Source organism: Stenotrophomonas sp. DR822 (genome assembly GCF_019793815.1).
Lineage (GTDB): Bacteria > Pseudomonadota > Gammaproteobacteria > Xanthomonadales > Xanthomonadaceae > Stenotrophomonas > Stenotrophomonas indicatrix.
On record NZ_CP081826.1, the window covers coordinates 3,672,933 to 3,903,618 of the forward strand.

Annotated in this window: 186 protein-coding genes, 2 tRNA genes, 1 pseudogene and 1 riboswitch (2 of these 190 only partly in view); of the genes and pseudogenes, 111 read left to right on the forward strand and 78 right to left on the reverse strand. The window is 66.4% G+C overall.

Annotation, left to right across the window (positions count from 1 at the left end):
- From K5K93_RS16740 to K5K93_RS16765, 6 genes are all read left to right on the forward strand, one after another.
- Positions 1–1,742, forward strand: partial view of a TonB-dependent copper receptor gene (locus K5K93_RS16740; RefSeq protein ID WP_222388465.1) — the 3' portion only. It extends 322 nt beyond the left edge of the window; the window shows 1,742 of its 2,064 coding nt (coding positions 323–2,064); its start codon lies off the left edge, out of view; the stop codon is at positions 1,740–1,742.
- 318 nt (positions 1,743–2,060) lie between these two features.
- Positions 2,061–3,167: an efflux RND transporter periplasmic adaptor subunit gene (locus tag K5K93_RS16745; RefSeq protein ID WP_222388466.1), complete on the forward strand. Its 1,107-nt coding sequence runs from the start codon at positions 2,061–2,063 to the stop codon at positions 3,165–3,167.
- The gene (locus tag K5K93_RS16750; RefSeq protein ID WP_222388467.1) at positions 3,164–6,289 is read left to right on the forward strand and encodes an efflux RND transporter permease subunit; all 3,126 of its coding nucleotides are present in this window, start codon (positions 3,164–3,166) and stop codon (positions 6,287–6,289) included. Before K5K93_RS16745 ends, K5K93_RS16750 begins: the two co-directional genes overlap by 4 nt.
- Positions 6,282–6,821, forward strand: a complete 540-nt coding sequence (locus K5K93_RS16755) for a GNAT family protein (protein WP_025874266.1) — start codon at positions 6,282–6,284, stop codon at positions 6,819–6,821. The genes K5K93_RS16750 and K5K93_RS16755 overlap by 8 nt, the downstream gene beginning before the upstream one ends.
- A gap of 225 nt (positions 6,822–7,046) precedes the next feature.
- Complete coding sequence (locus K5K93_RS16760) at positions 7,047–8,564, forward strand: alanine/glycine:cation symporter family protein (RefSeq protein WP_093818774.1); 1,518 nt, start codon at positions 7,047–7,049, stop codon at positions 8,562–8,564.
- Positions 8,557–9,390, forward strand: coding sequence for a TrmH family RNA methyltransferase (locus K5K93_RS16765; protein ID WP_093818773.1), 834 nt, complete (start codon positions 8,557–8,559; stop codon positions 9,388–9,390). Before K5K93_RS16760 ends, K5K93_RS16765 begins: the two co-directional genes overlap by 8 nt.
- A gap of 139 nt (positions 9,391–9,529) precedes the next feature.
- Here K5K93_RS16765 and K5K93_RS16770 read toward each other — a convergent pair whose 3' ends face one another.
- The 4 genes from K5K93_RS16770 to K5K93_RS16785 form a co-directional block, all read right to left on the reverse strand.
- On the reverse strand, positions 9,530–10,951 hold the full coding sequence (locus K5K93_RS16770) for a M28 family peptidase (RefSeq protein WP_222388468.1): 1,422 nt from the start codon (positions 10,949–10,951) through the stop codon (positions 9,530–9,532).
- A 188-nt stretch (positions 10,952–11,139) separates the two neighbouring features.
- Complete coding sequence (gene mscL / locus K5K93_RS16775) at positions 11,140–11,544, reverse strand: large-conductance mechanosensitive channel protein MscL (protein ID WP_033831860.1); 405 nt, start codon at positions 11,542–11,544, stop codon at positions 11,140–11,142.
- A gap of 56 nt (positions 11,545–11,600) precedes the next feature.
- Entirely contained in the window at positions 11,601–12,317 is a 717-nt protein-coding gene (locus K5K93_RS16780; protein WP_025874273.1) for a fumarylacetoacetate hydrolase family protein, read from the reverse strand.
- 70 nt (positions 12,318–12,387) lie between these two features.
- Positions 12,388–12,669, reverse strand: a complete 282-nt coding sequence (locus tag K5K93_RS16785; RefSeq protein WP_025874274.1) for a hypothetical protein — start codon at positions 12,667–12,669, stop codon at positions 12,388–12,390.
- A gap of 178 nt (positions 12,670–12,847) precedes the next feature.
- On the opposite strand from K5K93_RS16785, the gene K5K93_RS16790 reads away from it, so the two are divergent.
- Positions 12,848–13,183: a Rieske (2Fe-2S) protein gene (locus tag K5K93_RS16790; RefSeq protein WP_049469607.1), complete on the forward strand. Its 336-nt coding sequence runs from the start codon at positions 12,848–12,850 to the stop codon at positions 13,181–13,183.
- Positions 13,184–13,401: 218 nt separating this feature from the next.
- On the opposite strand, the gene K5K93_RS16795 is transcribed toward K5K93_RS16790, so the two are convergent.
- The 4 genes from K5K93_RS16795 to thiS all read right to left on the reverse strand — a co-directional run bounded on the left by K5K93_RS16795 (position 13,402) and on the right by thiS (position 17,138).
- Entirely contained in the window at positions 13,402–15,249 is a 1,848-nt protein-coding gene (locus tag K5K93_RS16795) for an SLC13 family permease (RefSeq protein ID WP_025874276.1), read from the reverse strand.
- 27 nt (positions 15,250–15,276) lie between these two features.
- Complete coding sequence (trmB, locus tag K5K93_RS16800) at positions 15,277–16,011, reverse strand: tRNA (guanosine(46)-N7)-methyltransferase TrmB (protein WP_025874277.1); 735 nt, start codon at positions 16,009–16,011, stop codon at positions 15,277–15,279.
- A complete protein-coding gene (locus K5K93_RS16805) occupies positions 16,011–16,805 on the reverse strand; it encodes a thiazole synthase (RefSeq protein ID WP_222388469.1) in 795 nt (264 codons plus the stop codon). The genes trmB and K5K93_RS16805 overlap by 1 nt, the downstream gene beginning before the upstream one ends.
- A 132-nt stretch (positions 16,806–16,937) precedes the next feature.
- Positions 16,938–17,138, reverse strand: coding sequence for a sulfur carrier protein ThiS (gene thiS / locus K5K93_RS16810; protein WP_222388470.1), 201 nt, complete (start codon positions 17,136–17,138; stop codon positions 16,938–16,940).
- 207 nt (positions 17,139–17,345) lie between these two features.
- Here thiS and K5K93_RS16815 point away from each other — a divergent pair, with 207 nt between their 5' ends.
- Together K5K93_RS16815 and K5K93_RS16820 are read left to right on the forward strand one after the other, a co-directional pair.
- Entirely contained in the window at positions 17,346–19,178 is a 1,833-nt protein-coding gene (locus K5K93_RS16815; RefSeq protein ID WP_222388471.1) for an autotransporter domain-containing protein, read from the forward strand.
- Positions 19,179–19,284: 106 nt separating this feature from the next.
- Positions 19,285–19,358 (forward strand) — tRNA-Gly (locus tag K5K93_RS16820).
- Positions 19,359–19,705: 347 nt separating this feature from the next.
- On the opposite strand, the gene K5K93_RS16825 is transcribed toward K5K93_RS16820, so the two are convergent.
- Complete coding sequence (locus tag K5K93_RS16825; RefSeq protein ID WP_222388472.1) at positions 19,706–21,280, reverse strand: N-acetylmuramoyl-L-alanine amidase; 1,575 nt, start codon at positions 21,278–21,280, stop codon at positions 19,706–19,708.
- A 396-nt stretch (positions 21,281–21,676) separates the two neighbouring features.
- Here K5K93_RS16825 and K5K93_RS16830 point away from each other — a divergent pair, with 396 nt between their 5' ends.
- From K5K93_RS16830 to K5K93_RS16860, 7 genes are all read left to right on the forward strand, one after another.
- Positions 21,677–21,907, forward strand: coding sequence for a hypothetical protein (locus K5K93_RS16830; protein ID WP_222388473.1), 231 nt, complete (start codon positions 21,677–21,679; stop codon positions 21,905–21,907).
- Positions 21,908–22,003: 96 nt separating this feature from the next.
- Entirely contained in the window at positions 22,004–22,882 is an 879-nt protein-coding gene (gene rimK, locus K5K93_RS16835; protein WP_093818761.1) for a 30S ribosomal protein S6--L-glutamate ligase, read from the forward strand.
- Positions 22,883–23,137: 255 nt separating this feature from the next.
- The gene (locus K5K93_RS16840) at positions 23,138–23,614 is read left to right on the forward strand and encodes a hypothetical protein (protein ID WP_025874284.1); all 477 of its coding nucleotides are present in this window, start codon (positions 23,138–23,140) and stop codon (positions 23,612–23,614) included.
- 89 nt (positions 23,615–23,703) lie between these two features.
- Positions 23,704–24,177: a hypothetical protein gene (locus tag K5K93_RS16845; RefSeq protein ID WP_140225599.1), complete on the forward strand. Its 474-nt coding sequence runs from the start codon at positions 23,704–23,706 to the stop codon at positions 24,175–24,177.
- Positions 24,178–24,185: 8 nt separating this feature from the next.
- Positions 24,186–24,863: a response regulator transcription factor gene (locus K5K93_RS16850; protein ID WP_025874286.1), complete on the forward strand. Its 678-nt coding sequence runs from the start codon at positions 24,186–24,188 to the stop codon at positions 24,861–24,863.
- Complete coding sequence (locus K5K93_RS16855) at positions 24,826–26,196, forward strand: HAMP domain-containing sensor histidine kinase (RefSeq protein WP_222388474.1); 1,371 nt, start codon at positions 24,826–24,828, stop codon at positions 26,194–26,196. The genes K5K93_RS16850 and K5K93_RS16855 overlap by 38 nt, the downstream gene beginning before the upstream one ends.
- 504 nt (positions 26,197–26,700) lie before the next feature.
- Positions 26,701–27,087, forward strand: coding sequence for a hypothetical protein (locus tag K5K93_RS16860; protein ID WP_093818758.1), 387 nt, complete (start codon positions 26,701–26,703; stop codon positions 27,085–27,087).
- A 51-nt stretch (positions 27,088–27,138) separates the two neighbouring features.
- Here K5K93_RS16860 and coaE read toward each other — a convergent pair whose 3' ends face one another.
- The 3 genes from coaE to K5K93_RS16875 are packed head-to-tail and all read right to left on the reverse strand — an operon-like array spanning position 27,139 to position 29,892.
- Positions 27,139–27,750, reverse strand: coding sequence for a dephospho-CoA kinase (gene coaE / locus K5K93_RS16865; RefSeq protein ID WP_222388475.1), 612 nt, complete (start codon positions 27,748–27,750; stop codon positions 27,139–27,141).
- An 11-nt stretch (positions 27,751–27,761) separates the two neighbouring features.
- Positions 27,762–28,625, reverse strand: a complete 864-nt coding sequence (locus K5K93_RS16870) for an A24 family peptidase (protein ID WP_049463888.1) — start codon at positions 28,623–28,625, stop codon at positions 27,762–27,764.
- 7 nt (positions 28,626–28,632) lie between these two features.
- Complete coding sequence (locus K5K93_RS16875; protein ID WP_222388476.1) at positions 28,633–29,892, reverse strand: type II secretion system F family protein; 1,260 nt, start codon at positions 29,890–29,892, stop codon at positions 28,633–28,635.
- A gap of 348 nt (positions 29,893–30,240) precedes the next feature.
- On the opposite strand from K5K93_RS16875, the gene K5K93_RS20340 reads away from it, so the two are divergent.
- A complete protein-coding gene (locus K5K93_RS20340; protein ID WP_314818554.1) occupies positions 30,241–30,627 on the forward strand; it encodes a prepilin-type N-terminal cleavage/methylation domain-containing protein in 387 nt (128 codons plus the stop codon).
- A 148-nt stretch (positions 30,628–30,775) separates the two neighbouring features.
- Positions 30,776–32,506 (forward strand): type IV-A pilus assembly ATPase PilB, encoded by a 1,731-nt coding sequence (gene pilB, locus K5K93_RS16885; protein WP_222388477.1) that lies wholly within the window; start codon positions 30,776–30,778, stop codon positions 32,504–32,506.
- A gap of 311 nt (positions 32,507–32,817) precedes the next feature.
- On the opposite strand, the gene K5K93_RS16890 is transcribed toward pilB, so the two are convergent.
- Positions 32,818–34,191, reverse strand: a complete 1,374-nt coding sequence (locus K5K93_RS16890; protein WP_093818753.1) for a sigma-54 dependent transcriptional regulator — start codon at positions 34,189–34,191, stop codon at positions 32,818–32,820.
- Between the two features lie 54 nt (positions 34,192–34,245).
- Positions 34,246–35,859 carry an ATP-binding protein gene (locus K5K93_RS16895; protein ID WP_222388478.1) on the reverse strand — a complete coding sequence of 538 codons (1,614 nt, stop codon included), beginning with the start codon at positions 35,857–35,859 and terminating at the stop codon, positions 34,246–34,248.
- A gap of 375 nt (positions 35,860–36,234) precedes the next feature.
- On the opposite strand from K5K93_RS16895, the gene sucC reads away from it, so the two are divergent.
- From sucC to K5K93_RS16910, 3 genes are all read left to right on the forward strand, one after another.
- A complete protein-coding gene (gene sucC / locus K5K93_RS16900; RefSeq protein WP_093818751.1) occupies positions 36,235–37,404 on the forward strand; it encodes an ADP-forming succinate--CoA ligase subunit beta in 1,170 nt (389 codons plus the stop codon).
- Between the two features lie 21 nt (positions 37,405–37,425).
- Positions 37,426–38,301, forward strand: a complete 876-nt coding sequence (gene sucD, locus K5K93_RS16905; protein ID WP_017356169.1) for a succinate--CoA ligase subunit alpha — start codon at positions 37,426–37,428, stop codon at positions 38,299–38,301.
- 216 nt (positions 38,302–38,517) lie between these two features.
- Positions 38,518–40,152 carry an NAD+ synthase gene (locus K5K93_RS16910; protein WP_093818794.1) on the forward strand — a complete coding sequence of 545 codons (1,635 nt, stop codon included), beginning with the start codon at positions 38,518–38,520 and terminating at the stop codon, positions 40,150–40,152.
- Between the two features lie 110 nt (positions 40,153–40,262).
- Here the strand turns inward: K5K93_RS16910 and K5K93_RS16915 are convergent, their stop codons facing one another.
- Complete coding sequence (locus K5K93_RS16915) at positions 40,263–41,459, reverse strand: lipase family protein (protein WP_222388479.1); 1,197 nt, start codon at positions 41,457–41,459, stop codon at positions 40,263–40,265.
- Between the two features lie 153 nt (positions 41,460–41,612).
- Positions 41,613–42,497 carry an outer membrane protein assembly factor BamD gene (locus K5K93_RS16920; RefSeq protein ID WP_093818749.1) on the reverse strand — a complete coding sequence of 295 codons (885 nt, stop codon included), beginning with the start codon at positions 42,495–42,497 and terminating at the stop codon, positions 41,613–41,615.
- 114 nt (positions 42,498–42,611) lie between these two features.
- Here K5K93_RS16920 and rluD point away from each other — a divergent pair, with 114 nt between their 5' ends.
- Genes rluD through K5K93_RS16935 form a run of 3 tightly spaced genes read left to right on the forward strand, consistent with a single transcriptional unit; the run spans position 42,612 to position 44,793 of the window.
- The gene (rluD, locus tag K5K93_RS16925) at positions 42,612–43,601 is read left to right on the forward strand and encodes a 23S rRNA pseudouridine(1911/1915/1917) synthase RluD (protein ID WP_093818748.1); all 990 of its coding nucleotides are present in this window, start codon (positions 42,612–42,614) and stop codon (positions 43,599–43,601) included.
- Complete coding sequence (gene pgeF / locus K5K93_RS16930; RefSeq protein WP_093818747.1) at positions 43,601–44,368, forward strand: peptidoglycan editing factor PgeF; 768 nt, start codon at positions 43,601–43,603, stop codon at positions 44,366–44,368. The genes rluD and pgeF overlap by 1 nt, the downstream gene beginning before the upstream one ends.
- Positions 44,368–44,793: a thiol-disulfide oxidoreductase DCC family protein gene (locus K5K93_RS16935; RefSeq protein ID WP_222388480.1), complete on the forward strand. Its 426-nt coding sequence runs from the start codon at positions 44,368–44,370 to the stop codon at positions 44,791–44,793. Before pgeF ends, K5K93_RS16935 begins: the two co-directional genes overlap by 1 nt.
- Positions 44,794–44,867: 74 nt before the next feature.
- Here K5K93_RS16935 and otsA read toward each other — a convergent pair whose 3' ends face one another.
- The 4 genes from otsA to K5K93_RS16955 all read right to left on the reverse strand — a co-directional run bounded on the left by otsA (position 44,868) and on the right by K5K93_RS16955 (position 51,444).
- A complete protein-coding gene (gene otsA, locus K5K93_RS16940) occupies positions 44,868–46,232 on the reverse strand; it encodes an alpha,alpha-trehalose-phosphate synthase (UDP-forming) (protein ID WP_093818745.1) in 1,365 nt (454 codons plus the stop codon).
- On the reverse strand, positions 46,229–48,010 hold the full coding sequence (locus K5K93_RS16945) for a glycoside hydrolase family 15 protein (protein WP_093818793.1): 1,782 nt from the start codon (positions 48,008–48,010) through the stop codon (positions 46,229–46,231). Before K5K93_RS16945 ends, otsA begins: the two co-directional genes overlap by 4 nt.
- 38 nt (positions 48,011–48,048) lie before the next feature.
- A complete protein-coding gene (gene otsB / locus K5K93_RS16950; protein ID WP_222388481.1) occupies positions 48,049–48,807 on the reverse strand; it encodes a trehalose-phosphatase in 759 nt (252 codons plus the stop codon).
- Between the two features lie 204 nt (positions 48,808–49,011).
- A complete protein-coding gene (locus K5K93_RS16955) occupies positions 49,012–51,444 on the reverse strand; it encodes a TonB-dependent receptor (RefSeq protein ID WP_222388482.1) in 2,433 nt (810 codons plus the stop codon).
- A 240-nt stretch (positions 51,445–51,684) separates the two neighbouring features.
- Here K5K93_RS16955 and K5K93_RS16960 point away from each other — a divergent pair, with 240 nt between their 5' ends.
- The 4 genes from K5K93_RS16960 (at position 51,685) to K5K93_RS16975 (ending at position 57,196) form a co-directional block, all read left to right on the forward strand.
- Positions 51,685–52,161, forward strand: a complete 477-nt coding sequence (locus K5K93_RS16960) for a DUF3574 domain-containing protein (protein WP_222388483.1) — start codon at positions 51,685–51,687, stop codon at positions 52,159–52,161.
- Positions 52,162–52,197: 36 nt separating this feature from the next.
- Positions 52,198–53,058 (forward strand): SH3 domain-containing protein, encoded by an 861-nt coding sequence (locus K5K93_RS16965; RefSeq protein ID WP_222388484.1) that lies wholly within the window; start codon positions 52,198–52,200, stop codon positions 53,056–53,058.
- A gap of 109 nt (positions 53,059–53,167) precedes the next feature.
- Positions 53,168–54,886, forward strand: coding sequence for a thiamine pyrophosphate-dependent enzyme (locus K5K93_RS16970; protein ID WP_025874311.1), 1,719 nt, complete (start codon positions 53,168–53,170; stop codon positions 54,884–54,886).
- Positions 54,887–55,588: 702 nt separating this feature from the next.
- Positions 55,589–57,196, forward strand: coding sequence for a hypothetical protein (locus tag K5K93_RS16975; RefSeq protein WP_222388485.1), 1,608 nt, complete (start codon positions 55,589–55,591; stop codon positions 57,194–57,196).
- Between the two features lie 60 nt (positions 57,197–57,256).
- Here K5K93_RS16975 and K5K93_RS16980 read toward each other — a convergent pair whose 3' ends face one another.
- Positions 57,257–57,967 (reverse strand): glutathione S-transferase, encoded by a 711-nt coding sequence (locus K5K93_RS16980; RefSeq protein WP_222388486.1) that lies wholly within the window; start codon positions 57,965–57,967, stop codon positions 57,257–57,259.
- 149 nt (positions 57,968–58,116) lie between these two features.
- Between K5K93_RS16980 and K5K93_RS16985 the strand changes: the two genes are divergently transcribed.
- Both K5K93_RS16985 and clpB read left to right on the forward strand, forming a co-directional pair.
- Positions 58,117–58,932 (forward strand): DUF3014 domain-containing protein, encoded by an 816-nt coding sequence (locus K5K93_RS16985; protein WP_222388487.1) that lies wholly within the window; start codon positions 58,117–58,119, stop codon positions 58,930–58,932.
- 179 nt (positions 58,933–59,111) lie between these two features.
- Positions 59,112–61,697 carry an ATP-dependent chaperone ClpB gene (gene clpB, locus K5K93_RS16990; protein ID WP_222388488.1) on the forward strand — a complete coding sequence of 862 codons (2,586 nt, stop codon included), beginning with the start codon at positions 59,112–59,114 and terminating at the stop codon, positions 61,695–61,697.
- 84 nt (positions 61,698–61,781) lie between these two features.
- On the opposite strand, the gene K5K93_RS16995 is transcribed toward clpB, so the two are convergent.
- The 3 genes from K5K93_RS16995 to K5K93_RS17005 form a co-directional block, all read right to left on the reverse strand.
- Positions 61,782–62,582: a MipA/OmpV family protein gene (locus K5K93_RS16995; RefSeq protein WP_222388489.1), complete on the reverse strand. Its 801-nt coding sequence runs from the start codon at positions 62,580–62,582 to the stop codon at positions 61,782–61,784.
- A 141-nt stretch (positions 62,583–62,723) separates the two neighbouring features.
- On the reverse strand, positions 62,724–64,013 hold the full coding sequence (locus tag K5K93_RS17000) for an ATP-binding protein (RefSeq protein WP_222388490.1): 1,290 nt from the start codon (positions 64,011–64,013) through the stop codon (positions 62,724–62,726).
- Positions 64,010–64,744 carry a response regulator transcription factor gene (locus tag K5K93_RS17005; RefSeq protein WP_222388491.1) on the reverse strand — a complete coding sequence of 245 codons (735 nt, stop codon included), beginning with the start codon at positions 64,742–64,744 and terminating at the stop codon, positions 64,010–64,012. The genes K5K93_RS17000 and K5K93_RS17005 overlap by 4 nt, the downstream gene beginning before the upstream one ends.
- A 180-nt stretch (positions 64,745–64,924) precedes the next feature.
- On the opposite strand from K5K93_RS17005, the gene K5K93_RS17010 reads away from it, so the two are divergent.
- Together K5K93_RS17010 and K5K93_RS17015 are read left to right on the forward strand one after the other, a co-directional pair.
- On the forward strand, positions 64,925–66,211 hold the full coding sequence (locus K5K93_RS17010; RefSeq protein WP_222388492.1) for an aminotransferase class V-fold PLP-dependent enzyme: 1,287 nt from the start codon (positions 64,925–64,927) through the stop codon (positions 66,209–66,211).
- An 83-nt stretch (positions 66,212–66,294) separates the two neighbouring features.
- Positions 66,295–67,182 (forward strand): GyrI-like domain-containing protein, encoded by an 888-nt coding sequence (locus K5K93_RS17015; protein ID WP_222388493.1) that lies wholly within the window; start codon positions 66,295–66,297, stop codon positions 67,180–67,182.
- 465 nt (positions 67,183–67,647) lie between these two features.
- On the opposite strand, the gene ybaL is transcribed toward K5K93_RS17015, so the two are convergent.
- Entirely contained in the window at positions 67,648–69,348 is a 1,701-nt protein-coding gene (gene ybaL / locus K5K93_RS17020) for a YbaL family putative K(+) efflux transporter (RefSeq protein ID WP_025874691.1), read from the reverse strand.
- Positions 69,349–69,506: 158 nt separating this feature from the next.
- The gene (locus tag K5K93_RS17025; RefSeq protein ID WP_222388494.1) at positions 69,507–71,894 is read right to left on the reverse strand and encodes a TonB-dependent receptor; all 2,388 of its coding nucleotides are present in this window, start codon (positions 71,892–71,894) and stop codon (positions 69,507–69,509) included.
- A 332-nt stretch (positions 71,895–72,226) separates the two neighbouring features.
- On the opposite strand from K5K93_RS17025, the gene K5K93_RS17030 reads away from it, so the two are divergent.
- Positions 72,227–74,092: an ABC-F family ATP-binding cassette domain-containing protein gene (locus K5K93_RS17030; RefSeq protein ID WP_049463961.1), complete on the forward strand. Its 1,866-nt coding sequence runs from the start codon at positions 72,227–72,229 to the stop codon at positions 74,090–74,092.
- A 91-nt stretch (positions 74,093–74,183) separates the two neighbouring features.
- Here K5K93_RS17030 and ampR read toward each other — a convergent pair whose 3' ends face one another.
- Positions 74,184–75,047, reverse strand: a complete 864-nt coding sequence (gene ampR / locus K5K93_RS17035) for a LysR family transcriptional regulator AmpR (RefSeq protein WP_093818735.1) — start codon at positions 75,045–75,047, stop codon at positions 74,184–74,186.
- A 176-nt stretch (positions 75,048–75,223) separates the two neighbouring features.
- Here ampR and blaL2 point away from each other — a divergent pair, with 176 nt between their 5' ends.
- The 3 genes from blaL2 (at position 75,224) to K5K93_RS17050 (ending at position 78,135) form a co-directional block, all read left to right on the forward strand.
- A complete protein-coding gene (blaL2, locus tag K5K93_RS17040) occupies positions 75,224–76,138 on the forward strand; it encodes a L2 family extended-spectrum class A beta-lactamase (protein WP_222388495.1) in 915 nt (304 codons plus the stop codon).
- 84 nt (positions 76,139–76,222) lie between these two features.
- On the forward strand, positions 76,223–77,437 hold the full coding sequence (locus tag K5K93_RS17045; RefSeq protein ID WP_093818733.1) for a cation:proton antiporter: 1,215 nt from the start codon (positions 76,223–76,225) through the stop codon (positions 77,435–77,437).
- A gap of 56 nt (positions 77,438–77,493) precedes the next feature.
- Positions 77,494–78,135 (forward strand): hypothetical protein, encoded by a 642-nt coding sequence (locus tag K5K93_RS17050; RefSeq protein WP_222388496.1) that lies wholly within the window; start codon positions 77,494–77,496, stop codon positions 78,133–78,135.
- Positions 78,136–78,246: 111 nt separating this feature from the next.
- Here the strand turns inward: K5K93_RS17050 and K5K93_RS17055 are convergent, their stop codons facing one another.
- Positions 78,247–78,993, reverse strand: a complete 747-nt coding sequence (locus K5K93_RS17055; RefSeq protein ID WP_093818731.1) for a DUF3011 domain-containing protein — start codon at positions 78,991–78,993, stop codon at positions 78,247–78,249.
- Between the two features lie 160 nt (positions 78,994–79,153).
- Between K5K93_RS17055 and aspS the strand changes: the two genes are divergently transcribed.
- The 18 genes from aspS (at position 79,154) to queC (ending at position 95,435) form a co-directional block, all read left to right on the forward strand.
- Positions 79,154–80,905, forward strand: a complete 1,752-nt coding sequence (gene aspS, locus K5K93_RS17060) for an aspartate--tRNA ligase (RefSeq protein ID WP_222388497.1) — start codon at positions 79,154–79,156, stop codon at positions 80,903–80,905.
- Between the two features lie 16 nt (positions 80,906–80,921).
- Positions 80,922–81,257, forward strand: coding sequence for a DNA primase (locus tag K5K93_RS17065; RefSeq protein WP_132824389.1), 336 nt, complete (start codon positions 80,922–80,924; stop codon positions 81,255–81,257).
- A 32-nt stretch (positions 81,258–81,289) separates the two neighbouring features.
- Positions 81,290–81,811: a GNAT family N-acetyltransferase gene (locus K5K93_RS17070; RefSeq protein WP_032975141.1), complete on the forward strand. Its 522-nt coding sequence runs from the start codon at positions 81,290–81,292 to the stop codon at positions 81,809–81,811.
- A 77-nt stretch (positions 81,812–81,888) separates the two neighbouring features.
- The gene (locus tag K5K93_RS17075) at positions 81,889–82,521 is read left to right on the forward strand and encodes an alpha/beta fold hydrolase (protein ID WP_025874679.1); all 633 of its coding nucleotides are present in this window, start codon (positions 81,889–81,891) and stop codon (positions 82,519–82,521) included.
- 176 nt (positions 82,522–82,697) lie between these two features.
- Positions 82,698–83,429, forward strand: a complete 732-nt coding sequence (locus tag K5K93_RS17080; protein ID WP_032975140.1) for a YebC/PmpR family DNA-binding transcriptional regulator — start codon at positions 82,698–82,700, stop codon at positions 83,427–83,429.
- Positions 83,430–83,558: 129 nt separating this feature from the next.
- Positions 83,559–84,080 (forward strand): crossover junction endodeoxyribonuclease RuvC, encoded by a 522-nt coding sequence (gene ruvC / locus K5K93_RS17085; protein ID WP_093818726.1) that lies wholly within the window; start codon positions 83,559–83,561, stop codon positions 84,078–84,080.
- 13 nt (positions 84,081–84,093) lie between these two features.
- On the forward strand, positions 84,094–84,687 hold the full coding sequence (gene ruvA, locus K5K93_RS17090) for a Holliday junction branch migration protein RuvA (protein WP_006386266.1): 594 nt from the start codon (positions 84,094–84,096) through the stop codon (positions 84,685–84,687).
- 49 nt (positions 84,688–84,736) lie between these two features.
- Entirely contained in the window at positions 84,737–86,656 is a 1,920-nt protein-coding gene (locus K5K93_RS17095; protein ID WP_033831825.1) for a potassium transporter Kup, read from the forward strand.
- Positions 86,657–87,022: 366 nt separating this feature from the next.
- The gene (gene ruvB, locus K5K93_RS17100; protein ID WP_025874674.1) at positions 87,023–88,063 is read left to right on the forward strand and encodes a Holliday junction branch migration DNA helicase RuvB; all 1,041 of its coding nucleotides are present in this window, start codon (positions 87,023–87,025) and stop codon (positions 88,061–88,063) included.
- Entirely contained in the window at positions 88,053–88,490 is a 438-nt protein-coding gene (gene ybgC, locus K5K93_RS17105; protein WP_032975136.1) for a tol-pal system-associated acyl-CoA thioesterase, read from the forward strand. The genes ruvB and ybgC overlap by 11 nt, the downstream gene beginning before the upstream one ends.
- Before the next feature lie 10 nt (positions 88,491–88,500).
- The gene (tolQ, locus tag K5K93_RS17110; protein ID WP_025874672.1) at positions 88,501–89,280 is read left to right on the forward strand and encodes a protein TolQ; all 780 of its coding nucleotides are present in this window, start codon (positions 88,501–88,503) and stop codon (positions 89,278–89,280) included.
- A gap of 24 nt (positions 89,281–89,304) precedes the next feature.
- Positions 89,305–89,733, forward strand: a complete 429-nt coding sequence (gene tolR / locus K5K93_RS17115) for a protein TolR (RefSeq protein WP_025874671.1) — start codon at positions 89,305–89,307, stop codon at positions 89,731–89,733.
- A complete protein-coding gene (tolA, locus tag K5K93_RS17120) occupies positions 89,723–90,778 on the forward strand; it encodes a cell envelope integrity protein TolA (RefSeq protein ID WP_222388498.1) in 1,056 nt (351 codons plus the stop codon). The genes tolR and tolA overlap by 11 nt, the downstream gene beginning before the upstream one ends.
- 249 nt (positions 90,779–91,027) lie before the next feature.
- The gene (tolB, locus tag K5K93_RS17125; RefSeq protein WP_222388499.1) at positions 91,028–92,347 is read left to right on the forward strand and encodes a Tol-Pal system beta propeller repeat protein TolB; all 1,320 of its coding nucleotides are present in this window, start codon (positions 91,028–91,030) and stop codon (positions 92,345–92,347) included.
- 64 nt (positions 92,348–92,411) lie between these two features.
- Positions 92,412–92,930, forward strand: a complete 519-nt coding sequence (gene pal / locus K5K93_RS17130; protein WP_089236555.1) for a peptidoglycan-associated lipoprotein Pal — start codon at positions 92,412–92,414, stop codon at positions 92,928–92,930.
- A gap of 3 nt (positions 92,931–92,933) precedes the next feature.
- Positions 92,934–93,752 (forward strand): tol-pal system protein YbgF, encoded by an 819-nt coding sequence (ybgF, locus tag K5K93_RS17135; protein ID WP_025874667.1) that lies wholly within the window; start codon positions 92,934–92,936, stop codon positions 93,750–93,752.
- 237 nt (positions 93,753–93,989) lie between these two features.
- A complete protein-coding gene (gene queE / locus K5K93_RS17140; RefSeq protein ID WP_025874666.1) occupies positions 93,990–94,691 on the forward strand; it encodes a 7-carboxy-7-deazaguanine synthase QueE in 702 nt (233 codons plus the stop codon).
- A 78-nt stretch (positions 94,692–94,769) separates the two neighbouring features.
- A complete protein-coding gene (queC, locus tag K5K93_RS17145) occupies positions 94,770–95,435 on the forward strand; it encodes a 7-cyano-7-deazaguanine synthase QueC (protein WP_032975132.1) in 666 nt (221 codons plus the stop codon).
- 69 nt (positions 95,436–95,504) lie between these two features.
- Here the strand turns inward: queC and K5K93_RS17150 are convergent, their stop codons facing one another.
- The gene (locus tag K5K93_RS17150) at positions 95,505–96,464 is read right to left on the reverse strand and encodes a DUF2268 domain-containing putative Zn-dependent protease (RefSeq protein ID WP_222388500.1); all 960 of its coding nucleotides are present in this window, start codon (positions 96,462–96,464) and stop codon (positions 95,505–95,507) included.
- A gap of 174 nt (positions 96,465–96,638) precedes the next feature.
- Here K5K93_RS17150 and K5K93_RS17155 point away from each other — a divergent pair.
- The 3 genes from K5K93_RS17155 (at position 96,639) to K5K93_RS17165 (ending at position 98,090) form a co-directional block, all read left to right on the forward strand.
- A tRNA-Lys gene (locus K5K93_RS17155) sits at positions 96,639–96,714 on the forward strand.
- Positions 96,715–96,894: 180 nt separating this feature from the next.
- Complete coding sequence (locus K5K93_RS17160; protein WP_222388501.1) at positions 96,895–97,335, forward strand: Pycsar system effector family protein; 441 nt, start codon at positions 96,895–96,897, stop codon at positions 97,333–97,335.
- Positions 97,336–97,352: 17 nt separating this feature from the next.
- Positions 97,353–98,090 (forward strand): adenylate/guanylate cyclase domain-containing protein, encoded by a 738-nt coding sequence (locus tag K5K93_RS17165; RefSeq protein WP_222388502.1) that lies wholly within the window; start codon positions 97,353–97,355, stop codon positions 98,088–98,090.
- Positions 98,091–98,093: 3 nt separating this feature from the next.
- Here K5K93_RS17165 and K5K93_RS17170 read toward each other — a convergent pair whose 3' ends face one another.
- Positions 98,094–98,507: a hypothetical protein gene (locus tag K5K93_RS17170; protein ID WP_222388503.1), complete on the reverse strand. Its 414-nt coding sequence runs from the start codon at positions 98,505–98,507 to the stop codon at positions 98,094–98,096.
- Between the two features lie 66 nt (positions 98,508–98,573).
- Entirely contained in the window at positions 98,574–98,789 is a 216-nt protein-coding gene (locus tag K5K93_RS17175; RefSeq protein ID WP_222388504.1) for a hypothetical protein, read from the reverse strand.
- 87 nt (positions 98,790–98,876) lie between these two features.
- Here K5K93_RS17175 and K5K93_RS17180 point away from each other — a divergent pair, with 87 nt between their 5' ends.
- Together K5K93_RS17180 and K5K93_RS17185 are read left to right on the forward strand one after the other, a co-directional pair.
- Positions 98,877–100,010 carry a hypothetical protein gene (locus K5K93_RS17180; protein ID WP_222388505.1) on the forward strand — a complete coding sequence of 378 codons (1,134 nt, stop codon included), beginning with the start codon at positions 98,877–98,879 and terminating at the stop codon, positions 100,008–100,010.
- Positions 100,011–100,362: 352 nt separating this feature from the next.
- Entirely contained in the window at positions 100,363–100,824 is a 462-nt protein-coding gene (locus K5K93_RS17185; RefSeq protein WP_222388506.1) for a glycoside hydrolase family 104 protein, read from the forward strand.
- Between the two features lie 504 nt (positions 100,825–101,328).
- Here K5K93_RS17185 and K5K93_RS17190 read toward each other — a convergent pair.
- Together K5K93_RS17190 and K5K93_RS17195 are read right to left on the reverse strand one after the other, a co-directional pair.
- Positions 101,329–101,658: a hypothetical protein gene (locus K5K93_RS17190; protein WP_222388507.1), complete on the reverse strand. Its 330-nt coding sequence runs from the start codon at positions 101,656–101,658 to the stop codon at positions 101,329–101,331.
- 78 nt (positions 101,659–101,736) lie between these two features.
- Positions 101,737–102,093, reverse strand: coding sequence for a hypothetical protein (locus K5K93_RS17195; protein ID WP_105164539.1), 357 nt, complete (start codon positions 102,091–102,093; stop codon positions 101,737–101,739).
- A gap of 713 nt (positions 102,094–102,806) precedes the next feature.
- On the opposite strand from K5K93_RS17195, the gene K5K93_RS17200 reads away from it, so the two are divergent.
- Positions 102,807–103,652 (forward strand): alpha/beta hydrolase-fold protein, encoded by an 846-nt coding sequence (locus K5K93_RS17200; protein WP_222388508.1) that lies wholly within the window; start codon positions 102,807–102,809, stop codon positions 103,650–103,652.
- 85 nt (positions 103,653–103,737) lie between these two features.
- The gene (locus tag K5K93_RS17205) at positions 103,738–104,673 is read left to right on the forward strand and encodes an alpha/beta hydrolase-fold protein (RefSeq protein WP_222388509.1); all 936 of its coding nucleotides are present in this window, start codon (positions 103,738–103,740) and stop codon (positions 104,671–104,673) included.
- 131 nt (positions 104,674–104,804) lie between these two features.
- On the opposite strand, the gene K5K93_RS17210 is transcribed toward K5K93_RS17205, so the two are convergent.
- Both K5K93_RS17210 and K5K93_RS17215 read right to left on the reverse strand, forming a co-directional pair.
- A complete protein-coding gene (locus K5K93_RS17210) occupies positions 104,805–105,230 on the reverse strand; it encodes a response regulator (protein ID WP_025874652.1) in 426 nt (141 codons plus the stop codon).
- Between the two features lie 92 nt (positions 105,231–105,322).
- Positions 105,323–106,090 carry a CPBP family glutamic-type intramembrane protease gene (locus K5K93_RS17215; RefSeq protein ID WP_261311868.1) on the reverse strand — a complete coding sequence of 256 codons (768 nt, stop codon included), beginning with the start codon at positions 106,088–106,090 and terminating at the stop codon, positions 105,323–105,325.
- Positions 106,091–106,240: 150 nt separating this feature from the next.
- Here K5K93_RS17215 and K5K93_RS17220 point away from each other — a divergent pair, with 150 nt between their 5' ends.
- Positions 106,241–106,564: a zf-TFIIB domain-containing protein gene (locus tag K5K93_RS17220; RefSeq protein ID WP_033831815.1), complete on the forward strand. Its 324-nt coding sequence runs from the start codon at positions 106,241–106,243 to the stop codon at positions 106,562–106,564.
- A gap of 6 nt (positions 106,565–106,570) precedes the next feature.
- Here K5K93_RS17220 and K5K93_RS17225 read toward each other — a convergent pair whose 3' ends face one another.
- From K5K93_RS17225 to K5K93_RS17250, 6 genes are all read right to left on the reverse strand, one after another.
- A complete protein-coding gene (locus tag K5K93_RS17225; RefSeq protein ID WP_222388511.1) occupies positions 106,571–107,083 on the reverse strand; it encodes a GNAT family N-acetyltransferase in 513 nt (170 codons plus the stop codon).
- An 81-nt stretch (positions 107,084–107,164) separates the two neighbouring features.
- Positions 107,165–108,124, reverse strand: coding sequence for a copper resistance protein B (locus K5K93_RS17230; RefSeq protein ID WP_222388512.1), 960 nt, complete (start codon positions 108,122–108,124; stop codon positions 107,165–107,167).
- Positions 108,121–109,932 carry a copper resistance system multicopper oxidase gene (locus K5K93_RS17235; RefSeq protein WP_222388513.1) on the reverse strand — a complete coding sequence of 604 codons (1,812 nt, stop codon included), beginning with the start codon at positions 109,930–109,932 and terminating at the stop codon, positions 108,121–108,123. Before K5K93_RS17235 ends, K5K93_RS17230 begins: the two co-directional genes overlap by 4 nt.
- Positions 109,933–110,007: 75 nt before the next feature.
- Positions 110,008–110,394: a CopL family metal-binding regulatory protein gene (locus tag K5K93_RS17240; RefSeq protein WP_218787869.1), complete on the reverse strand. Its 387-nt coding sequence runs from the start codon at positions 110,392–110,394 to the stop codon at positions 110,008–110,010.
- Between the two features lie 174 nt (positions 110,395–110,568).
- Positions 110,569–112,374: a DNA helicase RecQ gene (recQ, locus tag K5K93_RS17245; RefSeq protein ID WP_222388514.1), complete on the reverse strand. Its 1,806-nt coding sequence runs from the start codon at positions 112,372–112,374 to the stop codon at positions 110,569–110,571.
- Between the two features lie 584 nt (positions 112,375–112,958).
- Entirely contained in the window at positions 112,959–113,507 is a 549-nt protein-coding gene (locus K5K93_RS17250; RefSeq protein WP_088100980.1) for a Dps family protein, read from the reverse strand.
- 86 nt (positions 113,508–113,593) lie between these two features.
- Here K5K93_RS17250 and hrpA point away from each other — a divergent pair, with 86 nt between their 5' ends.
- Positions 113,594–117,679, forward strand: coding sequence for an ATP-dependent RNA helicase HrpA (gene hrpA / locus K5K93_RS17255; RefSeq protein ID WP_222388515.1), 4,086 nt, complete (start codon positions 113,594–113,596; stop codon positions 117,677–117,679).
- A 138-nt stretch (positions 117,680–117,817) separates the two neighbouring features.
- Here the strand turns inward: hrpA and K5K93_RS17260 are convergent, their stop codons facing one another.
- Positions 117,818–118,354, reverse strand: coding sequence for a hypothetical protein (locus K5K93_RS17260; protein ID WP_222388516.1), 537 nt, complete (start codon positions 118,352–118,354; stop codon positions 117,818–117,820).
- A gap of 130 nt (positions 118,355–118,484) precedes the next feature.
- Here K5K93_RS17260 and K5K93_RS17265 point away from each other — a divergent pair, with 130 nt between their 5' ends.
- Both K5K93_RS17265 and K5K93_RS17270 read left to right on the forward strand, forming a co-directional pair.
- Positions 118,485–120,641: a bifunctional (p)ppGpp synthetase/guanosine-3',5'-bis(diphosphate) 3'-pyrophosphohydrolase gene (locus K5K93_RS17265; protein WP_222388517.1), complete on the forward strand. Its 2,157-nt coding sequence runs from the start codon at positions 118,485–118,487 to the stop codon at positions 120,639–120,641.
- Between the two features lie 30 nt (positions 120,642–120,671).
- Positions 120,672–122,237 (forward strand): hypothetical protein, encoded by a 1,566-nt coding sequence (locus K5K93_RS17270; RefSeq protein WP_222388518.1) that lies wholly within the window; start codon positions 120,672–120,674, stop codon positions 122,235–122,237.
- Here the strand turns inward: K5K93_RS17270 and K5K93_RS17275 are convergent.
- Positions 122,225–124,333: a glycosyltransferase gene (locus K5K93_RS17275; protein WP_222388519.1), complete on the reverse strand. Its 2,109-nt coding sequence runs from the start codon at positions 124,331–124,333 to the stop codon at positions 122,225–122,227. The genes K5K93_RS17270 and K5K93_RS17275 overlap by 13 nt on opposite strands.
- Positions 124,334–124,428: 95 nt before the next feature.
- Between K5K93_RS17275 and mrcB the strand changes: the two genes are divergently transcribed.
- The 4 genes from mrcB (at position 124,429) to tsaB (ending at position 130,732) form a co-directional block, all read left to right on the forward strand.
- Positions 124,429–126,870, forward strand: a complete 2,442-nt coding sequence (gene mrcB, locus K5K93_RS17280; protein ID WP_222388520.1) for a penicillin-binding protein 1B — start codon at positions 124,429–124,431, stop codon at positions 126,868–126,870.
- Complete coding sequence (locus tag K5K93_RS17285; RefSeq protein WP_222388521.1) at positions 126,867–127,403, forward strand: hypothetical protein; 537 nt, start codon at positions 126,867–126,869, stop codon at positions 127,401–127,403. Before mrcB ends, K5K93_RS17285 begins: the two co-directional genes overlap by 4 nt.
- A gap of 557 nt (positions 127,404–127,960) precedes the next feature.
- Complete coding sequence (locus K5K93_RS17290; RefSeq protein WP_222388522.1) at positions 127,961–130,009, forward strand: ATP-dependent DNA helicase; 2,049 nt, start codon at positions 127,961–127,963, stop codon at positions 130,007–130,009.
- Between the two features lie 9 nt (positions 130,010–130,018).
- Positions 130,019–130,732 (forward strand): tRNA (adenosine(37)-N6)-threonylcarbamoyltransferase complex dimerization subunit type 1 TsaB, encoded by a 714-nt coding sequence (tsaB, locus tag K5K93_RS17295; protein ID WP_222388523.1) that lies wholly within the window; start codon positions 130,019–130,021, stop codon positions 130,730–130,732.
- A 529-nt stretch (positions 130,733–131,261) separates the two neighbouring features.
- On the opposite strand, the gene K5K93_RS17300 is transcribed toward tsaB, so the two are convergent.
- Positions 131,262–132,146, reverse strand: a complete 885-nt coding sequence (locus K5K93_RS17300; protein WP_025877745.1) for an energy transducer TonB — start codon at positions 132,144–132,146, stop codon at positions 131,262–131,264.
- Positions 132,146–133,093, reverse strand: coding sequence for a glutathione synthase (gene gshB, locus K5K93_RS17305; RefSeq protein WP_222388524.1), 948 nt, complete (start codon positions 133,091–133,093; stop codon positions 132,146–132,148). Before gshB ends, K5K93_RS17300 begins: the two co-directional genes overlap by 1 nt.
- Before the next feature lie 240 nt (positions 133,094–133,333).
- Between gshB and pilG the strand changes: the two genes are divergently transcribed.
- The 7 genes from pilG to K5K93_RS17340 all read left to right on the forward strand — a co-directional run bounded on the left by pilG (position 133,334) and on the right by K5K93_RS17340 (position 145,293).
- Positions 133,334–133,735, forward strand: coding sequence for a twitching motility response regulator PilG (gene pilG, locus K5K93_RS17310; protein ID WP_005418455.1), 402 nt, complete (start codon positions 133,334–133,336; stop codon positions 133,733–133,735).
- Between the two features lie 18 nt (positions 133,736–133,753).
- A complete protein-coding gene (locus K5K93_RS17315; protein ID WP_025877749.1) occupies positions 133,754–134,116 on the forward strand; it encodes a response regulator in 363 nt (120 codons plus the stop codon).
- The gene (locus tag K5K93_RS17320) at positions 134,116–134,646 is read left to right on the forward strand and encodes a chemotaxis protein CheW (protein ID WP_093818702.1); all 531 of its coding nucleotides are present in this window, start codon (positions 134,116–134,118) and stop codon (positions 134,644–134,646) included. Before K5K93_RS17315 ends, K5K93_RS17320 begins: the two co-directional genes overlap by 1 nt.
- A gap of 41 nt (positions 134,647–134,687) precedes the next feature.
- The gene (locus tag K5K93_RS17325; RefSeq protein WP_025877752.1) at positions 134,688–136,724 is read left to right on the forward strand and encodes a methyl-accepting chemotaxis protein; all 2,037 of its coding nucleotides are present in this window, start codon (positions 134,688–134,690) and stop codon (positions 136,722–136,724) included.
- 100 nt (positions 136,725–136,824) lie between these two features.
- Positions 136,825–143,517 (forward strand): Hpt domain-containing protein, encoded by a 6,693-nt coding sequence (locus K5K93_RS17330; RefSeq protein WP_222388525.1) that lies wholly within the window; start codon positions 136,825–136,827, stop codon positions 143,515–143,517.
- Positions 143,504–144,832, forward strand: coding sequence for a chemotaxis protein CheB (locus tag K5K93_RS17335; RefSeq protein ID WP_222388526.1), 1,329 nt, complete (start codon positions 143,504–143,506; stop codon positions 144,830–144,832). Before K5K93_RS17330 ends, K5K93_RS17335 begins: the two co-directional genes overlap by 14 nt.
- Positions 144,829–145,293, forward strand: coding sequence for a chemotaxis protein CheW (locus tag K5K93_RS17340; protein WP_093818699.1), 465 nt, complete (start codon positions 144,829–144,831; stop codon positions 145,291–145,293). The genes K5K93_RS17335 and K5K93_RS17340 overlap by 4 nt, the downstream gene beginning before the upstream one ends.
- Before the next feature lie 145 nt (positions 145,294–145,438).
- On the opposite strand, the gene K5K93_RS17345 is transcribed toward K5K93_RS17340, so the two are convergent.
- Positions 145,439–146,176 carry a 16S rRNA (uracil(1498)-N(3))-methyltransferase gene (locus K5K93_RS17345; protein WP_222388527.1) on the reverse strand — a complete coding sequence of 246 codons (738 nt, stop codon included), beginning with the start codon at positions 146,174–146,176 and terminating at the stop codon, positions 145,439–145,441.
- Positions 146,167–147,558, reverse strand: a complete 1,392-nt coding sequence (gene bioA, locus K5K93_RS17350) for an adenosylmethionine--8-amino-7-oxononanoate transaminase (RefSeq protein WP_220387491.1) — start codon at positions 147,556–147,558, stop codon at positions 146,167–146,169. Before bioA ends, K5K93_RS17345 begins: the two co-directional genes overlap by 10 nt.
- Positions 147,559–147,635: 77 nt before the next feature.
- Between bioA and nudE the strand changes: the two genes are divergently transcribed.
- The 5 genes from nudE to K5K93_RS17375 all read left to right on the forward strand — a co-directional run bounded on the left by nudE (position 147,636) and on the right by K5K93_RS17375 (position 150,572).
- The gene (nudE, locus tag K5K93_RS17355) at positions 147,636–148,199 is read left to right on the forward strand and encodes an ADP compounds hydrolase NudE (protein WP_093818697.1); all 564 of its coding nucleotides are present in this window, start codon (positions 147,636–147,638) and stop codon (positions 148,197–148,199) included.
- On the forward strand, positions 148,196–148,999 hold the full coding sequence (cysQ, locus tag K5K93_RS17360) for a 3'(2'),5'-bisphosphate nucleotidase CysQ (RefSeq protein ID WP_222388528.1): 804 nt from the start codon (positions 148,196–148,198) through the stop codon (positions 148,997–148,999). Before nudE ends, cysQ begins: the two co-directional genes overlap by 4 nt.
- Positions 149,000–149,013: 14 nt before the next feature.
- Positions 149,014–149,850, forward strand: coding sequence for a nucleoside triphosphate pyrophosphohydrolase (mazG, locus tag K5K93_RS17365; protein WP_222388529.1), 837 nt, complete (start codon positions 149,014–149,016; stop codon positions 149,848–149,850).
- Positions 149,847–150,173: a YnfA family protein gene (locus tag K5K93_RS17370; protein ID WP_222388530.1), complete on the forward strand. Its 327-nt coding sequence runs from the start codon at positions 149,847–149,849 to the stop codon at positions 150,171–150,173. Before mazG ends, K5K93_RS17370 begins: the two co-directional genes overlap by 4 nt.
- Positions 150,174–150,269: 96 nt before the next feature.
- Positions 150,270–150,572 carry a DUF962 domain-containing protein gene (locus K5K93_RS17375; RefSeq protein WP_093818694.1) on the forward strand — a complete coding sequence of 101 codons (303 nt, stop codon included), beginning with the start codon at positions 150,270–150,272 and terminating at the stop codon, positions 150,570–150,572.
- A gap of 14 nt (positions 150,573–150,586) precedes the next feature.
- Here the strand turns inward: K5K93_RS17375 and K5K93_RS17380 are convergent, their stop codons facing one another.
- From K5K93_RS17380 to K5K93_RS17400, 5 genes are read right to left on the reverse strand one after another with little or no spacing between them, the layout of a single operon-like run.
- Positions 150,587–151,771 (reverse strand): GDSL-type esterase/lipase family protein, encoded by a 1,185-nt coding sequence (locus tag K5K93_RS17380; protein ID WP_093818693.1) that lies wholly within the window; start codon positions 151,769–151,771, stop codon positions 150,587–150,589.
- A gap of 14 nt (positions 151,772–151,785) precedes the next feature.
- Positions 151,786–152,538 (reverse strand): glucose 1-dehydrogenase, encoded by a 753-nt coding sequence (locus K5K93_RS17385; protein WP_025877770.1) that lies wholly within the window; start codon positions 152,536–152,538, stop codon positions 151,786–151,788.
- Positions 152,539–152,583: 45 nt separating this feature from the next.
- Entirely contained in the window at positions 152,584–153,888 is a 1,305-nt protein-coding gene (locus K5K93_RS17390) for an MFS transporter (protein ID WP_222388531.1), read from the reverse strand.
- On the reverse strand, positions 153,885–156,134 hold the full coding sequence (locus K5K93_RS17395; protein WP_222388532.1) for an oligoalginate lyase: 2,250 nt from the start codon (positions 156,132–156,134) through the stop codon (positions 153,885–153,887). The genes K5K93_RS17390 and K5K93_RS17395 overlap by 4 nt, the downstream gene beginning before the upstream one ends.
- Positions 156,131–157,483: a polysaccharide lyase 6 family protein gene (locus K5K93_RS17400; protein ID WP_261311869.1), complete on the reverse strand. Its 1,353-nt coding sequence runs from the start codon at positions 157,481–157,483 to the stop codon at positions 156,131–156,133. Before K5K93_RS17400 ends, K5K93_RS17395 begins: the two co-directional genes overlap by 4 nt.
- Before the next feature lie 330 nt (positions 157,484–157,813).
- Here K5K93_RS17400 and K5K93_RS17405 point away from each other — a divergent pair, with 330 nt between their 5' ends.
- The 6 genes from K5K93_RS17405 (at position 157,814) to gcvH (ending at position 165,323) form a co-directional block, all read left to right on the forward strand.
- Positions 157,814–160,705, forward strand: a complete 2,892-nt coding sequence (locus K5K93_RS17405) for a TonB-dependent receptor (protein WP_222388534.1) — start codon at positions 157,814–157,816, stop codon at positions 160,703–160,705.
- 102 nt (positions 160,706–160,807) lie between these two features.
- Positions 160,808–161,551: a FadR/GntR family transcriptional regulator gene (locus K5K93_RS17410; RefSeq protein ID WP_059064840.1), complete on the forward strand. Its 744-nt coding sequence runs from the start codon at positions 160,808–160,810 to the stop codon at positions 161,549–161,551.
- 121 nt (positions 161,552–161,672) lie between these two features.
- Entirely contained in the window at positions 161,673–162,632 is a 960-nt protein-coding gene (locus K5K93_RS17415; protein WP_093818687.1) for an SPFH domain-containing protein, read from the forward strand.
- A 1-nt stretch (position 162,633) separates the two neighbouring features.
- On the forward strand, positions 162,634–163,068 hold the full coding sequence (locus K5K93_RS17420) for an NfeD family protein (protein ID WP_093818686.1): 435 nt from the start codon (positions 162,634–162,636) through the stop codon (positions 163,066–163,068).
- A 652-nt stretch (positions 163,069–163,720) separates the two neighbouring features.
- On the forward strand, positions 163,721–164,833 hold the full coding sequence (gene gcvT, locus K5K93_RS17425; RefSeq protein WP_093818685.1) for a glycine cleavage system aminomethyltransferase GcvT: 1,113 nt from the start codon (positions 163,721–163,723) through the stop codon (positions 164,831–164,833).
- 94 nt (positions 164,834–164,927) lie between these two features.
- Complete coding sequence (gene gcvH / locus K5K93_RS17430; protein WP_025877788.1) at positions 164,928–165,323, forward strand: glycine cleavage system protein GcvH; 396 nt, start codon at positions 164,928–164,930, stop codon at positions 165,321–165,323.
- A 283-nt stretch (positions 165,324–165,606) separates the two neighbouring features.
- On the opposite strand, the gene K5K93_RS17435 is transcribed toward gcvH, so the two are convergent.
- Entirely contained in the window at positions 165,607–165,987 is a 381-nt protein-coding gene (locus tag K5K93_RS17435; RefSeq protein WP_222388535.1) for a hypothetical protein, read from the reverse strand.
- Between the two features lie 112 nt (positions 165,988–166,099).
- On the opposite strand from K5K93_RS17435, the gene K5K93_RS17440 reads away from it, so the two are divergent.
- Positions 166,100–166,615 (forward strand): hypothetical protein, encoded by a 516-nt coding sequence (locus K5K93_RS17440; protein WP_222388536.1) that lies wholly within the window; start codon positions 166,100–166,102, stop codon positions 166,613–166,615.
- Positions 166,616–166,678: 63 nt separating this feature from the next.
- Here the strand turns inward: K5K93_RS17440 and K5K93_RS17445 are convergent, their stop codons facing one another.
- A complete protein-coding gene (locus K5K93_RS17445; RefSeq protein ID WP_093818683.1) occupies positions 166,679–167,599 on the reverse strand; it encodes a LysR family transcriptional regulator in 921 nt (306 codons plus the stop codon).
- 112 nt (positions 167,600–167,711) lie between these two features.
- Between K5K93_RS17445 and K5K93_RS17450 the strand changes: the two genes are divergently transcribed.
- A complete protein-coding gene (locus tag K5K93_RS17450) occupies positions 167,712–168,470 on the forward strand; it encodes an SDR family oxidoreductase (protein ID WP_222388537.1) in 759 nt (252 codons plus the stop codon).
- 105 nt (positions 168,471–168,575) lie between these two features.
- On the opposite strand, the gene K5K93_RS17455 is transcribed toward K5K93_RS17450, so the two are convergent.
- Positions 168,576–169,976 carry a serine hydrolase domain-containing protein gene (locus K5K93_RS17455; RefSeq protein WP_093818681.1) on the reverse strand — a complete coding sequence of 467 codons (1,401 nt, stop codon included), beginning with the start codon at positions 169,974–169,976 and terminating at the stop codon, positions 168,576–168,578.
- Positions 169,977–170,263: 287 nt separating this feature from the next.
- On the opposite strand from K5K93_RS17455, the gene K5K93_RS17460 reads away from it, so the two are divergent.
- The gene (locus K5K93_RS17460; protein WP_222388538.1) at positions 170,264–171,592 is read left to right on the forward strand and encodes an MFS transporter; all 1,329 of its coding nucleotides are present in this window, start codon (positions 170,264–170,266) and stop codon (positions 171,590–171,592) included.
- Positions 171,593–171,668: 76 nt separating this feature from the next.
- A complete protein-coding gene (locus tag K5K93_RS17465) occupies positions 171,669–172,019 on the forward strand; it encodes a DUF1304 domain-containing protein (RefSeq protein WP_222388539.1) in 351 nt (116 codons plus the stop codon).
- A 498-nt stretch (positions 172,020–172,517) separates the two neighbouring features.
- Here the strand turns inward: K5K93_RS17465 and K5K93_RS17470 are convergent, their stop codons facing one another.
- The 3 genes from K5K93_RS17470 to K5K93_RS17480 form a co-directional block, all read right to left on the reverse strand.
- On the reverse strand, positions 172,518–172,985 hold the full coding sequence (locus K5K93_RS17470) for a hotdog fold domain-containing protein (protein ID WP_025877801.1): 468 nt from the start codon (positions 172,983–172,985) through the stop codon (positions 172,518–172,520).
- A gap of 72 nt (positions 172,986–173,057) precedes the next feature.
- The gene (locus K5K93_RS17475; protein WP_222388540.1) at positions 173,058–175,535 is read right to left on the reverse strand and encodes an acyl-CoA dehydrogenase; all 2,478 of its coding nucleotides are present in this window, start codon (positions 175,533–175,535) and stop codon (positions 173,058–173,060) included.
- Entirely contained in the window at positions 175,532–176,449 is a 918-nt protein-coding gene (locus K5K93_RS17480) for an alpha/beta hydrolase (protein WP_222388541.1), read from the reverse strand. Before K5K93_RS17480 ends, K5K93_RS17475 begins: the two co-directional genes overlap by 4 nt.
- A 142-nt stretch (positions 176,450–176,591) precedes the next feature.
- Between K5K93_RS17480 and K5K93_RS17485 the strand changes: the two genes are divergently transcribed.
- Positions 176,592–177,194 (forward strand): TetR/AcrR family transcriptional regulator, encoded by a 603-nt coding sequence (locus K5K93_RS17485; protein WP_025877807.1) that lies wholly within the window; start codon positions 176,592–176,594, stop codon positions 177,192–177,194.
- A 139-nt stretch (positions 177,195–177,333) separates the two neighbouring features.
- Here K5K93_RS17485 and K5K93_RS17490 read toward each other — a convergent pair whose 3' ends face one another.
- The 3 genes from K5K93_RS17490 to K5K93_RS17500 form a co-directional block, all read right to left on the reverse strand.
- Entirely contained in the window at positions 177,334–180,090 is a 2,757-nt protein-coding gene (locus K5K93_RS17490; RefSeq protein ID WP_222388542.1) for a TonB-dependent receptor, read from the reverse strand.
- A 373-nt stretch (positions 180,091–180,463) separates the two neighbouring features.
- Entirely contained in the window at positions 180,464–181,318 is an 855-nt protein-coding gene (locus K5K93_RS17495) for a hypothetical protein (RefSeq protein WP_093818675.1), read from the reverse strand.
- A 120-nt stretch (positions 181,319–181,438) separates the two neighbouring features.
- Complete coding sequence (locus K5K93_RS17500; protein ID WP_093818674.1) at positions 181,439–182,332, reverse strand: Hsp33 family molecular chaperone HslO; 894 nt, start codon at positions 182,330–182,332, stop codon at positions 181,439–181,441.
- 77 nt (positions 182,333–182,409) lie between these two features.
- Between K5K93_RS17500 and mtgA the strand changes: the two genes are divergently transcribed.
- The 3 genes from mtgA (at position 182,410) to K5K93_RS17515 (ending at position 184,676) form a co-directional block, all read left to right on the forward strand.
- Complete coding sequence (gene mtgA, locus K5K93_RS17505; RefSeq protein WP_025877813.1) at positions 182,410–183,159, forward strand: monofunctional biosynthetic peptidoglycan transglycosylase; 750 nt, start codon at positions 182,410–182,412, stop codon at positions 183,157–183,159.
- Between the two features lie 106 nt (positions 183,160–183,265).
- Positions 183,266–184,285, forward strand: coding sequence for a glycosyltransferase family 2 protein (locus K5K93_RS17510; protein WP_093818673.1), 1,020 nt, complete (start codon positions 183,266–183,268; stop codon positions 184,283–184,285).
- Positions 184,245–184,676: a CBS domain-containing protein gene (locus tag K5K93_RS17515; protein WP_093818672.1), complete on the forward strand. Its 432-nt coding sequence runs from the start codon at positions 184,245–184,247 to the stop codon at positions 184,674–184,676. Before K5K93_RS17510 ends, K5K93_RS17515 begins: the two co-directional genes overlap by 41 nt.
- Positions 184,677–185,231: 555 nt before the next feature.
- Here the strand turns inward: K5K93_RS17515 and K5K93_RS17520 are convergent.
- From K5K93_RS17520 to K5K93_RS17535, 4 genes are all read right to left on the reverse strand, one after another.
- Positions 185,232–187,205 carry an AsmA family protein gene (locus K5K93_RS17520; RefSeq protein WP_222388543.1) on the reverse strand — a complete coding sequence of 658 codons (1,974 nt, stop codon included), beginning with the start codon at positions 187,203–187,205 and terminating at the stop codon, positions 185,232–185,234.
- 113 nt (positions 187,206–187,318) lie between these two features.
- Positions 187,319–187,957, reverse strand: a complete 639-nt coding sequence (locus K5K93_RS17525; RefSeq protein ID WP_093818670.1) for a hemolysin III family protein — start codon at positions 187,955–187,957, stop codon at positions 187,319–187,321.
- Positions 187,958–188,053: 96 nt separating this feature from the next.
- Entirely contained in the window at positions 188,054–189,658 is a 1,605-nt protein-coding gene (locus tag K5K93_RS17530) for a peptide chain release factor 3 (protein WP_222388544.1), read from the reverse strand.
- 74 nt (positions 189,659–189,732) lie between these two features.
- Complete coding sequence (locus K5K93_RS17535; protein ID WP_222388545.1) at positions 189,733–190,617, reverse strand: M23 family metallopeptidase; 885 nt, start codon at positions 190,615–190,617, stop codon at positions 189,733–189,735.
- 137 nt (positions 190,618–190,754) lie between these two features.
- A riboswitch (SAM riboswitch) is annotated at positions 190,755–190,873 on the forward strand.
- Between the two features lie 76 nt (positions 190,874–190,949).
- Here K5K93_RS17535 and K5K93_RS17540 point away from each other — a divergent pair.
- The 3 genes from K5K93_RS17540 to K5K93_RS17550 are packed head-to-tail and all read left to right on the forward strand — an operon-like array spanning position 190,950 to position 194,277.
- Positions 190,950–191,981: a homoserine O-succinyltransferase gene (locus K5K93_RS17540; protein ID WP_025877822.1), complete on the forward strand. Its 1,032-nt coding sequence runs from the start codon at positions 190,950–190,952 to the stop codon at positions 191,979–191,981.
- Positions 191,978–193,213, forward strand: coding sequence for an O-succinylhomoserine (thiol)-lyase (locus K5K93_RS17545; protein WP_132824422.1), 1,236 nt, complete (start codon positions 191,978–191,980; stop codon positions 193,211–193,213). Before K5K93_RS17540 ends, K5K93_RS17545 begins: the two co-directional genes overlap by 4 nt.
- Positions 193,210–194,277 carry a homoserine dehydrogenase gene (locus K5K93_RS17550; RefSeq protein WP_140225681.1) on the forward strand — a complete coding sequence of 356 codons (1,068 nt, stop codon included), beginning with the start codon at positions 193,210–193,212 and terminating at the stop codon, positions 194,275–194,277. Before K5K93_RS17545 ends, K5K93_RS17550 begins: the two co-directional genes overlap by 4 nt.
- A gap of 88 nt (positions 194,278–194,365) precedes the next feature.
- On the opposite strand, the gene K5K93_RS17555 is transcribed toward K5K93_RS17550, so the two are convergent.
- On the reverse strand, positions 194,366–195,361 hold the full coding sequence (locus K5K93_RS17555) for an alpha/beta hydrolase (RefSeq protein ID WP_222388546.1): 996 nt from the start codon (positions 195,359–195,361) through the stop codon (positions 194,366–194,368).
- Between the two features lie 110 nt (positions 195,362–195,471).
- The gene (locus K5K93_RS17560; RefSeq protein ID WP_025877828.1) at positions 195,472–196,854 is read right to left on the reverse strand and encodes an L-serine ammonia-lyase; all 1,383 of its coding nucleotides are present in this window, start codon (positions 196,852–196,854) and stop codon (positions 195,472–195,474) included.
- A gap of 101 nt (positions 196,855–196,955) precedes the next feature.
- On the opposite strand from K5K93_RS17560, the gene K5K93_RS17565 reads away from it, so the two are divergent.
- The gene (locus K5K93_RS17565) at positions 196,956–197,186 is read left to right on the forward strand and encodes a glutaredoxin family protein (RefSeq protein ID WP_025877830.1); all 231 of its coding nucleotides are present in this window, start codon (positions 196,956–196,958) and stop codon (positions 197,184–197,186) included.
- Positions 197,187–197,271: 85 nt separating this feature from the next.
- On the opposite strand, the gene K5K93_RS17570 is transcribed toward K5K93_RS17565, so the two are convergent.
- From K5K93_RS17570 to K5K93_RS17580, 3 genes are read right to left on the reverse strand one after another with little or no spacing between them, the layout of a single operon-like run.
- Positions 197,272–197,844, reverse strand: a complete 573-nt coding sequence (locus K5K93_RS17570) for a YceI family protein (RefSeq protein ID WP_093818664.1) — start codon at positions 197,842–197,844, stop codon at positions 197,272–197,274.
- Positions 197,845–197,847: 3 nt separating this feature from the next.
- Positions 197,848–198,420 carry a cytochrome b gene (locus K5K93_RS17575; RefSeq protein WP_222388547.1) on the reverse strand — a complete coding sequence of 191 codons (573 nt, stop codon included), beginning with the start codon at positions 198,418–198,420 and terminating at the stop codon, positions 197,848–197,850.
- Positions 198,417–199,061: a YceI family protein gene (locus K5K93_RS17580; RefSeq protein ID WP_093818662.1), complete on the reverse strand. Its 645-nt coding sequence runs from the start codon at positions 199,059–199,061 to the stop codon at positions 198,417–198,419. Before K5K93_RS17580 ends, K5K93_RS17575 begins: the two co-directional genes overlap by 4 nt.
- 164 nt (positions 199,062–199,225) lie before the next feature.
- Here K5K93_RS17580 and K5K93_RS17585 point away from each other — a divergent pair, with 164 nt between their 5' ends.
- Together K5K93_RS17585 and K5K93_RS17590 are read left to right on the forward strand one after the other, a co-directional pair.
- Positions 199,226–202,771, forward strand: a complete 3,546-nt coding sequence (locus K5K93_RS17585; protein ID WP_222388548.1) for an ATP-binding protein — start codon at positions 199,226–199,228, stop codon at positions 202,769–202,771.
- A 96-nt stretch (positions 202,772–202,867) separates the two neighbouring features.
- Positions 202,868–206,398 carry a hybrid sensor histidine kinase/response regulator gene (locus K5K93_RS17590; RefSeq protein ID WP_222388549.1) on the forward strand — a complete coding sequence of 1,177 codons (3,531 nt, stop codon included), beginning with the start codon at positions 202,868–202,870 and terminating at the stop codon, positions 206,396–206,398.
- 629 nt (positions 206,399–207,027) lie between these two features.
- On the opposite strand, the gene mdtD is transcribed toward K5K93_RS17590, so the two are convergent.
- The 5 genes from mdtD to K5K93_RS17615 form a co-directional block, all read right to left on the reverse strand.
- A complete protein-coding gene (gene mdtD / locus K5K93_RS17595; protein WP_025876990.1) occupies positions 207,028–208,437 on the reverse strand; it encodes a multidrug transporter subunit MdtD in 1,410 nt (469 codons plus the stop codon).
- A 91-nt stretch (positions 208,438–208,528) separates the two neighbouring features.
- Positions 208,529–209,611 carry a uroporphyrinogen decarboxylase gene (gene hemE / locus K5K93_RS17600; RefSeq protein ID WP_032951968.1) on the reverse strand — a complete coding sequence of 361 codons (1,083 nt, stop codon included), beginning with the start codon at positions 209,609–209,611 and terminating at the stop codon, positions 208,529–208,531.
- Between the two features lie 28 nt (positions 209,612–209,639).
- Entirely contained in the window at positions 209,640–209,879 is a 240-nt protein-coding gene (locus K5K93_RS17605; RefSeq protein WP_222388550.1) for a WGR domain-containing protein, read from the reverse strand.
- Between the two features lie 128 nt (positions 209,880–210,007).
- The gene (gene aroB, locus K5K93_RS17610; protein ID WP_222388551.1) at positions 210,008–211,120 is read right to left on the reverse strand and encodes a 3-dehydroquinate synthase; all 1,113 of its coding nucleotides are present in this window, start codon (positions 211,118–211,120) and stop codon (positions 210,008–210,010) included.
- On the reverse strand, positions 211,117–211,659 hold the full coding sequence (locus K5K93_RS17615; protein ID WP_032976596.1) for a shikimate kinase: 543 nt from the start codon (positions 211,657–211,659) through the stop codon (positions 211,117–211,119). Before K5K93_RS17615 ends, aroB begins: the two co-directional genes overlap by 4 nt.
- 98 nt (positions 211,660–211,757) lie before the next feature.
- Between K5K93_RS17615 and K5K93_RS17620 the strand changes: the two genes are divergently transcribed.
- On the forward strand, positions 211,758–211,961 hold the full coding sequence (locus tag K5K93_RS17620) for a dodecin family protein (protein ID WP_025876997.1): 204 nt from the start codon (positions 211,758–211,760) through the stop codon (positions 211,959–211,961).
- 6 nt (positions 211,962–211,967) lie between these two features.
- Here K5K93_RS17620 and K5K93_RS17625 read toward each other — a convergent pair whose 3' ends face one another.
- Positions 211,968–212,795 carry a kinase gene (locus tag K5K93_RS17625; RefSeq protein ID WP_222388552.1) on the reverse strand — a complete coding sequence of 276 codons (828 nt, stop codon included), beginning with the start codon at positions 212,793–212,795 and terminating at the stop codon, positions 211,968–211,970.
- A gap of 40 nt (positions 212,796–212,835) precedes the next feature.
- On the opposite strand from K5K93_RS17625, the gene pdxH reads away from it, so the two are divergent.
- Positions 212,836–213,435 carry a pyridoxamine 5'-phosphate oxidase gene (gene pdxH / locus K5K93_RS17630; RefSeq protein ID WP_222388553.1) on the forward strand — a complete coding sequence of 200 codons (600 nt, stop codon included), beginning with the start codon at positions 212,836–212,838 and terminating at the stop codon, positions 213,433–213,435.
- Positions 213,436–213,504: 69 nt separating this feature from the next.
- Here the strand turns inward: pdxH and K5K93_RS17635 are convergent, their stop codons facing one another.
- Positions 213,505–215,043 carry a S1 family peptidase gene (locus tag K5K93_RS17635; RefSeq protein WP_222388554.1) on the reverse strand — a complete coding sequence of 513 codons (1,539 nt, stop codon included), beginning with the start codon at positions 215,041–215,043 and terminating at the stop codon, positions 213,505–213,507.
- A gap of 710 nt (positions 215,044–215,753) precedes the next feature.
- On the opposite strand from K5K93_RS17635, the pseudogene K5K93_RS17640 reads away from it, so the two are divergent.
- Positions 215,754–216,035, forward strand: a pseudogene (locus K5K93_RS17640) (pyridoxine 5'-phosphate oxidase C-terminal domain-containing protein); the annotation flags it as partial.
- A gap of 140 nt (positions 216,036–216,175) precedes the next feature.
- Here the strand turns inward: K5K93_RS17640 and prpR are convergent.
- A complete protein-coding gene (gene prpR, locus K5K93_RS17645; protein WP_222388555.1) occupies positions 216,176–217,759 on the reverse strand; it encodes a propionate catabolism operon regulatory protein PrpR in 1,584 nt (527 codons plus the stop codon).
- 156 nt (positions 217,760–217,915) lie between these two features.
- Here prpR and prpB point away from each other — a divergent pair, with 156 nt between their 5' ends.
- From prpB to pbpC, 7 genes are all read left to right on the forward strand, one after another.
- Positions 217,916–218,809 carry a methylisocitrate lyase gene (gene prpB / locus K5K93_RS17650; RefSeq protein WP_222388556.1) on the forward strand — a complete coding sequence of 298 codons (894 nt, stop codon included), beginning with the start codon at positions 217,916–217,918 and terminating at the stop codon, positions 218,807–218,809.
- Positions 218,810–218,844: 35 nt separating this feature from the next.
- Positions 218,845–220,002, forward strand: coding sequence for a 2-methylcitrate synthase (prpC, locus tag K5K93_RS17655; RefSeq protein WP_222388557.1), 1,158 nt, complete (start codon positions 218,845–218,847; stop codon positions 220,000–220,002).
- A gap of 109 nt (positions 220,003–220,111) precedes the next feature.
- Complete coding sequence (gene acnD, locus K5K93_RS17660; protein WP_222388558.1) at positions 220,112–222,730, forward strand: Fe/S-dependent 2-methylisocitrate dehydratase AcnD; 2,619 nt, start codon at positions 220,112–220,114, stop codon at positions 222,728–222,730.
- A gap of 51 nt (positions 222,731–222,781) precedes the next feature.
- Complete coding sequence (gene prpF / locus K5K93_RS17665; RefSeq protein WP_222388559.1) at positions 222,782–223,966, forward strand: 2-methylaconitate cis-trans isomerase PrpF; 1,185 nt, start codon at positions 222,782–222,784, stop codon at positions 223,964–223,966.
- A 99-nt stretch (positions 223,967–224,065) separates the two neighbouring features.
- Positions 224,066–225,526, forward strand: a complete 1,461-nt coding sequence (locus K5K93_RS17670) for a bifunctional 2-methylcitrate dehydratase/aconitate hydratase (RefSeq protein WP_222388560.1) — start codon at positions 224,066–224,068, stop codon at positions 225,524–225,526.
- 176 nt (positions 225,527–225,702) lie between these two features.
- On the forward strand, positions 225,703–230,610 hold the full coding sequence (locus K5K93_RS17675; protein ID WP_222388561.1) for an alpha-2-macroglobulin: 4,908 nt from the start codon (positions 225,703–225,705) through the stop codon (positions 230,608–230,610).
- A gap of 49 nt (positions 230,611–230,659) precedes the next feature.
- Positions 230,660–230,686: the start of a penicillin-binding protein 1C gene (gene pbpC, locus K5K93_RS17680; RefSeq protein WP_222388562.1), read on the forward strand. Its footprint extends 2,358 nt past the window's final position; 27 of the gene's 2,385 nt are visible here — the first part of the coding sequence; it begins with the start codon at positions 230,660–230,662; its stop codon lies off the right edge, out of view.

A 230,686-nucleotide genomic window follows, 5' to 3' on the forward strand; every position in this document is an offset into this window, starting at 1 on the left:
ATGGCAATCTGATTGGCGCGTGTCCCTCGCGCATGGACAACCCGCTGTCCTACATATCGCCGGAGAGCTTTGACCGGCTGACCATCATCAAGGGCCCGCAGAGCGTGCGCTGGGGCGCCGGTGCCTCTGCGGGCACCGTGCGTTTCGAGCGTGATACCCCGCGTTTCGATGCACCCGGGCTGCGTGCCGATGCCAGTGCGCTGGTCGGCTCACGCAACCGCAACGACCAGGTGCTGGACCTGACCCTGGGCAATCCAACGGGCTACGTGCGTGCCAGCGGCAATCGCTCCGAAGCCGATGACTACAAGGACGGCAACGGCGATGTGGTTCCGTCGAAATGGCGCAAGTGGAGTGGCGACGTAGCGGTGGGTTGGACGCCTGACGCCGATACCCTGTTGGAGGTCTCCGCCGGTGCCGGCGATGCGATCGCGCGCTACGCGGGGCGCGGCATGGATGGTGCCGCGTTCGAACGCACCAGTTACGCCGCACGCTTCGAGAAGCGCAATCTGCCCGGGGCGTGGGACACGCTGCAGGCGAACGTGTACTACAACGAAGCCGACCACGTGATGGACAACTACACGCTGCGCACGCCGAACCCACACAGCATGATGCCGATGCCGATGGCGTCGAACGTGGATCGCCGCACGCAGGGTGGGCGCATCAGCGCCGAATGGCGCTGGCAGGACGTGCAGCTGGTGGCCGGCGTCGACGGCGAAGACAGCCGGCATCGCGGCCGCATGGGCATGGGGCGCGATACCTACAAGCAGGCGGACTGGAACACCGACGCCGATTTCCGCCGCTATGGTGCATTCACCGAACTGACCCTCGGCGTGGACACCGGGCAACGTTGGATCGGCGGGCTGCGCATCGATCGTGCCAGCGTGCGCGATGCGCGTGCCGACATCGGCGGCATGATGATGGCCATGCCCAATCCCACCGCCGGCCAGCGCCGCAGGGAATGGCTGGGCAGTGGTTTCCTGCGCTACGAACAGGACCTTGCCGACGGCCTGACCTGGTATGCCGGGCTGGGCCACAGCCAGCGCATGCCCGACTACTGGGAACTGTTCTCGCCCGATCAGGGGCCGGCAGGTGCGGTGAACGCGTTCGCTGGCATCCAGCCCGAGCGCACCACCCAGCTCGACGTCGGCCTGCAATACAACGGCCCGCGCGTGCAGGCCTGGGTCTCGGCCTATGCGGGGCAGATCCAGGACTACATCCTGTTCACCTATCGCGGCAGCGGCATGATGGGCATGAGCCAGGCTGACAATACGCAGGCACGCATCGCCGGTGCCGAGGCCGGCCTGCAGCTGCGACTGGACGAGCAATGGAAGCTGGGGGGCACCCTGGCCTATGCCTGGGGCGAGAACCGCGATCAGCATCGACCGTTGCCGCAGATGCCGCCGCTGGAAGCACGCCTGAGCGCTGACTGGGAAGGCCAGCGCTGGAGTGCCGGTGCGCTGGTGCGCGCGGTCACCCATCAGCATCGGGTCGCGGACGGGCAGGGCAACGTGGTCGCGCAGGACCTCGGGCCGAGCAGCGGCTTTGCCACGCTGGCGCTCAACGCGGCCTATCGCTTCAGTTCGCAGCTGCAGCTCAGCGCCGGTGTCGACAACCTGTTCGACCGTGCCTACAGCGAGCATCTGAACCTGGCCGGCAGCGCCGACTTCGGCTTCCCCGCTGACCCGGTGCGCATCAACGAGCCCGGCCGCAGCCTGTGGATGAAGGTGAACTACCGGTATTGATCCGCCTGGCATGGCCCGGCGCTACCCATGCGTCGGGCAAAGAAGGCCTGCGTCAAAAGAAAACGGGGTCGGATCCCCGCCAGGTTCCGACCCCGCCCGGCGCCCTCGGCCGGGCCCCTCGACTGTACGACGGCATCGCAGGTCATGGCGCGCCGGGATACATCCCGACATACACCGACACCGTGCTGCGGACCCCCTGCATGGAATGGGCACACGGCGCTATCGCAGCACCGCTTTCACGCCAGTAAACGCTTGGCACATACCGCTTCTGCGGGGCCTTGCCTACACTCGGCGGCCGTGTACCACTCAGGACGCTTCATGTTGGCTCGTATCGCTTCGACCCTGGCCCTTGGCCTCAGCCTGGCCGTGCTGGCCGGGTGCGCAGGCAAACAGGAGGCCGCCGCGCGTCGGCAGGGCGAAGCCGTGCCGGTCACCGCGCAGGTCGTGCAGGCGGTGCAGTGGAACGACACGCTGCAGGCGCTGGGCACGGCCAAGGCGCGCGAGTCGATCAGCGTGACCGCCAAGGTGAGCGAGATCGTCGAGCGCGTGCACTTTGAAAGTGGCCAGCAGGTCGCCGCCGGTGCGCCCCTCGTGACACTGCGCGGGCAGGCCCAGGAGGCCGCATTGGTGCAGGCGCAGGCGACCTTCCGCGAAGCCGACCAGCTGTACAGGCGCCAGCGCGAACTGGCGGCACAGCGGTTGGTATCCAGTGCGACCCTGGACACGCAGAAGTCGATCCGCGACGCCGCCGAAGCGCGGGTGGCACAGATGCAGTCGGACATCGGCGACCGTCGCGTGCGCGCGCCGTTCGCCGGCGTCCTAGGCATCCGCCAGATCAGCCCGGGCACGCTGCTGACGCCGACCACGGTGATCGCCACCCTCGACGACGTCGAGCGCATGCACGTCGATTTCCAGGTGCCGGAAGTGGAACTGGCGTCGCTGACCACCGGCGACAAGGTGCAGGCCACCAGCGTGGCCTGGCCGGGCCGCACCTTCGAGGGCGAGGTCAGCACCATCGATGCACGCATCGACCCGGCCACCCGTGCGGTGACCGTGCGTGCCGACTTCGCCAATGGCGACCATGCGCTGCGGCCGGGCATGCTGCTCGACGTGCGCCTATTCCATCCTGATCGACCGGCCTTGGTAGTGCCGGAAATCGCGGTGGTGCAGGTCGGTCGCGACAGCTTCATGTACCGCATCAAGGCCGATGACACCGTCGAACGCGTGGACGTGGTCACCGGTGCACGCCGCGCCGGCGTGGTCGAGATCAAGCAGGGCCTGCAGGCAGACCAGCGCATCGTGGTGGACGGTACCGGCAAGCTGCGGGCGGGCCTGAAGGTGGCAGCCTCCGACGCCGCGCCCGCCAGCGGCGCGCAGCCGGCCCCCGCCGAAGCACCTGCAGCCGCCGAGGGCCACGGCGGATGAAGCTGTCCGACATCTCCATCCAGCGGCCGGTGTTTGCCGTGGTGATGAGCCTGTTGCTGCTGGTGCTGGGCGTGATGTCCTTCACCCGGTTGACGCTGCGCGAACTGCCGGCCATCGATCCGCCGATCGTTTCGGTCTCGGTGGATTACACCGGCGCCTCGGCAGCGGTCATCGAGAGCCGCATCACCCAGGTGCTGGAAGACGCGCTGGCCGGCATCGAAGGCATCGATACGATCAACGCGCGCAGCACCAACGGCCGCTCGCAGGTCAGCATCGAATTCACCTCCAACCGTGATATCGAAGCGGCGGCCAACGACGTGCGCGACGCGGTCAGCCGCGTGGCCGACCGCATGCCCGAGGAGGCACGGCCACCGGAGATCGCCAAGGTCGAGAGCGATGCCGATCCGATCATCTGGTTCAACATGGTCTCCTCGACCATGGACACGCTGGAACTGAGCGACTACGCCGACCGCTACGTGGTCGACCGCTTCTCCAGCCTCGATGGCGTGGCCCAGGTCCGCATCGGTGGCCGCCAGCGCTATGCGATGCGCATCTGGCTGGACCGCGACCAGCTGGCCGCGCGTGGGCTGACCACCGGCGATGTGGAAACCGCGTTGCGCAACGAGAACGTGGAACTGCCGGCCGGCCGCATCGAATCCACCGATCGCGATTTCACCCTGCGCGTGGAGCGCAACTACATCAAGCCGGAAGACTTCGCGACCATCCCGCTGGGCAAGGGCAGTGATGGCTACGTGGTGCGCATGGGCGATGTGGCGAAGATCGAGCTGGCCTCGGCCGAGCGTCGCGCCTACTACCGCAGCAACGGCGAGCCCGGCATCGGCCTGGGCATCGTCAAGACCTCCACTGCCAATTCACTGGATGTAGCACGCACCGCGCGCGCCGAGGCCGAACGCGTCGCGCTGACCCTGCCCAAGGGCACGCAGATCTTCGTTGCCTTCGACAACACCACCTTCATCGAGGCTGCCGTCGACCGCGTGTACGCCACCCTGGTGGAGGCGATGATCCTGGTGCTGGCGGTGATCTGGCTGTTCCTCGGCAGCTTCCGCGCGGCGTTGATTCCTGCGGTCACCGTACCGGTGTGCCTGGTGGCGGCGTTCATCGCGCTGTACGCGTTCGACTTCTCGATCAACCTGCTGACCCTGCTGGCGCTGGTGCTGTGCATCGGCCTGGTGGTGGATGACGCGATCGTGGTGGTGGAAAACGTGCAGCGCCGCATCGACCTGGGCGAACCGCCGCTGGTGGCGTCCAAGCGGGGCACCGCGCAGGTGGCGTTCGCGGTGATCGCCACCACCGCCGTGCTGGTGGCGGTATTCCTGCCGGTCGGCTTCCTGGAAGGCAATACCGGGCGCCTGTTCCGTGAACTGGCGGTCGCCCTGGCCGCCGCTGTCGCGCTGTCGGCGTTCGTCGCGCTGACGCTGACGCCGATGATGGCCTCCAAGCTGCTCAAGCCGCATACCGGGCAGGCACCGCGCGGGCTGCACGGCTTCATCAACCGCAATCTGGAACGCCTGGCCGGCGCCTATGGGCGCGTGCTCGATCATCATGTTGATCGCACGTGGATCTATTTGCTGGTGATGGCCGCTGCGTTGGCGGCCAGCTGGCTGCTGATCAAAGTGCTGCCTTCGGAATTGGCCCCGGCCGAAGACCGTGGTTCGTTCCAGATCATGATCGACGGCCCGGAAGGCGCCGGCTACGACTACACCGTGCAGCAGGTGCAGCAGGTCGAAGCGCTGCTGGCACCGCACGTGGGTGCAGACAAGCCGATCGTGCGCGCCAACCCGCGCGTGCCCGGCGGCTGGGGCGCGAGCGAAGAGATGCATACCGGCCGCGTCAGCGTGTTCCTGCAGCCGTGGCGCCAGCGCAGCGAAGGCACGCCGGAAGTCGCCAACGAACTGCAGAAGGAACTGGACACCATCCGTGGCGTGCGCGTGCGTACCCAGGTCGGTGGCGGCCTGGTGCGCAGTGGCGGGCAGCCGTTCCAGATCGTGCTGGGCGGCCCGGAGTACGCCGAGATCGCGCAGTGGCGCGACCGCATCCTGCTGCGCATGGCCGACAACCCCGGCCTGGTCGGCCCGGACTCGGACTACAAGGAGACCCGCCCGCAGATGCGGGTGAACATCGACCGCCAGCGTGCGGCCGACCTCGGCGTGCCGGTCACCGCGATTGGTTCGGCGCTGGAAACGATGATGGGCTCGCGCCGCGTCACCACCTTCGTCGACAACGGCGAGGAGTACGACGTGCTGGTGCAGGCCGGCCGTGATGGCCGCGCCAGCCCCGCCGACCTTGCCGCTATCCGCGTGCGTGCCACCTCTGGCGAACTGGTGCCGTTGTCCAACCTGGTCACGCTGAGCGAAGTGGCCGAGGCCGGGACCCTGAACCGCTTCAACCGTCTGCGCTCGATCACCATCAATGCCGGCCTGGCACCGGGTTATCCGCTGGGCGAGGCCATCGCCTGGGCCCAGCAGGTGACCGGCGAAGAGCTGCCGCAGTACGCACAGGTGAACTGGAAGGGTGAATCGCGCGAGTACCAGAGTGCGGGCGGCGCGGTGCTGCTGACCTTCGCCATGGCCCTGCTGGTGGTGTACCTGGTGCTGGCCGCGCAGTTCGAGAGCTTCATCCATCCGCTGACGATCATGCTGACCGTACCGCTGGGCGTGCTCGGTGCGCTGGTGGGCCTGTGGCTGAGTGGCGGCACGGTGAACCTGTTCAGCCAGATCGGCATCGTCATGCTGGTCGGCCTGGCGGCCAAGAACGGCATCCTGATCGTCGAATTCGCCAACCAGCTGCGCGACGATGGCCGCAGCGTGCGCGAAGCGATCATCGAATCGGCGATGGTGCGCCTGCGTCCGATCCTGATGACCTCGATCGCCACCGTGGTTGGCGCCATTCCGCTGGTGGTGGCCGGTGGCCCGGGCTCGGCCAGCCGTGGCACCATCGGCATCGTGATCATCTTCGGCGTCACCCTGTCCACCTTCCTGTCGCTGTTCGTGGTGCCGGCGTTCTACGCGCGGCTGGCCCCGTACACCCGCTCGCCGGAGGCGGTGAAACGCGAGCTGGAGAAGCAGGAGGCCGACTCGCCGTCGGTGGGTGGTCATGCCTGAGCCGGCGCGGATCCTGCACGGCGCAGGCTTCCTGCTGCGCCCCTGGCGCAGTGATGACCTGCAGTCGCTGCTGCATCACGCCAACGACGCGGACGTCTCGCGTGGGCTGCGTGACCGCTTCCCGTATCCGTATACCCGCGAGGATGGCGAAGCCTTCCTGGGCGGGCGCGTACTGGCCCCAGGCACCCTGAACCTGGCCATCGAGATAGAGGGCCAGGCCTGTGGCAGCGTTGGCGCCCAGCAGGGCGTGGCCGAGCGCGGGCATACCGCGGAACTGGGCTACTGGCTCGGCCAGGCTCATTGGGGACAGGGTCTGATGACCGCTGTGGTCGGCCTGTTCGCGCCCTGGGTGATGGATGAGCTTGGCCTGTTCAGGCTGCAGGCCACGGTGGTCGACTTCAACCTGGGCTCGGCCCGGGTACTGGAAAAGAACGGTTTCCAGGAGGAGGGCGTGGAGCGCTGCGCCGTCTACAAGCGCGGCGTCCTGCATGACCTGCGCCGCTTCGCCCGGGTACGCAGGCAGCTTCCGTAACAGGCCGCCGGGCACGGCCCGGCGCTACCGTGGGGGCACGGTCATTGCCGGTCGCCGGGCATGGCCCGGCGCTACCCGTGGTGCGGCCGGCATACCCGGTAGCGCCGGGCCATGCCCGGCGGATCCCTTCCGGCGCTATCGCAGCGACCTTCGATCAGGGAGAATCGACCGGTCCCTTCCAGCCGACGGGACGTCCTCACAACCCGCCGACTGGAGAGAGCGCGCGTGGAAGCTACCGTACATTTCATCAACAGCATCATCTGGAGCAAGGCGCTGATCTTCATGTGCCTGGCCGCCGGCCTGTTCTTCAGCCTGCGCACCCGCTTCATGCAGATCCGTGGTTTCGTCGAGATGTGCCGCCTCACCGTGTCCGGTGAGAAGTCCGACGCCGGCGTGTCCTCGTTCCAGGCCCTGGCCATGTCGATGGCCGGCCGCATGGGCATCGGCAACATCGCCGGCGTGGCCACCGCCATCGCCTTCGGCGGCCCCGGCGCGATCTTCTGGATGTGGGTGATGGGCTTCCTCGGCGCCTCCACCTCGTATGTGGAATGCACCCTGGCGCAGATCTACAAGACCAAGGATGCCGAAGGCCGCTACCGCGGTGGCCCGGCCTATTACATCGAAAAAGCGATGGGCCTGAAGTGGTATGCCATGGCCTTCGCCATCGCCACGATCATCGCCGCCGGCTTCCTGATGCCCGGCGTGCAGGCCAACGCGATCGCCGACAGCGTCATCAACGCCTGCCGTGGTACCGCGCTGTGCGGTCCGCTCGATGGCCAGGCCTTCGGCATGGAATCGGCGCAGGCGCTGAAGCTGGGCATCGGCATCGTCGTCGCCCTGCTGCTGGGCGTGGTGATCTTCGGTGGCGTCAAGCGCATCGCCAACTTCGCCGAAGTGGTGGTGCCGTTCATGGCCGCCGGCTTCATCCTGACGGCCATCGTCATCATGATCATCAACTACGATCGCGTGCCGGAGATGTTCGGCATCATCTTCAAGAGCGCCTTTGGTACCCACGCCGCGTTCGGCGCGATGATGGGCCTGGCGGTGGAGTGGGGTATCAAGCGTGGCATCTACGCCAACGAGGCCGGCCAGGGCTCGGGTCCGCACGCTGCGGCGGCCTCGGAGGTCTCGCACCCCGCCAAGCAGGGTTACGTGCAGGCGTTTGCCATCTACTTCGACACCATGATGGTGTGCACCGCCACCGCCTTCCTGATCCTGGCCAGCGGCACCTACAACGTGTATTCGCCGGTTGCCGGCGCGGCGCCGATCTTCCAGGGCCTGGCTGGCATTCCCGAAGGTGCGGGCTACGCGCAGGCGGGTGTGGAAGCGGTGCTGCCGGGCTGGGGCTCGGCCTTCGTGTCGGTGGCGATCTTCTTCTTCGCCTTCACCACGATCATGGCCTATTACTACATGGCCGAAACCAACCTGACCTACGTCAACCACAACAAGCGCCGGCCGCTCACCGTGCTGCTGCTGCGCCTGGGCATCATCGGCATGGTGGTGTTCGGTGCCTTCCACAACGCCACCCTGGCCTGGGCGCTGGGTGATATCGGCGTGGGCCTGATGGCCTGGCTGAACATCATCGCCATCCTCATCGTGCAGAAGCCGGCCATGCTGGCCCTGCGTGATTACGAACGACAGAAGAAGCTCGGTCTCGACCCGATCTTCGACCCCGATGCCCTGGGCATCAAGAACGCCGATTTCTGGCGTCAACGCAAGCTGGAGTTGTCCCGTAGTGAATGATCCCTGGAAGAATGCCCGCCGCCCGTCGTCGCGACCGCCGCGGGCCACCCCGCTGCCACCGCGTGAGGGCGGCACCCCGCCACCGCCGGGGCGTGGCAACGACGAACTGCGCCTGTATGGCTGGAACGCGGTGCAGGCGCTGTTCGCCAAGCGTCCGCAGGCGCTGCGCAAGCTGTACCTGGTGGAATCGCTGATTCCGCGCATGCAGCCGGTGCTGAAGTGGTGCGTGGCCAACCGCGTGGGCTATCGCGTGGTGGAGGAAGGCGACCTCAACAAGCTGGCTGCCACCACCCACCATGAAGGCCTGGTGGCCGACGTGCTGCGCGCGCCGGTGTTGCCGCTGGCGCAATGGCTGGCCGGCCTGGGCGAAGGCCCGGCGCTGGCACTGTGGCTGGATGGCGTCGGTAATCCGCACAACTTCGGTGCGATCCTGCGCTCTGCCGCGCATTTCGGCGCCAAGGCGCTGCTGCTGCCGGCCAGCAGTACGCTGGCGCTGTCCGGCGCGGCCGCACGCGTGGCCGAGGGCGGCGCAGAGTCGGTGCCGCTGGTGCAGCTGCCGGAGGATGCAGAAGCGATGGCGCAGCTGCGCGCGGCCGGTTTCGGCCTTGCCGCGACCTTGGTCGAGGGTGGCGATGACGTGTTCCGCGCGTCGTTGCCGGCCCGCCTGGTCTACGTGATGGGCGCGGAAAGCGACGGCATGGATCGCGGCCTGGCCAGCCAGTGTGACCAGCAGCTGTCGATTCCCGGCAGTGGCGCGGTTGAAAGCCTGAATGTCGCTTCCGCCACGGCCGTGTTGCTGGCGCAGTGGGCCAGCCAGCGCGGCTGAGCCGTGCAGGGGTGCGAACCTTGGTTCGCACCCGGCTTGCCGCCGCGCTCGCCGGGCATGGCCCGGCGCTACCAATGCGGGATCTACCCTGGTGGATGCGGACCTGGGTCCGCACCGTTCCTGCCGCGCCGTTGCTGCGTCACTCGTTCGGCGGCGTGGTCGCCTTGGCTTCACTGCCGAAACTGCCATCGGCTTCGGCGGCCAGGTACGCAAACACAGTGTAGGCCGCCACGTTCTGGGCCAGCGCCTTCGGGTCGATCTTGTCGAGGGTGTCGTCGGCGGTGTGGTGCAGGTGGAAGTAATCCGAGCCATCCTGCGCCAGCCACGCCCATGCGCCACCCTTTGCGGCCAGCGGACCGACATCCGGCCCTGGGCCACCCTTGTCGGCGGCGTACTCGATGCCCAGCGGCTTCATCACTTCGGCAATCTGCTTCGTCGCTTCGCGCGAGCCTTCCGGGTTCGGCGAACCGGTGTTGAAGGCGTAGATGCGGCCAGCACCGAAATCGCTCTCGGCGGCCAGCTGGTGCAGGGCTACGTCCTTGGCGTGCGCCTCGGCGTAGGCCTTGCCGCCATACAGGCCCTGCTCTTCGTTGGCGAAGGCGACCACGCGGATGGTGCGCTTCGGCGCCTGCTTCAGCTGGCCGATCAGATGACCGGCGGCCATGGTGATGCCCACGCCTGCGCCGTCATCGACCGCGCCGGTGCCCAGGTCCCACGAGTCCAGGTGTCCACCGATCACCACCACTTCCTTCGGCAGCGTGCGGCCGGTGATCTCACCGATCACGTTGTACGAGGTCGCGGTGCCATCCCAACCGCAGTCCAGTGCGACCTTCACCGTGGTTGCGCCACGGGCAAGCAGGCGCGCCAGCTGGTCGGCGTCGGGCACCGACAGCGCCGCCGACGGCACCGGGGTCAGGCCGTCATCGAAGCGGGTGATGCCGGTGTGCGGCACGCGGTGCGAATCGGTACCGGCCGAGCGCATCAGGAAACCGATCGCGCCCTTGCGGATGGCCTCGGACGGGCCCTTGCTGCGGATCGCGCCGCCACGGCCATAGTCGCGGCCATCGCGGAACGGCAGCATCTGGTAATCGACGAAGGCGATCTTGCCCTTCAGCGAACCCGCCGGTGCGGCCTGCAGCGCGGCCAGATCGGCAAACCGCACCACCTCGGCTTCGACCGTACCACCCGGGCTGCCACCCAGCGCGGTGATCTGCAGCGGTTGCGGGTTCCTGCCGGTCACGGCGGCGTGCTCGCTGCGGCGCTCCCATTTCGGGAAGGTCACCGGTTCCTTCCACACCTTGTCAAAACCCAGTGCCTTGAACTTGGCTTCGGCCCAGGCCACGGCACGGGCGTCGGCCTCGCTGCCGGCGATGCGAGGGCCGATCTCGGTGGTCAACGATTCGACCACCTTCCAGCCGGTGTCATCGGCCAGCGCCTGGTCGCGCAGCTGCGCGGCGGTGGCCAGCGAAGCCGGCGGCAGGGTGGTGGCATGCGGCGCCGCGAAGGCCGGCGCGGCCAGCAGGGCGAGGGAGGATGCGATGGCAAGGACGCGGCGACGCATGGACAGCTCCGGGAAGGGTGTAAGCCTTGGAGCTTAACAGTCGTTCAGCGCCGCGCATGGGCGGGAGGTCATGGCCGGCGCGGATGCTGTTTTCCGCCAGATGCAGCAAAGCGAAAGCCCCGCCGGGGCAGGGCTTTCGCAGGGCGGCGTTCACCGTTTCCGCCGGGCATGGCCCGGCGCTACCCACCTTATTTCTTCAGGCTGTCGCGGATCTCGCGCAGCAGCACCACTTCCTCGGCCGGCGCTGCCGGAGCGGCTTCCTTCTTGCGCGACAGGCGGTTGATCACCTTGATCACCAGGAAGATGGCGAAGGCCACGATCACGAACTGGATCAGCGTGTTGATGAAATCACCGTAGCCGATCACCACGGCCGGGATTTCCTTGCCATCAGGCCCGATGCTGGCCGGCGACAGCGTCCACGCCAGGTGCGAGAAATCCACCCGGCCAATGAGGTAGCCCAGCGGCGGCATGATGATCTTCTCCACCAGCGCGGTGACGATCTTGCCGAAGGCAGCGCCAATCACCACGCCGACGGCGAGGTCGATGACGTTGCCGCGCATCGCGAATTCCTTGAACTCGGTGAGCATTCCCATTGTTGTTTTTCTCCTGAGGGCGAGAGGGGACAGCGCGAAGGGTAGCGCAGGTGATGTCAGCCGGCGATCACGCCGTGGCGTTCGGCCACGTTCTCAAGGCGTGCACTGAAACGGTCGCCGGGCTTCAGTGCGGCCACGCCGGACGGCGTGCCCATGAACACCAGGTCGCCGGCGCGCAGCTGCCACAGCTTGGACAGCTCGTGCAGGATCTCCGGCACGTTCCAGATCATCTGGTCGAGCAGGGACTGCTGGCGGACTTCGCCATTGATCTCCAGCGACAGATTGAGCGCGGCCAGATCGCCGACTTCACCGGCGTGCACGATCTCGCTGATCGGTGCAGAGGCATCGAAACCCTTGGCCGAATCCCACGGGTGGCCCTTCTCCTTGGCGGCCGCCTGCAGGTCGCGGCGGGTCAGGTCCAGGCCCACGGCATAGCCATAAACCAGGGCCTCGGCGTCGGCCACGGCCAGCACGCCGGTGGGCGCGTCACGGCCGATCGCCACCACCAGTTCCACCTCGTGATGCAGGTTGCTGGTGGCAGGCGGGTAGGGGATCACATCGTCGTGGCCGACCACGATGGCGTCGGCCGGCTTGGTGAAGAACATCGGGCGGCCGCGATCATCTGCGGCGGGCACGGCAGCACCCATCTCACGCGCGTGGTCGGCGAAGTTGCGGCCGACGCAGTAGATGCGGTGCACGGGAAAGCTGCCGCCGCCAACCACCGGTACACGCGGCGTGGCTGCAGCAGGGATCACATCGGAGACATCGGACATGCGGGCATCCAGGAAGGGAGTGCCCGCAGTCTAGAACGCAGCAAGGCCCGCCGTCAGCGGGCAGCGTCGATCAGCGCGAGGACGGCAGCGCCGACTTGCGCACCACGTGGTACTCGCCCTCGACCACGTTCGGGTCGACCGGGCGGCTCGGGCCGGGCTTGCGCGAAGCCAGCAGCTTCCACGCCAGGCCCACCAGGATCATGGCTGCACCGACGAATACGCCGATGAACACCATCGCGGCCAGGATCGCCAGGCCGAGCAGGCCCACGGCAACGCGCACCAGCGGATGGCGCGGCTTGCGCGGGGCAAACAGGGTGCGGAACTGGTTGAAGGCGAAATCGCGATTGAACATGGTGGCTCGATAGGCTGGAAATCAGCGAGCCATGAGTATCGGCAGCTGCCACTGTCATTGAGTGAAAAACTCGTTAAATATAGCCTTGGCTTATTACGGATCAATGACTTGTGTTCATGTCGCAGCTAGTCACATGACCAGGCATGCGACAATGCGCGATTCCGTAGGAGCCTTCGCCATGACTGCCGCTGTTGCCCTGATCACCCTGGATGCCATTGCCGATGGTGCGTTTGCCGAGGTTGAAGCGGTGGTTGATGGCGATGCCGAGTCGCTGCTGCTGTACCGCGACGGTGAACAGGTGCGCGCGTTCCTGAACATCTGCCCGCACGCGGGCCGGCGCCTGGATTGGGCGCCCGGCCAGTTCCTGAAGAGCCGAGAAGGCCACCTGGTCTGCGCCGCCCACGGCGCCTCGTTCGCGCTGGACAGTGGCGACTGCATCGCCGGCCCCTGCAAGGGCGACCGCCTGCGCGCAGTGCCGGTGGATGTGCGGGATGGGCAGGTCTACCTGGCCTGAGGCATCGGTGTGCGGACCAACGGTCCGCACCCACCAAGTTCAGAACCCACCAAGTTCAGCCCCCCCCACATCAGCGAAACATCCAGGAATCCATCCACGCATGGCGTGGATCTACCGTGTCGACCAAGGTCGACACCCACCTCGTCATCCCAAGGAATGCAGGCCGTTGCCGTTGCCTCTGCGGGTGCAGGGCGCAGCCCTGCCAACAAACCCAACCCTCAGAACATCAGGTTGATCATCACCACCACCACGCAGGTGTAGATCAGTGACAGCGGGCCGCCGACCCGCCACATCTCGCGCGGGGTGTAGTTGGCCGGGCCGGTGATCATCGAAATCACCGGGTTCGACGCCGTCATCAGGTTGTTCGACGCCGACAGCGCCACGATCAGCGCGAACGCCGTGGGATTGCCGCCGGCCGCCAGCGCCAGGTTCACCGCGATCGGCACCATCACGATGGTCGCGCCCACATGGCTGATCACCAGCGAGAACACCGTGGTCAGCAGCGCCAGCGCCAATTCCAGCACCCAGATCGGAATGCCGGTGGGCAGCTTGTCGATGGTGTGGCCGGCCACCCATGCCGCTGCGCCACTGGAATCCATCGCCCAGCCGAGCGGAATCAGCCCGGCCATCATGAACACCGTCTTCCAGTTGATCGAGGCATAGGCCTCGTCCATGCGCAGCACGCCGGTCAACAGCATCCCGGCCACGCCGGTCATCAGGGTCAGCGCCACCGGCAGTTTGCTGGTCAGCGCGATCAGGATGGTCAGGGCGAAGATCGCCATGGCGATCTTGAACTTGTGCGGGCGCTGCTCGCCGGTGGGGTAATCGGTGACCACCACGAAGTCGCGGCTCTTGGCGGCCTGCGCCAGGTCGGTCCAGATGCTGTGGAAGACCAGCATGTCGCCGGCGCGCAGCTGCACATCGCGCACATCCTCGCGGATCACCTGCTTGTCGCGGTTGATCGCCAGCAGGCTGATGCCGCGTTCCTTGCGCAGGCGCAGCTCGCCTGCGGTCTTGCCGATGACGCCGGAGGTCGGCGGCACCACCGCCTCGGAAATGCCGGCGCGGCTGGGATTGAACAGGTCGCCCAGGTGCTTCAGGCGCGAGGACATGCGCAGGAACTGGTTCTGCGCGAAATCGTGGATCTGCTGGCGCGGACCCATCGCACCGAGCACGCTGCCCACCCAGATGCGCATTTCCGCCGGCGGTGCCAGGCGGGTGTCATTGCCGGTCTTCAGTGCCAGCAGCAGTGGCGCGTCATGCAGGTTCTCGGCTTCGCCCAGGGTCATGCCGACCAGCGGGCTCTCGGCGGTGACCACCAGCTCGAACACGTCGCCTTCGATGCCGTAGGTCTTGGCGAAGTAGCTCTCGGTGCGGGCCGGCGTGGTGCCGTCGTTGACCAGGCTTTCCTCTTCCACCAGCTTGCGGTCGCCGTAGTAGCGGAAATACAGCAGCGAGGCGATCAGCAGGGCGATGCCGATCGGCAGCGGCGCGAACATGCGCAGCGGCTCGATGGTGGCCAGGCCGGAGGGCAGGTTGTTGTTGGCCGAGGCCAGCAGATCGTTCAGCAGGATCAGCGGCGAGTTGCCGACCATGGTCAGCGCGCCACCCATCACGATCGCCGCCGAGATCGGCAGCAGCAGGCGCTGCATGGTCAGCCCGGTGCGCGCGGCCAGGCGCGAGGCGACCGGCAGGTACAACGCCATCACCGACGGATTCTGCATGAAGGACGAGTTCAGGCCGGCGATGGCCGTGGTCATCATCAGCAGCCGCTGCTCCACGCCATGGCCGCGCCGCAGCAGCCAGGCTGCGAGGCGGTTCAACGCACCGGTGCGGTCCAGGCCCGCGCCGAGGATGGTGGTGGCGATGATGCTCATCACCGCGTTGCCGGAGAAGCCGCCGAAGATCTCCTCCGGCGCGATCAGGCCGGTCACGCCCAGCACCACCAGCACCACCAGCGCGACCACGTCGGCGCGGATGCGCTCGAACAGGAACATCGCCATTGTGAAGCCGACCAGCCCGAGCACGAGCTTCATGTCAGTGGTCAGCGTCAGCGCGGTATCCATGTGGGGCGCGGCGTCCTCAGGCGTTCATCAGGTGCGGTCGTACAACAGGTCCCAGACGCCATGGCCGAGCTTCTGGCCGCGGGTCTCGAAGTGGGTCTGCGGGCGCCAGTCCGGGCGCGGCACGCTGCCACGCGGGCCGGCGCGGTTGACCAGGCCGGGGGTGGCATCGAGCACGTCCCACATCTGCTCGGCGTAATCCTCCCAGTCGGTGGCACAGTGCAGGCGGCCACCGGGGCGCAGCTTGCGCACCAGCAGCTCGGCAAAACCAGGCTGGATCAGGCGACGCTTGTTGTGGCGCTTCTTGTGCCACGGGTCGGGGAAGTAGATGCGCACTTCGTCCAGCGCGCCATCGGCGATTTCCTTTTCCAGCACTTCCACCGCGTCGTGGTGGTACAGGCGCACGTGGTCGGCGTTGTCGTCGGCCAGCGCGTTCAGCAGGCGGCCTACACCAGGTGCGTGCACTTCCAGGCCGATGTAGTCGCGGCTGGGGTCCTGCTGTGCGGCGAAGCGCAGCGCGGCGCCGTTGCCGAAGCCGATTTCCAGCACCTTGTGCGCATCGCGGCCGAAGGTGGCATCCAGATCACGCGGTTCACCGCTGAAATCCAGGCCGAAACGCGGCCAGCGCTCGTCGAACGCGCGCTGCTGGGCCGGGGTGAAACGGCCCTGGCGCAGCACGAAACTGCGCACTTCACGGCGGCCTTCGTTGACCGTGAACGGCTTGGGCGGCGCCTTCGAACCGGCGCTGTCGAATGGATTGGTCATCAGCCGATCAACCCATCGGTCGGGGAGGACGCACTGGCATAGCGCTTGCGCGGAATGCGGCCGGCCAGGAACGCCTCGCGGCCGGCTTCCACGGCCTTGCGCATGGCGCTGGCCATCAGCACCGGGTTGCGCGCACCGGCGATGGCGGTGTTCATCAGCACGCCGTCGCAGCCCAGCTCCATCGCGATCGCCGCATCCGACGCGGTGCCCACGCCGGCGTCGACGATGATCGGCACCTTGGCGTCTTCGATGATCTGCAGCAGGTTGTACTTGTTCTGGATGCCCAGACCCGAGCCGATCGGCGCGGCCAGCGGCATCACCGCAGCGCAGCCGATCTCTTCCAGGCGCTTGGCCAGGATCGGGTCGTCGGAGGTATAGACCATCACCTCGAAACCGTCCTTGACCAGCTGCTCGGCGGCCTTGAGGGTCTGCACCACGTCCGGGTACAGCGACTTCTGGTCGCCCAGTACTTCCAGCTTGGTCAGGTTGTGGCCGTCCAGCAGTTCGCGGGCCAGGCGGCAGGTGCGCACGGCATCCTCGGCGGTGTAGCAGCCGGCGGTGTTGGGCAGGATGGTGTAACGGCCCGGCGGCAGCACGTCGAGCAGGTTCGGTTCGCCCGGGTTCTGGCCGATGTTGGTGCGGCGGATGGCCACGGTGACGATCCGGGCGCCTGCGGCCTCGGTGGCCAGGCGGGTTTCTTCCAGATCCTTGAACTTGCCGGTGCCGGTGAGCAGCCGCGAGCTGTAGGCCTTGCCGGCGATCACCAGCGAATCGGGGGAGACATGAGCGTTCATGACGCGATTATCGCTTATCCGCCCGAAGATGGGGTCGTCACTTCGACGCCGCCGGGCATGGCCCGGCGCTACCGGAACGGATGCGCAGGGTAGCGCCGGGCCATGCCCGGCGAGCGCGGAGCGCGGGATGCCTCAGCCGCCACCCAGGGCATGCACGATCTCCACCACATCGCCCTCGGCCAGCACATGCTCGGCATGAAGGCTGCGGCTGACGATCTCGCCGTTCACCTCCACCGCCACCCGGCGCTGCAACAGCTGCTCGGCCGCGAGCAGGTCCAGGAGGGTCGCCGAAGCGGGCAGGGTGCGGGGTTGGCCATTGAGCTGGATGTTCATGGGGCCATTGTCGCTGATCCCCGGTTCGCATCGGAACCGTTGCAAGTTGCGCGCTACGCCCGCACCGGCAAAGCCCTTCAAGCCTGGCTCGGGCGACAATCCATGCGGCGGCGCAGCGTGAGCAATTGGCGGCGCAGTGAAACCATTCACCGTGCGCCGGCGTACGTGCGTCGGATCCTCAAACGATATCCCCACAGGAGTTTTTACATGCTGCTCAGCAAACGCCCGATCCGCTCCCTCATGGCGGCCGCGATCGCGCTGGCCGCGCTGCCGGCCATGGCAGGCGAATCCCCCTTCACCCGTACCGTGTTCTTCGGTGACAGCCTCACCGACAGCGGCTACTACCGTCCCTTGCTGCCGGCGGAGGCGCGTCCGGTCGCCGGCCAGTTCACCACCAACCCCGGTTGGGAGTGGGCGCAGTTCGTCGCCGATTACTACGGCACCAATGCGTCCCCCAACGGCAACGGCCAGACCGGTGACAACTACGCTGTCGGCGGTGCCCGCGTGGGTACCGACCTGACCCAGCCGGCCTTCGGCAACGTGCCGGTGCCGTCGCTGAAGACGCAGATGGCCAGGTATCTTGCTGCCAACGGTGGCAAGGCCGACCCGAATGCGCTGTACACCGTGTGGGGGGGCGCCAACGACCTGTTCTCGATCACCGCTCCGGCCCAGGCCCCGGCCGTGATTGGCGCAGCGGTGACCGACCAGATCGGCATCGTGGCCAGCCTCAAGCAGGCCGGCGCGCAGTATGTGCTGGTGCCGAACCTGCCCGACGTCGGTATCACCCCCGGGTTCATCGACCGCGGTGCGGCGGGTCAAGCGCAGGGTACGGCCCTGTCCACCGCGTACAACACTGCGCTGTACGGTGGCCTGAAGCAGGCCGGCATCGACTTCATCCCGCTTGATACCTACACCCTGCTGCATGAAATCATTGCCAATCCGGGCATGTATGGTTTCAGCAACGTCACCGGCCGCGCTTGCCTGGTGGCTTCGTCACTGACCTGCAGCCCGCTGGCCTACGCGCGCCCGGACGCGGCCAGCAGCTACCTGTTCGCCGATGACGTGCACCCGACCTCGGCCGCACACCAGATGCTGGGCCAGTACGCCCTCTCGATCCTGGAAGGCCCGCGCCTGCAGCAGGTGCTGAGCCACTCGGCACAGACCATCGGCCGTTCGCGCGCCGACCAGGTCAGCCTGCACCAGGCCGGCCGCCCGGCCGACGGCATGTCCTGGTGGGGCGGCGTGCGCGGTGACATGCAGCGCTACGACCACGCCGATCTGTACGACGGCCTGGCCCCGGCCGGCCTGTTCGGTGTCGACTGGGCACGTGACGGCATGGTCTTCGGCGGCTTCGCCGGCTTTGGCCGCCTGAATGCCGACTTCGGCAACAGCCGTGGCGATTTCACCCAGAAGGACACCACGGCTGGTCTGTTCGCCGGCTGGTACGGCGAGCGCATCTGGGTCAATGGCCAGGTCAGCTACACCTGGCTGTCCTATGACGTGAACCGCAAGGTCCAGCTCGGCCCGGCCACCCGCGAACACGGTGGCTCGCCGGACGGCAGCAACCTGACCGCCGCCCTGAACGCCGGTTACGAGTTCGGCACCGAAGGCGGCTTCCGCCACGGCCCGATCGCCTCGGTGATCTGGCAGCAGGTCAAGCTCGACGGTTACACCGAAAGCGCCGATGCCGGCACCCTGGCCACCGCGCTGGGTTACGGCAAGCAGGATGTCGATTCCACCGTCGGCCGTATCGGTTGGCAGGCCCGCTTCGACGGCGGCACCGTCAAGCCGTACGTGCAGGTGACCTACGACCACGAGTTCGAAGACACCAAGCAGGCCAGCGCCTGGGTGCAGAGCCTGCCGGACGTCGGCATGTACCGCGTGCCGGGCATGGACTTCGACAAGAACTATGCAACCGCCATCCTGGGCGCGCGCATGGAGCTGTTCGGCCTGCAGAGCAACATCGGCCTGAGCGCCACCACCCTGCAGAAGCGTGCGCAGGACGCGACGCTGTTTGCCAGCTTCAGCGGCAGCTTCTGAGGCACACGACGGCAGGCCTGCGGGCCTGCCGTCACCGTCACGGGCAGGCTGCAAGGGCTTGCCCGTTGCGTTTGAACACGTGCCCCGCATAGACTTGTCGGGCAACGCGGGCGTAGCTCAATGGTAGAGCTGTAGCTTCCCAAGCTACTGACGAGGGTTCGATTCCCTTCGCCCGCTCCATGTCTTCCAGCGTTTTGCGCCAGATCGAGGCGCTCCGCAATAACCGAAGCGCTTCGCAATTCACTGCGCCGAAGTGGTTTTGGACTCTCTTTTCTTTCGCGCGTGGATCCCGGTCGTGGTGACTGATGGATGCTCGGCTGGGCCTGCGCCTCGTGAATGTCCGCCGCCTCGCGGGTCTTATCGAATCCTCAGCGCGATGCGCGCCCGTCAAGGGAAGACTCGCTTCATTCGCGATCGGCTGCGAGTTGTGAGTCTTCGCTGCTCGTTCGGCAGGTTCGTGCTTCCAGCAACGAGGCGCGTCTTCGGTCAGGTGCAGCAAATCAATGTGGGGAAATGAGTGGCCCGCGTCAAGTACAGGTGATCTTGCTTCGCACCAAGGGACTTCTGACGCCGTCAGAGTCTTCAAGATAACGATCAACTTCAATTACAGCGCCTGCAACCGGGCGCACAGTCGTGCAGTTGGCAACTGAATTCAGTGTGTCTGGCGTACTGCTGGGAGATATGTACTGCGTGGAGTTCTGGCTGCAGTGGTAATCCGGAGGGCAGGTCACAACTTTGCTGCGAAGGTACAGCGGATAGGTCGGTGATCCCATGAACTGGAAGGTATAAGGAATATCGGTGAGATGTGGCCCGGTGACCGGAGGCAGATTCGTGATAGTTAGTGGTCGACAATCGGTCTCCCCATTCCTGAACGTTCGATAGCCCTTCTCCACGCCCTTCATAGCTGCCGCACGGAACTCTGAGTCCTGAAGTGCTTTGGCGTCTTCGGCGTTGGAGTGGAAGGCTACTTCAATCAGTGCTGTAGGCATCTCCGCATCGCGGACTTCTGCCTTGTTATTGCCATTGACGAGGTTCGGCCTGATGACGAAGTCCGCGTAGTTCTCCAGCGCATTTATCTGCTCTTTCATGTAGCAGAGAATGTTGTTGGAGAGCTGTACAGATGATGGATCATCCAATTTTGTCATCACCAGCACTCCACGTGCGGTTGCAGTGGCCGCGTTGGTGTGCAGAGAGATGAACGTCTCTGCATTGATGTGATTGGCGTATCTGGCGCGGGCTGCGATGTCGTCGTCCTGCTCACGAAGATCGCGACGGTTGGGCTGGCCGTCGGGGAAGCGGTTCCAGATTGTGGGACCCTCGTCGGGCAGCAGTGACTTGATGTGGTAGCGAGCAGCCAAGTCTTTCCAGGAGAGATTGCTTTCCTCCTCGATGAACGGATTTCCGATGGCCCGTGTATGCCGGACTTCGGTGACGAAATCTCTGCTGCGGGAGGTGAGCCATGTGTTGAGCATCGAAGCAAAGCGCGGTGTGATGTCGTCCTCATGCACGTCGGTGGTGCCTGCATAGGGTTCAGGTCGCTCGTACTCCCAAGTATTACTCCCATAGTGGAAGTACTTGCCGTGGCCTGGATTGATGACAACCAGACCCGGCACGGGGGCTGACGCAGCGCGAGTGCTGCGCTGGTCCTTGTGTTTCAGCAGACGCTCCGGGGGAAGGATTTCATTGATCGTTTTACCCCCGATTCGTGCAATAACGTACTTGAATCCGACAGTTCCGGAGAGGTACTCGTAAAGCTCCGCCTCGATCTCGCCGATCTTTTCGCCGAAACTCTCACTCAGCTCCTTCGCCCCTTTAGGCAAATAGCCTGAATCCAGATCAATCCAGACTATGCCTGTAGACGGCTCAGGAGTGATCCGGACAAGTACACGCCCTTCTTGGCCCGGTAGCCGCGTCTGCTGATCCACAAAACGCTGCAGTTCAGGCTCCAGTTGTCGGAAAATCGACATGCTTTCCGCCACAGAGGGAAGTCGCTGTTGCTGCTGAGGCTGTGTCTGTCGTGTGCTTGCATTGGCGGCGAGTGCTACAGAAAGTGCCAGCCCTGCGACGATACAAGCCAATCTCCCACGTTGCGTAACAGGCATCATGCATCTCCTTTGCTGATGGATCCCCTGCGTCCGAGGTTATCAACAATGATCGCGTCGTTTGAAGTCAGGTAACTCCCCGTCTATTGCAGGTAATTCCAGTCGGCGAAGGTGAACGGTGGCCTTGTCAGGCGTGCAAGATGCTGGGTAGGGGAATGGCCAAGTGCTGTCGCGGCATTGCCCTACGGCGTCGAGCTGGCCGGGGCGCCCTCGTGACCTCGCACAATCAAAAGTCGCTTGGGCGAGCGATTCAGGTGGGCCCGCTTCGTTCGCATCGGCTAGATCCTGTCGGGCCCGGTTCAGGCCGAGCGCGGGGCGTTCGTTTCCAACAATCCGCATTTCCCGTGCAGGCAGTGCGCGGTAGCGTCCAGACTTCTTTCAAGTGGAAACATGCGCATGGAAAGCAGGGGCGACGTTGTCATACGGCTGCACAGGATCTTCCTTTCGGCCGGCATCGGATCGGCCAAACAGGTCGAAGCGGTTCGAGCACTCGGGCGTGCCGGTGGCCCGGAGGCGGCGCGGTTGATCGGGCAGATCTATCAGGACGCCTTCAGCGGGTCGACCGTCCAGATGGCGTGCATCGCCGCTCTGGGCGAGGCCGCACGCGGCTATCCAGCGGCGGAATGAAGGGGAGGCCCGGCGCACGGTGGTGCCGCCAGGCAGCATCATCCAGACGCAACGCCACCACGCTATGCTTCGCGCCTGCCGACCGATCCCACTGCGATGAAGCTCGCCATCCTGTCCCGCAACACCCGGCTGTACTCCACCCGTCGGCTGGTCGAGGCCGCGCGCGCGCGCGGCCATACCGTGCGCATCCTGGATCCGCTGCGCTGCTACATGCGCATCGCCGCAGACGGCTTTTCCATGCACTACAAGGGCCGGCCGATGACCGGCGTGGATGCGGTCATCCCGCGCATCGGTGCTTCGGTCACCCGCTATGGCACCGCCGTGCTGCGCCAGTTCGAACTGATGGGCGCACGCACGCCCAATCCGTCCGACGCGATCCTGCGCTCGCGCGACAAGCTGCGGGCGCACCAGCTGCTGGCGGCCAAGGGCATCGACATGCCGGTCACCGTCTTTGGTGACAACCCGGATGACACCGTCGACCTGTTGTCCATGCTCGGCCCGCCGCCGCATGTGGTGAAGCTCAATGAAGGCACCCAGGGCCGTGGCGTGATCCTCACCGAGAAGGCCAGCGCCTCGCGCGGCATCGTTGAAGCCCTGCGTGGCCTGTATGCCAACTTCCTGATGCAGGAGTTCATCGGCGAGGCCAAGGGCGCCGACCTGCGTTGCTTCGTGGTCGGCGACCAGGTGGTGGCGTCGATGCAGCGCCAGGCACCGGAGGGGGATTTCCGCTCGAACCTGCATGCCGGCGGCACGGCGGTGGCGTCCAAGGCCAGCCGGGCCGAGCAGCAGGTGGCGGTGCGTTCGGCCAAGGCGTTGGGGCTGGGCGTCTGCGGGGTGGACCTGATCCGCTCCGAGCGCGGCCCGCTGGTGCTGGAGGTGAACTCCACCCCGGGCCTGGAAGGGATCGAGGCCGCCTGCGGGGTGGATGTGGCCGCACGCATCATCGAACATGTCGAGAAGATCAAAAAAACCTGATATTTCAGTGGCTTGAAATTAAATTCAGGCGAGGTTGGCGGGTTTAACACTGCTTTAATCGCCCCGGGCGTAGCCTTCAACGAACCGCAGCTCTGCCTCTCAGCAGGATCGGTATCGGGATACAACTTCAGGCCCAGGCGGGTGCACCGCCTGGGTCTTTTTTATGCCCGGTGTCCCCCTGCCAAGGGGCCCTTGTGGGCACGTGGGGACACTCGTAGAGTTGGGCCTTCGTTCCGAAGGATCGGGAGGTTGGCGATGTACCGCACCACGATGATCGTGCTGTTGCTGTGCCTGCCTGGCGTTGCACTGGCCAAGCCGGAAAAGGCGGCTGTGCAGATGGACCGCCAGACCCCGGTGGCCGAGCAGGTCCGCCAGGTCGAAAAAGCCCTGCAGCAGGGCGACTACAACGAAATCTCCGCCGAGGACCGCAGTCAGGTCCAGCAGGCACTGGCGCGGATCACCCAGCGGATGGGCGACCGGCAGACCGTCCAGGAGTTGCCACCGCAGGTGCAGAACGACGTCTTCAACGATCAGGAGCGGGTCAACAGCATCCTGACGCGCGCCCACGACGACAGCCGCCAGATCTGCTCGTACCAGCGCACCACGGGCAGCAACATGCCCAAGAGCCGTTGCATGACCGTGGCCGAACGGCGCCGCATCGAAGAGAAGGGCAAGGCCCTGCTCAACGACCAGCGCACCTACAGCAACTTGAACCCCGACTCCAAGCTTTAAGTCGGCCTGCACCCTGCCGCCCAGCACTTGCTGGCAGAGCGGGCATCCGCATACAGTCGGCGTTCACCTCAGACAGGGATTCGTTTGTCATGAAGCATCCAGTGATATCAGCGGTTCTGGTTTCGGCATTGGCCCTGGTCGCTGCCTCGGCAGGGGCCAAGAGTGCCGAAGAGGTATTCCTGCCGGGCAAGCCGCTGCTGCAGCAGGTAGAGCGCATCGAGATCGAACTCAACGATGGCGAAACCTATTCCGAGCTGCGTCAGGAAGAGCGCGGCAAGGTCCGCGAGACGCTGGTTCGCATCCGCGCCGCCGCCGAGCAGTACCCGACCAAGGACGCGATGCCTGAATCGGTACGAACCGAGGTCTTCAACGATCAGCAGGTCGTGAACACCGTTTTGACACGGGCGCGTGAGGATAGTCGTCTAATATGCCGACGTGAGAAGGCCATCGGTTCCAACATGTCGTCCACGCAGTGCTTGACCGTTGCCGAGCGTGCTCGGCAGAAGGACAAGGCGCAGCGCGACATGGGCCAGGCCCAGCGCGTCGGTAAATTCGTCAATTAGAGGTGACAGTGAGAATCCTGGTAATCGAAGACAACAGCGACATTGCGGCCAATCTGGGCGACTACCTGGAGGACCGGGGCCACACCGTGGACTTCGCTGCCGACGGAGTGACCGGGTTGCATCTGGCTGTCGTGCACGAGTTCGACGCGATTGTCCTGGACCTCAACCTGCCCGGCATGGACGGCATCGAAGTCTGCCGCAAGCTTCGCAATGAAGCGCGCAAGCAGACTCCGGTGCTGATGCTGACCGCGCGCGATTCGCTGGACAACAAGCTGGCCGGCTTCGATTCCGGTGCTGACGACTACCTGATCAAGCCGTTCGCGCTGCAGGAAGTGGAAGTGCGTCTGAACGCCCTGTCGCGTCGCGGCAAGGGCGTGCAGACCCGCGTGCTGGAAACCGGTGACCTGGAATACAACCTGGACACGCTGGAAGTGCGCCGCCAGGGCAAGCTGCTGCAGCTCAACCCGACCGCATTGAAGATCCTGCAGGCGCTGATGGAAGCGGCCCCGGCCGTGGTCACGCGGCAGGAGCTGGAAACCCGTGTCTGGGGCGAAGAACTGCCGGACTCCGATTCGCTGCGCGTGCACATCCACGGCCTGCGCGCTGTGGTGGACAAGCCCTTTGAAGTGCCGATGATCCAGACCCGCCATGGCATCGGATACCGCATCGCTACGCCGGAAGCCTGATTCTGTGGCAGGCAAGGGGGAGCGCCGGCGCACGCCTTATCGGCGGCGCCTGCGCAGCCGCATCATTGTCTCGTTCGTGTTGTTGGGCTTCTGCCTGACGACACTGTTCGCGTTCGCCACCAACTGGGCCCGCATGCGGGTGGAAAACCAGCTGGTGGAAGACGTGATGAACCGCAACATCAGCGAGTACGTGCGGCGTTATTACGAAAGCCCGGACCGCAACCCCGACCTGCCGGTGCAGCAGATGCGCGCGCGCCTGATCAAGCCGGACAAGTTCGAAGCCCTGCGCGAGGAGGAGCCGGACTGGTACGAGTTCAAGGACGGCCTGTACAACATGGGCGGTGTGGACGAGCGCGGCGAGCGCTATTCCTACAAGCTGGCCGTGCGCAAGACGCCCGATGCCTGGGCGTTCCTGGCCTACGACATGACCGACAGCGTCCGCGGTGGGCAGCAGCTAAACCGCGCGCTGTTCCTGTCGGTGCTGGTGTTCAGCCTGCTGTCGCTGGTACTGGGCTGGTGGTCGGCCTCCAAGGTGATGAAGCCGGTCTCGGATCTGGCCGCGCGCCTGCGTGCGTACCGTGGCGGTACCAGTGAGCCCGAGCCGTTGGCGCCGCGCTTCCCGGATGACGAAGTGGGCCAGTTGGCACAGGCGCTGGATGACTATTCCTCGCGGCTGACCGAAGTGGTGCAGCGCGACCGTGAGTTCAATGCCGATGTCAGCCACGAGCTGCGCACGCCGTTGGCGGTGATCCGTGGCGCCACCGAACTGCTGCTGACCCGCCCGGGCCTGGACGAGAAGGTGCTGCAGCGCCTGCAGCGCATCCAGCGTGCCGAGCAGCAGTGCAGCGATCTGATCGGCGCGCTGTTGCTGCTGTCGCGCAATGAACGCGGGCAGGGTAGCAGCAATGTGGCCCGGGTGGCCGAACAGCTGCTGGACGCGCACCGCGCCCAGTTGGGTGGCAAGCCGCTGGAGCTGCACCTGGATGGCGAACGCGATCTGGTCATCGATGCCCCCGAAGCGGCGCTGTCGGTGGCGCTGGGCAACCTGATCGGCAATGCGGTGAAGTATTCGCAGGATGGCGAGGTGCGCGTGCATGTGGGTGCCAATGCCGTGTCGGTGACCGACAGCGGGCCGGGCCTGAGCGAGGAAGATGCCGCCAAGCTGTTCCAGCGCGGCTACCGCGGAACCCACGCCGGCCACTCGCAGGGCGGCGGCATTGGCCTGTCGATCGTCAGCCGCCTGTGCGATCTGTACGGCTGGCAGGTGAGCGTGCGCCCGGGCGGCGCCCGTGGCGTGATCGCTACGCTGACGTTCTCGCCGAAGCCGCTGTAACCCATTCTGGCTGCTGCTTTGGTGGGTGCCGACCTGGGTCGGCACGAATCCTCCGTCGCCAAAATCTCCCGCTCGGCGCGAAATGTCGCATGCAACGCCAATGCAGCTTCCGCGAAGGTGCGGCGTATCTGGTCCAGTACGACACCTGCGTGATGCATTCCGCGCCCCGTGCGTGTCACGCCGCACGGTTCCGCAGACGGTTGGCCCGCATGGCGTTTTCGCCTCATGACCGCAGTGCATGCAGCTGGCGAGATGGCACAGTCGGGGTCATCGCCCCGCCCGGGATTGGCGTCCTGAAATCGACCCAACAATCAACAAACCTCTGATGCGCCGAAGGCCGTCATGGAAAATGCATCGCGATGCCCTTGCTTCGGCGGGCGGTGCGTGGGGACTTTGAAGAGTCCGCCGGAGTGTTTTGTTGATTGTTGTGATCCGGTACGCCAACCCGCACCGCCCGCCACCCCGCATTCGCGGGTGGCCTTGCCGTCTGCGAGGAGCATTGCCATGTCTGCACGCACCACCTATCCGAACCTGCGCCGCCTGGTTGGCGAATCCGCCGATCAGTTGCCGGCCGACATCGCCGAACGCATCGAAGATGTACTGGCCGAACCCAGCGACCTGCTGCCCGCGCTGATGGCGCGCATGGATGGGCGCGATAACGCCGATGGTCAGACCCGGCAGGGCACCGGCCTCACGCCCTCGCAGGCGGTAACCCTGGCCAGCCTCAGCCGTACCCTGGCCGGTCTCAATGCGCTGATCCAGATGCTGCACGCCGCCGAAGCGGCACGCGTGCAGGGCAGCACAGGCCAGCAATTGCCGCCGGATGTAGTGGAAGGTCTGTTGCTGGCCGCCCGCGAACTGGCCCGCTACGCCCGCCAGCAGCTGGAGTAGATCCACGCCTGCGTGGATGCCCGTTCGCGCGGTACCGATGGACCTGCAGGGTTATCCGGCCGCCAACGCCAGATACCGCGCATGCAACCGCTCGACCTGCGCCTGCAGGTCATCCGGATGGCCATCATTGACGACCACATCATCAGCCAACGCCAGGCGCTGCGCGCGTGTGGCCTGGGCGGCGATCATCTGGTCCGCCAGCGCGGCGTCGATGCCGTCGCGCTGCATCAGCCGGGCGTGCTGCACGGCTTCCGGGGCATCCACCAGCAGCACCCGGTCCAGCCACGGATAGGCCTGGCGGCCGCCGACCTCGGTCAGCAGCGGGATCGCCGCCAGCGCATAGGGGCTGGTGGCCTGTTCGCACTGCTGCTGCATCAGACGGCGGATGGCCGGGTGGGTGATCGCTTCCAGCGCCGTCCGCTCGGCCGGGTCGGCAAAGATGTGGGCACGCAGGCGCGCCCGGTCCAGGGCGCCGTCGGCGAGCAGCATGTCTGCACCGAAGCGCTCGGCAATCAGGGCGAGGGCAGGGCTGCCCACCGCCACCACCGCACGTGCGGCCAGGTCGGCGTCGGCCACAACAACTCCCAGCGCCTCGAAGCGCCGGGTTACCTCACTCTTGCCCGAGGCGATGCCGCCGGTCAGGCCCACCACATACTGGCTCATGGGGACTCCCCTCAGCGCAGCCCGCTCATCACCAGATACTGGTTCAGCAGGGGCTCGCCCCACATGAAGAACAGCCAGCCGGCCAGCGCCAGGTAGGGCCCGAACGGGATCGGCGTCGCCCGGTCACGGCCACGGCTGTACAGCCAGATCGAGCCGATGAGGGCGCCCAGCACCGACGACATCAGGATGATCGGCAGAATGCCCTTCATCCCGCACCAGGCGCCCAGCGCGGCCAGCAGCTTGAAGTCGCCGTGGCCCATGCCTTCCTTGCCGGTCAGCTGCTTGAACAGCCACCACACCGACCACAGCGACAGGTAGCCCAGCAGGGCGCCGAGCAGGGCCGGTTTGGCGGGCATGTACAGGTTGTCGATGCTGCCGATCAATCCCAGCCACATCAGCGGCAGGGTCAACTGATCCGGCAGCAGCTGGGTGCGCAGGTCGATGCCGGACAGGGCGATCAGGAAGCAGGTCAGCACGATGGCACCGAAGCCCTGCCAGCCGAAGCCGAACTGCCACACACAGGCCAGCACCATCACCGCGGTCAGGGCCTCCACCAGCGGGTACTGGATGGAGATGGGCGCCTTGCAGTGGCGGCACTTGCCGCCCTGGATGATCCAGCTGAACAGCGGGATGTTCTCGTACCAGGCCAGCTTGTGCTTGCAGTGCGGGCAGTGAGAAGGCTCGACCACGATGCCCGGCGGCGGCGGCTCGTAGAAGTCCGGCTCCTCCAGCACCTCGCGCGCATCGCGCTTCCACTGCCATTCCAGCCGCTTGGGCAGGCGCAGGATGACGACGTTCAGGAAGCTGCCCAGAAGCAGTCCCAGGCCGGCCGCGGCGGGATAGCCGAGGCCGGGATGCTGGTCAAGAAAAGCCATGTATGTGTTATCCGACGACGGAGGCGAGCTTGAAGATCGGCAGGTACATGCCGACGACCATGCCGCCCACGACCACACCGATGAACACCATGATCATCGGTTCGAGCAGGCTGCTCAAGGCGTCAACGGCATTGTTGACCTCCTGCTCATAATACTCGGCCACCTTGAACAGCATGGTATCCAGTGCGCCGGCCTCTTCGCCGATGGAGGTCATCTGTACCACCATATGTGGGAACAGGTTGGTCTGCTTCATCGCCATGTTGACCGGATAACCGACCGACACGTCGTCGCGCATGCGCAGCACGGCCTCTTCATAGACCTTGTTGCCGGTGGCGCCGGCGACGATGCCCAGTGCCTCCACCAGCGGCACGCCCGCCTTGAAGGTCACCGCGGTGGTGCGCGAGAAGCGGGCGATGGCGCTGTTGTGCATGATCTGGCCGATCACCGGGACCTTCAGGATGTAGCGATCCATCGCGTGCTGCATGGCCGGCGAGCGCTTGTAGGCCATGACCAGGCCGACAATGCTGCCGATCACGATGATGGCGATCAGCCACCACCAGGACACCATGAAGCGCGAAGCGTTGACGATGATCTGGGTGAAAGCAGGCAGGTCAGCGCCGAAGCTCTTGAACACATCCTCGAACTGCGGCACCACGAAGATCAGCAGGATGGCGCTGACCAGCAGCGCCACCGCGATGACCATCGCCGGGTAGAACAGCGCCTTCTTGATCTTGCCCTTCAGGCCTTCGATGTTTTCCTTGTAGGTGGCCACCGTGTCCAGCACCGTTTCCAGCACACCTGCGCCTTCGCCGGCCCGCACCAGGTTGCGGTACAGCTCGTCGAACTGCACCGGGTACTTGCTGACCGATTCGTACAGCGACGAGCCGCCCTCGATATCGGTGCGGACCCCATCGACCATCTTCTTCATGCGCGGGTTCTTGTGCCCGCTGCCGATGATCTCCAACGCCGACACGATCGGCACGCCGGACTTCATCATCGTGGCCATCTGCCGGCTGAAGAAGGCGATGTCCTTGGTGCCGATTGCCTTGCCGGCGGCACCAAACAATGGTTTCGGCTTGGGCTTGACCTGGTCGGGGTTGATCCCCTGCCGGCGCAGCTCGGCGCGCAGCAGGTTGGCGTTCTTTGCCAGCTGTTCACCCTTCATCTTCACACCGCGCTTGTCGGTCCCCTGCCAGACAAACGGCTGCAACTCCATGGTGGCGCGGGCCACCGGTTCCTTCTTGATCGCACTGCGACTGACAGACATGTTGGCTCCCCGGCCCGCCATCCCCAGACGGGCATCTGCTGATGGTAGCGGGTTCACCGTCGTCTTGGCAGAGCCGGGAGGGGGGAGAGTGCGAATTCGTGCCGGCTGCCGGCCAAAGGTGACGCACTGCGTCACATTGCCGGGTCCATCGCAGAATGATGACTGGGGGGTTCACATCGCGGAAATTGCTGCCATCATGGGCGCGGGGAAATCCAGGGGGAGGCGTGCCGGGGTTGGCACGCAACCTGCGTTGATCCACCCGCAGGGTGCAGGACCCGCTCAGCCGGCCGAAAGCCGGACCGATCCTGTGCGCTGACTCAACCACCACTTATCTTGGGGATGTAAATCATGAAGAACCAGAAGGGCTTCACCCTGATCGAACTGATGATCGTCGTTGCGATCATCGCGATCCTGGCCGCCATCGCGCTGCCGCAGTACCGCAATTACACGGCTCGCGCGAAGATCACCCAGGCCATTGGTTCGGTCGCCGGTGAAAAGATCAAGGTCGCTGAGAATCACAGCTCCGAGCGTCCGCTGTGCAGTGACGTCGCCACCTCTGCGCAGTGCAACGCCGCCACTGGCGCTCTGGCTGGCGCGTCCAAGGATGGCACCGCCACTGTGAGCGTGGTTCCGACCATTCCGGCCAATGGCGTGGACGAAATCACTTGGGTCTGCACCGTGACGGCTTCCAGCGTCACCGCTTACGCTAACAAGCCCTGTGATGCCCTGAACTAAGATTGTATTTCTGCCTTGGCAGATAGATCTGGTTTGGAAGCAGAATGCCCGCGAAATGATCGCGGGCATTTTGTTTTGTGTCTTGTTCTTCTATGTCGCGTAGCACATGTATTGCTAGGCTACGTCTGTCTTTATAGAGCCCGCCGCCATGAATGCAGTCACCTCCGCCAATCTCGTCGGCATCACCGGTCTGGCCCGTCGCTTGGTCCAGGACGGCGCACTGGATGAAGCCGGTGCCCGCGATGCCATGGCCAAGGCCACCGCAGCCCGCCAGCCGCTGCCCACCTGGTTCGCGCAGAACAAGGTGGTCTCGCCGCCGCAGCTGGCCGCTGCCAATGCGGTCGAGTTCGGCATGCCGCTGTTCGACGTGTCGGTATTCGATGCCAGCCAGAACGCGATGAGTCTGGTCAGCGAGGAGCTGCTGCGCAAGCACAACGTGCTGCCGCTGTTCAAACGCGGCGGCAAGCTGTTTGTCGGCACCAGCAATCCGACCCATTCGCTGGACGAGATCAAGTTCCATACCAATCTGGTGGTCGAGCCGATCCTGGTCGACGAGGACCAGATCCGCCGCACGCTCGAGCAGTGGCACTCCAGCCATGACAACTTGGGCGACTCGCTCGGCGGCGACGACGAGGCGCTGGCCAATCTGGACGTGTCCGGTGGCGACGATGACATGGCCGGCGGCACCGATTCGGGCATCGACGCCAAGGGCGACGATACCCCGGTGGTGAAGTTCATCAACAAGGTGCTGATCGATGCGATCCGAAAGGGCGCCTCGGACATCCACTTCGAGCCCTACGAAGACGATTACCGCGTGCGCCTGCGCATCGATGGCCTGTTGAAGATGGTCGCGCGCGCGCCGAACAAGCTCAACCAACGCATTGCCGCGCGCCTTAAGGTGATGGCGCAGCTGGATATCGCTGAAAAGCGCGTGCCGCAGGATGGCCGCATCAAGCTCAATCTTTCCAAGACCAAGCAGATCGATTTCCGCGTCAGCACCCTGCCGACGCTGTTCGGCGAGAAGGTGGTGCTGCGTATCCTCGATGGCAGCGCGGCCAAGCTGGGCATCGACAAGCTGGGTTACGAGCCGGACCAGCAGAAGCTGTTCCTGGAGGCGATCCACAAGCCTTACGGCATGGTACTGGTGACCGGCCCGACCGGTTCAGGCAAGACGGTGTCGCTGTATACCGCACTGGGCATCCTCAACGACGAGACCCGCAACATCTCCACCGCCGAGGATCCGGTGGAAATCCGCCTGCCCGGCGTCAACCAGGTGCAGCAGAACAACAAGCGCGGCATGACCTTCGCCGCAGCGCTGCGCTCGTTCCTGCGCCAGGATCCGGACATCATCATGGTCGGCGAAATCCGCGACCTGGAGACGGCGGAAATTGCGATCAAGGCCGCACAGACCGGTCACATGGTGCTGTCCACGCTGCATACCAACGATGCGCCGCAGACCATCGCGCGCCTGATGAACATGGGCATCGCGCCGTACAACATCACCAGTTCGGTGACGTTGGTGATCGCCCAGCGCCTGGCGCGCCGGTTGTGCAACAACTGCAAGCGACCGGCCAATCTGCCGGAGCATGCGCTGCTGGCCGAGGGCTTCACCCAGGCGCAGCTGGATGCGGGTATCCAGTTGCACGAGGCGGTGGGCTGCGATGAATGCACCGAGGGTTACAAGGGCCGTACCGGCCTCTACCAGGTGATGCCGATGACCGACGAGATCGCGACCATCGTGCTGGCGGGCGGCAACGCGCTGCAGATTGCCGAGGCTGCGCAGGCGATCGGTGTGAATGACCTGCGGCAGTCGGCGTTGAAGAAGGCGGCCGCGGGCGTGACCAGCCTGGCCGAGATCAATCGCGTCACCAAGGATTGATGCCGTAGATCCACGCCATGCGTGGATGGCGTAGCCAGTAGATCCACGCCATGCGTGGATGGTGTAACCAGTAGATCCACGCCATGCGTGGATAGCGCGGTGCACGAGGTTGCCGGCCAGCGGCCGGCACTACCATTTCGACGCAGGACGCCCAGTAGATCCACGCCATGCGTGGATGGGCGGTGCACGGGGTTGCCGGCCAGCGGCCGGCACTACCATTTCGACGCAGGACGCCCAGTAGATCCACGCCATGCGTGGATGGGCGGTGCACGGGGTTGCCGGCCGGCGGCCGGCACTACCACGGGGCAGCCTTATTCCATCCCCAGCTTCTTCAGCTTGTAGCGCAGCGCACGGAAGGTGATGCCCAACTGCGCGGCAGTGCGGGTCTTGTTCCAGCGGTTTTCTTCCAGCGCGCGCTGGATCGCACTGCGTTCAAGCTGCTCGATATACGAGGGCAGGGCGGCACTTCCCGGGTGCAGATCAACCACCGCTTCAGCGTGCGCAGCGCTGCCCGGTGAGCGCGGCGCATGCTGCGGCAGGCGCAGGTCGTCGGCGCCGATACGGTCTTCCTCGGCCAGTGCCAGCGCGCGTTCCAGGATGTTCTCCAGCTCGCGCACGTTGCCGGGGAAGCCGTACTGGGCCAACGCGTCCAGCGCCGACGGCGCCAGCAGCGGGGTGGCGCGGCCGTGGCTGCGGGCCAGCCGCGCCAGGATCGATGCGGCCAACGCCGGCAGGTCCTGGCGGCGCTCGCGCAGCGGCGGCACGCGCAGTTCGATGACGTTGATGCGGTAGTAGAGGTCGTGGCGGAAGCGCCCGTCTTCGACCAGCTCGGCCAGATCCTTGTGGGTGGCCGAAAGGATGCGCACGTCCACGGGCTCTTCGCTTGGGGCCCCGACGGCACGCACCGATTTTTCCTGGATCGCACGCAGCAGCTTCACCTGCATCTGCAGCGGCAGCTCGGCCACTTCATCCAGGAACAGGGTGCCGCCGTGCGCAGCCTGGAACAGGCCCGGCTTGTCGGCATGGGCGCCGGTGAAGCTGCCCTTGCGATGGCCGAAGAACTCGCTCTCCATCAACTCGGTGGGAATGGCGCCACAGTTGACCGGCACGAACGGCCCGGCGGCGCGCGCGCCCTGCGCATGGATGGTGCGCGCGACCAGTTCCTTGCCCACCCCGGATTCGCCCAGGATGTAGACCGGCGCCTGGCTGCGCGCAACCTTGCCGATGGTGGCGCGCAGCTGGTCCATGGCCGGCGATTCGCCGAGCAGGCGTGCGGCCTGTTCCGCAGCAGGCCCGGCAATGGGGCGTTCGCTGTTGTTGAGTTCCAGCGCATGCTTGACCAGGCCGCGCAGCACGGTGATGTCCACCGGCTTGCTGACGAAATCGAAGGCGCCGGCTTTCAGTGCTTCCACGGCCAGGTCCATGCTGCCGAAGGCGGTGATCATCGCCACCGGCGTGCGCGGGTAGTGCTGGGCGATCTCGCTGACCAGTTCGATGCCATTGCCATCGGGCAGGCGCATGTCGGTGATGCACAGGTCATAGGGATTGCTGGCCAGCAGTTCGCGGGCTTCGGCGAGGTTGGCGGCGGTGCTGATGCGCAGGCCCATGCGGCCGAGGGTCAACACCAGCAGTTCGCGGATATCGCGTTCATCGTCGACGACGAGGGCGCTGCGGGTTTCGTTCATGGGTGGGAAAGATAGCCGAGGGTGTGGAAGGCGACAAATGTTTGACGCACGGAATCAGTGCGGAAGCAGGGTGTGCGGGCCGGGCAGTACCAGGCGGAAGCAGGAGCCGCCGGCGGGGACGGGGATGTAATCCAGCCGCGCCTGGTTGGCCCTGCACAGCTCGCGGGCGATATACAGGCCCAGGCCGGTGCCGTGCTCGGAGGTGGTGAAGAAGGGGCGGAACAGCTGCGCAGCGACGGTCTCCGGGATTCCGGGGCCACGGTCCATCACGTCGATCACCGCACTACGCTCGTGCTGCGCCACGCGCAGCCGCACGCGCGCGGGCTGCTCGCCGATGCGGCCGTACTTGAGGGCGTTGTGCACCAGCACGGTCAGCACCTGGTACAGGTGGCGCGGGTCGACCTGGGCCGGCACCGAGGTGTCGTTGATGATCGGTTCGATGCTGTCGGTTTCCAGCGTCTGGCCCTGCTTGTACTCCAGCACGAAGCGGCGCACGAAGGCGGCCAGGTCGACGTTTTCCGGGTTGGCGCGTTCGCGCCGGGCCAGGCCCAGCACGCTTTCGACGATGCCGTTGGTGCGCTGGCACTGCTGGTGGATGATCTGCAGCAGGCGACGGTCGCTTTCGTTGAAGCCGGTGCCTTCCTCCAGCAGCTGCACGGCGTAGTTGATGGCCGCCAGCGGGTTGCGGATCTCGTGCGCGAGGCTGGCCGAGAAGCGCCCCATCGCCGACAGGGTGAGCGATTCAGCGCGGCGCGAGACCACGCTGGAGTCGTCCAGGAACACCAGCACCAGGTCGCTGCCGGCCAGCAGGCGGGCGAAGCGTGGCTGCACTTCCGGCTGGTCGGGGTTGAGCTGCAGCGGCATTTCATCCTGTGCCCAGCCGTTGCGCCAGCGTTGCAGGCGCCGGGCAAGTTCGGGGGCGACACTGGCCAGGTCGAGGCGGCCCGAATCACTGTTGCCATCGGCGTCGCCCAACAGGATCGAGGCGGCTTCGTTGGCCAGGGTGATGCGGTTGTCGGCGTCCACCACCACCACGCCGGTGCGCATGCGGCGGATGATCAGTTCGTTGATCTGGAACAGGTTGGCCACTTCGTCGCCACGCTGGTTGGCCAACTGCTGGTTGCGGCGTGCACGGTTGCCGACCTGGTAGCTGATGAAGGCCAGCGCCAGGTAGCTGGTGGCGAACATCGCCAGTTCGGCGAGGGTGCGGGTAGGGTCGCCGCCTTCCAGCACTTTCCACAGGTACTCGGCAGCGGTGGCGACGCTGGCGGCCAGCGCCAGCACCAGGCCCCAGCTGAGCGGCAGCAGGGTGGCGGCGGCGGCGATGTTGAACAGCAGCGACATCGAGATGCCGGCGCTGGCGCCGGGCAGGGCGTGCGCCAGCAGGCTGGCGGCGACGATGTCCAGCAGCACGCCGCCGACCACGATCTGCCGCAGCCAGCGTTCGTTGCGGCCGATCACCAGCCATAACAGGGACAGCAGCAGATAGGCGGCGCCGACCGAATAGGCCAGGCGGGGGTGATGCGCTTGGCCGACCATGGCCGACAGCGGGCTGTACAGCAGGGCGGCGATGACCGAGGCGATCAGTACCCGGTACAGGGCGAAGAAATACAGCTCGCGCCGCGGTATCGATTCGATGCGGTCGATCAATGAAGCACTGGGTGACACGCCGGAACTCCCCTTCTGGCTGCCTGGAACTGGGTCATGACGGCGGTGGGCCGAACCTGCCGACGTCCCCCGATCGTCGGATCTGCTCGCTGCCCGGGTGCCGGCACCGTGGGTCGAATTTACCGGGCCAGTATAGGGCGCCTGTACCGGGCTGGGCTGCGCAGTCGGCCCGGGCGGGCGTTTGCGGTGTGATCCAGGCCGTGCCGCAACTGCCTGAATGACCATGGAAATCTGGCCGGTCCCGGCCTTTTGTCCATACTTCTTTGCGCCCCGGCGCCGGCTCGGCCACAATAGTGGGCCCGCCGCGGTCCATGCCGGCGCCCCGCCGGGGCCCTGAGGAATTGCGTGCGGTCGTTCCTATTCCCACGGTGACGCATGAATTTCCACGAATACCAGTCAAAACAACTGCTTGCCGAGTACGGCATCCCGGTCCCGGCCGGCAAGGTCGCTGCGACCCCGGACGAAGCTGTTGCCGCTGCCAACTCCCTGGGCCAGGGCCCCTGGATGGTCAAGGCGCAGATCCACGCTGGCGGCCGCGGCAAGGCTGGCGGCGTCAAGTTCTGCAAGACCACCGACGACGTGAAGGCCGCTGCGGCCAAGATGCTCGGCACCAAGATGGCCACCTACCAGACCGCTGGCGTTGAACTGCCGGTCAACCTGGTGCTGGTGACCACCGCTGGCGAGATCGTCAAGGAACTGTACCTGTCGGTGCTGGTTGACCGTGGCACCAAGACCATCACCTACATCGCTTCTTCGGAAGGCGGCGTGGAGATCGAGCAGGTCGCCGCTGAAACCCCGGAGCTGATCCACTCGCTGAACGTCGACTTCGTCGAAGGCGTGCAGGGTTACCACGGTCGTGATTTCGGCTTCAAGCTGGGCCTGACCGCCAAGCAGGCCGGCCAGTTCGCCAGCATCATGGTGAACCTGTACCGCCTGTTCAACGAAAAGGACCTGGCGCTGGTTGAAATCAACCCGCTGGCCATCCTGGACGACGGCAACCTGTACGCGCTGGACGGCAAGTTCGACAGCGACGACAACGCCGCGTTCCGCCAGAAGGCGCTGGTCGCCATGCGCGACAAGACCCAGGAAGATCCGACCGAAGTGATCGCTTCGGAGCTGGACATCAACTACGTCACCATGGACGGCAACATCGGCTGCATGGTCAACGGCGCAGGCCTGGCCATGGCCACCATGGACGTCATCAAGCTCAACGGCGGCGAGCCGGCGAACTTCCTGGACGTGGGCGGCGGCGCCAACAAGCAGCGCGTCATCGAAGCGTTCAAGCTGATCCTGTCCTCGGACAAGGTCGAAGGCATCTTCGTCAACATCTTCGGCGGCATCGTCCGCTGCGACATGATTGCCGAAGGCATCATCGCCGCCGTGAAGGAAGTGGGCGTCAAGGTTCCGGTCGTGGTGCGCCTGGAAGGCACCAACGTGGAAGAAGGCAAGCAGCTGCTGCGTGACAGCGGCATGGCCATCATCCCGGCCGACAACATCAACGACGGTGCCAAGAAGGTCGTCGAAGCTGTCAAGAACGCCGCCTGATCCGACACCGAAGGAAATCCAATGTCAGTTTTGATCAACAAGAACACCAAGGTGATCGTGCAGGGCTTCACCGGCCAGCAGGGCACCTTCCACGCCACTCAGATGATCGAGTACGGCACCCAGGTTGTTGGCGGCGTGACCCCGGGCAAGGGTGGCACCACCCATATCGACCTGCCGGTCTTCAACACCGTTGCCGACGCCGTGCAGAGCACCGGCGCCAACGCTTCGGTCATCTACGTGCCGCCGCCGTACGCGGCTGACGCGATCCTGGAAGCCGCTGCTGCCGGCATCAAGGTCATCGTCTGCATCACCGAAGGCATCCCGGTGCTGGACATGCTGCGCGTCAAGAACGTGCTGACCCGTTCGCATCCGGACACCGTGCTGATCGGGCCGAACTGCCCGGGCGTCATCACCCCGGGCGAGTGCAAGATCGGCATCATGCCGGGCCACATCCACAAGCCGGGCAAGATCGGCATCGTGTCGCGTTCGGGCACCCTGACCTATGAAGCGGTCAAGCAGACCACCGAAGTCGGCCTGGGCCAGTCCACCTGCATCGGCATCGGTGGTGACCCGATCAACGGCCTGAACTTCGTCGACTGCCTGAAGCTGTTCAACGAAGACCCGCAGACCGAAGGCATCATCATGGTCGGCGAAATCGGCGGCGACGCTGAAGAAGCCGGTGCCGAGTACATCAAGAACCACGTGAAGAAGCCGGTCGTCGGTTTCATCGCGGGTGCTTCGGCTCCGGCCGGCAAGCGCATGGGCCACGCCGGTGCGATCGCATCGGGCGGCAAGGGCACTGCCGAAGGCAAGTTTGCTGCCATGGAAGCTGCTGGCGTCGTCACCGTGCGTTCGCCGGGCGACCTGGGCGCTGCCATCGCCAAGCTGGTGAAATAAGATCGACTGCCTTCGGCAGACGATTCTGTAGAGCCGGGCCGACGCTCGGCTGCTTGAAACAGAAAGGCCGCCTCAGGGCGGCCTTTCTGCGTCTGGGCATCCGCCGGGCATGGCCCGGCGCTACCAGAATGGTCCACGCGGTAGCGCCGGGCCATGCCCGGCGAGCGCATGTCGCGGCGCTACAATGTGCGCATTGCAACCACAGGCTGGACCCTCATGGCTTCGATCCGCATCGCGATGGCGCAGTTCGACTTCCCGGTTGGCGATGTCGCCGGCAACACCGAGCGCATCATCGAGATGATCGGCCAGGCGCGCGATGAGTACGGCGCCGGGCTGGTGATGTTCCCCGAGCTGGCGGTCAGCGGCTATCCGCCGGAGGACCTGCTGCTGCGCCCGGGCTTCCTGTACGAGTGCGAGCAGGCGATGACCCGCATTGCTGCTGCGTGCCGTGGCATTACCGCCGTGGTCGGTTGGCCGCAGGCGGCCGGTGCGGTGGTCTACAACGCGGCCAGCGTGCTGCGCGATGGCCTGGTGGAGCAGACCTACCGCAAGCGCGAACTGCCCAATTACGCGGTGTTCGACGAGCGCCGCTACTTCGATGTCGACCCGGACGGTGGCAGCTGCGTGTTCGAGGTCGACGGCATCCCGGTCGGCCTGCTGATCTGCGAGGACCTGTGGTTCGCCGAGCCACTGGCCGATACGGTGCGTGCCGGCGCGCAGCTGGTGGTGGTGCCCAATGCCTCGCCGTACGAGCGCGGCAAGCATGCCCAGCGTGACGCTGTGCTGGCTGCTCGCACCCGCGAAAGCGGCGCGGCGATCGCCTACCTCAACGTGGTGGGCGGCCAGGACGCGCTGGTGTTCGATGGTGCATCGGTGGTGGCCGACGGCGATGGCACGGTGCACCCGGCCGCGGCGGCCTTCGTCGACCAGTGGCTGGTGGTGGACTACGACGGCGCCACCCGCCGCTTCCTGCCACAGGTATGGATGGACGACGGCGACGAGAGCATGGATGCGCTGGCCTGGCGTGCGGTCACCCGCGGCATCCAGGACTACTGCAGCAAGAACGGTTTCAAGAAGGTGTGGCTGGGTCTGTCCGGTGGCATCGACTCGGCGATCGTGCTGGCCATGGCGGTCGATGCGCTGGGTGCGGAGAACGTGACGGCGGTGCGCCTGCCGTCGCGCTATACCGCCGGCATGTCCAACGACCTGGCCGCCGAGCAGTGCCAGGCGCTGGGCGTGAAGCTGGAAGCCGTTTCCATCGAGCCGGCGTTCCAGGGCCTGATGCAGGCCCTGGCGCCGATGTTCGAGGGCACCACGCCGGACGTGACCGAGGAGAACCTGCAGTCGCGCAGCCGTGGCGTGATCCTGATGGCACTGGCCAACAAGTTTGGCGGCCTGCTGCTGACCACCGGCAACAAGAGCGAATACGCGGTCGGTTACGCCACGATCTATGGCGACATGTGCGGTGGCTACGCGCCGCTGAAGGACCTGTACAAGACCGAGGTGTTCGGCCTGTCCAAGTGGCGCAACACCGTCGGCGGTGCGCCGGTGATCCCGCCGGCGGTGATCAGTCGCCCGCCGTCGGCCGAACTGCGTGAAAACCAGACCGACCAGGATTCGCTGCCGGCCTACGACGTGCTGGACGGCATCCTGTACCGCTACATCGACCAGGAGCAGTCGCGCACGGAGATCGTCGCCGCAGGCTATGACGCGGCGGTGGTGGATCGTGTGCTGCGGCTGGTGCGGATCAGCGAGTGGAAGCGCCACCAGGCCGCGCCGGGCCCGAAGGTCTCGCGCCGCGCGTTCGGGCGTGAGCGCCGCTACCCGATCAGCAACGGCTACAAGAGCTGAGGGCCGGTCGCCGGGCATGGCCCGGCGCTACCGATGTTCGATGGATCCATCGATAGTGCCGGCCGCTGGCCCGCAACCGGGTGTACCGCCCATCGATGCACGGCGTGGATCTACCGGGCTTCGTTGAGCAGTTGCTCCAGGCCGGCGGTTTCGGCGGCTTCGTCAAATTGGCTGTCCCCCAGCCGCGCACGCACGAATGCCAGGCCGTCGGCCGCCGCTGCGTCCAGCGTACCGCGATGGTCGACCGGGTATCGGCGGAATGCCACCGGTTCACCGCGCAGGGCCAGTCCGACGGCATACAGCAGGGTGGTGAGATAGGGCACGTCGCGATCCTGGCTGCCGTGGCCGAGCATCAACGGCTGGCTGAAGCCCCGCCGTGGCACGCCCAGATAGTCATGCAGCAGCGCCCAGATGCCCGGCACCGAGGTCAACGGTGCGCTGAACATTTCTCCCGTGTTCGCTCCTTCCAGGGTGGCCGCCAGCGGGCCCAGGCACTGCTGGCGCGCCAGCGCGACCCGTGCATGGCCTTCATCGCTGAGCACGCGTGCGATACGCGGCTCCACCTGCAGCAGGCCATCGAGCAGGTAGGCGTGATAGGCATTGAGCGCGCCCGGATTCGGCGTGCGGCTGTCCGGCTTCATCACCAGCGCGGTCAGTTCGACGGCCGTGGGCGTGCCGGTGGTGAAGCTGCCGCGGTACTGCAGCGAGGGTCCATGGGACGGTGCCAGATGGCCGGCCGTGAGTGCGGCGGCGCCGCCCTGCGAATGGCCCACCGATACCCAACGCGGTGACAGCGTGGCATTGCCGAGGAAATGGCGGCTGGCCTTGATGAGATCGATGGCGTTGCGCGCGGAGGTGCGCACGTGCAGGTAGGCGTGGTCACCCGGGCCGCCCAGGCCCTGGTAATCGGCGGCGAGAACGGCATAGCCCTGTGCCAGGAACTGGTCAAGGAAGCGACCGTCACGCTCGGGCTGATAGGGGCCGGATACCGAGGGCGCGCAGTGGTCGGCGATGCCCTGGGTGCCGTGGGCCCACGACACGACCGGCCAGCCACCTGCCGGCGCAGGCCCGGCGGGCAGGTAGACCAGCCCGGTTGCCTCGGCCAGGCGACCGTGATGATCGGGGGTGCGGTAGGCCAGCTTATAGGCCTGGGCGGCCTTGGAGGGCACCCAGCTGGCGCGGTAGGGCGCGGCCGAGAGCAGGTCACCCGGTTCCGCCGCCAGCGCGACAAGGGGGCAGGCGGCCAGCGCGAGCAGGGCAGTGGCCAGCAGGATCGGGCGCGGTCGGAACCGCTGGGATGAGGACATGTGGCGCTCCATACAGGCCGGGATGGCCTTTGCGCCGCATTCTGGGAGCTGTTCTCGGCACCGACTGCGATGGATGTCGCAGTGATCGCCGGTTCGTAGCATTCCTAGCGGTGACGCCAGGCAAAAAAAAGGCCCCGTGCGGGGCCTCTTTTCTTACTTCTTTTCCAGTCGCGCGTTGCGCTGGCCGGTGGCGGCGGACTTCTCGCCGGCAAACGGGTTCAGCTTGCGGATCATCCACGGGTACTTCGGCCACTTGCCTTCCAGCCACGGGTGATCCGGCTGGTTCAGCTGCAGGACGCGGCGGGCGTCGTCGGCCAGGGTCTTGTTGCCCAGGTGGGTGTAGGAATCGGCCAGCACCGCCACGGCATCGTTCTGGAATGCGCTCTGCGGGTAGTTCTCCAGCAGGTAGTTGGCGCGGCCGGCAGCCGATACCCAGGCGCCGCGACGCACGTAGTACAGGGCGTTGTCGAGCTCGTGCTGGGCGAATACGTCACGCAGCACCAGCATGCGCTGGCGCGCATCGGCGGCGTAGCGGCTGTTGGGATAGCGGTCGACCACGATGTTGAAGTCTGAATACGCCTGGTGCGGCGTGGACAGATCGCGGCGGCTCGCGTCCAGCGACCATACGCGACGCAGGAAAACCGTATTGCGGTTGGAGTTGGCCAGGCCGCGCAGGTAGTACAGGTACGCGATGTTGCGGTGCGTCGGGTAGGTACGGATGAAGCGGTCGATGCTGGACACCGCGTCATCGTGCTTGCCGGCCTTGTACTGGGCATAGGCCGATTCGATCATCGCCTGCTCGGTGTACGGGCCGTAGGGATACTGTGCCACCAGGCGACGGAAGCTGGCTTCAGCGCCGCTCCAGTTGCCGCCTTGCATCAGCTTGTGGCTCTTTTCGTAGAGCTGTTCGACCGGGGTGCCTTCATCAGGGCGGTCGCCCTTGGTGCCGCGGTTGCAGCCAGTGGCGACGATGACCAGCACCAGCAGGAGGGCGGTCAGGCGGACGGGCGCGGAGAGCAGGACGGAGCGTCGGATCATGGGGTCAATGCGGGACGCGGCTGGAATACGAAGGGTCGATGATAGCCTAGTGTCCTGTCCAGCGACTGAAACCGGTTCGCCGGGACCCCAAAATTTCAAAGATGCCCCCCTGCCATGTCTGAACAACCCTCCGAATCGGCCCGCCAGGCCATTGTCCCCGACACCTCCGCCGGCCGCCGTTTCGACGCGGTCGTGGCCGAGCTGTTCCCCGAATACTCCCGTTCCCGCCTGACCGAGTGGATCAAGGCTGGCGACGTCCTGCTGGACGGCGCGCAGGCACGCCCGCGCGACGCACTGCGCGGCGGCGAGGTGGTCACCCTGCAGGCGGTGCTGGAAACCCAGACCAGCGCCGAGCCGGAAGACATCCCGCTGGACGTGCTGTTCGAGGACGAGCACCTGCTGGTGATCAACAAGCCGGTCGGCCTGGTCGTGCACCCCGGTGCCGGCAACCACAGTGGCACCCTGGTCAATGCGCTGCTGTACCGCGACCCATCGGTGGCGGTGCTGCCGCGCGCGGGCATCGTGCATCGCCTGGACAAGGACACCAGCGGCGTGATGGTCGTGGCCCGCACGCTGGAAGCGCAGACCGCACTGGTCGAGCAGCTGGCCGCCCGTGACGTGCACCGCCAGTACCTGGCCGTGGTGATGGGCGCGCTGGTGGCCGGTGGTACCGCAGATGCGCCGATCGATCGCCACCCGCGCGACCGCCTGAAGATGGGCGTGCGCGAGGATGGCAAGGAAGCGGTGACCCATTACCGCCTGCGCGAGCGCTTCCGTGCGCATACCGCGCTGGAATGCCGCCTGGAAACCGGGCGTACCCACCAGATCCGCGTGCACATGGCGCACCTGCGCCACCCGATCGTGGGCGATCAGCTGTACGGTGGGGCGCTGAAGCTGCCCAAGGGTGCCAGCGACGAGCTGGTGGCCGCGCTGCGCGGCTTCAAGCGCCAGGCCCTGCATGCAGAGACCCTGGAGTTCGTGCATCCGATCAGTGGTGAGCCGGTGCGCAACACCGCGCCGGCGCCGGCCGACATGCTGCACCTGATGAAGGTGCTGCGCGAAGACAGCGCGGCCTTCGCCGAGCGCGAGCGGGACCGCTGGTAATGACTACCGCGCTGCCGATGCTGCAGGCTGATTGGCCAGCGCCCCCGGGCGTGCATGCACTGACCACGCGCCGGCATGGCGCGGGTATCTCGCCAGCGCCATTTGCCCAGTTCAACCTGGGCAACCGGCACGCGGCCGACGGTGACACCCCGGCCAACGTCGAACACAACCGGCAGCTGCTGCAGCAGGGCCTGGCACTGCCATCGGCACCGCATTGGCTGCGCCAGGTGCACAGCAGCACCGTGTTGCGTTTCGGCGCGCCGCCGGTGGAGGGCGCCAGCGAACCGGTGGCCGATGCCGCGGTGACCTCGGTGCCCGGCGTGGTGCTGGCGATCCTCACCGCGGACTGCCTGCCGGTGGTGTTCGCCGCTGCCGATGGCCGCGAGGTGGGCGCCGCCCATGCCGGTTGGCGTGGCCTGGCCGACGGCATGCTGGAGGCCACCGTGGCCGCCATGCAGACGCCACCGGCGCAGCTGCGCGCGTGGCTGGGCCCGGCGGCGGGACCGGCCGACTACGAGATCGGCGAAGAGGTGTACCACGCCTTCGTCGGCCACGACGCAGCCGCTGCGGCGGCCTTCGTGGCGACCCGCCCCGGTCACTGGAGAGTGGATCTGTTCGCGCTGGCGCGCCAGCGCCTGCAGGCCGCGGGCATGGCGCTGGGCAACATCCACGGCGGCACGGTCTCGACCATGGCCGATGCGGATCTGTACTCGCACCGTCGCGACCGCCGCACCGGCCGGATGGCGACGCTGGTGTGGATGGACTGATGCGGGGGGATCGCGCTGCGGGGGTAGAACCTGGCGGCGTGATCGTCTTCGATGGCGTCTGCGCGTTGTGCAGTCGCTGGGTGCGTTTCCTGCTGCGGTTCGACCGGCAGGAACGCTTTCGCTTCGCGGCGATGCAGGGCGCGCGGGGCAGCGCGATGTTGCGCGCGCACGGCCTTGACGCGCACGACCCGACCTCGTTCCTGCTGTTGGACGGGCAGGGCGCGTGGACCGATACAGATGCGATCCTGCGCGTTCTGGACGCACTGGGTGGTGGCTGGCGCCTGGCTGCCGTACTGCGCGTGCTGCCACGCCGCTGGCGCGATGGCGCCTACCGCGTACTGGCACGCAACCGCTATCGCTGGTTCGGGCGCCATGACGCCTGCTTCCTGCCCACCCCGGAACAAGCCGCGCGGTTCCTCGATTAAGCGCCGCCGGGCGTGGCCCGGCGCTACCCCGTGCCCAGATCAAGGTAGCGCCGGGCCATGCCCGGCGTGGGCGGTCAACCTTCCAGGGCTTCGAGGTAGCTGCGGCGCCAGTGGTTGATGTCGTAGGTGCGCAGGTGGTCCATCATCGCGTGCCAGCGTTCCTTGCGCCGGTGCAGCGACATCGTCGCCGCGGTGGCGATGGCATCGGCCACGCCGTCCAGATCATGCGGATTGACCAGCAGCGCCTGCTTCATTTCATCGGCGGCGCCGGCCAGCAGGGACAGCACCAGCACGCCGGGATCTTCCGGATCCTGCGAAGCCACGTATTCCTTGGCGACCAGGTTCATGCCATCGCGCAACGGGGTGACCAGGCCGACAGCGGCGGCACGGTAGAAGCCGGTCAGCGTGGCGTGGGTGAAGTTCTGGTTGACGTAGCGCAGCGGTGTCCAATCCGGCTCGGCATGGCCACCATTGATGTGGCCGGCGATCTGCTCCAGCTGGCTGCGCAGTTGCCGGTATTCGGTGACATCGCCGCGCGAGACCGGTGCGATCTGCAGGTAGGTGAGCGAGCCACGCTGGTCTGGATGGCGCTGCAGGTAGCGTTCGAAGCCGAGGAACCGTTCGGGCAGGCCCTTGGAATAGTCCAGTCGATCCACGCCGATGGCGAGCTGGCGGTCGCGCAGGCTGCTGCGCAGGTTCTTCACGGCCGCCTTGCTGGCTGCGGTGCTGGCCTGGCGGGCGATCAGCTCGGTGTCGATGCCGATGGGGAATGCCGCGGCACGGAAGTGACGTCCGCCGGGTGCTTCGAGCTTGCCGTTTTCCAGTACCCGGCCACCGCCGAACAGGCGCAGGTAGGTCTGGAAGCGATCGGCATCGCGCTGGGTCTGGAAGCCGACCAGGTCATAGGCATACAGCGCCGAGAACAGCCGCAGATGATCGGGCATGGCCTGCAGCAGGTCGGCCGAGGGCATCGGGATGTGCAGGAAGAAGCCGATGCGGCAGCCGATGCCGCGCTCGCGCAGCATCGCGCCGAGCGGAATGAGGTGATAGTCGTGGATCCAGACGATATCGTCTTCGCGCAGCAGCGGCGCCAGCTTGTCGGCGAACAGTGCATTGACCCTGTGGTAGGTCTCGCGGGTGCCGCGGTCGTAGTCGACCAGGTCCAGGCGGAAGTGCAGCAGTGGCCACAACGTGCGATTGGCGAAGCCGTTGTAGTAACCGTCCACATCACGCTTGGCCAGGTCCATGGTGACGTACTGGATGTCACCATCGCGCTGCTCGTGCAGCGCGCCACTGGCCTCGCGCACGCTCTTGCCACTCCAGCCGAACCACAATCCGCCGCGTTCCTTCAGTGCCGCCAGCAGGCCCACGGCTAGGCCACCGGCGCGGTTCTCGCCGGGCACAGCCACGCGGTTGGAGACGATGACAAGACGGCTCATGAGGCCTCCTGCCAGGAACGCGACAGGCGCATGGCCGCAGTGATCAGGCCGACATGCGAGTAGGTCTGCGGGAAGTTGCCCCAGGCTTCACCACCGTCGAACGCCAGGTCTTCCGACAGCAGGCCAAGATGATTGCGTTGCTGCAACAGTGATTCGAACATGTCGCGCGCCTCGTCCATGCGGCCGATCGCAGCGAGCGCATCGATGTACCAGAACGTGCAGATGGTGAAGCTGGTTTCCGGTTCGCCGAAATCATCCGGGGCGATATAGCGGTACAGCGCGTTGCCGTGCTTGAGGTCGCGGCCGATGGCGTCGACAGTGGCGACGAAGCGTGCGTCGTTGGCGTCGATGAAGCCGATGTCGGCCAGCAGCAGCAACGAGGCATCCAGGCGGTGGCCATCGAAGGTATCGGTGAAGTGGCCGAGTTCCTCGCTCCAGGCTTTTTCCATGATGCGTGCGTGGATGGTGTCGGCACGCTCGCGCCAGTACTGCGCGCGGTCATCACGCTTCAGGCGCACGGCGATCTTGCACAGGCGATCGCACGCCGCCCAGCACATCGCGCTGGTGTAGGTATGCACTTCGGTGCGGCCGCGGAATTCCCACAGGCCGGCATCGGGCACGTCGTGCAGTGCGAACGCCTGTTCACCCAGCGGTTCGAGCCGGGCAAAGGTGTGGCTGTCACCGGGGTCCTGCAGGCGACGGTCGAAGAACAGCTGGGTGGAGGCCAGCACCACGCTGCCGTATACATCGTGCTGGCGCTGTACCCAGGCCAGGTTGCCGCGCCGCACCGGGCCCATGCCGCGGTAGCCGGACAGGCTGGGCACTTCGTCCTCGTCCAGCTTGGCTTCGAAGCCGATGCCATACAGCGGCTGCAGGGTGCCGTCGGTGGTGGCCAGGTTGAAGATGTAGCCGAGGAACTGCTCCATCGTGCGGGTGGCGCCCAGACGGTTCAACGCGCGCACCACGAAGGCGGCATCGCGCAGCCAGCAGTAGCGGTAGTCCCAGTTGCGCACGCTGCCGGGCGCTTCCGGGATCGAGGTGGTCATCGCCGCGATGATCGCGCCGCTGTCCTCGTACTGGCAGAGTTTGAGGGTGATCGCACTGCGGATCACCGCGTCCTGCCATTCCAGCGGGATGGACAGGTACCGCACCCATTCGCGCCAGTAGTCGCGGGTGCGCTGGAACGCTTCCTGCACGTAGCCGCTGATGGAGCGGTTGAGCGATTCATCCACACCCAGGATCAGGTGGATGGGATGGTTGAGCACGAACGGCAGGCCATCACGCACGAAGCGCACAGGCACGTCGGTAGTCAGGCGCAGCACATGCTCGGGCAGGATCCAGCGCACGTGGTTGCTGCCCCAGGTGGACTCGGGTACGCGTGCGCCCCAGTCGGCCAGTGGCCGCGCACGGATCACGATGCGCGGGCTGCCGGACAACGGGCGCACCTGTCGGATCAGGCTGACCGGCCGGTAGAAACGATCGTTCTGGCGCCAGCGCGGGGCGAAATCGAGGATTTCCAGCGCGCCGCCATGTGCATCGCGCAGCACGGTGCGCAGGATCGCGGTGTTGGTCAGGTATTCCTGTTCGCTGCCGGCGAAATCCTCCAGTTCGATGGCGAAGTCGCCGCCGGTCTGCTGATTGGGGCTGAGCAGGGCACAGAAGGTCGGGTCGCCGTCGAAGGTCGGCAGGCAACTCCAGACAACACGGGCGTGCTTGTCGATAAGGGCGCCGAAGCTGCCGTTGCCGACCACGCCCAGATCAAGATCGGGTTGGGTCATCACGCGGTACATCTCGGTTGCGGCCGTGGGGGCCGGGGTCAATACGCATTCTCACGCAGCCAGGCGTGCACGCTGCGTATGTCGGGCAGGGCGAACACCGCTGCACTGGGTTCACGTTCGCCGATCAACACGCTCCAGCCATGCAGGCCATTGGCCGCATCGAAGCCGAATTCATCGGTCAGGTCATCGCCGAGGAACACCGGCAGACGCCCACGGAACGGCAGGTACTGCATCAGCCGACGTACCGCGCGTCCCTTGTCGGTGCCGACCGGAACGAATTCAACGACATGATCGCCCGGTTGCAGGCGATAGCTGGCGCGGCCGCGGATATGCCGGTCGGCGAACGCGCGTACATCGCTGGCGGCATCGGGGGCGCCGCGCCAGTGCAGGGCCAGGCCTACGCCCTTGTTCTCGACCAGTACGCCGGGATGTCCATGGGCGAAACGCATGGCCTGTTGATGAAGCGCATGCAGCCAGTCGGCGGTGTCGTCACCATGCTCATCGCGTATCACGTGCCCGTCCTGCGCACGCAGTTCGTGGCCATGCAGGCCCGCAGCGGGAAGCTTGAGCGGCGCGAACAACTGGTCCAGCTGTTCAAGCGGGCGACCACTGACCAGTGCCACGGCACCTTCCAGCCGATCGCTGATGCGGCCGATGGCTTCACGCACATCGGGGAGAAGCTGCACGGCGTCGGGGCGTGCAGCGAATTCGATCAGGGTGCCATCCACATCGAGGAACAACGCGCAGGCATCGTCCAGCAATGGAGGTGGCGGACGCAGGGGGAGCGGTTCAGCCATGGCGACCACCATGCCAGTGGCGGCGTGTACGCCGGGTCGAGGCCAGGCTACGGCGGGTGCGGACCAACGGTCCGCACCCACCCGGTGGGTGCCGGCGCACCCACCCGCAGTGATCCATCGCGTCCCGGTGGGTGCCGACCGTTGGTCGGCATGCTGTGCGGACCAACGGTCCGCACCCACCCAAGGCAATCACACCCAGAGCAATCAGAACGTGTAGCGCACGCGACCGTAGTAGTACGCACCGTTGCTGCCGATCGGCGACAGCACGTCGTAGGGCAGGTTGCCGAAGTAGTGGATGTCCTCGTTGGAGCGATCCGGGTAGTTGTCGGTCAGGTTCTGCCCACCGATGGCCACGCTCCACTGCGGGGTGATGCGGTATTCCACTTCCGCATCCAGCTGCCACTCGGCCTGGTAGGTCTGGCGCGGAATGTAGCCATCACCGAAGTTGAATACGCGGGTCGCGCTGCCGTAGCGGTTCACCCGGCTGCTCAGCGACCAGCGGTCGTTGCTCCAAGCGGCCGAGAAACTGCCGCGGGTACGCGGGGTGGCATCGGTCAGCGTATTGGTCTCTTCGATGCCGAACAGCACGTAGTCCGGGTCCAGCGCCTGCAGCTGCGCCGGTGTGGCCAGCACGTTCTTCAGCGTGGTCTTGGCGTAGGCGTAGGTGCCGGTCAACAGCAGCTGGCCATCGCCCAGCGACTGCCGCCAGTTGCTCACCAGCTCGGCGCCGCGGGTGCGCGTGTCGGCGGCGTTGACGAAGAAGCTGGCGCTCTGCAGGCCGCCGACGCCGTAGTTGGTGGCCACGTAATCGGTCAGCCCATCGCCGGTGATGCTCTCGGACAGCGCGATGCGGTCGTCGATGTCGATCTGGAAGAAGTCCAGCGACAGGTCGAAGTGCTCGCCGATGCGGCTGGTGAAGCCGAGCGAGGTGTTCAGCGACTTCTCCGGCTTCAGGTCCTGCGCACCCAGGCCACGGGCGATGGGGTTGTTGACCGAGAGCAGGCGGCCCTGCACCAGCTGGCCGCCGGCGTTGTAACCGGTGGAGGTGGATTCGTAGCCGATCTGCGCCAGTGACGGTGCGCGGAAATTGTTGGAGATCGCGCCGCGCAGGGCGAATGCCGGGGTGAACTCGTAGCGCAGTCCGAGCTTGCCGGTCAGTTCGCCGCCGAAGTCATCGCTGTGCTCGTAGCGCGCGGCCAGGTCGGTGGAGAATTTTTCGCCGAACTGGCTGGACAGGCTGGCGTAGGCACTGGCCACATCGCGTGACAGGGTCGCCGCATCCTGCGGAGTCAGGCCACCGCCTGCCTGCGAGCCGGTCGGGCGATCGGTGTAAGTGCCGGCGGCGTAGCTGGCCGGGTCGCCTGGACGGGTCTGGTAGCGTTCGTGGCGGGCTTCGGCGCCCAGGCCCAGGGTGTGGCTGATGCTGTCGCTCTGCGAGAACACGCGGCTCAGGTCGACGTTGCCTACGGTCTGCGCGTACTCGTAGTCGGCCGTCTTGAAGCGGGTCGGACTGGTCGGGCCCAGCGAGGCATTCAGCGAATCGCGCAGACGATACGTGAAGTCGTTCTGGCCGTAATCCAGGCTGCCGTCATAGCTCCATTCGCCCCACTGCCCACGGATACCGGCGACCGCCTGCACGTCGCGGTTCTCGCCTTCGGAGATCGGCCGGTAGCCATTGGGGTAGACCTCCTTCCAGTTGGCATCGCCATCGGGATAGCGGAAGTAGTTCGCGCCTTCGGTATCACGCTGGTTGAAGGTGCCGAACGCATAGAACGTCGCGGTCTTGCCCACCGGAATCTCGGTGTTCAGCCACAGATTGATGTCCTTGCTGGCGCCATCGCCGAGCACGTAGTTGCGCTTGCCCTGCAGGGCAAGATTGGCCTCGGTCTGGTCCCACGGCGGAATCTGGTCGAAGCCGGCGCGGTTGGTGCCGTTGCGCTTCTTGTATTCCAGGCCGACGCGCAGGAAGCCGCCGTCTTCGCCCAGCGAGGTGCCCACCTTGGCACTGAGGTTGCCCGTCTGGCCGTCGGTGAGGGTGCGGCCGATCGGCTTGAGGTCGGTGTGGTTGGCGCCGTAGCTGGCTTCGATCTCGCCGCCGTCGCCGCCGTTGTCGAGGATCACGTTGATCACGCCGGCCACGGCATCGGAGCCATACAGCGCACCGGCGCCATCACGCAGTACTTCGATGCGCTTGATGGCGCTGACCGGGATTGCGTTGAAGTCGACCGGGGTGGTGCCCTTGCCGATCTTGCTGTCGGTGTTGACCAGCGCGGTGTGGTGGCGGCGCTTGCCGTTGACCAGCACCAGCACCTGGTCCGGCGACAGCCCGCGCAGCTGCGCGGCGCGCACGTGGTCGGCGCCGCCGGAGTTGGACTGGCGGGGGAAGTTGAACGAGGGCAGCAGGGCCTGCAGGGCGCTGCCCAGCTCGCCGTTGACCACGCCGGCCTTGCGGATGTCCTCGGCGGTCAGCACGTCCACCGGCGAGGTGGATTCAAGCACGGTGCGGTCGGCGGCGCGGGTGCCGGTGACGATCACCGTGTCCAGGTTGGTGGCGGCGTCCTGGGCCGAAGCCAGGGCGGGGGACAGGGCGAGCGCGATGGCGAGGCCGAGCGGCGACGCGGACAGGCGGGGGGACATGCGGACTCCAGCAGCAACGACGTGAGGAAGGGGGGGGGAGATAGTTTCACTTACATCCATCCGGATGAAGCGATATATTATCTTGGCGTGAGGAGGCGGTGCGATGCAAGTCCCGTCTCCCATTGCATCACTTCATGCCCTGCCGGCATGAGGGCATTGGTTGCAGCCGCAACCGAGGCGCAGGTGTACCCTCCGTGCCCCTTCGTCGTGCTTTTTCCCCTTCCCGGAGTGCTGTTCCCGATGAAACACCTTGGCCTTGTCTTCGCCGTGCTGCTGGCCACCAGTGGCTGCGCCAGCCTGTCCTCCAAGGCGCCCAGCGCCTATGCCACCACCGCCGACCTGCAGGGCGACGCCGCGCGTCCGTCCAGCGGCCACGGCTGGGTGCGCAGCGAGCTTTATTTCGGCGTGGGCGAAGAGCAGGGCGCCGGTGACCGCCCGCAGGCCGATACCATCAGCGATGCGCAGTGGCGCGCGTTCCTGGACAAGGAAGTGACGTCGCGCTTCCCGGACGGCCTGACCGTGTTCGATGCCTACGGCCAGTGGCTGTTCCGTGGCGATGCCTCCCCGAACCGCCTGCGCACCAAGGTGCTGGTGGTGCTGCACGAGGACAGCCCGCAGCGCCGCGCCGACATCGAAGCGATCCGTCTGGCGTGGAAGCAGCAGACCAAACACCAGTCGGTACTGTGGTCGCGGCAGGCGGTTGACGTATCGTTCTGACCTGGACGCGCCACTGTGGCGCTGCAGGGAATGACGATGACACCCAGGGATGTGCTGATGACGGTGATGCTGGCCAGTCTGTTGGCGCCGGCGGCACAGGCGCAGGACAAGGACCGGGGCCCGCTGCGGTTTTCGCCGGCAGCGGGCGTGCAGGCGGCGGTAGAGGTACAGGAGGACGGCATGCTTGCCGTGCTCCTGCAGCCGGCAGGGAAGCGGCAGCGCCTGCCTGGCGCGCCGGACGCCGAGGGGCATTCGCGCCTGGGCGCAGAGGATCTCGATTTCGACGGGCGTCCCGAGCTGGTTGCGCGCGCGGCGGTGGGCATGGTCAATGAGGCCGTTGCGGTCTATCGCTTCGACGTGGGCAGCGGTGAGTTCCGCGCACTGAAGGCGGTGACCCATGGACACGACCAGTGCGGTGACCTGATGGGCCTTACCGCCGACGCCGCCACGCGCACGCTGACCGCCAGCTGCCGCAGTGGGCCGATGTGGTACAGCGACGTGTATCGCTTCAATGGCCAGCAGCTCTATCTGTACCGCGGTGAGAGCGTGCTGATGCTGGGCGATACGCTGAACCGTGCGTTGCACTGGGAAGAGACCGAGAACCAGGGGCCACTGGCGGTGTGGCGCACCTACGATCCCTCCGGCAAGGTGCTGGAAAGCGCCATCGGCGACGGGCTCGGCGCACCAGCAAGCGGTGCGCCGCTGGTGGGGCTGATGGCGAGCGTGCTGCCTGCGCGCCTGTTCCTGTTCGATCATCCCGGTGCGTCCAGCACGCAGCGCTACCTGGTGCAGGGTGATCGCGTGGAGATGCTGGATGAGCAGGATGGCTGGGTGCAGGTGCGCTACCGCAACCCGAAGCGCGGCGCGCTGACGGGGTGGATCAACGTCAACGATTGACGGCAGCCCTGCCCGGAGTTTGCACGACAAGGCGATCGGCCTCTTGCCCACGGAAGCATCACTTCACCGGGACTAGCCTCGGGGTTCCCCCTTGCAAGGTTGTAGTCCCATGAGCAAGCGCGTTGCCGAGATCGTCGTCGATACCCTGCAGCAGGCGGGCGTCCGCCGTTGTTATGGCATCGTCGGCGACACCCTGAACCATGTCACCGACGCACTGCATCGCAGTGAGATCGAGTGGGTGCATGTCCGCCATGAAGAGGTCGCGGCGTTCGCGGCCGGTGCCGATTCATTGATCAGCGGCCAGCTGACCGCCTGCGCGGGTTCGTGCGGTCCTGGTGGTCTGCACTTCATCAACGGCATCTTCGAGAGCAACCGCAACCGCGCGCCGATGGTGCTGATCGCCAGCCAGGTGGTCACCAGCGAACTGGGCATGGAGTTCCCGCAGGAAGTGGATTTCAAGGCGGTGTACGGCAGCTGCACCGTGTTCTGCGAGCAGGTGCACAGCCCGGCCCAGGCACGGCGCGTGGTGGCGCTGGCCTGCCAGGCGGCGATCAGCCGCCGCGGTGTGGCGGTGGTGATCCTGCCGGCCGACATCAGCGAAGCGGAAGTGAAGCACGATGTGCCGTTCTCGGTGCATTACACCCAGCCGGTGCTGCGCCCCTCCGAGGCCGAGCTGCAGCACATCGCCGAACTGCTGGGGCAGGGCAAGCGTATCGGCATCTATGCCGGCGCCGGTTGCCAGGGGGCACATGCGCAGCTGCTGGAACTGGCGCGGCGCCTGCAGGCACCGGTGGCGCACACATCGCGTGCGAAGGACTTCGTCGAACCGGACAACCCGTACAACATGGGCATGACCGGAGTCTTCGGCATCGAGTCCGGGTTCCACACGTTGATGGAGTGCGACACGCTGCTGCTGCTCGGCGCGGATTTCGCCTGGGGCCAGTTCTATCCGGACAAGGCCACGATCATCCAGGTCGACCGCGACGGCAGCCACCTCGGTCGCCGCCATCCGGTGAACCTGGGCGTGGTCGGTGATATCGCACCGACACTGGACGCGCTGCTGCCGATGCTGCCCCCGCGCGAAGACAGCAGTTTCCTGGACGAATGCATCGAGCACCGCGACAAGGCGCTGAAGAAGCGCGAGCAGGAGGAGCAGCCGGGTGAGGGCGAGCTGATCCATCCGCAGCACCTGACCGCGCTGCTGTCGAAGTACGCTACCGACGATGCGCTGTTCACCGCGGATGGTGGCTCGCCGATGGTGTGGGTGCTGCGGCACATCCGGGTGAACGGCCGGCGCCGCACGCTGACCAGCCTGCTGCACGGCACGATGGCCAACGCGATGCCGCAGGCGCTGGGTCTGCAGAAGGCCTTCCCGGGGCGGCAGGTGATTTCGTTGTCCGGCGATGGTGGGTTGGCGATGTTGCTGGGCGACCTGCTGACCGCGGTGCAGGAGAATCTTCCGATCAAGGTGGTGGTGTTCAACAACGGCTCGCTGAATTTCGTCGAGCTGGAGCAGAAGGTGGAGGGGCTGCTGGACAACTACACCGACCTGAAGAATCCGGATTTCGGCCGGTTGGCCGAGGTGATCGGCTTCCATGGCCGCACGGTGACCCGCAGCGAGGACCTGGAAGAAGCGGTGCAGGATTTCCTGGCCCAGCGTGGGCCGGCGCTGCTGGATGTACATACCAGTCGCGCGGAGCTGGTGATGCCGCCGCAGATCGAGGCCAAGCAGGTGGCGGGCACGGCGTTGTATGCGGCCAAGGCGGTACTGAGCGGTCGCATCGACGACGTGAAGCATCTGCTGGTGGACAACTTCCTGAAGAAGTGAGGGTTGGGTTTTGATGCAGGGCTGCGCCCTGCACCCGCCGAAGCGGTAGTGCCGGCCGCTGGTCGGCAACCTCAACCTCAACAGCAAGCAACAGCAAGCAACAGCAACAGCAAAAGCTGGCTTCCTGTGGGATGGCGGGGTGGGTCCGGTTGCGGGGGACGCCGTGAATACGTCCCTGTAGGCTTGGCCGCGGCATCCATGCCGCGGACACCCCCGCAACCGGACCCACCCCGCCTTCGACAGATTTCCGCGATCTGTTGGAATGGCATGGCCTGTTGCTAGTGGGACCTTGGTCGACACAGTAGATCCACGCCATGCGTGGATGTCTGTCGGTAGTGCCGGCCGCTGGCCGGCAACCACGCAGATGCCTGCGATCCGGCGCCTGAGAGCGCAGCGACCGGCTTCTGCTTTTGATCTTTTGATTCTCTTCCGTGGCTGGCGCCCGCAGGAAACTGTCCGTGGCCGGGCGGGGTGGGCTGCGCAGGACCGTTGGCGCCATGGATGGCGCCATCGAGCCCCCATGGACGGGTTTACGGCGTGTCCTGCGCAGCCCACCCCGCACGACCCACTCCGATAGCCTGCTTTCAGCGACCAACCACGAGGGGCTCCGCCGTTGGCTGGAACCCATCATTCCACTCGGGAATTGGCGCGCCGGCCCCGCTGGGCCTACCATCGGCGGTCCCCACCCCCACCGCCCCTTCCATGCCCGCTCCCGCTTCCACCGCGCCGCGCCGCTGGTTCGTCGCTGGCGACTTCAATGGCTTCTTCGGCCTGGTCGTCGACAACCTCTCCATTCTCGGCTTCATCGCCATGGCCCTGGTCGGGATGTTCCAGTTCCCCGCCGACGTGGTCTTTGGCCGCATGTTCCCCGGCACCGCCCTGGGCGTGCTGGTCGGCAACCTGCTGTACACCCTGATGGCACGGCGCCTGGCCGCGCGTACCGGGCGCGACGACGTCACCGCCATGCCGCTGGGCCTGGATGCACCGACCAGCATCGGCATGGCGCTGCTGGTGCTGGGCCCGGCCTTCCTGGCCTTCAAGCAGCAGGGCCTGGACCCGCATGCCGCCGCCATCGCCACCTGGCAGCTGGGTATGGCGTCGCTGGTCATCATGGGCGTGCTCAAGCTGATCCTGTCCTTCTTCGGTGAAGCGGTGACCCGCGCGCTGCCGCGCGCTGCGCTGCTGGGTTCCATCGCAGGCATCGCACTGGTGCTGATGGGCCTGCTGCCGTTGCTGGAAACCCTGCGCTCGCCGCTGGTGGGCTTCACAACGCTCGGCCTGCTGCTGTACGTGCTGATCGCCAAGGGCAAGCTGCCGCTGCGCGGCCCCGGTGTGCTGCTGGCCTTCGTGTTCGGCACCGTGCTGTATTACGGGCTCGGCCTGGCCGGCCTGGGTGTGCCCGGCTTCCAGATTCCGGCCTGGGTGCCGCCGCAGGTGGTATTGCCGCTGCCGACGCTGGGCTTCATCGAGGGCCTGCCGACCGCGATGACCTACCTGCCGCTGCTGTTGCCGTTCGGCCTGCTGATGGTGGTCGGTGGCATCAACGTATCCGAGAGCGCGCGCGCGGCCGGCGATGACTACCGCACCCGCGACATCCTGCTGGTGGAGGCGGTGGCCACGCTTGTGGCCGGCGTCTGCGGTGGCGTTGCGCAGACCACCCCGTACATCGGCCAGCCGGCCTACAAGCACATGGGCGCGCGCAGCGGCTACACGCTGCTGACCGGCCTGTTCGTCGGCATCGGCGGCATGCTCGGCATCATTTCCGGGCTGGTGCAGTGGCTGCCGCTGGCGGTACTGGCGCCGATCATCGTGTACGTGTCGATCGACATCACCACCCAGGCGTTCCAGGCCACCCCGCGGCAGCATGCCGGTGCGATGGTGCTGGGCTTCCTGCCGTCGGCGGCCTACCTGCTGGCGATCAAGGCGCCGGGCTGGATTCCGGCCGAGCAGATGGGCGCGCTGCTGACCCACGTCGATGGCCATGGCCTGCCGGAGCTGGCGGTGATCTTCGCGCTGGGCAACGGCTTCATCATCACCTCGATGCTGTGGATCGCCACCGTCGCAGCGATGGTCGATGGCCGTCTGCGTCGCGCCTGCGGCTTCCTGCTGGTGGCTGCGGTGCTCACCCTGTTCGGCCTGATCCATTCGGTGGATCCGCGCGGCGGCATCTACCTGCCGTGGGATCTGCAGGGCCTGGCCCGCGTCATCAGCTGGCAGTTCGCCGGCGCATACGTGGCGTTGGCCATCCTGCTGGGGCTGCTGTCGCTGCAGAAGCAGGCGGTGAAGCCACTGGCTGAAAACGCCCATTGACCGGTAGCGCCGGGCCATGCCCGGCGTTGGGTTGCGCTGCCGCAGGGATTGGCCCGGGCGCTACTTCCCGCTATCCAGTTCCGGGTAATGCCGGAAGATGCCGTTGGTGTTGAAGGGCAGCCGCCGCTCCGAAGCGAGATAGGCGGCGATGCCGGGCCGTTGTTGCACCCGGTCCTTCAGCGCGCGCAGCAGTGGCAACGTCGGCCACAGCGCCTGCATGCGGCGTGGAAACATATAGTCCAGCCCGCTCAGCAACTGGAACAGCGACAGGTCCACGTAGGAGTGTTCGCGCAGCGGGTGGCGACCGCCATTGGCCTTCAGCACCTGCTCGAAGTAGCCGAGGAATTTCGGCAGGCGCTCATCGCGCAGCGCTGCCGCGCGCGCCTTGGCCTCGGTCTTCTGGTCTTCGTAGTACTTCGACGCGGCGATCGGATGGTGGGTGTCGTGCACTTCGGCCACCAGATCGGCGATGGTCAGCTGCAACTGCAGCGCCTGCATGCGCCGCGAGGCGGCCTGCGGAACCAGATCCAGCGTCGGGCCGAGGAAATCGAGAATGGCCGCGACCTGTGCGATGACCTGTCGCCCCGCCTTCAGGAACGGTGGCGCGAAAGGTTGCGCACCTTCGCTGTGGCCATCGAGGAACGGCTGCATCACCGCGTCGCCGTGCACTCGCGCCATGTCCACGTAATCGGCGCCGGTATCTTCCAGCGCCAGCCGCACGAATTCGCCACGGCCCTGGATGCCGGTCCAGTAGTACAGCGCGTATTGCATGCAGGCTTCTCCACCCAACAGGGGCAACAGGGTCGCGCGTATCGCGCAAAGCAGGCGTGAACCACAACGGCAGTGGAATGAGTGGGGAACCCCGCCGAATCAGGGGAGTCACACCTTGTCCATGCAGGTGAAAAGCGAGGTTCTGCATCATGCAGAGTGGAAAAGCGGTCTGGCCCTGGGTTCTGGGCGTGGTGGTGGTGGGCGGCGCGGGCACGTGGTTGTTCCGCGACCAGTTGCAGCACCTGGCAGATGGCGTAGCGGTGCTGGAGCAATCCGCGCCGACCTCGGCCGTCGCCGCACCGAAGGCCGCTGCTACGCAGCAACCCGCGCCCTCTCCGATCAAGCATCCGCTGGATTCGGAGGCCGCCGCCGACCCTGCGCTGCCGAACCTGGCCGACAGCGATGCCGCCGCCTGGAGCGCAGTGAGCGAACTGTTCAAGGGCGAGGGTGCGTTGAGTGCCCTGCTGCGCGATCACCTGATCCAGCGCCTGGTCACCCAGGTCGACAACCTGGACAAGGCCAGTGTGCCGCCTGCCGCGTTGGCCTTCAGGCCGCTACCGGGCAGCCTGCAGGTGGAGCCGGGCGAGGGCGGCGAACGCATCGCTGCGGCCAATGCGACGCGCTATGCGCCCTATGTGCAGGCCTTCACGGCGCTCGATCCGGCGGCGGCGGGCCAGGCGTACAAGCGCTTCTATCCGTTGATCCAGCAGGCCTACGTCGATCTGGGCCGTCCTGACGGGTATTTCAATGATCGCCTGGTAACGGTGATCGACCACCTGCTGGACACCCCGGAGCTGGCCCAGGCGCCACTGCTGCAGCGCGATGAGCGCGGCCGCTACCGCTTCGCCGATGCCACCCTGCAGTCGCGCTCGATCGGGCAGAAGGCCTTGCTGCGCATGGACGTAGCGCAGGTGCGGGCGGTCAAGCAGCAGCTACGGGCGATCCGGGCCACGATCACCCGGTGAGCTCCCATCGTGCGGATCTGATCCGGATCAACGCGCCGACAACACCGCTTCCGGCATGCTGGCCACGGGCTGACTGGCCTTCGAATGCAGTCGCAGCCACCCTTGAAACCGGGTGGGGCAACCGCATCTTTCCAGCATCGCCGGCGCGGGCCGGCCAAGATGACCGATGAGGTTTCGCAATGCGAATGGACAAGCTCACCTCGCGTTTCCAGCAGGCGCTGGCAGACGCGCAGTCGCTGGCGGTAGGCCGCGACAACAGCATCATCGAACCGGTGCACGTGTTCAGTGCCCTGCTGGACCAGCAGGGGGGCAGCACCCGGCCGTTGCTGGCCCAGGCCGGCGTCAACGTGCCGGTGCTGCGCGAGCGCCTGGACGAGGCGCTTGAAGCGCTGCCGAAGGTGTCCGGCGAGGCCGGCAACCTGTCGATCGGCAACGACCTCAACCGCCTGCTCAACCACACCGACAAGCTGGCCCAGCAGAACGGTGATGCCTTCATCGCCAGCGAGTGGTTCGTGCTGGCCGCACTGGAAGACGGCGGCACGCTGGGCATGGCCATGCGCGCTGCCGGTGCCGACAAGGCGCGCCTGCAGACCGCCATCGACAAGCTGCGTGGTGGCGAGAACGTGCAGTCGGAGAACGCCGAAGAGCAGCGGCAGGCGCTGGAGAAATACACCATCGACCTGACCGCACGCGCCGAGAGCGGCAAGCTCGACCCGGTGATCGGTCGCGACGAAGAAATCCGCCGCACCATCCAGGTGCTGCAGCGTCGCACCAAGAACAATCCGGTGCTGATCGGCGAACCCGGCGTGGGCAAGACCGCGATCGTCGAAGGCCTGGCCCAGCGCATCATCAATGACGAAGTGCCTGAAGGCCTGCGCGGCAAGCGCGTGCTGTCGCTGGACATGGGCGCGCTGATCGCCGGTGCGAAGTTCCGCGGTGAATTCGAAGAGCGCCTGAAGGGCGTGCTCAACGATCTGGCCAAGAGCGAAGGGCAGATCATCCTGTTCATCGACGAGCTGCACACCATGGTTGGCGCGGGCAAGGCCGACGGTGCGATGGATGCCGGCAACATGCTCAAGCCGGCACTGGCGCGCGGTGAACTGCATTGCGTCGGTGCGACCACGCTGGACGAGTACCGCAAGTACATCGAGAAGGATGCCGCGCTGGAGCGCCGCTTCCAGAAAGTGTTCGTGGGCGAGCCGACGGTGGAGGACACCATCGCGATCCTGCGCGGCCTGAAGGAAAAGTACGCAGTGCACCACGGGGTGGAGATCACCGACCCGGCCATCGTCGCTGCCGCCACCCTGTCCAACCGCTACATCACCGACCGCCAGCTGCCGGACAAGGCCATCGACCTGATGGACGAGGCTGCTTCACGGCTGCGCATGGAGATCGATTCCAAGCCGGAGGAACTGGACCGCCTGGAGCGTCGCCTGATCCAGCTGAAGATCCAGCGCGAGATGCTGAAGAAGGAGACGGACGACGCTTCGCGGCAGCGCCTGGCCGATCTGGAAAACGATATCGATGCGCTGGAGCGCGAGTTCTCCGATCTCAACGAAGTCTGGAAGTCGGAGAAGGCCGCGCTGCAGGGCACGACCAAGATCAAGGAACAGGTCGAGCAGGCCAAGGTTGAGCTGGAGTCGGCGCAGCGCCGGCAGGATTTCGCGCGCATGAGCGAGATCCAGTATGGCGTGCTGCCGCAGCTGGAAAAGCAGCTGGCTGCCGCCCAGGAAGTGGAGAACCACGACTTCAAGCTGGTGCAGGATCGTGTCACCGACGAGGAGATCGCCGAGGTCGTCTCGCGCTGGACCGGCATCCCGGTCAACAAGATGCTCGAAGGCGAGCGTGACAAGCTGCTGCGCATGGAAGAGGTGCTGCACAACCGCGTGGTCGGCCAGGAAGAGGCGATCAAGGTGGTGTCCGACGCGGTGCGTCGTTCGCGCGCTGGCTTGTCCGATCCAAATCGACCGGGTGGATCGTTCCTGTTCCTGGGCCCGACCGGCGTGGGCAAGACCGAATTGTGCAAGTCGCTGGCCGAGTTCCTGTTCGACAGCGCCGACGCGATGATCCGCATCGACATGAGCGAGTTCATGGAGAAGCACAGCGTCGCACGCCTGATCGGTGCGCCCCCCGGCTATGTGGGCTATGAGGAAGGCGGCTACCTCACCGAGGCCGTGCGCCGTCGCCCGTATTCGCTGATCCTGCTGGACGAGGTGGAAAAGGCGCATCCGGATGTGTTCAACATCCTGCTGCAGGTGTTGGACGATGGTCGCCTGACCGATGGCCAGGGCCGCACGGTGGACTTCCGCAATACCGTCATCGTGATGACCTCCAACCTGGGCTCGCACCAGATCCAGGACATGAGCGGCGATGACACGCCAGAGGCCTACACGCAGATGAAGGCGGCGGTGATGGGCGTGGTGCAGGCGCATTTCCGTCCGGAGTTCATCAACCGGTTGGATGACATCGTGGTGTTCCATCCGCTGGACAAGCAGCAGATCAAGCAGATCGCGCGCATCCAGATGCGTGGCCTGGAAAAGCGCCTGGCCGAGCGTGGCCTGAAGCTGGTGGTGTCCGATGCAGCGTTCGATCTGCTCGGCAACGTCGGCTTCGATCCGGTCTACGGCGCGCGTCCGTTGAAGCGTGCGATCCAGGCACAGCTGGAAAACCCGCTGGCGCAGAAGATCCTGTCCGGTGCGTTCGTCAACGGCGATACCATCGAAGTGGGCAACGACGGTGGCCATCTGGTGTTCGCCAAGGCCTGATGCGTGCCACGGGGCGCTGCATGATCGCAGCGCCCCGTTTCTTTGCCAGCGCGAACGTCGCTGTCCGGCGCTCGCCGGCCATGCTCAGAACCGGTGCGTATACCCGGTCATCAACCCGAACTGGTTGGCCTTCTGCACGATCGGGCTGTCGGCGGCGTCGCCGAGCAGGCGGGTGCCTTCCACGGCGATGTACCAGTTGCCGTTGCGACCAGCACGATGGCTCCATTTCATGCCCAGCCCGGCGCTGACCAGGCCAGCCTTGGGCCTGTGCTGGGCGAACCCGGTGCGAGCGGCCTGGTCGGGGCTGACGCCGTACCAGGTCTGCATATAGCCGCGGTTGCCGTAGTCGGTGGAGACGCTGCCGCTGACCACGCCACCGGCCAGATCGAACAGCGGCATCTCCAGGTTCAGGTGGATCTGCTGGGTGGCAAGGCCGTTGTCGCCCTTGTCGTCGTCTTTCAGCGTGTACTGCCAGGAACCACTCAACACCGCCTCACCCAGCGTATAGCCAGCCGCCAGGCCGACCAGGGGCCGGGTATCGATATCGCCCATGCCACGCAGGAAGTCCGAGCCGCCGAGGATCGAGTTCTTCTCGCGTCGGCTGCCGCTGCCGCCGACGTAGGCGCGCACGCGGGTGTGCTCGCCGATGGCCGTGCCCCAACCCGCACCGCTGGTACCCAGAAACCAGCCGCCCGGCGAAGTCACGTCGAACGACAGCGTCGGTGCGGCCTGGAATTCCTCGCTGCCGCTGTAGCGCGGGGCAACGCCGCCACCGGCGGCAAGCTCGAAGGTCCATTGACCCTCCTTGGCTTGCGCTGTGGACGTTGCGAACAAGGGCAGCAGGGCCAGGCCGAGCAGGGTGGGGAAACGGCGACGGTGGGACATGGCAACTCTCTACAGTGGGAGGAAATGCAGTGCGCGCATCCGGCGCGTGCTGCTGGGTCGACAGCGTGGCGGGATGCCACCGACCAATCCGTCCGCAGTTGTGCGGGAGTTGTAAGCAACTGTAAGCGCGGCCCGTGGCGTTCAGCTGGCAGCCAGTGGCCAGTGCATTTCCAGGCGTGCACCGCCCAGGCTCGCCCGTCCCACGCGCAGCTCGCCGTGGTGACGAACCGCGATGCGCCCGGCGATGGCCAGGCCAAGACCAAAGCCGCCGGTGTCGCGGCTGCGGCTGTCATCCAGACGGGTGAACGGGCGCAACACCTTCTCGCGATCGCCTTCGGCAATGCCGGGGCCATCGTCGTCCACGCGCAGGCAGGCCTTGCCGGCCGCGCTGACCAGTGACACCTCCACACGGGTGCGCGCATAGCGCATCGCGTTGCCGACCAGGTTGCTCAGGGCCAGCTGCAGCAGGCGTGGCTCGGCATCCACGCGCGGCAACGCACTGGGCCAGACCTGCAGCACCAGGCCCGCGCGCTCGGCATCGCGCCGTGCGTCTTCCATGCAGGCCTGCAGCCAGTCATTCGCCTCGATCCGCTGCATGGGCTCGGCGTCGTTGGGATGCTCCAGCCGCTCATAGGCCAGCAGTTCGCTGACCAACCGGTTGAGCTCGGCCAGATCACCATGCAGGCCGGCAGCGAGGTGTGCCCGCCGCGCCGGGTCGTTGCTGTCCTGCATCAGATCCAGGCCGAAGGCCAGGCGTGCGATCGGCGTGCGCAGCTCGTGGGAAATGGCATGGGTAAGATCGCGCTGCCGTTGCACCAGTTCGGCCACGCGCGCGGCCATGCGGTTGGAATGCTCCACGATGACCCGGATCTGCGAACGTGGCGATACCTGCGCACGCGCCTGCAGGTCGCCGGCACCGATGCGATCGGCATGACCCCGCAGCGCCTCCAGGTCGCGCCACAGCAGGCGTACCCAGGCATACAGGCAGGCACCGACCAGCAGCAGGATGCACAGGTAGGCGGCGGCGGTCATGTACAGGGTCATCTGCACTTCGCCGGGAAGGCGCAGCTGCAGCCAGCGTCCGCCAGCCGCCTCGATGGGCAGCAGCACCTGCTGGTAGCGCTCACGGACGATGAAGCCGTCCCCGCGCAGGGCACTGCGCTCTTGGTCATCGAGCACGGGCGGTGCATCCAGCAGTGACAGCGCAATGCCGTAATGTGGCTGCCACTGCAGCAGGCGCTGCTGTTGCTGCTGTCGGTCCAGGCCGGCCAGTCCGCTGCGCAGCGCATACACCTGCCCGCGCACCTGTTCGACGAAGACACGTTCCTGCAGGGGCGTGTAGATGCGGTCCAGCAGATGGTTGAGGCTGAACACCGACACCAGCAGGCAGCCGCCGGTGACGAACCACAACCACAGGAACAGGCGCTTCACGCCGACCAGGCCGAGGGGTTGAACTGGTAACCGCGGCCCCACACGGTCTTGATCCGGCGCGGTTCGCGCGCGTCATCGCCCAGCTTGCGGCGCAGCTTGCCGATGCAGACATCCACGCTGCGGTCCAGGCCATCGAAACCGATGCCGCGCGCCGCCTGCAGGATCTGGTCGCGCGAGAGGATCTGCCCGGGCTGGCTGGCCAGCAGCCAGAGGATCTCGAATTCGGTCGTGCCCAGTTCCACCGGCTGCCCATGCAGGTGAACCTCGCGCTGCACGCGATCGATCAGCAGTTCGCCATGCATCAGCCTGCACGGCACGCCGGCAGGGCCGCTGCCATGGCGACGGCGCAGCAGCGCACGCAGGCGCGCCAGCAGCAGGCGTGGCTCGATCGGCTTGTGGACATAGTCATCGGCGCCGGACTCCAGGCCCAGCACCTGTTCGATATCGTCCTCGCACGCGGTCAGCATCAGGATCGGCACGTCGGAAAAACTGCGGATCTGCCGGCACACGTCGATGCCACCAAGGCCAGGCAGCATCAGGTCCAGCACCACCAGTTCCGGCGCGTGCTGGCGGCAGGCCGCGCTGGCCAGGTCGCCCCGCGGCACGTGCTGCACGGCAAATCCATGTTCGCTCAGGTAGTCGCTGACCAGCTCGGCCAGGCGGCGGTCGTCTTCGACCAGCAGCACCTGGGTCGGGTTGCCGGCGGCGGGGGGCCACGGGGAGGGCTGCATCGGTAGGGCATCCTTGTCCGGGGCGAAGGGCCCGGCGGCGAAGCCTAGCAACGGCCCATGGCGACTGCCTGAATCCCGGGCAACCTGATAACCACCGGTATTGGCGTCATCGCCAGAGGCTCTCAATGGCGGCCGATGGCTGGCCTATGGTGGGTGTTTCCCCGGATGGAGCCTGGTGCAATGAGCGATCCGCAGTGGCAACTGGAAACCCTGGCCGTGCACGGCGGCTATCGCCCCGACCCGACCACCCGCGCGGTGGCGGTGCCGATCTACCAGACCGTGGCCTACGCATTCGATGACACCCAGCATGGTGCGGACCTGTTCGACCTGAAGGTGCCGGGCAACATCTATACGCGCATCATGAACCCCACCACCGACGTGCTGGAGCAGCGCGTTGCGGCGCTGGAAGGGGGCATCGGCGCGTTGGCACTGGCTTCCGGGCAGGCCGCGATCACCTATGCGATCCAGACCATTGCCGAGGCCGGCGACAACATCGTCGCTGCCAGTGCGCTGTACGGTGGCAGCCTCAACCTGCTGGCGCACACGCTGCCGCAGTACGGCATCCAGGCGCGATTCGCCGATCCGGCAGATCCGTCGGCGTTTGCCGCGCTGATCGATGAACGCACCAAGGCGGTATTCGTCGAATCGATCGGCAACCCGCGCGGCAACGTCACCGACATCGCCGCCATCGCCGAGGTCGCGCATGCGGCCGGCGTGCCGTTGATTGTCGACAACACGGTGGCCACGCCATTCCTGCTGCGCCCATTCGAACATGGCGCCGACATCGTGGTGCACTCGCTGACCAAGTACCTCGGTGGCCACGGCACCAGCCTGGGCGGGGCGATCGTCGATTCCGGCCGCTTCGACTGGACGGCACAGCCGCAACGCTTCGCCCGCTTGAACCAGCCTGATCCGAGCTATCACGGCGTGGTCTATACCGAAGCGCTCGGCGCGGCGGCCTACATTGGCCGTGCGCGGGTAGTGCCGTTGCGCAATACCGGCGCAGCATTGTCACCGTTCAACGCCTTCCTGATCCTGCAGGGCATCGAGACCCTGGCGCTGCGCATGGAGCGGATCAATGCCAACGCGCTGGCCGTGGCGCAGTACCTGCGCGCGCATCCGAAGGTAGCGTGGGTGCGTTATGCCGGGCTGGCCGATGACCCCGAACACGCGGCAGCGCAGCGTTATCTGGGCGGCCATGGCTCCGGTGTGCTGACCTTCGGACTGCCGGGCGGGCGCGTTGCCGGCGCCCGCTTCCTCGATGCCCTGAAACTGTTCACCCGGCTGGTGAACCTGGGCGATGCGAAGTCACTGGCCACCCATCCGGCCTCGACCACCCATCGCCAGCTGGATGCGGCCGAACTGGCCAGGGCCGGGGTCAGCGAGGACACCGTGCGCCTGTCGATCGGCATCGAGAACATCGGCGATCTGCGCGCGGATCTGGAACAGGCGCTCGCCAAGGCCTGAGGGCGGGCAATCGCGCAGGATCGGTCACGCACCCCGCCAAAGGATCAGGCACGATCGCAGCCATGTCCTCAGCGGAGATGGTCATGAAGCGGCTTGCAGGCCTGCGCCAGGCGCAGGGAATCGAACGGGTCATCGACCATCTGCAGGGCTGCCTGCGTGAGCAGCAGGCACTGCCGGACGTAACGGCACTGGCGACTGTCGCCCATCAGTCGCCCTACCACTTCCAGCGCCTGTACCGGGCACTGACCGGCGAAAGCCCGGGACAGACGCTGGACCGGCTGCGCCTGCTCAACGCCCTGCAGGCGCTGCAGCAGCCCGATGCAAGCGTCACCGACGCCGCGCTGGCCGCCGGCTATGAGAGTGCGCAGGCCCTTGCGCGGCGCTGCAGGCAGCGCCTGGATACCACCCCGCGCGCCCTGCGCGCCGATGCAGCACTGCGGCAGCAGTGGCAGCAGGTCTTGGCACAACCACCTGCCGACGTAGACGCGGTGACCGCCGCCCCGCTGAAGGTGGAAGTACGCGCGCTGCAGCCGTTCGAGGTCGTGCTGCTGCGCGCGCAGGGGGCCTTCGGTGATCTCGATGCCAGCTTCGGCCGCCTGTACGAATGGGCGCAGGCGCAAGGGCTGGCCGACGATCTGCTGCACCTGGTAGGCATCGCCATCAATGACCACCGGGACGTACCCGCGCAGGCGCACCGCTTCGACTGCGGGATGGGATTTGCCACCGCGCTGCCGCAACTTTCGTCGCCGCTGCGGCGGCAGGCCCTCGGCATCGGTCCGCATGCGGTCGCCCACCATGTCGGCCCTTATGAGCAGCTGCAGGCCGTGGGGGATGCGCTGCTGCGCGACTGGTGGCCGGACAGTGGGCACGCGCTTGCCGAAGCGCCCCTGTATTTCCACTTCCTGGATGATCCCGAACAGGTGCCTGCCCACCAGTTGCGCGCCGACGTCTGCCTGCCGCTGGCAGGCTGATACCTGCTGGCTTGGTCGTCATCGCCAGAGGCGATCACCACCACCGCAGGAAAGCGTTACGGTAGAGGCGCTCTCCAAGGGCGTGGCGATATCATCCCCGGCCGATGCGGGTCGGCCGGGGATTTCTTTGGGCGCAGCCAACCCCACGCCATGCGTGGATAAATCCCCATCGGAATCCAATAGTCCGACAGTGCATCGAAAAGCATCCACGCATGGCGTGGATCTACTGTCGACCAAGCTCGACACCTGCCAAATCGTTCATCCACCACCAGCAGTGGGAACCTGTCGAAGGCGGGGTGGGTCCGGTTGCGGGGGCGTGAGCCGCATGGATGCGGCGACCGAGCTTACATGGACGTACTTGCAGCGTCCCCCGCAACCGGACCCACCCCGCCATCCCACGGAATGCCAGCTTTTGCCGTTGCCGTTGTTTCGGCGGGTGCAGGGCGCAGCCCTGCTGCACACCCCTCACACCACCGGAATGCTGTGCTGCCCAAGACTGCGGTACGGCGGGGTGGCCATCACCATTTCCGCCAGCGAGTAGGCCAGCTCGCGCTCGGCCATCACCGTGCCGTCGGCACCGTGTTCAAGCAGGTGCTTCACTTCGGCATCGCTGTGCGCGCGCGCCAGCAGCGTCAGGTTGGGGTTGATCGCACGCAGCTTGGCCAGGGTTTCGCCGGCTTCCAGCGGCTGTGGGATCGCCAGCACCGCGATTTTCGCGCGCTCGGGATGGGCTTCGGCCAGCACCTTGTCCGAGGCGGCGCTGCCGCGGATGCCGGGCAGGCCAGCAGCGTGCGCCTCGGCCACGTGTTCCTTGTTGTCGTCGATGATCATCACCGGCACGCCACGGTCGCGCAGCACCTGCGCCAACGCGCTGCCGACGCGGCCATAGCCGATGACGATGGCATGGTCGTGCAGGTCCAGCGACGGCCCCGGTGGCAGTTCGGTCTCCACCGCCGTGGGCGTGGTTTCCTGGTGCTTGAGCAGCCAGCGGTCGAGCAGGCCGAACACCAGCGGGTTGAGCATGATCGAGATCAGCGCGCCGGCCAGCACCAGCGCCTGGCCGGTGGGCGGCAGGATCTTCAGGGTCACGCCGAGGCCGGCGATGATGAAGGCGAACTCGCCGATCTGCGCCAGGCTGGCCGAGATCGTCAACGCGGTGCCGGTGGGATGGCCGAACGCGCGCACGATGAAGAACGCCGCCGCCGATTTGCCGAACATGATGATGCCGGCGGTCGCCAGCACCTGCCACGGGTGCTCGATCAGGATGCCGGGATTGAACAGCATGCCCACCGAGACGAAGAACAGCACCGCGAACGCGTCGCGCAGCGGCAGGGAATCGCTGGCCGCCTTGTGGCTGAGTTCCGATTCATTGAGCAGCATGCCGGCGAAGAACGCGCCCAGCGCGAAGGACACACCGAACAGCATCGCCGAGCCGAACGCCACGCCCAGCGCGATCGCCAGCACCGACAGGGTGAACAGTTCGCGCGAGCCGGTACCGGCGATGCGCTCCAGGATCCACGGAATGACCCGGCGGCCGACCACCAGCATCACTGCCACGAACAGGCCCAGCTGCACGAAGGTCCAGCCGATGCTGGCCAGCACGCTGCCGAGGGTGTGGTGTTCATTGGCCGCGTCGGGCCCGAACACACCGGCCATCACCGGCATCATCACCAGTGCCAGCACGCAGGCCAGGTCCTCGACGATCAGCCAACCGACCGCGATCTTGCCGCGCTGGGTTTCCAGCAGGCGGCGCTCTTCCATCGCGCGCAGCAGCACTACGGTACTGGCCGTGGCCAGCGCGAAACCGAACACCACGCCGTGGATGACCGGCCAGCCCATCAATGCCGCCAGGCCCCAGCCGAGCAGGGTAGCGACCAGGATCTGGCCGATGGCACCGGGAATGGCGATGGCCTTGACCGCCATCAGGTCCTTCAGCGAGAAGTGCAGGCCGACGCCGAACATCAGCAGCATCACGCCCAGCTCGGCCAGCTGGTTGGCCAAGGCCTGGTCGGCGACGAAGCCCGGCGTGAACGGACCGACGCAGATGCCAGCAACCAGGTAACCGACCAGAGGAGACAAGCGGAGCTTGTTGGCCAGCGCGCCGAAGATGAAGGCGAGCCCGAGACCAACGGCAACGATGTTGATCAGGTCGGTGTCATGGTGCATCGGCTCTCGCAGAAATCGGGGGAATGCCCCGATTTTCACCTAATGAGCCAAATGCGGCAAACCTTTGGAACAAATAGGGTCAGATCCCTTTTCCATCAGGAAAAGGGATCTGACCCCGGATGAACCCGCCGGGCAGGGCCCGGCGCGCCCGTTACCGCTTACCAGTTGTACTTGATCCGCCCGTACACATACGCGCCATTGAAGCCGAACGGCGAGTAGTTGCTGTACGGCAGCATGCCGAAGGTCGAGTTCTGCAGGTCTTCGGTGCGGTCCGGGTACTCGTCCAGCAGGTTGTCGGCGCCCACCGTCAGCGTCCAGTTCGCACTCGGCTTGTAGCTGGCCGAAGCATCCAGCACCCACTTGTCGCCGTAGGTCTGGTCACGCGCGGCGGTGGCCGAATTGCGCACCGTGAACTTGCCGTAGCGGGTCGCCGCCAGGCCCAGTTCCCAGTGGTCCGAGCGCCAGGTGCCGCTGAGGATGGTCTTGTCGTGCGGGTAGCTGTCTTCGATGCGGCCGATCTCATCGCGGCCGATCAGCGACTGGGCCAGGCCCAGCGTGCCGAACACCGCCGGCGTGCCACCCACGCGCTGCACTTCGGTGTCGTTGTAGCTGTAGGCCGCGGTCAGTTCCAGGCTGCTGGCGCTGAACGGCACGGTGTAGCTGGACACGACGTCCACGCCGCGGGTGCGGGTGTCCAGGCCGTTGGTGAAGTACGAGAACGCGGTTACCTGCGGCAGGCCTAGCGTGGCCAGCAGCGCGCTGCTGGCCGCATTGGTGGTGATGCTGGAGGACAGCGCGATGCGGTCATCGATGTCGATCTGGTAGGCGTCGACGGTGACGTAAAGGCGATCCACCGGCTGCAGCACCAGGCCCAGGCTGTAGGACGTGGAGGTCTCGGCCTTCAGCGGCGACGCGCCCAGTGCCTGTGCGGCCAGGCTGGTGGTCGGGAAGGTGCCACGCTCGACGAACACGCCGTTGAGGAACTGGCTGGTGACCGCCTGGTAGCCCTGCTGGGCCAGTGACGGTGCGCGGAAACCGCTGGAGGCGGTGGCACGCAGCGCTACCTTGTCGGTGAACGCATAGCGCGCCGACAGCTTGCCGGAGAAACGGTCACCGAAGTCCGAGTAGTCCTCGTAACGGCCGGTGATGCCGGCGGAGAACTTCTCGGTCAGGTCCGCTTCCAGGCCCGCATAGACCGCGTAGTTGTGGCGGTCGGTATGCACTTCGTTGGTGGGAGTGAAGCCGGCAAAACCCTGCGCACCGCTGCCGGTGTAGGAGTTCAGTTCGCCAGGGTTCTGGTCCCACTTCTCGCGGCGATACTCACCGCCGAAGGACAGCGTGACCGGATAGGCCAGGCCCCAGTCCAGCGACTTGGTCAGATCGGCGTTGAAGATGTCCTGCTGGTACTTCAGCGTGCCGTCGTAGAACGAGCGCGGGCTGGTCGCACCCAGGCTGTAGTTGATGCTGTTGCGGGTGTGGAAGTCCAGGGTGTTCTCGCCGTGGTTCAGGCTCAGGTCCCAGGTCCAGCCGCTGTCGGTGTTGCCTTTGACCCCGGCCACCAGCGAGCGGTCCTTGGAATACTGGTTGATCTGCGGCACGAAGCCGTCCGGGTAGGTCTGCGCCAGCAGCGCGGTCTGCCCGCTGTGGTTGCGCGAACGGTAGAACGCGAACGAGGTGATGTCGCGGTTGCTGAGCAATGCGCTGGCGTAACCGGTGACGTGGTCGCTGAAATCGAAGCTGGCGTTGGCCGAGGCCGCAGTGGCGTCCACGCGCGGGTCGCCGACGATGAAGGTGGTCTGGCCGACGCTGGGGAAGTTGCCGGTGTTCGGCGTGGTGCCGCGATAGGGGCCGGCGCGGTCGCTCTCGTCCTGCTGGCTGATCTGGCCGGCCACGTGCACGCGGCCACGGCCGTTGCCGAATTCCACGCCGGTATCGCCGGACAGTTGGTACTTGTTGCCGTCGCCGGCCGAATACTGGCCGTAGTCGACGGCCAGGCTGCCACCGCTGCCGCTGCCCTTGAGCACGATGTTGATGACGCCGGCGATGGCATCCGAACCGTACTGTGCCGAGGCGCCGTCACGCAGCACCTCGACGCGCTCGATGGCGGCGATCGGAATCGCGTTGATGTCCACGGCCGACGAACCACGGCCGATGCTGCCGTTGACGTTGATCATCGCCGAGGTGTGGCGGCGCTTGCCGTTGACCAGCACCAGCACCTGGTCCGGCGACAGGCCGCGCAGCTGTGCAGGGCGCACGCCACTGGTGCCGTCGGTCAGTGCCGGGCGCGGGAAGTTCAGCGATGGCAGCGCGCGCGACAGCGCGGTGGCCAGTTCGCCGGTACCGGTGGACTGCAGGATCTCGGGGGTGATGATGTCGATCGGTGACTGCGATTCGGCGACCGTGCGGTCGGCCACGCGGGTGCCGGTGACGATCACCGTATCGAGGGTGTTGGCGGCGCTGCCGGCCTGCTGGGCGGCGGCAACGAACGGAGAGCCACCGAGTGCGACAGCGACGGCGGCGGCGATCAGGCTGGTCTTGCGGGTCATCGGGAGGGGGCTCCGGTTGGCGGGATGGCACCGGAATCGACATCACGGGGGTGAGGCGGACGACGGTTGTTGCGGTGCGCAATACAGGAATTAACGGGATATTCAGTGCCTGTCAAATGCCGACCCACAGAAAAAACGTTGCAGCAGCAACCATTTAGCTGCGACAGGCCCTGACAGGGGGAGGGGCCCGGGAGGCGCGCGGACAGGACGTGGGAGAGAGGAACGTCGGCCGTCGCGCATCCCCGGGCGCGTCAAGTATTCGTTAACGTTAGAATTGCGTCGCAGGAACAGTGCTTACCAGCACATTCCATTCGGTTATATGGACGCCCCCCATGATTTCGCTTCGTAATTTCGCCTTGCGCCGCGGCGAGCGGCTGCTGTTGTCCAATGTCGACCTGACCCTGCATGCCGGTTACCGGGTAGGCGTGGTCGGCCGCAATGGTGCTGGCAAGTCCAGCCTGTTCGCGGCGGTGAAGGGCGAACTGGAGGCCGACAAGGGTGACGTCGACCTGCCGGGCAAGATCCGCATCGCCAGTGTTGCCCAGGAAACCCCGTCCCTGCCGGACCCGGCGCTGAGCTTCGTGCTGGGCGGTGACATCGAGGTGGCCGCGGTGCTGGCCGCCGAGGCCGACGCCACCGCCCGCGAAGACTGGGAAGCGGTGGCCGAGGCGCATACGCGCATGGCCGAGCTGAACGCCTACGACGCCGAAGCGCGTGCCGGCAAGCTGCTGCACGGCCTGGGCTTCCCGGCCGAAACGCACCACCGCGCGGTGTCCTCGTTCTCCGGCGGCTGGCGCGTGCGCCTGAACCTGGCCCGCGCGCTGATGATGCCCAGCGACCTGCTGCTGCTGGACGAACCGACCAACCACCTGGATCTGGACGCGGTGTACTGGCTGGAACAGTGGCTGCTGAAGTACCCGGGCACCTTGCTGCTGATCTCGCACGACCGCGAGTTCCTCGACAACGTGGCCACCCACACCCTGCACCTGCACGGTGGCGGCGCCAAGCTGTACCCGGGTGGTTACACCGACTTCGAGCGCCAGCGTGCCGAACAGCTGCGCCAGCAGCAGATCGCGCATGAGAAGGAACAGGCCGAGCGCGCCCACCTGCAGAGCTTCATCGACCGCTTCAAGGCCCAGGCCAGCAAGGCCGCGCAGGCACAGAGCCGGATGAAGCGACTGGCCAAGCTGGCCGGTACCGAGGCGGTGCGCGCCGAGCGCGAATTCCGCATCGAGTTCGCACCGCCGGCCAAGCTGCCGTTCTCGCTGATCCGCCTGAACCATGTCGAGGCCGGTTACGGCAGTGACTCGGTGATCCTGCACAACGTGGGCTTCGGCCTGGAAGCGGGCCAGCGCATCGGCCTGCTGGGCCCCAACGGCGCGGGTAAAACAACGTTGGTGAAGACCCTGGTGGGCGAGCTGGCACCGATTGCCGGTGAGCGCGCCGCGCACCCGGACCTGCGCATCGGCTACTTCGCCCAGCACACGGTCGAGTCGCTGCATGAAGGCCAGTCGCCGATGGAACACTTCCGCGAGCTGGCCCCGGATGCACCGAACCAATCGTTCCGCGACTTCCTCGGCAAGTGGAACTTCCCGGGCGACCGTGCCTTTGAACCGGTGGATGGTTTCTCCGGTGGCGAGCGTGCACGCCTGGCGCTGGCGTTGATCGCCTGGCAGCAGCCGAACGTGCTGCTGCTGGACGAACCGACCAACCACCTTGACCTGGAAATGCGCGAAGCCCTGGCCGAAGCCCTGGCCGATTTCGACGGCGCGATCGTGATGGTCTCGCATGATCGCCATCTGATCGGCCTGGTCTGCGACACGTTCTGGCGGGTGGCCGACGGCGTGGTCGAGCCGTTCGATGGTGACCTCGACGCCTACGCGGCATGGCTGCGCACGCGCCCACAGGCGCAGGGCACCAAGGCACGCATGGAACAGGTGGAAGAGCCGGTGGTGGTCAAGACCGCACCGGTCGCGCAGGTGGTGCAGAAGAAGCCGGTCAACCCGCACAAGCTGGCCAGCGCCGAAGCCAAGGTCGCCGAGCTGGAAGGGGTGCTGGCCGAACTGGACCGGCAGCTTGCCGACTCGAGCAACTATGCCGATGCCACGCGCATGGCCGTGCTCGGCCGCGACCGCGAAGCGGCCGCCGCGCAGCTGGAAAAGGCCGAAGCGGCCTGGATGGAACTGTTGGAGTCCTGATTCCATCGGTAGCGCCGGGCCATGCCCGGCGGCTTCTTCCAACCGCTGCGCTCGCCGGGCATGGCCCGGTGCTACCCGCGGCGCGCGTGTTTCATCCCTGCGCCTGCAGCCATTCGCGGAACCGCTTGGCCGGCTCCCGTTCGGCACGTGAGCGCAGACGGGTCAGCCAGTAGCGACCCAGCTCCAGCGTGGTGGCAAACGGCTGCAGCAGCCGGCCCTCGGCCAGGTCCGCTTCGAACATGCGCAATGGCAGCAGGGCAACGCCTGCGCCACCGGCGGCGGCAACGGCCAGCGTCAATGACGAATCGAACACCGGTCCTCGCGCTTCCACACCGTTGACCCCGGCCATCTGCAGCCAGCGTGGCCATTCGTCGCTGCGATACGAACGCAGCAGCGGCAGGGCCGCCAGATCGCGCGGATGCTTCAGCCTCCGCGCCAGGGCCGGCGCACACAAGGGCGCGAACGGCGCGTCCAGGATTGCCGTGCAGGCCTGTCCCTGCCAGTCGCCATCGCCGAAACGGATCGCCAGGTCCAGGCCTTCACCGGCCAGATCGATGCGGTTGTTGTGGGTCTGCAGCCGCAGCTCGATATCCGGGTGGGCCGCGTCGAAGGCGGCCAAGCGCGGCAGCAGCCAGCCGGTGGCGAAGGTGCCGACCACGCCTATCGTCAGTACTTCCCGCGCCGGGCCACCGGTGTAGCGGGCGATGCTGGCTGAAATGCGCTCGAAGGACTCATTGAGCACCGGGTACAGGGCTGTGCCTTCCTCGGTCAACGCCACGCCGCGGGGCAGGCGATGGAACAGGCGGATACCCAGCCGGTCCTCCAGTCCGCGTATCTGGTGGCTCAGTGCTGCCTGGCTGACGCACAGCTCCAGCGCCGCGCGGGTGAAGTTCTGGTGCCGGGCGGCGGCCTCGAAGGCGCGCAGGGCGTTCAGCGGCAGGGTGGGATGCAGCATGGGAAGGTGTGAGGTGGGGTGATGGCTGATTCCAGTTTGACAGATCGAAATCCCGGCGTGGCGTGATCTTCCTTTCGATAGGCATCAATTAATCTCATGCCTGTCCCTGAAAATTCCCGCTGGTGGCCCCGCGTCATCCCTCCCAATAATCGGGGCACGTTTACCGGAGTCCATCCATGTACGCTCGCCGTCGATTCCTGCAGTTCACTGGTGCCGCCCTCGCATCCTCCCTGCTCGCGCCTGCACTGGCACGGAGCACCACGCCTGCGGCCGTTACGCCGGCCACGCACGCGGCCATTGCCGGAGCCGCCGATTTCGCCGAGCTGGAAAAGGCCAGCGGCGGCCGACTGGGGGTGACGGTGCTCGACTCCCGCACCGGCCGCCGCATCGGCGGGCATCGCCAGGGCGAGCGCTTCCCGATGTGCAGCACCTTCAAGTCGATGCTGGTGGCCCATGTGCTGAGCCTTGCAGACGCTGGCCGTGTCTCGCTGGACACCCGCGTGGCGGTCGCCGAGAAGGATCTGCTGTCCTACGCCCCGGTCGCCCGCCGCCACGTCGGCAAGGACCTGAGCGTGCGCGACCTGTGCCGCGGCACCCTGACCACCAGCGACAACACCGCAGCCAACCTGCTGCTGGGGGTGACCGGCGGGCCGGCGGCACTGACCGCTTTCCTGCGCGACCACGGCGACCGCGTGACCCGCAACGACCGCTACGAGCCTGACATGAACCGCTTTGCCGCAGGCGATCCGCGCGATACCACCAGTCCGGCGGCAATGGCTGCCAGCCTGGCCCTGTTTGCCGTGGGCGATGGCATCTCCGCCGCATCGCGCCAGCAGTTCGCCGACTGGCTGATCGACAACCAGACCGGCGACGCCTGCCTGCGGGCAGGGCTGGGCACGCGCTGGCGCGTGGGTGACAAGACCGGCAGCAACGGCGAGGACACCCGCAACGATATTGCCGTGCTGTGGCCGCGTGCGGGCGGCACGCCCTGGGTGATCACTGCTTATCTGCAGGGTGCTTCGGTGGACGAGGAACAGCGAGGGGCCGTGCTGGCCCAGGTGGGCCGGATCGCCGACCAGATGATCGGCTGAGGCAACGGGTGCTTCATCGGCGGCTTGCCCCACGGTGCGCGAACCCGCATCCTGCGCGCGTTCGATCCACACGGAAGTCCCCCGATGAGCCATGAACTGGTCTACCTGCTGCTGATCTTCGCGCTGCTGGTCATCCCGCGCGCGTTGCAGCGGTTCAGCCTGCCGGCGCCGCTGACCTGCCTGCTGTTCGGCATCATCGGCATGCTCTGGCTGGGCGACCAGGCGCACGACGCGGTCATCGCACTGCTGGCCACGCTGGGCATCTCCTCACTGTTCCTGTTCGCTGGCCTGGAAGTTGACCTGCAGGCCCTGCGGCGCGGCATGTGGCCGCTGCTGGCGCACCTGCTGATCCGCAGTGCGACCCTGTTCGGCGTCGGCTGGCTGGCCTGGCGTTACGCCGGCCTGCCATGGCAGGCGGCCGGGCTGCTGGCGCTTGCGCTGCTGACCCCCTCCACCGGTTTCATCATGGATTCGCTGTCGCGGCTGGGGCTGAGCGAGGACGAGCGGTTCTGGGTCACCAGCAAGGCCATCGCCGGTGAACTGCTGGCCCTGGCGGCGTTGTTCATCGTGCTGCAGGCTGGCGACCCCGGGCACATGGCGCTGTCCAGCCTGGCCCTGCTGGCGATGATGGTCGGCCTGCCGCTGCTGTTCATCGCGCTCGGTCGCTGGGTCGCGCCGCATGCGCCGGGCTCGGAATTCTCACTGCTGGTGATGGTGGGCATGGTGGCGGCGTACATCACCTACCTGCTGGGCGTGTATTACCTGGTCGGCGCTTTCATCGCCGGCCTGGTCGCGCGCCTGCTGCACCAGCGCATGCCGCTTCTGGCCTCGCACGAAAACCTGCATGCGCTGCGCCTGTTCGCCTCGTTTTTCGTGCCGTTCTACTTCTTCAACGCCGGCACCAAGGTGCCCAGCGAAGCGCTGAGCTGGGAGGCACTGGGGCTGGGCATTGTCATCACCCTGGTGGTGCTGCCGCTGCGCATCGCGGTGGTCTGGCTGCAGCGCCGGGTGATGTTCGGCGAGAGCTTCCGCAGCAGCCTGCGTGTGTCGCTGGCGCTGGCACCGACGTTGATCTTTACCCTGGTGCTGGCCGCGATCATGCGCGATCGCTTCCAGATTCCGGCGGTGCTGTTCGGCGCGTTGCTGCTGTACGCCGCATTGACCACGCTGCTGCCCTCGCTGGTGTTCCGCACGCCGTTCGATGTCGACCCGGTCGAGCAGGAGCCGGCAGGGCAGGGCGAAGATGCTCCGGTGGCGGCGACGGACGTGGTTGCCGTCGCCCCTGCAGCCGAACGCTGAGGTGGATCCAGGGAGTGCGGTTTGCGCGCATCGGCCGTGGCCGTTAGGGTTGGGGCATGAAACCGATCGCCGCTGTTGCTTCCGCCATCGCTCTGCTCGGCCTCGCCGCCTGCTCGCAGCCATCGCATACGGTCAACCACGATCTGTCGACCGCGCCGGCCGACGCCTTCATGGCCGCCATTGCGGCCCACTGTGGCCAGGCCTACGAGGGCAGGGTGGTGGAAGACACACCGGCGCCCACCGGCAACGACCCCTTCGCCGGGCAGAAGCTGGTGATGCACGTGCGGGGCTGCGCCGACCCGGGTCATGAGCTGCGCATTCCGTTCCACGTCGGCGATGACCATTCGCGCACCTGGGTATTGACCCGTACCGAGCACGGCGTGCGCCTGAAGCACGACCATCGCCACGCCGACGGCAGCCCCGATGCGATCACCCTGTACGGCGGCGACAGCAAGCCGCCGGGCACCGCCGAACGCCAGCAGTTTCCCGCCGATGGCGAGTCGGTGGCGATGTTCCGCCGCGCCGACATGCTGGCTTCAACCCACAACACCTGGGCGATGGAGATCGAGCCGGACCAGCGTTTCGTCTATGAGCTGACGCGACCGGAAGGGCGCCGTTTCCGGGTCGAGTTCGATCTGAGCAAGCCGGTCGCGCTGCCGCCGGCGCCCTGGGGTGATGCAGCGGCGCCGGCACCCTGATCGGCCCCCTGGCATGCTGCCGCGGACAGCCCGGTAGCGCCGGGCAATGCCCGGCGGCTTTCAAGCGGAGACCCTGCCGCTGCCTCGCCGGGCATGGCCCGGCGCTACCCCTCAACGCGTGCCGAAGCGCGCCCGGCAGCCGTTGCTGACCCACACGTTGCCGCGCGAGTAGCCCCAGGTCCGGCCTTCCTGGCAGGCGCTGCCGGACAGCTGCTGCTGCAGCACAGGCCGGCCCTGGCGCTCGTCCCAGTTACAGCTCTGCTGGCGGTTGTTGTTGCTGCTGCAGGTCACGGTGTAGTTGCTGTTGCCACCACCCCAGCCGCCGCCATTGCCGCCGCCCCAGCCACCGCGGGCCTCGGCGAACTCGGCGCGGCAGCCGCGGTTGACCCAGATCGCGCCGTTGCGCACGCCCCAGTTCTGGCCTTCCACGCACTGCGTGCCGGAGATCTGCCGGACCACGCGTGCGTTGCGCCAGCCCACCGGGCAGCTGCGTTCGCGGTTGTCCTGGCTTTCGCAGCGCACGGTGCCGCTGTTGCCGTTGCCGTTGCCACCACCCCAACCGCCGCCGTTGCCGCCACCCCAGCCGCCTCGGCCCTGGGTGAATTCGGCGCGGCAGCCGTTGTTGACCCAGATGCTGCCATTGCGGGTGCCCCAGGTTCGGCCTTCCACGCAGGCCGAGCCGGACAGCTGGCGGACCAGCCGGGCATCGCGCCAGCCGGTGTTGCAGACGCGTTCGCGGTTGTTCTGGCTCTCGCAGCGGACCACCCCGTCCTGCGCGGCGGCAGGGGCGGAGGGCAGGGCGAGCGCGGTAAAGGTGCCAAGGATCACGGCCAGGCTGGCCAGGGACTGCGGTTTCATGGCGACATCCCCATGCGGGAGTAGGTGCGCGACTATAAGGACGGGGGCGATCAAGCCCGCGTGACCGTCCGCATTTGCCCCGGCCGGGGCCTCGGCCGCAGAATAAGAGGCTTTCCGGCCCCCATCAGGCGCCGGCGTTCTCCAGCGGAGCTTTCCCCCCATGCGTACCCACTTCTGCGGCCTGGTCGATGAGACCCTGATTGGCCAGACTGTCACCCTCGCCGGCTGGACCGACGTGGCCCGTAACCAGGGCGGCGTCTGCTTCATCGATCTCCGCGATCATGAAGGCATCGTGCAGGTGACGGTGGAGCTCGACAACGCCGAAGTGTTCGCCGTGGCCGCCAGCCTGGGCTATGAGGACGTGCTGCAGGTGGAAGGCGTGGTACGTGCCCGCCACGCGGTCAACGACAAGCTGCGCACGGGCAAGGTGGAAGTGATCGCCACCGCCATCACCGTGCTGAACAAGGCCGCGCCGCTGCCGTTCCACGCCCACGAGAACCCCGGCGAAGAAACCCGCCTGAAGTACCGCTACCTGGACCTGCGCCGTCCGGAGATGCAGCGCATGCAGCGCACCCGCATCAAGCTGGTGCAGGCGCTGCGCCGCCACCTGGACGAGAAGGGCTTCCAGGACATCGAAACGCCGATCCTGACCAAGGCCACCCCGGAAGGCGCACGCGACTTCCTGGTGCCGGCGCGCATGCACCCGGGCGAGTTCTATGCCCTGCCGCAGAGCCCGCAGCTGTTCAAGCAGATCCTGATGGTGGCCGGCTTCGACCGCTACTACCAGATCGCGCGCTGCTTCCGCGACGAGGCCCTGCGTGCCGACCGCCAGCTGGAATTCACCCAGCTGGACATGGAGTTCGCCTTCGTCCGCGAGCGCGACGTGCAGGACTTCGTCGAAGACATGATCCGCGCCATCTTCAAGGAAGTGGTCGACGTCGAACTGGATGCCACCTTCCCGCGCATGACCTGGGCCGAGGCGATGCGTCGCTATGGTTCGGACAAGCCGGACCTGCGCATCGCGCTGGAACTGGTGGACGTGGCCGAGCTGGTCAAGACCAGCGAATTCCCGGTGTTCACTGCTGCTGCCAATGACGCCGATGGCCGCGTCGCCGCGCTGCGCATCCCCGGTGGTGCCAGCCTGTCGCGCAAGCAGATCGACGAGTACGCCGCGCATGCCGCCAAGTACGGTGCGAAGGGCCTGGCCTACATCAAGGTGGGCGAGAACGGTGAAATCAGCTCGCCGATCCAGAAGTTCTTCAGCGAAGAAGGCTTCGCCGCCCTGGTCGCCCATGTCGGCGCCGGCAACGGCGACATCGTGTTCTTCGGTGCCGGCGGCTACAACAAGGTGTCCGACTTCATGGGCGCGCTGCGCCTGAAGGCCGGCAAGGATTTCAGTCTGGTTGCCGATGGCTGGGCACCGCTGTGGGTGACCGACTTCCCGATGTTCGAATGGGACGAGGAAGCGCAGCGCTACGTCGCCCTGCATCACCCCTTCACTGCGCCGGCCGTGGACGACATCGCCGACCTGCGCGCGCACGCCAAGACCGCAGTTTCGCGCGGCTATGACATGGTGCTCAACGGCAATGAAATCGGCGGCGGTTCGATCCGTATCCACCGCCCCGACATGCAGAGCGCGGTATTCGAACTGCTCGGCATCGGTGCCGAAGAAGCCCGTGCCAAGTTCGGCTTCCTGCTCGACGCGCTGAACTACGGCGCGCCGCCGCACGGTGGCATCGCCTTCGGCATCGACCGCATCGCCGCGCTGATGGCCGGCACCGAGTCGATCCGCGACGTCATCCCGTTCCCGAAGACCACCGGTGCGCAGGATCTGATGACCGACGCGCCGTCGCCGATCGTCGACGAGCAGCTGGCCGAAGTGCACATCCAGGTTCGCCCCAAGAAAAACTGATCAGGAGATCCAGGCAATGACCGAGTTTGCGTTTTCGCTGGAGTGGGAAAAGCTGGGCAATGAAGGCTCCGAGGCCAACCTGGTCACCGAGCGTGCACGTGTCTTCGGTGGTTGGCTGGTCCGTGTCGGAACCAACCCGTCGGCCATGGCCCTGACCTTCGTCGCCGACGGCGAAGGCCGCTGGGACGGTGAAGACTTCGGCGTCGAGGATTACGAAGACGACGAAGAGGAAGAGTACGACGAGGACGAGGAAGGCGAAGAAGAGGAAGACGGCGAGGAAGAAGAGGACGACGAGGAATACGAAGAAGAGGAAGAGGAAGACGACGACAAGGAACCGGCGGAGCGGGCTTGACCCGAACCGTGGTCCTGACGTCAACTCGACCCATGTATTCGATCCGCCGCGCCACTGTGGACGACGCGCCGACCCTGTCGGCGCTGGCCGCACGCACGTTCACCGAAACCTTCGGCCACCTGTATCCGCCGCAGGACCTGCAGGACTTCATCGACGAGGCCTACACGGTCGAGCGCCAGCGCACGATCCTGGCCCACCCCGATTACGCGGTGTGGCTGCTGGAGCTGGACGGGGAGGCGGTCGGCCATGCCGCCGCCGGCCCCTGTGGGTTGCCGCATCCGGACGTGAAGCCCGGTGACGGTGAGCTCAAGCGCCTGTACCTGATCAAGACGCAGCAGAGCTGCGGCTGGGGCAGCCGCCTGCTGGAAACCGCGCTGGCCTGGCTGGAGCACGACGGCCCGCGCACGCTGTGGCTGGGCGTGTGGTCGGAAAACTTCGGCGCGCAGCGCTTCTACGCCCGGTATGGTTTTGAAAAGGCCGGCGAGTACCTGTTCCCGGTGGGCGATACCAACGATCTTGAGTTCATCCTGCGCCGTCTGCCGCATCCGGCCTGAAAGCGTTCACCACCGCTTGCCCCTGGCTTGTGTTCAATCACCGTAGTTCCGCCCCGCTGACCGCCAGGCTGTTGCACATGACTCCCCCCGTTCTGTTGTTGCATGGCATCTGGAATGCCCGTGCCTGGGTCGGGCCGCTGGCCTGGCGCCTGCGCGCGCGTGGCTTCCAGGTCCATACCTTTGGCTACTCGTCCGTATTTGGCGGCCCCGATGTGGCCGTGCCGCAGTTGCTGGAGCGGCTGGCAGATGCAGGCCCGCTGTCGCTGGTCGGGCACAGCCTGGGTGGCCTGCTGGCGCTGGAAGCCCTGCGCCGGCAGCCGCAGTTGCCCGTGCAGCGCGTGGTCTGCCTGGGCTCGCCACTGCGGGGCAGCGGCACTGCGCGCTCGTTGTCCGAACATGGTTGGGGCCTGGCCCTGGGCCGCAGCAGCGAACTGCTGCTGGACGGGCTGCCGGACTGGCAGGGCAAGGCCGCGGTGGGCCTGATCGCCGGCTCGGTGCCGCATGGGCTGGGCAGCCTGCTCGGGGCGCTCGATGACGATTCCGACGGTACCGTGGCGCTGGCCGAGACCCGCCTGCCGGGCCTGGCCGACCACTGCGTGGTGCGTACCAGCCACAGCGGCCTGGTGGTGTCACCCGATGCCGCGCGGCAGACCGCGCATTTCCTCCGCCATGGCCAGTTCGACCATGGCCGGGACGCCGCCGCCGCGTAAGGCGGTTCGCCGGGCATGGCCCGGCGCTACCGCCCTGCCTTGGTGGGTGCGAACCGTTGGTTCGCACGCTCTCGCCGGGCCACCCCCGGCGGCATCCATCCGTCCTCGACACGGTCAGCGGGCCCGATCAGGTAGAATCCGCGGCCTTATCCATCAACGCACGTACGGAAAGACCCATGGGTAGAGGCCCCTCCATCGAGAACCGCAAGAACGCGTCTGACGCGAAGCGCGGCAAGATTTTCACCAAGATCATCCGTGAGATCGGCGTGGCCGCCCGCGGCGGTGGAGGCGACCCCAACAACAACCCGCGCCTGCGTGTGGCCGTGGACAAGGCGCTGACCGCGAACATGTCCAAGGACGTGATCGAGCGCGCCATCAAAAAGGCCACCGGTGAACTGGAAGGCGTCGAGTACGAAGAGATCCGCTACGAGGGCTACGCGCCCGGTGGCGTGGCCGTCATCGTCGATTGCCTGACCGACAACCGCGTGCGCACCGTGGCCGACGTCCGCCATGCGTTCAGCAAGTGCGGCGGCAACATGGGCACCGAAGGCTCGGTCAGCTTCATGTTCAAGCGCGTGGGCGTGCTGCACTACGGCGCCGGCGCCGATGAGGACGCCATCTCCGAAGCGGCCATCGAGGCCGGTGCCGATGACATCGTGGTCTACCCGGAGGATGGCGCGATCGACGTGCTCACCGCCGCGGACAGCTTCCACGCAGTCAAGGATGCGATGCAGGCGGCTGGCCGCACGCCGGATCATGCCGAGCTGACCTTCCGTGCCGACAACGACATCAAGGTCGAGGGCGATACCGTCCTGCAGGTCAAGAAGCTGCTGGACATGCTGGAAGACCTCGACGACGTGCAGGACGTGTACTCCAACGCCGATCTCGGCGCGGACGCCTACGCCTGAACGGACGCTGCGCCGGTCGCCTTTGGCGGCCGGTGAGCGGACAATGCGGACCATGATGACCCCAGACGTTTCCAGCCATCACCGCCGCATGCGTCCTTCCCGGATCAGCGGCCTGCGCGCGTGTGCCGCATGACCCGCATTCTTGGCATCGACCCGGGTTCACAACGGACCGGGGTCGGCATCATCGATGTCGATGCCAGCGGCCGGGTCAGCCACGTGCATCACCAGCCGCTGGTGCTGCTCGGCGCCGATGACTTCCCGCAGCGCATGAAGCTGCTGGTGCTGGGCCTGGCCGAGCTGTGCCTGCAGTTCCAGCCGCAGGAAGTGGCCATCGAAAAGGTGTTCATGGCGCGCAACCCCGATTCGGCGCTGAAGCTGGGCCAGGCCCGTGGCGCGGCGATTTCGGCGGTGGTGCTGCGCGACCTGCCGGTGCACGAATACGCTGCCAGCGAGATCAAGCTGGCGGTGGTCGGTCGTGGCGGCGCCGAAAAGCAACAGGTTCAACACATGGTCGGGCTCATGCTCAACCTGAAAACCAAGCTGCAGGCCGACGCGGCCGACGCGTTGGCCGTGGCCATCACCCATGCCCACGTAAGGGCAACGGCCAACCGCCTGGGGCTGACTGCCCGCCAGGCGTGGGGCCGCAAATGAGGAGCTGCACGCAATGATCGGTCGACTGCGCGGAATCGTCGCCTACAAGGCGCCGCCGTGGCTTGTGGTGGACGTCAACGGGGTGGGCTACGAGCTGGAGGCGCCGATGAGCACCTTCTACGACCTGCCCGAGCTGGGCCGTGAGGTCACGCTCTACACTCATTATTCGCAGAAGGAAGACAGCGTCTCGCTGTACGGCTTCCTGCGCGAAGGCGAGCGCCGCCTGTTCCGCGACGTGCAGAAGGTCAGCGGCATCGGCGCGAAGATCGCGCTGGCCGTGCTGTCCGGGGTCACCGTCGAAGAATTCGCCCGCATGGTCCAGGCCGGTGACATCACCGCGCTGACCCGCATCCCCGGCATCGGCAAGAAGACCGCCGAGCGCATGGTGCTGGAACTGCGCGACCGCGCGGCGCAGTTCGGTGCCGGTGGCGCTCTGCCGACCGGCAGTGGCCCGGCCCCGGCCGATCCGCTGTCCGATGCCACCGTGGCCCTGCAGCAGCTGGGCTACAAGCCCGCCGAGGCGGCGCGGATGGCGCGCGAGGCCTTCAACGAGGGCGACGAAGTGGCCACTGTCATCCGCAAGGCCCTGCAGTCGGCGCTGCGCTGAGCCGCTCCGCTTCCTTTCCCATTACACCCTGAGCTTCGCCAGGAGCCCCATGTCCAGCAGTCAAACCCCGCACACCGCCGCCCATGGTGGCCATGGTCACGCTCCCCCCGCCGGGGGCCTGGCGCTGATCATCGGTGCGATCGGCGTGGTCTTCGGCGATATCGGCACCAGCCCGCTGTACACCCTGAAGGAGGCGTTCTCGCCGCACTACGGGCTCAACAGCGACCACGACACCGTGCTGGGCGTGCTGTCGCTGGCGTTCTGGGCGCTGAACATCGTGGTCACCCTGAAGTACGTGACCATTATCATGCGCGCCGACAATGACGGCGAGGGCGGCATCATGGCGCTGATGGCGTTGACCCAGCGCACGCTGCGCAACGGGTCGCGCTCGGCCTACGTGGTCGGCATCCTCGGCATCTTCGGCGCCTCGCTGTTCTTCGGCGATGGGGTGATTACCCCGGCGATATCGGTGCTGGGTGCGGTCGAAGGCCTGGAGGTTGCCGCGCCGGGGCTGCATGCCTTCATCGTGCCGATCACCGTGGTGGTGCTGCTGGCCGTGTTCGCGGTGCAGCGCTTCGGTACCGCGAAGATCGGCAAGCTGTTCGGCCCGATCACCTCGATCTGGTTCATTTCGCTGGCCGCGATCGGCATCTACAACATCGTCGACGCGCCGGAAGTGCTGAAGGCATTCAACCCGTGGTGGGCGATCCGCTTCTTCATGGAGCACGGCTGGCACAGCATCTTCATCCTCGGCGCGGTGGTGCTGGCGGTGACCGGTGGCGAGGCGCTGTACGCCGACATGGGCCACTTCGGTGCCAAGCCGATCCGCCACGCCTGGTACTTCTTCGTGCTGCCCTGCCTGGTGCTGAACTACCTGGGGCAGGGCGCGCTGGTGCTCAACCATCCCGAGGCGGTGAAGAACCCGTTCTTCGAGGCGGTGCCGTCGTGGGCGCTGTACCCGATGATCATCCTGGCCACGATGGCGGCGGTGATCGCCTCGCAGTCGGTGATCACCGGTGCGTTCTCGGTCTCGCGCCAGGCCATGCAGCTGGGCTACATCCCGCGCATGCGCATCAAGCACACCTCGCACGACACCATCGGCCAGATCTACATCCCCGGCATCAACTGGGGCATCGCGGTGATGGTGATCGGCCTGGTGCTGGCCTTCCGCAGCTCGTCCAACCTGGCCGTGGCCTACGGCATCTCGGTGTCGGCCACCATGCTGATCGATACCCTGCTGCTGGCCCTGGTTGCACGTTCGCTGTGGCCCAAGGCACGCAACTGGATCCTGCCCTTGTGCGTGGTGTTCTTCATCATCGATCTGGGCTTTGTCATCGCCAACGGCGCCAAGCTGCTGCAGGGCGCCTGGTTCCCGGTGGTGCTGGGCATCTTCCTGTTCACCATGATGCGCACCTGGCGCCGTGGCCGCGAACTGCTGCGCGACGAGATCCGCAAGGACGGCATCCGCATCGACACCTTCCTGCCGGGCCTGATGCTGGCGCCGCCGGTACGCGTACCCGGCACCGCGGTGTTCCTCACCGCCGACCCGACCGTGGCCCCGCATGCGCTGATGCACAACCTCAAGCACAACAAGGTGCTGCATGAGCGCAACGTGTTCCTGCACGTGGTGACCCTGCCGGTGCCGTACGCGGCGGAAGGGCAGCGCCTGAAGATCGAATCGGTGGGCGATGAGTTCTATCGGGTCTACGTGCGTTTCGGCTTCATGGAGACCCCCGACGTACCGCTGGCGCTGATGCGCTCGTGCGACCACGGTGGCATCTACTTCGACCCGATGGACACCACCTTCTTCGCCAGCCGCGAGACCATCGTCGCCACCGCCAACCGCGGCATGCCGATCTGGCGCGACAAGCTGTTCGCGCTGATGCACCGGAACGCCGCCCCGGCGACGGGCTTCTTCCGGATTCCGGGCAACCGCCTGGTCGAGCTGGGCGCGCAGGTGGAGATCTGACCGCGCGGGGTCGGATCCCTTTTCCACAGGAAAAGGGATCCGACCCCATGTCCGTGTCATCCAGCTCCATCCACGCATGGCGTGGATCTACCGTGTCGACCAAGGTCGACAACCACCAGGAGCAGACCATGCCATTCAGACAGATCGCGGAGATCTGTCGAAGGCGGGGTGGGTCCGGTTGCGGGGGCGTGAGCCGCATGGATGCGGCGACCGAGCTTACATGGACGTACTTGCAGCGCCCCCCGCAACCGGACCCACCCCGCCATCCCGCAGTAAACCCGCTTTTGACGTTGACGTTGACGTTGCATGTAGCGGGTGCCGGGCGCAGCCCGGCCGAAACCCGTACTTTTACCGCATAATCAGCACATGACCGACGACCGCATCATCGCCGCCGGCGCCACCCGCGAGGATGACGCCGCCGACGCCAGCATCCGACCCAAGCGACTTGCCGACTATCTCGGCCAGGTGCCGGTGCGCGAGCAGATGGAGATCTACATCCAGGCCGCCAAGGGTCGTGGCGATGCGTTGGACCACGTCCTGATCTTCGGTCCTCCCGGCCTGGGCAAGACCACCCTCAGCCACGTCATCGCCAACGAACTGGGCGTGGCCCTGCGCGTGACCTCCGGCCCGGTGATCGAGAAGGCCGGCGATCTGGCCGCGCTGCTGACCAACCTGCAGCCGCACGATGTGCTGTTCATCGACGAGATCCATCGCCTGTCGCCGGTGGTGGAAGAAGTGCTGTACCCGGCGATGGAAGATTTCCAGATCGACATCATGATCGGCGAGGGCCCTGCGGCGCGCTCGATCAAGATCGACCTGCCGCCGTTCACCCTGATCGGCGCCACCACCCGCGCCGGCCTGCTGACTGCACCGCTGCGCGACCGCTTCGGCATCGTCCAGCGCCTGGAGTTCTACAGCGTCGAAGAACTGACCCGCATCGTGCGCCGCTCGGCCGCGATCCTGGCCATCGACTGCACCGCCGACGGGGCAGGGGAGATCGCGCGCCGCGCGCGTGGCACCCCGCGTATCGCCAACCGCCTGCTGCGCCGCGTGCGCGATTACGCCCAGGTCAAGGCCGGTGGCCACATCGACCAGACCGTGGCCCAGGCCGCAATGCAGATGCTCAAGGTCGACCCGGAAGGCTTCGACGAGCTTGACCGCCGGCTGCTGAAGACCATGGTCGATTACTTCGACGGTGGCCCGGTGGGCATCGAGTCGCTCGCCGCGGCGCTGTCCGAAGAGCGTGGCACGCTGGAAGACGTGGTCGAGCCGTACCTGATCCAGCAGGGCTTTCTGGTGCGCACCGCGCGTGGCCGCATGGCCACCCACAAGGCCTACCGGCACATGGGCCTGAAGCCGAAGAACCCGCCGCAGGACCTGTTTGCCGAGGTCCCCGATGTCGGTTGAACCGCGATTCAGTTGGCCGACACGCATTTACTGGGAAGATACCGACGCTGGCGGCGTGGTCTACCACGCCCGCTACGTGGCCTTCATGGAACGGGCCCGGACCGAATGGATGCGCGCGCTGGGCTACGGCCAGGAGCGCATGCGGTCCGAGCACGGCATGGTCTTCGCGGTGCGCTCCATGCAGATGGACTTCATCAAGCCGGCACGGCTGGATGACCAGCTGCAGGTAAGCGCCACCCTGGTCCAGCTGAAGAAGGCCAGCATGGTCTTCGACCAGCAGGTCCTGCGCGACGGCCAGCTGCTGCTGTCCGCACAGGTCCGCATCGCCGCACTGGACGCGGCCAGTTTCCGCCCGCGTGGCATGGACGATGCCGTCCTTGCCGCGCTGCAACCCCACCTCCACCCCGAATCCGAACAGAACTCTTGAGGAACAACGGATGATCGCAACGCTCCTGGCCCTGCAGGCCACGGTCACCGAGGCTTTGCCGGCTGACGTCAGCAATGCCGCGACCCAGACCCTTGCCCAGGCCACCACCGGCGGCGGCATCAACTACCTCGAACTGATGGCCAAGGCCAGCCTGCCGGTGAAGATCATCGTGCTGGCGCTGCTGGTCGGCTCGTTCGTCAGCTGGGTGATCATTTTCCGCAAGGCCCGCATCTTCAAGCAGGCCACCCGCGAAGCCGACGAGTTCGAGAACCGCTTCTGGTCCGGTGCCGACCTGGGCAAGCTGTACAGCTCGGCCACCGACCGCAGCCGCAATGTCGGCGGCCTGGAAGCCATCTTCGAAGCCGGTTTCCGCGAGTACACCCGCCTGCGCGACAAGCGCCGGCTGGATGGCCGTGCCCAGCTGGAAGGTGCCCAGCGCGCCATGCGCACCACCTACACCCGCGAAGTCGACCAGCTCGAGCGCAACCTGGAACTGCTGGCCAACATCGGCTCTACCGCCCCGTACGTGGGCCTGGTCGGTACCGTGTTCGGCATCATGGTGACCATGCACGACATGATCAGCAGCGGCGCCCAGGCCGGTATCGCCGCCGTCGCCCCGGGCATCTCCGAAGCGCTGTTCGCCACTGCCATCGGCCTGTTCGTGGCGATCCCGGCGGTATGGGCCTACAACCGCTTCACCACCCGCGTGGAGCGCATGTCGGTGCGTTTCGAGACCTTCGCCGACGAGTTCAGCTCGATCCTGCAGCGCCAGAGCGCTGGCGACGAGTAAGCGCCAGACCCGGGAGTCCAAGCCATGTCCGCTGCCATCGGTCGCCGCAAGCGCCGCAAGCTGAAATCGGAAATCAACGTCGTTCCCTATATCGACGTCATGCTGGTGCTGTTGATCATCTTCATGGTCACCGCGCCACTGCTCACCCTGAGCTTCGATGTCGACCTGCCCAATTCCAACGCCAAGGCGCTGGAAAGCAAGCAGGACCCGGTGATCGTCTCGGTGCGCCAGGACGGCCAGCTCAGCCTGAAGCTGCCCGACGCCAAGGAACCCACGGCCGTCACTGCCGAGGAACTGCAGGGCCACCTGTCCGGCATCGCCGCGCAGGACAAGGGAGTGCGCGTGATCGTCGCCGCCGACCGTGCCGTGGCCTATGAAAAGGTCATCGCGGCGATGGACGTGATCAAGCGCGCCAACGTGGACAAGGTAGGCCTGGCCACCGATGCACGCTGACGCCCTGCCGCCACCGCACAAGCAGGAACCCGGCTGGGGCCAGCCGCTGGTGCTGGCCGTGCTGGTGCACCTGCTGGTCGCGTTGATCTTCATCGGCGCCTGGCTGTGGTCACCGCAGCGCAATACCGATGCCGCCGCAGGCGATCCCTCGGTCGAGGCCAGCCTGGCGCTGTCCGCGTCCGAAGCCGCCGCCGCCCGCCAGGCCCTGCGCCAGTCGGAAAAGCTGGAAGACCTGCCGCCGCCGGTGGCCGAGCCGATCCCGGTGCCGGAAGACACCATCCCGCCGCCGCAGCCGATTGAAGAGCCGCGCCCGCAGGACGCACCGACGCCGCAGCAGCAACAGGCGCAGGAGCGCGTGGCGCAGCCCGATACCAAGGACCAGGACGCGGTCAGCGCGTTGGCGGTCTCGCAGGAAAAGGCCAAGCAGGAGCAGGAAGCCAAGCGCCGCCAGGAGCAGATCGACCTGACCGAGCGCAAGCGCCAGGAAGAGGCCGAGCAGAAGCTGCGCCTGGCCAAGCAGCAGGAAGCGGATGCCAAGAAGAAGCAGGCCGAGCAGGAGCGCCTGGCCGCTGACAAGGCCGAGGCCGAGAAGCAGAAGAAGATCGCCGACATCCGTGCCCGCCGCGAGCAGGCCGAGAAGGAAGCCAAGCTGGCCGAGCAGAAGCTGCGCCAGGTCGCCGCTGCGCGCAATGCCGCAGGCACGGCCGCTGCCGGTGCCAGTGGTGCCGCGCAGCCGGCTGCCGGTGGTGGTGGCAGCAGTGATGATCTGTCTGCCAAGTACGCGGCGGCCATCCAGGCCAAGGTGCTGGCGCAGTGGGTGCGTCCGGACAGCGTGCCGCTGGGCCAACGCTGCCAGATCACCATCAACCAGTTGCCGGGCGGTACCGTCCGCAGCGCCACGGTCAGCGCCGGCTGCCCGTTCGATGAGGCCGGCAAGCGCTCGATCGAGGCCGCCGTGCTCAACGCCCAGCCGCTGCCGTACCGCGGTTTCGAGCAGGTATTCGCACGCACGATCAACTTCACGTTCACCGCCCAGGATCGCTGAGGCGCGGGGGCAGGGCAGCCCTTTGGGGCTGTCCCGTCATCCATGACGCCTTTAGCTCTGGATCGTGCGGGCCCGTCCACGCCATGATTGGGACGCGTCATTCGCACGAAAGGTGGCCGCGACGTTAACGGCATGTGAGAGACCCGGCTGGCACTGACCAGGAATTCACGTACCCTTGGTTCATGATTGCGAAGCGGTTCACTGCCGTTTTGCTATCCCTCGTTCCGGTTCCCCCTATTTGAGCGCTCCATGAAGAAGATGCCTCGCTGGCTTGCCGTGTTTGCGGCCCTGTTGCTGCCCTTTGCTGCCGTCGCGCAGCAGAAGGGGCTGGATATCGACATCATCGGCGGCAATGCCTCCGCCCTCCCGATCACCATCGTGCCGATGCCCTACCAGGGTGCAGCCGGTGCTCCGCAGACCGACGTCGCCGGCGTGGTCCGTGCCGACCTCGAACGTTCGGGCCAGTTCCGCACGCTGCCCGAAGCGCAGATCGTCGAAAAGCCGACCCGCGGCGGTGACATCCAGTTCGCCACCTGGCGCGCGCTGAAGCAGAACTACATCGTCGTCGGCCGGGTCATGGACGCCGGTGCCGGCGCCTACCGCGTCGAGTACGAACTGTTCGACGTGCCCAAGGGCGAGCGCCTGCTGGGCCTGGCGATGACCGCACGTGGCAATGCCATGCGCGACGTTGCCCACCAGATGGCCGACGCCATCTACGAGAAGATCACCGGTGTCCGTGGTGCCTTCTGGACCCGCATCGCCTACGTGACCGCCAGCGGCAAGGGCGACGCCATGCGCTACGCGCTGATGGTGGCCGATTCGGACGGCTTCAACCCGCAGACCATCGTCCGTTCGGCCGAGCCGCTGCTGTCGCCGTCGTGGAGCCCGGATGGCAACAAGCTGGCCTACGTCAGCTTCGAACGTGGCAATTCGGCCATCTACATCCAGAACATCTCCACCGGCGCCCGTGAGCTGGTCACCAGCTTCCGCGGCATCAACAGTGCCCCGGCGTTCTCGCCGGACGGCCGCAAGCTGGCCCTGACCCTGTCGCGTTCGGGCAACCCGGAAATCTACGTGATGGATCTGGGCAGCAAGCAGCTGACCCAGCTGACCAACCACTTCGCCATCGATACCGAGCCGACCTGGGCGCCGGACGGCAGCGCGGTGTACTTCACCTCCGACCGCGGCGGCCGTCCGCAGGTCTACAAGGTCGGTGCCGGTGGTGGCAGCGCCGAGCGCGTGACCTTCCAGGGCAACTACAACGCCAAGCCCTCGGTCTCCTACGACGGCAAGAAGATCGCCGTCGCGCAGGGGTCGGGCAACAGCTACAAGATCGCGATGATGGACAGCTCGCTGGGTTCGCCGCGCTGGAGCACGCTGTCGCCGGGTTCGCTGGACGAATCGCCGAGCTTCGCGCCCAACGCGAGCATGGTGCTGTATGCCGCCCGTGAGGGTGGTCGTGGTGTGCTGTACGCCGTCTCGGCCGATGCGCGCGTGCGCCAGCGCCTGGTTCTGGCAGACGGTGATGTGCGCGAGCCGGCGTGGTCCCCATACCGTACCCAGCGCTAAAAGAGTGTTAATATTTTCTCTGTATTGAACCCCTCATCGGCTTAGGAGCCACAAAGGTATCGCCATGAACAAGTCCACCCGCGTTCTGCTTGTTTCCCTGCTGTCTGTGGCCGTCCTGGCCGGTTGCTCGAAGAAGGTCAAGGAAGAAGCCCCGGCTCCGGTCGATACGGGCACCTCGACCACCACCCCGACCGGTCCGTCCACCTCCGGCCTGTACGGCCCGGGCGACCTGGACACCGATGCCTGCCTGCGCCAGCGCGTTGTCTACTTCGACCTGGACAAGGAAGAAGTGAAGCCGGAATTCCAGGCCATCATGGCTTGCCACGCCAAGTACCTGCGTGACCGTCCGTCCTCGCGCATCACCCTGCAGGGCCACACCGACGAGCGCGGTTCGCGCGCGTACAACCAGGCCCTGGGCGAGCGTCGTGGCAACGGCGTCAACTCGGCACTGCAGGCCAACGGTGGCTCGGCTTCGCAGCTGACCGTCGTGTCCTACGGTGAAGAGCGTCCGGTCTGCACCGAGTCGAACGAGTCCTGCTGGTCGCAGAACCGTCGCGTCGAAATCGTCTACACCGCGCAGTAATCCATGCGCCTTGGCATCAAACTGATGCTGGTCGTTGCGGCAGCCCTCGTGGCTGCCGCACCGGCGCATGCACAACGTCAGAGCCTGGCCGACCGCGTCGGTTCGCTCGAGCAGCAGATGTACAACAACAGTGCCAACCAGGACCTGTTGAACCAGATCAATCAGCTGCGGCAGCAGGTCACCAGCCTGCAGGCCTCGATCGAGCAACTCCAGCACGACAACGCCCAGCTCAAGCAGACCGCCCAGGACCAGTACCTGGATCTGGACAGCCGCCTGAACCGGTTGGAAGGGGGCTCTGCCGCCCCGGCCCTGCCTGCGGTTCCGGCGAGCGCACCGAAGGCTCCTGCAGCCCCGGCAAAACCCGCAGCGGCGGCCACTTCCGAGCGGCCGCCTTCCGTCCATGGTGACCCGGGCAGCCTGGCCGTCACCGGTGACGAGCGTACGTCCTACAACGTGGCCTTCGACGCATTGAAGGCGGGCAAATACGATGATTCGGCGCAGCTGTTCCTGAGCTTCCTGGAGCTGTACCCGAACGGCGTCTACGCCCCCAATGCCTTGTACTGGCTCGGCGAAAGCTATTACGCCACCCGCAATTTCCCGATGGCCGAGTCCCAGTTCCGCGAACTGCTCTCGCGCTATCCCACCCACGACAAGGCCGCTGGCGGCCTGCTCAAGGTCGGCCTCTCGCAGTACGGCGAGGGCAAAGTCGACCAGGCCCAGCAGACGCTGGAGACCGTCGTGGCGCAATACCCGGGCTCGGATGCCGCGCGTACCGCGCAGGACCGCCTGCAGTCGATCCGCCTCGGCAATCAGATCCGCTGATCCGCTGACCGGGCGTACAATGTGTTCCCCGTAGCGCCGAGCCCTTGCTCGGCTGCTTTCGTTTCCGGGTCGGCAAACCCGTCCGGATCCGGTAGCGCCGGGCCATGCCCGGCGGCTTGCATTACCCGCCGGGCCATACCCGACCGGCTGCTGTTGTAGAGCCGAGCCATGCCCGGCTGCGTTCGTTACCGGCCACGGTAGCCCACCCGCCACGTGTCCCATCAAGAAGTCCCTGCCATGACCGCCGTTCCCCCGTCCGCCGCCGTCGCCACGCCCAGCGAAATCGTGCAGTCGCCCCTGCCGCGCCTGAAGATCACCGAGATCTTCACCTCGCTGCAGGGCGAAGCCGATACCGCCGGTTGGCCGACCGTGTTCGTGCGCCTGACCGGCTGCCCGCTGCGCTGCCAGTACTGCGACACCGCCTACGCCTTCCACGGCGGCACCTGGTGGGACATCGACGACATCGTCGCCCACGTGCAGGCGCAGGGCGTGCGCCACGTCTGCGTGACCGGCGGCGAGCCGCTGGCGCAGAAGCGCTGCCTGGTGCTGCTGCAGAAGCTGTGCGATGCCGGCCTGGATGTGTCGCTGGAAACCTCCGGTGCGCTGGACGTCAGCGCCGTTGATCCGCGCGTGTCGCGCGTGGTCGACATCAAGACCCCGGGCTCGGCCGAGGTCGCGCGCAACCGCTGGGAAAACCTGCCGCTGCTGACCACGCGTGACCAGATCAAGTTCGTGATCTGCAACCGCGAAGACTACGACTGGGCCAAGGCCATGGTCGCCGAACACCAGCTGGTGCAGCGCACGATGGTGTTCTTCTCTCCCAGCAAGGGCGAAATCACTGCCCGCCAGCTGGCCGACTGGATCGTGGAAGACCGGCTGCCGGTGCGCTTCCAGATGCAGTTGCATAAAATCCTGTGGAACGACGAGCCGGGCCGATGAGCCGGCGCAGCGTTTCCTGATGTAGCTCCGGCGCGGGACAGCGTGCTGGCTTTCTCCCCCCAACCGGATGATTTACCCATGAAGAAGGCAGTCGTGCTTCTCTCCGGCGGCATGGATTCAGCCGCCGTCATCGCCATGGCCCAGGAACAGGGCTTCGCCGTGCATGCCCTCAGCGTGCGTTACGGCCAGCGCCACACCTCCGAGCTGGATGCCGCCGCACGCGTGGCCAAGGCCCAGGGCGTGATCGTGCACAAGACCGTGGACGTGGACCTGCGCAGCATCGGCGGCTCGGCGCTGACCGACGACATCGACGTGCCCGAGGCGGGCGGCGAGGGCATCCCGGTGACCTACGTGCCGGCACGCAACACCATCATGCTGTCGCTGGCGCTGGGCTGGGCCGAAGTGCTTGGCGCCAACGACATCTTCTGCGGCGTCAACGCCGTGGACTACTCCGGCTACCCGGATTGCCGCCCCGAGTTCATCGCCGCCTTCCAGGCCCTGGCCAACCTGGCGACCAAGTCGGGCGTGGAAGGCGCGGGCATCACCGTGCATGCACCGCTGCAGTTCCTCAGCAAGGGCCAGATCGTCAGCGAAGGCGTGCGACTGGGCGTGGACTTCGGCCTGACCGTGTCCTGCTACAACGCCGATGCCAGCGGCGCGGCCTGCGGCCACTGCGATGCCTGCCGCCTGCGCGCGCAGGGCTTCGCCGATGCCGGCGTGGCCGACCCGACGCTGTACGCCTGACCGCGCCCGGTGGGTGGTGGGTGCGAACCGTTGGTTCGCACTGCCTGACCCGCCGGGCTCGGCCCGGCGCTACCGCTGCTGCAACCAACCCGATGCTTCAATGAAACCGCGCACCGCAACCGGATCGCTGTAATCCAGCTCGATCATCCGTGCGATCGCCGCCTGCTCATCCGGCTGCTGCCGCATGTACTCCTGCGCGATGCGATACCCCGCGTAGTAGCCCGCATCACTCACCCCGAACGGATTGCGGGCATTGTTGTACAGCCAGCTGTCCAGCGTATCGCCGTCCATCTCGGCGATGAAGCGAGCGCGGATCTCCGATTCGTGCAACGGCCCGTAGGCATACAGCGGCAGTGCCGGGCGGCGGCCGCTGATCCGCTCGGCGATGTACTCGGCCACGCCCTCGCGCACCGCGTACTGCGCGAGCGAACCGGTGGTCTCGCGCTGCTGGGTGTGCACGTACTCATGCAGGTTGTTCTGCGCGTTGTTCGCGCCCGGCGCGCTGTCGTAGAAAATCCGCAGGCGACTGCGCAACGGCTCCGGCAGTTCGCTGACATCCACACTTGCATCGCCGAGTGCCATCTCCGCGCCGATCAGCACTTGGTTGCCCAGCGTGGTGCCGCCTGTGCGCAGCACGCCCACCGCATAGGTGATGCTGGCCGGGCGCAGGGCGGGGTAGAGCTTACGGAACACAGCCAGATCCCGCTCCAGCGTAGCGCTGGCCTGCCGGGCGTTGGCGGTCAGCGGCCGCACCGAGGCCCAGAAGCGCGGCCAGGCGAGCATTGCTTGTGCGTATTCGACGGCGGTGTAGCTGCGCACCTTCATCAGCGCATGCAGGCCAGGGCTGCCGGGCTCGATATAGCGCTGCTGCACCAGGGCCACACGCTGCGCGGCATCGGGCTCGGTGAGCACCGCATCGTAAGTAGCCCAGAAGCGGCCGATGTCGTCGGTCCGCACCTGTGCAGGCGATGCCGCAGCGGCGGCAAACGGCAGCAGCAGGGCGAGCATCAGCGGCAGTGGCAGGCGCATCCATCGCTCCGGGGCAGGGTCGCAGGTGAGATGCGGCGCGTGGCGGAAAGGTTTAGAGGCCCGCAGCCGAGGCAGTGGCGGCCGCTGGCCGGCAACCTGGTAGATCCCCGGCTTCACCCCACCCGGAAAAGTACGGTAGAATGCCCACCCCGCCGAAAGGCCGGGGCCTTGCATGGGCCGTTAGCTCAGTCGGTAGAGCAGAAGACTTTTAATCTTTTGGTCGATGGTTCGAATCCATCACGGCCCACCATTGCAATCAATGACTTAAAGCGCCCGAGTGGCGCTTTTTTTCGTCTTCTCCGTAATTCCCTCCGTAAAACGACCCGCAGAGTAGTTGCAATGCGCGCTGTGAGAGTCAGAATCTCACGGCAAAGATCAGGGTGGACGCGACATGGAGTCATCACAAAGAGCTTGGACGCATCTTCAGGTAGTGCTGAGCATCTTTCCTCGCGTGGATACAATGCTTGCGGTGCTGTTGGGTGTAAACACAGCAATGTCAGGCGTTCTTTTCTCCAAGTGGCCGGAGGCAGCCCACGCAGGAGCCGCCTTAGTGATCCTGACCATGGCCTTCTCCTTGTTCTCTGGCCTGTCCTACCTCGCCATCTATCGGGCGGCATTCCCAAATGTCGATCCGGCCGGTAAGTCAACCATCTTCTTCGGGCATGTTGCAAAACTCACGTCCACGGAATACGCGCGGCTGTTGCTCGACGTATCTGATCGAGACCTTGCCGTGGAGATTGCTCACCAGGTTTGGAGGAACTCTTCAATCCTGACTACCAAGTACAAGCATCTTCGCCGGGCGTTCGGATGGCTACTTGCGTCTATCGTTCCGTGGGTTGTTTCGTTGCTCTCAATCTCAATCGCCGCCTAAGGCAAAAGGATTTGCACATGGGACTGAAGGAAGGCATCGAGGCTGAGGTAGATGGCGTACTGGCGACTTCGTGGTCTCCCCGCGAAGGTAGAGACGTCCCAGAAGCGGAAGACGTCGCGCTAGGTTCTGGGGCAGTGAAGCTAGATGTTGCGATGCTCTATGCTGACCTCGCTGAGTCCACCAGAATTGCCATGACTCTCCCTGCGTGGTTGGCTGCCGAGATAGCGAAGGCTTTCCTGGCTACAAGCTGTCGAATTATTCGGTACCACGGCGGTCACATCCGCAGTTTCGACGGGGATCGCGTCATGGGGGTCTTCATCGGAGACGACAAGTGCGTCAGGGCGGCAAAGGCTGCGTTTCAGATCAACTGGACCGTAATCCACGTTCTAAGGCCGAAATTCTCCAAGTACGGCCACCTCGCGGAAAACGGAATAGTTATTAACCATGGTACCGGGATAGATGCCGGTCAAGTGTTTGTCGCAAGAACGGGGATTCGCCGGAATAACGATCTTGTCTGGATCGGGCGCGCACCCAACATCGCCGCAAAACTGGCTTCTGTGCGCGAGAGCACCTATACGACCTATGTCACCGACGTTGTCTTCTCGCAGCTGGATGAACACACCTATTACCACTATCCGCCTGATAGAAGTGCCAAGCGAATCATGTGGGAGCTCTGGGAATGGCGAGATGCGCCGGCGAAAATGAAGGACGTCATCTATCGGTCGAACTGGTGGTGGCGCCCACCTAGTGGCTAAGAACTAGGTTGACCCGGACGGCTTCACCCGAGGAACGCTTTTATCGTAGACCTTCATCATGGCGTCTGTGACGCCCAGGGCAACCTGCCTGTCTGCGGTGATGATGGCGAGTTGGATGAAGCGCTGCCAAGTGCTGTCCAGGCTGGTCTTCTGCAGAGATTCGCTATGCTCAGCAAGGAATAGGTGGCGCTGGTCAGCGCGCAGCTGCACTGGCAGGCTGTGGCGCTCGATGATGGACTCGCTGCGCGCGATCGCGGCATCCCATGCACTTCGCAGCCGTGGCGTCCATTCCACCAGGTTGTCGCGACTGCGCTCCCGGCGATTGGTGTGCAGCCCCTCGTTAGTGCCTTGCGCTTCTGTCAGCGTGAGCGTCTCAATTCGGTCGTGCTGGTTTGGGAGAGCGTCCGTGTCGACCATGATCGGATCGTCATTGATGGCCTGATGTAGCACCGGCCGTTGGGGCGGTCGGTTGGCAGGCGGCCTTCACTTCATGGTGGGGAGGGTCCGAAGCCAGTTGTCCATCCCCTGATTCTGGCGTGCGCGATACGCTTTGTTCATCACCTTCGCGGCCTCAATTGAACGCTCGAGGATTGCATCGAAGGAGACGTCCTCCTTCATGTCACCAATCGCGCGCGCGACAGCCTGGGTGTAGATTGCCTCAACAAGTTTCATATCCACTGACACTGCTTCCTCGCTCATCCTTTTTCTCCTTAGCAGCCCCGGCCAATCCGGGGCCTCTGACGATGGTAGCACCGGCTGGGAGGGCCACGGGGGCAGTAGCACCTGATGCCATCGAGCAGTACTATCCGCCGTGTTACATGGCAGGGCAGCAAGCAGAGATTAGAGACCTTTTTCTGGCGTGCCGCCGGGATCGCTTCGTCCAAGGAGATGGATTTGACAATCAATATTGCGCTCGCAACTTACGACAGCATTGTCTTGGGGTGCGACAGTTTGTCTAGCATTGTAGAAAACGTAATTTTCCCGTTCGAGCATGAGTATGCGAAGGATGCTACCGGCAATTACATTCTTGATGCGGAAGGGAATTTTCTCCTTTCGATTAGTATGGATAAGGTGACGCAGGTTGCGACTACAGTGTTTGGTGGTGTCAGCAAGATGTTCTGCGTTCACGAGGAAGGAAGCGGAGGAGATGATGTATCCGTTGCAGCTGTCACTGCCGGTCTGGCTATTCTGGGAGGAGTGACGATCGCGGAGCAGGTCAAGAGATTCCGTCGAGGTCAGAAAGGAATTCAATACAGAACTACCGAGGCTGTAGTAAACGCCTTCTATGCTCACTTCAAAGCGGAATGGGACAGGCAGTTTTCTCATGTCCCCGCAGATCAGCGTGCATTCCTTCCGACTCTTCAGTTCATAGCAGCTGGCTATGGTCCAGACGATGAGCACCTAAAAGTTTTTCGGATTGATGTCCGTGAAGAGTCTGTTGACGAACAGTTCACAAATGGCAACCACGCCGGGATGTGCTGGGGAGGGATGGCTAACTATGTTGAGCGTCTCACGAAAGGTGTGGATTACAGCCTGGTCTATACAGCCACCCGGCAAGTAGCCTCTGCCATGGCAGATCAGCGTGAGAAGGTTCTCAAGGACGTATCGGACGCTCTCGCCGCTGCAGGCATCGCATTGCCTGAGGGGCTTGAAATTAATGTAACTGAACAGTCTTCACCGACTCTGCCTTGGGATTCACATGCGGCAGACATCGATTTCGGGAACTTGTCCACACAGTACGCGGTCGAACTAGTAGAGCTTCTTGTAAACACCCAGTCCGGCATGCAACGATTCGCCCGCGGGATCCCAACGGTAGGTGGTCGCACCCACATTGGGGTACTCAAGAGAGGCGAGGGGTTCAAGCCATTGAACGAGCCGACTCTTCAGCATCTACATACTGGATACAGCCATGATTTCTAGCCTTGTCATGAACAACGGATCTCAGACGTACACTGAGAAGCGTGCGCGCTCTCCGCGTGCCGATGAAAGGTCGGGCTCAATTCGGTCCAAGGACACCTCGCAAACCACGGTGAAGGTCAGAACCTACACCGTAGGGGTAAAGGACGGACAGCTTGTCCTAGCTGCAAACCCAAAGAGAACTGTTGTTAAAACGAAGTAGTAGAGCCCCGCTTCGGCGGGGCTTTTCATTTCTACGTCGGTTGAAGCCTCGGTCCAGCCCGGTAGCATGGCCCCCAACACCCGAGGGGGCCGCGGCATGGCGTAAATCGCAGCACACGATGCTGGCGGCCAGAACGTTGTGGCGTTCTTGAACATGCTGGCTTGGTTCGAAGAGACCTACAACGGGCGCAAGTCCACGAAGAACCATGGCAATGACGTGCTGGTTGGTGGTGTCCTGTTCACCGACCTGAGCAAGCACCCGGTCAAGCTGGTACGGCCGACCCAAAAACTGGCCTCCACCGCCGTAGGCAGCTACCAGTTCCTGTCCCGGACGTGGGGCGTGCTGCAGAAGCAGCAGGGCCTCCCCAATTTCAGTCCGCTGAGCCAGGACAAGGCCTGCATTGAGCTGATCCGTGGCCGCCGCGCGCTTGATTCGGTAGAGGCCGGTGAGTTTGATCGCGCTGTCGCGTGGTGCTCCAAGGAGCCTGCCAGCCGCACACGGCCGGGCGCGCCAGCTGGGCTGCCACGATCACCGGCACGGCAACCCCGATCGACGTGGCCAATGGGACCGTTGCAGCTGGTCTGCCCACGCTGTCGCTGGCGCCTGGGGTCCTAGCGGCTCTGGCAGAGGCGAAAACCGCGCTGCAGCTCTCAGACGTTAGCGGCTCGAACAGCGTCTGGGTGACGTCGAACAGGTCGGGCGGCATCGTCCTGAATCTGGATAGCGATCAGGCGTCCCCGGTAGCCCTGACGACCTACAGCATCGATGCTTCGGGCGCACGAGATTGGTTCGGTCCGGCGCTGTTCGAATCCACGGGTGTCATCAATGGCGGCGCATTGTCGATCAATGCGGGCAACAACGCCCGTTTCGATATGGCGCAGGCAGTAATCGGATATGTCGATTGGAGCAATACTCCAGCTCAGCGTGGCCGTATGCTGAACTCTAGCGTCGGGCCGTTAACTGCGCAGGTCGTGACCAACATCGGCATGGCCAATGCGACCTATGTAGGCATCCAGGTGCCGGCCGGGACGAACATTCAGCAGACCAGCCCGTTCTCAAACGCCCAGCGTCAAAAAGGCACCGCTCGGCGGTGCCTTTTTTCTTGCAGAACGTGGAGTCCTACTTGGACGTCGCGCCCTGAGAACGGGCCGCCTCGCGCTTCGCCGCCGCCTGTGCGGCAACCGCTGCCGCGTTGGCGGCAGCATTCGCCGCACGCTCCACTGCGGCGCGCTCTGCGTCGAACCGGGCTTGCCGCTGGGCGCTGTAATTGCGCTCCAGTTCCAGCGAGGCAGTGAAGCTGTCGGGGTGCTTTGCGGCGCACGCCTGCTGCACCAATTGCACGGCGTGGTCGGACAGGCCGGGTTGGATATTGCCGAGCAGGCAGTCGGCGTATGGCACGGAAGCGGCCGGGCTTGCGGCCAGCGCGGCAATGATCATGGCATTCAACATGCGAACCTCCTTGTGTCAGTGTCGATGGAACCCGGAACGGGCCCGGTCCGAGTATGGCTGGATTATGGTGCAGGGTTGCTACTCAGGCCGGATATCCCGGCACACCAGTTCCGCCAGCCCGCGGAAGGCGAAGAACAGCCCTTCGACCACGCCGTCATCCAGATGCCGGTCCGGCGTTGCGATTGACCGGCAGCGGTCGGCGGCGTGCAGCATCTCTGCCACGGTCAGCATGCCGACGGCCGCGCGCTCCACGCGTGACAGTGCCAGCCTGCGCCCTGCGGGAAGGCTGGTATCAGGCCAGGGCTGGCCGTCTGCACCTTCGCCCGCGCGGATGCGCTCGAGGCAGCCCAGGAACGTGCTCAGTTCGGGCGCAGGGTTGTCATCGTCGTCGTTGACGCTGGCGGCATATGAGGGATAGGGCGGACCTTCGGTCATCTCGGCTTCCTCGGCTCTGAGGTGGGAATGCCACCGCGTGAGGCGGGTGGCGGACGGTGCATGGCTGCAAGCCGGGAAGACAGTAAGCAGTTAACCGGCGGATCCGAAGACCCCCACGCACCGCCCGCCATAAAGGCCGACGGATCACCCGCCGGCACGGTCCGGAGACAGTGCCGACGGGTGAGCGCAAACAACATGCTTTTTGTCTTCCCAGGCTTGCAGGCCCGGTGCCACCCGTTGTCGGTGGCGCAGCATGGTGTTTACGCCTGCGCTTGGATTTCAATCAGAAATTTCCGCAAGGACATGCGGAATCCAGACGCGCGACGATGGTGGCGCAGGCCTGTCCTGCGCAGCAAGCGTCAGTACACGACGCATTCGTTTCCGCGTCTGGTTGATCGCGCTGGAAGATGCCGCAAACCGCACATTGCGATGCATCTGCCGTGAGCCAGCGCGTGTAAAGCTGGCTTCACTTTCGCCATCAATGTCCTCTGTGCGTTCCAGTTGTACCCACCGCATTTCGGTGCAGGTGCGACGATAGTGGCGTCCTTGGCGGTTCAAACACGACACATGGCGGTGCACGCGCGGTATGGGGCCCTATCCGGGCGCGAGTCACGGCAAGTCATCCGTGCATGGCGTGGATCTACGCATCTGGCAGGCGCCAATGCGCGCGTCCGGGCGCTATGCTCGGCATCTTTCGCTGGATGGGGCGTCCCATGCGTTTGATCGTGCTGTCGCTGTTGTTGTCCTGTGTCTCCGCCGCGCCGCTGATGGCCGCCGAACCGGCGCCTCAGCCGACGGTCGCCTCTCCATTGGTCATCGGCGAGACCTTCACCCTCCAGTCCAAGGCGCTGGGCGAGATCCGCCGCATCAACGTCTACCGCCCGCAGCCGTGGGGCCTGGACCCGAAGACGCCACTGCCGGTGCTGTACATGCCCGACGGCGGCATCGGCGAGGACTTCCTGCACGTGGCCGGGTTGGTGCAGGTGCTGACCGGCAACGGCAGCATGCGCCCGTTCCTGCTGGTCGGCATCGAGAACACCGAGCGCCGCCGCGACATGACCGGCCCGAGCCGTGATCCTGAGGACCAGAAGATCGCGCCGCGCATTGGTGGCTCGGCGGCGTACCGTGATTTCCTGCGCGATGAACTGATGCCGGAGGTACGCCAGCGTTATGCGACCACCGACGAGCGGGCACTGATCGGCGAATCGCTGGCCGGGTTGTTCGTGATCGAGACGCTGCTGCAGGAACCCACCCTGTTCAACAGCTACATCGCGCTGGACCCCAGCCTGTGGTGGAACCACGGCGCCTTGCTGTCTGGCGCAGGCAAGCAGGTGCCGTCGGTCGCGCGCAGCGGTGCGCGGCTGTTCCTGGCCAGCAGTGGCCAGCCGGAACTGGCAGCGTCGAGCGCACGCTTGGCGGCGCTGCTGCAGCAGGCATCGCCGGCAACGCTGGTGAAGTACCAGCCGCTGCCGGAAGAGACCCACGCCACGATCTACCACCCGGCGGCCCTGCAGGGCCTGCGTACGTTGTTCCCGGCACAGCCGCCAGCGTCGCCCTGAGAGGGGTTTGGCGCGCAACAACGCGGTGTGTGAGGATGCATCAGCGGCGCCACCTGGGTGCGCCGCCCGCAACAGGAGAGCGCGGATGCAGCGTGTGCGTGTATGGAGTGTGCTGGCCTGCCTGGCCTTGGCAGGGTGCGCGATGTCGGTGGCGCCGCCGGCAACGCAGAAGGAAGCCAGGGAAAGCGCGACGGCCGTGCCAGGCGTTGTGCTCCCCGATACCGAGTCACTGCGCGTGCATGACCCGATCGGGCGCGACTATGCCCTGTGGGTGGCGTTGCCTGCCGGCTACGCGGCGCATCCGCAGAAGCGTTATCCGGTGGTGTACGTGACCGATGCGCTGTACAGCTTTCCGCTGGTGCGCAGCGTGCGCAACCTGGTCGGGCAGCAGGGCGTCAACATCGAGGATTTCATCCTGGTCGGGTTGCCGCCGCAGGAAGGCCTGACCTCCAAACAGAGCCGCTCGCGCGACTACACTCCCAGTGACCCCGTGCGCACCCCTGCCGGCTACTACAGCGATGACGTGATCTATGGCGGCGCGGCCCATTACCGCGACTTCCTCGCTGACCACGCGCTGCCGCTGATCGATGCGCGCTACCGTACCGATCCGGCCCGGCGCGTGTTTGCGGGTCATTCCTATGGCGCGCTGTTGGGTGCTTACGTGCTGACGACCCAGCCCGACATGTTCGGCACCTACATCCTGTCCAGTCCGTCGCTGTGGTTCGACCAGGGCCTGCTGCCGCGCATGCAGGATGCCGCCGTGATGCCGTCACAGCCCATCCGCGTGCTGCTGTCGGTGGGCGGCTACGAGACGGTCAAGCCGGGGCCGCGTTACTCAACGGGCAACGACATGCTGCGGCAGGCCGCCGACTTCGCCGGTCAACTGCAGCGCAGCGGTCGCAAGCTGCAGGTGGAGAACATCGTGATGGATGGTGAAGACCATCTCACGGTGTATCCGCGCGTGATCACCCGTGCGCTGCTTGAGGTACTTCCGGGCGAAGGACCGTATACCGGCGGTTGACGGCCGGCTCCATCCACGCATGGCGTGGATCTACTGGCAGCATTTTCCGTTCACGCAACGGTGCGCATCGCCGTAGATCCACGCCATGCGTGGATGCACCAGTAGATCCACGCCATGCGTGGATGGCAGCCTCAGGCCGCGCTTGCCTGCGGCGCCGGCATCAGCGCGGCATCGGCGGCATGGCGGAAGCACAGCCGGATCGCATCCAGCAGCTCGCTCATGTTGTAGGGCTTGGGCAGGAAATGGATGCCGTCGTGCAGTTGCGGCAGCACAGCATGCTGGTCCATGCCGGAGGTCACCAGGATCGGCAGCTGCGGATACAGGCTGCGCACGCGGTTGGCGGCCTCGATGCCGCTGACCAGGCCGAGATTGACGTCGGTGAACATCAGGTCGAAGCGCTCTCCGGCGGCCAGCAGGCCCAGCGCGGCTTCGGCGCTGCTGACGCCTGCGACGTGGCAGGCCTGGCTCTCCAGCGCCATCCGGCTCAGTTCACGGGTTTCCTCGGCGTCTTCGATCAGCAGGACGCGTGGTTCAACGTGGCGCTTGGACAGCAGCATGACGCAACAACTCCGGACGGCAGGGCATGAAAGGCGCGCAAGTATGCGCAAGCCCCCAGTGAGCCCCGTGTGCAGGATCGGCTAAGCCGGCGTTACAGCGCGCGGTTGCGCTGGCGCCGCACATGCCAGGCCAGCGCTGCCACCGCCAGCAGCGCGGTGCCGATGCGCAGGCTGGTGGCCTGCCAGCCCAGCGCAACGGCGTCGTCGAGGCTGAACACATTCCAGGCCAGGTTCATCGACACGTGCAGGGCCAGACCGCACCACAGGGTATTGCCGTCGAGGTGGTCGAGCCAGGCGAAGATGAATCCGCCGAAGGCGATCACTACGCCGACGAACAGGGCCACGCCGCCGCCGTCGAAGCCGCCGAAGCCCAGCCAGTGCACCATGCCGAACAGCAGCGCCTGCGGCAGTGCGAGCAACGGCCAGGGGCCGCGTACGATCTTCACCAGCAGCACGAAGCCCAGGCCACGGAACAGCACTTCTTCGGCCAGCGGGAACAGCACGGCCAGCATCGCGGCGTCCAGCGTCGTCAGCGCCGTGTTGGGCGTCCCCAGCAGGGCCAGCCCCAGCCAGCACGGCAGGCTGGCCAGCAGCACCCACAACGGGCCACGCAGGTCGTTTCCGCACAGGCCGAGGCTGGCCAGCAGGCCCACACCGCGGGGGCGCAGCAGCGTGGCCAGCAGCAGTGCCACCAGCACCGCCAGCGCGTTGTCCAGCAGGCTGCCACCGTAGGGCATGGGCAGGGCGGGAATCGGCGCGCCCAGCGCGGCACTGATGTCGCGCACGTTCAGGCCGAGGCCAACGCCAAGCAGCACCAGCAACAGGCGGACGCCTGTGGGAATCGAGTCACGGGCAGTCACATGCATTCCTTGCAGCGAGGTCGCGAGGCAGTCTGCAGGGCGGCGGACGTGGCGGCACGCGCCGGAAGTCCCTGTGCCATCGGTCATGCGTTGCCGCACAGTCATCCGCACACAGGTACAGTCGAGGCCAGACCGACAGGAGCAATGCGAATGCTGTGCCCCGTGTGCAAGACCCAGACCCTGCAGATGGCCGAGCGCCATGGCATCGAGATCGACTATTGCCCGAGCTGCCGTGGCGTATGGCTGGATCGTGGCGAACTCGACAAGATCATCGAGCGCGCCACCGACGGTGCAGGTGCCGCCATGCCGCCGCCAGGGCCCGCGCCGGTGCAACCGCAGGCCGTTCCGCCGCCGGTGATGCATCGCGACACCCGTCATCTCGGCCAGCGCCACGATGACAACCGTGGCCAGTACAGCCAGGGCTACAAGAAAAAGAAGAAGGAGAGCTTCCTCTCCGAGCTGTTCGATTTCTGACGCGGCTCAGGGCCGGCGCAGGATGAACTCGCGGTCGCGGCTGTCGCCGACGATGAAGTCATACTCGCCGGCCTTGCTGCAGCCGTAGCGCGCGTAGAAGCGCTGCGCGCCGAAGTTCTCTTCCCACACGCCCACCCACAGGGTGCGGCGCTGCGGCTGCTCCAGCCAGGTCATGAAGGCATCCATCAGGCGCGCGCCGTGGCCGCCGTTCTGGTGGCTGGCCAGGATGTACAGCCGCTTCAGTTCGATGTCGCCTTCGCGTGCTTCGGCATGCGGCAGGGTGTTGGCACCGGCGGCCAGATAGCCCACCACCGTCTCACCCTCCAGCAGCAGCCACACCGCGCTGCGCGGGTCGGACAGTTCCGCTCGCTGCGGCTCGGTGCCGTAGTGTTCCTGCAGGAACGCGTGCAGATCCTGCGGCGGATAGGAATCGCCCCAGGTTTCGGTATAGGTGGCGATGGCGATCGCCGACAGCGCGTCGACGTCGGCCAGGGTGGCGCGGCGGATATGCAACGACATGGTGCAGCCTGCAATGGAACGTGCGGCAGTGTAGCCGGCCCCGGCGGTTGCCGGGGCTGGCTGCTGCTCATGATTCGCTGCTCAGAACCACATGCGGATGCCGGCGACCCAGCGTGTGTCGCGTGCATGGTCGCCGGCATAGTCGGCGGTATCGCCGAAGGCGCGTTCGTGGCTGATGCCGATGTACGGGGCGAAGCGGCGATTGAACTCGTAGCGCAGGCGCAGGCCGGCTTCGACCTTGTTGAGGCCGCGGCCGATGCCGTGCTCTGGTTCGTCCTTGCTGGCCGCGGTCGCTTCCAGCAGGGGCTGCAGGATCAACCGGTTGGTCAACAGCACGTCGTATTCGATCTCGGCCTTGACCATCAGCTGGCCACCGGAACCGGCATACAGCGTGGCCGAGCTTTCGAACTTGTACGGCGCCAAGCCCTGGATGCCGATCGCCGCCCAGGTGCGTGAATCGGCGGGGCGGACGTCCTGGCGTACACCGACCAGCACGTCCCACCACGGCGAAATTGCACGCCCGTACAGCGCTTCCACGCCTGATGATTCCGTGCGGCCTTCGCTGCGTTCGCCATCGGTGCGCAGCCACAGGCGGTTGATGTTGCCGCCGATCCAGCCGCTGGCCTCCCAGGCTTGGCCGTTGCCGTTCTTTCCATCCCAGTGCTCCAGGCGATCGATCAGCAGCAGGCTGTGGATCTCCGGGGCGTGCTCCATCGCACCATGCGCGATGGGGGGGAACGCGGCCGCACGATCAGCATCGGTGGGGACAGGTATCGGCTCGCGCGGCTGCGTCGGCGCGGGTGTGTCGTGGCCCATTGTCGAGTGATCCATCGCGCCATGGTCCATCGTCGAATGGTCCATCGCACCGTGATCCATCTTCGAATGGTCCATCTTCGAATGATCCACGTCGGCCGCTGGCGTGGCATCGGCAGGAGGCGCGTGTGCGGTCATGTCATGGCCGGCATGGGACTGCGCGAATGCGGGCAGCGCGGCCAACAGGCCGAGGGTCAACAGGCTTGGGGCAAGCAGGGAACGGCTCATTCTTCGATCCTCACTTCGCGCATCATGCCTGCTTCCATGTGGTACAGCAGGTGGCAGTGGTAGGCCCATCGGCCGAGTGCATCGGCGCGTACGCGATAGGTGCGGCGTGTACCGGGCGGCATGTCGATGGTGTGCTTGCGCAGCTGGAATTCACCCTGCGCGTTTTCCAGGTCGCTCCACACGCCATGCAGGTGGATCGGATGCTGCATCATGGTGTCGTTGACCAGCACGATGCGCATGCGCTCGCCGTAGTTCAGGCGCAGCGGTTCGGCGCCGGCGAAGGGAATGCCGTCGAACGACCAGGAGAACTTTTCCATGTGGCCGGTCAGGTGCAGCTCGATCTCGCGGCCGGGCTCGCGGCCATCGGGGTCTTCGAACAGGCTGCGCATCGCACCATAGGTCAGCACCTGGCGGCCGTTGTCGCGCAGGCCGATGCCGGGGTCGTCCAGCTTCGGCTCGGTGGCCGAACTCTGCATGTCCACCAGCGGATTGTTGCGCTCGCTGGCCGGATGCTTTGGCGCTTTGCTGGCGGTCTCGCCGCCGCCATGTGCGCCGTGGCCCATGCTGGCACCGCAGCCGCCTTCCATGCCCTTCATTGCTGCCATGTCGTGGCCGCCGTGGCCACCGCCGCCCATGTCGTGACCCATGTCGCTCATCGTCAGCAACGGGCGCGGATCGCGCGCGGGAATCGGTGCCTGCAGCCCATGGCGCACGGCGAGGGTGCCGGCGGCAAAACCCGTGCGGCCCATGTCCTGGCAGAAGAGGGTGAAGGCATCCTGGCCGCTGGGTTCCACCAGTACGTCGTAGGTTTCGGCCGGGGCGATGCGGAACTCGTCGATGCTGACTGGATGGATGTACTGGCCGTCGGCGGCGACCACGGTCATCTTCAGGCCGGGAATGCGCACGTCGAAGTAGGTCATGGATGCACCGTTGATGAAGCGCAGCAGCACCTTTTCGCCACTGCGGAACAGCCCGGTCCAGTTGCCGGCCGGCGCGGTCCCGTTCATCAGGTAGGTGTAGGTGTGCGCGTTGATGTCGGAGATGTCGCTGGGCGTCATCCGCATCCGGCCCCACATGCCGCGGTCGGACAGCGCGGCCGACCAGCCATCGCGACGGGCGTCGCGCAGGAAGTCGGGCAGGGTGCGCTTGTAGTAGTTGTCGTGCTCGGCGAGCTTTTTCATGCGCCGGAACAACGCGCCGGGATCCATGTCGGTCCAGTCGGACAGCATGATCACGTGCTCGCGGTCATGCCGGTACGGCGCCGGCTCGGCCGGGTCGATGATCAGCGCGCCGTACAGCCCCGCCTGTTCCTGGAACAGCGAATGGCTGTGATACCAGTAGGTGCCGGACTGCTTGAGGTCGAAGTGGTAGTGGTAGGTCTCGCCAGGGCCGATGCCGTTGAAGCTCAGGCCCGGCACGCCATCCATGTTGGCCGGCAGCAGGATGCCGTGCCAGTGGATCGAAGTAGGGTGCTGGCCGAGCGTGTTGCGCACGAACAGGTCCACGGTCTGGCCTTCGCGCCAGCGCAGGATCGGTGCCGGCAGCGATCCGTTGACGGTGATCGCCGGGCGGGTGCGGCCGGTGAAGTTGGCCAGCGACTCGCCGATCGCCAGTTCGACGCGGGTATCGCTGATGACCGAAGGTGCGCCGGCCAGGCGTGGCGCGGCAGAAGCGGCGGCGAGCGCGCGCTGCGGGATGCCGGCCGCGGCGATGCCGGCGACCACGCCGCCAGCAGCGATGCCCTGCACGAACAGACGGCGCGACGGCATGGGCACAGCGCCCGGGCCGGGAGGAATACGGGTACTCATGGTGGTGACTCCAAACACGGAATGACGCCAGCGCAGGGCCGGCTTCAGTGCGCAGCGCGCACGAGGCGTGTTGGATCAGCCGATGGGAGGGCGTGAGATCGGCGGCAGCGGCGGTGCCGGGCGGCCATTGGCAGGCATCGGCTGCGGGGTCAGGGAAAGACCGGGACCCGCCAGGAAAGGCAGTGCCTGCACGGCCAGCAGCGGGTGCTGGGCGCAGCTGCGCACGCAGTCCTTGATCTGGCAGTGTGCGTCGTGCGCGGGGGCCTTGGCCTGCGGCGCCTCGTCGGCCGTCATGCCGGCGTGGTGGTGGCAGTCGGCGTCGCCTTCATCGGTCATCGCCGAGGCCATCGCATGGGCCATGCGGCCCATGTCCTCGTGCCCGCTGGCCATGGCCGCGTTCAGCCCGTTGAGCAACAGGCTGAGCATGAGCACGACACGGAGCAGGGTCGAGGCGAGGGACATGGCGCTAATCTAGCGGCAAGTGGGCGGACATGCACATCCGGCTGAACGGGTGGTTCAAGGTTTGAGCCGGGCAAGGGTGCGCAATCGCGCAGCCTGGTAGCGCCGGGCCATGCCCGGCGAGCGTGAAGCGCGGTCGATATGCGGGCCGCCGGGCATGGCCCGGCGCTACCGGGGTCACCCCTCTTCGCGCACGATCTCGACCAACCTCGGGCCATAGCGGCTGAGCTTGGTGCCGCCGATGCCACCGACCCGGGCCAGCTCGTCCAGCGAGGTCGGGCGCTGTTCGGCGATGTTGCGCAGGGTGCTGTCGTGGAAGATCACGAAGGCCGGCACGTTCTGCTCGCGCGCCAGCTCGGCGCGCAGGCCGCGCAGCGCATTGAACAGGGCCAGGTCCTGCGGCAGCACCGACAGGCCGGTGCGTTGCGCGCTGCGTTCGCGCCCGGCGCTGGCACTGACCGCATCGCGGCGCATGCTGATCTGGCGGCGACCGGTCAGCACATCGCGGCTGGCATCGGTCAGGCGCAGGCCACCGTGGCCCTCGCTGTCCACTTCCAGCAGGCTGGCGGCCACCAGCTGGCGGAACACGCTGCGCCAGGTACGCGCGTCCAGGTCGCGGCCGATGGCGTAGGTGCTCAGCTTGTCGTGGCCCTGCTGCTTGACCTTCTCGTTCTCGCTGCCGCGCAGGATGTCGATCAGGTGGCCGACGCCGAAGCGCTGGCCACTGCGGTATACACAGCTCAACGCCTTCTGCGCGGGGATGGTGGCATCCCAGGCCGCCGGCGGGGTCAGGCAGTTGTCGCAATTGCCGCAGGGCTTGGGATAGGTCTCGCCGAAACCGGCCAGCAGCACCTGCCGGCGGCACTGCATCGATTCGCAGTACCCCAGCAGGTGGTCGAGCTTGGACCGCTCCAGCTGCTTGCGCTCCTCGCTGGCCTCGGACTGCTCGATCATCTGCTTGAGCAGCACCACATCGCCCAGGCCGTAGCAGAGCCAGGCCTCGGCGGCTTCGCCATCGCGACCGGCGCGGCCGGTTTCCTGGTAGTAGCCTTCCATCGACTTGGGCAGGTCGGTATGGGCGACGAAGCGTACGTCCGGCTTGTCGATGCCCATGCCGAAGGCGATGGTCGCGCACATGACGATGCCGTCCTCGCGCAGGAAACGGCGCTGGTTGTTGGCACGCACTTCCGCGGGCAGGCCGGCGTGGTAGGGCAGGGCATTGAACCCCTGCGTGCACAGGAACTCGGCGGTTTCCTCCACCTTGCGCCGTGACATGCAGTAGACGATGCCGGCCTCGCTGCGATGGCTGCGCAGGAAATCGCTCAGCTGCTTGCGGGCGTTGTCCTTCTGCACCACGGTGTAGCGGATGTTGGGGCGGTCGAAGGAGCTGACGAAGTGACGTGCTTCGGCCAGGTCCAGACGCTCGGCGATCTCGCGCTGGGTGGGCGGGTCGGCGGTGGCGGTCAGGGCGATCCGCGGAATCTCCGGCCAGCGCTCGTGCAGGACGGTCAGCTGCCGGTATTCGGGGCGGAAGTCGTGGCCCCATTGCGACACGCAATGGGCTTCGTCGATGGCGAACAGGGCGATCCGGCTGCGCGACAGCAGCGACAGGAAGCGGCCGGTCAGCAGGCGTTCGGGAGCGACATAGAGCATGTCGAGCTCACCGGCGAGCAGTTCGCGTTCGACCCGGCCGGCCGTTTCGGCGTCCAGGGTCGAGTTCAGGAATTCGGCGCGCACGCCGAGCTGGCGCAGGGCTTCGACCTGGTCCTGCATCAGCGCGATCAGCGGCGAGATGACGATGCCACAGCCGTCACGCAGCAGGGCGGGCACCTGGTAGCACAGTGATTTGCCGCCGCCGGTAGGCATCAGCACCAGGGCATCGTGACCGGCAGCCACATGCTCCACGATGTCCTGCTGCGGACCACGGAAATCGTCGTAACCAAAGACGCGGCGGAGCAGGTCGTGCGCAGGACGGGAAGCCATCCGCCTAGTTTACCCCGGCGGGGGTTCGGCCGGGTTGCACCCGGCACCTGCTGTAGTGCCGGCCGCTGGCCGGCAACCCTGGCAACAGCAACAGCAACAGCAGCAGCAGGCTCTGGGGTGATCCGTGGTTTGGCGGGGCGGTGTGGGCTTGCAGGACACGCCGTAAACCCGTCCATGGGGGCTCGATGGCGCCATCCATGGCGCCAACGGTCCTGCAAGCCCACACCGCCCCGCCCCCGACAGATTTCCGGTGACGGTTGGTAGATCCACGCCATGCGTGGATGAAATCTGTCAGATATCGACAAATAAAATGGGGTCGGATCCGTTTTCCTGCGGAAAACGGATCCGACCCCAAGAGCTGGCCCGGCAGATCGCGGAGGTTTGTCGAAGGCGGGGTGGGTCCGGTTGCGGGGGCGTGAGCGCCATGGATGGCGCGACCGAGCCTACAGGGACGTATTCACGGCGTCCCCCGCAACCGGACCCACCCCGCTACCCACAGGAAGTCAGCTTTTGCTCTGGCTCTGGCCTTGGCTTCAAAGTCTCTGCAGGTGCAGGGCGCAGCCCTGCCGAACCACCCTCAACCCTTACTGGAGCAGCGAGCGCAGCATCCACGCGTATTTCTCGTGGGTCTGCAGGCGCTGGGTCATCAGATCCTCGGTCGGAGCATCGTCGCCCTTGGCAGCCACATCCAGCACTTCACGTGCCGTACGGCATACCGCTTCGTTGGCGACCACCAACTGGCGTACCATTTCACGCCAGTCCGCACTGTCGGTCAGGCCCGGCTCCTCGACGATCGAGGTCAGCGCAGCAAATTCCCGGTAGGAGCCCGGGGCATTGAAGCCCAGTGCGCGGATGCGCTCGGCCACGTCGTCCAGTGCCGCCCACTGCTCGGTGTACTGCGTCTCGAACATGGTGTGCAGCGAGTTGAACATCGACCCGGTGACATTCCAGTGGAAGTTGTGGGTCTTCAGATAAAGCGTGAACGCATCGGCCTGGAACCGCGCCAATCCGTCGGCGATCTTCTTGCGGTCGCCCTGGGTGATCCCGATATCGATGTTGGGGGCCGACGGCGCGGAAGCCGCAAGCTTCTGCTTGCCGGTCTTGGGCTTGGTCGTGCTCTTGGTCTTCGCCATGGGGTTCCTCCTTGTGGAATCGTTGGCCTTCACAATAAATCAGTCGTGATGACTGGTCGCATTCAACGTTTTAAACGAACCGATTGATGAACGCTATCGACAAAATGCCGCAGTCCCGCCAGCGCCAACAGCGTGCCGCCATCGACGGCGCCATGAGCCGCGACCGTGGACGATTGCTGGGAATGCTCTCGCGTTGCCAGGCCAAGCCACAGGATGCGGCGTTGGCCGCCAGTTTCGAGCAGGCCTTGCAGGTTTCGGTGCAGCGCCGGCAGGCGCGGGCGCAACAACAGCCGGCCATTACTCTGGACCCACAGCTGCCGATTGCGCGTGAAGCCGAGACCATCACCCAGTTGATCCGCGACCATCAGGTGGTGGTGATCGCCGGTGAAACCGGCTCGGGCAAGACCACGCAGCTGCCGAAGCTGTGCCTGGCCGCCGGCCGTGGCCAGGCCGGCATGATCGGTTGCACGCAGCCGCGCCGGATCGCCGCACGTGCGGTGGCCAGCCGTGTCGCGCAGGAACTGCAGAGCGAGCTGGGCCAACTGGTGGGCTACCAGGTGCGCTTCAACGACAAGGTCGGCGAAGACACCCGCATCAAGTTCATGACCGACGGCATCCTGCTGGCCGAGATCGCCAGTGATCGCTGGCTGTCGAACTACGACACGATCATCGTCGACGAAGCGCACGAACGCAGCCTCAACATCGACTTCCTGCTTGGCTATCTCAAGCAGCTGCTGCGCAAGCGCCCGGACCTGAAGCTGATCGTCACTTCGGCGACCATCGATACCGAGCGCTTCGCCCAGCATTTTGACAATGCCCCGGTAATCAGCGTCGAAGGCCGTACCTATCCGGTCGAGGTGCGCTATCGCGCGCTGGAAGGCGAGGGCGAAGACCAGGGCGAACGCACGGTCAACGATGCGATCGTTGCGGCCATCGACGAAATCACCCGCCTGGATTCCCGTGGCGACGTGCTGATCTTCCTGCCGGGCGAGCGTGAGATCCGCGATGCACACCAGTCACTGGAGCGGCGCAAGTACCGCAATACCGAAGTGCTGCCGCTGTACGCGCGGCTGTCCAACCAGGACCAGGACCGGGTGTTCAACCCCGGCCCGAACCGACGCATCGTGCTGGCCACCAACGTGGCCGAGACCTCGTTGACGGTGCCGCGCATCCGCTATGTGGTCGACCCCGGTTTCGCCCGCGTCAAGCGTTACAGCCCGCGCAACAAGCTGGACCGGCTGCACATCGAGCCGATCTCGCAGGCCAGTGCCAACCAGCGCAAGGGCCGCTGTGGCCGCGTGGCCGAGGGCATCTGCTATCGCCTGTATGCCGAGGCCGATTTCCAGGCGCGGGCGGAGTTCACCGATCCGGAAATCCGTCGTTCCAGCCTGGCCGGGGTGATTCTGCGCATGCTGCAGCTTGGCCTGGGCCGCATCGAGGATTTCCCGTTCCTTGAGGCGCCGGATGAGCGGGCCGTCGCTGACGGTTGGCAGCATCTGACCGAGCTGGGGGCGATCGACAGCCAGCGCCACCTGACCGCGATCGGCAAGCAGATGGCGCGCCTGCCGGTGGACGTGAAGCTGGCGCGCATGCTGGTGGCGGCGCAGGCGGCAGGCTGCCTGCGACCGATGCTGGTGATCGCCTCGTTCCTGGGCATCCAGGATCCGCGCGAGCGGCCGCCCGAGGCGCGTGGCGCCGCCGACAACGCACACGCGCAGTTCGCCGATGGCCGCTCCGAGTTCGTCGGTGTGCTGCGCCTGTGGGACGCCTATCGCCAGTCCCATGAGGATCTGACCCAGTCCAAGCTGCGCGACTGGTGCGGCCGCCACTTCCTCGGCTTCCTGCGCATGCGCGAATGGCGCGAGCTGCATCGGCAGCTGCGCCTGCTGTGCGAGGAACTGGGCTGGAAGGAAGAGGCCAACGAGGCATCGATGGCACCGCTGCTGGCCGGCAGCAGTGCGCCGGCTCCGGCGCGCGATGACGCTGCTGCGGTGAAGGCGACCCGTGGCCAGCTGCACCGTGCCGCGCGCCTGGCCCGCGAGGGCAAGGCCGAAACGGCGCCCGCGCCGGTCGCCGCCCGTGCGCAGAAGGACCAGGCGCCCGACGGCGGTGGTTACAGCGAACGCGTTCGCGCCACGGCTTACCAGACCCTGCATCGGGCGTTGGTGGCGGGCCTGCCCACGCAGATCGGCCATCGCAGCGAGAAGGGTGATTTCCAGGCGCCGCGCCAACGCCGTTTCCTGCCGTTCCCCGGATCGACGCTGTCCAAGCGGCCGCCACCGTGGCTGCTGGCCGCCAACCTGCTGGATACGCAGAAGGTGTGGGGCATGACCCTGGCGGCGATCGAGCCGGACTGGGTGATTGCCGAACTGCCGCACCTGCTGCTGCGCAAGCACTTCGACCCGCATTGGTCGCGTGCGCAGGGCCAGGTGCTGGCCTCCGAGCAGATCAGCCTGTTCGGGCTGGTGCTGGCACCGAAAAAACCGGTGCATTACGGCCGCATCAACGCCGGCGAGGCGCATGACATCTTCGTGCGGCAGGCACTGGTGACCGGTGAGATCAACACCCGCGCCAGCTTCGTGGCCGACAACCAGAAGGTGCTGGAGCAGGCACGCGAGGAAGAAGCCAAGCTGCGCCGTGCCGGCATTGTTGCCGACGAGGACTGGCAGGCACGCTGGTACCTGGACCGGGTGCCGCCGCAGATCCATTCCGCGTCCGGGCTGGATGCGTGGTGGAAGGCGCTGCCGCCGGAACAGCGCAAGGGCCTGCACTGGTCGTTGATGGACCTGCTGCCGGGCGAAGGCAGCGAGCAGGAGCGCTACCCGAAGTACCTGGCGCTGGGCCAGGCGCGGTTGCCGCTGCACTACCGCTTCGAACCGGGGGCCGACGATGACGGCGTGACCCTGGACGTGCCGCTGCATCTGCTCAATGCACTGGATGCAGTGCAGTTGGGGTGGCTGGCGCCGGGTTTCGTTGCCGACAAGGCGGCGGCCTTGATCCGCAGCCTGCCCAAGGCGATGCGGCGCAACTACGTGCCGGCACCGGATTTCGCGCGCGCGTTCTACGAGGCCTTCCCGCAGCCCAGCGCGGACGCAATCACCGGCGAGCTGGCGCGTTTCCTGTCCCGTGCAACCGGGGCAACCGTGGCCGCTACCGATTTCGAGCCCGGTTCAATCGAACCGCACCTGCACATGAACCTGCGCCTGCGCGACGAGCAGGGCAAGGTGCTGGCAACCTCGCGCGACCTCGATGTGCTGCGTGCGAAGTTCGGTGGCCGTGCCGGCGATGCGTTCGCCGCACGTGCCGGGCGCGAGATGGCGGCCGATGGCCTGCGCTCGTTCCCGGCCACGCCGATTCCGCTGCAGGTGCCGGGCGAGGCCGGCGTGCCGGCCTATCCCGCGCTGAAGGATGAGGGTGACAGCGTTGCACTGCGCATCTTTGCTGATCGCCAACAGGCCGAGGAAGCGCACCCGCTGGGCGTGCGTCGACTGCTGGAGATTGGCCTGGGCGAGAAGATCAAGCAGGCACGCAAGCAGTTGCCGGTAGCGGCGAAGACCGGGCTGCTGTACGCCTCGATCGAAACCCAGGAACGCCTGCGTGGCGATCTGGTCGATGCGGCGCTCAATGCCGTGCTGGCCGACGGCCTGGGCGACATCCGCGATGCGGCGGCGTTCGAGCAGCGTCGCGAGCACGCGGCAAAGGCGCTGTTTGGCGAGGCGATGCAGCGCTTGAAGCTGGCCGAGTCGATCCTTGCCCTGGTGGCCGAGTTGAAGCCGATGCTGGAAGCACCGTTGATGGGCTGGGCGCGCGGCAATCTGGATGACATGGAGGCGCAGCTGGTTGGGCTGATCCATCCCGGCTTCCTGCGCGACACGCCGGCCGATGCCCTGGCGCAGTACCCGCGTTACCTGAAAGCGATGATCCTGCGCACCGAACGCGCCAAGCGCGATCCCCCACGTGACCAGGCGCGCATGCTGGAACTGCACCCGTTCCTGGAGGCACTGCAGGTGGGCGAGCAGCAGGGCCTGCGCGAGCGGCCGCAGTGGCAGGCCTTGCGCTGGGATCTGGAAGAGCTGAGGGTTTCGTTGTTCGCCCAGGAGCTGGGCGCACGCACCGGCGTTTCGGCGAAGAAGCTGGCGCAGCGGGTGACCGCACTGCGCCAGGCCTCGTAATCCCTGGGCTGGCCCCGTCGGCTACTGGCTGGCGGGGTCAAGCGGAATGGCATCCACGCATGGCGTGGATCTACTGCGGGTCGTGGCGCAGCAGGTTGCCGCCGAGCATGGTCTCGGCGGTACCGGCTGACAGCGTCGTTACTTGGTGCGGCGCACCTTGGGCTGGGTGTTCACGCCTTCGACCTTCAGGTACCACACACCCATCACTCCGGGGCTGATGCTGACCTTCGGCGACTGCTTGCGTACGCCGGAAACCGAGGTGGCATCGGTCTGTTCCCACTGCTGGCCATTGTCCAGCACGTAGATCCGGCCCTTGCCGAAACCGCGGAACTCGCCCTGCAGCACGCCGCTGATCGGCTCGTTGCTGCCGAAGTCGAAGAAGCCGCGGTTCTTCACGATCACTTCCTGGCGGCCTTCCTCGCGCGCTTCTTCGCGCACCGCAGCGACGGCCTCGGTGGTGGCGGCTTCAACCTTGCCCTGCAGCCAGCGGTTCAGCGTGGCCAGCTCGGCGGCATTGAGCTTGTCCAGGCCAGCGGCCTTGAATTCGGCCGGTGACATCTGCTGCTGCAGGTCACCCTGCACCACGCGCTGGGCCAGCGCAGGCGCCGACAGGGACAGCAGCACGGCGGCACAGGCCAGCAGGCGAGGGCGGAAAGGCAGGGTGATCGAAGGCATGGCGGAACTCTCCGGTGGATGTCGGCGAGTGTAGCGGCATGTCCACATTCCCGGCGATGGTGGCCGCGGCGATTGTTCCTGAACGGCTGCGGCGCTAGTGTAGGGGCTTCTGTCTTGCCTGCTCGATGCTGTGAACCGCGCTTCCGTCCCCGGCCTGGATGCCTTGTTGAACCGTCCCTCGGCAGCCGTGCTGCCGGCTCCGCTGCGCCAGGCCCTGCGCGGGCATTGGGAAGCGCCGGACTGCGACCCGCAGATGCGTGCCAGCTGGTCGGTGCTTGGCGATACCCTGGACGCGCTGGCAATGCTCTCGGCAGACGAGGGCGCCGTGGTGGCGGCCCTGCTGTTCGATCTGCCGGGCCTGCGCGTCCACCTCGACGCGTTGCCGCTGGGCAGCCACAAAGCGGCGGTGATCGGCCTGCTCGATGGCCAGGATGCGGCCGATCCCGTCTGGGCACTGCATGCCGGTCGCGAGGCGGGCCGCAACAGCGAAGGCCTGCGCCGGTTGCTGCTGGCCATCATCCGCGACCTGCGGGTGGTGCCGATCCTGCTGGCCCGGCAGCTGGCGCGCATGCGCGCGGCCGACAAGCTCGATGAGGAGCAGCGCCGCGCGCTGGCCCAGTTGACCCGCGACATCCATGCGCCGCTGGCCAACCGGCTCGGCATCTGGCAGTTGAAGTGGGAACTGGAAGACCTGGCCTTCCGTCACCTGGAGCCGGACACCTACCGGCGCATCGCGCGCGAGGTCGACGAGACCCGCATCGCCCGCGAGCGCTACGTCGAAAATGTGAAGAAGGTGCTGTCGCGCGAACTGGGCGTGCAGGGCATCCGCGCCGAGGTCAGTGGCCGGCCCAAGCACATCTACAGCATCTGGCGGAAAATGCAGAAGAAGCGCCTGGCCTTCGACCAGTTGTATGACATCCGTGCGGTACGGGTGATGGTCGACGACGTCGCCGCCTGCTACGCCGCGCTCGGCGTGGTGCATGCGCTGTGGGCGCCGGTGCCGAGCGAGTTCGACGATTACATCGCCCGGCCCAAGGCCAACGATTACCGCTCGCTGCACACGGCGGTGGTTGGCCCGGAAGGGCGCACCATCGAAGTGCAGATCCGCACCCACGACATGCACGCGCAGGCCGAGCTGGGCGTGGCCGCGCACTGGAAGTACAAGGAAGGCGGCAAGGGCGCGGAGAAGTCGTTCGATCGCAAGATCACCTGGATGCGGCAGCTGCTGGAGCAGGCGCAGGACGGGCAGGGCAATGAACTGGCCGGAGCGCTTGATGCCGAGCTGACCGAAGACCGTGTCTACGCGCTGACCCCGAAGGACGAAGTGCTGGACCTGCCGCAGGGCGCAACGCCGCTGGATTTTGCCTACCAGGTGCACACCATGGTCGGGCACCGCTGCCGTGGGGCCAAGGTCAACGGCCGCATCGTGCCGTTGACCTACCGCCTGCGCAGCGGGGATCGCGTCGAGATCCTCACCGGCAAGGAGGCCGACCCGCGCCGCGACTGGCTGATGCCGGCCAACGGCTTCCTGGCCAGCAACCGCTCGCGTGAGAAGGTCCGCAGCTGGTTCCACAAGCTGGACCGTGCGCGCAACGTGCAAGCGGGGCGCGAGCTGCTGGAGCGCGAACTGAAGCGGCTGGGCCTGCAGCATTCTGACCTGTCCGCGGCGGCGAAGAAGTTCCACGCCGACAGCGTCGACGACCTGTACATCCAGGTCGCCCTGGGCGATACAGGCCCCAACCAGGTCAGCCGTTCGCTGCTGGAGGCCGAGCGTGCGGCCAGCCAGCCGGCGCCGACGTCGGCCTTGCCGCGGCCGACCGCGCGCCGCGAGAACCTGGGCAAGTCCAAGTTCACCGTACAGGGCGTGGGCAATCTGCTGGTGCAGCTGGCGCGCTGCTGCCAGCCGGTGGCGGGCGAACCGATCGTCGGCTACCTGACCCGTAGCCGTGGTGTCACCGTACATCGTGCAGACTGCGTGGCACTGGCACGGCTGGCTGCGACCAGCCCGCAGCGGATCCTGCCGGTGGAATGGGGCCAGGCCGGCGGTGGCTACGAAGTGGACGTGGTGGTCGAGGCGGTCGACCGCCGCTGGCTGCTGAAGGACATCACCAACCTGATCGCACAGGAAGACGCCTACGTGCTGGACATCCACAGCGACAACGTCCGCAACAGTGGCCGCGCGCATCTGCGCCTGCGGCTGAAGGTCAGCGACTACGGCCAGTTGTCGAATCTGCTGGGCAAGCTCGATGCGTTGCCGGGCGTGAGCGAGGCGCGTCGTCTGGGCTGAGCTTCACGCTGCCCCGGCTACCCTGCACGCATGGAACGCGAGCCCCCGCATCGCTCACACGGCGCCGCACATCCGGCGCTGGATCGCGTTCGCCGTGAAAGCCGCTGGTGGTGGCTGCAGGCGCGCCACGCACGACGGGTGTGGCGTTGGGCACTGCTGGCGGCCGCAGCCGTGTTCGTGCTGCTGGTACTGGTGCGCAAACCGCTGGCGGACTGGTTCTGGGATGAGCCACAGATAGAACAGCTGCTGGCCGAGGGCGATCGCGCACTGAGCAAAGGACGCCTGACCGCGGCCGACGGCAGCGGCGCGCGAGAACGCTACCAGGCGGTGCTGGCCCTTGATGGCGACCGCCCGCAGGCGCGACAGGGCCTGGCCCGCACCGGCGCGGCAGCGTTGCAGCAGTCGCGTGAGCGGTTGCAGGCGGGCGACCTGGACGGCTGCGCACAGGCGCTGGCGTTGGCACGTGAGCTGCAGGTGCCGCGTGCCGAAGCGGATGCGGTGGCCCAGCAGCTGCAGGCGCGTCGTCGCGCCGGCGCTGGCATCGGCGCATTGCTTGCGCAGGCCCGCAATGCCTTTGCAGCGGGGCGGCTGGACGACGGCGACAGCAGCGCGCTGCCGTTGTTCCAGCGCGTGCTGGCACTGCAGCCGGACAACGTGCCTGCACTGGAGGGGCGCGAGGACGCATTGAGCGATCTGCTGCAGCACGCGCGTGCACAGGCCGCGCGCGGCGAATTGGCCACGGCGGCTGTGATCCTGCAGCGTGCACGCCAGTTCGATGCAGGTCATTCCGAGCTTCCTGCCAGCCAGGAAGCGCTCTCCCAGGCCGTCGATCAACGGCTGCAGCAGGGTCAGCGTGCGCTAAAACGGCAGCAGCTCGAGACGGCTGCGGATAGTTTCCAGGCCGTGCTGGCGGTCACGTCCGATGATCCTACTGCACTGCGTGGGCGCGAGCAGGTCGTGCAGGCGTTGCTGGCGCGCAGCCAGAAGCGGGCTGACGACTTCCAGTTCGAGGCGGCCGACAAGGACGCTGCGCTGGCGGCAGGTATGGGTGCCTCGCAGGCAGCGCAGCAGCAGCTGGCACAGCGCCTGCAGCGTGCGCGGCAGGCGCGCCAGTCGTTGCAGCAGCCGGGTATCAGCGCGGCCCAGCGTGAGCGTCAGTTGCGTGATCGGTTGCGCCAGATCGACCGCGCCGAGCGTGCCGGACAGTGGATCAGCCCTCCCGGTCACAGCGCCTTCGATGCGCTGCGCGAAGCGCAGGCACTGGCGCCGCGCGACAGCCGGGTCAAGGCAGCGGCAGCGCGTCTGCTGCCCGCCAGCCGGTCCTGTTTTGATGACAACCTGCGGCAGAACCGGGTGCAGGCTGCGGGCGCCTGCCTGCAGGCCTGGCAGACCCTGGCGCCGACCGCCACAGGCTTGCCCGATGCGCGTGCCCGCCTGGCACAACGCTGGCTGGCGATCGGCAGCGAACGGCTGGGTCGCGGTGATGTGGAGTTTGCCGCTTCAGCCGTGGAGCAGGTGCGGCGGTTGCAGCCGGACCTGGCCGAGCTTCCCGCGTTCGAGGACCGCCTGCGGCACGCAGGCGGTCACATCGACTGATCGAAGAACACCCGCTGCACGGTTGCCGATGCGGCATCCAGCGAGAAATGCTCGGCCACGTTGGCCAGGCCGGCGGCTGCCAGCTGCTGCCACAGCACAGGATCCTGGTACAGGCGGACCACCGCATCGGCAAAGCCGGTTGCATCGTCGGCCACCAGTACATCCTGGCCGGCGCGCAGGTGCATGCCTTCCACCGCGCAGGTGGTGCCGACCACGGGCTGGCCATGAGCCATGCTCAGGTTGATCTTGCCCTTCACGCCGGCGCCGAAACGCAGCGGCGCGATGGCGATGCGGGCACCGTCCATGTACGGAACGATGTCTTCGACGAAGCCATGCATCACCACGCCCGGCTGGGTAGCAGCCAGGGCAAGCAGCGTGTCCGGTGCGCCGGCACCGATGCAATGCAGGCGCACCTGCGGCAATGCTGCGCGGATGTGCGGGAACACGTCGCCGATGAACCACTCCATCGCGTCCAGGTTCGGTGGGTGGCGGAAGCCGCCGACGAACACCAGGTCGTGGCGCTGTGCGAACGGTGCGCCGGTTCCGGCGACTTCATGCAGGTTGGAAATCAGTTCCACCCGGACCTGGGGCGCATCGGCCTGCAGCTGTTCGCGCTCGGCGGCGCTGACCAGCACGGTGATGTCGCACCGGTCCATCACTGCCAGTTCGCTGGCGCGGGTGCGTTCGGCGTTGCGCAGCAGGCCAGCATCGCCGGCCACTTCCGCACCCCGGCGCTCGCGCAGGTAGTGCAGGTCGACGGTGTCGAACACGGTGCGCGCCTGCGGTGCATAGCGTTCAAGCAGCGGCAGGCATTCGTTGGCGACATGATGGCGCACCATCATCACCACGTTGAAACGGGTGCCGTGGCTGCGCAGCCAGCCTGCGACACCGTCCAGGAAGGGCGCGTACCAGACTTCCACGCCCATCCGCTGCAGGGCTTCGGTCGCCACGCCGCCGTGTTCGCGCCGGGTGGGCACGAACACCACGTGGGCGCCGCCCTGCAGCAGCAGGCGGATCAGGTTGACCTGGCGCAGCGAGCCGGAGTCGCGCTCCGGGCGCGGTACTTCCTCATCGAGGATCAGCACCTGGCGGCGGCCGCGCAGCAGCAGCGCCGGCGAGGGTACCTCGCCGACCTTCGGGTGGGAGGCCAGTTCAGCGGCCCATCTGGCTGCGAAAATTCCCTGGTTGCGTACCTGGTAGGCTTTCACGCCGCTGCCGGTATCGGTGCCGTTGCTGGTGCCTTCATCGTGGATCACCCGGCTGGCCGGTTGTACCAGTACCCGCAGGCCCTGCGCACGCACGCGGAAGGCCAGGTCGGTGTCTTCGTAGTAGGCGGGCTTGTAGCGGGTGTCGAAGCCGCCCAGCTGCTGCCACAGGGCGCGCGGCAGCATCAGCGCGGCGCCGGAGCAGTAATCGACGTCGCGCAGGCTGGCGAAGCGCGGATCATCGGCTGCTTCGAAACGGCCGTAGCTCCAGCCGCTGCCATCGCTGAAGATCACCCCACCCGATTCCTGCAGGCGGCCGTCGGGGTACAGCAGCTGGCTGCCGACCAGGCCGGCATCGGCGACGGTGGCAAAGGTGTCCAGCAATGCCTCCAGCCAGCCCGGCTGCGGCACGGTATCGTTGTTGAGCAGCACCACATAGCGGCCGCGCGTGCGCGACACGCCATCGTTGCAGGCCTCGATGAAACCACCGTTGTGCTCGCGCACTTCGTAGCGCAGGCCACTGATCTGCGGCATCCACTGCACCGTTGCGTCGCTGCTGCCGTCGTCCACCACCAGGATTTCGCAGGCCACTGACGGCGGGTGCGCGGCCAGGGCGCGCAGGCAGGCCAGGGTATGGTCGACGTGGTTGTAGACCGGAATGACGATGCTGACGTCCGGGGTATCGCTGGTGGGCACCGCAAAGGGAGCGAACGGTTGTGCCGGTGGCAGGTACAGCGGCTTGCGCGGTGCCGGCACCGCGCGCTGGGTGTGCACTCGGATCCGCTGCCAGGTGGCCCGCCAGCCGCGGGTACGCAGGCTGGCCAGGCTGCGGCGGGCCAGGCCGGTCAGGCGATTGATCAGGTAGCGGATTTCGGCCAGGGACATCGCCATCCGGTTGCAACTCCAGCTTAAGCAGGGGGGCCGGGAGAATTCGCCTGCCGCAGCGGCTGGGGTAGACTCGCCAGACCCTACATTGTCGCATTCCCGTGCCCCGACGCTACGATTCAGACGATATCGACGATTTCGACGACGACGACCAGCAGGACGCCGGTCCGCTCTGGCGCCGCCGGCTGATCACCTGGACCATGGCGGCGGTCGCGTTGGGATTGGGTTTCCTGATCCCCTATACGCTGTACCTGAACCAGCAGGTGACGCAACGCTTCGGTGAACTGCGCTGGCAGATCCCGACGCGCGTCTATGCACGCCCGCTGGTGCTGATGCCCGGCAAGGCGATGGATGCGGCAACCCTGAAGACCGAACTGGCCGCCTCGGCCTATCGCGATGATGGCCAGGGCAAGGATCCGGCAACCTATGCGGTGCAGGGCGGGCGCTTCGTCATCTCCAGCCGCGGCTACAACGATGTCGATGGCCACGTTGCCGCGCGCCGGGTCGAGCTGTCGCTGTCCGGCGGCAGCATCGCCTCGCTGCGCGATGCCGACAGCCGCAAGGCGCTGAAGGCAGCCCGCATGGATCCTGCGCGCATTGCCACGCTGTATGGGCAGAAGCAGGAAGAACGCCGCCTGATCCGCATGAACGAGGCACCGGACCTGTTGGTCACTGGCCTGCAGGCGGTCGAGGACAAGGACTTCAACCGCCATCACGGCATCGATCTGTCCGGTATAGCGCGCGCGGTCTGGGTGACCGTCCGCTCCGGCGGGCAGAGCCGCCAGGGCGCTTCCACCCTGACCCAGCAGCTGGCCCGCAGCGGCCTGCTGGGAATCGGCAAGGAACAGACCGTCACCCGCAAGTTCAACGAGGTGCTGTACGCGCTGATCATGGAAGCGCGCTATGACAAGCGCACCATCTTCGAGGCGTACCTCAACCAGGTGTATCTGGGCCAGCGTGGCAGCCAGGCGATCCACGGCATGTCCTCCGGTGCCGAGTTCTGGTTCGGCCGCGATCTGTCCTCGCTGGAAACCGAGCAGATCGCGCTGCTGATCGGCCTGGTCAAAGGGCCGTCGTACTACGATCCGCGGCGCAATCCCGAGCGTGCGCTGGACCGTCGCAATTTCGTGCTGGGCAAACTGCACGAGGCGACTCTGATCGACGATGCCGAGTACCAGCGTGCGTTGAAGGCGCCGCTGGGCGTGCCCAAGACCCCGGGTCTGGTGGCGGCCAACCGCTTCCCGGCCTATGTCGACCTGGTGCGTCGCCAGCTTGCCCACGATTATCCGGAATCGGCCCTGCAGGGCGCTGGCCTGAGCGTGATGAGCGGCATGTCGCCGTCCGCGCAGGCTTATGCCGAAGGTGCGGTCACGCGCACCATCAAGTCGCTGGAAAGCAAGCGTCGCCCCGAGCTGCAGGCCGGCCTGGTGATGACCGATGTGCACAACGGTGACGTGGTGGCGGTGATCGGCAGCCGCGACGTGTCCGAGGTCGGCTTCAACCGTGCCATCGAGGCGCAGCGCCCGGTCGGTTCGCTGCTCAAGCCATTCGTGTACCTGCTGGCACTGGCGCAGCCGGACCGCTATTCGCTGGCCACCTGGGTCGATGATTCACCAGTGACCGTGCAGCTTGGCCGCGGCCGCAACTGGAACCCCGGCAATGCGGACAACCGCAGCCACGGCACCGTGCGCCTGATCGACGCGCTCGCCCACTCCTACAACCAGGCGACGGTACGGGTGGGCATGCAGGTCGGCCCGGAACGGGTGACCCAGCTGATCCACGTGCTGGCCGGCATCAAGGCCGAGGCGAACCCGGCGGTGATCCTCGGCTCGACCGACCAGAGCCCGTACGCGATGGCGCAGCTGTACCAGTTCCTGGCATCGGGCGGCGAGATCCAGCCACTGCACGCGGTGCGTGGCGTCCTTGATCCGCAGGGCAAGCTGCTCAAGCGCTACGACAAGACCCCGGCACCGGCACAGGAAGGTGACTCGATCGCCGCCAACCTGATCAGCATCGGCCTGCAGCAGGTGGTGGCCAGTGGTACCGCGCAGCGTTTGAACGCCGATGGCCTGGGCCGCCTGCAGCCGGCCGGCAAGACCGGCACCACCAACGATGGCCGCGACAGCTGGTATGCCGGTTACACCGGCGATCACCTGGCGGTGATCTGGATGGGCAATGACCAGAACGAACAGGCCGGCCTGTATGGCGCCACCGGCGCGATGCGGGTGTGGTCGGGCATCTTCCAGCGCCTGCCGACGGCGCCGTTGAAGGTCAGCAACAAGGGCCTGGACTGGCAGCCGGTTGCGGCCACGGGAACCAACAGCACCGATGAAGGGTGCCCGGGTGCCCGCCGCTTCCCGTTCGTGGTGGGCTATGCGCCTGCGTATGAACCGTGTGCACCGGCGGTCTTGCCGGACGCGCAGGACGGTGCGGAAGGCGAAGGCGGCGGCTGGCGCAGCTGGTTTGGTCTTGACCGTAAGCCCGAACCCGCCGCTGAACCTGCCGCAGCACCTGCTGCAGCGACTCCTCCTCCAAGCCGATGATGCCGATGACTATCCGTTCGCTGTTCCAGCCCTTGGTCCTGAGTGGCCTCAGCCTGGCCCTGGCGGCCTGCGTGAGCAGCGCGCCGCAGGTGGTCAAGCCGGTGGACACCACCACGCCCGCACAGCGGCTGGCAGCCGTGGAAGCCGCAGCCGGCCCGGATGACAAGGAACTGTCGGTGCAGCCACTGCGCGATTCCCAGGTTGAGGATCTGCGGCAGACGGCGCTGACCCAGCGCAAGGCCAACGATCTGGCCGGCGCGGCCGGCAGCCTGGACCAGGCGTTGCAGATCGTGTCCGGCGACCCGTCGGTACTGCAGGAACGCGCGGAACTGGCGCTGCTGCAGGGCCAGTGGGCGGAGGCGGAAACGTTCGCACGCAAGGCTGTGGACCTTGGCTCGAAGACGGGGCCGTTGTGCCGCCGGCACTGGGCGACGATCGAGCAGGCGCGCTTGGCGCGGGGCGAGAAAGAGAATGCGGTGTCCGCGCACGCGCAGATTGAAGGCTGCACGGTGCCGGGGATCAAGCGGTACTGAGGTATTCCACTCCATCGGGCGCAGCCCCCTCTGCGGCGCGCGCGCACTGATGGATGCGGGTGATGGGCCGGGTGGGTGGGGCGTGCAGGACACGCCGTAAACCCATCCATGGGGGCTCGATGGCGCCATCCATGGCGCCAACGGTCCTGCACGCCCCACCCTCCCGGCCCGCCATACATCGCGTGGGCCGCAGGCAAGAACAAAATCAAAATCAAAAGCGGGTCGCGCGCTGCGCGCGCTCGCTGCCATTTCTTTTCTTCTTTCCCGGTTACTCCCACTGCTTCTGAACTGCCAGTCGAGCAAGCTCGACCCTACGCAGCGCGTCCCTCCGTCACCAGGAAACTGTCGAAGGCGGGGGACTGTGGGGTTGCGGGGTGTCCGCGGCATGGATGCCGCGGCCAAGCCCCCAAGGACGGGTTTACGGCGTCCCCGCAACCCCACAGTCCCCCGCCAGTCCCCAGTACAACCCAGAGCCATGAACAGCGCTGTTGCCGTTGCTTGTGCCCCGGCTTGAAACGGGTGCCGGGCAGCGCCCGGCCGGGTATCCTTTCCACCTGATGTCCGACCTTGTCCATGCCAGCCGCGAAGCCCTCAGCGAAGGCGGCGCGCTCGCCTCCCATCTGGATGCGTTCGTTCCGCGTCCTGCGCAGCTGCGCCTGACCGAGGCCATTGCCGCGTCGATGCAGCAGCGCGACCTGCTGCTCGCCGAAGCCGGTACCGGTACCGGCAAGACCTTTGCTTATCTGGTACCGGTGCTGCTGTCCAGAATGCGCACCATCATTTCCACCGGTACCCGCGCGCTGCAGGACCAGCTCTACCACCGTGACCTGCCGCGCGTGCGCCAGGCGCTGGGCGTCGGCGGGCGCAGCGCGCTGCTGAAGGGGCGCAGCAACTACCTGTGCCGCTACCGCCTGCAGCAGGCACGCGGCGAGCCGCGCTTCTCCAGCCCGGAACAGGCGGCACAGTTCCAGCGCATCCTGGCCTGGTCCGGTCGCTCGGAATCAGGCGATATCGCCGAACTCGATGGCTTGGCCGATGACTCGCCGCTGCTGCCGATGGTCACCTCCACCGTCGACAACTGCCTGGGCAACGAGTGTCCGTTCTGGGATGACTGCTTCGTCGTGCGTGCCCGCCAGCGTGCACAGGCCGCCGACCTGGTCGTGGTCAACCACCACCTGCTGCTGGCCGACCTGGCGCTGAAGCAGGAGGGCTTCGGTGAACTGCTGCCCGGTGCGCAGGCGTTCGTCATCGACGAGGCCCATCAGTTGCCCGAACTGGCCGCGCAGTTCTTCGGCGAAGGCTTCGGCATGCGCCCCTGGCAGGAACTGGGCCGTGACTGCCTGGTTGAAGCGCGCGGCGTGGGTGGCGCGCAGTCTGCACTGCAGGAACCGGTCGATCATCTGCAGCAGGCCTTGTCTGCGCTGCGTGCTGCGATGGAGGGACTACCCGCGCGTGGCACCCAATGGCGCGCGTTGGCAATGCCGCAGGTGCGCGAGGGTTTCGATGCGGTGATGTCCAGCCTGGTGGTGCTGGAGCAGGCATTGCAACCGCTGCGCGAAGCCGCTGCTGGCCTGGATGCCTGCCATGCGCGCGCACGTGAGGCGATTTCGCGGCTGGGCCGTTGGCTGGGGGATGAAGAACCCGCGCTCGACTTCGATGCCGATCCTGCAGAAGCGACCGCCGCCGCTGCTGACGTGCTCTGGTATGAATTGACCGCGCGCGGTTTCCGCTGCCAGCGCACGCCGATGGATGTGTCCGCGCCGCTGCGCGAACATCGCGAGCGCAGCCATGCTGCATGGATTTTCACTTCCGCCACGCTGACCGTTGGCGGTGGCTTCGAGCACATCGCCACGCGCCTGGGCCTGGATGATCCGCAGACGCTGGTGCAGCCCAGCCCGTTCAACTGGCCCGAGCAGGCACTGTGCTACCTGCCTGAAGGCCTGCCGGATCCGGCAGCACGCGGTTTCGGAACCGCACTGATCCAAGCGCTGCGTCCGGTGCTGCAGGCCTCGCAGGGCAGGGCATTCCTGTTGTTTGCTTCGCATCGGGCGCTGCGCGAGGCGGCCGAGGCGCTGCGTGATGGGCCCTGGCCGCTGTTCGTGCAGGGCGAAGCGCCGCGCGCGACCCTGCTGCAGCGTTTCCGCGAATCCGGCAATGGCGTGCTGCTGGGCTCGGCCAGCTTCCGCGAGGGCGTGGATGTGGTCGGCGAGGCATTGAGCGTGGTGGTGATCGACAAGCTGCCCTTCGCCACGCCCGATGATCCGGTGTACGAAGCGCGGCTGGATGCCATACGTTCGCAGGGCGGCAATCCCTTCCGCGACGAGCAGCTGCCGCAGGCGGTGATTGCCCTGAAGCAGGGCGTTGGCCGCCTGATCCGCAGCGAGACCGACCGTGGCGTGCTGGTGCTGTGCGATCCGCGCCTGCTCAACCGCGGTTATGGCAAGGTCTTCCTGCAGTCGCTGCCGCCGTTCCGGCGAACCCGGGCCCTGGCCGATGTGCAGGCCTTCTTTGCGCCACAATGGGCGCCCGTGGCGGATGCCGCTGCCCCGACCGCCGCCGTGGCGGGGCCGGAGCCGGCTCCCGGCGCCACGTTCCCCCTGTTCTGACCCGATCCGATGAAACTGCTCGCCTTTGAAACCGCCACCGAAGCCTGTTCCGTAGCCCTGCATGTGGATGGGCAGGTACGGGAACGCTTCGAGATCGCCCCCCGCCGGCATGCCGAACTGAGCCTGCCGTGGGCGGAGGAGCTGCTGGCCGAGGCCGGCATCAGCCGCCGCCAGCTGGACGGCATCGCGCTCAGCCGTGGTCCCGGCGCGTTCACCGGTGTGCGCCTGGCGATCGCGTTGGCGCAGGGCATCGCGCTGGCGCTGGATCGGCCGTTGCTGCCGGTGTCGACGCTGCAGGTGCTGGCGCTGCGCGCGCCGGTGGAAGAGAAGCAGATCCTGTCGGCGATCGATGCGCGGATGGGCGAGTTGTACGTGGCACGCTTCGAGCGCGTGGATGGACTGCCGGTGGCGCGGGATGCCGAGCGCGTGTGCGTGCCGGCGGCGGTGTCGTTGCCGGAAGCTGCGTCCGTCTACGGCGTCGGCACCGGGTTTGCTGCGGCCGAGGGCGCGCTGGTCGCGCAGCTGGGGGCTGGCCTGCGCCGCTTCGATGCAACGGCGCTGCCACGTGCAGCGGATGTGCTGGCACTGGCGGTACCGGCGTTCGGGCGCGGCGAAGGCATTGCGCCGGAGAAGGTCGAGCCGGCGTACCTGCGGGACAACGTGGCGCTGACGCTGGTCGAGCAGCAGGCGGCGCGGGACGCCAAGGCGAAGGCCAACGGTTGAGCCCCTCGTGGCGGGTGGTGGGTCGCTGAAAGCACAAGCCGTGGGTTGGCCGGGCGGGTGGGCTGCGCAGGGGACGCCGTGAATACGTCCCTGTAGGCTCGGGCGCGCCATCCATGGCGCTTACGCCCCTGCGCAGCCCACCCGCCCGGCCACGGACAGTTTCCGTGCGCGTTCCCCACGGAAAATCAAAAAAAATCAAATTCAAAAGCCGGTCGCTTCGCTCGCATCCACGCATGGCGTGGATCTACCGTGCAGGCAGGCGTGGATGCATCGTGTCGACCAAGGTCGACAGCTACCAGCAGCAAAGATGCGCCGCGATCGGTCAGGGGTGGGGCGGTGTGGGCTTGCAGGACCGTTGGCGCCATGGATGGCGCCATCGAGCCCCCATGGATGGGTTTACGGCGTGTCCTGCAAGCCCACACCGCCCCGCCAAACCGAACAGCCCAACCGCCGCTCTTGATCTTGACGTTGCAGTTGCCGTTGCTGTTGCTTGCAGCGGGTCCCGGGCCGCAGGCCCGGGCGGAAAACCTCACCGGTCGTCGCGCAGTTCGCCGCCGGGCAGGAACACCCACGTGCGCGTGACCTGCAGGATGTCGATCTGGTCTTCGCTGTCGGGCAACGGCGGGAACGGTTGCGCCAGCTGGATCACCCGCAACGCGGCCTCGTCCAGCAGCGGCGTGCCGCTGGACTTCAACACCCGGCTGCTTTCCACGCTGCCGTCGCGGCGTACCCCCACGCTGATCACCACCTGGCCCCCCAGCCGGCGCTGCCGCGCTTCGTCAGGGTAGTTCAGGTTGCCGACCTGCTCGGCGCGGTCCACCCACGCACGCAGGTAATTGGCGTAGGCGTATTCACGCGTGCTGGCCGAAACGAATTTCCGGTTCGGGCGCTTGGCGTACTGCGCCGAACGCAGGTGCACTTCCGCCGCCAGCCGCGCCATTTCAGCATCGCGCTGTTCGCGCGCGGTCATCGGTGCATCCGGTGTTGGTTGCAGCGGGGTAGGGCGCGACTGCGCCACGGCCACGGTGTCCTGGCCATTGCGGCTGCTGACCACCCGCGCCTGCGGCGGCGGTACCGGTGCTGCCGACTGCTGCTGCTGGGGTACCGGACTGATACCGGCCTGGGCCTGCGGCACGATGCCGGCCTGGTTGTCGCGGGGGCGCTGCGCACGATCGTGTTCGCCACCGCCTTCCTGGCTGGCGGCAGCCAGGAAATCGGCCTGCTTCGGGGTCAGCGCGGTGCGGGTCTGGCTGAAGATCACTTCCAGGGTCGGCACCAGCGGCGCGTCGCCTTTCACGGCAAAGCCGACCCCGAGGATCAGCAGGGCGTGCACCAGCACCGACAGGGCGATGGTGGCGCCCAGCCGCTGCGCTTCACGCGGTGGCGGGGCGAGGACGGCAGGTGCGGCATCCATCAGCGCAGATCGGCCTCGATCGCGTCGAACAGGGTACCGGCGATGTTCAGGCCGTACTGCGCATCCAGCTCGCGCACGCAGGTCGGACTGGTCACATTGACCTCGGTCAGGTAGTCGCCGATGACGTCCAGGCCGACGAAACGCATGCCGCGACGCTTCATTTCCGGGCCGACCTGGGCGGCGATCCAGCGGTCGCGTTCGCTCAGCGGACGGCCTTCGCCACGGCCACCGGCGGCCAGGTTGCCGCGGAACTCATCGCCCTGCGGAATGCGCGCCAGGCAGTAATCGACCGGCTCGCCATCGACCAGCAGGATGCGCTTGTCGCCAGCGGTGATGTCGGGAATGAACTTCTGGGCCAGGGCGAGCTTGCGGCCGCCGTCGGTCAGCGTTTCCAGGATCACGTTCAGGTTGGGGTCGCCCTGTCCGCTGCGGAAGATCGAGCGTCCACCCATGCCATCCAGCGGCTTCATTACCGCCTGGCCGTGTTCCAGCGCGAAGGCCTTCAGTGCCTTGGCGTCGCGGCTGACCAGGGTTGGCGGGCAGCATTGCGGGAACAGCAGCGCGGCCAGCTTCTCGTTGTAGTCGCGCAGGCCCTGCGGGTTGTTGACCACGCACGCACCGGCGGCGGCGGCGACATCCAGCACCTGGGTATCGTAGACATACTCGGCGTCGACCGGCGGGTCCTTGCGCATCAGCACGATCTGGCCGGGACCGAATTCGGTCCGGCTGAATGCGCCCAGCTCGTACCAGCCGGCCGGGTCGTCGCGCACCTGCAGGGGAGCGGTCCAGGCCACAGCCACCCCGCCTTCCAGCGCCAGCCCGCCCGGGCGCACGTAGTGCAGGGCATGGCCGCGGCGCTGGGCTTCCAGCAGCATGGCGAAGGTGGTGTCCTTGGCGATCTTGATGTGGGCGATGGGGTCCATCACCACGATGACGTTCAACGGCATGGGTGCACCTGTCAGGCAAGGCGTTGATGGTAGCGGCAACGCCGGCCGTGCGCCTCCCCGGCGATGTGCAACGCAGCGTCCCTTGCCAGGCTGCGCAGTGATTGCCAATCCGGTCACGTTCAGCCCGGCGCCACGCCCCGCGCCACGGACCGCCCTTGAAGCGGGCGCGGGAAGTGCGATATAGATACGCTTTCGCAGCGGCTCCCGCCAAAGATTGGGCCGTGCGCTTGGGGAATGGCAATGACTGAAAACACGACTGCGGGCGGGGAGCTCGCAGGACTCCGGGTGATGGTCATCGATGACTCGAAGACCATCCGCAGGACTGCGGAAACACTGCTGAAGCGCGAAGGCTGCGAAGTAGTGACCGCGACGGACGGTTTCGAGGCCCTGGCCAAGATTGCCGACCAGCAGCCGCAGATCATCTTCGTCGACATCATGATGCCGCGCCTGGATGGCTACCAGACCTGCGCACTGATCAAGGGCAACCAGCTGTTCAAGGCGACCCCGGTGATCATGCTGTCGTCCAAGGATGGTCTGTTCGACAAGGCGCGGGGGCGCATCGTCGGCTCGGAGCAATACCTGACCAAGCCATTCACGCGCGAAGAACTGCTGGGTGCCATCCGCACGTACGTCAACGCCTGACCAGGGGGGAAAGGCACAATGGCTCGTATCGTCCTGATCGAGGATTCACCGACCGACCGCGCGGTGTTCACCCAATGGCTGCGCCGTGCCGGCCATGAAGTGCTGGAAGCGGACAATGCCGAAGATGGCCTGCAGCTGGTCCGCGACCAGGTGCCGCAGCTGGTCCTGATGGACGTGGTGCTGCCGGGCATGAGCGGATTCCAGGCGACCCGGGCGATGGCCCGCGACGCAGCGATCAAGCACATCCCGGTCATCATCGTCAGCACCAAGGCGATGGAAACCGACAAGGCCTGGGGGCTGCGCCAGGGCGCCGCCGACTACATCGTCAAGCCGCCGCGCGAGGAAGAACTCATCGCCCGGATCAACGAGCTGGTGGCCTGATGCGCTCGCCCTTCGACATTCTTGAAGCCTACGAACGGCGCAGCCTGGCCCACGCGGTGCAGCTGCCCGGACGACAATTCGCCCAGGACCTGTGGCGTGGCGTCGGTTACCGTGTTGGCCAGCGTCGGCTGGTGTCCGATTTCCGCGAAGTGGTGGAGATCGTGCCGATGCCGCCGGTGACCCCGGTGCCGTGCGCGCAGCCGTGGCTGCTGGGCGTGGGCAACCTGCGCGGCAACCTGTTCCCGGTGGTCGACCTGAAGTACTTCCTGGAAGGGGCGCGCACCGTCCAGCAGGAAGGCCAGCGCGTGCTGATCATGCGCCAGGCCGGTGGCGACGTCGCCCTGACCATCGATGAACTGTTCGGCCAGCGCAGCTTCGAGCTGACCCAGCAGATCGAGGCCGGTTCACTGGCCGAAGGACGCTACGGTCACTTCGTCGATCGCGCTTTCCATGCCGATGGCAACGATTGGGGCGTGTTCTCGCTCTCGCTGCTGTCGCGTACCCCTGAATTCCGGCAAGCCGCGGCCTGAGGCCGGGCATCGCCCCCTGCATTGAAAATCGAGGTTGAACGATGAGTACTGCTTCGGATGCCACCAAGTCCGGCAAGCTGCGGCTGGGCGGCAGCAACCTCTGGCTGGCGCTGCTGGCCCTGTCGATGATCCTGTTCGGTGTGAACACCGGCGTGTCCACCTGGCAGGGCAGCCGCCTGGCCGATGCCGGTTCCAAGGCCGCGGACCTGCAGGTGCTGTCGCAGCAGCTGGCCAACCAGGGCCGTGACGCGGTCGGCGGCAACGCGCAGGCCTTCACCGCCTTCAAGGCCACCCGTAACGCGATCGAGCAGAACGTGTCGACCCTGCAGGGCCGCTACGGCAACGAGCCCGGCGTGTCCGGGGCGATCTCGACGCTGGCCGACACCTGGGCGCCGCTGGGCAAGCAGGCAGGCCAGCTGGTGGCCAGTGAACCGGCAGTGCTGGCCCTGGCCGGCAACGCCAACAACTTCTCCGGTGCGGTGCCGGGCCTGCAGGCCCAGTTGAACGAGCTGGTGCGTGCGATGTCCGCCTCCGGCGCGCCGTCGTCGCAGGTCTACAGCGCCCTGCAGCAGGTGGTGGTCGCCGGTTCGATGGCGCGTCGCGTGACTGAAATCCGCGCCGGCGGCACGGCTGCGGCCGCTGCCGGTGACGCGCTGGCCCGCGACATCACCGTGTTCTCGCAGGTGCTCGACGCGCTGCGCAATGGCAACGAGGACCTGGGCATCACCGCCGTGCGCGGCGCTGCCGCCGTCGCTGCGCTGGAGCAGTCGCAGCAGAAGTGGCAGGCGATGAAGCAGGACGCCGACGCGATCCTGGCCAGCTCGCGCCAGCTGTTCGCCGCGCAGTCCGCTGCCTCCGCACTGGGCCAGGGTTCGGCGAAGATGCTGACCGACAGCCGCAAGCTGTTCGAAGCCTTCTCCTCGTTCGGTTCGGTGTCCGACACCCGCCTGTTCCCGAATTTCTGGATCGGCGTGGTATCCGGTGCGCTGTCGCTGATCGCGATCATCGGTTTCGTCTCCACCAACGTGCGCAGCCGCTCGCGCGAGCAGGAACTGCGCTACCAGACCCAGGTGGAGTTCAACAGCCGCAACCAGCAGGCGATCATGCGGCTGCTGGATGAAATCTCCTCGCTCGGTGAGGGCGACCTGACGGTGAAGGCCTCGGTGACCGAGGACATGACCGGCGCGATCGCGGACGCCATCAACTACGCGGTGGATGAACTGCGCCACCTGGTGACCACCATCAACGACACCTCGGCCAAGGTCGCGCTGTCGACCCAGGAAACGCAGGCCACCGCGATGCAGCTGGCCGAAGCGGCCGGCCACCAGGCCAACCAGATCACCTCGGCGTCGGACCGGATCGGCGAAATCGCCGCCAGCATCGAACAGGTATCGCGCAACTCGGCCGAGTCGGCCGACGTGGCACAGCGTTCGGTGGTGATCGCCGCCGAAGGTGCCGGCGTGGTCCGCGAGACCATCCAGGGCATGGACCAGATCCGCGACCAGATCCAGGAAACCTCCAAGCGCATCAAGCGACTGGGCGAATCTTCGCAGGAGATCGGCTCGATCGTGGAACTGATCAACGACATTTCCGAGCAGACCAACATCCTGGCATTGAACGCGGCCGTGCAGGCGGCTTCGGCCGGTGAAGCCGGTCGTGGTTTCGCGGTCGTGGCCGACGAAGTGCAGCGCCTGGCAGAACGCACCTCCGGTGCGACCCGACGCATCGAGAACCTGGTGCAGGCCATCCAGGCCGACACCAACGAAGCGGTCACCTCGATGGAGCAGACCACCGCCGAAGTGGTGTCCGGTGCACGCCTGGCCGAGGACGCCGGCACCGCGCTGACCGAGATCGAGCGCGTGTCCAACGCACTCAACACCCTCATCAAGAACATCTCCATCGCCGCCCAGCAGCAGTCGTCGGCGGCGTCGGACATCACCCGCACGATGGGCGTGATCCGCCAGATCACCGGCCAGACCTCGCAGGGTGCCGGGCAGACCGCCGAGTCGATCGGCCACCTGGCGCAGCTGGCGGCCGACCTGCGTCGTTCGGTCGCCGACTTCAAGCTGCCGGCGTGACACGGGCAGGGCGGCGAGCAAGGAACCAGTCCATGAAGCATTTCCATTTCCCACGCCAGGATCCGCGCGACCGTCGCGCGGCGGCGACCGGAGCGCATCCATGAACAGCCTGCGCGATGCGATGAGCCACGCAGCCCTGGGCTGGGTCAAGCCCGAGCTGGACGAGACCCTGCGCCTGGTGCGCAACGAGGTCGAGTACTTCGCCGAAGATCCGGCCGACAGCAGCCGCATGCGCATCTGCGCCGGCTACCTGCACCAGGTGCAGGGCACGCTGCGCATGGTCGAACTGTATGCACCGGCGATGGTGGCCGAGGAGCTGGAGCAGCTCGCCATCGCCGTCGGCAAGGGCGAGGTCGCCGAGCGCGACGAGGCCTGCGCCACCCTGATGCGCGGCAGCGTGCTGCTGCCCGATTACCTGGAGCGCCTGCAGAACGGGCACCGTGACATCCCGATCGTGCTGCAGCCGCTGCTCAACGAGATCCGCGCCGCGCGTGGCGAAGCGCTGATCAACGACAGCGTGCTGTTCGCGTTCGCGCCCGATTCGGTGACCGCCACCGAAGCCGAGCTGGACCATGCACGCGGCAGCCTCAGCGGCCGCAACCGCGAGCTGCTGGACACCGTTGGCAACGCGGTCAAGGAAGAACTGCTGCAGGTCAAGGACGCGCTGGACCTGCACCTGCGTACCGACGGTTCGCCGCAGCAGCTGCAGGAGCAGGTGACCAAGCTGGGTTCGGTGGCCGATACGCTGGGCATGCTCGGCCTGGGCGCTGCGCGGGGCGTGGTCGTGCAGCAGCGCGACGCGCTGCGCGGGGTCGTCGAAGGCCGCCAGCAGATCGACGAAGACATGCTGCTGGATATCGCCGGTGCGCTGCTCTATGTCGATGCATCGCTGGACGACCAGGTCGCACACCTCGGTGCCAGTGGCAGTGGCCAGGATGATCCGAGCGCGGTGGAGAACCGGCGCACGGTGGAAGTGCTGGCGCACGAGGCGATCGCCAATTTCGCCGCCGCCCGCGAGCATTTCGTCGCTTTCATCGAAACCAGCTGGAACCACGCCGAACTGCAGGACGTGCCGCGCCTGCTCGGCGATGTCTCCGGCGCATTGCGCATGCTCGACCTGGGCACCGCGGCAGACTATCTGCGCGGCGTGCAGCAGTACATCGAAGCCGAACTGATCGGTCGTCAGCGGGTGCCCAGTGGTCGCCAGCTGGACACCCTGGCCGACGCCATGGCCAGCCTGGAGTACTACCTGGAAGCCCTGCGTGACCGCCGTCCGGGTCGCGAGGACATCCTCGACATCACCCGCAGCAGCCTGGAAGCGCTGCGCTACTGGCCGCTGCCCGAGCGCGGCGTGGTCGCTGCCGGAGACGTGCAGCCGGTCGTGCGCGAAGCTGTGGTCGCGCCAGCCGAGCCGCTGCAGATCGAACCGCTGGATATCCACGTGCAGGCCTCCACGCCGGCACCGGGTGACGTGCCGGCGCCGCTGCCCGATTTCACCTTCGACCCGCTGCCGGAGGCTACGCCCGCCGACAACGGCCTGATGTTCGGATCGCTGGGTACGCCAGCGTTGTCGGCCGAACCGCACGGCACCCCGCCGCCCCTGTTGTTCGCTGCCTCCAGCGCCCCCGCGCCGGAAGTGCCGCAGTGGGAACTGGGTGGATTCGACGCGCCGGCAGGGAGTGCTGCCGAACGCAGCGACGAGCGTGCGCCGACGTTCGACAGCTTCGATCCGGTCAGTTTCGATCCCGTGTCCGCCGAACAGTCCGACGCTGCTGCCTGGACGTTGTCCGCGATTCCGGTGCCGGAAGAGGGCGACACCCAGGCAAGCGCTGTAGACGGCAATGATGACGCCTTCCTGGTGACATCGTTGGACGAGGCGTCGTCTGCCGCGTCGCTGGACGTGGTCATTTCGCCGGCCTTCGATCCGGTTGCCGCCGAGCAGGACGGCCAGACGTCGCTGAGCGACGATGTGGTGTTCCGTTTCGACAGCAGCCTGCTGCACAACGCCGATGACGTGTTGTCGCTGGAGGCAATGGAAACGCTGTCGTTGGACGACGAGCAGGCCTCGCCTGCGACGCTGGAGTTCATTGACGCAGGTGCGGTGGCGCAGGCCGACGATGGCCTGGCCATCACCGAACGGCTCGACTCCACCGTTGACGGCGACGCCGCGATCGATGCCGCAGTCTACGTCGCACCGGCCGCTGATCTGCCCGCATCCGAAGACCTGCCGGCAGTGCCTGCTGCGCCGACCGTGGCACTGGTCGATGTGGATACCATCGCGCCGATCGACTTCAGCGAAGCCGATGCGCAGTTCTTCGCAGAGCTGAATGCCGCTGCCGCCGGCTTCAATCCCCAGGCCATGCCGGCCGCCGTCGTGGCGACTGAGACCGTGCCGCCGACCGTGGCCGAGGGCGGGTTCGATGCGGGTTTCGACGACGATGCCGAGAACATCGACCAGGACATCCGCGAGGTGTTCCTGGAAGAATTCGACGACGAGCTGGGCAATCTCGGCACGCTGCTGCCGGCATGGCGCATGCAACCGGACAACATGGACCGGCTGCGGCCGATCCGGCGCATTTTCCACACACTGAAGGGCAGTGGCCGCCTGGTCGGCGCACGTACCCTGGGTGAGTTCGCGTGGAAGATCGAGGGCATGCTCAATCGCGTGCTTGATGGCAGCCGTGCCCCCACGCCGGCGGTACTGGCGATGGTCGAGCACGCATACACGGCACTGCCGCAGTTGAACGCGGCACTGCGCGATGGCCAGCGGGTCAGCGTCGATCTGCAGGCGATGCAGGCCATCGCCGATCGCGTGGGTGCAGGCGAAGAAACGTTCTACGTTGCGCTGCCGGGCGCCGTCGCGCCGACGGTCGAGGCGCCGACCGATGCTGCCGCGCCGCTGGACAGCGCCGTGAAGGATGTCGATGTCCCCGCACAGAGCGCTGTCGAAGCGCCGGGTACCGCGGCCAACATCGACAGCGTGCTGCGTGAGATCCTGGAGGCCGAGGTGGAACTCCACCAGGCCACGCTGCAGGGCTGGTTGCGCTCGGCGCAGCAGGCGCCGCAGCCGGTCAGCGATGCATTGCTGCGCGCGGTGCACACCATGAACGGTGCCTTCGCGATGACCGAAGTGCCGGAAATCACCGCCGTCACTGGCGGCGCCGAGTCGTACATCAAGCGCGCACTGGCCGCCGACGTGGTGCCCGGTGATGACGCCGTGGCGGCCCTGGACGAGACCGCGCAGGCGATCAACGCGACCATGGACGCGCTGCAGGCCGAGCAACCGCGGATTGCGTCGCAGGCTGAACTGGCGCAGCGCCTGCAGGCGTTGGCCGGGGAACTGCCGGAAGCACGCTGGCCGATGGCCGGGCTGGACGTCGAGGATGACGACGAAGACGAAGCGCTGATTGCCCTTGACGCCGATGCCGATGCCGATGCCGGCGTGGTCGAGCCGGTGCACGGGGTTGCGGTCGCGCCGGAAGCCGGACGCGACACCGATGCCGAGGTGCTGGATGCGCTGCAGGTCAGCGAAAATGCGTTGAGCGATGCGGGCCTTGACTCCGCTGAATTGACCGGCAGCGATGATCTGTCGCGCTACTTCGATGCAGGGTGGCCGTCGATGCCGGACGCTCCGGCGCCGGAATCGACAGCGCAGGTGGCTGCTTCCAGGGTCGCCGCTGCGGAGATCGAAGCCGGCCAGGCAGTGACGGCACCGGAAGACGCTGCGTTGGAAAACGCCGCGTTGACTGCGGTGGACGATCTGTCGCCGTATCTGGACGCCAGCGCACTTCCTGTTGATGACCGCGACCTGGATGTCGCAAACGACCTGAATACGCTGTCGCCGTTCACGCCTGAAACAGCAGAGGACGACGACGCTGCTGCAGTGCCACTCGACAGCGGGCTGTCCAGCCTGCAGGATGAAATGGCTGTGCCGGGCTTCGCAGACCCGGTCACGCTGGAAGCCGCGCTCGAGGCCGGCTTGCACGTGATCGACGAGGAGCAGGGCCAGGACGAAGACGGGCAATGGCCCGTGCTCGGCCTGCAGGCCAGCGAACTCGCGCCTGGCGAGGCGGAAGCCTTTGCCGAGGATGCGGACGTCGGCGGGGAGGCGGCGGTCGGTGATGGAGAGAGCACCGACCAGCCGTCCCCGGCGACGGTGGAAGACGTCGGAGGTGCGGAGACCGCGCAGGACGCCGTTTCGCCCTCGCGTTTCTTCGAGCTGGAAGATGCTCCGGGCCAGGTTCCTGCAGCGGACAGCGGCATGATCGTGGTACCGGTCGCGGCGGAGGCTGCGGCGGTCGACGCTGAACCTCTCGTCATCGACAGCGTCGACGCGGTGGTGCCGGCGGATGCGTCCCTGCTCGAAGCCCAGGCCGAAGAAGCCCAGACCGGCTCCGACTCTGAATCTGAATCCGAAGACAGTGCCGACCTGCTCGACTTCAGCATCCATGACCGCGAGCTGGTCGACATCTTCGTCGAGGAAGGCAAGGACCTGCTGGATCATTGCGATGGGCTGATCAGCGAGCTGCGCGAAGCGCCGCAGGATCGCGAAGCCCTGGCCGGCCTGCAGCGCGATCTGCATACGCTCAAGGGCGGCGCGCGCATGGCGGGCATCAATGCCATCGGTGATCTTGGCCACAGCATCGAATCGCTGCTGGAAGCCGTCGCTGGCGGGCGCACCGAGATCGAACGTGCTGACGTGCAGTTGCTGGAACGCGGTTTCGACCGTCTGCACCAGCTGCTGACGCGCACCGGCGAACACCGCATCGTCGAGCCGGCACAGGATCTGCTCGATGCCTTTGAAGCACGCACCACGACCGATATCTCCGCCGCGGCCAGCGCAGCTGCAGCCAGCGCTGCTGATGCCGTTGAGGCAGAGCAGAGCGCGCAGGCGGCTCCGGCCGTGGCCGTGGTCGATGCCCCGTTGTCGGCACCGTTGCCGGTGGAAGGTTCCAGCGAGGAAGACCCGCTGGCCCGTCCGCAGCAGGAACAGGTGCGTGTGCGCGCCGACCTGCTCGACCGCCTGGTCAACCACGCCGGTGAAGTGGCGATCTATCGTTCGCGCCTGGAACAGCAGCTCGGCGCCTTCCGTGGCGCGATGGGCGAACTGGAACGCACCAATGCGCGTCTGCGCGACCAGCTGCGTCGCCTGGACCTGGAAACCGAAGCGCAGATCGTGGCCCGCTACCAGCGCGAGCAGGACCAGGCTGACCAGAAGTTCGATCCACTGGAACTGGACCGTTTCTCCACCCTGCAGCAGCTCAGCCGCGCGCTGAACGAGTCGGCCGCCGATCTGGGTGGCCTGCAGGGCGTGCTGGATGATCTGTCGCGCCAGTACGATTCGCTCCTGCAGCAGCAGTCGCGTGTCAGTTCGGAACTGCAGGATGGCCTGATGCGCGCGCGCATGGTGCCGTTCGACGGCCTGGTGCCGCGCCTGCGCCGTGTGGTCCGCCAGGCCGGCATGGATACCGGCAAGCAGGTCCACCTGACCCTGGAAGGCACCCACGGCGAGCTCGACCGCAACGTGCTCGATCGCATGGTCGCGCCGCTGGAGCACATGCTGCGCAACTCGGTTGCCCATGGCCTGGAAGCGCCGGAACAACGTCGTGCCGCCGGCAAGCCGGAAGAAGGCGAGATCGCCATCCGCCTGCACCGCGAGGGCTCGGAAATCGTGCTGGACGTGGCCGATGATGGCGCTGGCCTGGATCGTGAGGCGATCCGCCGTCGTGCCATCGAGCGCGGCCTGCTGCCTGCCGATGCACAGCCGAGCGAACAGGAACTGGACAACCTGATCTTCGCGTCGGGCTTCTCCACCGCCGACCAGGTCAGCCAGCTGGCGGGCCGTGGCGTGGGCATGGACGTGGTCGGCAACGAAGTGCGCCAGCTCGGCGGCTCGGTCGACATCCAGTCGGTGCGTGGCCAGGGCGTGCGTTTCACCCTGCGCCTGCCGCAGACGCTGGCGGTCACCCAGGCGGTGTTCGTGCAGATCGGCGAAACCACCTTCGCGGTGCCGGTCGCCTCGGTCAGTGGTATTGGCCGGCTGTCGCACGAGCGCTTCGAAGCCGCCGACAGCAGCTACCGGTACGGTGGCGAAGACTATCCGCTGTACGACCTCGGTACTCTGGTCGGCCAGGCCCCGGCACGCGCTGACGGCCAGGCCCAGGTGCCGCTGCTGCTGGTCCGCGCCGGCGACCTGCGCGCCGCCGTTGCGATCGACCAGGTGCTGGGCAACCGCGAAGTCGTGGTCAAGCCGGTGGGCCTGCAGATCGCCTCGGTGCCGGGCATCTACGGCGCCACCATCACCGGCGATGGCCGCGTGGTGGTGATCCTGGACGTGGCCCCGCTGGTGCGTCGTTTCCTGGCCAACCCGACCGCCCCGGTGCTGGTCAACGCACCTCGCCAGGAACGGCAGGTGCCGTTGGTGATGGTGGTGGACGATTCGCTGACCATGCGCAAGGTCACCGGCCGGATCCTGGAGCGTCACAACTTCGAGGTGAGCGTCGCCCGCGATGGCGTCGAAGCCCTGGAACAGCTGGAGGAGCGCGTGCCGGACCTGATGCTGCTGGACATCGAAATGCCGCGGATGGACGGTTACGAGCTGGCCACCGCGATGCGTGCCGACCCGCGCTACAAGGACGTGCCGATCGTGATGATCACCTCGCGCAGCGGCGACAAGCACCGCCAGCGCGCCTTCGAAATCGGTGTGCAGCGCTACCTGGGCAAGCCGTACCAGGAACTGGACCTGATGCGTAACGTGTACGACTTGCTGGGGATTGCCCGTGTCCGTGAGTGACCTCGATCCGGTTCCGGCCGTAGCCCTGCTGGCCCGCCCTGGCGCGGCGCGTGAGCGCCTGCGCGAGGCGTTGGCCCATGCCGACGTGCAGATCGTGCTGGAAGACGATCCCATGACGCTGGAGCCGCAGGCGCTGCATGATGCGCGTCCGCAGTTCGTGGTGATCGCGCTGGAAGCGGCCATTGAAGACGCGCTGGAGCGCCTGGAACCGGCGCTGTCGGCGCCCGGCTTGACCCTGGTGTTCGATGAGGCTGAACTGGCCGCGCGTCGCGATGGTTGGGAAGCGCAGCGCTGGGGCCGTCACCTTGCCGCCAAGCTGCACGGCCACCAGCAGGTGCTGCCGCCCGGCGCCGAGGACGAACCGGCATTGCAGCTTGAGCCGGGCCTGCCGTCGACGCCGCCGGTGCCGAAGGAAACCGCGCTGCAGCCGCACCTGGAACAGGCCCGTTCCTGGGCCGACGACGTGCCGGCTGATGGCCTCTATTCGCCGCCGGCACATCTGCACGAGCCGATCGCGCTGGAGCAGGCGCTGGCTGCGCTGCAGCCGGTGCAGCCGGAAACGGCAGCGCCTGTGCAAGCAGCACCGGAACCGCCACCGGTACCGGCAGCTGCGCCGTCGGTATTCACCGACCACACGGCCTGGTCGCTGGTTGACGAGGCCAGCGACGCGCCTGCAGCTGCATCGGCTGCCACCACTGAATCGCCGGAACCTGCGTTCGATACCGGACATCTTTCTCTGGTCGACCTGGACGCCGCCGCACCAGCAGGCAGTCGCGCCGGTGCCCTGCTGGTACTGGCCGGTATCGGCGGTCCCGATGCGTTGCGCCGCCTGCTCGCTGCGCTGCCCAGCGGACTGGCCGTGCCGGTGCTGGTGCACATGCGCCTGGACGGCGGCCGCTACGGCAACCTGGTCAAGCAGATGGCGCGCGTATCGCCGCTGCCGGTGCAGCTGGCCGAAGCCGGCCAGCGCGCCACCGCTGGCGAAGTGCACGTGCTGGCCGACGACATCGGCGTGCACGCTGCTGCCGATGGCCTGTATTTCCAGAGCGAAGCACAGGGCATCTCGATTGCCGCGTTGTCGGCCGAGCACAGCGCGCTGGTGCTGCTCAGCGGTGCCGACCTGGCCCATGTGGGCCCGGCGTTGGACCTCGCCGCCGCCGGTGCCTGGGTGGCCGGGCAGGTAGGCGAAGGCTGCTACGACCCTGCTGCGGCGACGGCGGTGGTCGCCGCCGGCATGGTGGCCGGTGAACCGCAGGAACTGGCGCAGGTGATCGCCGCGCGCTGGGGCCTGGATGACGACGGAGATGCCGCATGAGTTACGCCAACAATGATGAGATCCGTGGCGTCCTGATCTCGGCCGGTGCCGAACGGGTTCTGCTGCCCAATGCAACCGTGGCCGAGATGATGTCGCGGGTGCCGGTGCAGGCGGTCGCCGACGCGCCGCGCTGGCTGGTGGGTGAGATCGGCTGGCACGGCTGGCAGGTGCCCCTGGTGTCGTTCGCACGGCTCTCCGGGTTGGGCGAAGAGACGGTGGCTGGTCACAACAAGGTGGTGGTGCTCAAGACCCTCAACGGCAATGCGCAGCGGCCCTACTACGCGCTGTTGACGCAGAGCTTCCCGCAGCTGATTTCGGTACCCCGCGATGGCCTGCTGGCCGACGCGTCCGAAGAAAACCTGCCCGACATCGTTCACATGCGCGTGCTGCTGGGCGAACAGAGCGCGCTGTTGCCGAATCTCGACGCACTGGAAGCCGCGCTGGATTCGTTGGCGGCCTGACCGGAATCCGCCGGGCATGGCCCGGCGCTACCGCAGGCGTTCCGGATATCGGGTAGCGCCGGGCCATGCCCGGCGAGCGCAGCAGCCATCAGACCGGTAGCGCCGGGCCATGCCCGGCGAGCGCAGCGGCCGCCGGACCGGAGCCTTACCCCAGATCGCCCAGCCGTGCCTGCAACGCCGCGATTGCGGCCAGGCCTGCGGTTTCCGTGCGCAGGATGCGTGGGCCCAACTGCAGGCCCTGGAAGCCTGCGGCGGCGAGCTGCTCACGGTCACGCGGCGACCAGCCGCCTTCCGGGCCGATGGCGATCACCACGCCGCCGGCCGGCGCTGCCTGCAGTGTCGACAGCCGGTGCGCTCCCAGCGGATCCAGGGTCAACCGCAACGTATCGGCGGGCAGTGCCGCGCTGGCCTGTGCCAGCGACTGCGGCGCTCCTACCTGCGGAATGCGTGCACGACCGGACTGCCCGCAGGCCGACTGCACGACGTTGTTCCAGTGCGCCACGCGTTTTTCCGCGCGTGCTGCATCCAGCTTCACTTCGGTGCGCTCGGCATTCACCGGCACGATGGCGCTCACCCCCAGTTCGGTGGCCTTCTGCAGGATCAGGTCCATCTTTTCGCCGCGTGCAATGCCCTGCAGCAGGGTGATGGTCAGCGGCGATTCGTTGGCGATCGGCTGCACCGCATCGATGCGTACCTGTACCTCGCGTTTGCCGGCCATGGTCAGCGTCGCGGTGTAGTCATGGCCATCGCCGTTGAACAGCACGCAGGTGTCACCCTCGCGCAGGCGCATCACCCGCACCAGGTGGTTGGCCGTCTCTTCCGGCAGGGTCACGGTCTGGCCGCTGTGCAGCGCCAGGTCGATGGGGCAGCGGGTCACGCGCATGCAATCGCCTCGTCGATGGCCGCCAGCGTGGTATGCGCCAGCAGCTCCAGTTGTTCGTCGTCCACGCAGTACGGTGGCATCCAGTACAGCACGTTGCCCAGCGGGCGCAGCACCACGCCGCGCTTCAGCGCCGCCCTGTAGGCGTGCAGCCCCAGCCGCAGGGCCGGATCGAAGGGCGTGCGCTTGTCACCGTTGCGGGTCAGTTCGAAGGCCACCACCATCCCGGCCTGGCGCACATCGGCCACGTGCGGATGGTCGGCGAACGGTGCGGCCAAGGTGCCCATCACCGAGGCGATGCCGCGGTTGCGTGCGATCACATCGTCCTCGCCGAAGATGTCCAGCGTGGCCAGCGCCGCGGCGCAGGCCAGCGGGTTGCCGGTGTAGCTGTGCGAATGCAGGAAGGCACGTTCGCGCGAATCATCAAGGAAGGCGTCGTACAGCGCCTGCGTGGCCAGCACCGCAGCCAAGGGCAGGAAACCACCGGTCAGGCCCTTGGACAGGCACAGCAGGTCCGGCATCACCCCGGCCTGCTCGCAGGCGAACATCGTGCCGGTGCGGCCGAAGCCGGTGGCGATCTCGTCGGCGATCAGGAACGCACCATGGGCGTCACACAGTTCACGCACGCGCTGCAGATAGGCCGGATCATGCATGCGCATGCCACCGGCACACTGCAGCCGTGGTTCCAGGATCACGGCGCAGATCTCGCCCGGATGCTGGTCGAACAGCGTGGCCAGGCCATCGGCGGCCTGGCGTGCGCGGTCGGCCGCACTCTGCCCGGGTTCGGCCAGGTAGGCGTCGGGCGAGGGCGCAAACAGGCCCTCGGCCAGCAGCGGCGCGTAGACCCGGCGGTACAGCGGAATGTCGGCCAGTGCGAGGGCCCCCAGCGTCTCGCCGTGGTAGCCGTTTTCCAGCGAGACGAAGCGCGTGCGCCGGGTCTCACCGCGGTTCTGGAAATACTGGAAGGCCATCTTCAGCGCCACTTCGACGCCGGCCGAACCGTTGTCGGCGTAAAACACCTTGGCCAGTGGCGCGCGGCCGGGCTGGCGCGGTGCGAGGGCCAACAGGCGCTCAGCCAGGGTGATCGCGGGCTCGTGGCCGAACCCGGCCAGCATCACCTGTTCCAGCTGTCCGGCCTGGGCGGCGATGGCACCGCCGATGCGCGGCTCGGCATGGCCGAACAGGTTGGTCCACCAGCTGCTGACCGCATCCAGGTAGCGGTTGCCGTCGTGATCGATCAGCCAGGCGCCTTCGCCGCGGGCGATCGGCACCAGCGGCAACGTGTCCGGATGCTCGCGCATCTGCGTGCACGGGTGCCACAGGACCTTGAGGTCGCGTTGCCGCCAGTGCTGGACCAGCGGAGAGGGGGTTGGGTCTGCTAGCATTTCGGGCTCATGAACATGTTGCTGCCTGCACATTCTATCGGCCTCGGCGCACGCGCCGTCTGCCCCGGAGATTCCGCGTGAACGATGACCGCGCAAGGCGTCCTCTGCCGATCATCCATCGGATCACCGACGAGGAGAACGGGCCCTTCCAGCGCCAGCATCTGGACCTGGAGTTCTCCAACGGCGAACGCCGCCGCTTCGAACGCCTGGTCAGCCGTGGCCATGGCGCGGTGGTGGTGGTGCCGATGCTGGATGAAGAAACCGTGCTGCTGGTACGTGAATACGCGGCCGGCATGCACCGCTACGAGCTTGGCCTGGTGAAGGGCCGGATCGATGCCGGCGAAACGCCGGAGCAGGCCGCCGACCGTGAACTGAAGGAAGAGGCCGGCTATGGCGCTCGGCGGGTCGACGTGCTGCGCGCGATGACCCTGGCGCCGACCTACATGAGCCATCAGTCCTGGCTGGTGGTCGCGCGCGACCTGTATCCGGAGAAGCTGGCCGGCGACGAGCCGGAGGAACTGGACGTGGTGCCGTGGAAGCTGGCCGATCTGGACCAGCTGATGCTGCGCGAGGACTTTTCCGAAGGGCGTTCGCTGGCGGCGCTGTTCATTGCCCGCCAGTGGCTGCAGGGAGCACGATGATCAAGCTGACCACGGAACTGCGCGAGACCGCGATCGCCATCGCCCAGGAAGCCGGGCAGGCGATCATGCAGGTCTACAACAACGGTTTCGACGTGACACTCAAGGACGACGACAGCCCGGTCACCGCTGCCGACCTTGCCGCCGACCGGGTGATCCAGCAGGGGCTGCGCCAGCTGACACCGGACCTGCCGATCCTGTCGGAGGAGTCGCCGCTGGTGCCCTGGGAGCAGCGTCAGCACTGGGGCGCGTACTGGCTGGTCGACCCGCTTGATGGCACCCGCGATTTCGTCAAGCGCAATGGCGAGTTCAGCGTCAACATCGCGCTGATCTACCAAGGCGCCCCGGCGTTCGGCGTGGTCCAGTCGCCGGTCACCGGCATTGTCTGGCACGCGATGCGGGGCGAGCTGGCGTATCGCCGGCAGGGCGTGCATGACACCGTGCTGCGTACCCGTACACCCGCGTCTGCGCCCCTTCGCGTCGCCGCCAGCCGCTCGCATCGTTCAGCGGAGACCAATGCCCTGCTGGCCCGCATGGGCGACATCGAGACCGTGGTGCAGGGCTCTTCGCTGAAATTCTGCCGGATCGCTGAAGGCGGACTGGATGTCTATCCGCGGCTGGGCCCGACCTCCGAATGGGATACCGCTGCTGGCCAGTGCGTGCTGCACGCGGCCGGTGGCGCGGTGCTCTCGGTCGGGACCGGCAAGCCGTTCCGCTACAACCGCCGGCCGACGCTGTTGAACGGCGATTTCATGGCGTTGGGCGATACCAGCCTGCCGTGGCGGGACTGGTTGTCCGATTGATCCAGGAGAAACGCATGAGTACGCACGATACCCCTGCCGCCGGCAACGCCAGCGCGGAGCTGGAGCGCCTGCTGGCCATCATGGCGCGCCTGCGCGACCCGCAGGGGGGCTGTCCCTGGGACCTGGAACAGAACTTCGCCACCATCGCCCCCTATACGATTGAAGAAGCCTACGAGGTGGCCGATGCGATCGATCGGGGAGACCTGGACGACCTCTGCGATGAACTGGGTGACCTGCTGCTGCAGGTCGTGTTCCATGCGCGCATGGCTGAAGAACAGGGTGCATTTGCCTTCGCCGAGGTCGCGCGCGCGATCAGCGACAAGATGCAGCGGCGGCATCCTCATGTGTTCGCCGATGTCAGCGTCGACGATGCCGACGGCGTGATGCGCAACTGGGACGCGATCAAGCGTGCCGAGCGCGCGGCAAAGGGCGATCAGGACACTTCGGCGCTGGCCGGGATCTCCCGTGGGCTGCCGGAATGGCAGCGGGCGGTGAAGCTGCAGTCGCGCGCGGCCAAGGTGGGGTTCGACTGGCCCGGTCCGCTGCCGGTACTGGACAAGGCGGCCGAGGAACTGCAGGAGCTGCGCGAGGAGTTCGAACGCGGCGATATGGCGGGCAACAAGGCGCGCCTGCAGGAGGAACTGGGTGACCTGCTGTTCGTGTGCGCCAACCTGGCGCGCCATGCGGACATCGATCTGGGTGCCGCGCTGCGTGGGGCCAACCACAAGTTTGAACGTCGCTTCCGTTCGATGGAGGCGCAGGCCGAGGCACAAGGCGATTCGCTGGCCGCACTCGATCTGGATGCGCAGGAAGCGCTCTGGCAGCACGCCAAGGCCACCGAAAAAGCGTGAAAACGCTCGGTCTGTTCCTGCTGACCGCGCTGGCCGAGATCATCGGCTGCTACCTGCCTTGGCTGTGGCTGCGCAAGGGTGGCAGTAGCTGGCTGCTGTTGCCGGCGGCGGCCAGCCTGGCGTTGTTCGCCTGGCTGCTGACCCTGCACCCGACCGCCAGCGGACGCGTGTACGCAGCGTACGGTGGCGTGTACATCGGCACGGCGCTGTTCTGGCTGTGGCTGGTCGACGGCATCCGTCCCAGCCGCTGGGACATGCTGGGGGCTGCGCTTTGCCTGGCCGGCATGGCAGTGATCATGTTCGGGCCGCGGCAGCCGGGGTAAGCCGGGCAGGTGTAGAGTCGGGCAATGCTCGACCGCAGTTGTGGCAACAACAGCCGGGCACGGTTGGGTACTACCTTCAACGAACGGAGCACGCGCATGTCCCGCTTCGCCAGCTTTCGCGAGTTCTACCCGTTCTACCTCAGCGAGCACCGCAACACGACATCGCGACGCCTGCACTTCATCGGCAGCTGCGGCGTACTGCTGCTGGTCGCCATCGCCGTGCTGCGTGGACAGCCGCTGCTGCTGTTGGCGGCATTGGCCTGCGGCTACGGCTTTGCCTGGGTCGGTCACTTCTTCTTCGAGAAGAACCGCCCTGCAACATTTCGGCACCCACTGTATTCGTTCATCGGTGACTGGGTGATGTTCGCCGACATCCTGCGTGGCAGGGTGAAGTGGTGATCTCGCCGTACGACTCAACGCGCGTTGCAGCCCAGCGCCGCCAGGTTGATTGCGTCGGCCATGCGCCGGTAGCCCTCGTCGTTCGGGTGCAGATGATCGCGGGTGATGTCCGCCGGCAATGATTCCGGCTGTTTCGGATCACGCAGGGCCGCATCGAAATCCACCACGCCATCAAAGCCGGTGTCCTGGCCACGCGCCCACTGGTTGATCGCGGTGCGGGTGGCGGCCGATACCGGTTCGTAGCGCTCCGAATCGCCGAAGGGCGTCAGTGTGCCGAGATGAGCGCGGATGCCATGTGCATGCAGCCGCGCGGCCACCTGGCGGTAGCCCAGCAACATGTCTGCTGCGTTGCGTCCCGGCAGGGGCTGTGCGCCGCCACCGTGGCGGATGTCATTGATGCCTTCGAACAGGATCACCTGGTCGGCGTCGGCCACTGCGATCACGTCGCGATCCAGCCGTGACAGCGCACTGTGGCTGCGGCCGTGGTCCAGCAGCTTGTTGCCGCTGATGCCCTGGTTGAGCACCACGAAGCGGTCCGGGCACGCCTGCTGCAGGCGCTGGCCCAAGCGCTCGGGCCATTGGTTGAACGAGCCACGCGAGGCCGTCGCGCCCTCGGTGATGGAATCACCCAGGGCCACGATCACCTGCGGCCGGTCCGCGCGCTGCACCAGTACCGCAGAGAACACGTTCTGCTGGTAGCCCACGCGCACGCTGTCGGCCACCGCGTCCTGCTTTCCGTCGGCCACCCGCACCACCGTACGGCGCACCGCAGGGCGGGTGGGTTGCGGGAAGTACGCGGTCACGCTGATCTCCTGCAGGGCGGTAACTTGCAAGGGCAGTGCATCACTGAGCAGCGCTGCGCCCACCGGTACGTCGATGGACGTGCGTCCATCGACGGTGACCGGCAGCGCTGCCGCCTTGCCATCCTTCAGGCGCACCCGTACATCTTCCACATGCAGCGGCGTGGTGCCCAGTTCGTTGCTGATGCGCAGCCGCAGCGCATCGCCCCTGCTACCCAGGCGCATGTCCTGGCGCACGGTCTGCGCTGCGAACTGCACGGGCGCGTCAGCGCTGCCATCCTTGCGGTCAGGCGCGGGCGAAGCGGTCCAGGCGGTGACCCAGACCGGTGCGGCCAGCGCCACGGGGGCGGCCACGGCGGTACCGATGGCCAGGGAAAGCAGGGTGATCCAGCGCTGCATGGGCTTCGGTCCGGTCAGGAGAAGTAGGTGCCGCCGTTGACGTCCAGATTGGCACCGGTGATGAACGCTGCCGCTGCCGACGCCAGGTAGACCGCCGCATCGGCGGCTTCGTCCGGCAGGCCCTGGCGACGCAGCGGCGTCGCGCCGGCCACCGCCGTACGCACTTCCGGTTTGGTGAATTCGTCATGGAAGCGGGTGGCGATCATGCCGCAGCACAGTGCGTTGACGCGGATACCCTTCGGCCCCAGCTCCTTGGCCATGGCCCGGGTGAAGGTCATCACAGCTGCCTTGGCAGTGGCATAGATCGCCGCACCGGGGCCTCCGCCATCACGACCGGCCTGCGAGGCGAAGTTCACGATCGCCGCGCCTTCGCCCATGTGCGGTACCACCGCGTGGGTGGTCAGGTAGGTGGAGGTCAGGTTGAGGTCGATGACCTTGTGGAAGAACGCCGGGTCGATGTCGGCCAGCGGACGACGCTCGACCATGCCGCCGGCCACGTTCACCAGCACGTCGATGCGCTGGCCGAATGCAGCCTGCGTTGCTGCGACCAGGCCGGCCACGGCGGCGGGATCGGTGACGTCGGCGCGGTGGGCGATGGCCTGGCCGCCGGCCGCCTTGATCAGCGCCAGCGTTTCCTGCGCGCTGGCTTCGTCGTTGGCGTAGTTGAGGCAGACGCGTGCACCGGCCGCAGCCAGCTTGATCGAGACGGCACGGCCGATATCACGGCCACCACCGGTGACGATGGCCACCTTGTCCTGGAACGACATGCGGGAAACTCCTTGGTTTGCGGGGGAATGCGAGGGAATGGGGGCTCAACCGTCGGTGCGGTCGAGCTTGTGGATCGGCCCGGTCCACCACCACAGTGCGGCCAGCGACAGCGGCACCAGTGCGGCGACGAGGATGAAGATCGGTGCATAGGAATGGCGGGTCAGCACCGGTACCAGCCAGGTGGTGATCAACGTTCCGGCCACGGCGGCCAGGCCGCCAAGACCGGCCAGCGTGCCCACCGAGCGGCCATCGAACAGATCGCCGGGCAGGGTCTGGATGTTGCCGATGGCGATCTGGAAACCGAACAGCACCGCTGCAATCGCCAGCACCGCAAACAGCGGCTGGTTGGCCAGTACCGCGCCCAGCAGGGCCGGTGCCATGATCACGCAGCCCAGCGAAATCGACAGCTTGCGCGCACTGTTCACGCTCTGGCCGGCATTGATCAGGCGCCCCGACAGCCAGCCGCCGCTCAGGCTGCCGAGCATGGCGCCGACGAAGGGCACCCAGGCGAACAGGCCGATCTGCTTGATGTCGAAGCCGAAGGTCTCGGCCAGATAGATCGGCAGCCACGACACGAACAGCCACCAGATCGGATCCAGCAGGAAACGGCAGGCGAGCATGCCCCAGCTCTGCCGGTGGGCCAGCAGCGAACGCACGCTGACCTTCGGTGCATCCACGCGTTGCTGGCCAGCCTGGTCTTCCATGATCAGGCGCCGCTCGGCGTCACTCACCCACGGATGCTTGTCCGGGCCGGCGCGATAGACGAACAGCCATGGCAGCAGCCACAGGAAGCCAAGTGCACCGACCAGCACGAAGGTGCCGCGCCAGCCAAGCCACAGGTACAGGCCGGCGATGGCCGGTGCCGAAACGATGGCACCGATGGACGCGCCCGCGTTGAAGATGCCCTGTGCGAGGGCACGCTCACGCGCGGGGAACCACTCGGCATTGGCTTTCACCGCACCGGGCCAGGCACCGGCTTCGCTGATGCCCAGCATCGCCCGCACCACGCTGAAGGAGAGCATGGAGTGGGTGACCGAATGCAGCGCGATCGAGATCGACCACACACTGATCGACAATGCGAACCCCAGCCGCGTCCCGATCATGTCGAACAGGCGCCCGAACAGGAACTGGCCGGCGGCATAGAACAGCATGAACACGGTCACCAGCAGTGCGTAATCGTCCTTGGTCGCGCCGACTTCCCTGGCGATCTCCGGCCACATCACCGCCAGTGCATTGCGGTCGATGTAGTTGATCACCGTGGCCACCGCGATCAGGCCGACGATCAGCCAGCGCACGGCCGAGCGCACCGGCACCTTGCGCAGCGTGGCCACGGCCGAGGGGCCGTTCATCGTGCCTCACCCTTGCTGCGGTCCATGCGCGCATGGCTGCCGCTCCAGCGGTAGGCATGGCCATCCACCGTCACGCTGTGTTCGCCCTTCGCCTCGCTGTCGTCGGCCACGCCGAGTGCGATGCGGGCGCCGCTGGCCAGGCGCAGCTCGAGCACCTCGGCATCATTGCCGCGGGTGCGGATGATCTGCTTGATGCGGCTGTCGGCACCGTGCACGTACTCGGCGGTGCCGTTGTACTCGCCATGCGGCTCCAGCACGCTGAAGAAGGTCACATCCTTCTGTCCTTCCACGCGCTGCAGCAGCGCCGGTTCGCGGCGCAGGTTGAACTCGGGATCATTGGCACCGCTCTCCACCAGCAACGCCTGCGCCGGCGCGCTGCTGCCGAAGCGGTAGGTGTAGAAGCGTCCGTCGAGCAGCCACGCCAGCGTGCGCGGCTCACTGCCGGCCTTGCTGCGCGCGTCCAGCCACAGGTGCTGGTAGCCGTTGTCGCTGCCGAGCACCGGGCGCTGGGCGGGGAAATGCTCGGCCTCGAAACCGGTGGTGACGATGTGGCCGTTGAAGTGCAGCGGCAGGTCGTAGCGTGCCGCCTTGTCGCCGTGCACCTGCAGCAGGTCCAGCACCACCGGCAGGCCCAGTTCGGGGTGGCGCAGCAGTGCCTGGGTGCGGGTGAACACCACGCCCGGATAGGCATCGCGCATCGTCGCCGAGGCGATCTGGGTATCTGCGTCGGCCTGGAAGAAGCGCACCTGCGGGGCGAGTTCCTCACCGCGCTTCCAGTCGCCCTTGAAGTGGCTCTGCTCGTTCACCACCAGCGTGTTGTGGGCCACGGTCTGCTTGGCCCAGCTGCGGTTCTCGGCCAGATAGATGCCACCGCGCTTGGCTTCCACGTTGAGGAAGCGCGCCGCGCCGTAGTCGGTCACCACGGCGTTGCCATTGTCGTAGAACAGCCAGTTGAGCTTGTCGAAGTGGCCGTGGCCCATGCCCTGCATGGTGTCCTTCTGCACCAGCGCCTGGCCGCGTTCGCCGCCCATGCGCAGGATCGCCAGACCGCCGCGTTCACCGTCCGGGCCGTCGCGCAGCAGCATCGGCCGGTAGTCGAACGGTTTGGCTTTGTTGGCTGCCAACGCCTGCGCCACCTGCAGCCCTTCCGGCGACAGCAGCAGGCGTTTCTGCTGCTGGGCGACCGACAGCAGACGGTCATCGCCGGCCTGCGCATAGGCGATGCCGATGCCAGCCACCAGCTCTTCGGTATCGATGCCCTTGTCCAGGATCGCATCGTTGATCGGGAAGAACAGGCCGTCGTAGCTGGTCTGCACCAGCACGTCCACCGCCTTCAGCAGCACGCCGTCGCGGCGCGCGAAGATCTTCCGCTGCGGCTCGTTGCGTTCGATCGCGTTGGCAAACAGCAGGAACGGCGCCAGCGCATAGCGCTGGTAGTAGGGGCCTTCCTCGTAATACCCATCGGGCGAGAACAGCAGGTCGATCTGCCGCAGGAAACCGAACTGGTCATCCTTGCGGCTGCCGCGCAGCGATTTCTCCACCAGTTCGCGATCACGCAGCACGTAGCCGGTCATGCCGGTGGCGGCCACCGCCCAGGTCGCGTGGTTGTGGATCTGGTCGTAGTTCTTCGGCTCGCTGGCCAGGAACTCGGCCATCGGCCGGAACACCTGCGATTCGATGGTCTGCCGATCCTGCGGCGACAGCGCATCGCGGATCGCGTCGTAGCCCTGGATGGCGTTGACCAGCCAGACCGAATCGTTGAGCACCTGCCAGAACACCCGGCCGGGAATCTGCCCGCGTCCTTCCGGATGCGGGCCGAGGGTCGGGTAGAGCTTGGCGTACTGCAGCAGCATGTCGCGCGAATAGGCGACATAGGCCTTGTCGCCGGTCAGCCGGTACAGGGTGCCGGCGGCCAGCAGTGCCTGGTAGTTGCGCTTGTGCTGCTCATGGGTGCGACCGCCGCCCTTGTCCTTCGGCACCGGCACGTCGATGCCGGCCTTCATCATCTTCTGCAGCGATTTCTGCGTACGCGCCTGTTCCTTGGCGAACCACGGATAGCGGCTGCCTTCGCTGGCCATCCGCTGCCACTGCGCGGCGGTCACCAGTACCGGCGCGATATCGCCTTGTCGCGCGGCTGCGGCAGGTGCCGCATGCAGCGGTGCCGTCGGCAACAGGGCGAAGGGAGCGGCCAGGGCGAGGGCGAGCGCCAGACGGTGGGAACAAAGGGACAGCGGCTGCAACCTCATCGATCAACTCCGGTGCTGGTGCGTGACAGGGCAACCTCGCCCACCTTGGGATACCAGTCCACCCCCGTCTGTTCGCGCGGGGTCATTGCCAGCGCCGGATCGGCGCCGATGGTGGGCAGGGGTGTTGCCGGCACCCACAGGCTGCTGGCGGCCTGCTGCAGGGTAATGCTGGCGCTGCTCACCCCGCCCGGGAACACGCTGCTGGCCTGCGGCGACTGCACGTTGTTGCTGAAGGCGATACCGGCCAGCGAACTGGCCGCATTCGGTGGATTTTTGCTGGTGCGGTTGACGATCAGGTTGCCGCTGAAGTGGCTGTTGCTGGCGGCAACCACGATCCCCTTGGTTTCGTCATGGCCCACACCGAAGCTGATCTTCGCCACGTCGACGAAGGTGTTGCGGCTGATGGTCGCGTTGACCACCGGCGCGTAGCCGGACAACGGCGGATTGGCCTGTGCATCCATCACCGCCAGTGCCGAGCGGTTGCTGGAGCCGGCCAGCCGTTCGAAGTAGTTGTTGCTGACGGTCTGGTCGGCATTGATGATGCGCACGCCGCCGGTGCCGGCCTTTTCGTCGCCGAGGAAGAGGTTGTCGACCACCCGGTTGCCGTTGCCATGGCGGAGGGTCAGCGCGCCGGCCGAACGATAGAACACGTTGCCGCGGAAGGTATTGCCGCCGGACTTGTTGGAGACGATCTCGGTCTCGCCATCGCAGCCCTCGAACCAGTTGTTCTCCACCGTGCTGTTGGAATCGCTCAGCGAGGTGTCGCTGGTGCCGACGCGGATCGTCTCTCCGCCATTGACGCCCAGCGCTGGCCGCGGGCCGAACCAGTTGTGGTCGATGCGGTGCCGGTTGTCCAGGCCCTGGGTGGCATCGCGCACCACCACCACCGTCGGGCCAGCGTTGGTCTTGCCGCGCAGCTGGCTGTGGTCGAGGCGGTTGTTGCTGCCGTACAGCGACACCCAGTAGTCCTGGTCGCTGCCATCGGGGTTGCTGTAGTCATCGATGACCAGGCCGGTGACGCGGCTGTGGCTGGCCACTGCCTTGCTCGACTCGCGGAACGCCACCACGGCGTCGCCCGGGGTGTAGCCGTTGCGGAATACCAGGTTGGAGACCTGCAGGTAGCTGCCGGCCAGGCGCAGGTCCGACCCCCCGCTGAGGATCACCTTGCCCGGCGTCTGCGCGCGCAGCACGATCGGGGCGGCGGCGGTGCCCTGGCCCTTCAGCAGCAGGCGCGCATCGGTCCAGGTGCCATCGGCCAGCACGATTTCATCGCCGGGTTGCAGGGCGGCAGCGGCGGTGGCGAACTCGGCGGCATCATGGACCAGCCAGCTTGCAGCGTTCGCCGGCAAACTGGTCAGGCAGGTTGCCAGTCCAATTGCCAGGCAATATCCAAGGGTGGGTTTCGAAAGGCGGTGCGAAGTCGGTTGAATGCGCATGAAGTCCTTCCAGAGACGGCGATGCCGCGGTTTCGGAGTGGGTGTGCATACCACTTGGTAGGTGTGTTGTAAGCCACGTTGCGCGCAAAGTCATGCTGCATCAGCACATGAAATGCCGGGCAACAGGTCTGAATCAAAGGTATTACGAAAAATCCAGTCCAGTTGGTTGACATTTATGTGTCGGCGTGTCGAAGCTGCGTCCCACGCCTACCGTCCGGGCGATCCTTTGGGAGGAGGAAAACCATGCGGCAACCAGCCGGAGTCGTACGTCGTACACCGTTGTCACCCACACCGCTGATCGTGGCACTGCTCGCTGCGCTGGCGGCTTCGCCGGCCGTGCAGGCGCAGTCTGCCGGCAGCGGTTCCGGGCAGGACGCCACCACCCTGGACCAGGTCCAGGTCACCGGCATCCGCGAATCGATGCAGAGCTCGATCAACAAGAAACGCGACGACACGGTGATCGCCGATGTGTTGTCGGCCGACGACATCGGCGACCTGCCCGCGCCATCGCTGGCCGATGCGATCGAAACGCTGACGGGTGCCGCCTCGACCCGCGACAAGACCGGCGCATCGGAAATCTCGATCCGCGGTCTCGGTGCCTTCCTCAGCAGCACCAACTTCAACGGCCGCGAGATCACCAACGGCAGCGGCGACCGCTCGGTGAACTTCAACATGTTCCCGGCCGAGCTGATCAATACGGTGGCGATCTACAAGACCCAGCGTGCCGACATCATCGAAGGCGGTGTCGCCGGCACCATCGGGCTGGAAACGGTCAAGCCGCTGGAGTACGGCAAGCGCTCGGCGCAGATCGATCTGCGCGGCAGTTGGGCCGAGTATGACAAGAAGTACCGCGACGACGATGGCATCGGCTATCGCGGTACCGCCAGCTACATCGACCAGTTCGAATTCGGCAACGGCCAGAAGCTCGGCATCTCGCTGGGCATCCAGCGGCTGGAGGGCACCGATCCGGAGGAGAGCATCACCAGCGGCTCCACCTGGTATGCCTGCGATGGCAGGCAGAACGTGGCCAATGCCAACTGCAATGATGTCAGCGCACAGGCCATCGCCAACGGCGCGCCGTACTATCTGGTGCCAAGCAGCCGCATCTATCGCCTGAAGCAGGAACGCAATGACCGCCAGAGCGAATTCGCGGCGATCCAATGGCGGCCCAACGACGTGGTCGAGGTCAACCTCGATTTCGAGCATACCGAGCGCAACTGGGACGAGGACCGCAGCGACCTGAGCCTGTCCAATGCGCGACGCGGCATCACCCAGCGCGAGGTGGACGAGGACGGCATCGTCCGCCACCTGCATGGCAGCACGTCCATCGATTCGACCTCCAACCGCTACTGGCGCGGCGAGGAATACACCGGTGGTGGCCTCAATCTGATCCTGCGCCCCAGCCCGGCCTGGGAGCTGTCCACCGATCTTTCCTATTCGCATACCAACCGCCTGGACAGCGAGCGCATGACCCGGCTGCGCGCCAACCAGCGCGACGTCGACAATGCCATCGTGCCGGGCATCAGCAGCGGCGCCACCGGCTATGTCGACTACGACTGGGACTGGCATGGCGAGGTGCCGAGCGTCGCGCTGGCGCCGAACTTCGACCCGAACAACTGGGATGCCTACACCGGCGCGGCGCGGGTGACCTCCAGCGCGACCGAGAACGACCACAAGATCAAGGCCGGCCGCTTCGATGCCAGCTTCATGCCCGAGTCCGGTTTCTTCACCCGCATCAAGGGCGGCGTGCGCGCCAGCCAGGCCGACTACCGCCTGCGCGACAACACCCTGGTGACCGACTACGACCAGCGCGTAGCGGCCGACAAGGCGAAGATCATTGCCGCCAACCGTGCCTGCCGTGCACCGTTCCCGCAGGACGATTTCATGGATGCGGCCAGCGGCAATACGATCTCCTCGTGGGCGTACTTCGATCCGAGCTGCCTCTACGCGTCCTTCCGCGGCACCAGCGACAGTGGCCTGGACCCGGACTTCCAGGACCCGAACAACGTCGATGTGACCGAGAAAACCCGCGCGCTGTACCTGATGGGGGAATTCAGCAGCACGCTGTTCGGACTGCCGGTCACCGGCAATGTCGGCCTGCGCTGGGTCAAGACCGACGTGCGTTCGGAAGGCGTGCGCACCGACCTGGCGGTCATCGACAACGGCGACGGCTCGATCCGCCTGCAACCCACTGGTGATTTCACCACCCAGGTGTTCAAGGCGGGCAACGACAAGCTGCTGCCAAGCCTGAATGCCGCGTTCGAGCTGAAGCCGGACCTGTTGCTGCGGGTTGGCGCGTACCGGGCAATGTCACGCCCGGATATCGCCGCACTCGGTGCCGGGCGAACCATCAATGTCAGCAGCGATGCCACCTATACCGGCCTGGCCGACGCGCTGGACGACATCAGTGCCAGCGGCAATCCGGCTGCGCAGCCGCTTATGTCCTGGAACGGCGATGTCTCGCTTGAGTGGTATGCGAACCCGGACACGCTGCTGGCCGGTGCGGTGTACTGGAAGCAGTTCAACGGCGGCACCGCCACCGCGCTGGTGCCGGAGACCTACACCCTCAACGGACAGACGGTGACCGTGCCTGTGCGCCAGCAGGTGACCACCGATGAAGACAGCACCCTGACCGGTATCGAGCTCAGTGCCACCCACCGGTTCTCGCACCTGCCCAAGCCGTTCGATGGCCTCGGCTTCAAGGTCAGCTACAACTATGCCGACGCCGACTACCAGACGCAGGATTCGCGGTTGGGCGAGCAGTTGGCCGCCGATGGATCGATCATTCCGGCCATCGTTCCGCCGGCCGGCCTGAGCGGCTTCTCGCGGCATGTGCTGTCCGGTTCCCTCTACTGGGATGTGGGCCGCTTCAACATCCAGGCCATCGGCAAGTTCCGTTCGCACTATTACCAGGACTTCACCGGCAACACGGCGCAGCAGAACCGCTACTACGATGACAACACCAGCGTCGACCTGCGCCTGCGCTACCGGGTGAACAAGCAGCTGTCGCTGTCGCTGGAACTGATGAACCTGACCGACGAGCCACGCGTGGCGTACCAGCCGCTTTACGGGAATTTCCGCGAGGTGGTGAGCTACGGGCGGCGCGCGTATTTCGGTGTACGATACAAGTTCTGAACAGGGCGGCGCGGCCAATGGTCGCGCCGTCGCTCCAACCGGACCCGCACCGTGCCCGGTGGCCGGGGACGGGCCCGGAGGGAACCGCCAAGGGTCAGCCGCATGTCCGCCAACCGTCTCTACCAGACCATCGCCGCCAAGCTCCGCAAGCTGATCGAGGATGGCGAATATCCGCCGGGTTCGCGCCTGCCGGGCGAACGTGAACTTGCCGAACGCTTCGGCGTCAGCCGGGTCACCATCCGCGAGGCGGAAATCGCCCTGGAAGCGCAGGGCTGGATCGCGATCCGCATCGGTTCGGGCGTCTATGTGAAGCCGCGCCCGGCCCAGGCTGCCGGCGGGCTGCCCGATATCAGCGCCTTCGACCTGACCGCGGCGCGTGCCGTGTTCGAAGCGGAAGCTGCAGCGCTGGCGGCAAGCAATATCGATGAGGCCGGCATCGCCGAGCTGCAGGTGCTGGCTGAAGCGCTGTGCCGTCGTGACCTTACCGATGAAGAGGCCGGCGACTACGACCGCCGCTTCCACCTGGCCATCGCCCGCCTGTCGGGCAACCCGGTGGTCGAGTATTTCGTGCAGCAGATCTGGCGCATGCGCAGCGAGCTGCCGCGGGTGACCGAGGTCTACGCACGGGTGTGCCATGACGATGGTGCCAGCCGCGCCGACGAGCACATGGCGATCTTCGAGGGGCTGCGCGCGCGCGATCCCGTCGCTGCACGCAATGCGATGCGCCATCACTTCCAGCGCCTGTTCGAGGCGATGCTGGAGGCGACCGAAAGCCAGGCGCTGGCCGAGATCCGCCGGCAGACCCAGCAGGACCGCGAGCGCTTCCTGGCCACGACCCGGATCTGACCGGGTTCATCCTGCAGCGCCGGGCCACGCCCGGCTGCTTTCGGCTGGAACGTGCGGTACCCGCACCGCCTGCATCCACGCGCTATGCTGGGCTCCGGACGTCTCCCATAAGGAAAGCGCGATGTTCCCGACCATGTTCTTCAGCGCGGTGCTGGCCTTGGTGGCCGTGGTCATCCTGTTCAAGGCAGTGCGGATGGTGCCACAGGGCTATGAATGGACCGTCGAGCGGTTCGGCCGTTACACCCACACCATGTCGCCCGGCCTGCATTTCCTGATCCCGATCGTCTACGGGGTGGGGCGCAAGGTGAACATGATGGAACAGGTGCTGGACGTGCCCGGCCAGGAAGTGATCACCAAGGACAACGCCGCCGTGCGCGTCGATGGCGTGGTGTTCTTCCAGGTACTGGACGCGGCCAAGGCCGCCTACGAGGTATCGGTGCTGGAAGTGGCGATGATCGCCCTGGTGCAGACCAACATCCGTACCGTGATCGGCTCGATGGACCTGGATGAATCGCTCAGCCAGCGCGAGGTGATCAACGCCAAGCTGCTGAGCGTGGTCGACCATGCGACCAACCCGTGGGGCGTGAAGGTCAACCGCATCGAGATCCGTGACATCCAGCCGCCGCGCGACCTGCTCGATGCGATGGCACGGCAGATGAAGGCCGAGCGCGAGAAGCGCGCGCAGATCCTCGAGGCGGAAGGTTCTCGGCAATCCGAGATCCTGCGTGCCGAAGGCGAGAAGCAGGCCACGGTGCTGGAGGCGGAGGGGCGGCGCGAGGCCGCATTCCGCGACGCCGAAGCGCGCGAGCGCCTGGCCGAAGCCGAAGCCAAGGCGACCCAGGTGGTGTCGGCGGCGATTGCCGACGGCGACGTCCAGGCCATCAACTACTTCATCGCCCAGAAGTATGTGGAAGCGTTCAAGGAACTGGCCACGTCGCCGAACCAGAAGCTGGTGCTGATGCCGATGGAGGCCAGCGGAGTGATCGGTTCGATCGCCGGGGTGGCCGAGCTGGCCAAGCAGGCCCTGTCCAACCAGGAAACCCGGCCGCCGGCAAAGCGGCCGCCACCGATCGGAGGCTGACATGCGCTGGGAAGTCGTTGCCTGGGGTGCGTTGGCCTTGCTGCTGTTCGCCGCCGAAGCGCTGGCGCCCGGCGCGTTCATGCTGTGGATCGGCATCGGTGCGGCGGCGGTGTTCGCGCTGGTAGCGGTGTTCGCCGATATCCCGGTGCTGTGGCAGGTGGTCGCTTTCGTGGTGCTGAGCGTGCTGTCGATCCAGTGCTACCGGCACTGGGGCAAGCCGCGTGCGCGGCAGAGCGACGCGCCGCTGCTGAACCGCCGTGCTGAACAACTGGTCGGGCGGGTGGTGCCCTTGCAGCAGGGCATCGTTGCCGGGCAGGGCAGGGTCAGCATCGACGACGCGTCGTGGCAGGTGAGTGGGCCGGAGTTGCCGGCCGGCACGCTGGTGCGGGTGGTGGCGGTGCAGGGCAGTGCGCTGGTGGTCGAGGCGGTCGCCTAGGTTTCCAGCGAACGGCGCAGCCCCTCGTGGGAGGTCGCTGAAAGCAGATGCTGGGTTGGGTCGGGCGGGTGGGCTGTGCAGAGGGCGCCGCAAGTACGTCCTTGTAGGCTTGGCCGCGGCATCCATGCCGCGGACACCCCTGCCCAGCCCACCCGCCCGACCCCCGACAGTTTCCGTGCGCGTCCAGACCACGGAAAAGAAATCAAAAGCGGGAAGCAAACGCCGGTCGCTGCGCTCTGTGTGCCCGGGGTCGGATCCCTTTCCGCAGGAAAGGGATCCGACCCTTCTCTCCATATATGTATCGACATCCACAACCGCTCTTGCCTTCCGTCCCGTCATCGGGAACCTGTCGGGGTGGGGCGGTGTGGGGTGGAGGGACCGCAGGCGCCATGGATGGCGCCTACGAGCCTACACGGACGTACTTGCGGCGTGTCCCGTAACCCCACATCGCCCCACCAGCGCACAGACGTCGCCGAGCCGATACGCTTTGGCCGTTGCCGTTGCCGTTGCCGTTGCCGTTGCCGTTGCCTGGCTTGTAGAAAGCGCCCGCCGGCCGCAGGCCGGCCAACACCCCGCTGCGCTGCGGCGCGACCTGCGGCCGACCGATCTGGGATAATGCGCGTTCTTGTTTCCTCTGCTGCCGGACCCGGTCATGACCCAGAAGACGCTGCTCAACGATACCCACCGCGCCCTTGGCGCCAAGATGGTCGATTTCGGGGGTTGGGACATGCCCATCCACTACGGCTCGCAGCTGGACGAGCACCACCTGGTGCGTCGTGAGTCGGGCGTGTTCGACGTCAGCCACATGACCGTGGTCGACCTGCGCGGCGACCAGGTCAAGCCGTTCCTGCGCCGCCTGCTGGCCAACTCGGTCGACAAGCTCAAGGCCACCGGCAAGGCGTTGTACTCGTGCATGCTGAATCCGCAGGGCGGCGTCATCGACGACCTGATCGTCTATTACCTGGGCGAGGACTTCTTCCGCATGGTGGTCAATGCCTCCACCCGCGAGAAGGATCTGGCGTGGCTGCGCGAGCAGGCTGCGCCGTTCAACGTCTCGGTCGAACAGCGTCCGGACCTGGCGATCCTCGCCGTGCAGGGTCCGCAGGCGCGCGACATCGTCATCGGCCTGGCCCGCGAAGCCGACCGTGAGTCGCTGGGCAAGCTCGGCCGCTTCGCCGCGCTGCAGGTGCAGTCAGACGACGGCGTTGAACTGTTCGTCGCCCGCACCGGCTACACCGGCGAAGACGGTTTCGAGATCCTGCTGCCGCAGGATGCCGTGGTCGCGTTCTGGAACCGCCTGCTTGCTGCCGGCGTGAAGCCGGCCGGTCTCGGCGCGCGCGATACCCTGCGCCTGGAAGCCGGCATGAATCTGTACGGCCAGGACATGGACGAAGCGATCAGCCCCTACGAAGCGGCGCTGGCCTGGACGGTGTCGCTGGACGAAGGCCGTGACTTCATCGGCCGCGACGTGCTGGAGGCGCAGAAGGCCGCCGGCAACGCACGTCAGATGATCGGCCTGGTGATGGATGAGAAGGGCGTGCTGCGCCATGGGCAGGCGGTCACCACCGCCGGCGGCCAGGGCGAGATCCTGTCCGGCACTTTCTCGCCGACCCTGGCCAAGGGCATCGCATTCGCGCGCGTGCCGGCCGGTGAACTCGGCCAGGTCACCGTCGACATCCGCGGCCGTCAGGTGCCGGTGCGGGTGGTCAAGTTCCCGTTCGTGCGCGAAGGCCAGGCCCAGCCCGGCGTGCTCACCGACGCGTGATCCAAACGTGCCGGTCGTCACTGCCAGCAGTGGCGGCCGGTTGGTTACACTAGCCCCGTTTTTTCCACCCCCTGCATATCTCTGGAGCAGTCCCATGAGCGAGATCCCCGGCGACCTCAAGTTCCTCAAATCCCATGAGTGGGCCCGTGTCGAAGGCAATGGCCGCGTGACCGTCGGTATTTCCGACCACGCCCAGGGCCTGCTGGGTGACCTGGTCTACGTCGAGCTGCCGGAAGTCGGCGCGACCGCCAAGGCCAACGAGCAGATCGCGGTCGTCGAGTCGGTGAAGGCCGCCTCCGACGTCTACAGCCCGATCAGCGGCACCATCGTCGAGGTCAACTCGGCACTGGCCGACAAGCCGGAAACCATCAACGAAGACGCCTACGGCGATGGCTGGATGTTCGTCGTCGAAGTGTCCAACAGCGACGAGCTCAACGAGCTGCTGGACCCGGACGCGTACGCCGAAGGCCTGGAAGACGAAGAGCACTGAGTCGTCGTTTCCCCGGTACGAAAACGGCCACCCTCGGGTGGCCGTTTTCGTTTTGGAGGAGGCTTCGAACTTATGCCGGCCGGTTCGCTGCATGCCATCGCCATGGCATCAGTCGGTGTTGAGCGCGGGCAAAAGGCGTGCGCAGTTTTGCGCAAATCCGCGTTTCCACCCCCGCGGCGGCGCGCCCGGATGTGAAAAGTTTTTGGCCTTGTTGCAGGTCCGTTGTGCTGGCGTTGGCACGTGCGTTGCCATGCATGGCCGCGTCGCCGCGTGGCGTTCCGCTTCAGACCCCTACATGACGCAGAGTGCTTATTTCAAGTGTTTTTTCTTCGCTGTTCGTGCGCAGTTGATGGCAGCGACGATGCGCGATGCAGTGTTTGCCGTCGCTCGCGGAGGAACATCGGCAGGCGCGGGAAGGGCTTCCGGGACGCGGCGGATGTGAAAATTTTTCGCGGGGGTTGTTGACAGTAAAAAAAACCGTGATTAGGTTTCGCCTCAGCAGACCTTGCCTGCCAAACCGAGTGCGCAGAATCAATCGTCCGATGCGAAGCAGCCCCTCGAAGACCACCGCGATCCTGACGACGGTGGAGATGGCCCCGCTGCCCCTCGAGAAATGCAAGGCGACCCCTGTTCCGATGCCTGCTCCGCCGATCGTGGCGGGCATCACCGCATCCGTAACGGCGCGCCTGACGCGCCGGCGGTCCCCGCACGCAGCATGGGCGGGTTTGATCCACCTGGGCGTTTCAACTCCCTATCACTGACGAGGAGCCATCACCATGGCAACCAAGAAAGCTGCGAAGAAAAAGCCCGCCGCCAAGAAAGCGGTGAAGAAAGTCGCCAAGAAGGCCGCTGCCAAGAAGGCAGTGAAGAAGGTCGCGAAGAAGGCGACCGCCAAGAAGGCAGTGAAGAAGGCTGCCAAGAAGGTCGCCAAGAAGGCCACGGCGAAGAAGACAGTGAAGAAGGCGGCCAAGAAGGTAGCCAAGAAGTCCGCTGCCAAGAAGGCCGTCAAGAAGACCGCGAAGAAGGCCGTCAAGAAGGTAGCCAAGAAGACTGCCAAGAAAGCCGCCAAGAAGACCACTGCCCGCAAGCCGGCCAAGAAGGTCGCCAAAAAGGCAGTGAAGAAGGCGACAAAGAAGACCGCCAAGAAGGCAGTGAAGAAGACTGCGAAGAAGGCGACCAAGAAGGCTGCCCCGAAGAAGGCTGCCAAGAAGGTTGCCAAGCGCAAGCCGGCCGCCCGCAAGAAGAAGGCCGCTCCGGTGGCCCTTCCGGCAACTCCGGCACCGCTGATCTAAGTACTTCCCGATAGCCGTACCCTGAGACCCCTTCCCCGACTGCCCAGCGGGGAGGGGGTTTTTTTATGGGCTGCCTGCGCCTGGCCAGCTGCGTTCACCCGCTGCGTCGCAGGGAAACCGTTCGACCAGGAAATCCACGAAGCTGCGCAGCCGGGTCGAGTGATAGCGGTCGTGCGCATGGACCACGTGCATGGGCCGACCGTGCCGGCCATGTTCCGGCAGCAACGGGACCAGCCCACCTGCATCGATGTCTGCTGCCAGCAGCAGGCTCGACTGCAGGATGATGCCCTGGCCCTGCAGCGCGGCCTGGCGCAACGCTTCGCCGTTGTTGATCTGCAACCGTCCCGGAGGCGGCGCTGGCAATGCCACTTCGTTGCCCAGCCAGTGCGACAGCGCAGCCGGGTCCAGCGACAGGCATTGATGCTGTCGCAGTGCCTGCACGCTGTGCGGCGTGCCATGCCGTGCGAGATAGGCCGGTGACGCACACAGGGTCAGCCGATAGGGGCTGAGCGGGCGCGCCACCAGATGCGTGGTGTCAGCCAGCGTGCCGATGCGGATGGCGGCCTCGAATCCCTCATCGGCCAGTTCGACCACGCGATCGGTCAGGACCAGTTCGACACTGACCTCGGGGTAGCGGTCCATGTAGGTCGACAGTGCCGGCACCAGCGCATGCGTGCCGAAGATCACCGGTGCACTGATCCGCAGCGTGCCCGCCGGTGCCAGATGGTGATGCTGGGCCTGCGCATCGGTTTCCTCCACCAGGCGCAGGATCTCCTTGCAGCGGCCGTAGTAGGCCTCACCGAAAGCGGTCATGTGCTGCCGACGGGTCGTGCGGCTCAACAGCTGCATGCCCAGCCGTTCTTCCAGGGCGCGCAGGTGCTTGCCGGCCATCGTCGCGGAGATGTCCAGTACCGAAGCAGCGGCACTCAGGCTGCCTTTTTCCACGGCCAGCACATAGACCTGCATGCTCTCCAACAGGTTCATCTGACACCCCGGGTTCTGAATGTTGAAACCTGGCCGGAGTTTATCAATCGAGGGTATTCAAAGAGCATGACCACACGGCCAGAGGGGCCGGCAGAACCTGGCAGGGCAACACATGAAACTGGATCTTGAAGGACGTACCGCGCTGGTCACCGGCGCAGGCAGCGGCATCGGCGCAGGTGTTGCGCAGGTACTGTCAACGCTGGGTGTGCGTGTGGCGATCACCGCGCGGCGGCAGGCGCCGCTGCAATCGGTGGCAGCCGCGATCGAGGCGGCAGGTGGGCCGCCACCGATCATGCTGTTGGGCGATCTGACCGACGCCAACGATGTGCAGCGCATCGCCAACGCCTCGCTGCAGGCGCTGCAGCGCGTGGACATCCTGGTCAACGCCGCCGGTGGCGCACGGTTGGCCGGGGTGGCCGCAGCAGACGAGGTGTGGGACGAGGCGATGGCACTGAACTTCTCGGCGGCACGACGGCTGACGCAGGCGTTGCTGCCGTCGATGCGGGCCAATGGCTGGGGGCGTGTGATCAACCTCAGCGGGTCGATGGAGCCGCGTGCGGTGAATGCCGCGAGCCCGGCAAAGGCGGCGCTGCATCTGTGGAGCAAGGGGTTGTCCTGCGACGTGGCGGGTGAGGGCATCACCGTCAATTCGATCGCGCCGGGGCGGATCAACAGCGCGCAGATCCTGGACCGGCTGCACCCCACCGAAGAGAGCCGGCGTGAGTTCATCGCCCGCAACATCCCGATGGGGCGTTTCGGCGAACCAGAGGAGGTCGCGCACCTGGTTGCGTTCCTGGCGTCGCCGTTGGCGGGGTACATCACCGGGGCGGTGATTCCGGTGGATGGCGGAATGCACTACTTCGCCCACTAGCCTCCTGCACGATCGGTCAGGGCGTGGCGCCACGTGGAGGACGCGCAAGCACATACGAAAAGGGCGACCCGAGGGCCGCCCTTCTTCAACGTCGAGCTCGCCAGCTCAGCGCGGCGAGGCCACCGCGCGGTTGCCCGAGGCACCCTTGCCCTTGCGCTTGTCCTGCTGTGCGGGGGCGGCGCCCTCGGCCATCAGGTTGTCGCTGCCGAAGTCGGTGTCCACGTCCAGCCAACGCTGCGACGGCAGGCCGAGGGCTGCGTCGAGCACGGTCGGCAGCAGGCCGCTGGGCAGGCCGCTTTCACCGTTCCACATGATGGCGATGCCGAGGTCGCGCTCGGGCACCAGTGCAACCAGGCCGCGGTAGCCCTGCACCGCGCCGGCATGGAACACGACATCGTGACCGGCGTAGTCGAAGGTGCGCCAGCCCAGCGCGTAGCCGGCCGAATGCAGGCGTTCGCGGCGCCAGCCCGAACGCATCTCGCCCGGTGTGTTGATTAGGCTGGAGTGCAGCGTGGCCAGCAGTGGCGCCGGCAGCACGTCCGGGCGGTGGCCGGTATGGGCCAGCAACCACTGCGCCATGTCACTGGCGCTGGCGTTGACGCCGGCAGCAGGGGCGACGCGGTAATAGGTCGGCTTCGGCGTCAGCGAGACCCAGCCGTTGCGGCTGCGCACGTGCGGGCGCGCCCAGCGCGAGCTGGCCTGGATGCCGGCCAGGCCGAGGCTGGCATCGTTCATGCCCAGCGGCTTGAAGATGCGGCGTTCGACCGACTGCTCGTAGAAGCTGCCGGAGGCGGCATACACGACGTCGCCGATCAGGCTGAAGGCCACGTTCTGGTAGGCGTAGCAGTCGCCCGGCAGGCACTTCAGGCTGGTGTTGGCCAGCTTCTGGGTCAGCGCGTAGTACTCGGCATTGCCTTCGATGTCGCGGTCATAGGCGTTGTACGGCAGGCCGACGCGGTGGCTGAGTACATCGGCCACGGTCAGGCGGTCGGTGGCCTCCGGCGAGTTCAGGCGGAAGCCCGGCACGTAGTCGGTGACCTTGCTGTCCCAGCGCAGGGTGCCATCGTTGACCAGCAGGCCGGCCATGGTGCCGGCGAAGGCCTTGGAGAGCGACGCCAGGCGGAACACGGTGTGGGCATCGACCGGCAACGGGTTGTTGACGTCGGTGACACCGTAGCCGCGCGCGCTGAGCACGCGGCCGCCCTGCACGATGGCCACTGCCATGCCCGGCACGCGCTCGCCATAGGTGAGCTGCTGCGCCATCGATTCGATGTTGGCGACGTTGAAACCAGCAGCGGGCAACTGCACCTGCGGCACCAGCCCGGTACGGTAGGCCGCAGGCTGGGTGTGGGCGACGGCGCCACCGGCAGCGGTTTCGATGTTGGTCGGCATCGGCGGCAACGCCGGCGGGGTCTGCGCGGTGGTGGACAAGGCAAGGGGCATCAACATGCCCAGCAAACCGGTGGCCGCCGAACGGATCGGACGACGCAGGCTGTTCTTTTTCATCGGTTGGAACCCGTGCGCGACTGCTGGGGATGATTCTAGCGCCGCTTTTCGCCTGTGCACAAACAAAGCGAAGATGAATGCGCATCTCGTTGAAAAAGTTGGATTTTTGACGCCAGAAAAGCGTGTATCACAAGGTGTCCGCCGGGCCGGTCCGTGACACTGCGTTGCAGCCATCGGCGCCGCCTGCGCTGGCGATGTTGCAGTGCATTGGATAACGTACGCGCTTCACTGCCCCCGGAGCCTGCCATGCCGCTGTCCAACCGCCGTTTGCGGGCGAGGGGAGCCGCGTGAGCGCGGCGCGTGAAAGCGGGGCACTGAAGGGCCTGCTGGCCGCGCTGGGCGAGTCGCCGGCACTGTGGTGGTCCTTCCTGTACTTCTTCTGCCTGCTCAGCGGCTACTACGTGCTGCGGCCGGTACGCGAGGCGATGGCCGCTTCGGCCGACCTGGAGACGGTGTTCCCGGCGGCGTTGATCGCCTGGTTCGCCAGCCATGGCATCGCCCTGAAGGACTTCGTCCTGCAGTTCCTGTTCTCCTGCGTGTTCGTGATCATGCTGGTGCTGCAGCCGGTCTATGGCTGGCTGGTCAGCCGCTTCCCACGGCGGGTGTTCCTGCCGGCGGTGTACGGATTCTTCATTGCCACCCTGCTGGGCTTCTACGCACTGTTCGACAGCGGCGTCCCCGGGCGCGGCATGGCGTTCTTCTTCTGGATCACCGTGTTCAACCTGTTTGCGGTCGCGGTGTTCTGGAGCTTCATGGCCGATGTGTTCTCCAACGCGCAGGCGCGGGCCTGGTACGGCTACATCGGTGCGGCCGGCACCGTTGGCGCCTTCCTCGGCCCGATCATCACCAGTGCGCTGGTGCAGCGGGTGGGCATTGCCAACCTGATGCTGGTTTCGGCCGGCTTCCTGGCGGTGTGCCTGTTGTGCATCTGGCGCCTGCGCCACTGGGCGGTACTGCGCGAGCGTGAGCAGCAGCTGGTGTCGGGCGAGCAGCCGATGGGCGGCAGCGTGCTTGATGGCCTGAAGCTGATCGTGCGCGAGCCCCTGCTGCGCTGGCTGGCGATCATGGTGGTGTTCGGCGTGGGTGTCGGCACGTTGCTGTACAACCAGCAGGCCAGCATCGTGCGTGCCTCGTTCACCGATGCAGGCGCTGCCACCGCCTTCTTCTCGCGCATCGACCTGGCGGTGAACGCGCTGGCATTGTTGATGCAGCTCGGGCTGACCCGCTGGCTGCTGTCGCGCCACGGGATCGCCCCGGCGTTGCTGATTCCCGGTTTCGCGATCCTGATCGGCTTCTCGGTGCTGGCCGCATCGCCGATGCCGCTGATGGTGGCGGTGGTGCAGGTGATGACCCGCGCCAGCGAGTTCGCCCTGGCCAAACCGGCCCGTGAAACCATCTACACCCGCGTGGACCGGCAGTGGCGCTACAAGGCCGGCGCGGCGATCGACACGGTGGTGTACCGCGGCGCCGACCTGAGCTTCGCCTGGTTGCACAAGGGGCTGTCGCTGTTCGGTTCGCACGTGGTGTTCGTCGGTGGCGTGGTCGTCGCCGGCTTGATGACCCTGGCGGCGTTCGGTGTGCTGCGCGAAGAAAAGAAGCTGCCGCGCGACCGTTGATTTCCCGGGGTCAGATCCCTGTCTCGCAGTGGAAGGGATCTGACCCCATTCTCCATCCCTGTCCAAGGAACCGCCCATGTACTGGATCGCGCTCGCCCTGCCTCTGCTGGTCGCCCTGCTGCACGTTTATTTCCTGGTGCTGGAGATGTTCCTGTGGACCCGGCCGCTGGGCCTGAAGACGTTCCGCAATTCACCGGAGAAGGCGGAGACCACGCGTGTGCTGGCGGCCAACCAGGGCCTGTACAACGGCTTCCTGGCGGCGGGCATCGTGGTGGGGATGGTGCTGGCGCAGCCGGTGCTGGTGACGTTCTCGCTGGTGTGCGTGGTGGTGGCGGGGTGCTATGGCGCCTACAGCGTGAGCCGGCGCATCTTCATGATCCAGGCGGTGCCGGCGATCCTGGCGTTGGTGTTTCGCGCACTGGCGTGATTTCCGGCCAACGGCGCAGCCCCTCGTGGGGTGGTCGCGTAGAGCTTGTCATGGGGTTGGCCGGGCGGGTTGGGTTCGCGGGGGACGCCGCAAGTACGTCCCTGTAGGCTTGGCCGCGGCATCCATGCCGCGGACACCCCCGCGAACCCAACCCGCCCGGCCTCAGACAGGTTCCGTGCGCGGCCAGCCCACGGAGAAGAAAAAAGAAGATCAAGAGCAACAGCGGGTCGCTGCGCTCGTGGGTTCTGCGTGCATGAAAAAAAGCGGCCGATGGGTCGCTTTTGCTTTTGCTCTTCTTTTTCTCTTCCGTGGGGGAAGCCGCAGAGATCCGTCCGAGGCCGGAGGGGTGGGGCCGGGCGGGGTATCCGCGCCATGGATAGCGCGGCTAAGCCTACAGGGACGTACTTGCGGCGTCCCCGCATGGACCCACCCCTCCGGCCCAACCGATAAACCGCTTTCGCCGTCCACCCACGAGGGGCTGCGCCGTTCGCGGCAACATCACTTCGCCGGCGACACCCACATGTCGATGACCGCGCTGAACACCTCCGTCCCCGCGCGGTCGCGGACACTCACCGTCACCGGCAACGCATAGCCTTCGGTCGCCACCACGATCGGCTGCGCCGGCAATGCCGTCGCCTGCAGCGTGCCGCGCGCCTTGGCCAGGTACTGCACCTGCATGCCCTTCGGAATCCAGCGCATGCCCTTGGGCAGCGATGCATCGACCATCAGCCCGGCGGTCAGTTCGGCCAGGTTGCACATCGCGATCGCGTGCACCGTGCCGATGTGGTTGCGCACCTTGCGACGGTCGGCCAGCGTGCCCTCGCAGCGGCCGTTCTCCAGGCGCGTGATGCGCGGGGCGATGCTGGCGAAATAGGGTGCCTTGAAGCACACCGCGCGCGAGAACAGCCAAGTGCCGGCAGGCCAGCGCTGCAGGCGGTGATAGAGCGAAAGCAGGGGCGTGGACATGGCGGTTTCCGGTCGGCGGACAAAGCGACGGCGGGCCAGGCCCGCCGTCGAGGCAACGCGTGTCGCGGGCGATCAGGCCGCCTGCGAGTGCGGGTCCTTGTTCTGGCGGTCGTAGTAGCTGGCCGCGCGCAGTTCGTGGGTGTCGAAATCGTCCACGGTGATGGTGTCCAGGGTCAGCGTACGCAGCTCTTCCAGCAGGCTGCGCTCGTCCTGGGTGATCACGCCTTCGGCGACGGCTTCGTCCAGCTGCGCCTTGAAATCCAGCGCCTCGATGCCCTTGCTCTTCAGCGCCTTCAGGAACTTGCGCTCCACCGGCTCGGCCATGATCGCCTTGCTCAGGTAGCTGTTGATGCGGCCACCGGGGTTGTTCTCGCACGGGGTCAGGAACACGCCGCTGGCGAGGCGGTCGCGGGCTTCGTTCGGGGCCATCAGCAGCGCAGCCACGCGACGGCTCAGGCGATCACCCGGGGCCTCGGCACGACGGCCCAGCGGGAAGATCAGTGCCCACATCAACCAGCCGATCGGACGGATCGGGAAGTTGCGCAGGGCGGCCGACAGCGATTCCTCGATCTTGTGCACGCTGTCATGGAAGGCCCAGGCCAGCAGCGGCTGGTCGGCCTGCGGGGCGCCTTCGTCGTGGTAGCGCTTGAGCATGGCGCTGGTCATGTAGACATGGCTCAGCACGTCGCCCAGGCGGCCAGACAGCGATTCCTTGAACTTCAGCTTGCCGCCGAGCGTCATCATCGAGATGTCGGCCATCAGCGCCAGGTTGGCCGAGTAACGGTCCAGCTTGCGGAAGTAGCGGCGGGTGTAGGCATCGCCCGGGGCAGCGCCGAAGCGTGCGCCGGTCAGGCCGAACCAGAACGAGCGAACGGCATTGGAGATGCCGTAGCGGATGTGGCCGAACAGGCTGCGGTCGAAGTCCTGCAGGCCGGCACGGGTGTCGGGGTCCTGCGCGGCCTTCATTTCCTTCAGCACCCACGGGTGGCAGAGGATCGCGCCCTGGCCGAAGATCAGCAGGCTGCGGGTCATGATGTTGGCGCCTTCCACCGTGATGGCGATCGGCGCGGCCTGCCAGCTGCGACCGGCGAAGTTGCGCGGCCCCAGGATGATGCCCTTGCCGCCGATCACGTCCATCACGTCCGAGATCACTTCGCGGCTCATGTTGGTGCAGTGGTACTTGGCGATCGCCGACGGCACCGACGGCACGTCACCGCGGTCCACAGCAGCGGCGGTGGCCTGCGACAGCGCGCTGATCTTGTACGCCTTGCCACCGATGCGGGCCAGCGCTTCTTCCACACCTTCGAAGCGGCCGACCGACAGGCCGAACTGCTTGCGGATGCGCGCATAGGCGCCGGTGACTGCGGCACCGGCCTTGGCACCGCCGCTGGCGGTGGACGGCAGGGTGATCGAACGACCCACGGCCAGGCACTCGTTGAGCATGTTCCAGCCCTTGCCGGCCATCGCAGCGCCACCGATCAGCTGGGTCAGCGGAATGAACACGTCCTTGCCGCGGATCGGGCCGTTCTGGAACGTCGAGTTGAGCGGGAAGTGGCGACGGCCGATCTCGACGCCGGCGGTCTCGCGCGGCAGCAGGCCCAGGGTGATGCCGATGTCGCGGGTCTGGCCGATCAGGCCATCCGGATCGTACATGCGGAAGGCCAGGCCGATCAGCGAGGCGACCGGCGCCAGGGTGATGTAGCGCTTGTCGAAGGTCAGCTTGACGCCGAGCACCTGCTCGCCGTTCCACTCGCCCTTGCAGACGATGCCGTAGTCGGGAATGGAGGTCGCATCGGAGCCGGCGAACGGACCGGTCAGGCCGAAGCAGGGCACTTCGCGGCCATCGGCCAGACGCGGCAGATACTGGTCCTTCTGTTCCTGGGTGCCGTAATGCACCAGCAGTTCACCCGGGCCCAGCGAGTTGGGCACGCCGACGGTGGAACTGACCACCGAAGACACCGAGGCCAGCTTCTGGATCACCTTGTGGTGGGCCAGCGCGGAGAAGCCCAGGCCGCCGTATTCCTTCGGAATGATCATGCCGAAGAACTTGTTCTTCTTGATGAAGGCCCACAGTTCCGGCGGCAGGTCGGCATGGACGTGGGTGATCTCCCAGTCGTTGACCATCGTGCACAGCTGTTCGACCGGGCCATCGAGGAAGGCCTGTTCCTCAGCGGTCAGCTGCGGCTTGGGGTAGTTCAGCAGGATGTTCCAGTCAGGATCACCGGTGAACAGTTCGCCTTCGAAGCCGACCGAGCCGGTTTCCAGGGCGATGCGCTCGGTCTGCGACAGCGGCGGCAGCACCTTGCGGAACACCTTCATCATCGGGCCGGTCAGCAGCGGCTTGCGGATGAACGGCAGCAACAGCGGCACGACGATCACGGCCAGTATCGCGGCAGCGACGATCGTGGCGGTCTGGTTGACGTAGGGGATGAACCAGCAGGCCACCAGCAGGGCCACGCTGATCAGCGTCCAGGTCAGCAGGCGCATGCGGTGGTAGGCGACGAACGCGCCTGCCAGCAGCAGGGCGAGGAAGGGAATGACGAGGCTCATGAGCGTGCTCCGGTGACGTGCTCGTTTATGGCGGACGAAGCTGCAGCATCCGCTGCGGGCAACACGTCCAGATAGTCCAACACAGTAGCGGTAAAGGCGTCGTTGTCATCACCGGCGACCATGTGCGTGGCCTGCGGCAACTGTACGTGGCGCGCGTGTGGCGCCAATGCCAGGAATTCGGCCACCGTCTGCGGGGTGACCAGATCGCTGCGGCCACCGCTGACCAGCAGCAGCGGGCACTTCACCTGGCGCGCCGCTTCGGCCAGTGCATCCTGGTGCTGCTCGCTGTCACGGGCCAGTTCGGCCACCAGGCGCGGGTCCCAATGCCAGCGCCAGCGGCCGTGGCCGTCATCGCGCAGCAGGGCGCGCAGTGAATCTTCGGACTTGCGCGGGCGATGCGGCACATAGGCCGAGATCACATCAGCCGCCTGCGACAGTGAGGTGAATCCTTCCGGATGCGCGGTCATGAAGGCGAGGATGCGTTCGACGCCAGCGGTATCCCAGCGCGGGGTGATATCCACCAGCACCATGGCCGAGAACAGGCCGGGCCAGCGCGATTCGGCCAACAGGCCGAACAGGCCGCCCATGGAGGCGGCCACCAGCACCGGCGGGCGCGGCTGTTCGCCGGCCAGCACGATCAGGTCATCGGCGAACTGCTCGCCGTGATAAGCCAGGTCGGGCGCATTCCAGTCGGAATCGCCGTGACCGCGGGCATCGTAGGCCAGAGTCTGCAGGCCTGCGGCCGATAGTGCTCTGGCCGCGGTCGTCCAGGCATGGCGGGTCTGGCCAAATCCATGCGCGAACAGGACGCGCCCGCGACGGCCGGAGGTGCTGGCGGTTGCCGCCAGCGAGGCGCCGTGGGCGGCGTCCAGGCGCAGGTCATGGAATGCAGCGGGAGTAGGGGACATAACCATACTCGCTAGTATGGATTGGTTCGGCGGGAAGTCAATACTGCAGGGTATGGTTTGCTGCGAAAATGCCTCCCGGCCCGGCTGCCGACGGTTTCGGCCGCAACCGCGTACTGCAACGAACCCCGGCGTATGGTTAAATCAGCACATGAATCAACCTGACGCTTCCGCCGGCGAACCGCGTGCCGGCCGCAACAGCCGCCTGAGTGCCGAAGACTGGGCCCAGGCGGCCCTCGATCTGATTGCCGAGCAAGGTGTGAGCGCCGTCGCGGTGGAGCCGCTGGCGCGCCGCCTTGGCGTGACCAAGGGCAGCTTCTACTGGCACTTCCCCTCGCGTGATGCGCTGCTGCAGGCCGCACTGGAACGCTGGGAACTGTTCGAGCAGGAACAGGTGTTCGGCAGCCTGGAAGACGTGCCGGATCCGCGCGTGCGCCTGCGCCAGCTTTTCCAGATGGTGGCGCACGAAGTGCAGCCGCACATCATCTACAGCGAGTTGCTGAAGGCACTGGACCATCCGATGGTGCGGCCGGTGATCGACCGCGTGTCGCAGCGTCGCCTTGACTATCTGATCGCCTCGTTCCGCCAGGCCGGGCTCAGCTCGACCGATGCGCGCCATCGTGCGCGCTTGGCCTACGCAGCGTATGTGGGCTTCCTGCAGTTGTCGTTGCAGCTGCAGCAGCCCAAGCAGGCGCGCGAGGATTTCGAAGCGTATGTCGAGCATCTGATCGATACGTTGATTCCGAACGGCTGAGGCGTTCTTCATCGCTGGATGCTGAAAGGCCGCGGCAGTGCCGCGGCCTTTTTTCGTTGGTGTTGACGCCAGCAGCGAACGTACAAAAAACAACGGCCCCTTTCGGGGCCGTTGCTGCATCAGCTGATCAGTGGAGCGATCAGAACTTCTGCTTGTACTGCATGTACATGTAGCGGCCCGGCAGGTCGTACTGCGGGTCGAACATGTTGTACGAGGTGGAGTACGAGACCGGCGGATCCTTGTCCCACACGTTGTTCAGGCCGACCATGATGGTGCCCTTCCAAGGAGTGTTGTAGCGGAACTGGATGTCATGGTAGGTGGTGGCACCCATGTGGTTCTTGCCGTTCTGGCCATCGGAGCAGTAGCCCACCAGGTCAGAGTCGCGCACCGGATCGAACGGGCAGTCTTCGGTCATGCCGGACTTGTAGCGCAGACCGTAGTTCACGCCGAAATCGCCGTAGGTCCAATCAACGTACAGGTTGGAACGGACACGCCAGTACGGATCCTGGTCGAGGTAACGGCCGGCGCGGCCATCCAGCGGTGCATCCTCGGTCGACTTCGTATCCCACTTGGACAGGTAGGTACCGTCCAGGCTGATGGTGAACTGACCGAACGAGGTTTCCGGCAGCTTGTACAGGATGCCCAGATCCCAGCCTTCCACCTTGTAGGACGACAGGTTCTGCAGCGGCATGTCGACGTTGGTGATGGTGTAGCGCTGGGTGGCAGTGCCGTAGTTCGGATCACGGGTGATCAGACCACAGTAGGCTGCCTGTTCCTGCGGGGAGCCACCGTAGCAGCGATCCATGATGTCCTGGATCGCCGGACGGGTGATCGCGTCTTCGATCTTGATCTGCCACCAGTCCAAGGTCACGTTCAGGCCCTGCACGAAGCTCGGGCTCCACACCAGGCCCAGCGTCTTGCTGGTAGAGGTTTCCGGCTTCAGATCCGGATTCGACTTCCAGGTGAACGCTTCCGGCGTCTGCTTGTTGGCACCGCTGCCGGCGCCCGGCTGCTGGAAGTTGGCCGGCACGCCTTCAGCGGCGCACTGTGCAGCAACCGCACCGGTGCGACGACCGCTGGAGGCCGAGCACGGATCAGCATAGGTTTCGAACGAATCAGCGTCGCCGCGATACAGGTTGTTGATGCTCGGCGCGCGGAAGCCTTCCGAATAGTTGCCACGGACCATCAGGTCGTCGATCGGCTTCCAGCGGAAACCGAACTTGTTGTTGGTGGTGTTGCCGAAGTTGCTGTACTTCGAGTAGCGCGAAGCCACGCTCAAGTCGAGCAGCTTGGCGCCCGGCAGGTCAGCCAGAACCGGAATCGACAGTTCCAGGAAGAACTCGTCCAGATCGTAGGAACCCTTGGTCGGTGCAGCACCGTTGCCGGTGCTCAGGCCAGCGGCAATGAATGCGTCCGGATCGAACTGGCCACTTTCCTTGCGGCCTTCATAACCTGCTGCAAAACCCAGCGCACCCGCCGGCAACTGCACGATTTCACCGGAGATGTTGGCGTAGTAGCTCTTGGAGACCAGACTGGCCGAGTCATGCGCGGTGAAGGAGGCATAGTCCAGTGCTTCCTGCGAGATCGAGCCCAGCCCGCCCAGCGGATTCATCGGCACACAGCCCGGAATGACAGCGCCGCCCGCGGTCAGACAGACGGCCTGGCCACCCTGAATGGCCGACGGGCCATAGGCTTCGTTCAAGCGCTGGACGTTGAACAGGCCATACGTCAGATCATTCTGGTCGGTCTTGTCGTAACGGTAGCCAACGTCCCAGTCGAAGTTGCGGTCGGCGAATTCGAAGAAACCCTCGAAACCACCGTAGAAGTGCCAGTTCTTGACGTTCTGGTTGAACGAACGGCCGCCGGTTTCATTGAAGCGGCGATTCACGCCGGTCAGGTCCTCGCCGTACGGGTTGTAGATGCTGCTGGCGCTCAGGCGACGGCTGGTCACCGGCATCGCCGCGAGCAGCTGCTCGGACTTGCGCTCGTTGTACATCGCCTCGGTACGGAAGGTGATGTTGTCGGTGACGTTGTAGGAACCGGTGGCGAACAGCGAGGTACGCTCGTTCGGGGTCAGCAGGTAGTTGTCCGGAGAAGTGTTGTAGCCGTGGACATTGGGGTCGAACAGAGTTTCAACGCCATTGATGATGACGTAGCGCTCGTCATTGCGGATGTAGGAGCCCGGGATGCCGGTGCTGCTCTGACCGCCAAAGAAGGGCGGGCCGCCGGCGGAGATCTTGCGATCACCTGCCATGACTTCCTTTTCGTTCACATACGACACGCCCAGCACCAGCGATGCGCGATCGGTGGTGGTGCCGATGGTGAAGTCGGCGGCTTCACGCTCACCGTCACCGGCGCTGTACTGGCCCTTGTAGAAGTTCGCTTCGGCGCCGTCGAAGTTCTGCTTGGTGATGATGTTCACCACGCCGGCGATGGCGTCCGAACCGTAGATGGTCGAAGCACCGTCCTTCAGGACGTCGATGCGCTCGATCATCGCGGTCGGGATGGTGTTGAGGTCGACACTGCCGTCCAGACCGGTGGTCCAGCGACGACCGTTGACCAGCACCAGGGTGCGCTCGGCACCGAGGTTGCGCAGGCTGACGCCGGCCGAACCGTCACCGCCATTGTTGAAGGTGCGGTTCAAGGCGGCACCGTTGGCGGCAACGCGCTGCAGGATGTCGGCGACCGAGGTCACGCCCTGCTTTTCGATGTCGGCGCGGGTCAGGCTCAGGACCGGCTGCGAGGTTTCGATGTCGGTGCTCTTGATGCGCGAACCGGTCACCGAGATGCGATCCAGGTTGGTCGCTTCCTGCGCCTGGGCCGTTACGGACGTCGCCGCACCGGCGATCAGCGCGACGACGACAGCGTCACGCAGCTTGTTGGACTGGAAATTCATTGGCTCTCTCTCTCCAAGAAATCTTGGCTGGGGTAGTGCCTGCGCGGGGGGGCCAAAAATAAGGCTCCAAAATCGCGAGGCTGAATCGATAGTAACGGCCCTCAACCAAAAATTAAAGCTGTGTTAATTCACACTATGATTACAGATGAATGCGCTTGGAGCTGTTTGATTTCAATGAGTTACTCGGCCGTGCGTGGCATCGCTGCACCTTCCGGGGGCCTCTGCAGCAGAAAAAAGTTTCAGTTGATGCATGTCGTGATGTATCCGTTTGTAACGGATGAGGGCTTCTCGCACTTGACAGATGCGTCCAGAAACAATTCGGGCGCCCCAGGGCGCCCGATGTTGAACACAACTTGGCGGCACCAACGATCGACTACAGATCCTGCTCGTAGCGCACGTACGGCACGGTGCCGTCATCGTTGCTTTCGTTGCGCGGGGAGAACGGGTTCTTGCCGCGGCTGATCACGTTTTCCGCGCCGACGGTGAGCTGGCCCGACCACGGGGTGCGCCAGGTCAGGCCGATGCCCAGGCCTTCCCACTTGCCGGGCTTGCCGGGAACGTCCACCACGCGGCCGATGATGCTGCCGCTGAAATTGCCGTAGCCGGCGCCCAGGCTCAGGCTCTTGCTGTCCCATCGGTCAACGATGGCCGGCGAGGCGTCGGCCAGGGGTACCAGGCGTGCCTTGGCATACGTGCCGGCGATGGAGACAAAGCCTTCGCGACCGATGTTCTTCTGCGCGAACACGGTCAGGTCATTCTGTTCGGCGCGCAGCGACGGGGTCTTGTTGGGCGTGGCCAGCCAGGCGGGCAGGGTCTCCCGGCCGGTGCCGGCAGTGATTCCCAGGCGGCCGGTGCCCCGGTTGAGCGCGGCGGTACCGGTCAGGCGCCGGTTGGAACCGATGGCATCGTCGTCGTCACCCAGGCTGGCCAGCATGCAATGGCTGGCCAGTCCGCTGATGCTGGAGCCGCTGCTGCTGTTGCACAGCAGGCCAAGCGAATCGCCCGAGGACAGGCCGAAGGCGGCATCGAGCGAATTGCGGCCGAAATGCCAGCGTGCGCCCACGGCCTGTTCACCGGTCGGTTCCAGGTACAGCAGGGCCTCGACCTTGCCACTGCCCTTGTTCCAGACCGGAATGACGGTGCGGGTGTCCTTGCTCTGCGCATGCACGCCCGTGATCGCGCCAAGGGCGATCAGCAGGGCCAGCGGTAGACGCAGGAAGGTACGCATCGGACCAGTTCAGACAGGGACGGGCAGTGAAAGTTCCCGCTGGGGCGGGAACTCGATCCTAGGGTGTTTATGAATTCTTAACAAGCCTTGTTCCTCCCCAGACACAAGACTCATCGGGTACTACTGAAGTCGTTCAGGTGCCGGCACAGCCCCCTGGGCACCGTGGAACAGTATGCCGAACTCCGTCAACGGAAAGTGATACTCCTGTCCGCAGAATTCGCAACGCACGTCCACCGCGCCGGTGTCTTCGGCAGCCGCACGGGCCTCTTCCTCGCCCAGCGAGACCAGCATCGAGGCGACCCGTTCACGCGAGCAGGAGCAGGCGAAGGACAGGGCCTTGTCACCCACCAGCTCCGCCTTTTCCTCGTGGAACAAGCGGTGCAGCAGTTCCTCGGCCGGGGTAGCCAGCAGCTCCGCCTTGCCCAGGGTGTCGAACAGTGCGCTGGCGCGGGACCAGCCATCGTCGTCGCCTTCATCGCCCGGCAGCTTCTGCAGCAGCAGGCCGGCGGCGCCGTCACGGCCGGCAGCCAGCAACAGCCGCGTCGGCAACTGCTCGGACTGGCGGAAGTAGTCCTCGAATGCTTCATCCAGTTCCGGCGCGGTCAATGCCACCAGGCTCTGGTAGCGCTGCGGTTCGCGCGGGTCCAGGCCCGGATTCTCGATGGTGATGGCCAGCAGGGCTTCCCGACCCAGGTCGGTCAGGTCACGGGGCGCGTCACCACCTTCGGCCAGCTGGACAATGCCGCGCAGGGTGCCGGCGGCGGTGCATTCGGCAAACAGGGTGCGCAGCGCGGTAGTACTGCGCAGCTGGATCGACAGGCGGCCGTCGACCTTGGTGTGGCCGGTGAACAGGGCCGACGCCACGCAGGCTTCGCCGAGCAGTTCGGTGGCGCTGTCCGGATACTCGCCGTGGGACTGGATGTCCTGCCAGGTGGCCTGCAGGCGCACGTGGACGCCACGGACACCGGCGTCGGGGAGCAGGAAACGGATAAGGGAATCGGATTGGGCGGTCATCGGCTCACATCGCGCGGAAACGGGGATGGTTGCCGGATAATGCGCCGACAACCAGGCATAAGAAGGATGCACCAGTAATGGGGGCAGGGGGAGAGCAGGACAAGGTAGTGGCCGCCGCCGACGCGGCACCGCGCAGGCGCTGGCGCTGGAAGCGGCTGCTGTGGCTGCCGGTGCTGTTTGTGGCCTTCAGCTGCCTGCAGGTGCTGGTGCTGCGTTTCATCGATCCGCCGCTGTCCACGGTGATGGTCTGGCGTTTCGGCGAGGCACTGGGTGAAGGCGACTGGTCCTACCGGCTGCACTACCAGTGGCGGGACCTTGACCAGATGGCGCCGAGCCTGCCGATTTCGCTGGTGGCCGCAGAAGACCAGCGCTTCCCCGACCACAGCGGGTTCGACCTGCAGGCCATTGAAAAGGCGCGCGACCACAACGCGCGGGGCGGGCGCCTGCGCGGGGCCAGTACGATCAGCCAGCAGGTGGCCAAGAACCTGTTCCTGTGGCAGGGCCGCAGCTGGATCCGCAAGGGCCTGGAGGTCTGGTACACGGTGCTGATCGAAGCCTTCTGGCCGAAGCAGCGGATCCTGGAGATGTACGCCAACATCGCCGAGTTCGGCGACGGTGTGTATGGCGCCCAGGCAGCGGCGCAGACATTCTGGGGCAAGGACGCTGCGCGGCTGAGCCCTGCCGAGAGCGCACGTCTGGCGGCAGTGCTGCCGGCGCCGCGTCGCTACAACGCGGCAAAGCCAGGCCCCTACGTGCAGCGTCGTGCAGCGTGGATCCAGCGGCAGGCACGGCAGCTGGGTGGAGCGGGGTATCTGGCGGAGGACTGAGAGACACGGGCCGTAGTGGAAGTACCGCTGGGATTGATGTGGCAGGCGGGCGCCTGGAGCCCCGGGCGGACGGGCTGCACGCCCCCCAACCACGTACAATCGCGCGATGACTCGCGAACGTCTTACTTTCGTCATCGCCGCGCACAACGAGGAATTGGCGCTGCCCCAGCTGCATCCGCGGCTGTGCGCGGTACTCGATGGCCTGGCTGGAATCGATGGGCGCATCCTGTACGTGGATGATGGCAGCAGTGACAGGACGTGGTCGTTGATCACATCGCTGGCCCAGGCCGACCCGAGGGTGTCGGCGCTGAAGCTGTCGCGCAACTTCGGCAAGGAGGCTGCGCTGACCGCCGGCCTGGACCAGGTGCGCGAAGGCGCGGCGATGATCCTCGATGCCGATGGCCAGGATCCGCCGGAACTGGTGCCGCACTTTGTGCAGCGCTGGCGCGAAGGCTACGACAACATCTACGGCACCCGCCTGGTGCGTGACGGTGAGAGCTGGAGCAAGCGTGCGACCGCATCGATGTTCTACCGGGTGATCGGACGCCTCTCGCGGACGCCCATTCCGGCCGATACCGGCGATTTCCGCTTGTTGTCCCCGCGCGCGCTGAGCGCCCTGCGCGAGATGCGCGAACGGCACCGGTTCATGAAGGGGCTCTTCAGCTGGGTTGGTTTCCGCCGCGTGGCGGTGCCCTATCACCGGCATGCCCGTTTGGCCGGCACCAGCAAATTCAGCCTGTGGCGGCTGTGGAACTTCGCGCTGGAAGGCATCACCGGCTTTTCGACGGTGCCGCTGCGGGCGGCCACCTACATGGGGCTGGCGACCGCAGGCGTGGCCTTCGTGTTTGCCATCTGGGTGATCGCCAAGGCAGCCATTTACGGCGACCGTGTGGCCGGGTGGCCGACCATGATGGCGGTGATCCTGTTCCTGGGCGGCGTGCAGCTGATCGCGCTGGGGCTTATCGGCGAGTACCTGGGGCGCCTGTACGAGGAGTCCAAGCAACGACCGTTGTACCTGGTTGACGCATGGTTGGCCCCTTCCGTGGCAGACTCGGAGCCGCAACCCACCCTGGGAGGGCAGGCAGATGACGTCGGTACGGCAACTGTTGGACGGCAAGTCCCCTGAAGTGCATGCGGTCGCGCCCGGCGCGGCGGTGATCGATGCGATCCGGTTGATGGCGCAGAAGGGCATCGGCGCGGTGCTGGTGATGGATGGCCCGCGACTGGTCGGGATCCTCTCCGAACGTGATTACGCACGCAAGATCGTGCTCCACGATCGTTCATCGCGTGACACCGCAGTGTCCGAAATCATGACCCCGGACGTAGTGACAGTGAGTCCCGGTGAGCAGGTGGAACATTGCCTGCAGCTGGTCACCGATTACCGCATCCGCCATCTGCCGGTGGTCGAGGGCGGGCAGGTACTGGGGGTGATTTCCATCGGTGACCTGGTGAAGTCGGTGATCGATGCGCAGCGGCGCGAGCTGGATCAGCTGCAGCAGTACATCGTGGCGGGGTGAGTTCTGTCGCTGGCGGGCCTGCGGCCCGCCGGCCCGCTTTCCGAAGCCTAAAGCCAAAGCAGCGCCTTCCTGATACGAGGGGGGAGGCTGAGGGCATGGTCGTGCAGGACACGCCGCAAGTACCTCCCTGTAGGCTCGATGGCGCCATCCATGGCGCCAACGGTCCTGCACGCCCATGCCCTCAGCCTCTGGAAACGTTCCTGCGAGCGCGGTGGCTTTCATTCCGACAATCCGCCGTTGGTAGATGCCAACCTCGGTTGGCACTGCTTTTGATTCTGCTTTCTTCTTTTGATTTTGAATTCCTGTCCCTGTTCCGCGCGCGCAGGGAACTGTCCGAAGCCGGAGCAAGGCGGCAGGCAGGACCGTGAGGCGCATGGATGCGCCGACCGAGCCCCCATGGGTGAGGGCGCTTTGCTTGCGAAGCACTGCTTCGCAAGCGCCCGAACGCACAGCCGCCAGCGGCTGGGCCGGACCGCAGAGCGGGGTTCACGGCGTGTCCTGCCTGGGCCACCCGTCACCCTCGTCCCATTTGCAGTAGAGCGCCGAACGCCCGCTCTACTTCGCGTAGTGCCCACCGCAGTCGGCATCCTTGCCCGGCCCCAGTTCGATGGTGGCCAGCAGTGCCGCCGGCGGCGCGATGCTGCCCAGCGTCAACGCCACCGCACCGCGGATACCCAGCGCCTTGAAGTCCGGGCGGAACGAGGGGTCCTTGAAGGTGCCGCCGATGCGCAGCGGCGAGCGCAGCACCAGGATGCTCCTGTCCTTCGGTCGCGGCTTCAGCAGCAGGTCCAGCGTTTCATCGCGCAGGCTGACATCGCCCTCGCCGAGGATGATCGTATCGGTGGTGTCCACTGCCATCGACCGGGTGTGCATCAGGCCGTCGCGCACGCCGAAATCGGCGAAGGCGCAACGAAGAGGAATCTGTTTGTCGCCGGTGAACAGGAACTTCAGCGACTCGGTGATGTCCAGCCCTGCCACCTCCATCAGCAGGTTGCCGACATGGCCGCGGCCCATGCCCAGCGCCACGTCGCCGCTGCTGCCGCCGAGCATCGCTGCGATCGAGTTGCCGTTGCCGGTCAGATCAATGGCGCCGCTGATCCCGCCCTTGGCCTGCTCGGCGAGCTTGGCGTCGGGGAACAACTGGCCCAGCTGCACGCCGCGCACGCTGGCCTTCAACGAGGTTGCAATCTGCGGGCGACGTGCATCCATGCGGATCGTGCTGCGGATGTCGCCACCAGCAACGCCGAAGTTCAACGGGTCCAGCCGCATTACACCATCGTCCAGCAGCAGGTGTGCATCCATGTCGTCCAGCGGCAGCTTCGGTGCATTGATGCGCTGGGCCTTCCAGCGCACGTCGGCGTCCATCGCGCGCAGCTTGCCCAGGTTGTACGGCGTGGCCGGCAGTACTTTCGCGCTGGCGGCCACGCGCGCTGCCTCGGCACGCTGTTCTGCATTGGCGGTCTCGCCGCCGCCGGTCTTCGGGGGAGCACCGACGAAGCCTGCAAGGTCATCGAAATCGAGGCGGCGCGACACCAGGTTCGCGGTCATCCGTGGGCGTTCCCTGGAGACATCGAACTGCACATCGCCGCCCAGGTCGCTGTCGCCGACTTTGCCGGTGAAGCGCTCGTAGCGCCACACCTGGTGATCGCGCTTCAGGCGGCCATCCAGTGCGTAGGGCGGGGAAGGTGGAATGGCAATGCCCAGCAATGGATACAGGTCGGCCAGGTCTTGACCGCTCAGCGCGAACTGCAGGTCGAATACCTGCAGCTGGAACGGGTTGGTCAAGGTGCCGCTGGCAACGGCATGGGTGGCTCCGGCGCGGCCATCCAGATGGATGCGGAAGGGATGGGCGCTGTCGGTCAGTTCCAGCGGCGATTCGGTGCCGCCGCTCAGGGTAAAGGGATTGCCCTGCCAGCGGCCCTTGCCGGCCACCAGCAACGGTGGTGCGGCGTCGGCCTGTTTCGGTTGCCCGCTGCGCACGTTCACCAGGATGTCGGTGCGGCCGAGTGCGTCGAGGAACTGCAGGCGACCATCGTCGATGAGCAGGCGCTTGAGCTGCGGCGTGGCGCCCCCCTTGCTTTCGCCGAGGAAGTCCCAGTTGCCGGGGGCGCCTTTGCGCGGGGCGGTCTCCAGCAGTACGTCCGGGCGGGTCAGGCGCACTTCGGGCAATTGCACGCTGCCACGCAGCAGCGGCCACACCCGTACGTCGATCTCGACCCGGTCGGCGCTGACCATGGTGGGCTGCTTCGCCCAGGGCGCATTGGCAAAGGTGAGGGTATCGGCGCGCACGGTGCTGGTGCGGCCGAGGTCGACGTCCAGGTTGCCGATGTGCAGGGCGCGGCCCGTGCGCGCCTGTACCGCCCGTTCGACCGGACCCTTGAACCAGTTCCAGTCCCACAGGGCGAAGAGGACCAGGATCGCCGCGAGCAGGAACACCAGCACGGCCAGCCAGCGCTGCCCGCGTGGACCGGGGCGACGCAGGCGCCAGCGCGACGCCTTGGGATCAGCAGGAGCAGGGGCAGCATTCACACCGCCATGGTTGCCCCGTCGGGGTGGACACGGCGCGAAGCGATCATGTGCAGCGTGTGCAGGGACGGTACCTGCTCGCCGACCAGGGGCCTGGCGTTACCGTCAATGCGGGGTCACAGCACCTGTCGGGTCACGGCGACGAAGTGGCAGACGCTGCCGCCGATCACGAACAGATGCCAGATCGCGTGCGAATAGCGAATGGATTCGCGGTGATAGAAGTACGTGCCCAGCGTATAGGACAGGCCACCGCCGAACAGCCAGGCCAGCGTCCCGCCATCGATCGAGGCCCACATCGGCTTGATCGCCACCACCACCAGCCAGCCCATGGCGATGTAGATCACCGTGGACAGCACCTTGAAGCGGCCTGTGTAGAAGAGCTTGAACACCACCCCGCCCAGGGCCAGCGCCCAGATCGCGGTGAACATGCCCCAGCCCCAGGGGCCGCGCAGGCCGATCAGGGTGAACGGGGTATAGGTGCCTGCAATCAGTACATAGATCGCGCAATGGTCGAACACCTTCAGGCGGCCCTTGGCCTGCGGGTGCTGGATGGCGTGATACAGCGTGGAGGCGGTGTACAGCAGCAGCAGGGCGATGCCGAACACGATCGCGCTGGCCAGCTGCCAGCCATCGCCATAGATCGCGGCCAGGGTGATCAACACCGCGCTGGCGGCCAGGGCAAGCACCGCACCCAGCCCGTGGGTCAGGGCGCTGGCAATTTCTTCGCGGATCGAAACAGCGGAAGTCGTGGACATGGCATCGGCATCGTCTGCAGGGAGGGGGACCTGCACCCCCCTATCATCGCCGCGATGGCGGGCGCGCGCACCCCCGCCACCGTATGGTCGCTGGAATCAGTTGCCGGTGACCGTATGCGCGGCTTCGCGGGTTGCCGAGAAACGCACGTCCGGCGCACGTTCCTGCGCCAGCTGCAGGTTGACCCGGGTCGGCGCCAGGTAGACCAGGTGGCCGGCGGCGTCGAGGGCCAGGTTCAGCGCGTTCTTCTCGCGGAACTCTTCCAGCTTCTTCTCGTTGCTGCAGTGAACCCAGCGCGCCGTGGTCACGCCGACCTGCTCGAAGGTGGCTTCCACGCCGTATTCGTCCTTCAGGCGGTAAGCGGCCACATCGAACTGCAGCACACCCACCGCACCCAGGATCAGGTCGTTGCTGGTCAACGGACGGAAGAACTGGGTGGCGCCTTCCTCGGACAGCTGTGCCAGGCCCTTCTGCAGCTGCTTGAGCTTGAGCGGATCGCGCAGGCGGGCGCGACGGAACAGTTCCGGGGCGAAGTTGGGGATGCCGGTGAAGGTGATCGCCTCGCCTTCGGTGAAGGTGTCACCGATGGAGATCGTGCCGTGGTTGTGGATGCCGATCACATCGCCCGGCCAGGCCTCGGCGGCGATTTCACGGTCGCTGGCCATGAAGGTCAGTGCATTGGCCAGTTTCATCTCCTTGCCGGTGCGCACGTGCAGGGTCTTCATGCCGGCGCTGAACCGGCCCGAGCAGACGCGCATGAAGGCCACGCGGTCACGGTGCTGCGGATCCATGTTGGCCTGGATCTTGAACACGAAGCCGGTCAGCTTCTGCTCCTGCGGGGCGACGTCGCGGCCGGTGGTGGAGCGTGCCTGCGGCGACGGTGCGTGCTCGACGAAGAAGTCCAGCAGCGGCTGCACGCCGAAGTTGTTCACGCCCGAGCCGAAGAACACCGGGGTCTGCTTGCCGGCCCGATAGGCCTGCAGGTCGAACGGGTGGCTGGCACCCTGCACCAGTTCCAGTTCATCGCGCAGATCGGCCAGCATCCGCTCACCGATCTTTTCGACCAGCCCGGGTGAATCGATCGACGGGAAGATGGTCGAATCCTGACGCGTGAAGTTGCGGCCCTGCTCGTACAGATGCACTTCGCCGGTGATCAGGTGGACCACGCCCTTCAGGCGCTGGCCCATGCCGATCGGCCAGGTGACCGGTGCGCACTGGATGCCGAGCACGCTTTCAACCTCGTCCAGCAGGTCGATCGGCTCCTTGCCCTCGCGATCGAGCTTGTTGATGAAGGTCATGATCGGCGTGTCGCGCAGGCGGCACACTTCCATCAGCTTGATGGTGCGCTCTTCCACGCCCTTGGCCACGTCGATCACCATCAGCGCCGAGTCCACCGCGGTCAGCACGCGGTAGGTGTCCTCGCCGAAGTCGGCGTGGCCCGGGGTGTCGAGCAGGTTGATGATCTTGCCTTCGTACGGGAACTGCATCACCGAGGAGGTGACGGAGATGCCGCGCTCCTTTTCCAGCGCCATCCAGTCCGAGGTGGCGTGGCGGGCAGCCTTGCGGCCCTTCACCGAGCCGGCCATCTGGATCGCGCCTCCGAACAGCAGCAGCTTTTCGGTCAGCGTGGTCTTGCCGGCGTCAGGGTGGGAAATGATGGCGAACGTGCGGCGACGCGACGCTTCGGTGGCGACTTCGGACATGGCAGTGGCGCCCGCACGGGGCGCTTTTCAAAGAGATAAGCGCCCGATTATACCGGCCTGCCGGCGTCGGCGGGTCAGCGCCCGGCGCTGGCGTCCCCGCTGCCCTCACGGGCGAAGTGCAATTCGCCCTGCGGGGCGAGGATGCGCACCGGCACCGAACGCAGCCCCATGCCCCGGTTGAGCTGCACCACGAAGTGCAGGTGCGGTGCGGTGCTGTAGCCACTGTTGCCGGACAGGCCGATCGGCTGCCCGGCCTGCACGGCCTGGCCGGGACGCACGCGCATGCCGCCGGCCTGCAGGTGGGCGTACATCGCCATGCTGCCGTCACTGTGCAGGATACGAACGAAGTTGGCGCGTCCGGCATCGCGTTCACGGTCCAGGCCATTGCCGTGGAACCCGTCCTGTACCTGCATCACCGTGCCCTCGCGGGCGGCCAGGACCTGCGTTGCTGCGGGCAGGGCAAAGTCGATGGCGTCGCGGTTTTCCTCGTCATCGTGGCTGAACCGGCCCTGCGGCGCCTGGTCCACGCGCAGCTGGGCAGCCTGGAACGGCAGGCGATAGGCGACGTCTTCGGCGCGGGCGGCCGGATTGCCCGGCACCGACTGCAGGCGGAGGTCCAGTGCATTGCCGTTGGCAGGGGAGGGAAGATGGCCCACCACCAGGCTGCCGGTGGCCTGCACCAGTGACTGCAGCGGCAGGCCCTCCACCTGTGTGCCGGGGGCCGCGCGCAGCTCGATCTGCACCGGGCCGGACAGGGGATTGTCGATCCGCGCCTGCCACTGGTCGCCCAGCGACTGCAGGCGCAGGCGGGCCATCGGCGCCGCGTGCGGCGTGGCGCCGGCCGTGCGCGTGGCCGGCGCCTGTGGCACCAGTCCCCAGCCCTGGCGCCAGTCGGCAGCGTTCGCGGGGGCGCTCGCCAACAGGGGCAGCAGGAGGCAGGGCAGGGGCAGGCGGCGCATCGAAGGCTCCAGCGACATGGACCGCCGGGACTCTACGCAAGCTGCCGGGACGGGGGAAGGGTGGGGGCTTCGCATTCATCCATCTCTTTATCCGCATGAAGGGATTGACATGCCCGGAAAGGACTGGCATCGTGGCTCCACCATCGAGACCGGCAGAGGGACAGGCCCTTTGAAGCCGGGGCAGCCCGCAGACGCGAAAGCGCCTGCGTAGGTGCCAAATCCTGCGGGGACCGTGGCGTCCACCGAAAGATGGTTCGAACCTGCACCCAACGTGCACTTCGAACGCGAGCCCCGCGAAGGCTCGATGGCCGATTTCCCTACCGGAACCCGCCATGAGCTTCGCCACCAGCACCGTGCTTCGCCCCGAACCCTTTGTCCCCGTCAGCGTGCCGGTCGATGACCGCGTGCACGCCGAGCGCGGCGAGTTCGCCGCCGTGCTGTCGATGCGTCATGCCGGCCCTTGCCCGGTGCGCCTGCGCTATGAGTGGGTCGGTCCGGTCAACGCACCGGTGGTGGTGCTGGCGGGCGGCATTTCCGCGCACCGCCATGTGGCCTCCAATGCGCAGTTCAGCGAAAAGGGCTGGGCCGAAGGCCTGGTCGGCAGCGGCCGCGCGCTGGATCCGCAGCAGCTGCGTGTACTCGCGTTCGATTTCATCGGCGCCGACGGTGCGCTGGATGTGCCGATCGATACCGCCGACCAGGCCGATGCGCTGGCCCTGCTGCTGGACCATCTCGGCATCCGCGCATTGAAGGCATTCGTCGGCTATTCCTACGGTGCACTGGTCGGCCAGCAGTTCGCGATCCGCCACCGTGCCCGGGTACGCCAGCTGGTGCTGGCCAGCGGTGCGCACCGCCCGCACCCGTATGCCGCCGCCTGGCGTGCGCTGCAGCGCCGTGCCGTGGCGCTGGGCCAGCTGCAGTGTGGCGAAGACCACGGCCTGGCGCTGGCCCGCCAGTTCGCCATGCTCAGCTACCGCACACCGGAAGAATTCGGCGAACGCTTCGATGCAGCACCGGAGGTGGTCAATGGCCGCGTCCGTGTCGCGGCCGAAGACTACCTCGACGCCGCTGGTGCGCAGTACGTTGCGCGCACGCCGGTCAATGCCTACCTGCGCCTGTCCGAGTCGATCGATCTGCACCGCGTGGACCCGAGCGCGATCCTGCCGCCGACCGTGGTGGTGGCCGTTGAAGGCGACCGCCTGGTGCCGCTTGCCGACCTGGTCGGCCTGGTCGAGGGACTGGGCCCACGCGGCAGCCTGCGCGTGCTGCGCTCGCCCTACGGTCACGACGCCTTCCTGAAAGAAACCGATCGCATCGACGCGATCCTCGCCACCGCCTTCCGCACTTCTGGAGAGTCCGCATGAGCCTGCACGCCGCTGAACCGTCCTGTTGTCGCACCACCGCCGCCGTCCGCGCCGGCATCGATCGGGACACCGCCCACGGCGCGGTCACGCCGCCGATCGTGCTGTCGTCGAACTTCAGCTTCGAAGGCTTCGGCAACAAGCGCCAGTACGACTACACCCGCAGTGGCAATCCCACGCGCGACCTGCTGGGCGAGGCGCTGGCCGACCTGGAAGGCGGCGCTGGCGGCGTGGTCACCGCCACCGGAATGGGCGCGATCAACCTGGTGCTGAACGCACTGCTGCAGCCCGGCGACACCCTGGTGGTGCCACATGATGCGTACGGCGGCAGCTGGCGCCTGTTCAACGCGCTGGCGAAGAAGGGCCATTTCGAACTGGTCACCGCCGACCTGACCGACCCGCGCGCGCTGGCCCAGGCCCTGGCCACGCAGCCGAAGCTGGTGCTGGTGGAAACCCCGTCCAACCCGCTGCTGCGCATCACCGACCTGCGCTTCGTGATCGACGCGGCGCACAAAGCCGGTGCGCTGGTGGTGGTCGACAACACGTTCCTGTCGCCGGCATTGCAGCAACCGCTGTCGTTCGGCGCGGACCTGGTGCTGCACTCCACCACTAAGTACATCAACGGCCACAGCGACGTGGTCGGTGGTGCGGTGATTGCCCGCGATCCCGCCGTGCATGAGCAGCTGGTGTGGTGGGGCAATGCCCTGGGTCTTACCGGCTCGCCGTTCGATGCGTTCCTGACCCTGCGCGGCCTGCGTACGCTGGATGCACGCCTGCGCGCGCACCAGGAAAACACCGCCGCGATCGTGGCGCTGCTTGATGCGCATCCTGCGGTGGCCAAGGTCTACTACCCGGGCCTGGCCGATCATCCGGGCCACGCCGTTGCCGCGCGTCAGCAGAGTGGTTTCGGCGCGATGCTGTCCTTCGAACTGGCCAGCTGTGCCGGCGATGATCCGCATGCTGCTGTACGTGCATTCGTCGATGGCCTGCGTTACTTCACGCTGGCCGAGTCGCTGGGAGGCGTGGAGAGCCTGATCGCACATCCGGCGACCATGACCCACGCCGCGATGACTGCCGACGCACGCGCGGCTGCGGGCATCAGTGAAGGCCTGCTGCGTCTGTCGGTCGGTATCGAGGGTGAGCGCGACCTGCTGGCCGATCTGGGCAGCGCCCTGGCGCGCGCCGAGGCGGTGATCGATGCGGTGGCGCGCGGCAAACAGGTGGCAGACGCATGAGCGCTTTGCCTGTCGAGATTCCGCTGCTGGGTACTGGTCGCCTGGCGCTGCTTGGAACCGGCACCGTCGGTTCGGCCTTCGTGCAGCGCTACCAGGCGTTGCAGGCGCGTGGGCTGGAACTGCCCAGCGTGCAGTGGCTGGCCAATTCACGCACCGCGCTGGCGATCGACCGCGATCTGGCGTTGCCGCTGGAACTGGCACGGCGTGCGCCGCGTGATGGGCAGAGTTCGCCGCCGTGGGCCAGCGCTGAAGGGCTGGAGCGTGGCGACGTGGTGGTCGATGCCACCGCCAGCGAAGATGTAGCGGCGCGCCACGTGCAGTGGTTGGCGCGCGGCGTGCACGTGGTGACCGCCAACAAGCTTGGCCGCGGTGCGCAGCTGTCGCGCGCGCAGGCCATCGCCGATCGTTGCGCCGACAGTGGTGCGCGTTACGGCGACAGCGCCACCGTCGGCGCGGGCCTGCCGTTGCTCAGCAGCCTGCGCGCGCTGGTTGCCGGTGGCGACCACATCCATGCCATCGAGGGCGTGCTTTCCGGTTCGCTGGCGTGGCTGTTCAATCGTTATGACGGCCAGTCGCCGTTCTCGGCGGCGGTGCGTGAAGCGCTGGCGGCCGGCTACACCGAGCCGGACCCGCGGCTGGATCTTTCCGGCGAGGATGTGCGCCGCAAGCTGCTGATCCTGGCCCGCAGCAGTGGATTGGCGCTGGACGCGTCGCAGGTGCAGGTCGATTCACTGGTGCCGGACGCGCTGGCTGCGCTGCCGCTGGAAGATGCAGTGAATGCGCTGGAGCAGCTGGATGCACCGCTGCAGGCACGTTGGCAGCAGGCGCGCGACAACGGCCGGGTGCTGCGTTTTGTCGGCCGCGTCGATGGCGAGGGTGCGCAGGTGGGCCTGCGTGAGCTGGCTGCCGACCATCCGCTGGCGCAGGGCGCGGGCACCGACAACCGCGTGGCCATCCACAGCGATCGCTATCGCGCGCAGCCGCTGTTGATCCAGGGGCCGGGCGCGGGTGCGGAAGTGACCGCAGCGGCGCTGCTGGATGACGTGCTGCGGATCGTGGGGTGAGCGGCTGATCGACGCACTGCAGCCAGGCATGGCCTGGCTCTACCGAGGGCGTGTGTAGCGCCGGGCCATGCCTGGCGGTTATGCAACTTCAACGCGCCTTGAGTGCCTTCAACAATGCAGCATTGAACTGCTTCGGGTCCTGCACCTGCGGCGAATGACCCAGTGCCGCGAACTCGACCAGGGTCGAGCCGGGTATCGCCGCCGCTGCCGCTTTGCCCAAGGCCGGGTAATTGCCCAGCGTTGCCTTCAGTTCGGGCGATGCCTGGTCACGGCCGATCGCCGTGCGGTCCTTCTGGCCGATGAACAAGGTGGTCGGCACCTGCAGGTTCTTCAGTTCGTAGACGACCGGTTGGTGGAACACCATGTCCGAGGTCAGTGCCTGGCTCCAGGCCACCTGCTGCTTGCCCGCGCCTTCGTACATGCCCGACTGCATGCGCGCCCACGGTTCATACGCCGGCTTCCACTTGCCGTCGTAGTACACATCCAGCTGGTAGCGGCGGATGCTGTCATAGCTGATGTTCATTTCGCCGGCATACCACGCGTCCACGCTGCGCCAGGGCACGCCCAGCGCCTTCCAGTCTTCCAGCCCGATCGGATTGACCAGCGAAAGACTGCGCATGTCCTGCGGATACATCAGCGCATAGCGGATGGCCAGCATGCCACCCATCGAATGGCCGACCACGTGCACCGGTACATCACCCAGCTGCAGCTGCTGCAGCAGCGCATGGGTATTGTCGGCCAGCTGCCCGAACGAATACTGGTAGCGCTCGGGCTTGCTGGATTTGCAGAAACCCACCTGGTCCGGCGCGATCACCCGGTAGCCTGCCGCCACCAGCGGCTTGATCGTCTCCTTCCAGGTTGCCGCGCAGAAGTTCTTGCCATGCAGCAGCACCACCACGCCGATCGGCTTCTTCTTCGGCGCAACATCCAGATAGGCCATCTCCAAGGCCTGGCGCTGCGATTCCAGTGCAAAGGTCTTCACTGGATAGCCATAGTCGAAGCCCTCCAGCCGCGGCCCGTAGGTTGGCGCAGCGAGAGCGGACAGCGGAAGGCAGGCGAGCAGGGCGGCGGCGATCACGCGCATGGGACATTCCGGGGCAGGGGGATGCCCGAGCCTAACCGGAAAACGGTGACGGCGTTGTCCGGTCGAGAACGGCACTGCAGAGCCGGGTCGATGCCCGGCCCTGCCGACCATCAGCACTCGATGACGTTCACCGCCAGCCCGCCGCGGCTGGTTTCCTTGTACTTGTCCTGCATGTCGCGGCCGGTATCGCGCATGGTCTTGATGACCTTGTCCAGCGACACCTTGTGCTTGCCGTCGCCGCGCATGGCCATGCGCGAGGCGTTGATCGCCTTCACCGCACCCATCGCGTTGCGCTCGATGCACGGAATCTGCACCAGGCCGCCGATCGGATCGCAGGTCAGGCCCAGGTTGTGCTCCATGCCGATCTCAGCCGCGTTCTCGATCTGGCTCGGGTTGCCGCCCAGCGCCGCGACCAGGCCACCGGCGGCCATCGAACAGGCTACGCCGACCTCGCCCTGGCAGCCCACTTCGGCGCCGGAGATCGAGGCGTTTTCCTTGTACAGGATGCCGATCGCCGCCGAGGTCAGCAGGAAGTCGAACACCCGCTGTTCGTTCGCGCCCGGGCAGAAGCGGTCGAAGTAGTGCAGCACCGCCGGCAGTACACCCGCCGCGCCGTTGGTGGGTGCGGTGACCACGCGGCCGCCGGCAGCGTTCTCTTCGTTCACGGCCAGTGCGTACAGGTTGACCCAGTCCAGCGTGGTCAGCGGGTCGCGCATCGCCGCTTCCGGCTTCGACGACAGCTCGCGGTACAGCGCCGGCGCGCGGCGGCCCACTTTCAGGCCGCCCGGCAGCACGCCTTCCTCGCGGATGCCGCGCGCCACGCAGGCCTGCATTGCGCTCCAGATCTCGCGCAGGTTGTCGCGGATCTCGTCCTCGCTGCGCCAGCATTTCTCGTTCTCGAACATCAGCTGGGCGATGCTCAGGCCACTGCGCGCGGTCTGCGCCAGCAGCTCGTCGCCGCTCTTGAACGGGTAGGGCAGCGGCGTTTCGTCAGGCACGATACGGTCATCGGCCGCATCGTCCTGGTTGACCACGAAGCCACCACCGACAGAGTAGTAATCGCGGGTGGCCAGCACTTCGTCATCGGCGTTGTACGCGGTGAAGCGCATGCCGTTGGTGTGGTAGGGCAGCTTCTGCCGCTTGTTCAGGCCGAGGTCGCGCTTTTCGTCGAAGGCGATCTCGTGCTGGCCCATCAGCATGATCCGCTTGCTGCTGCGGATGCGCTCCAGCGTGGACGGAATGATGTCCGGGTCGATCAGGTTCGGACGCTGCCCTTCCAGGCCGAGCAGGATCGCCTTGTCGGTGCCGTGGCCGCGACCGGTCAGTGCCAGCGAGCCGTACACGTCGGCACGGATGCGCGCGACCTGGGCAAGCTTGCCCGGGTCGAGCAGCCACCGATGGATGAAGCGCTCGGCGGCCCTCATCGGCCCGACGGTGTGCGAGGAGCTCGGGCCAATGCCGATCTTGAAAACGTCGAACGTGCTGACAGCCATGGTTGCCGTACTGCGGGTACCGGGAGAGACCGCTATTCTAGCGGTTCATGCCGCACTTCCATGACTGCGGCGCAGCATTTCCGCCAAGGGAGCAAATCGCAGTGTTGACCCTGTTCCAGCGTGACGACTGCCATCTGTGTGACATGGCCCTGGCCGAGCTGGCCAGGGCGCGGGCACCCGAGTTCGAATCGGTGTTCCTCGATGACCAGCCGGCGCTTGAGGCGCGGTATGGGGCGCGGGTACCAGTGCTGCGTGACGAGCGCGGTGGGCGGGAGCTGGACTGGCCGTTCGATGCGGCCACGGTGCAGGCCTGGCTGTTGGCAGGCAGGTAACGCCGGGCCATGCCTGGCGAGCGCGAAGCGCGGCCAGCGGTGGAAGCCGCCGGGCATGGCCCGGCGCTAACAGGACGAAGGCGTCTTATTTCGCGTCGAACTTCACGATCGTGCTGATCGCGGTTTCGTCCGGGATGGTCTTGGTATCAGCCCAGTCGCCGCCACCGACACCGAAGTCCAGGCGCTTGACGGTGGCCTTACCGGTCAGCACCGGCTGCGCGCCGGGCTTCCAGGTGAACGTGAACGTGACCGGCTTGCTCACGCCGCGCAGTTCCAGCGTGCCATCGGCGGCGAACTGGTCGTTGCCGAGCGCGCGGAAACCCTTCGCGGTGTAGCGCGCGGTAGCGAACTTGCCGACGTTGAAGAAGTCCGCGCCCTGCAGGGTGGAGTCGCGATCGCTGTTGCCGCTCTTGGCGCCGGCCAGCGGAATCACGACGTCCAGCGAACCTGCGGACGGATTGGCCGGGTCGAAGCTGAGCTTGGTGGCAAAGCCCGGGAAGCTGCCGGTGAACACTTCACCGTCGTACTTGCTCGCAAAGGCCAGGAAGGATCCGGCACCCGGTGCCTGGGCGTAATCGGCGGCGAGCACCGGGGCGGTGGCCAGCATGCCGGCCAGGGCGGCGGCCACGGCGGCCGGGGTGGTCAGTTTCAGGTTCATCGGTCAGTCCTTCTGGGGGGAGGCGAGCCAGCCACGCGGCAACATCCGGGACAGGGTGGCATCGCGCTGGAACAGGTGGTGGTAGAAGGCGGCACCGGCATGGGCCAGCACCACCGCGATCAACAGCCAGAAGCCGTATTCGTGCAGGGCATGGGAAACTGCCACGACCTGCGGGTCCGGCCCGGTCAGCTTGGGCACATCGACCAGGCCGAACCAGCGGAACGGACGCAGGCCGCTGGCCGAGTCGTACAGCCAACCCGACAACGGGATGGCGAACATCAGCACGTACAGCAGCACGTGAGTGGCGCTGGCGATGCGCTCCTGCCAGCCCGGCACGCCGGGTACCGGCTTGGGAGCTCCGGCGTACAGGCGCCAGCCCAGTCGCAGCACCACCAGCGCCAGCACGGTGATGCCGATCGACTTGTGCGCCGTATAGACCCAGAAATACTTGGGCGTCTTCGGCAGCTCGCCCATGGTCAGGCCGACGATGCCGAGGGCGAGGATCAGCAGGGCGATCAACCAGTGCAGGGTCTGGCTGACACTTCCCCAGGCGGCAGGGGTGTTCTTGGCGGTCATGAAGGATCCTTGGTGGCCGTCTGGCTCTCGGAGTGGGGTTGGGGCGTAGGAGTTCCCGCACGGTCGCTGCGGTCGAGCGTGGCTTCAGCCTCGATCCGCACCTGCACCGCGTCGCCGATCACGCCCGGCCAGGCGGTGATGCCGAAAGCACGCCGGCTCAGCGTAGTGGTGGCGGAGAAGCCGGCCGTACGCCGGAAGGGTGGCAACGGATAGCGCTTGATCTGGTTCAAGGTCACTTCCAGCGTGACCTCCTGGCTGACCCCGCGCAGGGTCAGCGTGCCGGTCACATGGGCACGTGTGGCGTCGATCGGTTCGACATGGCGTGAGACGAAGCGGGCGGTGGGGAAGCGTTCGCCATCGAGCAGGCTGCGCGCCAGGGTTGCCTGGTTCCATTTGGCATCACCAAGGTCCAATCGCGATACGGGAATCTCGACGTCCAGTGTCGCATCGCGCCAGTTGTCGCTATCGAACTGCAACTGGCCCTGGCTTCCGGAGATCGTACCCAGCGCCTGCGAATAGCCAGCATGGTCGATCGCAAACAGCACACGGGTGTGCACCGGATCGATGCGGTAGGCCTCGTTGCCTGCCCAGGCGGGGGCCACGGCAAGCAGCATCGGCAGCAGGGCCAGGCAGTGGCGCATCGGCGTGGGGCTCCGGGAAAAGACCGTTCGATCATACCCATAGCCCCTGCGCAACGCTGTGTGCACGGCTGCAACAGTTCGTGGTGCCGATGCGGCCGGAAACAGGCTGTTGCAGCGATGGCTGCAGCCCTGTGTGACAATCGGCACAGGACAGGGGGTTGAGGATGAAGAGCGGCTGGCGCCGGTGGTGCCAAGGCATTGCAGGAGCAGGTCTGGTGCTGCTGGCGCTTTCGGCTGCAGCGGTGACCTTGGACATGGCCGGCGAAACACCGCGCCTGCGCCGTTTCGGCGCGGCCGAGGGATTGCCCTCGCGCATGGTGGTGGCGCTGGCCGAAGACCGGCAGGGGCGCGTGTGGGCCGCCACCGACGGCGGCCTGGCCCGCTATGACGGCGGTGAGCTGCGGGTCTGGCAGCACGACCCGGCACAACCGGATTCGCTGCCCGGCAACGAGATCGAAACCCTGCTGGTCGACCCGCTCGACCGGGTATGGGTGGGCATCAACGGCAAGGGGCTGGCCCGGCTGGATGCCGACCGCGAACGCTTCAAGACCTTCGATTCCGTCACTGAAGGGTGCCAGGGACAGTTCTGGACCCTGGCCTACGCCGAGGATGCGCTATGGGTCGGCAGCAGCAGCCATGGGGTCTGCCGCGTCGGCGAAGATGGCTCGCTGCGCCATTTCCAGCATGATCGGGCGCAGCCCGGCGGTCTGCCGAGTGACACCGTCTTCAGCAGTCTGGTGGATGCGCAGGGACGTCTGTGGGTAGGTACCGAAGCCGGTGTAGCGCGCTGGAATGGTCATGACTTCGAAGCCGTGGCGCCGCGCGAACTGGCGGCGGTGAGCGTGCTGCGGCTGAGCCGCGATGCCGATGGCGCGATCTGGGTCGGTACGCAGAACGACGGCCTGTACCGCATCGATGCGCAGGATCGGGTGACGCGACCGGCCTGGGCCGACAGTGCCCGCCTGCGCTCGGCACTGGTCCTGGCCGACAGCCACGGAGGCTACTGGGCGGGAACCTCCGATGGCCTGCTGCGTGGTGACCGCCAGGTGTTGCGCAGGTTGGAAGGCGACCGTGGCAGTGGCTTCCTGACCGGGCATAGTGGCGTGCTCGACCTGATGCAGGACCATGAGGGAGGGTTGTGGGTCGCCCTGCTGACCCAGGGCCTGGCTTACCTGCCGCCCGACTGGCGACGCTTTTCAACCTGGTACCAGTTCGATGGCAAGCCGCTGGACAGCCAGTACCTGTTGAGTGCTGCCAGCGACGGTCGCAGCTACTACGTCGGCTCTGCGCATGGCGTTTACCAGATCGATGCACAGGGGACGTTGAGCCTGCTGGCCAGCGACCGCGAACTGGGCAGCGGCGCGGTGTGGTCGGTACTGCCACGTCCCGACGGCAGGCTGTGGCTCGGCCGCGCGGGGCGCATCAGCGTCTACGACCCCGCCACCGGTGTGCTGCGCGACTGGCGCATTGGCGGTGGCGCCGACCTTCGGCAGCGGATCGATCTGATGCGGCAGGCCCCCGATGGCACGGTCTGGGTATCGGTGATGAACCTGGGCCTGCAACAGCGCAGTGCCGACGGCCGCCTGCTGCGCAGTTTCGACGGCGCCACGCTGCGAGGCAGCACCGACGCGCCGGTCGAGCAGATCCGCTTCGATGCCGGCGGGCACGCCTGGGTGGTCGGGGAAATGGGCATCTGGCGTGAGCAGGGAGACCGCTTCGAAGCGGTGCCCGGCGTTTCCAGGGGGCCCATCTACGATCTGGTATGGATCGATCCCCGGCAGTTGTGGATCGCACGCCAGGGCGCATTCGAGCGCTACCAGTGGGATGGCCTGAGCCTGCGCCTGATCCAGCGCGTCGATGCCAGTGCCGGCGTGCCGCCGGTCAGCATGGGAGGGCTGGCCCTGGGCCGGAACGGCCAGTTGTGGGCGACGACGCCCCGCGGCCTGATGCGCTGGGATCCGAAACAGCGTCGCCTGCAGATCTTCAACGAGCGCGACGGCCTGCTTGATGCCGAGTTCACCGGACGCCCACCGGCAATCGATGCCGATGGCCGGGTGCTGGCCGTTACCCAGACCGGCATGGTGGGCTTCGATCCGAATGCTGCCGACGCCGAGATGCCACCCTCGCAACTGGTGATCGCGCAGGTTCGCGTCCGTCGCGATGATGCGCGCGGCTGGCAGCCCTTGCCGACCTCCGGCCTGCTGTTGCTGGGGCCGGACGACCGTGACCTGCAGATCGACGCACGGCTGCTGTCCTACGCCAACCCGCAGGGCAACCGCTATCGGTTCCGCGTGCAGGGGTACGACCAGAACTGGGTGGAACAGGGCGGGGACGGTCAACGCACGTTGTCGCGGTTGCCGCCCGGCACCTACGCCATCGAGGTGCAGGCCGCGACGGCCAGTGGTCCGTGGACGCCCTCGCAGCAGTTGCACATCAAGGTACTGCCACCCTGGTGGCGCAGCGGCATGGCGATTTTCGGCTATGCAATGCTGGGCTCGCTGCTGCTGTTGGCACTGCTGTGGTCGATCCGCAGGCGGTTGCGGCGACGCCAGCAGTGGCAGTTGACGGTGCACAAGCAGCAGATCGCCGAGCAGGCATCGCAGGCCAAGAGCCGCTTCCTGGCGACCCTGGGCCATGAAGTACGCACACCGATGACCGGCGTACTGGGCATGAGCGAACTGCTGCTGTCCACCGAACTGGACCCGGTGCAGCGCAGCTATGCCGGCTCGATCCAGCAGGCCGGCAGCCATCTGCTGCGGCTGGTCAACGATGCATTGGACCTGGCCCGGATCGAGGCTGGCCGGCTTGAACTGGACATCCGCCCGTTCGACCTGGGCGGACTGCTGGACCAGGTGCAGGCGCTGATGCAGCCGATGGCACAACAGCGCAGGCTGGCGTTCCAGCGCGGGCAGGCACTGCCAGGCCCGATCTGCGTCAGTGGTGATGAGATGCGCGTCCGCCAGATCCTGCTGAACCTGCTGGGCAACGCGATCAAGTTCACCGAGCGTGGCCATGTCGGTCTGGCGGCGCGCCTGGACGACGACGGCGGCGCGGTGACGTTCGAGGTCAGCGACAGCGGGCCGGGCATCAATGCCGAGCAGCAGCAGCGCCTGTTCCACCGCTTCGAGCAGGCCGATGGCCCGCGTACCGCCTCGCGCTATGGTGGCAGCGGGCTGGGCCTGGCGATCTGCCAGGAGCTGGCGGTGGCGATGGGCGGCCGCATCGATGTCGACAGCCAGCCGGGGCGTGGCGCACGCTTCGCAGTGCGGCTGCCGCTGCCGTGGAGCCGGCAGCAGGCCTTCAGCCCTGGCGAGGCCACGTCGCCGACGCTGCCGGCACTGCGCATCCTGCTGGTCGAGGACGATGCCACCGTTGCCGAGGTCATCGCCGGTCTGCTGCGCAGCCGTGGCCATGAGGTGGTGCACGTGCTGCATGGCCTGGGCGCACTGTCGGAAATATCAACCGAGGGGTTCGACGTCGGCCTGCTCGACCTCGACCTGCCGGCACTTGATGGCACCGCAATCGCCCGACAACTGCGCGCGATGGGCTACGAACTGCCGTTGGTGGCAGTTACCGCGCGCTCGGATGCCTATGCCGAGACGCAGGTGCTTGCGGCCGGATTCGATGGTTTCCTGCGCAAGCCGGTGACCGGCGATCTGCTGGTGGCGGCGATTGCCCAGGCACGCAGCAAGCGCCAGATCATCAGCTGAGTACGGCATCTTGCGGCGTGAATCGCGCAACTTTCGGTTTACCATGCCGACGCCCACGGCGTGGGCATCATCAACAGCAGCGTGAGGAGGCCATCGGTGGTGTATCTGCGGGCAGTGACGCTGCTGATGCTGCTGCTGTGCTGCCTGGTGCCCGCTGCCGCGCAGCCGGTGCCACCTTCGCCGCGCCAGGTCACCGTGTTCGACGGGTTGCCATCGAACACCGTCAATCGCATGGCCGAGGACCGCTACGGCTACCTGTGGATTGCCACCAACGATGGCCTGGCCCGCTACGACGGGCGCAACTACCGCATCTGGCGTTCGGAAGACGGCCTGCGCGACAACCGCATCTGGAGCGTACTGGTCGATGCCCGCAACGAGCTGTGGATCGGCACTGAAAATGCCGGCCTGGTGCGGATGTCGGCCGATCGCCGCCAGCTGCGCTTCTACGACCGCAGCAGCCAGCCGCTGATGGGCAGCAACACCGTCTGGAGCCTGGCTGCGACACCGGATGGCGCGATCTGGTTCGGCACCCACGAGGGCGGCCTGTACCGGCTGGACAGCAATGACCGTCTGCAGCGTTTCCTGCCCGAAGCGAACAATCCGCGCAGTCTGCCGGCCGCGTCGGTGCCCTACCTGGCCACGCTTGCCGATGGCAGCCTGTGGGTCGGCACCAAGCATGGCGTGGCGCGCTGGACCGGTACCGATTTCGAACGCATCGGCGGCGACCTGGTGCCCAGCCTGCTGATCAATGGACTGACCGCAGAACCCGACGGCAGCCTCTGGATCAGCACGCTGGCCGGGGCCACGGTGCGGCGCCCGGATGGCCGTTTCGAATCCGTGCCCTGGACCTTGCCGGCCGGCGACCAGGTGCTGGGCATGATGCTGCGCGACGAGCAGGGCGGGCACTGGCTGGACACGCGCAGCGGCCTGGGCCGGGGCATCGATGGCCGCTACCAGAACGTACCGCTGTACAGTGCCATCGCCCGTGGCCTGGTGCGGCCGAACTGGACCGGCGCCTATGAGGACCGCGAAGGCGGCATCTGGCTGGCCAGTACCAATGCCGGCCTGTGGCACCTGCTTCCGCGCTGGTGGCAGTTCTCGGTGTTCTCGCGGCTGGAGGATGATCCTTCCTCGCTGCGCAATTCCTATGTGCTCGGTACCAGCCCCTCCAGCAATGGTGGTGTGTGGACGGTCGGCAGCCATGGCGCGCTGGACCGCTTCAATCCGCGCACGGGCGTGATCGAGCAGCACCGCACCTTCGTCAACGGCATGCACTGGCTGACCTCGGTGCGCGAAGACCGACGGGGCCAGGTGTGGGTGGGGTCGACCGATGCCCTGATGCGCTACGACCCGCGTCGTGGCGAGCTGCGGCGCTGGGGGCGGGACTCGGGCGCGGACGCGACCATGGAAGGCAACATCGAGGCGATGATGACCTGCGATGGCGACAGCCTGTGGTTGATGCTGTCAGCGGGCCTGCAGCAGCGTGATCTGGACGGGCACGTGCGCCGGCGGCTGGAAAACGGCCAGGACGGTCTGCAGGCGGGCCAGCTCAATCTGGATGTGGAATGCGGCCCGCAGGACCGGATCTGGCTGGCCAGCAGCCGCGGCCTGCTGCAATGGCAGCCGGATGCGCAGCGCTTCCAGCCGGTGCCCGGTGCGCCGGCCACGGCGGTGTACGCCCTGCATGTGGGCAAGGACGGCCAGGTCTGGTTGTCCGAGGATGGTCGCCTGTCGCGGTATCTCTGGAGCCAGGGCCGGCTGGAACGACAGGCGGTAGTGGGCGCCGAGCAGGGCTATCCGGCGATTTCCGCTACCGGCCTGGTGGTCGACGCGCAGGGCGTGGCGTGGGCCACCAGTGCCCGCGGCCTGGTGCGGGTGAGTGCCGATGGCGAGAGCGTACGCCTGTACGGGGTGCACGATGGGTTGCCCAGCCAGGAGTTCCGCGAACACACCCTGATCGCCTCCTCGGCGGGGCGCATGGTGGCAGGTACCCCCGCCGGTGTGGTGGTGTTCGATCCCGAGCAGGTGCGGCCTTCCACCCGGCGTGCGCCGCTGGTGATCGAGCGGGTGGAGGTGCGCCGCAACGAGCAGTTGCTGGACCTGACCCATGACTCGCCGTTGCAGATCGCCGATGGCGACCGCGACCTGCGTATCGTCGCGCGCCTGTTGTCCTTCGCCGATTCGGCTTCCAACACCTACCGCTACCGGCTGGCCGGCTACGACCCGGATTGGGTCGAGGTGGGCCCGGCAGGCGAGCGCCTGTTCTCGCGCTTGCCTCCCGGCGCCTACCGGCTGGAAGTGCAGGCGCGCTCGGCCGACCACGTGTGGTCGCGGGTGCAGACCCTGGAATTCCATGTGCAGCCGCCGTGGTGGCGCAGCTTGTCCGGCCTGCTGGTGCTGGCCTCGATCGGGTTGCTGCTGACCAGCTGGTTCGCCTGGCTGTACCGGCGCCGGCTGCAGCGCCAGCACGCCTACCAGCTCGCGTTGCACAAGCAGGATCTGGCCGAACACGCATCGGCGGCCAAGACGCGCTTCCTTGCCAATCTGGGCCATGAAATCCGCACGCCGATGACCGGGGTGCTGGGCATGAGTGAACTGCTGCTGGCCTCGCCGCTGGATCCGCAACAGCGCGGCTATACCCAGTCGATCCGGCACGCGGGCGAGCATCTGCTGCACCTGGTCAACGATGCGCTGGACCTGGCGCGGATCGAATCGGGGCGCCTGGAACTGCAGTCCAACGCCTTCGGTCTCAATCGCCTGCTGCAGGATCTGGCCGCGCTGATGGGGCCCCTGGCTGCGCAGAAGGGTCTGCGGTTCATCCTCGACAACCAGTTGCCGGCAGGGCTGCAGGCGACCGGCGATGCGATGCGGGTGCGGCAGATCCTGCTCAACCTGCTGTCCAATGCGGTCAAGTTCACCAGCCGCGGCAGCATCACGCTGCACGCGCGTTGCGAGGAAGGGCCGCGTGGGCTTTATTTCGAGGTGCGCGATACCGGTCCTGGCATCAGCCAGGAGCAGCAGCAACGGTTGTTCCGGCGCTTCGAGCAGGCCGACGGTGCGCGCACCGCAGCGCAGTACGGCGGCAGCGGCCTGGGCCTGGCGATCTGCCGCGAGCTGGCACTGGCCATGCAGGGCCGGATCCGGGTGGAAAGCCAGCTGGGCAGCGGTACCTGCTTCGGTGTCAGCCTGCCGTTGCCGCTGCAGCAGGGGGCGGCCAGCGACGGAGGTGCCGACAGTGACGCCGCCGCTGCTGCGGTCAACATGCCGCCGCTGCGGGTGTTGCTGGTGGAGGACGATGCGACCGTGGCCGATGTGATGTGTGGGCTGCTGACCACCCGTGGCCATGAGGTGGTCCACGCGGCACACGCGCTGGCTGCGCTGCGTGAAATCAGCGCGGGGGATTTCGACGTCGGCCTGCTCGATCTGGATCTGCCGGGCCTGAGCGGTTTCGAACTGGCCCAGCATCTGCGCAACCAGGGTTACACGTTGCCGCTGCTGGCAGTGACCGCACGCACCGACCCGGACCTGCAGCAGCAGGTGGAAGCGGCCGGCATCGGTGGTTTCCTGCGCAAGCCGGTGACCGGTGAGCTGCTGGTGGAAGCGATCGCCCGCGTGCTGGGGCGGTAGGGTTCGGCAGGGCTGCGCCCTGCACCCGCCGAATCAACGGCAACAGCAACGGCAAAAGCAACAGCGGGCATACCGTGGGATGGCGGGGTGGTTCCGGTTGCGGGGGACGCTGCAAGTACGTCCATGTAAGCTCGGTCGCGCCATCCATGGCGCTCACGCCCCCGCAACCGGACCCACCCCGCCTTCGACAGATTTTCGCGATCTGTCGGAACGGCGTTCTGTGTTGCTGTTGGTGGGCGGTACGGGAACGGCATGGGGTCAGATCCGTTTCCCGCAGGAAAACGGATCTGACCCCAGAACTATTTCGATATCTGACAGAGATTCATCCACGCATGGCGTGGATCTACTGCAGATCGCGGAAATCCGTCGGAGGTGGGGCGGTGTCGGATTGCGGGGTGTCAGCCGCATGGGCCCGAGGCATGCCTCGGGCGGGTTGGGCAGGACGCCCAACCCCGGTCTTGCCGTGTGCGCAGGAAAGCGCACACGAGCAAGCCGCGGCCAAGCCTACAGGGAGGTACTTGCGGCGTCCCCGCACTCCGACACCGCCCCGCCATCCCACGGAATGCCCGCTGTTGCTGTTGCCGTTGCTTCGGCCTCTGCAGGTGCAGGGCGCAGCCCTGCCGAACCCTCTACTCCGCTACTTCTTCTACCTGGCGCGGCTCGGGCTTGGTGTCCGGTAGCTGCCAGAAGATCAGCGTCGACGTGAGCGTGATCGCGCCCACGCACAGGAACGTGGCATGCAGCGCCGCCGTCGCGCCGTGGCCTTCCAGCTGCGTGCCGAATGCGGCCAGCAGGCTGCCGGCAGCGGCTGCACCGAAGCCGGCGGCGAGCATCATCACCATCGACAGCAGGCTGTTGCCGGAACTGGCGAACTCGCGGTCGAGGTCGCGCAGGGTGACGGTGTTCATCACGGTGAACTGCAGCGAATTGACCGCACCGAAGAAGGCCAGCTGCAGCAGGCGCACGGCCAGGTGCTGGCCCGGTGTCATCAGGATGAAGCTGGCCATCGCCAGGCCGACCAGCACGGTGTTGGTCATCAGCACGCGGCGATAGCCGTAGCGTTCAACCAGTTTCACCGCCAGCTTCTTCGACACCATGCCTGCGGCGGCCACCGGCACCATCATCAGGCCGGCGTTCATCGGCCCGAGGCCAAGGCCGACCTGCAGCAGCAGCGGAATCAGCATCGGCATGGCACTGCTGCCGATGCGCGAGAACAGGTTGCCGAGAATGCCGATGCGGTAGCTGGGCACGCGGAACAGTGCCAGGGAGAACAGCGGTGCCGTTGAATTTGCCGCGTGCAGCCAGTAACCGACCAGCGCGGCCAGGCCGGCCACGGTCATCAGCATCACCAGCGCGTGTGGTGTACCGAGCCCGGAAATCCCATCCAGTGCCAGCGACAGCACCACCATCGCAAAGGCCAGCATGGCGTAGCCGCGAAGGTCGAACCGGGTGCGGTGGCTGGCGTAGTGGTCGGGCATGATCTTCATCGCCGCGATGAAGCCGATGACGCCGATCGGCAGGTTGATCAGGAACACCCAGTGCCACGAGGCGATCTCGACCAGCCAACCACCCAGCGTGGGGCCGATCAGCGGACCCACCAGTGCGGGAATGGCGATGAAGCTCATCGCACGCAGGAAGTCCTCGCGTGGCACCGAGCGCATCACCGCCAGGCGCCCGACCGGCAGCAGCATCGCGCCGCCGATGCCCTGCAGTACGCGCGCGGCCACCAGCTGGTGCAGCTGCTGCGCCATCGCGCAGGCCAGCGAGCCGAGGGTGAACAGGATGATCGCCACCAGGAAGGTGCGTCGGGTGCCGTAGCGGTCGGCGATCCAGCCGGAGGCGGGAATGAAGGTAGCCACTGCCAGCGCGTAGCTGAAGACCACCGACTGCATCTGCAGGGGGCTTTCGCCTAGGCTGGCCGCCATCGCCGGCAAGGCCGTGTTGACGATGGTCGAGTCCAGCATCTGCATGAAGATCGCCAGCGAAACCAGCCACAGCAGGGGACGCTGGCGGGTGTAGGTCGATGGCGCTGTGGACATGGGGCGTGGCCGGTGCAACGTGGGGGCGCCATGATCGCGCACTGCGGGTCACGGCGCGATCAACATCGCGCCGTGATTGCCTGCGCGATGCTCAGCGTTGGCTGTGTGCGTGCACTGCGTCGACCAGCACCTGTACATGGGCCGGGTCCATGTCCGGCGACATGCCGTGGCCGAGGTTGAACACATGGCCCTCGCGCGAACCACCGTTGCCGGCGGCATAGGTATCGAGCACGCGTGCGGCCGCCGCGGCGATCGCATCAGGCGAGGCATACAACGTGGTCGGATCCAGGTTGCCCTGCAGCGCTACGCGGCCACCGGTGCGGCGCAGCGCTTCGTCCAGGTCCAGCGTCCAGTCCAGGCCGAGCGCATCGGCGCCGGTCTGCGACAGCGCTTCCAGGTGCAGGCCGGTGCCCTTGCCGAACAGGATCAACGGCGTGCGCTCGCTGCCTTCGCCGCGCTCCAGGCCTTCGGCGATGCGCTGCAGATAGCGCAGCGAGAACTCGCGGTACATCGCCGGCGACAGCACGCCGCCCCATGTGTCGAACACCTGCAGGGCCTGCGCACCGGCCGCGCGCTGCGCGCCGAGGTAGGCAATCACCGCGTCGGTGGTTACCTCCAGCAGGCGGTGCAGGGCCTGCGGATGGTTCAGCGCCATCGCCTTGATGCGCGCGAAATCCTTGCTGCCGCCGCCTTCGACCATGTAGCAGGCCAACGTCCACGGGCTGCCGGAGAAACCAATCAGCGGCACCTGGCCATCCAGTTCGCGGCGGATCAGGCGCACCGCGTCCATCACATAGCCCAGATCCTGCTCCATGTCCGGCACCGCCAGCCTGGCGATGGCCGCTTCATCGCGTACCGGGTGGCGGAACTTCGGGCCTTCACCTTCGACGAAGTACAGCTCCAGGCCCATGGCATCGGGAATGGTGAGGATGTCCGAGAACAGGATGGCCGCGTCCAGCGGGAAGCGGCGCAGCGGCTGCAGGGTGACTTCGCAGGCGATCTCCGGGTTCTTGGCCATGGCCAGGAAGCTGCCGGCCTTGGCCCGGGTGGCGCGATATTCCGGCAGGTAGCGGCCGGCCTGGCGCATCAGCCAGACAGGGGTGCAGTCCACCGGTTCGCGGCGCAGGGCGCGCAGCAGGCGATCGTTGCGGAGAGGGCTGGTCACAGTGGGCATTCCTTGGGCGAAAAGAGCAGCGGCGCAGTCAGTCGCCGTGCGAAAGAATCTGGAAGCCCCGATGCAGTTCGGCATCGCGGGCCTTGTCGTAGGCGTGGCGGGCTTCGTCGGCCGTCAGGTACAGCTCGCGCCGCAGCTGCGAGCGGGTGCCGACGCGGCCGGATTCACGCAGCAGTTCCCAGCCGCCGAACAGGTCCGGGACCAGGGTCAGGCGCAGGAAGCGCGGTGCCTGGGCACCGTCGGCGGGTTGTTGCAGGTGGACGTGCATGGCACCGATTGTAGCGGGGGCGAGGTGAGCCCTGCCGCAACGCTGATCCGGTAGTGGCGGCCGCTGGCCGGCAACCTCATGAAACCTCCCAGGTAGCGCCGGGCCATACCCGGCGAACGCGGAAGCGCTCAGCCTGCGTCCAGCACCTTCAGTACCGCCGCTTCATCCACGTCCGGTACGACTTCGGCGCGGCCCATGCCACGCCACAGCACCAGGCGCAGGCGGCCGGCCACGTTCTTCTTGTCCAGGCGCATGCGGCCGAGCAGGGCCTGCGGGTCCAGCCCGGCGGGAATTGCCACCGGCAGGCCAAGCTGTTCCAGCAGCGCCTGCAGGCGCACCCGGTCGGCGTCGTCGGCCAGGCCCAGGTGGGTGGAGAGGCGGGCCGCCAGCACCATGCCCACCGCTACGGCCTCACCGTGGTTCAGCGCATCGCGCCCCGGTGCGGAGTAGCCCTGTTCGGTTTCGATGGCGTGGCCGAAGGTATGGCCAAGATTGAGCAGGGCGCGTTCGCCCTTCTCGAAGGGATCGCGCTCGACGATGGCGGCCTTGTGCCGGCAGCTGCGGGCGATGGCCTCGGCGATGACCGCCTCCTCGCCGGCCGCCAGTGCCTCGGCATGCTGCTGCAGCCACTCGAAGAACACCGCATCACCCAGTGCGCCGTACTTGATCACTTCGGCCAGGCCGGCGCGCAGCTCGCGCGGCGGCAGGGTGGCCAGCACGCGGGTATCGGCGATCACCGCACGCGGTGGGTGGAACGCACCGACCAGGTTCTTGCCGGACGGGATATCCACGGCGGTCTTGCCGCCCACCGAGGAGTCGACCATCGCCAGCAGCGTGGTCGGCAGCTGCACGCAGTCGATGCCGCGCATCCAGCAGGCCGCGGCAAAGCCGGCAAGGTCGCCGACCACACCGCCGCCGAGGGCGAACACGCAGGCATCGCGGGTCGCGCCGAGTGCGGCCAGCGCCTCGATGACCGAGCCGAACTCGGCCAGGGTCTTGGAGGCTTCGCCGGCGGCCAGCACATGCTCACCCAGGATCAGGTCCGGGCGTGCGGCCAGCAGGGTCTGCTTGGTGGCATCCAGATAGCGTGGCGCAACCTCGCTGTCGCTGACCAGCAGGACATGGCGGCCACGCACATGGCTGGCCAATGCGGCGCCGTCGGCCTGGGCGCCGGCACCGATGGTGATGGAATAGGGACGGTCGCCGCCAACGGCGACCTGCAGCAGGGCAGGGGAAGTCATGCAGTGGGGTCCTGTCGCTGCCAGTGCGTGGCCAGCTTGACGACAAGCTGGGCAGTGGCATCGGCGGCGGTAAACGGGTCGGTATCAAGAGTGACATCGGCCAGGTCGCGATACAGCGGGTCGCGATGCGCGGCCAGATCATGCAGCACCTGTTCGCGGTCCGGCCGCTGCAGCAGTGGCCGGGCCTTGTCGCGAGACAGGCGCTCCAGCTGGGCTGCGACGCTGACCCGCAGGTAGACGACAAAGCCTCGCTTGGCAATCAGGGCGCGATTGTCCGGGTCAAGCACCGCACCGCCGCCGGTGGACACCAGCTGGCCACGGCCGGCCAGCACCTGCGCCAGCGCCTGGCGCTCATGGGCGCGGAAGCCGGCTTCGCCGGAATGCTCGAAGATCGTGGGGATGCTGGCCCCGGTCGCATCGACGATGGCCTGGTCGACGTCGACGAAGTCCAGCGTGAAGCGCTCGGCGAGGCGGCGGCCGATGCAGGTTTTACCGGCACCCATCGGGCCGATCAGGATCAGGTTCGGAGCGGGATTCATGCCCTCTGATGCTAACACCTCCGTGCCTTGGCCTTTACGTTCTTCACGTCAGGGTGGAGGTTCCTGCGGGGTATCCCGCGCCTGATGGAGTGCCTGCCATGTCGGTTGCCAAGGTCATCGAAATCAATGCGTCCTCGCCCAAGAGTGTGGAGGACGCAGTGCGCAGCGGTTTGAAGAAGGTGTCCGGGACGGTCAAGGGCATCCAGGGCGCCTGGATCAACGAGACCAAGGTGGTCACCGACGGCAACGGTGAGATCACCGAATGGCGGGTGAACCTGCGGGTCACCTTCCTGGTGGAGTGAGGCTGCTCAGCGCAGCCCTTGCACCTGACGCTGGGCATCCAGCGCCACTACCCGGTCGGCAATGGCCGGCAGCGCACGCAACGCCTGCTGGCTGACCCGCTCGTAGTACTGCACGAAGCGCTCCAGCTGGGGCCGGTTCATACCGTGCCGCCCCGGCTGGGCCGCCTGCAGGTTCTGCTCCTGCTGCCAGCGCCAACGCGGCACCACCGAAAAATCAGGGGGTTGCAGGAACCACAGGCGGTCACAGCGCTGCCACAGCGCCGGGTAGTCGCGGGCCAGCGCCTGGTTGCACCAGCGCCGCCAACGGCCATCGGCATCGGCCTCGCGCTCCAGGGCGTTGAGCGGGACATCCAGTTCGGCATCGTCCTGCGCCGGGGTACCCAGGAACCAGCCCTCGAACACCAGCAGGTCCAGCGGCGTTTGCAGCTGCGGCCACTGCGCTTCGGGCAGGCGCTCGTCGGCCAGCTTGTCGAAGCGGGGCAGGGCCAAGGGCTGTCGTGCGGCCACTGCGTCCAGTACCGCATGTGCCAGCGGCAGGTCGTGGGTGCCCGGTGGGCCACGGGTGATCAACAACGGATGCACCTGCCGGGCCAGACGCTGGCGTTGTGCGCGGGTCAGGTAGACATCGTCGATGGACAGCGTTGCGGCGTTCAGGCCACGCGCGCGGGCACGGGCAACCACCTGCGCGGCCAGCGTCGATTTGCCGCTCCCCTGCAGGCCGCTGATCGCCAATACTGGAACGGCTGTGCTGCTGCCCAGCGCGTCATCCAGCGCCTGCTCGACCACTGTTTCGGGGAATCCTTTCACCTGGGGCATGTACGCAGCGGCGACCATGCCGCCACAATAGCCCAAACCGTGTGAGAAGAATGCTGTCATGAGCGACCTGTACGCCGAAGCCCTGTCGACCTTTGCCGCGCTGTTCGAAGAAGCGAAACAGAGCCGCGAAGTCGAGCCCAATGCAATGACCGTGGCGACCGCCGATGTGCAGGGCCGGCCATCGGCGCGCACCGTGCTGTTGAAGGCGTTCGATGAGCGCGGCTTCGTGTTCTACACCCACCTGGACAGCCACAAGGGCAACGAGCTGCAGGCCAATCCGCAGGCCGCGCTGCTGTTCCTGTGGCGCAGCCTGCGCGAGGCCGGCATCCAGGTGCGCATCGAGGGACGCGTGGAGCAGGTGGCCGATGCCGAGGCCGACGCCTATTTCGCCAGCCGTCCGCGCATGAGCCAGATCGGCGCGTGGGCGTCGCTGCAGTCGAAGACGATGAACTCGCGCGAGGAGTTCGACGCGCGCGTGGCCGAGGTCGAGGCGCGCTTCGAGGGCAAGGACGTGCCGCGTCCGGAAGGTTGGAGTGGTCTACGGGTGGTGCCCGACCGCATCGAGTTCTGGTACGGCGCGCAGTTCCGCCTGCACGAGCGCTGGTGCTATGAGGCCGGTGCCGAAGGGCGCTGGAGCAAGCGGCTGTTGTACCCGTAAGTTCGTACGCATTTAAGACCGACTGTGCTGTCGATCTGACGGCAGCACAGCATGGTTGATGTGAGTGATCTACTCGATTCCAGCTCTTGGTGCCGCGTGGGAGCTCATCCTTTGATGAGCGGAGCCTGGTGCAGGACCCGTGCACGCGATATTGGTTTCCACGGAGTCTGTAGTAATTCCAGATGCGTCCTTGAGTGACGTCCGGACCGTGAAATGCTTGGGCCAATCAGGAGCACTCGAGTCGCATCCCCATGTGAATGTCATTGGCGAGGGGATATTTGTCGTATAGCGCTTAGTGCCGCCCGTGCACGTCCATCCCCCAGGACAGGAAATTACTTCCAAGGTTAAGTCGACGGGGAATCGCGGGTATCCGTTGAAATTGACATTGACCGGGATGGAAGGCGAAGGTCCGGAAACGTCAGGTGTCCCTTCGATCTTAAAGGGGGACGTCAATGTCGATATTCCGAGAATGGAAAGTCGTTCGATAGGCATGAAGTAAAGGTGATTGATGCGGTCGCCGGCGCCGCGTGCGTGCACAATTCCGTAAGCGCTTCTGTGCCCTGCCTCCCCAGAGAACACAGGGCCGCCACTATCGCCATCTGCATTCATTTCAAGCTCATCCGCATTTCTTGCTCGAACATACCTCGCAGGTAGGCCGTTGTAATCCTCAGTGGCGGCATTGATGTCGGCCACTTCTCCACAGGTGTATCCAGTCGTAGCGCCGCTCTTGCACACTGGCATGCCTACAGCAAGGTCAACGGAGGGGGTCTCGCTGACGATTGATTCAGGGCTGCCCTCAACAACTATCTCATTTTTCTGTTGCTTGGGGGTGCCTATGATTCGTTGCTTGTTCCATTGCACATCGTAGATGCCTGCATCGTTCTCGTTCTGATAAAGCAGTTGCAGAGTGGAGTTAGAGTACGTCAGATTGTTGTCGCAATGCCCGGCTGTCACGATCCCCAGTTCCCGTGTGGCGGGCTCTACGACGTTGAACCCCATTGTACAGTTGATCGTGTTTCCGCTGACCTTGTTTCCTCCGACAAGTGCCGTTGGTTGAGGGAATCCCGTCGTTTCATGGATCTTGATGAAATCTGCTGCAGCAAGGAGCTTTGCCAGAACTTCTGTCGCTCTGCTGGCGTCCAGCACCCGCAGTTCGACTTCAGATTTTCTGATGTCGATTCCGCTTTCGAATCGAATTCCAGATTTGGACAGCTGTTCGCCGACTTCTTCCTGGACTGCTAGCAGCATCTCGAGGGAGCGTGGTGCGATTTTGGCGGAATACAGCCTGCTCTGAGTGTACTTGGCTAGGTTTCGCTGTGGATCCTTGGTGAAAAGCACAACGATCTGGAACTCGGGGGAGTGTTCGATATAGAGGCCTGCGAACGTTTCCGGGTTGTCCGCGGCGATGCGTCGCTGCAGTTTTCCAGCCTCTCTCGAAGCGGCAAGTCGTTGTGTCGCCTCTGTGGTCGAGATCTTGTAAGTGTCTGAGTACTTCTCGGCCACTATGTCCCTGTTCTGAGACGCTGCGCTCAGGCTGAAGGCTGCAGATGCTGCAGTCAGGGCAACTCTCGCCATCAATTTTTGCCGTGAATTAAGTGCGGCTATCATTCAATATCCTTATTAATTAGCAGGGCTTCTTCTCGGTCTGACGCGGTGATTCTAGGGTTCGCCTTCTGGATTCCTGAATATGATGGTATTGATTTTTACCATGGGCCCGGTGGCCTGTGAGGTGATCTGGTTCGCGGAATCTGCTTTTGCTCTCTGCGTGAACATCTGGCTCTAGTGAAATTGTGCGGCGGCGTCGATCGCAGTCGTGCACCCGATTATGGAAATCATGTGTGCGAGGCGGCGTCGATCGCAGTCGTGCACCCGATTATGGAAATCATGTGTGCGAGGTGGCGGGCGATCCTGTTGCGTCAGCATTCCGCTGGCAAGCCAATCCAGTGCGTGGCTTCTGTCAGCGTGTAGGGCTGTCGAGCAAATTCGACTCTGCAGAAGGAGAAGCAGATCCAGGCCATGCGTAGACCCAGTACCCTGCAACCCTTTCGCGCGCAGCTAGCGCCGCAGTGTGTTGAGCGACAGATCCATTGCCTGCGCCGTGCCTTCGTGGTCATTGCGGTCTTTGTGTAGCAGTTCTTCCCGCTGCGTGTGTGGCGTTCGTTTGTCATTACTTTCCATCGACTGCGCGGCGGCGTTTCCACGTGCGAGTCCCGGCAGCAGCTACAGCAGACGCGCCGCATCGATCAAACCCGTTTCAGACTGCCAATGGATGCGTAGCCCATCAACCATAATGTGGCGGCCGACGCATCCAGCAAGGCATGAGCGAGATCGGCGCATGGGCCTCGCTGCAGTCGAGGCCGTTGAACACGCGCGAGGAGTTCGACGCACGCGTGGCGGAGGTCGAGGCACGTTTCGACGGCAAGGACGTGCCGCGCCCGGAGGGCTGGAGTGGTCTGCGGGTGGTGCCTGACCGTATCGAATTCTGGTACGGCGCGCAGTTCCGCCTGCACGAGCGCTGGTGCTATGAGGCCGGTGCCGAAGGGCGCTGGAGCAAGCGGCTGTTGTACCCGCAAGTGATGAGGCGCGTGTGGGACTTGTAGTGCCCCGCGATGCCAGTAGATCCACGCCATGCGTGGATGGGGTGGGTCATGCGCAGAATCGATGCGGACCAAGGTTCGCATCCACCAGAGCGAGTCCGCACCCGCCACGGTTGGGCGCAGCAGGCCAGGCAGGACTTGAGCTACAGCCCTTCCGCGCGCAGCCATCGCCACAGCGTGGTGCGTGAGACACCCAGCGCCTGCGCCATCCCCTCGCGATCATTCCGATGTTCCTGCAACAGCGTTTCCAACTGTGCACGCGGTGGGCGCTTGCCGTTGCTTTCCACCGGCAATGCTGCAATGCCCTCGTTCACAAGTTCGGGCGCCAGCTGCAGCAGGCGCGCTGCATTGATCAGACCGTCACCGGGCTGCCAGTGGATGCGCAGCCTATCCACCAGATTGCGCAGTTCGCGCACGTTGCCGGGCCACTCGGCGGCGGTCAGTACCGCCAGTGCATCCTCACTCAGAGGCGCATCGATGCCGCGCAGCTGACGGAAGAAGTGCTGCGCAAGCACGGGGATGTCACCGCGCCGAGCACGCAGCGCGGGCAGGGCAATACGCAGCGCTGCCAAGCGGTAATACAGGTCGCGACGGAAGCTGCCTGCCGCCGCGCGCTGTTCCAGCGATTGCAGGGTGGCGGCGACCACGCGCAGGTCGACCGGGGTCGGTTCGGTGGCGCCCACGCGCAGCACTTCGCGTTCTTCCAGCACCCGCAGCAGGCGGGTCTGCAGCGGCAGCGGCAGTTCGCCGATCTCGTCCAGGAACAACGTGCCGCCATCGGCCGCCTCGACCAGGCCGACGCGCCCCCCGCGACGCGCACCGGTGAAGGCGCCGTCGCTGTAGCCGAACAGCTCCGCTTCCAGCAGTGATTCGCTGATCGCACCGCAGTTCAGCGCAACGAAACGACCGCGGCGACCGCTGGCGGCGTGCAGCTGGCGTGCAACCAGTTCCTTGCCGGTGCCGGTCTCGCCTGTTACCAGTACGGTGCTGTCGTGCGGGGCGTACAGCGTGATCTGTGCGCGCACGTCGGCCATCGCATTGCTGTCGCCGAGCAGGGCATGCGCATCGCTGCGTGGGGCGGCGCGGCGGCGCGGAGCCGGCCGGCTGCCGCCGGAGCGGGCCATGGCCTGGGTCAGCTCCAGCGCATGCTCGAACGCCTGCCGCACCGAATCGGCCGAGTACAGCAGCACGCCGGGCAGTCCGGCCTGTTCGGCATGGTCGATGGCCATGCCGGTGCCGACGATCACTTCGATGCCGTTGGCGCGCAGGTCGGCGATGCAGTCGCGGGCATCTTCGCGGGTGACGAAGCGGCGGTGCTCGATGTCCAGGCCGAAGCTCTGCTGGAAGCTGCTGAACACCGGCACATCGCTGGCATGGGTGACCAGCCCGATGCGTGGGGCGATGCGACGGGCGCGCGCCAGCGCTTCCATCAGGTCGAAGCCATTGGCGTGGATCGGTACCAGCGGCAGGTCCAGGCGACCGCGCAACCAGGCTGCATTGGAGCCACCGGCAATCACCACGTCGCAGTGCTCGCGGCGCAGGCGCTGGCCGATCACTTCCACGGCCTCCTCGAAGCCCAGGTTGATCTGCTCGATGCGCGCGCGGCGGTCGAATTCGGGAATGACATCGCCCAGCAGGCCGGTCAGGCGCGAGACGCTGACCGTCCAGATAACCGGACGGCCGGGGTCGGCATCGGTGTGGCGCAGGGGCGAGCGGGGCAGGTACATGGTGCGCGGATCGGGAGTGATGATGTTTCATGATACATCTGTTTCAATGTTTCATATGTTTCACTGCGATTGACCGGTCATCCCCGTGAAATCAATCGCTTGCAGGTTGGCATGGTGCTTGCGCTTACCTCCCTGTTCTTCAACCTGGATCGCCGCATGACCGTTTCCACCCTCTCTTCCGCCGGTGCCCGCTTCCGCGAGGCGCTGGCTGCCGAATCGCCGCTGCAGGTGATCGGCGCGATCAACGCCAACCATGCGCTGCTGGCCAAGCGCGCGGGTTTCCGTGCCATCTACCTGTCCGGCGGTGGCGTGGCCGCCGGCTCGCTGGGCCTGCCGGATCTCGGCATCAACACCCTGGAAGACGTGCTGGTGGACGTGCGCCGCATCACCGACGTCTGCGATCTGCCGCTGATGGTCGACATCGACACCGGCTTTGGCCCGAGCGCGTTCAACATCGCGCGCACGGTGAAGTCGCTGATCAAGGCCGGCGCCGCCGCCTGCCATATTGAAGACCAGGTCGGCGCCAAGCGCTGCGGTCATCGCCCGGGCAAGGAGATCGTCTCGCAGGGCGAAATGGTCGACCGCGTGAAGGCCGCCGCCGATGCCAAGACCGATCCGGACTTCTTCCTGATCGCGCGCACCGACGCCATCCAGGTGGACGGCGTGGACAAGGCCATCGAGCGTGCCATCGCCTGCGTCGAAGCCGGTGCCGACGGCATCTTCGCCGAGGCCGCCTATGACCTGGAGACCTACCGCCGCTTCGTTGATGCGGTGAAGGTGCCGGTGCTGGCCAACATCACTGAATTCGGCGCGACCCCGCTGTTCAGCCGCGACGAGCTGGCTTCGGCCGGCGTGGCCATCCAGCTGTTCCCGCTGTCCGCTTTCCGCGCCGCCAACAAGGCCGCCGAGAACGTCTACCAGACGATCCGCCGCGAAGGTCACCAGCGCGACCTGATCGACAGCATGCAGACCCGCGAGGAGCTGTATGACCGTATCGGCTACCACGCCTTCGAGCAGCAGCTCGACGCGCTGTTCGCCGCCAAGAAATAAGCAGTACCCTGCACCATCAAGTTTCGGAGGGAAACATGAACGATACGACCGCAACCCCGACCTTCAAGCCGAAGAAGTCCGTCGCCCTGTCCGGCACCGCTGCCGGCAACACCGCGCTGTGCAGCGTCGGCCGCAGTGGCAACGACCTGCACTACCGTGGCTACGACATTCTGGACCTGGCCAACACCAGCGAGTTCGAGGAAATCGCCTACCTGCTGGTGCACGGCAAGCTGCCGACCCGCGCCGAGCTGGTTTCGTACAAGGCCAAGCTGAAGTCGCTGCGTGGCATTCCGGCCGCGGTGAAGGCCGCGCTGGAAGAACTGCCGCCGTCGGCGCACCCGATGGATGTAATGCGCACCGGCGTGTCCGTGCTCGGCTGCGTGGCGCCGGAGAAGGACGACCACAACCATCCGGGCGCGCGCGACATCGCCGACAAGCTGATGGCCTGCCTCGGTTCGATGCTGCTGTACTGGTACCACTGGAGCCACAACGGCCGCGCGATCGACGTGGAAACCGACGATGACTCCATCGGTGGCCACTTCCTGCACCTGCTGCACGGCGAGAAGCCGCAGGATTCGTGGGTGAAGGCGATGCACACCTCGCTGATCCTGTACGCCGAGCACGAGTTCAACGCTTCGACCTTCGCCTGCCGCGTCATCGCCGGCACCGGCAGCGACATGTACAGCGCGATCTGCGGTGGCATCGGCGCGCTGCGCGGCCCCAAGCACGGCGGCGCCAACGAAGTGGCGTTCGAAGTGCAGAAGCGCTATGACAATCCGGACGAAGCCGAGGAAGACATCAAGGCCCGCGTGGAGCGCAAGGAAGTGGTGATCGGTTTCGGCCACCCGGTCTACACCGTGTCCGATCCGCGCAACAAGGTAATCAAGGACGTCGCCCGCGAACTGTCCGAAGAACAGTCGAGCATGAAGATGTACGACATCGCCGAGCGCCTGGAAACGGTGATGTGGGACATCAAGAAGATGTTCCCGAACCTGGACTGGTTCAGCGCCGTCAGCTACCACATGATGGGCGTGCCGACCGCGATGTTCACCCCCCTGTTCGTGATCGCCCGTACCGCCGGCTGGAGCGCGCATATCGTCGAACAGCGTATCGACGGCAAGATCATCCGCCCGAGCGCCAACTACACCGGTCCGGAAGATCGCGAGTTCGTGGCCATCGACAAGCGTTCCTGATCATCGCCACTGTTGCACTGCTGCAAGCATCCGGCCGGCCCCGTGCCGGCCGGATGCCGTCACCGCCGTATCGCCGGCACCCGGCCCGCCACGAGCATTCCGCCAGCCCATGAATACCGATTACCGCAAGACCCTCCCCGGCGCCTCGCTGGACTATTTCGATGCGCGCGCCGCCGTCGACGCGATCCAGCCCGGCGCCTACGCCACGCTGCCGTACGTATCGCGCGTGCTGGCCGAGAACCTGGTGCGTCGCTGCGATCCGGCCACGCTGACCGACTCGCTGAAGCAGCTGATCGAGCGCCGTCGCGACCTGGATTTCCCATGGTTCCCGGCGCGCGTGGTGTGCCATGACATCCTCGGCCAGACCGCGCTGGTGGATCTGGCTGGCCTGCGCGATGCAATCGCCGACAAGGGCGGTGATCCGGCCAAGGTCAACCCAGTGGTGCCGGTGCAGCTGATCGTCGATCACTCGCTGGCAGTGGAGTGCGGTGGCTTCGATCCGCAGGCGTTCGAGAAGAACCGCGCCATCGAGGACCGTCGCAACGAGGACCGCTTCCACTTCATCGACTGGACCAAGCTGGCCTTCGAGAACGTGGACGTGATTCCGCCGGGCAACGGCATCATGCATCAGATCAACCTGGAGAAAATGTCGCCGGTGATCTACGTGCAGGACGGCGTGGCCTTCCCCGATACCTGCGTGGGCACCGACAGCCACACCCCGCACGTGGATGCGCTGGGCGTGATCGCCATCGGCGTGGGCGGCCTGGAAGCAGAGAACGTGATGCTGGGCCGTGCGTCGTGGATGCGCCTGCCGGACATCATCGGTGTCGAGTTGACCGGCCGGCCGCAGCCGGATATCACCGCCACCGACGTGGTGCTGGCCCTGACCGAATTCCTGCGCAAGGAGCGCGTGGTCGGCGCCTGGCTTGAGTTCTTCGGCGAGGGTGCCGCTGCACTCACCATCGGTGATCGCGCCACCATCTCCAACATGTGCCCCGAATACGGCGCAAGCGCCGCGATGTTCTACATCGACGGCCAGACCATCGACTACCTGCGCCTGACCGGTCGCGAGGAAAAGCAGGTCGCACTGGTTGAAAACTACGCGCGCAGCACCGGCCTGTGGGCCGATGACCTGGCCACTGCGGAGTACGAGCGTGTGCTGCGCTTCGATCTGTCGACGGTGGTGCGCAACATGGCCGGCCCGAGCAATCCGCATCGCCGCCTGCCGGTATCGGAACTGGTCGAGCGCGGCATCGCCGATGCCGCCAAGCTGGAAGCCGGCAAGGCCGAGCAGGCACAGGGCCTGATGCCCGATGGCGCGGTGATCATCGCTGCCATCACCAGCTGCACCAATACCTCCAACCCGCGCAACGTGATCGCCGCCGGCCTGCTGGCACGCAAGGCCAACGAGCGCGGCCTGCTGCGCAAGCCTTGGGTGAAGTCGTCGCTGGCGCCCGGTTCCAAGGCCGTGCAGCTGTACCTGGAAGAAGCGGGCCTGCTGCCGGACCTGGAGAAGCTGGGCTTCGGCATCGTCGCCTTTGCCTGCACCACCTGCAATGGCATGAGCGGCGCGCTGGATCCGAAGATCCAGCAGGAAATCATCGACCGTGACCTGTACGCCACGGCGGTACTGTCGGGCAACCGCAACTTCGACGGCCGCATCCATCCGTATGCGAAGCAGGCGTTCCTGGCCTCGCCGCCGCTGGTGATCGCCTACGCCATCGCCGGCACCATCCGCTTTGACATCGAGAAGGATGTGCTGGGCGTGGACACCGACGGCAACGAGGTGCGCCTGAAGGACATCTGGCCGAGTGATGCCGAGATTGATGCGGTGGTGAAGGCGGCGGTGAAGCCGGAGCAGTTCCGCAGCGTCTACAACCCGATGTTCAACGTACGCGTCGAACACGGCGCAGCGGTGAGCCCGCTGTACGACTGGCGCCCGCAGAGCACCTACATCCGTCGTCCGCCGTACTGGGAAGGTGCACTGGCCGGTGAGCGATCGCTGGCCGGCATGCGTGCGCTGGCGGTGTTGCCCGACAACATCACCACCGACCACCTGTCGCCGTCCAACGCGATCCTGGCCTCGAGTGCGGCTGGCGAATACCTGGCGAAGATGGGCCTGCCGGAAGAGGACTTCAATTCCTATGCCACCCACCGCGGTGACCACCTGACCGCGCAGCGCGCCACCTTCGCCAACCCGAAGCTGTTCAACGAGATGGTGCGCAATGAAGACGGCAGCGTGAAACAGGGTTCGCTGGCGCGCGTCGAGCCGGAAGGCAAGGTGATGCGCATGTGGGAAGCCATCGAGACCTACATGGAGCGCAAGCAGCCGCTGATCATCATCGCCGGTGCCGACTACGGGCAGGGTTCTTCGCGTGACTGGGCCGCCAAGGGCGTGCGCCTGGCTGGCGTGGAGGCCATCGTTGCCGAAGGCTTCGAGCGCATCCACCGCACCAATCTGATCGGCATGGGCGTGCTGCCGCTGGAGTTCAAGCCGGGCACCACCCGTCTGACCCTGGGCATCGATGGCACCGAAACCTTCGACGTCATCGGTGAACGTACGCCGCGCGCCGAGTTGCGCGTGGTCATCCACCGCCGCGACGGCCAGGACGTGATCGTGCCGGTCACCTGCCGCCTGGACAGTGACGAGGAAGTGGCGATCTACGAGGCCGGCGGCGTGCTGCAGCGCTTCGCCCAGGACTTCCTGGAAGGCGCCAAGGTGGCGTAAAGCATCCGACGGCCCGGCAACGGGCCGTCTTTCATTGCAAGGAACCGTTCCATGGCATTTCTCCCGCAACTCCGTATTCCCGCTACCTACATGCGCGGTGGTACCAGCAAGGGCGTGTTCTTCCGCCTGCAGGACCTGCCCGAGGCCGCTCAGGTGCCGGGTGCCCCACGCGATGCGCTGCTGATGCGCGTGATCGGCTCGCCCGACCCGTATGGCAAGCAGACCGACGGCATGGGTGGGGCCACCTCCAGCACCAGCAAGTGCGTGATCATCTCCACCGCCTCGGTGCCGGGTCACGACGTGGATTACCTGTATGGCCAGGTGTCGATCGATACCGCATTCGTGGACTGGAGCGGCAACTGCGGCAATCTCAGCACCGCCGTCGGCCCGTTCGCGATCGCCAACGGCCTGATCGATCCGGCCCGCGTGCCGCGCGATGGCCTGTGCACCGTGCGCATCTGGCAGGCCAACATCGGCAAGACCATCATCGCCCATGTGCCGATGCGCGATGGGCAGGTGCAGGAGATCGGCGATTTCGAGCTGGATGGCGTGACCTTCCCGGCTGCCGAGATCCAGCTGGAATTCCTCGATCCGTCCGACGATGGTGACGCCGGTGCGATGTTCCCCACCGGCAACCTGGTCGATACGCTGGACGTGCCGGGCGTGGGTAGTTTCGAGGTGACGATGATCACCGCCGGCATCCCGACCATCTTCCTCAACGCCGTCGACCTCGGTTACACCGGCACCGAACTGCAGCCGGCGATCAATGAAGACAAAGCGGCGCTGGAGCGTTTCGAGAAGATCCGTGCCTACGGCGCGCTGCGCATGGGCCTGATCCAGAAACTGGAAGACGCGGCGACCCGCCAGCACACGCCGAAGGTAGCCTTCGTCGCCCCCGCGCAGGATTACGTGTCGTCCAGCGGCAAGGCGATTCCGGCCGCGGACATCGATCTGCATGCCCGTGCGCTGTCGATGGGCAAGCTGCACCACGCGATGATGGGCACCGCTGCAGTAGCGATCGGTACCGCAGCGGCGATCCCCGGCACGCTGGTCAATCGTGCTGCTGGCGGCGGCGAGCGCGAGGCCGTGACCTTCGGGCATCCGTCGGGCACGTTGCGCGTGGGTGCGCAGGCCGCACTCGTTGACGGCCAGTGGACGGTGTCCAAGGCCATCATGAGCCGCAGCGCCCGCGTGCTGATGGAAGGCAAAGTGCGCGTGCCGGCCGATACGCTGTAAGGCAGTTTCATTGTGGTAGCGCCGGGCCATGCCCGGCGGGCGCAACGGGACCCGCCGATGAACCGCCGGGCATGGCACGGCGCTACCGGAGAGCGAACAATGTCCGACAGCCACACCCCATCCAACGCCCGTGCAGCCTGGGATGCGCTGCTGGTGGACATCGTCGACTACGTGCGTGACACGCGCATCGACTCGCCGCTGGCGTTCCAGACCGCGCATCACTGCCTGCTCGACACGCTTGGCTGCGGGTTGGAGGCGCTGGCCTTCCCCGCCTGCAGCAAGCTGTTGGGCCCGCTGGTGCCGGGTATCAGCGTGGCCAACGGCGCGCGCGTCCCCGGCACCAACTTCGTGCTCGATCCGGTGCAGGCGGCTTTCAACATCGGCGCGATGGTGCGCTGGCTGGATTTCAACGACACCTGGCTGGCCGCCGAATGGGGCCACCCCTCGGACAACCTCGGTGGCATCCTCGCCGTGGCCGACTGGCTTGGCCGCAACGCGGCCGCGTTGCGACGCCCGCCGCCGACCGTGCATGACGTGCTGCTGGCGATGATCAAGGCGCACGAGATCCAGGGCGTGCTGGCGTTGCGCAACTCTTTCAACCGGGTCGGCCTGGATCACGTGCTGCTGGTCAAGGTGGCCACCACCGCCGTCGTCGCGCAGATGCTGGGCCTGGACCGCGAGCGGATGCTCAATGCGGTGTCGCTGGCCTGGGTGGATGGACAGGCGCTGCGCACCTACCGGCATGCGCCCAATACCGGTTCGCGCAAAAGCTGGGCAGCCGGTGATGCGACCAGCCGTGGCGTACGCCTGGCGCTGATGGCGGCCACCGGCGAGATGGGCTACCCCAGCGTGCTCAGTGCACCGACCTGGGGCTTTGAGGCGGTATCGATGCATGGCCAGGCGCTGACCCTCGGCCGCCCCTTCGGCAGCTACGTGATGGAGAACGTGCTGTTCAAGATCAGTTTCCCGGCCGAATTCCACGGGCAGACGGCGGTGGAGGCGGCGATCATCCTGCACCAGCAGCTGCGCGCGCAGGGGCGAACGGCCGAGGACATCGAGCACATCGCGATCCGTACCCAGGAAGCCTGCATCCGCATCATCGACAAGCAGGGGCCGTTGCACAACCCGGCCGACCGCGATCACTGCGTGCAGTACATGGTGGCCATCGCGCTGCTGCATGGGCGGCTGGTGGCCGAGGACTACGAGGACGACATGGCGGCCGATCCGCGCATCGACGCGCTGCGCGCGAAGATGACCTGCCATGAAGACCCGCAGCTCAGCGCCGACTACCTGGACCCGGACAAGCGCAGCATCGCCAACGGGCTGACGGTACGCTTCAACGACGGCAGCGCGCTGCCGGAGGTGCTGGTGGAGTACCCGCTGGGCCACGCACGCCGGCGCGCGGAGGGTATCCCGCTGCTGATGGACAAGTTCCGCCGGCACCTGGCGCACCGCTTCCCCACCGCCCAGCAGCAGCGCATCCTGGCCGCCTCGCTGGATCCGGTGGCCTTGGCGGCGATGCCGGTGACCGACTACGTGGACCTGTACCTGCCGGGGTAGGGGGGCACTTTGGTAGGTGCCAACCTTGGTTGGCACGCACCCAACGCCAACCGGGGCTGGCGGCTACCCCGCCGGGCATGGCCCGGCGCCACCGTTCCGATGCATTCCTGCCGAATCCGCGTCAACGCCTTGACGCGACGCGCCTATAATGGCCACCTCGATCAAGGAGTGACGACATGAGCGGTCCGGCACGGCGGATGCGGTGGGGATGGACGGCAGCATTGCTGGCAGGAGGCCTGTTGCTGGGCCTGGCCGGTTGCCGCAACGACAGCGGGCAGCTGCCAAAGGCCAGCGGCGAAGCCATCGCCACCAAGGCCGAGCAGGTGAAGGAGTTCACCCTGCTGCGCGCCTACCCGGACCAGAAGAGTGAAGGCCTGTCGCTGGCGCTGGAGTTCTCGCGCCCGCTGGTCGGCACCCAGGACTTCGACAAGCTGGTGCGCTTCGAAGAGAAGGTCGGCAACGATGACAGCAGCTGGACCCTGTCCGATGACGGCCTGACCCTGCGCTATCCCTTCGTCGAAGCCGGCAAGGAATTCAGCCTGGTGGTCTCGCCGGACCTGCTGGCCGCCGATGGCAGCCGCCTGGGCAAGGAACTGAAGCAGAAGGTCTTCAGCGGCGAGCTGAAGCCGGTGGCCGGTTTCGCCTCGCAGGGCAGCGTGCTGCCGGCCAAGGACAGCCGCGGCCTGCCGGTGGTGTCGGTGAACGTGCCGGAGGTCGACGTCGAGTTCCTGCGCGTGCGCGAAAAGGATCTGCCGACCTTCTTCAGCCAGTACCAGCGCGGTGGTCGCCGCGGCAGCTGGGAACTGAGCAGCGACTACGAGCGCAGCCCGATCAACAAGCTGGCCGAGCCGGTCTACGTCAACCGCTTCATCCTGGGCGGCAAGCAGAACGAGCGGGTGCTGACCTACCTGCCGACCCAGGACATCAAGGAACTGCAGGAGCCGGGGCTGTATTTCGCCCTGCTCAAGCGCACCGGTGACTACGAGGGCGAGTTCGATACCGCGTTCTTCTCGGTCAGCGACATCGGCCTGCACACCCGCGCGTACAAGGACAAGCTGTTCGTCCATACCGCCGCGCTGAAGGATGGTGCGTCGCTGAAGGGCATCGACCTGCGCGTGCTCGATGCCAAGGGCGAAGTGGTGCTGAAGGGCAGTACCGACAGCAACGGCAATGCGCTGCTGAACTACACCCTGGATGCCACCCACGTGCTGGTGGCCAGCAGTGGCAAGGACACCAGTTTCCTGCCCTTCAACCAGCCGGCGCTGGACCTGAGCGAGTTCGCCGTGGCCGGCCGTGACAACGCCTGGTTCGATGTCTACGCTTGGTCGGGCCGCGACCTGTACCGTCCGGGTGAGACGGTGCGCCTGTCGGCGCTGCTGCGCGACAACGACGGCAAGCCGGTCAAGAGCCAACCGGTGTTCCTGCGCCTGAAGCAGCCCGACGGCAAGACCTTCCGCGAAACCCGCGTGCAGCCGGGCGAACAGGGCTACATCAACTTCGAGCAGACCATTCCCGCCGAGGCGCCGACCGGGCGCTGGCAGGTGGAGTTCCGCACCGACCCGGCCAGCAAGGAAGCGATCCAGGGCATGACCCTGCGCATCGAGGAGTTCCTGCCCGAGCGCATGAAGCTGGACCTGGACAGCGCGCAGAAGACGCTGAAGCCGGGTGAGGACCTGCGCCTGCAGGCCAACGGTGCCTATCTGTACGGTGCCCCGGCCGATGGCAACCGCTTCACCGCGCGCATGGCGGTGGCCGCCGAGCTGAAGCCGGTGGAGGGCCTGCCGGGCTACTTCTTCGGCGACCCGACCCTGCAGCTGCCGCGCGAAGCCAAGGATGTCATCGACACCACGCTGCCGGCCAATGGCCAGCTGCGCGAAGACGTGTCGTTGCCGGAAGAGGCAACCAAGGCGAAGGCGCCGATCGCGGTGGTGCTGTCCGGCAGCCTGTATGAAACCGGTGGCCGCACGGTCACCCGCACCCTGAAGCGGGTGGTATGGCCGGCCGCCGCACTGGTCGGCGTGCGCCCGTTGTTCAATCCGGACGACGGCGCTGATTCCAACGGCAACGCGCGGTTTGAACTGATGCGCGTGGATGCGGCCGGCAAGCCGCAGCCGGCCAAGGGCCTGAAGATCACCCTGGTGCGCGAGCTGCGCGACTACCACTGGACCTTCAACGACAACCGCTGGGACTACGACTTCACCCGCCGCTTCGAAAACAAGGAAACCCGTACCGTCGATGCCGGCGGCAGCGCGGTCGCCTTCGACTTCCCGGTGGAATGGGGCGAGTACCGGGTGGACGTGTTCGATCCGTCCACCGGCCTGACCAGCCGCTATCCGTTCCGCGCCGGCTGGAGCTGGGGCGATGACAACCGTGGCCTCGATGCCCGCCCGGACAAGGTCAAGCTGGGGCTGGACAAGACCGGCTACAAGGCCGGCGATACCCTGGAAGTGACGGTGACCCCGCCGCACGCCGGCAAGGGCGTGCTGATGGTCGAGACCGACCGCATGCTGTACGTGCAGGACATCGACGCCAAGCCTGGTGCCACCTACAAGATCCCGGTCACCGCCGATTGGGAGCGCCACGACGTCTACATCACCGCGCTGGTGTTCCGCGGTGGCAGTGCGCCGAGCAAGATCACCCCGGCCCGCGCGGTGGGCGTGGTGCACGTGCCGATGGACCGCAAGGGCCGCACCGTGGCCGTCGGCCTGGCCGCGCCCAAGCAGATGCGACCGGAGCAGGACCTGCCAGTGACGGTCAGCGCACCGCAGCTGGCCGGCAAGGTCGCGCACGTCACGGTGTCGGCCGTGGACGTGGGCATTCTCAACATCACCCGCTTCCCGGTGCCCGATGCCGGTGCGCACTTCTTCGCCCAGCGCCGCCTCGGCATCGATGCCTATGACATCTACAGCCGGGTGATCGAGAGCTTCGACGGCGGCAGTGGCAAGCTGAAGTTCGGCGGTGACATGGCGCTGCAGGCGTTGCCGCAGGCCAAGCGGCCGACCGCGCGCGTGCAGACCGTGGACCTGTTCTCCGGCCCGGTGCAGCTCGATGCCAAGGGCATTGCCCGCATCCGCCTGAAAGTGCCGGATTTCAATGGCACCCTGCGGGTGTCGGCGCTGGTCTACAGCGATGACCAGTACGGCAAGCGCGATGTGGAAACCGTGGTGCGTGCGCCGATCCTGGCCGAGGCCAGCATGCCGCGCGTGCTCGCCCCGGGCGACCGCAGTACGGTGACCCTGGACGTGCAGAACTTCACCGGCAAGCCCGGTCAGTTCAACGTGCGCGTGGACAGCGAAGGCCCGCTCAGCCTGGGCGAAGGCACGCGCAGCGTGCAGCTCAATGCCGATGCCAAGACCACGTTGAGCTTCCCGTTGTCGGCGCGCGAGGGCCACAGCGTGGCCAAGGTGCGCGTGCGTGTGGATGGCAACGGCTTCAAGGCCGACCGCCGCTACGATCTGCCGGTACGCGCGGCGTGGCCGCAGGTACTGCGCTCGCAGGTGCGCACGCTCGATCCGTTGGCGGCGGTGAGCCTGGATGGCACCCTGATGGACGGGCTGATGTCCGAATCGGTCAATGCCCGCCTGCTGGTCAGCCCGCTGCCGCCGATCCCGTTCGCCAGCGCGCTGCAGGGCGCGCTGAACTACCCGTACGGCTGCGCCGAACAGACCACCAGCAAGGGCTACGCCGCGCTGATCCTGGACCAGGCCACGTCGTCGATGCTCGGCGCTGACGGCCTGGACGCGAAGACCCGTCGCGAGCGCATGGAAGGTGCGTTCGGTCGCCTGGCATCGATGCAGGTGGCCAACGGCAACTTCTCGATGTGGGGTGACGACGGCTACGTGAACCCGTGGCTGACGCCGTACATCGCCGAGTTCCTGCTTGACGCCAAGGACGGTGGCTTCGCGGTGCCGGACAACGTGCTGCAGAAGGCGCTGAACCGCCTGAGCGAAGACCTGCTGTCCGGTGGCAACCAGTTCTACGGCCAGGAAAAACGCGAAAGCCTGAAGTTCGCCAACCAGGCGTACTCCGGATACGTGCTGGCCCGCGTCAACCGCGCGCCGTTGGGTACCCTGCGCACGCTGTACGACAACGAACGCGGCAAGGCCGTGGGTGGCCTGTCGCTGGTGCACCTGGGCGTGGCGCTGTCGCTGCAGGGCGATGCCAAGCGCGGCCAGGCGGCCCTTGCGGCGGGCTTTGCCAAGTCCAGCAGCGAGCGCCCGTCCTACTTCGGCGACTACGGCAGTGCCGTTCGTGATGATGCGCTGATGATCGCGCTGACCCACGAAAACAAGCTGGCCAAGCCGGCATGGGATGCACGCGCGGTCGATCTTGGCCGTGGCCTGGATGCGCGCCGCAACAGTGGCTGGATGTGGCTGAGCACGCAGGAACAGGTGGCCATCGCCCGCCTCGGTAAGGCACTGGCCGCCAACCAGAAGGCGCTGGTGGCCGGTGAGCTGGTGATCGGTGGCAACAGCGAGGCCATCGGCGAACGCAAGCTGTTTGGCCGCAACTTCGATGCAGGGCAGCTGGCAGCGGGCGTGCGCTTCACCCCGCAGGGACAGCCGCCGATGTTCGCCAGCATCGACGTGGCCGGCATTCCGCGCAGTGCGCCGGCGCCGGACAACAGCGTGATCGGCGTGGAGCGAAGCTACTTCGGCACCGATGGCAAGCCGTGGTCGCCGCGTCCGCTGAAGGAAGGTGAAGCGCTGATCGTGCGGGTCACCATCACCGCCGACAGCGAGATGCCCGATGCGCTGCTGACCGACCTGCTGCCGGCAGGCCTGGAGATCGAGAACCTCAACCTGGGCGACGCCAAGCAATGGGCCGATGTGGTGGTCGATGGCATCACCATCAGCGACCGCAGCGCAGCGGCCGATACCAAGCACGAAGAGTTCCGCGATGACCGCTACGTGGCGGCGCTGAAGCTCTCGCGTGGAAGCAAGGCCAACGTGTTCTACCTGGTGCGTGCGGTCACTCCGGGCACCTACACGGTGCCGCCGTCGCTGGTGGAGGACATGTACCGGCCGCAGCTGCGTGGCGTCGGCCGCAGCAACCCGACCACGCTGACGGTGGTACAGCCGTGACCGTGCGGACGGGCCGCGACGGCGCGGCCCGTCCCACTGGATGCCGTGGATGAAGGTGGGATCGTTGAAAACGCGG

What these genes read in the sequence shown, in the direction of transcription:
- K5K93_RS16745 (WP_222388466.1), top strand. Translation starts at nt 2,061, where the DNA reads ATGTTGGCTCGTATCGCTTCGACCCTGGCCCTTGGCCTCAGCCTGGCC.
- K5K93_RS16750 (WP_222388467.1), top strand. Translation starts at nt 3,164, where the DNA reads ATGAAGCTGTCCGACATCTCCATCCAGCGGCCGGTGTTTGCCGTGGTG.
- K5K93_RS16755 (WP_025874266.1), top strand. Translation starts at nt 6,282, where the DNA reads ATGCCTGAGCCGGCGCGGATCCTGCACGGCGCAGGCTTCCTGCTGCGC.
- K5K93_RS16770 (WP_222388468.1), bottom strand. Translation starts at nt 10,951, where the DNA reads ATGCGTCGCCGCGTCCTTGCCATCGCATCCTCCCTCGCCCTGCTGGCC.
- mscL (WP_033831860.1), bottom strand. Translation starts at nt 11,544, where the DNA reads ATGGGAATGCTCACCGAGTTCAAGGAATTCGCGATGCGCGGCAACGTC.
- K5K93_RS16780 (WP_025874273.1), bottom strand. Translation starts at nt 12,317, where the DNA reads ATGTCCGATGTCTCCGATGTGATCCCTGCTGCAGCCACGCCGCGTGTA.
- K5K93_RS16785 (WP_025874274.1), bottom strand. Translation starts at nt 12,669, where the DNA reads ATGTTCAATCGCGATTTCGCCTTCAACCAGTTCCGCACCCTGTTTGCC.
- K5K93_RS16790 (WP_049469607.1), top strand. Translation starts at nt 12,848, where the DNA reads ATGACTGCCGCTGTTGCCCTGATCACCCTGGATGCCATTGCCGATGGT.
- K5K93_RS16795 (WP_025874276.1), bottom strand. Translation starts at nt 15,249, where the DNA reads ATGGATACCGCGCTGACGCTGACCACTGACATGAAGCTCGTGCTCGGG.
- trmB (WP_025874277.1), bottom strand. Translation starts at nt 16,011, where the DNA reads ATGACCAATCCATTCGACAGCGCCGGTTCGAAGGCGCCGCCCAAGCCG.
- K5K93_RS16805 (WP_222388469.1), bottom strand. Translation starts at nt 16,805, where the DNA reads ATGAACGCTCATGTCTCCCCCGATTCGCTGGTGATCGCCGGCAAGGCC.
- thiS (WP_222388470.1), bottom strand. Translation starts at nt 17,138, where the DNA reads ATGAACATCCAGCTCAATGGCCAACCCCGCACCCTGCCCGCTTCGGCG.
- K5K93_RS16815 (WP_222388471.1), top strand. Translation starts at nt 17,346, where the DNA reads ATGCTGCTCAGCAAACGCCCGATCCGCTCCCTCATGGCGGCCGCGATC.
- K5K93_RS16825 (WP_222388472.1), bottom strand. Translation starts at nt 21,280, where the DNA reads ATGCCTGTTACGCAACGTGGGAGATTGGCTTGTATCGTCGCAGGGCTG.
- K5K93_RS16830 (WP_222388473.1), top strand. Translation starts at nt 21,677, where the DNA reads ATGGAAAGCAGGGGCGACGTTGTCATACGGCTGCACAGGATCTTCCTT.
- rimK (WP_093818761.1), top strand. Translation starts at nt 22,004, where the DNA reads ATGAAGCTCGCCATCCTGTCCCGCAACACCCGGCTGTACTCCACCCGT.
- K5K93_RS16840 (WP_025874284.1), top strand. Translation starts at nt 23,138, where the DNA reads ATGTACCGCACCACGATGATCGTGCTGTTGCTGTGCCTGCCTGGCGTT.
- K5K93_RS16845 (WP_140225599.1), top strand. Translation starts at nt 23,704, where the DNA reads ATGAAGCATCCAGTGATATCAGCGGTTCTGGTTTCGGCATTGGCCCTG.
- K5K93_RS16855 (WP_222388474.1), top strand. Translation starts at nt 24,826, where the DNA reads ATGGCATCGGATACCGCATCGCTACGCCGGAAGCCTGATTCTGTGGCA.
- K5K93_RS16860 (WP_093818758.1), top strand. Translation starts at nt 26,701, where the DNA reads ATGTCTGCACGCACCACCTATCCGAACCTGCGCCGCCTGGTTGGCGAA.
- coaE (WP_222388475.1), bottom strand. Translation starts at nt 27,750, where the DNA reads ATGAGCCAGTATGTGGTGGGCCTGACCGGCGGCATCGCCTCGGGCAAG.
- K5K93_RS16870 (WP_049463888.1), bottom strand. Translation starts at nt 28,625, where the DNA reads ATGGCTTTTCTTGACCAGCATCCCGGCCTCGGCTATCCCGCCGCGGCC.
- K5K93_RS16875 (WP_222388476.1), bottom strand. Translation starts at nt 29,892, where the DNA reads ATGTCTGTCAGTCGCAGTGCGATCAAGAAGGAACCGGTGGCCCGCGCC.
- K5K93_RS20340 (WP_314818554.1), top strand. Translation starts at nt 30,241, where the DNA reads ATGAAGAACCAGAAGGGCTTCACCCTGATCGAACTGATGATCGTCGTT.
- pilB (WP_222388477.1), top strand. Translation starts at nt 30,776, where the DNA reads ATGAATGCAGTCACCTCCGCCAATCTCGTCGGCATCACCGGTCTGGCC.
- K5K93_RS16890 (WP_093818753.1), bottom strand. Translation starts at nt 34,191, where the DNA reads ATGAACGAAACCCGCAGCGCCCTCGTCGTCGACGATGAACGCGATATC.
- sucC (WP_093818751.1), top strand. Translation starts at nt 36,235, where the DNA reads ATGAATTTCCACGAATACCAGTCAAAACAACTGCTTGCCGAGTACGGC.
- sucD (WP_017356169.1), top strand. Translation starts at nt 37,426, where the DNA reads ATGTCAGTTTTGATCAACAAGAACACCAAGGTGATCGTGCAGGGCTTC.
- K5K93_RS16910 (WP_093818794.1), top strand. Translation starts at nt 38,518, where the DNA reads ATGGCTTCGATCCGCATCGCGATGGCGCAGTTCGACTTCCCGGTTGGC.
- K5K93_RS16915 (WP_222388479.1), bottom strand. Translation starts at nt 41,459, where the DNA reads ATGTCCTCATCCCAGCGGTTCCGACCGCGCCCGATCCTGCTGGCCACT.
- K5K93_RS16920 (WP_093818749.1), bottom strand. Translation starts at nt 42,497, where the DNA reads ATGATCCGACGCTCCGTCCTGCTCTCCGCGCCCGTCCGCCTGACCGCC.
- rluD (WP_093818748.1), top strand. Translation starts at nt 42,612, where the DNA reads ATGTCTGAACAACCCTCCGAATCGGCCCGCCAGGCCATTGTCCCCGAC.
- pgeF (WP_093818747.1), top strand. Translation starts at nt 43,601, where the DNA reads ATGACTACCGCGCTGCCGATGCTGCAGGCTGATTGGCCAGCGCCCCCG.
- K5K93_RS16935 (WP_222388480.1), top strand. Translation starts at nt 44,368, where the DNA reads ATGCGGGGGGATCGCGCTGCGGGGGTAGAACCTGGCGGCGTGATCGTC.
- otsA (WP_093818745.1), bottom strand. Translation starts at nt 46,232, where the DNA reads ATGAGCCGTCTTGTCATCGTCTCCAACCGCGTGGCTGTGCCCGGCGAG.
- K5K93_RS16945 (WP_093818793.1), bottom strand. Translation starts at nt 48,010, where the DNA reads ATGACCCAACCCGATCTTGATCTGGGCGTGGTCGGCAACGGCAGCTTC.
- otsB (WP_222388481.1), bottom strand. Translation starts at nt 48,807, where the DNA reads ATGGCTGAACCGCTCCCCCTGCGTCCGCCACCTCCATTGCTGGACGAT.
- K5K93_RS16955 (WP_222388482.1), bottom strand. Translation starts at nt 51,444, where the DNA reads ATGTCCCCCCGCCTGTCCGCGTCGCCGCTCGGCCTCGCCATCGCGCTC.
- K5K93_RS16960 (WP_222388483.1), top strand. Translation starts at nt 51,685, where the DNA reads ATGAAACACCTTGGCCTTGTCTTCGCCGTGCTGCTGGCCACCAGTGGC.
- K5K93_RS16965 (WP_222388484.1), top strand. Translation starts at nt 52,198, where the DNA reads ATGACACCCAGGGATGTGCTGATGACGGTGATGCTGGCCAGTCTGTTG.
- K5K93_RS16970 (WP_025874311.1), top strand. Translation starts at nt 53,168, where the DNA reads ATGAGCAAGCGCGTTGCCGAGATCGTCGTCGATACCCTGCAGCAGGCG.
- K5K93_RS16975 (WP_222388485.1), top strand. Translation starts at nt 55,589, where the DNA reads ATGCCCGCTCCCGCTTCCACCGCGCCGCGCCGCTGGTTCGTCGCTGGC.
- K5K93_RS16980 (WP_222388486.1), bottom strand. Translation starts at nt 57,967, where the DNA reads ATGCAATACGCGCTGTACTACTGGACCGGCATCCAGGGCCGTGGCGAA.
- K5K93_RS16985 (WP_222388487.1), top strand. Translation starts at nt 58,117, where the DNA reads ATGCAGAGTGGAAAAGCGGTCTGGCCCTGGGTTCTGGGCGTGGTGGTG.
- clpB (WP_222388488.1), top strand. Translation starts at nt 59,112, where the DNA reads ATGCGAATGGACAAGCTCACCTCGCGTTTCCAGCAGGCGCTGGCAGAC.
- K5K93_RS16995 (WP_222388489.1), bottom strand. Translation starts at nt 62,582, where the DNA reads ATGTCCCACCGTCGCCGTTTCCCCACCCTGCTCGGCCTGGCCCTGCTG.
- K5K93_RS17005 (WP_222388491.1), bottom strand. Translation starts at nt 64,744, where the DNA reads ATGCAGCCCTCCCCGTGGCCCCCCGCCGCCGGCAACCCGACCCAGGTG.
- K5K93_RS17010 (WP_222388492.1), top strand. Translation starts at nt 64,925, where the DNA reads ATGAGCGATCCGCAGTGGCAACTGGAAACCCTGGCCGTGCACGGCGGC.
- K5K93_RS17015 (WP_222388493.1), top strand. Translation starts at nt 66,295, where the DNA reads ATGAAGCGGCTTGCAGGCCTGCGCCAGGCGCAGGGAATCGAACGGGTC.
- ybaL (WP_025874691.1), bottom strand. Translation starts at nt 69,348, where the DNA reads ATGCACCATGACACCGACCTGATCAACATCGTTGCCGTTGGTCTCGGG.
- K5K93_RS17025 (WP_222388494.1), bottom strand. Translation starts at nt 71,894, where the DNA reads ATGACCCGCAAGACCAGCCTGATCGCCGCCGCCGTCGCTGTCGCACTC.
- K5K93_RS17030 (WP_049463961.1), top strand. Translation starts at nt 72,227, where the DNA reads ATGATTTCGCTTCGTAATTTCGCCTTGCGCCGCGGCGAGCGGCTGCTG.
- ampR (WP_093818735.1), bottom strand. Translation starts at nt 75,047, where the DNA reads ATGCTGCATCCCACCCTGCCGCTGAACGCCCTGCGCGCCTTCGAGGCC.
- blaL2 (WP_222388495.1), top strand. Translation starts at nt 75,224, where the DNA reads ATGTACGCTCGCCGTCGATTCCTGCAGTTCACTGGTGCCGCCCTCGCA.
- K5K93_RS17045 (WP_093818733.1), top strand. Translation starts at nt 76,223, where the DNA reads ATGAGCCATGAACTGGTCTACCTGCTGCTGATCTTCGCGCTGCTGGTC.
- K5K93_RS17050 (WP_222388496.1), top strand. Translation starts at nt 77,494, where the DNA reads ATGAAACCGATCGCCGCTGTTGCTTCCGCCATCGCTCTGCTCGGCCTC.
- K5K93_RS17055 (WP_093818731.1), bottom strand. Translation starts at nt 78,993, where the DNA reads ATGAAACCGCAGTCCCTGGCCAGCCTGGCCGTGATCCTTGGCACCTTT.
- aspS (WP_222388497.1), top strand. Translation starts at nt 79,154, where the DNA reads ATGCGTACCCACTTCTGCGGCCTGGTCGATGAGACCCTGATTGGCCAG.
- K5K93_RS17065 (WP_132824389.1), top strand. Translation starts at nt 80,922, where the DNA reads ATGACCGAGTTTGCGTTTTCGCTGGAGTGGGAAAAGCTGGGCAATGAA.
- K5K93_RS17070 (WP_032975141.1), top strand. Translation starts at nt 81,290, where the DNA reads ATGTATTCGATCCGCCGCGCCACTGTGGACGACGCGCCGACCCTGTCG.
- K5K93_RS17075 (WP_025874679.1), top strand. Translation starts at nt 81,889, where the DNA reads ATGACTCCCCCCGTTCTGTTGTTGCATGGCATCTGGAATGCCCGTGCC.
- K5K93_RS17080 (WP_032975140.1), top strand. Translation starts at nt 82,698, where the DNA reads ATGGGTAGAGGCCCCTCCATCGAGAACCGCAAGAACGCGTCTGACGCG.
- ruvC (WP_093818726.1), top strand. Translation starts at nt 83,559, where the DNA reads ATGACCCGCATTCTTGGCATCGACCCGGGTTCACAACGGACCGGGGTC.
- ruvA (WP_006386266.1), top strand. Translation starts at nt 84,094, where the DNA reads ATGATCGGTCGACTGCGCGGAATCGTCGCCTACAAGGCGCCGCCGTGG.
- K5K93_RS17095 (WP_033831825.1), top strand. Translation starts at nt 84,737, where the DNA reads ATGTCCAGCAGTCAAACCCCGCACACCGCCGCCCATGGTGGCCATGGT.
- ruvB (WP_025874674.1), top strand. Translation starts at nt 87,023, where the DNA reads ATGACCGACGACCGCATCATCGCCGCCGGCGCCACCCGCGAGGATGAC.
- ybgC (WP_032975136.1), top strand. Translation starts at nt 88,053, where the DNA reads ATGTCGGTTGAACCGCGATTCAGTTGGCCGACACGCATTTACTGGGAA.
- tolQ (WP_025874672.1), top strand. Translation starts at nt 88,501, where the DNA reads ATGATCGCAACGCTCCTGGCCCTGCAGGCCACGGTCACCGAGGCTTTG.
- tolR (WP_025874671.1), top strand. Translation starts at nt 89,305, where the DNA reads ATGTCCGCTGCCATCGGTCGCCGCAAGCGCCGCAAGCTGAAATCGGAA.
- tolA (WP_222388498.1), top strand. Translation starts at nt 89,723, where the DNA reads ATGCACGCTGACGCCCTGCCGCCACCGCACAAGCAGGAACCCGGCTGG.
- tolB (WP_222388499.1), top strand. Translation starts at nt 91,028, where the DNA reads ATGAAGAAGATGCCTCGCTGGCTTGCCGTGTTTGCGGCCCTGTTGCTG.
- pal (WP_089236555.1), top strand. Translation starts at nt 92,412, where the DNA reads ATGAACAAGTCCACCCGCGTTCTGCTTGTTTCCCTGCTGTCTGTGGCC.
- ybgF (WP_025874667.1), top strand. Translation starts at nt 92,934, where the DNA reads ATGCGCCTTGGCATCAAACTGATGCTGGTCGTTGCGGCAGCCCTCGTG.
- queE (WP_025874666.1), top strand. Translation starts at nt 93,990, where the DNA reads ATGACCGCCGTTCCCCCGTCCGCCGCCGTCGCCACGCCCAGCGAAATC.
- queC (WP_032975132.1), top strand. Translation starts at nt 94,770, where the DNA reads ATGAAGAAGGCAGTCGTGCTTCTCTCCGGCGGCATGGATTCAGCCGCC.
- K5K93_RS17150 (WP_222388500.1), bottom strand. Translation starts at nt 96,464, where the DNA reads ATGCGCCTGCCACTGCCGCTGATGCTCGCCCTGCTGCTGCCGTTTGCC.
- K5K93_RS17165 (WP_222388502.1), top strand. Translation starts at nt 97,353, where the DNA reads ATGGGACTGAAGGAAGGCATCGAGGCTGAGGTAGATGGCGTACTGGCG.
- K5K93_RS17170 (WP_222388503.1), bottom strand. Translation starts at nt 98,507, where the DNA reads ATGGTCGACACGGACGCTCTCCCAAACCAGCACGACCGAATTGAGACG.
- K5K93_RS17175 (WP_222388504.1), bottom strand. Translation starts at nt 98,789, where the DNA reads ATGAGCGAGGAAGCAGTGTCAGTGGATATGAAACTTGTTGAGGCAATC.
- K5K93_RS17180 (WP_222388505.1), top strand. Translation starts at nt 98,877, where the DNA reads ATGCCATCGAGCAGTACTATCCGCCGTGTTACATGGCAGGGCAGCAAG.
- K5K93_RS17185 (WP_222388506.1), top strand. Translation starts at nt 100,363, where the DNA reads ATGCTGGCTTGGTTCGAAGAGACCTACAACGGGCGCAAGTCCACGAAG.
- K5K93_RS17190 (WP_222388507.1), bottom strand. Translation starts at nt 101,658, where the DNA reads ATGTTGAATGCCATGATCATTGCCGCGCTGGCCGCAAGCCCGGCCGCT.
- K5K93_RS17195 (WP_105164539.1), bottom strand. Translation starts at nt 102,093, where the DNA reads ATGACCGAAGGTCCGCCCTATCCCTCATATGCCGCCAGCGTCAACGAC.
- K5K93_RS17200 (WP_222388508.1), top strand. Translation starts at nt 102,807, where the DNA reads ATGCGTTTGATCGTGCTGTCGCTGTTGTTGTCCTGTGTCTCCGCCGCG.
- K5K93_RS17205 (WP_222388509.1), top strand. Translation starts at nt 103,738, where the DNA reads ATGCAGCGTGTGCGTGTATGGAGTGTGCTGGCCTGCCTGGCCTTGGCA.
- K5K93_RS17210 (WP_025874652.1), bottom strand. Translation starts at nt 105,230, where the DNA reads ATGCTGCTGTCCAAGCGCCACGTTGAACCACGCGTCCTGCTGATCGAA.
- K5K93_RS17220 (WP_033831815.1), top strand. Translation starts at nt 106,241, where the DNA reads ATGCTGTGCCCCGTGTGCAAGACCCAGACCCTGCAGATGGCCGAGCGC.
- K5K93_RS17225 (WP_222388511.1), bottom strand. Translation starts at nt 107,083, where the DNA reads ATGTCGTTGCATATCCGCCGCGCCACCCTGGCCGACGTCGACGCGCTG.
- K5K93_RS17230 (WP_222388512.1), bottom strand. Translation starts at nt 108,124, where the DNA reads ATGAGCCGTTCCCTGCTTGCCCCAAGCCTGTTGACCCTCGGCCTGTTG.
- K5K93_RS17235 (WP_222388513.1), bottom strand. Translation starts at nt 109,932, where the DNA reads ATGAGTACCCGTATTCCTCCCGGCCCGGGCGCTGTGCCCATGCCGTCG.
- K5K93_RS17240 (WP_218787869.1), bottom strand. Translation starts at nt 110,394, where the DNA reads ATGTCCCTCGCCTCGACCCTGCTCCGTGTCGTGCTCATGCTCAGCCTG.
- recQ (WP_222388514.1), bottom strand. Translation starts at nt 112,374, where the DNA reads ATGGCTTCCCGTCCTGCGCACGACCTGCTCCGCCGCGTCTTTGGTTAC.
- K5K93_RS17250 (WP_088100980.1), bottom strand. Translation starts at nt 113,507, where the DNA reads ATGGCGAAGACCAAGAGCACGACCAAGCCCAAGACCGGCAAGCAGAAG.
- hrpA (WP_222388515.1), top strand. Translation starts at nt 113,594, where the DNA reads ATGAACGCTATCGACAAAATGCCGCAGTCCCGCCAGCGCCAACAGCGT.
- K5K93_RS17260 (WP_222388516.1), bottom strand. Translation starts at nt 118,354, where the DNA reads ATGCCTTCGATCACCCTGCCTTTCCGCCCTCGCCTGCTGGCCTGTGCC.
- K5K93_RS17270 (WP_222388518.1), top strand. Translation starts at nt 120,672, where the DNA reads ATGGAACGCGAGCCCCCGCATCGCTCACACGGCGCCGCACATCCGGCG.
- K5K93_RS17275 (WP_222388519.1), bottom strand. Translation starts at nt 124,333, where the DNA reads ATGGCGATGTCCCTGGCCGAAATCCGCTACCTGATCAATCGCCTGACC.
- K5K93_RS17285 (WP_222388521.1), top strand. Translation starts at nt 126,867, where the DNA reads ATGATGCCGATGACTATCCGTTCGCTGTTCCAGCCCTTGGTCCTGAGT.
- K5K93_RS17290 (WP_222388522.1), top strand. Translation starts at nt 127,961, where the DNA reads ATGTCCGACCTTGTCCATGCCAGCCGCGAAGCCCTCAGCGAAGGCGGC.
- tsaB (WP_222388523.1), top strand. Translation starts at nt 130,019, where the DNA reads ATGAAACTGCTCGCCTTTGAAACCGCCACCGAAGCCTGTTCCGTAGCC.
- K5K93_RS17300 (WP_025877745.1), bottom strand. Translation starts at nt 132,146, where the DNA reads ATGGATGCCGCACCTGCCGTCCTCGCCCCGCCACCGCGTGAAGCGCAG.
- gshB (WP_222388524.1), bottom strand. Translation starts at nt 133,093, where the DNA reads ATGCCGTTGAACGTCATCGTGGTGATGGACCCCATCGCCCACATCAAG.
- pilG (WP_005418455.1), top strand. Translation starts at nt 133,334, where the DNA reads ATGACTGAAAACACGACTGCGGGCGGGGAGCTCGCAGGACTCCGGGTG.
- K5K93_RS17315 (WP_025877749.1), top strand. Translation starts at nt 133,754, where the DNA reads ATGGCTCGTATCGTCCTGATCGAGGATTCACCGACCGACCGCGCGGTG.
- K5K93_RS17320 (WP_093818702.1), top strand. Translation starts at nt 134,116, where the DNA reads ATGCGCTCGCCCTTCGACATTCTTGAAGCCTACGAACGGCGCAGCCTG.
- K5K93_RS17325 (WP_025877752.1), top strand. Translation starts at nt 134,688, where the DNA reads ATGAGTACTGCTTCGGATGCCACCAAGTCCGGCAAGCTGCGGCTGGGC.
- K5K93_RS17330 (WP_222388525.1), top strand. Translation starts at nt 136,825, where the DNA reads ATGAACAGCCTGCGCGATGCGATGAGCCACGCAGCCCTGGGCTGGGTC.
- K5K93_RS17340 (WP_093818699.1), top strand. Translation starts at nt 144,829, where the DNA reads ATGAGTTACGCCAACAATGATGAGATCCGTGGCGTCCTGATCTCGGCC.
- K5K93_RS17345 (WP_222388527.1), bottom strand. Translation starts at nt 146,176, where the DNA reads ATGCGCGTGACCCGCTGCCCCATCGACCTGGCGCTGCACAGCGGCCAG.
- bioA (WP_220387491.1), bottom strand. Translation starts at nt 147,558, where the DNA reads ATGCTAGCAGACCCAACCCCCTCTCCGCTGGTCCAGCACTGGCGGCAA.
- cysQ (WP_222388528.1), top strand. Translation starts at nt 148,196, where the DNA reads ATGATCAAGCTGACCACGGAACTGCGCGAGACCGCGATCGCCATCGCC.
- mazG (WP_222388529.1), top strand. Translation starts at nt 149,014, where the DNA reads ATGAGTACGCACGATACCCCTGCCGCCGGCAACGCCAGCGCGGAGCTG.
- K5K93_RS17375 (WP_093818694.1), top strand. Translation starts at nt 150,270, where the DNA reads ATGTCCCGCTTCGCCAGCTTTCGCGAGTTCTACCCGTTCTACCTCAGC.
- K5K93_RS17380 (WP_093818693.1), bottom strand. Translation starts at nt 151,771, where the DNA reads ATGCAGCGCTGGATCACCCTGCTTTCCCTGGCCATCGGTACCGCCGTG.
- K5K93_RS17385 (WP_025877770.1), bottom strand. Translation starts at nt 152,538, where the DNA reads ATGTCGTTCCAGGACAAGGTGGCCATCGTCACCGGTGGTGGCCGTGAT.
- K5K93_RS17390 (WP_222388531.1), bottom strand. Translation starts at nt 153,888, where the DNA reads ATGAACGGCCCCTCGGCCGTGGCCACGCTGCGCAAGGTGCCGGTGCGC.
- K5K93_RS17395 (WP_222388532.1), bottom strand. Translation starts at nt 156,134, where the DNA reads ATGAGGTTGCAGCCGCTGTCCCTTTGTTCCCACCGTCTGGCGCTCGCC.
- K5K93_RS17405 (WP_222388534.1), top strand. Translation starts at nt 157,814, where the DNA reads ATGCGGCAACCAGCCGGAGTCGTACGTCGTACACCGTTGTCACCCACA.
- K5K93_RS17410 (WP_059064840.1), top strand. Translation starts at nt 160,808, where the DNA reads ATGTCCGCCAACCGTCTCTACCAGACCATCGCCGCCAAGCTCCGCAAG.
- K5K93_RS17415 (WP_093818687.1), top strand. Translation starts at nt 161,673, where the DNA reads ATGTTCCCGACCATGTTCTTCAGCGCGGTGCTGGCCTTGGTGGCCGTG.
- K5K93_RS17420 (WP_093818686.1), top strand. Translation starts at nt 162,634, where the DNA reads ATGCGCTGGGAAGTCGTTGCCTGGGGTGCGTTGGCCTTGCTGCTGTTC.
- gcvT (WP_093818685.1), top strand. Translation starts at nt 163,721, where the DNA reads ATGACCCAGAAGACGCTGCTCAACGATACCCACCGCGCCCTTGGCGCC.
- gcvH (WP_025877788.1), top strand. Translation starts at nt 164,928, where the DNA reads ATGAGCGAGATCCCCGGCGACCTCAAGTTCCTCAAATCCCATGAGTGG.
- K5K93_RS17435 (WP_222388535.1), bottom strand. Translation starts at nt 165,987, where the DNA reads ATGCCCGCCACGATCGGCGGAGCAGGCATCGGAACAGGGGTCGCCTTG.
- K5K93_RS17440 (WP_222388536.1), top strand. Translation starts at nt 166,100, where the DNA reads ATGGCAACCAAGAAAGCTGCGAAGAAAAAGCCCGCCGCCAAGAAAGCG.
- K5K93_RS17445 (WP_093818683.1), bottom strand. Translation starts at nt 167,599, where the DNA reads ATGAACCTGTTGGAGAGCATGCAGGTCTATGTGCTGGCCGTGGAAAAA.
- K5K93_RS17450 (WP_222388537.1), top strand. Translation starts at nt 167,712, where the DNA reads ATGAAACTGGATCTTGAAGGACGTACCGCGCTGGTCACCGGCGCAGGC.
- K5K93_RS17455 (WP_093818681.1), bottom strand. Translation starts at nt 169,976, where the DNA reads ATGAAAAAGAACAGCCTGCGTCGTCCGATCCGTTCGGCGGCCACCGGT.
- K5K93_RS17465 (WP_222388539.1), top strand. Translation starts at nt 171,669, where the DNA reads ATGTACTGGATCGCGCTCGCCCTGCCTCTGCTGGTCGCCCTGCTGCAC.
- K5K93_RS17470 (WP_025877801.1), bottom strand. Translation starts at nt 172,985, where the DNA reads ATGTCCACGCCCCTGCTTTCGCTCTATCACCGCCTGCAGCGCTGGCCT.
- K5K93_RS17475 (WP_222388540.1), bottom strand. Translation starts at nt 175,535, where the DNA reads ATGAGCCTCGTCATTCCCTTCCTCGCCCTGCTGCTGGCAGGCGCGTTC.
- K5K93_RS17480 (WP_222388541.1), bottom strand. Translation starts at nt 176,449, where the DNA reads ATGGTTATGTCCCCTACTCCCGCTGCATTCCATGACCTGCGCCTGGAC.
- K5K93_RS17485 (WP_025877807.1), top strand. Translation starts at nt 176,592, where the DNA reads ATGAATCAACCTGACGCTTCCGCCGGCGAACCGCGTGCCGGCCGCAAC.
- K5K93_RS17490 (WP_222388542.1), bottom strand. Translation starts at nt 180,090, where the DNA reads ATGAATTTCCAGTCCAACAAGCTGCGTGACGCTGTCGTCGTCGCGCTG.
- K5K93_RS17495 (WP_093818675.1), bottom strand. Translation starts at nt 181,318, where the DNA reads ATGCGTACCTTCCTGCGTCTACCGCTGGCCCTGCTGATCGCCCTTGGC.
- K5K93_RS17500 (WP_093818674.1), bottom strand. Translation starts at nt 182,332, where the DNA reads ATGACCGCCCAATCCGATTCCCTTATCCGTTTCCTGCTCCCCGACGCC.
- mtgA (WP_025877813.1), top strand. Translation starts at nt 182,410, where the DNA reads ATGGGGGCAGGGGGAGAGCAGGACAAGGTAGTGGCCGCCGCCGACGCG.
- K5K93_RS17510 (WP_093818673.1), top strand. Translation starts at nt 183,266, where the DNA reads ATGACTCGCGAACGTCTTACTTTCGTCATCGCCGCGCACAACGAGGAA.
- K5K93_RS17515 (WP_093818672.1), top strand. Translation starts at nt 184,245, where the DNA reads ATGACGTCGGTACGGCAACTGTTGGACGGCAAGTCCCCTGAAGTGCAT.
- K5K93_RS17525 (WP_093818670.1), bottom strand. Translation starts at nt 187,957, where the DNA reads ATGTCCACGACTTCCGCTGTTTCGATCCGCGAAGAAATTGCCAGCGCC.
- K5K93_RS17530 (WP_222388544.1), bottom strand. Translation starts at nt 189,658, where the DNA reads ATGTCCGAAGTCGCCACCGAAGCGTCGCGTCGCCGCACGTTCGCCATC.
- K5K93_RS17535 (WP_222388545.1), bottom strand. Translation starts at nt 190,617, where the DNA reads ATGCGCCGCCTGCCCCTGCCCTGCCTCCTGCTGCCCCTGTTGGCGAGC.
- K5K93_RS17540 (WP_025877822.1), top strand. Translation starts at nt 190,950, where the DNA reads ATGAGCTTCGCCACCAGCACCGTGCTTCGCCCCGAACCCTTTGTCCCC.
- K5K93_RS17545 (WP_132824422.1), top strand. Translation starts at nt 191,978, where the DNA reads ATGAGCCTGCACGCCGCTGAACCGTCCTGTTGTCGCACCACCGCCGCC.
- K5K93_RS17550 (WP_140225681.1), top strand. Translation starts at nt 193,210, where the DNA reads ATGAGCGCTTTGCCTGTCGAGATTCCGCTGCTGGGTACTGGTCGCCTG.
- K5K93_RS17555 (WP_222388546.1), bottom strand. Translation starts at nt 195,361, where the DNA reads ATGCGCGTGATCGCCGCCGCCCTGCTCGCCTGCCTTCCGCTGTCCGCT.
- K5K93_RS17560 (WP_025877828.1), bottom strand. Translation starts at nt 196,854, where the DNA reads ATGGCTGTCAGCACGTTCGACGTTTTCAAGATCGGCATTGGCCCGAGC.
- K5K93_RS17570 (WP_093818664.1), bottom strand. Translation starts at nt 197,844, where the DNA reads ATGAACCTGAAACTGACCACCCCGGCCGCCGTGGCCGCCGCCCTGGCC.
- K5K93_RS17575 (WP_222388547.1), bottom strand. Translation starts at nt 198,420, where the DNA reads ATGACCGCCAAGAACACCCCTGCCGCCTGGGGAAGTGTCAGCCAGACC.
- K5K93_RS17580 (WP_093818662.1), bottom strand. Translation starts at nt 199,061, where the DNA reads ATGCGCCACTGCCTGGCCCTGCTGCCGATGCTGCTTGCCGTGGCCCCC.
- K5K93_RS17585 (WP_222388548.1), top strand. Translation starts at nt 199,226, where the DNA reads ATGAAGAGCGGCTGGCGCCGGTGGTGCCAAGGCATTGCAGGAGCAGGT.
- mdtD (WP_025876990.1), bottom strand. Translation starts at nt 208,437, where the DNA reads ATGTCCACAGCGCCATCGACCTACACCCGCCAGCGTCCCCTGCTGTGG.
- hemE (WP_032951968.1), bottom strand. Translation starts at nt 209,611, where the DNA reads ATGCCCACTGTGACCAGCCCTCTCCGCAACGATCGCCTGCTGCGCGCC.
- K5K93_RS17605 (WP_222388550.1), bottom strand. Translation starts at nt 209,879, where the DNA reads ATGCACGTCCACCTGCAACAACCCGCCGACGGTGCCCAGGCACCGCGC.
- aroB (WP_222388551.1), bottom strand. Translation starts at nt 211,120, where the DNA reads ATGACTTCCCCTGCCCTGCTGCAGGTCGCCGTTGGCGGCGACCGTCCC.
- K5K93_RS17615 (WP_032976596.1), bottom strand. Translation starts at nt 211,659, where the DNA reads ATGAATCCCGCTCCGAACCTGATCCTGATCGGCCCGATGGGTGCCGGT.
- K5K93_RS17620 (WP_025876997.1), top strand. Translation starts at nt 211,758, where the DNA reads ATGTCGGTTGCCAAGGTCATCGAAATCAATGCGTCCTCGCCCAAGAGT.
- K5K93_RS17625 (WP_222388552.1), bottom strand. Translation starts at nt 212,795, where the DNA reads ATGGTCGCCGCTGCGTACATGCCCCAGGTGAAAGGATTCCCCGAAACA.
- pdxH (WP_222388553.1), top strand. Translation starts at nt 212,836, where the DNA reads ATGAGCGACCTGTACGCCGAAGCCCTGTCGACCTTTGCCGCGCTGTTC.
- K5K93_RS17635 (WP_222388554.1), bottom strand. Translation starts at nt 215,043, where the DNA reads ATGATAGCCGCACTTAATTCACGGCAAAAATTGATGGCGAGAGTTGCC.
- prpR (WP_222388555.1), bottom strand. Translation starts at nt 217,759, where the DNA reads ATGTACCTGCCCCGCTCGCCCCTGCGCCACACCGATGCCGACCCCGGC.
- prpB (WP_222388556.1), top strand. Translation starts at nt 217,916, where the DNA reads ATGACCGTTTCCACCCTCTCTTCCGCCGGTGCCCGCTTCCGCGAGGCG.
- prpC (WP_222388557.1), top strand. Translation starts at nt 218,845, where the DNA reads ATGAACGATACGACCGCAACCCCGACCTTCAAGCCGAAGAAGTCCGTC.
- acnD (WP_222388558.1), top strand. Translation starts at nt 220,112, where the DNA reads ATGAATACCGATTACCGCAAGACCCTCCCCGGCGCCTCGCTGGACTAT.
- prpF (WP_222388559.1), top strand. Translation starts at nt 222,782, where the DNA reads ATGGCATTTCTCCCGCAACTCCGTATTCCCGCTACCTACATGCGCGGT.
- K5K93_RS17670 (WP_222388560.1), top strand. Translation starts at nt 224,066, where the DNA reads ATGTCCGACAGCCACACCCCATCCAACGCCCGTGCAGCCTGGGATGCG.
- K5K93_RS17675 (WP_222388561.1), top strand. Translation starts at nt 225,703, where the DNA reads ATGAGCGGTCCGGCACGGCGGATGCGGTGGGGATGGACGGCAGCATTG.